Raw genomic sequence first — 197,371 nt, 5'->3', positions numbered from 1 at the left:
CGCAAAGTCGCTCACCACCCCGCAGACCCGGCGCTGCAGCTCGCCGTTGTACCACACCAACAGCTCGCACGGCTGGTCCAGCACGGCGCCAAAGTCGATGTCGGGCTGGGCGCTTGCCAGCTCCAGGCGCAGGTTGAACGGCCGGTTGAGCGCTTCATCCAGCGCAAACTCGGCCACCACGAAGGTGCTCTCGGGCAGGGCCCCCACCTTGACGGTAAATTGTAATCCTGTGCTGTCTGCCATAAAGCGCTCCTTAACCTGCCTGTCCGCTGCCCGAACCAATCACCACGCCGCCGCAGCCGACGGCGGTGCCTGTCACGGCGATGGGCTTGCCGTTGACCAGCACAGAGCCGACCCCGCCCGAGATGCTGCGCGGATGGGGTGGGTTGTTGGGTTTGTCGTGGGGGGCCAGCGGATCACCCTGGCGGGCCACCGGCTTGCCATCGAGGAACACATCGGGGCTGGCGGCAATCACGGGGGATGGGTGGAAACCATCGTGGTCGGTGCCGATGTCACCGAGCAATGCAATAGAAGGACACATCTGGATTCTCCGTGGGGCAACCATGGTGCAAGCGCAGCCTGGTGCAGAGACAGTTGAGACGGCGACCCAGCAGCCTCCATGCCATGGCAAAGTCGCCCACAATCACATTAAAAATCAGCCAATTACGATTCAATCTTGTTGAGTCTGACAAATCTGCTGCAATCCATTGCGCAAGACAGGGCAAGTTTTCCGGCAAACCTTGCCTTGCCAGTCAAATTCACCACATTTTGCGAAATTATTTGCTCATACCAGTATTTTCAGCTACCAGAAGCGCCCTGCTGCAGCTGATAGAGGCGGATGTTGAGCGCTTTCAGATCATTTTCCAGGCTCTTGAGCTCGGCTGCCGTGATGGGCTCCTGGGAGGCTTTTCTCGCCTCCAGTTCATCCAGGCGCAGACTGAACGGGATGTTTTGCATCAGGTTCTTCTGCACTTCGTAGAGCTGGGATTTGAGGTAGGAGATGGTCACCGTCTTGCGCTGGCGCTCCAGCTCCAGCAGCTGATCGAGCAGGGCATCCACCCCGGCGCGGGCATCCAGATAGGTGGGCACGCTGATGACATCCCCCTGCTGGCTGCCAAGCTGCGTCTGCCACTGCTTGTCCAGCGCCTTGACCGCCAGCGAGTCGGGATAGAGCATCAAGAGCGAGTTCCGCAGTCCCTCGCCGTAGCGATACCAGTAGAGCGGCGACGTCTGCTCGAGCCGGGTCAACTGGTTCTGGTAGCGGGCCACCAGATCGCTCTCCATGTTCTGCAGAGTCTGCTCCCCCAGCACGATGCGTGCCTGGCGAATGTCGTCATAGCTAAGGGCTCGGGGCAGCTCGGCGGCCGGCTGTACCAGGCGCTGGGCCGCCACGGTTTTCTCCTGCTGATGTTGCTGCCAGCCGAGCCACCCCATCACCGGCAGGGCGCAGCTGAGCAGGCCGCAGCCAAACCAGAACCAGGCGGGGCGCTGCCGGCGGTGCTGCTCAATCTTCAGCACGGTGGGCTTGACCTGCCCCTTCTCGCGCCCCACCAGAATGCTGCCCTGGGGCAGGTGCGGGGTCGATGCCGAAACCGTGCCGCCGTGATCACTTTCCATGTCGGACTTGAAGAACACCATCGGCGGGATCTGCAGATCCTCCTTGAGGCCCGGCTCGTCGGAGACGATGACGATCTCGGTCTCATCGAACAGGTGGGTATACCCCTCGATGAAGTGCACCAGATTCTCGACCCGGGGAATGCGGCTCAGATCCGCGTTGTGCAGCTTCTCGCTGATGAGCTGCAGCGCCCGCTCGCAGCGATAGATCAGCCGCTTGTCCTCGTGGCTGATCTGGTACTGGCGGATGACGTCGCTGATGCGGGCGATAAACCAGTCGAGCATCTCGATGCGGGCCCGCTCCTGATGGACCGGCGGCCAAAAACTCTCCCACTGGGTGACAATGAGGTTGGCGAGAAACTCGCACCCTTCGGTAAAACCGCTCAGCCCCTGCAGGCGCGAACGGGCCAGGGTGAAGTAGATGGCGGTCTGCAGATCCACCCCGTGTTTTTCGAAGATAAGGCTGGCCAGCTGATGGATCCGCTGCCAATCCACCTCGGGGCGCGAAGCGTGGCTGAGCTTGTTGATCTCGGCCCGCAGCGCCTCGTACTCCGGCAACATCCTGGGGTCGCGCCCCACTTTCAGGGCCTGCTGACCTTGTTGATTCTGTGACATATAAACTTCCAACGCAGGAAGGGGGCACAACGTGCCCCCGACGCGATCAATAGAGAGATTCGGGCAGTCTGAACTGGCTGAACAGGCCGCCGCTGAAGGGGTTTTGCGCGCTGTCGGTGTAGACGCGATAGGTCATGGCCCCCTGATCCACCGGGAAGCGCACATCGAAGGTGGCGTCATTGACCTGGGTCAGCTCCCCCTTGTCCATCAGGCGGAACATGGCCCAGGGGCCGACGAAGCCTTCACTGCGCGGTGAGCGCTCGCGGGCAGCCGGCACCAGGGTTATCTTGCTCTCGGCCCCGTCACGCATGGTGTTGGGCCACACCAGCGGGATCTTGGTACGGCGGCCATGGGCGTATTCCAGCAGCTGGCCATCCAGGTTCAGCACGCTACGCCGCTTGTTGGCGGTGAGCTCGATGGGCTCGAGGGCGAACTGTACCTCCAGGTTGCCCTGCTGGCTGAAGAAGATCTGACGGATGCGGGCAGCACGGTCCAGCTGCTTGACCAGCTCGGCCTGGATGGGCGAGCTGAACTCCCCTTCCATCAGGCCGCTCTCCACCATGGGTTTGAGGTTGACCTGATAGAAGCTGTCCAGCGTCCCGCCCGGCGCGAAGAAGCGCTCCATCTCGGAGAGGGGCACGTCCTTGTTCGAGCTCGGATCAAACGGATAACGGCCGGCCAGCTGGCTGTTGAAGGGGGCCAGCACCTTGTCCTGCCACTCCTGATTGAGGGAGGACATGGCAAGGTCGATCACCAGCCGCGAGCTCTGCTCGGAGAGCTGACCCACCCAGCGATCGAGCGGGGCCGGCAGGCTGCGGGCATATTGCTGCAGCGCGAACACCGGATCGGCGTACTTGTTGGTCATGCGCAGCTGCACCGCTTTCAAGGCGGACTGGCCCGGCTCGGTGGCATTGACGATGAGCTCCAGGTAGTGCTGCAGCTCCACCAGCTTCTGGTTAACCTCCTGAATGAGCGGTCCCTGCTCGCCACGTCCAGCCAATACTCCATTAGTGGCCATAAAGGGGCGACCGATACGGGCGCTGATGGCCTGGGCCGGGTCCCCTTCCACGTCGGAGATCTTGCGAATGCGGGTGTTGTCATCCAGCGAGGCCAGTACCCGCTGGAATGGCTGATCGTTGCCGGTAATGGCTGCGAGCACGTCCAGCGCCTGCTCCGGGCTCTCCAGGGTCTGCACGTCCAGATTGGTCAGCAGTTTTTGCCACTGGTTGACGTAATCGGTGACGTAACGGTCGTTGACCTGACGGGTGATCTCCTTGCGATCCGCCTCGCTCAGCTGGCTCAGCTTGCGCTGGCCCAGCACCCAGGCATCCATGGCGGTGAGATCGATGAGCGCCTTGTCTTGCTTGAGGAAGAAGTCGTTGAAACCGGGCCAGGTGAGCAGCCGCGGCACCTGGCCGGCGTTGTCGCTGCGCAGGGCAAACACGGTGTCGAAGGTGGGGCCCACCTCGTCACGCACATTGAGATCCGGCGGCAATACATCGCCCGCCTTCACCACCAGGTTCTGGTAGACCCGCTGATACATGGGCAGCTTGCCGAGCTCGCGCTGGGCACCGTAGACCGGCTCCTTGAAGGGCACGAAGGCGGTGATGGCGGCCTGATCCCGCTCTGCCCTGGCGCCATACCAGTTGGTGTGATCGAGGGCATAGTCCAGGTGCCCCATCAGTTGCTCCTGTACCGCCCCCTGCCCCGGGAAGGCCTTCTGCCAACGGCTCGCCATGTACTGCGCCACCAGCTCCTTGTTGCGACCGGACGCATCGTCCAGCATCCGCATCACCCGCAGGATGGCAAGCTTCTCCTCGCTCCCCGCAGGTGCCTGGTTGAGATCCTCCAGCAATCCCTGCATCTGGGCCGGCAGGAAGCGCAGGCTCAGCAGTTGCAGGTAGGAACCCTCCACATAAGGACCAATTTCGTCCCCCTGGTAGAGGCCGAGGTCGGCCACCAGCGGCATCCGCTCGCGGTAGTTGCCAAAGGAGAGGGTCGCCTCGCGAATAAGGTTGAGGCGCGGCAGCTGGCTCACGCCGAAGGCGTGGGCGTCGGCCACCTCGTTGGTCTCCATGAAGGCCTGCGCCTTGGTCAATACGTTGCGACCCGCCTCCTCGTTGACCCGGTAGAAGTAGTGCCAGCCACCGATGAGAGCGGCCGAGAAGAGCGACAGGCAGCTGAGGCCGATGGCCATGCGGCGCCGGCGATAGAGGGTGTGCAGCCGGTTTTCGCCCGCCAGATGGGCCTCCGGGAAGATGATGGAGGAGAACAGCTGGCGCACGAAATAGGTGTTGGACTCCCCGCGCAGGGCCGAGTGGATGGGCTCTGGCAGGTTGTAGCGGCGAGAGGCCGCCTGGGCAAACGCATCGAACGGCACCCCCTGCTGATAGACGGAGCTGACATAGACCCCGCGCACCAGCAGCGGCTTGCTCTCCTCGATGGCCAGAGTCTCGGCCAGCAGGCTGGTCACGTAATCCTTGAGACCCGCCAGCTGACGCACGAACGAGAACAGCGCATTGCGCTGGGCGGCATCGAGCCGGCTCAGCATCAGTTCGGGCAGATTCTGGTTGAGGTTGTCCACCCACTGATCCCAGAACAGGGCCAGATCCTGCTGCCAGTCTGCGCCCGGCTTGAAGGTCACCCCCAGCACGGCCTCGCGGGCCTCCTTGTCGAGCTGCTGGTAGATCACGTCAAAGCCGCGCAGCAGATCGAGCTTGGTGAAGGTGACATAGAGCGGCAACCGGGTATTCATGGTGGCCGACACCTCCTGCAGGCGCGAGCGCATCAGCTGGGCATAGGCCTTGCGTTCGGCCACGCTGGCGTGGGAGAGCCAGGCCAGATCAACGGTCAGCACCAGGCCGTTGAGGGGCTGGCGACGACGGTGTTCATTGAGCCAGCCAAGCAGGTGCAGCCAGAGCCGCTCATGTTTGCGCGCCTGCGGATCCAGTTCGGCTTCGCTCTGGGAGAGCAGTACCCCGGCGGGATCCAGCATCACCGCCTGTTCCCCCAGCCAGCAATCCACCAGCTGATCCTGTGCCACGTCGCGCAGTTCGGTGTCGAGTCTCGGGTTGAGCTTGTTGGCCGGGTTGGCGCGGTGAATGAGGCTGCTCTTGCCGCTGCCGGGCAGCCCCAGCACCAGATACCAGGGCATGGCGTAGAGCGCCCCCTTACCCAGATGGGTATTCAACGCCTGCAGCCAGCGATCGAGGAACAGCGCCTGCCTGTCGATGAGCCCCTTGACCGGATCCTGCTCCAGCACCTGTTCGTGCTGACGCTCGGCCTTGAGCTGCTGCATCTTGCGCCACACCCGCCAGGAGACTACCCCCAGCAGCAGCCAGAGCCAGAGCAGGGTGAACACCACCCGCCCCCACAGCGGCTCGAACGGCTTGGCGCCGCGCAGCTCGAGACGAGGCCCCAGCCACCACACCAGGATGAGAGCCAGCACCCAGAGCACAGCACCGAGCAGGGGCCAGGAGGGTTTCAATTTCGGCAGCTGTTGCCGCAGAAAAGTAAAAATGGTTTTGAACATAAAATGTGATCCAACTCCGACTCAATGACTCATTTCGGCATTCATTTCGACAACGGCGCCGCCAGGCTCTCCAGGCGGTTGACCAGCCCGGGCTCCCAGTGCGACAACCCGAGGCGACTGGCCTCTTGCCACAAGTGTTGATAGTGCTGGCGCGCAAGCGCCTCCATGCCTTCCTGCGCCAACAGCTCCGCCTGCACAAGCAAGGCGTGGAAGCGATCTCTTGGCTCTTTCAACTGCGCAATCCGCTCATCGAGCAGGGCGAGCGCCGCCGCGACCCCCTGCTCGCCATGTCGCTGGGCCACCTCCTCGGCCAGCCCCGCCTCGCCACTGCCGGCACTGCCGCCCTTGGCCGGTTGCAGCCAGCGGCTGCACTCGGGGGAGAGAAACGGCGAGCCGTCGCTGAAGGCGAGCTCCCGCAGGGCCGGCAGGCGCTGCAGAAAAGCGCCGAGCTCCTCGGCGATCGCCTGGGCCACCGCTCCGAAACCGAGTTTCTGGGCCACCTCGGCCGAAAGCCTATGCCCCTCGAACCAGTAAGGCGCCAGGGTCAGGCTCTGCTCGATGCGCTGCCAGAGCCCCTGATCAGGGGCGTTCATGGCGGCGCGGTACTCGTCCACCATGTCCGCCGACATGGGCGCCAGCGGGGTTTTATTGCCCGCCCCGCTCATGGGAACCGCCGTGATCCCGGCCCAGACGGCATGACGGCGCAGCCGATAGCCCACAGCCGCCTCCGGCTGGCGCTCGATCAGGAGCTCCGCCACCTTGAGCTGAGTCTGGCGCCAGGCGCGATCGTTGGAGCTGTCGACATCGATGCCGGCACTGCCGCCACCGCCACTGAGCACCATGGCACCGGCGCCGCTGGCACTCGGCCCAGCCGATGCCGGGTTGCTCGCTGCCGCCGCGCCGCTGCTCTGGGGCTGCCCAGCAGCATCAGCCTGCGCCTGTGCCACCTGCTGGCGCTGGGCCCGTTTCAACCCCATCACCAACGGGTCGAGCAGCTCTCCCTTGTCGGGACACTGCGCCAGCCAGACCTGCTCCAGCTGCTCGGCCTGGGCCAACAACTGGGCCAGCTCGGCTGCCGAGGCGCTCTCGCAAATGCGCGGCAGTGCCCCTTCGAAGCGCTTGACGATTTGCACCATCAGCCGCTGTTTCTGGCTGGCATTGCCGGGCCAGGCCAACAGCCAGTAGGCCTGGATCCAGGCCTCCAGCAGGCTGATCGCCGCCCCCAGCGGGGTTGCCTTGGCCGGGTGCTGCAGGCAGCGCAGCAGCTGGGCCAGCACCCGCATGTCCTTGGTGCGGCTCTCCAGCAAGCCGAGGCAGGCCTCGGCCACCGCATTGAGATCGACCTGGCTGTGAGCGAGGGAGCCCAGCTTGACCAGCTCGGTCTCCACATAGTCCCAGCGCGGCTCATCGGCCAGCACTGCGCCTCTGATCTGTTCATCCGGCAGGCTGGTGAGCAGGCGTGCACACCAGGGGTGTTGATAGCTCATCGCCCCTCCTACCAGCGGCACTGCTGACGCAGCGGTGCCAGCGCCTCTTTCAGGCCGCTCAAGTCAACCCGCAAGAGGGCACCGTTGTCGGCCCGCACCTGCAGCTCGCGATGGCCCAGCCAGCGCTTGAGCTCTTCGATGGCGGGCAGACCGCGGCCATATTCCAGCAACAGACCCTGATCCCGAATAAACCAGCTCTGGGAGCCGGCACTCGGCTGACCATCCAGCTCGACCTGCACCTTCTCGCCGCTCCAGGGCTGATCCAGCCGCAGCCGGATATGGGTGATGCTGTCGACGCAGCCGATGGAGAGCGTCGCGCCACGCAGCGCCGGACGGGTCAGTGTTTCACTGCCGCGCGCCTCATCGCTTTGCAGGAGGAAGGGGGCGCTCGCTGGCGTGCGAGCCTGCTCCTGGGCCCAGATGGCCTGCCAGGCCGCCGATTTGGGGGAATCCCCTTCGGTGGCACTGGCCGCGCCATTGCCGATGGCGTCGTAGCAAGCGAGTCGCACCAGCGGCGAGGGCTCCTGCCGGCAGGCCTGCCAGCGCGCCATGTCCAGCGGGATTTCGGCCGCACTGGTGGCCAACAGCAGAGGCAATAGGGCGATGACGCTCATCAGTTAACCTCCAGTTTCTGGCACTTGTGATCCAGGGTGCGCTTGGGAATGTTGAGACTCTCGGCCACCAACATCCGGTTGCCGTGGAAGTGGCGCAGCCGCGCCTCGATGACGGAGGCCTCGTACTGCTGCATGGCCCGGCGCAGATCGCGGATGTGGTTGTAATCGTCCATGTAGCCGGGCAACTCGACGCAGACCCGTTCGCGCAGCTCGGGCGGCAGCGCCTCCAACCCCACCTCCTCCCCGGCGCGGGTATGGGCACAGGCCACCTCCAGCAGGTTGCGCAGCTCGCGCACGTTGCCGGGGAAGTCATAGGTCTGCAGATGTTTCAAGAACTTGCGCTGCAAGCCGGCGAGCATCTTGCCATCCTGGGCGGCAAACTGGGCCATGAAGTGCTGGCACAAGAGCGGCACATCCTCGATATGCTCGCGCAGGGGGGCGATCAGCAGCAGGCACTGGCAGAGGCGGTGGTAGAGGTCGGCCCGAAACCGCCCCTCCTCCACATGGCGGGTGAGCGGCTGATGGGTCGCGGCGATGAGGCGAAAATCGGAGTGATACTCCTGCTCGGCCCCGAGCGGCCGGTAACTGCGGGTTTCCAGCACCCGCAGCAGCTTGGCCTGCATGGCGGCGGGCATGTCACCCACCTCGTCCAGAAACAGGGTGCCGCCGTTGGCCTGGGCCACCAGCCCGGTCTTGTTGGCAAGGGCGCCGGAGAAGGCCCCCTTCTGGTAACCGAACAGCTCGCTCTCGATGAGGTTCTCCGGGATGGCGGCGCAGTTGATGGCGACAAAAGGCTTGTTGGCGCGATCGGAGCACTGGTGCACCAGCCGTGCCACCACCTCCTTGCCGCTGCCGGTCTCCCCCTGGATCAGCACGGTCAGTTTGTGCTGGCCAGCCTGATTGATCTGCTCGCGCAGCCCGCGGATCACCGCCGACTGGCCGACCAGCTGATCGCCGAGCAGCTTCTCGTGCTGACGCAGTCGCTCCCCCTCTCCCTTCATCTGACGCAGGGAGTCACGCAGTACCCCCTGATCCCGCCGACTGCGACCGAGATCGCGAATGAGGGTGAGCTGGTTGCAAAAGACCTGGGAGAGCTGGGCCAGCTCGTGGCCGTCGGCCCAGGCCCGCAGCACCTCCCCCTCATCCATCAGGGCCAGCACGGCAAACGGCTTGCCGTTGCCATCCAGCAGCGGATAGGCGTGCAACCCGCACTGCTGGCCAAGGTTGGCCAGCAGTGCGCGAAAACCGGCGTGCTCGATGCGGGCACCGCCGTAGAGAGAGTCCCAGGTGCGGGACTGGGCCTTGTGCAGCACATAGGCAAGGGGATGGGAAAAATCGTCCACCGCCAGCCCCAGCGTCACTTCCTTCCCCCTGACCCAGCCTTTGCATTCGAGCTGACGACCGCTCACATCCAGCATGCCGAGCAGCAGCCCCTTGGGCTGGAAGCTGGCATGGAGGGTCGAGCTCCACCAGTGGCACAGATGCGGCTCATCGCGCTGGGCGGTGAGGGCCAGGGCAAATGCGAGGGCTTGCTCCATACTCAAGCCCCCACCTCGGCCACGAACTGGTGATCGGCCACGGAAAAGTGGACGCGCTTGATCGGTTCACCGGCCGAGAGGCGCTGCAGCAGTTGCAGGGAGACCGGCGGCAGCAGGGCCCCATCGATGACGGATTCCAGCATGCGGGCGCCATTCTCGCTGCGATTGGCCCGCAGCAGGATCTCCTCGGCCACCTCGTCGTCCAGCACCACCTCGGCACCGAAACGCTCCTTGAGCAGCTTGACCAGCCGGTTGAGCTTGCCGCCGACGATCTGCACCAGGGTATCGTGACCGAGCGGCAGGTAGGGGATCACCTCCATCCGTGCCAGCAGCGCCGGCTTGAAGAAGGCGGCGAGCTCCGGATAGAGGGCATCCAGCAGCACGTCAGGCTGCTCGGCGTGATCGACTATGGTCTGGAAAGCGAGGTTGGAGGTGAGGAAGAAGACCACGTTCTTGCAGTCGATGATGCGCCCTTCCCCATCCGCCAGCTCGCCCTTGTCAAACGCCTGATAGAAGAGGTTGAGCACGTCCGGGTGAGCCTTCTCCACCTCGTCCAGCAGCACCACGGAATAGGGCTTCTGCCGAATGGCCTCGGTCAGCACGCCCCCCTCGCCAAAGCCGACATAGCCGGGCGGCGAACCGATGAGACGGGAGACGGTGTGCTTCTCCTGATACTCGGACATGTTGATGGTGGTCAGATACTGGCGACCACCGAACATCAGCTCGGCAATCTGCAGCACGGTTTCGGTCTTGCCAACTCCGCTCGGCCCCACCAGCAGGAAGGCACCGAGCGGGCGGCCGGGACGGCGCAGATCGGCGCGGGCGGTGAGCAGATGCTTGTGCAGGTGGGCCACCGCCACATCCTGCCCCTTGATGAGCTCGCCGAGGTACTCCGGCAATCGGGTAACCACATCGAGTTCCCCTTGCGAGATGCGATTGAGGGGCACCCCGGTCCACTCGGCGATGACGGCGGCAATCTGGGTCTTGTCGACGTGGGCGGAGACCAGCACTTCTCCTTGCTGCAACTCGGCCAGCTCGCGCTCGAGGGTGGCCAGCTGCTCGGCAGCGGCTTGCGGATCGAGGGGCGCGTCGGCGAGATCCAGCGCCTCTCTGGCCAGCATCTCATCCTGCTGATCGGCCAGCAGGGCGGCACGCAGCTCGACAATCTGGTGCACCAGCCCCTGCTGCTGCTGCCAGCGGGCCTCCTGTTCGGCCAGTTCTTCGCGGCAAGCCTGCTGGGCAGCCTGCAGTTCGGCCAGGCGCTCTGCGTTGTCACCGAGGCCGATCAGGCTCTGGCGCTCCAGCTGGCGGATCTCCAGCTCGCGCTGGCGCAGCGCGTTTTGCAGGTGGCTGACCGCGCGCGGCGGCGTGGTGAGGTTGATGGCCACCCGGGCACAGGCGGTGTCGAGCACGTCAATAGCCTTGTCCGGCAGCTGACGGCCGGAGATGTAGCGGGCGGAGAGCTGGGCGGCGGCCTGCAGCGCCTCCTCGTCGATCAGCACCCCATGGGCCTTCTCGTAGATGCTGCGCAGGCCGCGCAGGATCACGGTGGCCTCGTCGGCATCGGGCTCACCGACTTTCACCAGCTGGAAGCGGCGCGACAGGGCCGCGTCTTTTTCCACGTATTTCTTGTACTCGCCCCAGGTGGTGGCGGCGATGGTGCGCAGCTCGCCCCGGGCCAGCGCCGGCTTGATGAGGTTGGAGACATCCAGCCCGCCAGCCTGGTTGCCGGCCCCGATCAGGGTGTGCGCCTCGTCGATGAAGAGGATGACTGGTTGCACGGCGTCCTTGACCTCCTGCATCACCCCCTTGAAGCGTTTCTCGAACTCCCCCTTGACCGAGGCGCCGGCCTGCATGGCACCGAGATCCAGCGTCATCAGCTCGACCCCGCGCAGCTTCTCCGGCACCTGGCCCGCCACCATGCGCAGGGCCAGCCCCTCGATGAGGGCGCTCTTGCCGACCCCCGCCTCCCCCACCACGATGGGGTTGTTCTTGCGACGACGGGAGAGGATGTCGATCATCAGGTCGATTTCGTGATCCCGGCAGAGCACGGGATCCAGGCTGCCTTGGCGGGCCTGTTCGGTCACATTGACGGTAAAGCGGGCCAGCAGGCTGGCATCGGCCGGCAGCGCGGCCTGGGCCGTCTTGCCGCCGGGGGTAGTGGTCACTTGCGTCTCGGCGGACTCCTTGACCCACTCGTCAAACTGCTGGCGCAGCAGCTCGCGATTGACCTTGGCGAGCAGGCGGGTCACCGAGCCCGGCAGATAGCGCTGCGGGGTCATCAACAGCACCAGCAGCATGACACCACTGCGCAGCTGGGCGTGTTGCAGCTCGGCGGAGGCGAGCAGCCAGCTGTCTTGCAGCCACTCCACCAGCATGGGCGAGAAGGAGGGGTAACCCTGGCCATAACCATTGTCAGCCGGCGAGGGTTGCAGCAGGGCCTTCAGCTCTTCAACGTCGACCTCGGCCACCTTCAGGATCTGGCGTACGTCGCTCAGCGGGGTTTCCAGCATCTTGAGCAGCAGGTGCTCGATGCGGATCTCGGCCCCCTGGTGATTGACACAGAGGGCCGCGGCCTCCTCCAGCATGTGACGGCAGATGGGGTTGAGTCTTTCCACCAGTACCGGTAGCTCTATACGAATCAAGGCGTGCTCTCCTTAGTATTTTATTTTAATAATTCGCCCAGTTGACGCAGAACGTCCTGGGTCTGGTTATTGAGTTGGTGGTGATAGAGGCCGAAGATCAGCGCCAGGATCAACGCCCCGCCCATGAACAGGCTGCGCAGGGAAACCTGCTTGCGCAGCTGATAGCGGGAGGCCTGCTGGCCCAGATCGAGGTGAAACACGCTGGGCGCCTCGCCACCGGCCTCGGGGGCCAACTGCTTGTGCAGCTGGCGCACGATGCGTTCGAACTCTTCCCGCCCCTGGCTCATCACCTTGTAGCGCCCCTCGAAACCGAGGCAGAGGCACAGGTAGATGAACTCCAGGATGTCGCGGTAGCGCACCGGGTCTTCCTGCAGACGGGCCAGCAGCACGAACACCTTCTCGCCGCCCCAGGTCTCGTTGTGGAAGCGGGCCAGCAGGGAGTGCTGGGACCATTCGCTCTGGCTGCCCCAGTCGCGCCCCATCACAGCCTCGTCGATGAAGGTGCAGAGGATGTAGCGAAACGACAGCACCACCCCGTTCTCGTACCCCTGGGCCATCAGCTCCTGTTCGATGGCCTGGATCTCGGTCACCACCCGCTGGTAGAGCTCGGGCACCTGGTCATAGCGCGACAGCAGGCGCACCCGCTGCACCAGCCCCAGCAAGGGGGTCACCGCGTCGATCATCGGGTTGATGCTCTGGCCGCGCAGGCGGAACCAGTAGTCCGAATCCATGTCCAGCTGCTCGGCGTGATCGAACAGCAGGTCGCTGAGTTGCTCGTTCTTGATAATGTCCGTGGTCATCTCTGCTTATTCCTTGGTGCGATCACTGGCTGCGAATGGCCCAGAGCTGCATGTCGAGCTCGGGGAAGTCGCCGGCGATGTGGAAGGCAAGGGTGTTGCTGACCGCCAGCATCTGCCAGGCCGGGCTCTGCCGGTCGAGCTGGAAGTAGCTGTAACCGGCGTGATAGGGCAGCTGGCGCGGCGCCACCGGCAGTGGCAGCAGCGGGATGCCGGGCAGTTGCAGGCTGATGAGCTCGCGGATCTTGTCGCTGGAGGCCACCTTGGTCTGCTGCAGCAGCTGCTTGCGCAGCTGCTCCTGCGGCATGCGGGCGCGCACCGCCAGCACGAAGTCGGCGCTTTTCATCAGCTCGCTCTCGTTCACCATGGCCACCATGATGCCGTACTGGTGCTTGCGCAGCTGGATGGAGACGGCGCGCGGCGACAGCACGGTACTGAGCGCTTGGCGCAGGGCCAGCATCACCGGTTCGAAGCTCACCTGCTGATCGTCGTGACGATAGGCCGGGAACTCCGGCGGCAGGCGGGACTCATCGGTGAAAGTCATCAGCTCGCCACAGAGCTGCACCAGCGACTCGTGCAGCCGCTCCGGGTGCAGGGTGCCCAAGCGCGCCAGATGGGAGAGCTGGGGCTGGGCCCGGTTCAGGAGCTGCAACATCATGAACTCGGCCACGTCGGCCACCCCTTGCTGACCGGGCGCCGCGATGCGCTGAGAGAGGCTGCGGGCCCGCTCGGCCACGAGGCCGGCCGACTCGCCGAGGAAGCGCTTGAGGGTCGGGATGGCGGAGACGCTGATGCTGCAGGGCATGAAGTTGGGATCCAGCACCAGACCGCCGTCCGGACGCTTGTCCAGAATGCGGGCAATGGCCAAGGAGGCGTAGGCGCTGCGATCTTCGCGCTCCAGCATCAGCCGCAGGCTGACCCGACCCACTTCGAGGGAGACCACGTCTCCCCCTTCGCTGTGCAGATCGCGCACATCGTGGCGATGGGCCTGCAGGCGGGTAGCGACCTGGCCGCCCTGCCCGACCTCGTTGACGCCGCTTACCGAGAGCGGCAGCGCCAGATAAACCTTCTGGTTGGCCACCGAGGCGTCGGTGATCTCCAGCGGGGTCGGCAGCATGTCGTCGTTGGGGATGTTGAACACGGTCCCGTCCGGCAGGATACCGGTGGCCCCGACCAGGGCGATGCGACCAAAGCCCAGGTAATCCTCGTTGATGGCGAGCGACTGCAAGCCGTAGAAATAGTCGGACAGCGCGCTCAGGCGAGCGTGCAGCGCGTAATCCGAATGCCTTTGTTGTTGCTGGAAGTGCTGGGGCTTGATGAAGAGCCCCTCACGCCAGATAACCCGATTTCGACTCGACATGGTTATTCTTCTTCTTTTTGCAGTTCCACTTCATCCAGGCGCAGGTGCACCAGGATTTGATAAGCCGCGCCCTTGCTCTTGATCTTGATGACCTTGCGCCACTCGGCGCTGTCCGGGTCGGCGTAGCGTGCGATCACGCCGATGTAACGGGTCTTCTCGTCGAGCTTGACGGGGGGCAGGTATTTGAACTGGCCCGGCAGCAGGGTGTAGTCCTGATGGTCGAGGTAGTTCTTGCCAAGGGCCTTCTCGACATCTGCCGTCACCTGGTCGTAGTCGGTGGCGAGCAGCTTGGAATCCTCGGCCAACAGCACCACCTGAAACTCGATGGGCGCCGCCTCCCCGCTCTCGTTGGGGTTGACGTCAGGCTCCGCCAGCAGGCTCAGCCCCAGGGTGGAGGGTTGACTGTCATTGCTGCCCACCTGGATATCCGGGTTCATGGCGACGTCGGCCATCTTGCCCATGGTGGTACAGCCAGCCAGGGCCAGCAGCGCGGCGCCCAGCATCAGCGCACGTATCATCAAATCAGTCCCTGTTGCTGACGCACGGCCTGGTCATAGGCCTGGGCATACACCTGGTGGAACAGCTTGTCGAACCCCTGCTGGCGGGCGGAGGTGAGCTCGCGGTAGTAGTGCTGGTACATGTTCCAGGCCCAGCCTTCATCGGCCATGCCCGACGCGCCACTGCGGCGGTATTGTTCGAACCGGCCGATCAGCGCCTCGGGCGAGAAGGCTTGCAGAATGCTGTCCAGCGCCGCACCGATGGCCTGCTGGTTTGCCACGTGGTGGATGCGCACATTGTGCAGGCTCTCGGCCACCGCCGCCGGCGCACTCAGGTGGACCGGGCTCTTCTGCTCGGCAAACAGCACCGCCAGGGTCTCGTCATAGTCAAGGCCCAGGCGCAGCGGATTGTCCTCGATGGGGCGCAGGTGCTTGTCCGCCAGCGCCGCCTGTTCGGTTTGCAACTGCAGCAACCCCTCCACCATGGCCCGCACCGTCTTGCCCATCTCTTCGAGCATGTCGTGGGCCTGCTGGGTGTCCTGCAGTTGCAAGGGCTGACCCAGGCCGCGCATCAGCGGGGTCAGGGCCACGTGATCGACGCCGTCCAGCGACAGCTGATAATCGGGGTGGTTCTCGATGCTGGGCATATCCAGAAATTCTTGGTTCATGGTGTTCTCGACAGCAGAAAAGGGGGCAAGGGGGGAAACGTCCACATCCGGCTGTGAACGCGGTGAAGCCTGCAGGCGACTATCCGCCAGCGGGCCATCCGTCGGCACGCCAGCTGTTGGCAAGCCATCCATCAACGAATTGGGGGTCCGGCGCTCCTGTTGCAGTGCCAGCAGGGGATCGGCCGCCAGGGTGCGCGGATCATCGGCCCGGGCTGCTGGCTCATCACCGGTCAGCCACTCGTCGAGCTGCTCGGTGGCACGATTGCCCAGCACCTGCTGCAGGCTCTGCTCTGGGGTAATGGCCCCCAGGTAGGCACGCAGCCGGAACGGGCCGACGATGAGCTCGTCCCCCTGCTCCAGATGCACTTTGCGGGCCCGCCCGATGGGTGAGGTGGCGCCATTGATATAGGTCTGGCCGCTCAGATCGCACAGGCAGAAGCGCCCGTCGTTGAGCTCGATGCGGGCGTGGGCGGGCAGCACGGCCCCCAACCTGTCCCGCAGCTGCCAGTCATCCTGCTCGGAGGCGCCCAGGGTCCCCCCCATCTCGTCGAAGCGGTACTGCACCTGCTGGCTGCCGTCGAGCTGTTCGCTGTTGAGCACCACCAGGGAAAGTTGCTGGTTAAAATCGTCCACGGTTACTCCTGCACTGATCTCTGTACTTAAATGTTCTGCGCAGCTTATTTCTGCGCTTATTCCTGCACACAAATGGTCACGAACGGATCGCTCGGCGGCTGGCCGAGAAAGGTACTCCACCCCAGACGGGCACTCTGCTCTTCACCGAGTCTCAGTCCCCTCGCCTGCTCCTGGCCGAAACCCAGCCGCAGATCCCAGGCCAGCTGATCGCGCAGGATGAAGGAGACGAAGGTCACCAGGGCGTGGAAGTGCTCCCCGTTCGGCAGAAACCCGAGAAACTGGCCAAAACTCAGGTTGTTTATCTTCAACAAGAACTTGCCGGCACAGTCGTTCACCTTGTCGCCGATGACAAAGTCATCCCCCAAGATGGCGCAGGCACCGCCGAGGCGGTTTTGCTGATCCTGATGAATAGGCACCTTGCGGCACTGCCAGGCGCTCACCTCCACGTCCGCCAGATCGAAACAGTGAGCCACCAGACCTGCCACCACCTCGGGGGAGCGGCTGGGGCTCGCCAGCATGCCCGCATAGGAGAGCATCTTGGCCCGGTTGACCGGCAGGCTCTGGCAGACCGCCTCGTTGCCAAGCCCTACCAGGGCGAACATCAGGCGGGAGAAACCATCCTCGCCGTTGTCCTGAAACCGGACGTGGTAGCGATACTTGCGCCAGATCCGGTGCAGCAGGGTCAGCAGACGGTGATGGAAGAAATCCAGGAACAGGCCGAGCTTCTGCTCCCCCTGGGCGTACTCCCATGCCAGCGAATCGAGGTAATAGCCAGGCATCGGTGACTGGCTGCCGTGCAGACCGAGAAAGGCCACCTCCAGCTCGTGGCGGCCCTGCCCGTCCCGGCCAATCTGCAACACGTCGCTGGTAGGGAACCCCAGGGAGGCGGTCGCCTTGAAGCGGATGTTCTCGTCACCGGGCAGGTAGTCGAGCCCTCGCTCCTGATCAGCACCATCCAGCCGGTTGAGCAGCTCAACCAGCTGGAAGAAGTTGAAGCGGGGTGCGTCCTTGCCGGACGTCACATCAGGGAGTGCTGACCGATCTGGACTGGCCACTGATAGCGCTCCTTGTTGTCGAGATTGACCACCTCAAGCAGGTGGAAGGCGTTGACGCTGGCGTACAGCGAGAAGAAGTGGGCCAGCACGGTGCTGAACAGATAGAGCTCCCCTTCGCTGCCAAAGGCGGACTGGCGGATGGAGAGCACCGACTTGAGCCCCCGCACCGGCATGCCGCGCACCAGCCGGTCCACCGGCTTGGTCTCGATCTCCTCGATCCCCGCCAGCCGCTTGCGCGAGGCCTGCTCTGCCTGCTTGTCGTGCAGCGCCGGAAAATCGTAGGTGCGCAGCACCTGCACTAGGGCATCGCGGCGCAACAAGGAGACATAGTTGAGGGAGAGGTTGGAGATCAGCGTCCAGTGCAGACTGCCGTCCAGCGCCGGGCGCAACGGCCGGGTCGGTCGGATCAGGTTGCGGAAGGTGGCAAACGAGGGCGAACTGCCGGTCGGTACGCAGACGCTGCCCACCTTGAGGCGGGCGGCGCGGGAGCGGTTGGTGCAGGTGAGCGTCACCGAGATGGATTCATCCAGTTCGACCGTGGTGGTTTCATCCCCGCGCACGAACGAGAGGTTGTGCTCGAAACCATCCCCGCTCACCGCCTCTTTGACCCGTACCCGGTAGTAGAGCGCCAGCCGCTGCTTGGCCCGCTCAATCTGGTGCTGGAAGCTCTCGAACGGCTGATAGATGCGCGGCGTGCCGCGGGAGCGGCCGAGGTTCCCCTCGACCCAGCCTTCCACCTGATCCACCGAGAAGATCTCGAAGCTGTCGGCGTGGCGATAGCTCGCCTTGAGGGGGTACTCCGCCTGGCGGCCATTCAGATTGACCGGCTCGCTGTCGTGCTGGAACAGGTTGATGGCCGGCACGCAGTTGAGCATGAAGGAGTCGGGACGGATCTTGAGCTCTGCCGGCAGCGGCCGGTCGAAGCAGAAGTGCACCTTGAATTCGCTCACCGGCAGCGGCTGTTTGGGCCAGTCGCCACCGGCGAGTTCGAAGAAGAGGAAGCTTTCCGGGAAGCAGAAATACTCCTGCAGGATCCGGTAGCCGGAATAGACGTTGTTCGGATAGGGCAAGAGCGCATCACCGCGCTCGAAGCCGACCGGTTTGAGGGCCTTAGCCTCCTGACGAAAGCGCTTGCCGTCGATCTCAAGCTCGATATGGGATAGCTGGTTGGAGAGCCAGAAGTAGAGCTCATAGGCGGTGTAGCTGTCGCCACCGAGGAAGAAGCGCAGCTTGTCCAGCTGCAGCTCGCTGAGCGGCAGAGGGGCATGCAGGGCGATATCGAGCGAGATGGTGGAGAGATCGTTGCCACTCTGGGCGGCAATATGACGGATATCGGCCGGATAGACCCAGGTATCGTGACAGGTCTGGAAATGGCAGGTCACCTCGTCCATGGGCAGGCTGTCGAGCTGGCAGCCTTGCCTGACCAGCGCCGGCTGGGCGATGGCCCCAGGAATGACCGAAAACTGCATGATGGTCATGCTGGGCACGGGACGCAGGTAGTTGGGCCAGAGCATGTTGAGCAGACCGTGGGTCAGCTCGGGAAACTCATCCTCAATCTTGGCGCGCAGGTTGCCCGTGAGGAAGGCGAATCCCTCCAGCAGGCGCTCCACGTCCGGATCGGTGTTCTGCTCCGACAGAAAGCGGGTGAGTTCGGGATAGGCGTCGGCAAATTCACGCCCTTGCAGGCGCAAAAATGCCAGTTCATCCCTGAAGTAATGTTCCAGCGACATTGATCAGACCATGCGGTAGTGACGGTGACTGTCCATATGGACGTTGAACGAGGTAACTTGCTCGATATGCTCCAGCCGCACGTGGGCCGTCACCTGAAACGACATCTCAAGCGGGCTCGCCTGATAGTCCGGTGAACGAACATCCACATGGATGATCCGCGGTTCATAACGGCGGATGCATTGCCGGATCGCTTCCCGGATCCGTCCTTTGATATCCGCACTACCCTGAGTGGCGTCATTGAGATCAATGACCCCCAGATCGGGTGCACTACGGCAATTGCCGGGACGGGTGTTGAGGATCTGGTCGAGCTGCCGTTTGACAGAGTCGACCAGTTCATCAACTTCCGAACGAGGGGAGGAGCCAAGCCCCTCCCCCCGGATGCGATCAAACAGGCTGGCCGCATTTCCTCTATCCCAGGAAGAGAGATGCGGCATCGGGCCTTATTCCTTGTCCAGTCGACCTACCAGAGAGAGCTCGAAGCTCGCCCCCATGTACTTGAAGTGCGGGCGCACGGCCATGGCAACCTGGTACCAGCCCGGCTCCCCTTCCACATCCAGCACCTTGATCTGGGCAGCGCGCAGCGGACGGCGGCTACGTACGTCTGCCGGCGGGTTCTCCTGATCGGCAACGTACTGCTTGATCCAGCCATTCAGCTCGCGTTCCAGATCCTGACGCTCCTTCCAGGAGCCGATCTGCTCGCGCTGCAGCACTTTGATGTAGTGCGCCAGGCGGTTGATGATGAACATGTAGGGCAGCTGGGTTCCCAGCTTGTAGTTGGTTTCCGCTTCTTTCCCTTCCTTGGTGTTCGGGAACACCTTGGGTTTTTGCACCGAGTTGGCGGAGAAGAAGGCGGCGTTGTCGCTGTCTTTACGCATGGTCAGGGTGATGAAGCCCTCTTCCGACAGCTCGTATTCACGACGATCGGTGATGAGCACCTCGGTCGGGATCTTCGCCTGCAGCTGGCCCATGGCTTCATAGACGTGTACCGGCAGATCGTGGATGGCACCACCACTCTGCGGGCCTATGATGTTCGGGCACCAGCGATATTTGGCGAAACTGTCGGTCAGGGAGGTGCCCATCAGATAGGCGGTGTTGCCCCACAGATAGTGGTCGTGATCCGAGCTGATATCTTCCTGATAGTTGAAGCCCTTGATGGGGTTCTCGGTCGGGTCGTAGGGCAGACGCGCCAGGAAGCGCGGTGCGGTCAGCCCCAGATAACGGGCATCTTCCGATTCACGCAGGGAACGCCACTTGGTGTAGGCCGGGCCTTCGAAAACCGATTTCAGATCCTTGATGGAAGGCAGATCGGTAAAGCTGTCGACACCGAAGAAAGCTGGTGCGACGGAAGAGATGAACGGCGCATGGGCCATGGCACCCACCGCGCTGACATACTGCATCAGCTTGATGTCGGGGGAGCTGTGGGTAAAAGCGTAGTCACCGATCACGGCGCCGACGGGCTGACCACCGAACTGACCGTAGCCAGTCGAGTAGACATGCTTGTAGAGACCGGACTGGGTGATTTCGGGTGAGAACTCAAAATCTTCCAGCAGCTCTTCCTTGGTGGCATGCAGCACCTGGATTTTGATGTTCTCGCGAAAATCGGTGCGATCCACCAAAAGCTTGAGGGAGCGCCAGGAGGACTCCATCTCCTGCAGCTCCTTGGCATGCAGGATGACGTCCATCTGCTTGCTCAGCTTCTTGTCGAGCTCGACAATCATGCTGTCGACCAGCGCCTTGTTAACCGGCTCACTGGTAGTACCGCTGTCCAGGATGTTGGCGATCAGGGCTGCAACCCCCTGCTTGGCAACGCTGTAACCCTCGTCCACCGGGGTGATACGAGCCTGCGCCATGATTTCGTCCAGCAAGGACGAGGAGGCTGCACTCGCCCCCGCTTGAACCTGTTCTTCGACCAAAGACATGTTTGTTCCTTTCTCGTTCAGTCAATCCAACCCGGCGATCACTCGGCAGGCTTAATCAAATCCAGCTCCTTGAGCAGCTGCTCACGAGCATCATCACTGGACAGCAGATCCTGCAAACGATTGCGGAAGGCAGGGATATTACCCAGCGGTCCCTTCAGGGCAACCAAGGCCTCGCGCAGTTCCAACAGCTTGCGCAGCTCGGGCACTTGCTGTGCCACGCTGTCAGGGGTGAAGTCTTCCAGAGACTGGATCTTGATCGAAACCGGCAGCTCATCCTGGCTATTCTCTTCCAGACGATTGGGAACGGAAAACTTCAGTTCCAGCGCGGATTCTTTCATGACAGACGAGAAGTTATTCTTGTCGATGGAGACGGTCTGACGCTCCTCGATCGGAGTGTCTTCGGTACGACCCTTCATATTGCCGACCACCATCATGGTCAACGGAAGCTCTATTTCCGCCTGCTGACCACCGGTTGCCGGTACATATTTGATGTTGATACGTTCTTTGGGCGCAACAGTGCCGCCGTCAATTCCTTTTCCCATGCTCTAAATACCAAGTTAAAGGTCAACAAAGACCCTAAAGCTTATAGCCAATGCACATACCAACAACTGTCAAAAATGACAGTTGACTGAACTCACTGACGGATTAAGTGAGTAGTTCATCAGCTGACGATGCGTCTCCGATATACAAAAGCAAAAGCTCTAATAATCAAAAACGCAGTATGCATCTTGTTATCTATACAATCCGATTTTGCCTCTACTCTTTGTTAGAGGTCATATTGGCCTTAGAGCCATTTGCGCAACATGTTATATGTCAGCATATTTAAAAGTCAATAAGCCATTTCTCTCTGCAAGGCAGAGGATAGAATAAATGCAAATAAAAAAACAAATAAAATCAGCATGTTAATATAATGCCATCACATGTTTCCCACATGTACTCATTACGATGTACAATAAAGATTCCCACCCCAAACGACCTGCTTTAATAGCCAGTTTCATCGTCAGAAAATCCCCTAAAATGGCAAAATAGAGGTGAATGACAGAAACTCTCTTCCACCTCCTATAGGACACCAGTACATCTTGCTCACATCATCCAGCACATTCATTTAACAAATTTAGCATGTGGACCATGAATGCAAGAAAATCGGGATGGCTCGCTGACAACTACATTTATAAAAACCGTTATTAGGATGAATGACTACAGGCTGACTAACCAACCAATATGCTGTTTATCAATCACCCAGTTTTTTTACCCTTGGCAAGACGTTCAAACCAGTGTTGCGCCAGTTTTTGACCGGCGCTCTTCTCCTTTTAGGTCATCTTTTTTTCCAGTTCATTTCGTGCCTGGGTTGCCTCCTTGTTACCATCGGTTGCCGCCAATAAATACCATGCACAAGCATACAATCTGTTGCGTGGAGCCCCCAGCCCTTGATCCCGCATCATGCCCATGCGATATTGCGCCTCTCGATGACCTACGCTGGCCGCAAGCCGGTACTGCTTCAGGGCCTGACCATAATCCTCCTTACCCCCCTGACCAAGACGCAGCATCTCGCCATAAGCGTATTGAGCATCCAGCTCACCCCATTTGCTGGCCAACGCGAACCCCTCGCGGGCAAGTTCCAGCTCTCCCCGCTCCTGCTGCAAAGTGGCAAACTCGACCTGTGCCTTACTGATCCCCTCTTTCGCCGCCAGCGACAACCAGAGCTCCCGTGATGATGCATCGCTTTGCTGCAGGCTAAGCTGGTACTCCGCTTCATGGGAGCCGTTACCTGCAGCCAGCTCCAGCCAGTAGCGCCCAAGCACCGGATCGGCTGCAGTCTGCTCACCCGCCAGATAGGCCATGCCAAGCCAGAGCTGAGCAGGTGCAGAACCTGCATTGGTGGCACGTTGATAGGCCTCGAGTGCTTGTCTGGAGCTTGCCTCGGTTGCAAGAACATAGAGAGCATCAGGGTGCTGCTGGGCTGCCGCCCTCTCGAACCAGCGCATGGCAATATCGGGAGGTTTGACCACTCCCTTTCCTTTCTGATAACACCGCGCGAGCTGATACTGGGCATCCCGGTTACCTTGCTCGGTCGACTTTTCCAACCACTCGATGGCATCCTGATAGGCACCAGTCTGGCTGGCATACCATTCCCCTAGGATCAGCTGTGCACCAGCGTGATCCTACCTGGCCGCCCGTTCAAATCAGTCGAGACAGTCACTTGCCAACTTGCCCTGATGCTCGCTGCGACAGAAAAGTCCCAACTGATAACTGGCCTCACGATTACCCAGCCGGGATGCCCGTTGCCACCACTGTTCTGCCAACTGCGGGCTTTTCGGCTCACCCAATCCCAACTGATACCAGTGACCAACCTGCAGAGCGGCAGCTCCGCGGACTTTGTTATCAGCAGCCAGAGGACCACTCTGGCTTGCCGCCTGCTGCATCCAATGCATGGCGTGCGGATAGTCGGACTGTGCCGCCATCCGTTTGGCGAGCTCATACTGCGCCTTACCATTACCCTGTTTCGCCTCTTGAGCAAGCTCTACATCACTCACAGACGAGCTTGTAGTGGCACAACCGGCGAGCAGAGCGACAGCCAGCACGCACCATAAATTTTTTTATTCATTTTGCTTTTTTGCATAAGTAAAAATAACGAACGAAAGGCGCCTGACAATGACGATATGAAATCATAACCACCCGGAACACCTGTAAATCTGAAAAAGGATGCAGAGTAGCATCAGCAGCACTTCTAGCGAAGTTCCGGCACAACTGCTTTGGGTAACAGAGGCGATTGGGTCGAACACCCGGAGCCAGATCCGGCCGCACCGCCCGAGTTCATCTTGATGGTGGGCCCCACGAGGGTCACACCACCGCCATCGACCTTGATAAAGCAGCCGCCGACCTTGACGGTAATTTCAGAACCTGCTTCCAGCACCACCTTGGCACCGGCTTGGACATGCACTTCCTGCCCGGCCTGTGTCAGCCAGCTGTCACCCAGTTTTTGGTGCATGGAGGTGTCAACGCCGAGTGAATAGTCCCCCTTGATGTGATCCCGTTCTTCGCCGTTCACAGTGAGGTGATCATTGGCCTTGATGCGGGTCACCCGCTCATTGTCTATGTCCCGATGCTCGTCGTGTTTGATGTGCCAGGCCGCATCGTTCTCGATAAGCACGTTCAGGTCTTTTTGACCGTGGATGTAGATCTCTTCCTGCCCCGCCTGGTCTTCAAAGCGCAGCTCGTTGAAGCCCTCCCCCTGATGGGTTTCGGTGCGCAGCACGGTGCGGGTCTTGTTGGCCGGCAACTCGTACGGCGGCCGGTTGGTGGCGTGGTAGGTGCGACCGGTCACGATGGGCTGGTCCGGGTCCCCTTCCAGGAAACTCACGATAACCTCGTGGCCGATGCGCGGGATGGCCATCATGCCATATTGGCCACCGGCCCAACCCTGGGATACTCGCACCCAGCAGGAGCTCTGGTCGTTGGAACTACCATATCTGTCCCACGGGAATTGCAGTTTCACCCGGCCGTGTTCGTCGCAGTAAATCTCCTCCCCCTCAGGCCCCACCACCATGGCAATTTGCGGGCCATCCACCATCGGCTTGTGAGGAGCCTCCGGGCTGCCAATGCGCGCCCACCAGGTGGTGCTCGCCTTCACCACCCCGAACTCGTTGTGATAGACGGTGGGGCCGCTGCCCCCCTCCTCTTCCAGCGCCTGTGGCTGCAAGCCGGTGTGCTGGATGCGCACGATTTGCCAGTCGGTATTGAGGCTGCCGTTGGGGTGTTCAGTGAGCGAGAAGGTCTGCCCTGGCTTCAAGGCGGCGCAGTTGGACTTGCCGCTGCCCGCCACCGCATCATTGCGCAGTGCATCGAGGCGGTGCTGGGCAAAGGCCTTGCCGCTCGGGTCCGCTTTGTAGCGGCCTGGGTAGTCGAAGTGCTGGTAGGTATCGCGCTGGTGCTCAAGCTCCGCCCCCACTTTCTTGTGGGAGAGGCCATAGGCCGGGGTCTTGAAGCTGTAGTCTTTGAGCTCCACATCCGAGGGGCGCACCGCCTCGCGGTAGTGGAACTGGCGCACATAGGGGCCCTGCTCAAGGGAGCGGTTGCCGAGGTTGAAGAAAAGCTCGGGGCCGGCGGTCAGCGCGGCTGCATCGTCGGCAAACACGATTCGGTGCTTGCCCGCTTCAAACTCGTGGAAGTAGAACATCCCCTCTTCGGTGGCGAGGCGGTTCACGAAATCGAGGTCGGACTCGCGATACTGGACGCAGTATTCCCGCTTGGCGTGCTCGTTCTTGAGGGCAAAGGCGTAGTCGGTGATGCCATGCTCTTGCAAAAGAATACTGAGGATTTCATCGGGCTTTTGCGCCTGAAAGATGCGGGAGTTTTGGCGAAGTGACAGCCGCCACAGCGCCGGCTGCACCATGAGCTGATAGCGGGTACGGCGAAAGCCGCTGTCACCTTGCGCGAAGTCACTCACCACCCCGCACACCCGGCGCTGCCGCTCGCCGTTGTACCACACCAAGAGCTCGCACGGCTGGTCCAGCACGGCGCCAAAGTCGATGTCGGGCTGGGCGCTTGCCAGCTCCAGGCGCAGGTTGAACGGCCGGTTGAGCGCTTCATCCAGCGCAAACTCGGCCACCACGAAGGTGCTCTCGGGCAGGGCCCCCACCTTGACGGTAAATTGTAATCCTGTGCTGTCTGCCATCGTTGCTCGCCCCTGAGATATCGTGCAGCCCCATCAGGCGGGGCACTTCAAGCCGTGTGAGAGATCCGCCTTCGCCCCGGTTTTTCTGACACCATGGCTACCGCACGCCCTTGACGGCGTGCGGCAAGACGTAAACTCGGATTTTTTCTTGTGCCCCCTCACCTCAGGCAAACGGGCAAAAGAAAAAACGCGTGTATTGAAACGGAGCGGGAAATGCCAGAAACGGCAAAAGGGCACCGCAAGCAGTGCCCTTTGACTGAGAATTACGCTTCGATCGGCGCGCGCCAGTCGTCCGCACCGGAGGTGCCGGCAACGGTGTGCTCCCAATCGATCTTGCGATAGGCCATGGAGACCTGGATCAGCTGGGTGAAGTCAGACTTCGCCGGATCCTGGCAGTGCGGCATCTGGCAGTCGATGTCGACGATGGTGGCATCCGTCAGCACGGTAGAGAAGAAGTGCTCCTGCTTGCCCTCAACAGAGGTGCGATACCACTTCAGGGTCACTTTCGGCAGCATCTCGCCGGAAGCCAGCGCGTTGTACATCAGCGGCACGGCCTTGTTCAGCGCAACGGTGAACTTGAACGGCTTGTGGACGCGTTGACCAGCAGGCTGACCGGATTGCGGATCGGTCGGTACGGTCACGACGTGTTGGAACTCTTGTACCAGCATTTCGTCTTCGTGGCCCTGCACGAAGATGTTGCCGACGGAATCGGAAGTGAAGGCACCGGCAGTGATGTTGCCCTGGGTTTTACCTTCGATGCTGATATAACATGGAGTTGGCATGGAATTGCTCCTGATTGGTTGAACGGTAATGACACTCGACCGAATCCGTTAGCAGTGACCATGCCAATTCATTTTATTGTTTTAAAACAATAGGTTGAATCAATCACCAATCAAGCCATCATCGCAATAACGCAACAAGTTGCGCATCCGATATATTCATCCAAATAAAATTGCATATGCAGAATAAGAAACTGGAAGTTCCGCAATTCATTGCGCAAGTCAGAACTTATTTCAACCTAATGATCCGCACGGGTGTGATGGCAACTGAGCTGTGCGTTGACAATAGGAAACATCGGGGGTCCGGCTGCCTGTCACCGGATAAAACAAAAGGCCCCGTCTTGCGACGGGGCCTTTTGTTTTATTTGGCGGTGAGGTAGGGATCGCCACTGCATGGCTCACCCCTTCAGGGCGGCCTGCGGCCGTTCATCGCAGCAAGCTGCTCTGCTCGAACCCAGCGAGGGTTCTCACCCTCCCTCTTCGACATGAGCTGATGACTCTTCAAAGCAAAAAACCGACCATCAGGTCGGTTCTTTAAATTTGGCGGTGAGGGAGGGATTCGAACCCTCACTTTTGTATATCGCAGCACAAATATAACCTTTACATTCAATGACTTACGCTGTTGTCGACGATTGTAAAAACAGTGCAATTGACTCAAGCTATTGCCATGAGGCTTGTGACTGTTTATAGAGAAAAACGCTGAAATGTCAAGAACATGAAGATGTGTTTTAGCAATATGATTCATGCTTCTTCTGAATGAGACGTTGGGGCTCAATTGAGGCATTTCGGTATAATCCCTAGGCAATGCGTTATTCACAATGAACGATTTGCTATTCTGACAAGGTTCTATCTGATTAGATATGTTCCTAACAAAATGGCTAAATAACGGCTCCCAATAGTGCTACACCTTCGCTGTGCCATAACCATTCCCCGGGAAAGGAGACACGGTATCCATGAAGTGTTTCACTCGGGCCAGCAGGCTGGCCATTCCTCTACATTGATGATTCCGCGTGATAGTTTCATGTAACTTGTGCCACAGCCGTTCTATGTGATTGACCCAAGGACTGTAAACCGGCTGGAACACCAAGCAAAACTTGGGGTTCTTCTTCAACCATCGCTCGGTCTGTTGGCTTTTGTGAATGATGTAGTTATCGAGGATCAGCGTGATGGTTTTGGCTCGTCGGTAGTGGTGGCGTAGCTTTTCCAGCATGGCGATAAACAAGGATGAGTTTTTCTTTATCCCACTGACGTAAAGCACTCTTCCGTTGCCTGCATGGAGAACGCCTGCCAGGTAATGTTTCGCGTTCTGTCCCGGTGTGACAACCCGCTTTTGCTGCGCTCTGAACATCCAGTCGGCCCCTAATTTGGGATTGAGGTCTATATCGACTTCATCCTCATAAAACACCGGATTATCGGCATCACAGCGGGCCAGTGCCGCGTCGATATCCGCTATTTTCTCCTGATAGGCTGGGTCTTTTATCCGCAAGGTTGGTACGGGCCTGCGCCAGACAATACCCGTACGAGGTAACCATCGGTGGAGCGTGGAGGCAGCCATGTTGAGGCCTGTTAACCGATTGATTTTGATAGCCAATAGTTCGGTACACCAGCGGCTGCGCTGATAACCAAAATCTTGTGGAGAAAACTGCATGAGCATCACCAATAAGGTGACAATCTTGGCGATAGTGGGTCATTTTTACATCGGCGGTGACAGATAGGTAAAACTGGGGCACGGCCAGCCGGTCAGGCTTCCAAGGCGCCCACGCCTTCATCCCGATACCACCGAAGCCAACGACCGATGGTCGAGCGAGCAGCACCAGTAAGGTGATGAACATCAGTGATTGTGCGTCCTTCATGTAACAGCAAGATGGCCATCAAGCGACGAGCATGTCCTTTATCACGGGTGGCATGGATGATTTTGTGAATGCGGCGCCGTTGTGGTCGTGGCAGGGGTGGTAGGTTAGGTATCAACTCAGTCCTTTGGGTGTGGCTTGTTTTGTTTGGCGACTAATGAGATCGCACAAACTGGACTGAGTTCCCTACCTCCGGTGATCTACTATTCGGAACAGCTATTTAGTACGGTGGCTTACACCATTATTTTTTCTGTTCCCCTAAAGGCAGCATGTTCATGAATACGAATGGAGCGAGGCAAAATGATAATCGCAATGGCTTGTTTCGCCAGTATCGTCTAAACGTAGTGATTTGAGATTGGTGATAAAGGTGGCACTTTTAACCTTCGAAAAAGACTTAACGCTAAACCCCACGAATGTCTGGAATATAGACAGCCGCAGGTCGTTTTTGATACTGTATTGAAGGCAGCTTGATTTTTAAGTAGGCATTTCACTTTGGAGTTGAATTCAACGTTGCACTTCACTATTGATTCCTCCACAATAATGCTGATCGTCACAATTGACGAGATAAACACAACAATTCAGTCCAAATTGTGAGCTTACGCATAGTGTGCAAAGACTTATGTATATAAAATAGCCACAATGAAAAATGACTGGCTTTGGCAATTAGATATATATGAAGGAAAATATAAGGTGAACAAGAGTGACTATCAGAATTGGAGTGCACATGACTGGTATGATTCTCTGTTTAATCATTATTTCACCGCTACTAGTGCTAAAAACAACCATCCTGTTACATATTTATCTGTCACTGAGACCGCACTTGCACAGCTTGTAGATGAAAGTTCTGACCAAGCTGATATTGTTTTCCAGTCATTTCGAAAGCATTTACCAAAAACTCTCCAAGAATTGGAAAGTATTTTTCAGATGTATGAAAATAGGCAGCGAATAAAATTCACTGCCTCATATCCAAATATCATCTCTATAAAACATAATATACAGCATCAATTGATACTGATTTTCAGCTGCCTCGTTGCTTGTACGGACCCAGAACCAGACACTCGAAGATCACAGTATCCAGAGCGAATGCAAAGCCTGTTGGGTTTTGAGCATACGCCTCAGAAACTTTCTGGTCTTGCTTCTATGTGGCTGGCTTTTAAGGCATATTTGGATGAAAGGCATAAACAAAATCCGTTATCACGTTGTTTAGTACTGCCTGATCCGGGTAATGAGACTCGTATTGGTTATTCCAAGAGACTTGCATTCCCTGAGATGAGAGATAGACAAAGATTAAGGGAAAAATTAAAGGATGTTGATACGTCAGCATTAAGTCCAGATTTAGTTGCTAAAATATTTTCTAATCTAGAAATTAGTCAATATAGTGAGTCATTTAAGAAAGCTTATAGAGATTTTGAATATGCTTTGAGTCTAGGTTGTTACGGCTCCAGTATTAGGAATACCAAGTTTTATGATGTAATCAACGCCATCATCGCAGAGGAGACGTTTGATCGTGATACGCAAGAGTATACTCAAGTGCATATCCATCTATTCTATGATCTGCATGGAAACCCGTATCTTGAGGTGATTCATGAAGGAAATGCTCATGAGATACCTCAGTGTGGCGATGGTAAAATCAATCCACAGTGGCTTTTAATGTTTGGTTGCAGTGCCTCAAAATTTTTTGCCCCAGAACTACTCCGTGCACTGAAATCTGGAATATTTTTTTTCAGCCAATTATCTGAGGCTCACTGGCGCTGGTCGCCTATTCCATCAAAAGATACAAACCTGAAAGTGATAATTGATACGACTCTAGTCAGAGTGGAGCCAATTTATAATACCAAGGCAAAATCCTTATTTCGTAATTGGGTATTGTTAGACCTTGAACTCCTCGAAGTAGTCAGTTTTTTAAGCTCTGTTCAAAAATATTCAAAACATATGGATGGTGCTATCAGCCTAATTGGTGCGGCGCGAGTGGGTCAAGGTTATCTACTTAACTCTATCTCTGACATCAAGATTGGAGTTCTTGGTGCCGATAAAGTAACTTACCGACCTCAAGATCAGGATTGGTCTAGTCTGAAGCATTGCGAAGAGGATATTTGGGGGCCTTTTATCGCAGCAAAGGGTAAAGTACTTGTTCGGGCACATCTAGAAAGTGGAGTATTTCGCCATAGAAAATTCCAAGCTCACCAAATGGCTTTAATCCATACTGAACTTGCTGTACCGAATAAAAGGTATCACTATGTTCATAGCGAAACACACCAAAACGTGCCTAGCTTGAATCTAAATATGCCTGATACTGGTAAGTTTGAATGCACTCTAAGCGATTTTCTTGAGGTTATTTATGCTGAGGGTCGCTATGGTTTGTCTGAGTCAGAGATAATTGGCTGGATACGACGCGCCTATCCCAATAAACCAGTTTCGCGATGGCATGTTCTTCAGTGTCTTGTTGATGCCGGATGGCTCCAAGAAGCTTATATGTCTCATTGGCCTTCTCGAATTTTCTTTTTAAGATCAATGACCTGTATCATACAATCTACTGGGGAAAATTGTGACCGCCTTCATTTTGACGGAGCCTTACCAAAGGCTTTACGAGAACGGATCAGGGTGGTATTAAACGATAACGGCATTACCATGAAAGTAGGTAATAGCATCAGTCCTTTTGCACCTCCTCCTTTATATGCTGAGGTCTCTCAGAGCAAGGCCAAAGTAATTGCTAATAAACTTGGTGTCCCATTAGAGAATATAACGCTAACTTCTATTCCGGAGACACCTATTGACCTTAATGCTACGATGGAGGTTCTACGAACCTGGTGTTGGTCGAAGGGACAGTTTATAGAAACATCGCAAGTAAAAACTCCGTATATAAATGGAGTGCGCCTCGACAAGCTTAGATTCAATGCTCAACACGGTATGGACCGTTATCAGGTCCGTTCAGGAGATTGTATAAATCAGTATTTCCTTCCTCAGATTGCGATCAGAGCAGCTTACCTTAAAGCTAGTAAACCACTATTTGAGCTGAATTCAGGAGAGCTAGTTTGCCTTACCCAGCAACCGGCTATGTCTGTTGAATTGGCAAGATTTTGGAAACTGCAAAGCTTGACCAGTTCAGGGCCAGTAGAAAAAGAGCCAGGGGTCTATCAATACATTTATTCCTGTCCCGATGAGGCAATGTTGTCTCAGTGTCAGAACCTGAAGCAGCTGCTCTCATTGAATCCTCCCGACATCCCTTTTTGGATGCGAGCATATGCATTTAGAGTCGTGGCAGAAGGAGACCAGGTACGATTGTGTGAGCAGCGCGGTCTTATTACTCCAGAAACGAATATTATCTGATAAGGACAAATTAATGAGCATCTATCTTGGGCGTGTTGACGTTGCCCAGAGTAACTACGCGTGGTTAGAACCGCTAGCTTCAACTGATAATAGCGAGCACGGCTGGAAACAAAAGGTTTTTGCAGAAGAATTCCCTGATCGGGGGGCTGTCCATGTGCCTAAAGGTTATGCTGAAGGAGTTTATGATCATACAGTATGGGTTTTTGAGATTCAGGAAAATCATCGTTATGAACCCAATAAGGGGGGGGCAAAATATACTGCGGTTAACCTGAGATCGGCTTATTTTCTTCAGGATTTACCTAGCTTGACTGATCAGGAAGCGCTGAGAAGTGCATTACTTTTAGGCTTTTCAGTACAATATATAGCCGCTGCGGAGCGAATGCATTGGTTGATGAAAACAGCAAACGGCATGGCTGTATATTTCACGCCAGGACAGTTGGAATTTGAAAAACGCTCTGATGGAAGATTAACAGTCAAATTGTCACGAATGGATCTCATTGATGCGTTTGATGTTAAAGCATTCGATTTAACCAATTATTCTGCAAAGTATGTGCAGCCTGAGTATTTTGACCCAGCTTGGTTGCCAGTCAAGGCAGAAACTTATTGCTGGGATTCTGATATTCGCTTTTTGGCTCGAGTTGTCAATCGATTGCCAAAACTAAAGCGGCGGTGTGAGCAATTAGGTATCAGCTTGAGCCAAGCATCTGAGATAAGTAAAACAAAAGCTCGTGAAGCAATAAATCTCCTAGAGGAGATCAGCCCAACAAGCGGAAGCATAGATCTGGATAGGCCAATGCTAAACCGATTAGGCTTGGTACTTCAGAAGGTTGATAATAACCAGAACCTGCTCAATCAGTTGTTCTCTATGGTCTACGACAACGAGGCGTTGAAGACCCATCTTCGCAACGAAGAGAATAATTATATCAATCGTCGTCGTATTGAACTAGAAAATGAGCTTGCTGTCGAGCATGAGAAGCTTGAGGAGGCAAAAGCTCAACTCTATAAAGCCATATTCAATCGCAATGCCGCTGTTAATGAAATGAATGAGGCGAAAATGCGCCATGAGGAACTACAAGCAGAGGGTGAACGAAGTCTCTCTGAGAGAAAAGAGCTGCTTGAGAAAGAATTTCTGCGCTTTCGAGATGACCTGCAAATCCAAGCGACTGCTATTAAAGAACAATTCAGCAGTAAGCTTGCTGAATCTTTAATGCAAACCCAGTTGTTACAGCTGGTCTGTGGCTCTGCACAAATGCCTGACCAAATTCAGCAGCCTGTTCACCAGCACAACATCAATGCCCCCAGTATTATGGCTTCTGAAGTTACCGGAGCTGATGTGGGAGTTAGTAGCGAGCAGGAATGGAACGCGTCACTAACAAAATGTTCAAAATCTCATTGTCTTAATGAAGATGCTTTGGTTATCACAGACATTGTTAGCCGCAGCCGCGAAATTCCATGGCTCTGGGGGCCTGCGAGTGCTTGGCTTGCACAGTGTTATGCTAGTTTGTTTGGCACCAAGAGAATCTTACGCTACACCCCTGGGCCGACCACGTTGGGGCTTGATGATTTGTTCTATCGTGGCGGTACATCTGCGCCCACTCAAATGCAGTTGTTCATGGAGAAAGCCGCTCAACAACCCTCTTTGGCTCACATTGTCATGCTTGAACAGATCTACTGTGAGCAGGCACATTTTTGGCTGCCATCCTTGGCAAGAGAACTGCGATTAGGAAGCAGGATCCCAGATAACGTGCTCCTTCTGATCTGTGCCAGCTCTAGCATTGATAAGCTGGATATTACCATAAGAGAGTCGGTTTGGTTCATTGAGTGTCAGCAGGAGGTTGTCTCCAAAGCAGGTATAGTTGTTGAGCCCCAATCACAATCTGACAAGTCACGTGGCCTCGACTCAAATCTTGTTGCACCTGGAACTCCCTATATGCTAGGCACAAACAACACATTTTCTACATTTGAGAATCAACTCCGCAACACTCATGGCAACAACCCTGAGATATGGAGTCGTTTCAGTCGTCTGATGTTGACGGCCGCTGATATGGATGATCAATGCCTCACTAAGGTTGGAGAGCATCTTATTCAACACCTTCAGAAGACCAGTTAATGAACTGTGTTGATTCATTAACTTTGTTTTAGTCATGGAGTTTCCTATATGTATGATCCTTTGGGCGGCTTTGACCGCATCCGTTACTTTTATCAATCATATCTAGATACCGCCTACCGGATCCGTGATGAGAAAGTTGCGGAAAAACGTCGTTCTTTGCTAGCTAAAACAGGAAACCTGTTCGCAGAACCTTTTATTGAACCAATGTTACGCTACCAACCAAAAATAATAGATGGGAAAGCACTAACGTTTGATCGCCTTGTAAGCACGAATCCAAATGGACCTCTGGCGCATTTTAGCCAGAACGCTCAGACTGCATTCGTAGAACTCGTGCTATCCGGTTTGTTCGATGGTGAGAAGTGTGAAGGCGTGTTGAAACGTCAGGTTAAGTATCCGCCTTATTCACATCAGGTCGATATGCTGGCGCGTGGAGTAAGAGCTGGCATGCCAAGCATTGTCACGTCAGGAACCGGTTCAGGTAAAACAGAATCGTTCATGCTGCCTCTGTTGGCCACTCTAATAAAAGAAGCTGTTAGCTGGGCTAAACCTTCTGAGGGATATTTGAAGCGACGGTGGTGGTGGGATGATGCGAACGAGCCCTATTCATCTATCAAAATGTTGCAAGAGAAGATGCCTACGGCAAAAAGACCAAATGACATCCCATTTACCCTTCATAGAGATGGCGAACAGCGGCCCCGAGCAATGCGTGGCCTTCTACTGTTCCCAATGAATGCACTTGTTGAAGACCAAATGACGCGCTTGCGTAAGGCTCTCGATTCGGAGCTTGCTCATGACGTTCTTGATCGTCACTGCAAGGGTAACCGGATTTACTTCGGTCGTTATACCAGCGCTTCCCCGGTGACTGGTTTTGCCAAGCACCCTCAAGCTGAATGCCAGAAGGAGTACCATACCAAGTTGGCACTCAAAGTTGAGAAACTATTTGAACATATGACCGAGGCTGAGGCTGCCCAAGTCAAAGCACGCAGGTTTGATGAGCAAAAGCCTGGTGAGGAGACGCGCTATCTGTTTCCTAGGACTGATGGATCTGAGCTTATATCACGATGGGATATGCAGGCTACTCCACCAGACTTGCTAATAACCAACACAGCTATGCTAGGCGTAATGTTGGGTCGTGAAGAAGAGGCCCCCATTTTTGAACAAACCCGGCGTTGGCTGGAGGAGGACGATGACGCTTACTTCTTTTTGGTACTTGATGAGCTTCATTTGATAAGGGGGTCAAGCGGGACCGAGGTGGCAATGTTATTGCGTGTCCTACTCAAACGTCTTGGCTTGGACCAGCAGCATCTACGACATAAGCTTCGTATTCTTGCATCGAGTGCTTCTTTGCCAGTAGAAGGGGGCGAGCGTGAAGATTCTCTTGATTACCTCTGGAGTATGTTTGGAACGCTAGGGACCTATATCAAATCTGGTGGAAAACCATACAATCGTGATGATTGGGCTCAGGCCATTATCACTGGCACAGCCAGCATTCCAACCATTTCTGTCAGTGTTCTACCATCAACTCCTTTCGTTGAGCTTGCAAAGATATTTGAGCAGGAAGATATAGGTGACATAGACCTGTGGCTTGGCAAACATAGACCTGTCGTTTCCGATGTGCTTCTGGCGCTGGGAGTTGAAGTTGATGACGTTGTTGGGCTCCAAGGAGCCTGCGCTACTGCCGCAGAAATTGCAGCGCGTTATATTGTCACTTGTTGTGTTGATGACAATAATATTTGTCGAGCAAAGTCAGCTTCACATCTATCAAAAGCTCTGTTCGGCACCTTGGATGACAATAATGCCTTAAAGGGTATGCTTGCACTTCGGGGTCTAGCGGATCTGATCAATTCTTCTGTCGGCGTTGAGACTCCTAGTTTCAGGATCCATCTGTTCTTTCGGAACATGGAGGGTTTGTTTGCCCCCTTACTCCCTCAAGATAACAATTCGTTTAAATTTGGCCCCCTGTTCGTGGAGCAGGGAACAAACGTTTATAGACCTACACCTGATGCGGTGCCACTACGGATCTTTCAATTACTTCGCTGTGAAGCATGTGGTGAATTAATTACAGGTGGCCAGCGCCATATAGACCATTACGGTCAGTTGGAGTTAATGCCTACATCGGCGGATCTTGAGCTGCTCCCTGAACATTCATTGCAGACTAACATCGAACAGCTTTCGAGTGAACAGTATGCCTTATTTTGGCCTACACAGGACAAGCCAAAAGAACTAAGAGATACGCCGGAATGGTACGCGGCATACTTGGACCCGCACTCTGGCCTTGTATATGAACAACACCAAATTCAGCAATTGGGGATAGATTACCGCAAGGATTTAGTAAAGGGTTGGGGGTATAAACGCCATCAGGACCATGAGAGTCATCAACGTCGTGCAAGTGATGAAGGCACTATGGCACCTTATTCTTGCCCTAGATGTGGCATTGACTACCAGATGCGGCAAGCTGGTATGCCTCTTTCTCCCATTCGTAGCTTTAGAACTGGTTTTGCGAAAACCAGTCAGTTGTTGGCAACTGAATTATTCGCACTGCTGAAAATTGGGGCAGAACATCCAAAGCTGGTGTGTTTCACCGACAGTCGTCAAGATGCGGCTCGGGCTGCATTGGATATAGAATCTTTCCACTACATTGATTTATATCGCCAGTTGCTACTTGAGTCGTTGAATCGACACCAAGTTGAGCAAAGTACAGTGGATGTAGATGCCGCCAAGTTGCGCATGAGCGAAATTAAAGATAATGATCAGATTTCCGAAAATTGGGAAGAATTTCAGAATCTTATGACGTTGGTAAAAGCAGCTCAGTCCGCTAAATCTTCGCCAGATGTGATCCATTTGTCTGACCTACTTCAAGATCCCAGTAACCTCAAAGAGGGGGTACATGGTTTGATGAAGGAAATGGTCAATACAGGGATGCATCCTTCAGATAAGGCGGGGGTTGCTTTGCTGGGGTCTTCGAAATATCCGTGGTATCGGCTCTTCAAGGAAGAAAACAATCAGTTGTTATGGAATACAAGTCCTAAGGCAGAGGAGAATTCTGACTTTGTATCAGCACAGGGTGCTCTTATAAAAGAACTATTGCCCAGAGTCACAGAAATTTTATTCGACAAAACATATTTTTCACTTGAGGAGACCGGCTTAGGGTATCCCTGTCCAATTGGGGTGAGTAATGACCGTGAACGAGAACAACTGTCAGCCATCATCCGAGTGTTTGCGGATGCTTATCAGGTGTCCCCAGACAAGTTTGTTAAAAGTCGCGATTTAAAGTCATGGTCATCCGGTAATGATATCCACAAACGTAACCGTGTATGGAAGTACGCAAACGCCATTAAGAAGGGACATGAAACCACATTCCTAGATATGGCGCTGCATGACTTAAGAGCAGAAGGCCATGTTGAAGGCCAAATCCAAGTAAACAAGCTAGGTATCCACCTCTCAAAAGCCGATGATCCATTTTATCGTTGCTCAACCTGCGGGCGAGTTCACCTGCATCAAGCTCACGCTCTATGTACCCGATGTTTCACACCTTTGCCAGATAAACCTAACGGCCAATGTCACGACCTGTGGCAAGACCACTTTCTGGCTCGAAAAGTCAAACGTGCTGAGCTAAAAGGGCAAAATGCGTTTAGGCTCCGTTGTGAGGAACTTACTGGCCAGACTGATAATGGCGGCGAGCGTTTACGCCGTTTTAAAGGAATTTTGCTCCCAACTCCAGGAGACAATTTAGTAGCTGGTCAAGAGGTGCTGTGGCGTCGTGCTAATGAAATCGACCTGTTGTCAGTTACTACCACCATGGAAGTAGGTATTGATATTGGTCCATTGCAAGCCGTTTACCAAGCGAACATGCCACCACAGCGGTTCAACTATCAACAACGGGTAGGCCGAGCGGGTCGACGTGGCCAAGCGTTCTCAATGGCGTTGACAATGTGTCGGAGTCGAAGCCATGACCAGTATTACTTCCGTCACCCAGAAAAGATAACTGGAGATCAGCCGCCCCCACCCTTCCTAACATCAGGACACAGCCAAATTCAGCAACGCATGTTGTTGAAGGGGTGGTTGACGGAGGCGTTTGCTCGTGTGCGCAGTGACCTTGGCGCAGGGTTCAGTGGTTATGAGGTCAATGATGTTCACGGTGATTTCGGGTCGGCATCTGATTTCCTTCAAAATATAGATGTGCAAACACGGGTATTCAATCGTCTTTCTGAAACGATGACTCTACGTGATGAACTCGCAGAACTTCTGGCCGAAGGGTCTGACTTAACTGCCTCTGACATAGTTGAAGGTCTGGAACCATCAGCCGTTCTCGACATCCTGATTCAGTCTGTAAGGAAAGCAGGCCTCAACGCGAAAGAAGGCTTAGCGGAAACACTTGCCGAGGCTGGTTATTTGCCGCTGTATGGTATGCCGACAAGAGAGCGGGTTCTTTATCATGGCCAGATTGGCGAAGATAAAGCTCGATTTAAATGGCAAACTATGTCAAGGAACGCTGACCTTTCAATCTTTGAGTTTGCACCTGGTAACGAACTGGTCAAGGATAAGCAGCGACATCTTTGCATTGGATTTACAGCAACTTTGCTTGATGGAAAGGAAAACTATAAAAGCAGCAGTTTGTTAAAACCTATAGGTGATTGGCAAACGGAGCGATTTGGTACTTGTCAGTGCCGGTCATGCAAGGCATGGTTTACTGTTACAACCGAAGAACCTGAAGTGTGCCCTCATTGTCACAGTGCAGTTGTGGGGGTAGAGATCTACGAATGCGTAACCCCTAATGCCTATAGAACCGATCTGGTGCCTCGTGGTGCTGACGAACAAGGCGAATATAAGACTCGTACACAACTGACTTATGTAGAACCTTCACAGAAACTCATTGATTTACCAAGCACAGAACGTAGCATTTCGATTCAATTGGCACGGCAAAGTAAGGTCGTTCGTATTAATCCTGGCACTATTGAAAAAGCGGCAGATGGAGTTTCGACGCTGAAGGGTTTTAGGTTACTAAAAGTGAAAGACAAATATCCATTCACTCACCTAAAAGGGAATACTAGTCAAAAAAATGCTTGGAAGTATGTAGGGCTTGCGGAGCAGATAGTTGACCATGATGTAGCTATGACCCAGGCACGGCGTTACGAGCAGGAGAGTATTCTGCTACCCCACGAAAGATATGTCTTAGCGTCCCGAAAGGTCACTGACTGCATTCTACTTAAACCAAAGTGTCCAGTACCAGGCTTGCGACTTGATGATCTTGGAAGAGCACCGCATCAAACCAGCATACGGGCTGCGGCGATCTCAGCAATGTCATTGCTTGTTGACCGGGCTTCGCTGCATTTAGATATAGCGCCAGAGGAATTTGAGATAATTGAACCTCACTCTGTTTCTATAGAAAATGGGCAAACGGTGCCAATGCTTCAGATAGCGGATACTCTCGCCAATGGAGGGGGTTTTAGCAATCACTTGTGTTCAATTCACGTTGCCAGTGGTAAGCCTCTGCTCGAATATCTTATTAAATCGATGCTGGATCAGCGGGATGCTTGGCCGCAAATAGACTTCCTCACTAATAATCATCAGAGCAGTTGTGACCAATCTTGTTACAGCTGTTTGTCCCGTTTCGGCAACCGTCAATATCATGGACTACTAGATTGGCGCCTTGGGTTGGCTTATCTGAGAGCTCTTGTTGAACCTAATTATCGCTGTGGTTTGGATGGTAATTGGAGTAAGCCAGAACTTAGTGATTGGCACCATTGGGTAAGCGTCTACCTTAAGCAGGTCAGTGCTTCTCAGCCAGGTTTGAAATTTGAATATGAAAAAAATCCTGGCACCTTTAATGTGACTATTGATTCTTTCCCTGGAAAGATTTTCATTATCACGCATCCTTTATGGGATACAAGATTTGATTCTATGGCAGCAGAGCTTAAGTCATTAGCAGATACTGTTTCAGATGGTACGAAAGAAGTTAAGTTTGTCTCCAGCTTTGATTTGGCAAGGCGATCATTCCGATCATTTGTGATGAGCAATGCAGGTTGATAAATTAGAACTATGATGTAGTAAAGCCGCCCGTGACTGGGCGGTCTTACTTTTAACGCGAGAATAATCAATAGATATTTATGACAGATGTTGAGCTCGGCATCGCGCACATTTACAATATACTAAAAGTGTATTCATGACGAAATGCCTTCAGCGAAGAAAATATCAGCCTTTTGTTTTAGGTGCTTTCAATAAGCATTGTGATTATCATTAATATATATTATCCATAGTGTTCATCCTCATATATTGCCAGACTCAATCTGGACAAAATATACATTTTGTGTCTCTATCATTCCGTAATGACAACGCTATACCAATCATTAAAAATAGTTCTCCATCCTACTACCTCGCAGATACCGCTAGCTGTGTGAATCAATGAAACAACTTTGTTGCTTGGCATGGCTCGTGCGGCCTAATAATCTCCAACAAGGGAAGGTGCGAACAAATGGAAAGTACCTTCATAGCGAACTCCTACTTGCCCGCATTTGAAATGCCCATCACTCCAATAACCTGACTTTTACCGCAAGTATTGGGCTATTAAACGCCATTTAGCCTCATTTTCGAGGCTTATCTCGATTTTTGGACACAGTTACCCCATGCCAGTATCATCTGGTCCACTCGAGTTTGCACTTTCCCTTGCAGAGCCAGTTCTTATGCGACTCGCAGCGGGCCATGGGTTGGTCTGGTGAGGGAGTAATCGAGGATGGCCTGCTCAATCTCAGGAGCGACCCGGTTGGGATTAGCCCCTTTACAGCTAGGCAATTTGTCGAGCAAGCCCTCGGCGCCATAGGTCTGGTAATTATGGCGAATTTCATAGAACTGCTGACGGCTTTAGCCGATGAGCTTGCAGGCTTTGCTGACGTTAGTGAGCTCTTAGGCGAGCTCTAGCAGGCTGAGTTTGCGACGTGCTACTTTCTCGTTGGTGGTCATACGGTGACTCCAGATACACGGTAGGGGTATCGTTTTGTTATCCGGTTTGAAGCCGTATGACCATTCCCTTTTGTGGGCCACTGTCAGGTGAATACCATCTCCATACATACTGAATTCAATCAGTTCAAGACGCCCCTCCTAAGAAAGCCTGGGGTTATTCATTTTGAGCCTCTTTAATCTTTTCTTTTCTGCGCTTCTTTTCCTCCCTGATCCACATACGAACCGTGCACTCATCTGCTTTGCAGCTAAAAGCAATGTCCCTAATTTTCTTTCCATCTTCAAAAAACTGACGAATTGCTTCATTTAATTTCATATTATAGTAATAATATCTCATCGAATGCCCTTATTAATTTGGGGAAGGAAATATTTATTATAAATTATATTGAACATACTTAGCATGTGAATATTTGTGATCGTGTATTCTGCCGCTTCATTCATACGTAGCGGTAAGCTAATTGATGAATCGACCTAGATTGGTTAATGTTCGGAACCAGATCTTGCCAGGCTACGAAAACAACATGTTCAGCTGGATAAGCAATACTATACAGATTGGTAAATCAGCACCTTCTGTTTGTATATACAGTGGTACTTACTGGTAAATACTCTATGAATATCATTGGCCTTGGTCATTTCGATATTCACTCGCATAGTAACTCCATAACTGCCAGTGCGGTCATTGGGCTGCTAGGGATGCACTCACAGTAAACCGAGAGATTGCCATCTGCCAAGCCAGAAAACCGGATCATGCCATTGATTTTTAAGGGTTTTTTATTTAAAAAATAATTGTACAAATTTCGCGCTTGGTTGTTTTTTGCTCTCTTTTGGTGTTGGTTGCACGACATTTGACCGATAACATGCCCATAAACAGAATGGATGTGGTTGGGATGGTAAATATCGCTAATGCGGTAGTCATTACATGTGGATGATATGCTCGCAGAGCAATATAAATAAAAACATTTTTGCCGTTCGATTTAATGGATATGAGGCTTAAACAGAACATGAACAGACGAATTCCTGCATATAGCAGAACATCAATGCTTGAATGACATGTTCTAGTTGTTTTCAATGTGATTCATATTTTATTTTGAAAACAAAGGCTCAATTGTTTATTTTAGCATCATAATGCATTTTAAATGCAATGTCTAAAATCAGCACTAGGCGCTCTTGTGCATGAAAGGGGGATATGTAAGGGGGTAATTCTGGATGCAATCTATTTATAGATAGAGGTTCATTGCATGCTTGCATCCAGATGGTAGAGATTGTGTGTTTAGACTGATACATCAGTGAGTAAATCTGTGGCGATGTACTCATACGTTTTATCCGGCCTCCTTTCCCGCCGAATCCAAGTATTTGAAACGCATTTTCTGATATAGTTTTTTGCCTGCCGTTCCTGTATGGAAAATTCTGCACAAAAGGAGTTCACTAACTCGGCTGCTGATACTGAGGTATGCCCACTCAGAGCTTTTTTGAGGGAAGTTAATAATGTGTTGTTATCACTATCATTCGCGCTGACGAATATCAGATGTTCTGTTCGGTTTAATAAAATCTCATCAGGAGTTTCAACCGCTCTCGAACTAAATCTGAGGCTGAATCTAGCCCCCTGCCCATCCCGTAATGCTAGTGACATAACGCCATCAGCCTCACCATGAATGGATGATGCCCCCCTGATACCAGCAGCGCCTGCGTTGTAACCCTCCGCTCCTGGCGAGGATTTTCTTGCATGATGCACAACAATGTGGGCTGCGGGTCGACTTATTTTTCTGATGGACCGCATCACCTGGCCCATCATGCTATTATCATTTTCCGCCGCCGTATGCATCCTGGCTAGTACATCCCAAATAATCAGGTCAGGCTGGATCTCATTCACGATGGAGCTCATTTTTTTCGCCTCTACAGGATCCAATACATCCGTTGTCTGGAAATCACCACACCGGAAAAAATTCCGCTCAATTGTTTGGTCAGTCACATTATTATGTGCTGTCATGGTTAAAAAGCGTTTCCAAAACAACCGATCTTTTAGCTCAAAATCCATATACAACACTCGTGCTGGATTTCGATTCCTCCAGTTGAGAAACTGTCCTCCACTGGCGATGGCCAATGCGAGCTGCGTTGCGAGCAGCGATTTGCCTGATTTGGGGGCGCCATTGATGATCCACTGATCACCCTGCTCAATCAGTTCGTTCAACAACCAAATCGGTTTTTGCTCACTGGCAATCCGACCCTCACTAACCCCCCAAGCTAGCATTTTATTCTCGAGCATACAGACTCTCCCCCCAAAAAAGGTTATTATTATTTGTTGTTTTTATATATCAATGGTAGACATTCATTATTGCTATTTATAAAAATAAATATTGCAAGCAATCTATTATTGATTATATTCAGAAAATATAAAAACAAACGCCATTCAGAATATTTTACAAAGAAAGATCTGAATCCATTTCATGACGTGCAGTCCTCTGGCCAGAGTGCTCGTGCTGATAATTTAATGCATACACTCCAGGCCTCACCCTAAAACGTACAATTCTTTTAGCTGCTAATATAGGGTTGTCCATTATGATTCTAAGGCCTCGAGTAGCAATCTCACCGACCTCTGCGTACTCTCTACGGAGCCGCTCAATGTCTGCATCTGTTCCTGCAACTGTACGAGCGAAACGTTCATCTGATGAATGGAGTTCTCGGCAGAGACGTTGCTGTCGCTGGTATGCGTGTTCAAATGCTGCAACATGGTCAGCAAGACCTGATGGTCGTTCATTATCTGCTGCTGTTTGACATGCTGCGATTGAACCTGCTCCCTGAGTGTTGCTATCGAGCTCATCTGCTCGGTGTTGATAAAACTGAGCAACTCTAATAATTGTTTCTCTAAATTCATGATTAACTCCTAGTAATGCTAAAATAGCGCTCAAAATTTTCATCAGCAGTTGAATTAATGCCTTTTCGGTGTCTACTGTTAGGGTTCCCTCAGGGTTAATTGGGGTCAGTGTGTAACCTGCATATAGCTGCATCTGCTGTTGCCAAAAAAGCGCATTTGTTGGCTGTTTGCGATGTCTCTGGGTTATCACTGCGGCCATACCTGTCGGTCGTCTCACAGGCCTCGGAGAGGGCATTGGGTGCAGCGTCTCAGTGACGTTATAGCGGCTCTGATTGAAGGCCCGGCGTTTGGCTATCCGCTCCTCAATCTGCTGCCAGAGTGCATCCAACGACGGTTGTGGAGGCGTTGTTATCGTCAACGTCGGTCTCACCGCATCAATACTGGTAAACGCACGGCTAAATAAAGGTCCTTTCAGCCGAAAAGCCTTGATCTTTCCCTCTGGCACAATCCGTATGTAATCCTTTTTAGCCTCGACTTCACTAATACCATACATTTGTCGAGTCTGAGGTTGCTCCAGCCAATCAATCACAGCTTGTCGGTTACATAACTGACCCTGAGTTACCCGTAACTGCACCGCATCAGATAACGCTGCAATCAAGTCCGCATTTTTACTGTACCGTGGTATTGTTCCTGTCAGCCTCTGGCGTCGCGGATCATCTGGACGTGCGAGGTTATATTTCAGGTTGAGGTAATCACGGATCGCATTAAAATCACCTTCCGCACTTGGTGGGTGAGGGTTGAAATATTTTCCAGTGCGCAAATTAATCCGTGGGATTAAAAAATGATTCTCCAGATTTTGTTCATGCGTATGTTGTACCCACAAGATCATCCTGTCCTCTATGGGTAATCCCGCAAAAACCAGCTCCTCCATCAATGCACGAAATTCTTGAGCAATATCAGGATTGGAACTCAGCGTCAGGTTGTCCTCAATTGCATGAGCAATGACACCGCTGGTGTATTTATATTTATGTGGCGATATCTCGATTGCATAAGCAATGTCTCGTGGATTTCCAGCCAACAGCTCAGGTGGTGGAGTCCGTTGTACACCATGGATCAGTCTCAGTTGTTGGTTCAACCGATGAAACAATGGAGCGTCATTTTTATCACGAGCAACCCTAATCGCATCAGCGATTGTACTACGCTCATTTTTTTGTTGCGGCGTCAGAGCGCTGTAGATACCTAGTAGGTAATCTATTGGGGCGCTGGATTTAGTCTGGCGATGCCCATTGGTTGCAAAAAATCTAATCACCGCCATAGCTCATGCTCCTCATACTCACTCTCGATTAATGCTGGATTTACCTCTACTGCATCATCCTCATCTGAGTGTGGCCATGTAGTGTCTGGGGTCGCAGTATCGCGTTTGCCATGGCGTATAACCCGAGATGGCTGTGTTAATTGTGGTGATAACATCTCGTTAATTTTATCAACCTGCTCTCTATGTTGTTTTTCTAGTTCCCTGAGTTCGCATAAAATAAAAAGTAGATTTACATCGCCCTTATGGGAATTACACCATTTTACCAGCTGATTGAAATTGTTATAAAACCCGGTCTGTTGCGCAATGAGATTATTTATTGTGTCGCGTAATGTTTCTGCTGGAGAAATGACGATTTTCAATTTTGTGAGAGATTGAGATGCTAACCTCGATACAGTGACTTTTGCATTTTTAGCCTTTTTCTCCCAACGACGTTTTTCCTCATATGTGCAGCGTAGCTCGATTCGATGATCCCGGATCTCTGTAAAACTCGGCAACATTTGTCGAACGATGTCTGTATCCATATTTACATCTCTAGCTATACCGTTAATAGTGACAGCAACATCGTCATTGATGCACCTGATAACGGCCCTTTCAATGAGCAGCATGAGATCAGGATCTCTTGTCAGCTCCTCACGTAAAGTGTTATTTTTTCTATTCCTTAATTTTTTATTTTCTTTTCCCACGTATTGTCTCCTGGCTGCTGAACAGCTCTAATTTATATATTGATTTAGCGGGTCTGGGCGGCAGCCCAGGTAGGTCCAGGGCGACAGCCATGGCAAGGCTCCGTACACCGTACATTGCGGAACGCAATTTGTACGGTGTAGGAGTGACCTTGCTCTTTTTATTAAAAGCAATAAACTGCCTGATTAGATAGTAGCGTCAACGATAGTTTTTAGCTGCAACGATACCGTACACACCTAGATCATATTAACCCGATAACTCTCTTTAATTTATGCTATCGTAATTCACTTCTTTTTAAGGAGCATTTCGATTAATGGTATTATCGATTGCATCTCTGGCATGGTCATCAACTCATTCCAATTTCTGTACAATGTGGCAGATGGCGCAGCAGACTGCTCTACCGTATCTACAGCATTCGAATGTAAGCACCGTTGCAAAACCGCTCCTGCCTGGGCTCCAAAATCGACTGCATCCTCGACTAACCATTGGCCATAACAGCGCTGAATCATTTCAGTACCAGCATGCCCCATCTGCCGTGCAATCCATGGTACATTTATTCCGGCTGACAATAGTTGACTGGCAAATGTATGACGGAATTGCGACGGCCCGCGATAATCAACGCCAAGAGATATACAGTACGGTTTAAAGAATTTTTCTCTGTATTCATCGACTGAGGCGTAAGGACGCCGCTTTGCACAAAAATAGGCTAACAATATCCGAGATTCGATTAATTTAGTTCGATTATCATTCTGCGTGACTTTTATATTTTTTGCCTTTCTATTCTTGGCTTGTTCTAGCAGTAGAGTTAGCGGTTCTATTGCCTGCGCTGTCAATTCTATTGTTCGTCTAGCCCCCTCATTTTTGGGGGTTTTATACACACCATTTACCAAAGCCAGATCTATGGTTAGCATCTTTTTTTCGAGATCAACGACTTCAGCACTTAAGGCGAGCAGTTCACTAATTCGTAAACCAGTTGCTATCCCTACCTGTATCAATGCAGTTTCAATTTGATAGTTTTCCTGCTTATTCTGTTGTAGCAAAAGTGCAATCTCAGACTGCAAGAATGGTTTCGGCTTCTTTCTGGTAAATTTACATTTCTTTATGTTTTCCATCGGATTAGATGGAATTAAACCGTCGAGTTTCGCCCTAACAAATACACTGCGCAGAATTTCCAGGTAGTGATTAACTGTACAGCCATTATATTTCTTAAAAAGTTTTACGACCATCATCTCTATGTCTGTAGAGCTAAAGTCGATCAACTTTTTCTTACCGAACCAAGTTACAAGTTGCTTGCTCTTGCGGCGATATGGTCCAATGGTTGATTCAGCATAGCGGGCTTCTTTAAATTTCAGATTTTCATTTATTGCCAGTCCAAGAGTCTTATTTAAATCTTTGGCCTGTGAGTTTTTATCATTGTTCATCGGCTCTAATCCAGTTGATTTGCGCATAGATTATGAGCATTAAAAAAATAAGTCAACAGATTTTTGATGCACAAACGAAATTGCAAGTCAAGAAAATTATTTGGCTTTTTAAATAATATCGTTCCACCACAACATCTGAGCCACAGAGGGCACGATTTCTGGTTGATATTTCCCTGTTGTAGAGCGCGACTGATCCCACCTATCAGATAAGTGAGCATTGAGTTTGGGGCTTATACGTCTATGAGCACTACAGCAAAAGTTCACCAGACGGTACTGGATTGACGCTTACACTAAGTCTCTGGGAATCAACTCTATCTTTTCTTTCAAAAGAGAGACGCTTACCCGTTTACCATAACGGCCAAAGGTGATCCCTTTTTTACTGTGTCCAACCAATTCTGCAACGATATGCTCGGACACATCGGCTTGTTGCAGCTCATCGATAAACGTATGCCTCATTCCGTAAATGGTGGGACGGCCCTGACCTACGATGTCAGCATCATTGAGGTGGCGTTGGAAGCGACACACGAGGTTATGCGACCAGTCGTTGTCCTTGCCCGAAGGTTTGTCATCAAACAGGTACTTTTTGTCCTGCTGACGGCGTAGTGCAACATAGTCAAGGAATTGATGCCCGGTCAGCGCACTGTGAAGCGGCACAGTGCGATAAGAATTATCCGTTTTGAGCTGTTGATCTGCCTCACCAGCCTCGACTACTAGACACCAGATCCCCTCGATCAGTTTGATATTTTCAGTCTGGAGCTGACAAGCCTCCGAAGGCCTCAGCCCGGCATACAAGCACAGCAAGGGTACCCACCAGTCTTGGATCCTCAATTTTTTGCCTTTCCGAGATTGTTTGCTACGCAGGCTTGCAAACAGTTGAGCCAGTTGTGGGCGATGCCACCGAACCCGGTCGTTATCTGCTCGTCTGCTGGGCCTTTTTCCCGCAGTCAGCTTCTCGAACGGGTTGCGGCTGCAATAGTCCAGTGCCACGCACCAACGGAAGAACTGTTTCAGGGCGGCCAGATGATCGGTCTTGGTTTTGAAACTGATGTCGGCCTTACGCAGCAAGCCGTTGCGATACTCCTGTGCCTGAGTTGGCATCACTTCATCGACCCTGAGTCCCTTGGCCCAAGTAATGAAGGCGTTGATCCGGACCTGGAGTTGGCCCACGGATTTATGTTGGATCCCTTCACTCGATTTGGCGTCGAGAAACTGTGTCAACGCCTGGGTAAGGGCAATCCCCTTGGCGGGGCAAGCCGAGGACTCGATGGGGGAAGCAATGGATAGGGAGGGCGTAAGAGATGCAGCAAATCCCGCAGCTTTGAATGCGTCAATCTCACCGCGGATCCAGCGATAGAAACTGCGGGGTGTAGTATCGGCAGGGGTAGCCGCGATAAGTGCACGAGTACGAGCTGCCACTGCTAGGTTGCGGTCTACGGCGAGCTGACGATCTTTGGTGCAAAGGGAAGTACGGATAGCGAAGGGCAAGCCACGGTCACGTAGTGACTTAGGCAGCGGGAGACGAGTGTAGTAGGTGCCGGAGGCATTTTTACTCAGATACATGATTGTTCCACCCAGTTGATCCAGGAAAAAAATCACGTAAGTCTAGAAATGAAAAAACCCGTTGAAATTCAACGGGTTATATTTGGCGGTGAGGGAGGGATTCGAACCCTCGATACGTTGCCGTATACACACTTTCCAGGCGTGCTCCTTCAGCCACTCGGACACCTCACCAAATTTTGGCCTGTTGTTTAATGTGCTCAGCCAGCACGTCGTTCGTTGCGCCGTTGCGCTGGAACGGGGCGTAATGTACGGGATACGACGGCATGCGGTCAATGCAATTTTTCACTTTTTGCGTTCGTTTGCTCATTATCCGAACCAAGTGACTAAAAACATGCCGTTTCGTATCCCTTTCAATCAATTTCCAGCCGCTTCGTGCAAATGCTCGCCTTTGAGTGCCTCTTCCAGCGAGCCGTAAAACTCCAGCTGACCGGGCACCGGACGCACCTTGGCGCGCGCCAGGGTCTTGAGCGGCTGGAACTGCAACTCGGCGACCCGCAGTTGCACTCCCGCCTTGGCCATCTGCTTTTCAAACTGCAGGAAGGCGGAGAGCCCGCCGGCGTCCAGGATGGAGACCGCCTCCATCTGCAGCACCAGCAGCTTGTGTCCCTTGACCTGGGCCACCAGCTCGCCGAACACCCGCTCGGCGGCCGCGAAGAACAGCGGGCCGTTGACCTTGTAGAGCAGCGCCTGCTCAGGCACTTCCTGGGCGTAGCGCTTGTGATCCGCCAGGTTGTGCAGCTTGGTCATCTTGGCAATCTCGCGCATGAACAGCAGGGAGGCGAGGATCACCCCGAAAGTGATGGCGATGACCATGTCGAAGATCACGGTCAGCGACAGGCAGACCAGCAGCACCAGCACGTCGGATCTGGGGGCGCGGCGAATGAGCTCCACCACCTTGTGCGCCTCGCTCATGTTCCAGGCGACGATGAGCAGCAGGGCCGCCATGGCCGAGAGCGGCAGCCAGGAGAGCCAGGGCGCCAGCACCAGGATAGCCGCCAACACCACCAGCGCATGCACGATGCCGGAGATGGGAGAGGTAGCCCCGGCCCGCACGTTGGCGGCGGAACGGGCAATGGCAGCGGTGGCGGTGATGCCGCCAAAGAAGGGGGCGACTATGTTGCCAAGCCCCTGCCCCACCAGCTCGGCGTTGGAGCTGTGCTTGCGACCTGTCATGCCGTCCAGCACCACGGCGCAGAGCAGGGATTCGATGGCCCCCAGCATCGCCATGGAGAAAGCCGCGGGCAGCAGGCGCTCGATGGCGGCCAGGTTCCACTCCACCGGCGAACCATCCGGCCCCGGCAGGGCCCAGGGCATCACCAAGGTCGGCGCAATGGGCGGGATCCCCATGCCCTGGCTGCCGTCGGCCAGGGTATAGCTGAACTTGCTGCCGATGGTGGCGACGTCCACCCCGAACTGATGCAGGCCAAAGCCAAGGCCCACCCCCACCAGCACGGCGGGCAGGTGGCCGGGCACTGGCAGACGCAGGCGCGGCCAGAGCAGCAGCACCGCCAGGGTCGCAACCCCCACCAGCGTATCCCCCCACTGCCAGCTGGGCAGGGCATGGGCCAGTGCCTCGACTTTGCCAATATAGGTCTCCGGCATCTCGGGCACCTGCAGACCGAAGAAGTCCTTGATCTGCAAGGTGGCGATCACGATAGCGATACCACCGGTAAAGCCCAGGGTCACCGAAGGCGGAATGTACTCGATGAGGCGTCCGAGCCGGGCCACCCCCATGGCCACTAGGAAAAAGCCCGAGATCAGGGTCGCCATCAACAGGCCACCCACACCAAACTGCTGGGCCACCGGATAGAGGATCACCACGAAGGCGGCGGTCGGCCCCGAGATGGAGAAGCGGGAACCACCGGTCACGGCGATGACGATACCGGCGATGATGGCGGTATAGAGACCGTGCTGGGGCGGCACACCACTGGCAATGGCCAGCGCCATGGCCAGCGGAATGGCGATGATGCCGACCGTGATGCCGGCGATCAGGTCGCGGCCGAAGCGGGGAACGCTGTAGGGTTCGTCAATACAGGATTGGCGTAAAGCAATGGCCAGCTTCACGCTTTGCAAAGGTGCTTGGTTGTGCATGTATTCGTAATACCAGAAGAGGGAGATAAAGGCCGGATTGAACCGGCGCCCGATCATCATCAAGGGCCGGCAGAGCTGTCGACACGGCGATGGTATCCTGGCCAACCATACCCCAGCCGATGAAATATTTCGATGGGCGGGATCAATGAATGGCCGTTACCACGCAATATTGCCGGTGATAGTCAGCATATCGGCCACTTTTCTCACCATTACGCAGCACACTCACTTCGCCTGCTAACCAATTTTCCCCTTCCTTATTCTTGTCGTGCTCCCTCCCCCTCTTTATATCTGCCCGTCGGATACTGTGCCGGCGCTCGCCCCTCCCTCATCTTGTCCCGGCAGCCAATGCATTTCGTCTACCTCCCTCCTTACTCGGCGGCTTCCCCCTTGGCGAGCCTGCGAGGCTCACTCCAAGCTGCTGATTGTGCTGAAAATAGTCCGCAGCGACCAAGTTTTGGGCAAACGGTCCGAAATCCCCTTTTTGCAGCGGATCGCGGGTTGACACCCGGCGGACGGGCTATTAATATCCGCACCGTCTCGACGAGACAGGCAATTCCTCCTTAGTTCAGTCGGTAGAACGGCGGACTGTTAATCCGTATGTCACAGGTTCAAGTCCTGTCGAGGGAGCCACATTCGAAAGCCCAGCCTTTGGCTGGGCTTTTTCGTATCCAACCTTCGAAGCTACTATACAGGCTACCGTGGCTTGTACTTTCACCCAACGGCCTCAGCCCGGGTGTCGGCATCCTCTCCTTACGTGCCCTTTCACGACACCACCCTTGCTTTTTTGCTTGCCTCTGCCGGATATTCGTTATCACAATTACCGCCCCTGTACACACCGTCAAAAGGACCCCTTGGCATGTCTGAGGATGCGATGCAAAAAGAAGCAGTGCCTGCTCAAGCCACCAAGCAGCCAAAAGATCCCGTCCGGCGTCTTACGCTGCAATTGGTCATGCTTGCCTTGATCGTCTTGGTCTATGTGCTGTTTGCTCAACGCCTGACCCCGATGAGCAGCCAGGGTACGGTACAGGCCTTTTTGATCCGCCTGGCCCCCGAGGTGGCCGGACGGGTGACTGCGGTGGAAGTCAGTGACAATCAGCAAGTTTCCGCCGGCATCCCTCTGTTTCAAATCAACCAAGAGCCCTATCTGATTGCCCTCACCCAGGCAGAAGCCCATGTGGCAGCTGTCGGGCAATCGATCGGGGCTGACACTGCCGCGGTGCAAACCGCCCAGGCCAAGGTGGTACAGGCCAAATCGGCCAAGGATAACGCTGCCGACAATGCCGCCAGGGTGGTCGAGCTGGCCAAACGAGGGGTCATGTCGATCGCGCAGCGGGATCAGGCGACGGCAACCTTGCAACAAGCCAGGGCCTCCCTGGCGGCCGCACAGGCAGAGTTGCGCCGTGCAGAACAGAGCCTCGGGCCCGCCGGCAATGAAAATCCCAAGCTGAAAGAAGCGATGGCCGCCCTGGCCAAAGCCAGACTCGATCTCATTCGCACCACGGTCAAAGCGCCCAACAAGGGGGCCATTACCAACATACAGCTGGCACCAGGCCAGTATGCCGCCGTGGGAAGTCCGGCAATGACCTTCATCGATACCTCGGCGGTCTGGATCAGCTGTATGCTGCCCGAGAACTCGTTGGAATACCTGCGACCGGGCATCAAGGCCGAAGTGGTCTTCGATGTGCTCCCCGGCCGCGTCTTCAAAGCTCACCTCGATACCCTGGGGTGGGGCAGTGCTGGCAACACCACCACAGACCAGACCACCGGCCTGCTCACGGCACCACAAAACAGTCCCAGTGCGCGCCAATTTCCAGTGAGCCTGGTACTGGATGAGGCACTCCCCCGCGGGTTGCGCTATGGCTCCCAGGCCACCGTCATTTTCTATCCCAACAAGGTGGGCATGATGGATACGATTGCCGCCGGCTGGATCCGTGTTGTCAGCCTGCTGACCTATATTGCCTGATGATGAACAAAGCGTGGTGGCAATGCAGCCTGCGTCTTGGCGTCATTCCCATGGCGGCACTGGCGGTTACCCTGGCCACGGGTCAGGCCTTGCCCTTTCTGATCCCCATGTTCATCGTCATCATGCTGATGCTGAGTCCGACGCGCCTGCCGCTGATGATGGTAGTGAGAATGCTGGCGCTGATCGTCGGTTGTACCGCGCTCATCTGTTTTCTTGCACATGTGGTCGGCACCAATCCCGTCGCTTTCTGGCTCGCCATGGCTGCGGTTGTGGTTCTGGCCTTTGCCCGCCTTGGCAAGAACCCTGACGATCTGCCCGGATTGCTGGTGCTGATCGTGTCGTCGATGACGATGGTGCTGGTACAAAGCCAGCCATCGCTGGTCCTGGCACTCCCCGTGTTGATGGGAAAAGCCTTTCTGATCGCCTATTTATGGTGTCTGCTGGCCTTTGCCATCTGGCCCCGGTCTTCGCCTCCGCTAACGCCTTTGACCGCCATGCGCGGTGATGAAAGGGTGATGCTCATCCTGGGAAAGAGCGCCGCTCTGTTGCTGGCCATCGGCATCGCCATCTGGCTGCAAGACAGCAGTGCCATCTTGATCGGGGCCACGATTGCCAACCTGCTGCGCGCCAGCGACCCCCATCTGACACGAATGAACAGCAAACCACTGCTGCAGGCCAACTTGCTGGCGGCGGCCTTGGCCACCCCGGTGATCCTGCTGGCCTACATCAGCCAGTCTCCCCTGATCCTGTCACTGCTGGCGCTCGCCGGCAGCATCTGGCTGGCGGGACGGTTGGCGGCAGCCTGGCCCAAAGTGGTGGTGCAAACTGCAATGACGGTTTACATCACTTTGCTGGGAACCGCCTTGCCCCAATATCAGCAAGGGCTGCACCTGGTATGGGATCGACTCGCGACGCTGTTGCTGGTCGTCCTCTATTGCACCCTGGTTGTGCATCTCTTGACCACATCAACCGATAAGTCATGTCCTGCTTGAACGACATCATCTTGTCCAGATCGTTTATTGTCAGAGGGTAGAGACATGCTTTGCCCTTTGCGACCCCCACTCGATTCAGGAGTTTCTATGCGCCGTTTCAACTTAATGCTCAATGGCAGCCGGTTGATGATGTTTCCCTTCTATGTCTGCATCCTTGTCTGTGTCGCCCTCTTGATGGTGAAGTTCGCCATGCAGCTCTATGAGCTGTGTCGCGATATCATCGACATCCCCTATCTGGATCTCATCACAGGGGTGCTGACCCTGGTGGACTTCGTGCTGGTGGCCCAGATGCTGATCCTGGTGGCCATCTGCGGCTACGTGCAGTTCATCAAGACCCCGGAGCAGCGGGCAGCCCTTGGCGACAACTGGCTCAGCAAGATCAACTTCGCCTCCCTCAAACTCATCGTCATCAACTCCCTGGTCACCATCGCCGGGATCGAGGTGCTCAAGGCCTTCCTGACCGACGGTACCGGCAACGAGATCGAGATGAAGTGGTCGGTCATCGTCTTCCTCGCCTTCTCCACCGCGGCGCTCATCTACGCGGTCACCGAGCGGCTGGCGGACCACAAGTAGCGCCGGTTTTCATTCAGCCTTTATTCATCAAGAGCCGAATTGATAACTCTTTTCATTACCTTTACTGCATTGTAAACTTGCTCCCCCGGGCTGAACTGCCCGGGCGTTGGAGCACCTATGACAAGCCTTTCCCTCTCACCACGACACTGCTGGCAGTGGCTGGCCTATCACCATCAGGCCGCCGAGGGCTCCCTCTATCTGATGTTCTTCTCCGGCCTGCTGCTGTGGGAACCGCTGACCCCGCTCTGGTCGCTGGCACGCTGGAACCTGTTCCTGCACGTCGCCCTCTCGCTCACCCTGTTTCCCCTGCTGTTCGGCGCGTTCTGGCTCTCCCATCGCAGCCTGCTGCGCAAAAGCCGCAAGCCTTTCTTGCGCACCACGGGCCGCATCATCGAGGCCCTGCTGCTGGTCTGTCTGACAAGCGGCCTGCTGCTGGTACTGCACGGCACCCCGGGCGATAGCCTCGGCAACCTTGCCAGCTGGGCCCACTGGCTGAGCGCCCTCGCGTTGACTCCCCTGGTGCTGCGCCACGCCTGGCGCTGGACCATCTTGAAATGGCGCACCTGATCTTATGTTGAAGTTGTTGTTATCCCTGATGTTGGCCGCCCTGCTGCTGGGGACCGCCTCGGCCCAGGAGATGGGCACCGCCATGATTGCCTATGACGAGGGAAACGCCCCGCGCCTCGTCACCGCCAACCAGAGCGCAGGCTCGGTCACCCTGCTTGAACGCGATAGCGGCAAGCGACTTAAAGAGGCACAACTGGAGGGCGATCTGCGCCAGCTGGCCCGCGCAGACGACGGCACCCTGCTGGTCACCGATTACAGTGGCGATCGGTTGCTGCTGCTGGATGGTGATCTCGACTTGGAAGAGGCGATCCCCACCGGCCATAGGCCCTACGGCGTCATCTTCGATCCCAAGCGACAGTGGTTCTGGGTCACGCTGTTCGAAGCAGGCCGTCTGCAGGCCTATGACACCACGGGCAAGCTGCAGCTGGATGCAGAAACCGCCGAGACACCCCGCGGGCTGGCCCTGACCGACGACGATCGTCTGCTGCTCACCCACGCCATGACCGGTCAACTCGCCATCTATGATCTCGCCAAGCTTGAGAAGGACGCCAAGGGGGCTACCCTGCCCAAGCCCAAGCTCATTACCCTGTCCGAGACCCACAGCGCCACGCCGAGCGACTCGCAGGGCTTGCCGCGCCTGCTGGATGGCATCGCCCTCTCCCCCGATGGCAGCGAAGCCTGGCTGCCCCATGTGCTCTGGAGCTTCGATCACCCCTTCCAGTTTCAGAGCACCGTCTTCCCGGCGGTCTCCATCATCGATCTGGATGAGGAGAAAGAGCGGGTCGATGAGAGAAAGCAGCTCTTCTTGCAGATCAACCTGCCCAGCGTCGGCAACCGCAGCCAGATCGTCTCCAACCCGTTCGCGGCGCGCTTCGCCGCTGATGGCAAGCGGGTCTACCTGACCCTGGCGGGCTCGGAGGATCTGCTGGTGTTCGACCTGTCGCGCAGCGGCAAGCAGAACAGCAACCGCCACCGCCGCAAGAAGTTTCAGGGGGGCGCCAAGGCGACCCAGCTCCTTCGCCACCTGCCGGGCCAGAATCCGCGGGACTTGTATGTAGACGGCAACCACATCCTGGTCCACAACGTCATGGGGCAGGATCTCACCCGCCTCAACACCGGCGGCAGCGGCCCGTTTGCCCGGGTCACCGTCGATGTGCCCCACTTCGCCAAACTGGTCGAGACGGATCCGCGCCCCGAAGCGCTTCAGCGCGGCGAGCGGTTGTTCAATCTGGGCAACACCGCCGCCAACAGCCGCTTCCCCATGGCGGGGGACAACTGGATGAGCTGCAACTCCTGCCATCTGGATGGGTTCAACTTCACCAACCGCTATCTGATGGCGGCCCATCGCCAGCAGAGCGGCGACAACGCCATCAACGGCCACGCCAACCTCGTCAACATGGTGGCGGGTGACTTTATCGGCGAATACCTGCGCATGACCCAGCAGACCCAGGGCGGCATGGGCCATGACACCCGCGATGGCGCCGAAGCGGTCGACCCCGCGAGGCCCCAGCCCGAGGTGAAAGCGATGATGGAGGATCTGCACGCCTTCGTCACCGCCGATGGCAACCTCCCCTATCTTGCCAACTGGCTCAGGCTCGATGCCCCGCGCAGGGATCCCGCCAAGGCGCCGACCACCCATCCCAGGGAGTGGCTCAACTCCGCCTCCTGCCAGAACTGCCACCAACAGGCGTTCCAGGACTGGAGCGAGAGCAACCACCGACTGATGGGCAACTCCCACCCCTACTACAAGGTGGTGCAGGCGTTGGCCCGCGAAACCGAGGGCGAAGCCTTCGGTCAGTGGTGCCAGGGGTGCCACATGCCCCAGCAGGTGCTGAACGGCCAGCAGGATCTGCCCAAGGGCTCCCACATGTTCGAGCAAGGCGGCGCCTCGCTCATTGCCGCCCACCAGAAAGGCGAACCCGTGGTGGAGGAAGGGACCAGCTGCGTGCTCTGCCATCGCATCACCAAACTCGAGGATGCTGGCGGCAACAGCGCCTTTACCGTGAATCTGAAAGACCGCGAGAGCTATGTGTTCGAAGATGCCGCCGGCGGCAGCCTCAAACACTGGCTGGCGGAGCGGCAGATCAACGCCCGCCCCGCCATGCACAAGGCCTCCTACCAGAAGGGTTTCTACCGCGACGCGGCCCTGTGCAAGTCCTGTCACAACGAGTTTGCCCCCGGTACCGGCGCCAACATCGTCAACACCTGGGACGAGTGGGAGAGCTCCAGCTTCGCCAAGGCGGAGGATCCCGCCAAGCGGCGCACCTGCATCGACTGCCATATGAACCCGGAGCCTGGCAACGGCGGCGCACCGGTGGCCGGCCAGTCCACCGAAAACGGCACAGTGAAAGCGCGGCTCTATCGCCACAACTTTACCGGCGCCCAGCACCAGCTGGTGGGGCTGCGCAATCCCGCGCTCGAGCAGGAGAGCCTGGCGCTGCTGCGCTCAAGCGCCACCCTCTCTGCCCGCATTGAAAACCAGAGCGGCCAGCCCGCGCTGGTGGTGCGGGTCGCCAATACCGGCGCCGGCCACGCCCTGCCCACCGGGGTCGCCGACTTCCGTGAACTCTGGCTGGAGCTGACCGTCACCGACGCCAGCGGCAAGCTAGTGCTTGCCAGCGGCCAGCCGGTGGATGGCGCCGTCCCTGAAGATACACGACTGTTCAGAAAAGTGTTCGGCGACGCCGAGGGCAAGCCGGTGGGGCTCAAGTTCTGGCGCTACGCCAAGCTCCTTGAAGATACCCGCATTCCGGCCGATGGCTGGCGCGATGAAGCCTGGCCGCTGCCGGCGGATGCCCAGGGGCCCTTCAAGGCCGATATCAAACTCAATTTCCGCACCTACCCCAAGTGGGTCAATGATGCGGTGCGCGCCGCCGAGCCGAGCTTGCCGGAGCCACCCATAGTGCTACTCAATCGGCTGCGACTCACCCTGCAGCCTCTCCCCGTCACGCCCGCTACGGAGCCTCAAACCTGATGTTTGCAAGTTTTCTCATTACCCTGCGCGAGGGGCTGGAAGCCTTCCTGCTGGTCGGTATCTGCCTCTCCTACCTCGCCAAGCTGGGGGCGAGCCGCTACAACAAGTTCGTCTATCTGGGGGTGGGGCTCGGCCTGCTTGCCTCTCTCGTGGTCGCCTTCCTGTTCCAGGTGGTGGTGAGCCAGTTCGAGAGCGAGCGCTACAACCATTTGCTGATGGCGGGGATCCTGATTTTTGCCACCCTGGTGCTCACCTACATGGCGGTCTGGATGCAGAAGCAGGCCAAATCCCAGGTGGGGGCCATGACGGCGCGCATTGATGCCGTCATCGACGGCGGCAACCTGTTCGGTCTGGTGCTGCTCGCCTTCCTGGCGGTGATGCGCGAGGGCTTTGAAACCGTGCTCTTCTTCTCGGCCCTGGTTTACTCCGGGCAAGGGGTGGATCTGCACGAGGGGCTGATGGGGGCGCTGGGCGGCCTGCTGCTGTCGGTGGTGCTGGTGTGGGGGCTGCTGCGCTCCACCCGCAAGGTGGCGCTGGCCCCCTTCTTCCGCTGGACCGGTCTGCTTATCATCATCATCGCCGCTGGGCTGCTGTCGTCCGCCGTCAACATGCTGCAGGCGGCCGGGCTCATCACCTTCTGGACCGAGCCGGTCTTCAACATCAGTCACATTCTCGACGATCAGGGGGTATTTGGTACCTTCCTGCGCGCCCTGTTTGGCTACAATGCCTCACCAGCCGGCCTGCAGTTGCTGACCTGGGCCAGCTACCTGGTGATCTTCGTCACCGTCTGGCATCGCAACTATCGTCCCCAGCGCTGATCGCCCAGCGCGGCGCAGCAGCGGATGACAAGGCGGCTCAGCGGGGCCGCCTTTTCAACGTCTTCTCTTTTGGTCAGCTTTTCGGATAACAGAGTCATGAGCGACAACAACACACAACACATAGCGGTACTGGGCGCCGGCCCGGCCGGTCTGATGGCCGCCTGGCGCCTGCGCCAGGCCGGTTTTGCGGTCACCCTGTTCGAGCAGGAGAGCGTGGTGGGCGGCATGTGCGCCACCCAGACCTTCAAGGGGCGCGACGGTGAATACCGCTTCGACTACGGCGGCCACCGCTTCATCACCAAGAACCCCGAACTGCTCGCCTTTATCGACGAGCTGATGGGCGACGATCTGCTCCACGCCGAGCGCAAGAGCGTGATCCGCTTCGGCGGGCGCACCTATGACTACCCCTTGAACCTGCCCAACCTGCTCAAGACGGCGCCGCTGTCCCTGATGGCCGGGGCGGTGAAGGATCTGCTGCTGTTGCCCTTTGCCAGGAAACCCACCGATTTTGCCAAGGCGAGCTTTGCCGAGTGGATCCAGAGCCACTTCGGTCGCACCCTCTACCGCCAGTTCTTCGAGGGCTACACCGGCAAACTGTGGGGCATCAACCCGGATAAGCTCTCCGCCGACTGGGCTGGCCAGCGCATCAGCCTGATCGATCTCAAAGACGTGGCGCGCCGCCTGCTGCCAAGACGCAACGGCAGCATCTCGGTGCGCACCTATGCCCGCAAGTACCGCTACCCCAAATACGGCTTCGGCCAGATCTTCACCACCCTGGGGGAGCGGCTGATTGCCGAAGGGGTTGAGCTGAAAACCGGCGCCACCATCACCCGCCTTGAGCAGGCTGATGGCCGCATTGAACGGGTTTATTGGTCACAAGATAACGTGGAGCAGAGCGCACGCTTTGATCAGGTGATCTCCACCCTGCCGCTGCCGCTCACCTGCCAACATCTGGGCTTGCCGTGCGATCTCCAATACCGGTCGCTGCGCTTCGTCAATATGCCGCTCAAACAAGAGAACCTGTCGGACAACACCTGGCAGTACCTCTCCGACCCCCATATCCTGGCCACCCGCTTGCAGGAGCCGCGCCGGCGCAGCCCCTTTATGGCGCCCCAGGGCCAGACCTCGGTGATGCTGGAGATCCCCTGCAATCCGGGAGATGCTACCTGGCAGGCGCCGCTCTCTGATCTGCGCGGTCGGGTTACCGATGATCTGGCGAGCCTCGGCGTCGATATCGCCAAGCTTGGCGATGAGACCTTCGAGGCGCGCAGCGAGTACGCCTATCCGCTGATGGACCTCGGTTATCAGGCCCGCCGCAACGAGGCCATCAAGGCGCTGATGCCGATCACCAACCTCATCATGACCGGCCGTCAGGGGACATTCCGCTACATCTTCACCGACACCGCCATGGAGATGGGAATGATGGCCGCCGACATGGTGATCGACGGGGTGGACAGACGCCACGCCATCTTCAATCATCGCAACGAAAATACCGTGATCGAGACCCAGAGCGTGGCGTGAGCACGATGACTGGTGTTCAACAGGCAGACAGACGCCGCAACACCTTCAACCATCGCAACGAAAATACCGTGATTGAAACCCAGAGCGTGGCCTGATGGCCGCGCCATGGGCATAACCTCTTGGCAAATGTAAGGAGAACAGGATGACCATCCGCCCGGGTTTACTTGCCCTCACCCTGCTGCTGACCCTGAGCGGGCAGGCGCAGGCTTACTCCTACGCCGCCGCCGGCAAGGAGCCACTGATCGATGCCCGCGAGGCGCTGCTGGGCGCCGCCACTGACGGCAAGGATGCCAGCGCCACCTTGAGCGAGATTGCCGAGGAGCTGACCTATCTGGAGGAGCACCACAAGGTTGAGCTGCAAGCACCGCTCGCGGCCGCCATCAAGGCCAAAGACGCCGCGGCTACCGCGGCCCTGCTCAACCGGGCCTACAAGGCGGAGATCGAACGCCGCCTCGAGGGGGCCAGCCAGAACCTTGGCGACTACCAGACCGCCAAGGTGCTGGTGGTCAAGAGCAAGCGCTTCCTCGATTTGATCCTCCCCTCCCTCAGTGAAGGGGATCGCAAGGCCGCCGAGCAGGCGCTGGCCAAGGTGCTCGATGCCATCGGTAACCCGGGGGTGTTCGGGGTGGGCGCCAAGCCCGCCGATGCGGCCGCCTTTAGCGATGCAGAAAAAGCGCTGATGGCCGTGTTGGCACCGCTCTGATGGCTACCTGCCCATCACTGCGCCACCTCGCTGTGACAAGCGGTGGGTTTCGCTGCGCGCTACCCACCCTACGCACTTTGATGACCTCTCATTGATGACGACGGCCCCCTTCATCCCCGACCCTTCTCCCGCAAGGGGAGAAGGGGGGCGTCACCACGGCCGATTACGCTTCGCTAATCGACCCTACTTGCTGATCCTTCTACAACTGGCCTGGCTTGGCTGGCTGCTGGCCTTCCCGGTGGCCCTCGATTCCGACGATGCCCTCAACTTTGCCCACGGGGTGGTGCGTTTCAGCGTGCTGGAGTTTTCCCCCCACTTTCCGGGCTACCCCGCCTTTATCTGGCTGGCACGGCTGATCAATCTGGCGGTGGACGAACCGGCCCGCGCGGTGCAGTGGGCAAGCCTGTTGGGGAGCAGTTTGCTGGCGCCGCTCGCCGCCTCGCTGGCGGTCAAGTTGTGGCAACGGCCCAGCCTGCTGGCGCCGGTCTGGCTGCTGGCACTGGCCCTGCCGCTCACCCCGACGCTCGCTCTTTCCGGACTCTCGGACGGGCCGGCGCTGGCCGCGTGGCTCGGCTCTCTCCTGGCCTTGCAGCAGCGCAAAATCGCGCTGGCGGGTCTGCTGCTGGGCCTGATGCTGGCGCTGCGCCCCTCCTACTTCGTGCTGGCCCTGCTGCCCCTTTGGCTCGGGATGGCGCAAAAAGGTCAGCGGCTTAACTTTCTGCTCCCCATCGCACTGGTTGGGCTAGCCTGCCTGCTGTTTGTCTGGCAGGCCGATGGCTGGGCCTATTTCAGCGAGGGGCGGCGCTTTACCGACGGCCACTTTACCCTGTGGGGCAACACGGCGGCGGCTCACGGCGATCGGCTGCTGAGCTGGGCGAATACCTTCAACGAGCAGCTCACCCCGCTCTGGCCCTTGGCTGTCGGGGGACTGCTGGTACAGCCGCTGTGGCAACGATGCAAGGGCCATCGCGCCGCCCTCTCCCCGACCTGGTCCCTCTACTGGCTCGTCCTGCTGCTGTGGACCCTGTTTGGCCAGAACCCGGACAATCCCCGCCATCTGGCCCCCATCACCCTGCTCGCCATCATCTTGCTGGCGGACATGCTGCCACGCCGGGGCGAGCTGGCGGCCATGCTGGGAGCCCTCGTGCTGCTGCTCTGCACCCTCACCCCGCCGGCGGCGCCAGCCATGACCCGGGCAGCCAGGCTGGCCGAGCAGGCGTGCCCCGCGCTGGTGACCCAGTGGGGTGTGAGGCTGCTGCGCGAAACTACGGCCCTGCCCGTCACCGACGGCTGGTATCAGGGGGATGCTCGCCTTGCATTGGCGCAAGGGGCCTGCCGGCTCAGCCGGCGTCCCCTCGACCCGGAGGAACTGCCCGCCGGTGGCCAGCGAGTCTGGTTTGCCCCCCGCTTTCACGCCGAGCCCGGCCTCTGGCTCGGCATACAGGATCACCCCCGTCACCAAAACTGGTAGACTGGATGTTTGTCACTCCCTGACTTCGCACTCATCAAGACTGGATAGCCTATGCCCCACGCCCCCCTCTCCCCCCGTTTCCTGTTCATCCTGCTCGGCGCCCTGGCAGGCCTGACGCCGCTCGCGGTCGACATGTACCTGCCCGCCATTCCGGCCATCGCCCGGGATCTGGCTACCAGCATCGATGGCGCCCAGCTCACCATCAGCGCCTTCCTCGGCGGCTTTGCCATCGGCCAGCTGTTCTATGGCCCGCTCGCCGACAGCTATGGCCGCAAACCGGTGATCCTGGCGGGGCTGGTGATGTTTGCCATCGCCTCAGTGGGCTGCGCCATGGCGGATTCCCTGCCGGAGCTGCTGGCATACCGGATGTTGCAGGCGGCCGGCGGGGCAGCCGGCTCTGTGGTGGTCAATGCGCTGCTGCGCGACCTGTTCGAGAAGGAGGCCTTCTCCCGCGCCATGTCGTTCGTGATCCTGGTGATGACACTCGCCCCGCTGGTGGCACCCGTGGTGGGCGGCTACATCAGCGCCCACAGCGACTGGCGGGTGATCTTCTGGCTGCTGATGGGCATCAGCCTGCTCATCTGCCTGGTGATGCAGTGGAAAATCCAGGAGACCCTGAAGCCTGAGCACAAGCAGCCCCTCAACCTCGGCCAGGTGCTGCGCAACTACTGGGGAGTGCTCTCCCATCGTGGAGCCATGGGTTACGTGCTGTGCGGCGCCCTGTCGAGCTCGGGCATGTTCGCCTTTATCAGCGCCTCCCCCTATGTCTACATCGAGTACTTCAAGGTGCCGACCGAGCACTATGGCTGGCTGTTCGGCCTCAACATCCTGCTGATGATGGTGGTCACCTTCGTCAACAGCCGGCTGGTGAAGGGGGTGGGCGCCGAGCGCATGCTGCAGTACGGCCTGCTGGTGCTGCCGCTGGCTGGCGCCCTGCTCATCTACAACGCCTGGAGCCAGACCGGCGGCCTGTGGGGCATCGTCATTCCGGTGGTGCTGTTTGTCGGCCACATCAGCCTGGTGGGGGCCAACGCTATGACCGGCCTGATGGGCCACTTCCCGCAGTCCGCGGGCACCGCCTCGGCGCTGGCGGGCACCTTGCGCTTTGGCATCGGCGCCCTGGTGGGGGTGCTGGTCAACCTCAATCCCCCCGAATCGCCGCTGCCGATGGCCATCGCCATCGCCGGCTGCGGATTCGGCTCGGCGCTCTGCTACTGGCTGCTGACCGGCAAGCGTGCCTGAGGACCCCAAGAATGACCAAGCCCTGTCCATGGACAGGGCTTTTTTGTGTTCGCTTGCGTGTGCGTGGCTCCTCAAGGGTCCGATGAGAGTCCGCTTCGCACCAGGATCTCGCTCTCCAGCCCATCCAGGCTCAGCTGATTCTTCTTGCGCCAGTAGGCTTCAATCCCCTCCCGGCCCTGCCGCTCGGACCAATTGGCGAGATCTTCCCTGTCCCCCTGGTACTCATACAGCGGCACCGACATGCCGCAGGAGGCCTGGACGCGCGCTATGTCCAGCAGGAAGATCTGGCGGGCCGCGACGCTTTGGGGGAAGCGTGCCAGGAACGACGACCACTCAGGATCACTTCGGTGCAGCACCCTTGCCCGGCCATAGGCCCGCAGGATCAACGGCGCCCCCTCGAAGGCGCAGAACATCACCGTCATGCGCGGGTGTTGCAGCACATGGGCCGCCGACTCGTTGCCACTGCCGGTTAGGTTGAGCCAGGCCAGGGTGTGGGCATCGATGACCCTCAGCGAGTCCCCGCCCTTGGGGGAGAGGTTGACCGTCCCCTCTGCGGCCGCCGTGCCGACGAAGAAGATCTTCTGTGCCTCGATGAAGGCCACATGGCGCGACGAGAGCGCCTCGAACAGTTGTCCCATCTTGTCTGTCTCTCCATGATCACCCGCTCAGAACAGGGCGCTGTTGAGCCACAGGTGCGCCCCTATGCCGACCATATAGCCAAGCAGAATGGCGGGCAACCACTTGAGGTGGCCAACGAAGGTATACATGCCCCTCGCCTGCCCCATCAGGGCCACCCCGGCCGCCGAGCCGATGGAGAGCAAACTGCCCCCCACGCCAGTGGTCAGGGTCACCAGCAGCCACTGCCCCGCGCTCATCTGCGGCTCCATGGAGAGGACCCCATACATCACGGGGATGTTGTCGATAAGGGCGGAGAGCAGGCCAATGGCCACGTTGGCCAGAGTCGGATCCCCCTGGTAGAGCAGTTGGGAGGCGAGCGCCAGATAGCCCATGAAGCCGAGCCCACCGACGCACATCACCACCCCGTAGAAGAAGAGCAGGGTGTCCCACTCCGCCTTGGCTATCTTGTTGAACACATCGAACGGCACCATGGAGCCCAGACGTAGCAGCCGGGCCTCGTCGCCGTTGCGCGCGTACAGCGCCCGCTCGCGGGCCAGGGTGACCGGCTGCGTCTTGCGCAGGTAGAAGCCGAAGAACTGCAAATAGCCGAGCCCCATCATCATGCCAAGCACGGGGGGCAGCGCCAGGAAGTGATGACAGGCGACCGCGGTCACTATGGTGAGCAGGAAGAGCAGCACTATGGTGAAGGCCCCGCGCCTGAGCACCACCCGCTCGTGGCTCATGGTGGGGGCATGGCGCGGCACCATCAGGCTCATCAGGGTGGCCGGCACCAGGAAGTTGAGCAGGGCCGGCACGAACAGCAGCAGAAACTGCTCGAAGGGCACCTGGCCTGCCTGCCACACCATCAGGGTGGTGATGTCGCCAAAGGGGCTGAAGGCACCGCCCGCATTGGCCGCCACCACTATGTTGATGCAGGCCAGGTTGATGAAGCGGCGCTCCCCGTTGGCCACATGGAGCACGACGGTGCACATCAGCAGCGCCGTGGTGAGGTTGTCCACCACCGGGGAGATGAAGAAGGCGAGGATCCCCGTCAGCCAGAACAGGGAGCGCAGGCTGAGCCTGGTGCGTACCAGGCGGGCGCGCAGGGCGTCGAACAGCAGCCTGTCCTCCATGGCGTTGACATAGGTCATGGCCACCAGCAAGAAGAGCATCAGCTCGGCGTACGCCAGCAGCGTCTGGCGAAATCCCGCCACCGCCAGCGGGCTCTGCCCCTGTCCGGCATAGACGATACCGATGACGATCCAGATGATGCCGGCCGCCACCAGCACGGGCTTGGACTTGCGCAGCTTCAGGTACTCCTCCGCCATCACCAGGGCATAGGCCAGGGCGAAGATGGCCAGAGCAAAGAGGCCGGCGCCGGTGTGCGTCATGGGCAGAGGGCCGCCGTCGGCGAGCGCGGGGGCGCAGAAGAGGCCGAGGATGACCGAAGAAAACAGACGTGCAGATCCAGACATGGGGCCCCTCTCTTGGAAACCGTCTGGTTTTGAGGCTGGCAGTGGACAGGGAGGTCACCCCCTGCCCTCTCCCTGCTCGCGCCAGGCCCGGCTGGGCGAACGCTTGGATCAGGGGCGCAAGATCAGGCGGCGCTCCTTGCCCCTGCCATCAGGGTTATTTCTTGCCAAACCCCGAGCGTTTGAGGGTGTAGCCGGCACTGTTCTGCCAGGCATCCAGCCCGCTTCGGTTGTTGCCCGCCACCAGGCTCGCGGCCAGGCTCGGGCTGTTGAACAACTGATCGGCGGTAAAGACGAAGCCCCCTTCGCTGCGCGGGGCCAGGATCCCCTTGCCCAAGAGCTCCTGGCGCAGTTCGATCACAGCCTCGCGCAGGGAAGCCGCATCCTCACCGTTGGCGGTGGAGCCCGCCAGCACCATGAAGCCGGGGTTCTGCCGCTTGCCCACCGGATAACCGTGCGCCTCGGCCCCCTTGCCGTTGAAGTGGTAGAGCTCGCGCTCGCCCGGCTTGTTGTCGGAGAGCGCCTTTTGCAGGGTCATCAGCTCGTTGTAAATCTCGATGGGGACCACGGCAGCCTGCTTGGCGCCCTTGCTGTCGACGATAAAACTGACTTGCTTGTGTAACATCCTTGCGCATCCTGTGACCCATGGAGGCCCCTATTCTAACCACCACAGGCGAGCGGGATCCAGCCAGGATCCTCACCTCTTTTGCAGCCTTGATCACTAACTGGCATAGTGGCACTCATCCTGAGGCGAGCCGAGGGCACGTAATGAAAGCCATTGACCATCAACCGGTTATCCCATGCTGAATCTGCGCAATCTCGGCAAGAGCTTCGATAACGGCAGCGAACGGCTGCCGCTGTTTCACCACCTTGATCTGACCCTGGCGGCCGGCGAGATCACCCTGCTGCTGGGGCAGAGCGGCTGTGGCAAGTCGACCCTGCTGAACCTCATCGCCGGCCTGCTCCCCCCGGATGAGGGGGAGATCTGGCTGGGGGAGACCCGCATCGACAACCAGTCGGCGGACGAGCGGGCCCGCCTGCGCGGCCGCCATTTCGGCATCGTCTATCAGGACTTCAACCTGCTGCCGACGTTGACCGTGGCCGAGAACCTCGCCCTGCCCCTTGCCATCAACCAGCTTGCCCGAGATGAGACACGCATTGACGGCCTGCTGGCGCGCCTCGATCTTGCCCACAAGCGCCACGCCTGGCCGGAGCAGCTCTCCGGCGGCCAGCGTCAGCGAGTGGCGCTGGCCCGCGCCCTCATTCACCAACCCCGGTGGCTGCTCGCCGACGAGCCCACCGGAAGTCTCGATGAACACAACGCCGAGCAGGTGATGGCGCTGATGATGGCGGCGGTACGGGGCACCGGCGCCGGCCTCTTGCTGGTGAGCCACAACCCAGCCTACAGCGCCCTGGCGGATCGGGTGCTGCGCCTTGAAGGGGGCCAGCTGGTCGAGCTCAAGGGGCGCCGCCATGACTGACGCCCGCCACGGAGGGCCGTGATGTTGCCGCTGCCGCTCAAGGCGCTGCTGCGCCTCTATCGCGCTCACCCCTGGCTGCTGTTGATGAGCCTGGTCGGGCTCACCCTGGGGGTCTCTCTGGTGGTGGCCATCGAGCTCTTGAACCACAGTGCCCGCACCAACTTCGTCGCCGCCCGCAGCCAGCTGGCGGGGGAAGCGAACTACCGGCTGGCGCCGGACGGCGGGCTGGACGAGCAGCTCTACGTCAAGCTGGTGCGCAGCCAGCCAAACCTCGACGCCATGCCCCAGCTGCACGGCTGGCTGCAGGATGAACAGGGGCGCAGTTTTCAGCTGCTGGGGATGGATCTGTTCAACCCCGGCCCCTTGCGCCGGCTGTTTGGCGCCGCGCCGGACAAAGAGCCCACCTTCTCCCTCACCGGCGCCGACAGCGTCTGGCTGGCCGCCCCCGAGGCCAAGCGCCTTGGCTGGCAAACGGGCCAGAGCCGGCGCTTCGTGCTGGGTGGCGGTGAAGGAGCGCCGCCCCGCCCGCTGACCCTCACCCTGGCCGGCACCTTCGAGCCCGGCGCCGTACCCATGGAGCGGCTGCTGGTGACCGACATCGGCCTCGCCCAGCCGCTGCTGGGCAAGGAAGGGCGGCTCGATCGCATCGTCTTCAAGCTCAACGAGCAAGAGGCCAATACCTTGCAAAGAGCCCTGCAGGCGGCCCTGCAATCCTATGCCCCCCATCAGCCGCTCTGGCTTGAGCCCATCAGCCCGGCCCTCGATGCCAGCCAGCTCGGCGATGCGCTGGCGCTGAACCTCACGGCGCTCTCCCTGCTCGCCATGGCTGTGGGATTGTTTTTGGTGTTCAACGCCCAGCGCTTCGTGCAGAGCGTGCGCCGCCCCCAGCTGGCCCAGCTCATCATCCTCGGCATGCCGCCGCGCCGGCTGCTGCGCTGGCTGACCCTGGAGACCCTGATCCTCGCCAGCATCGGCACCCTGCTCGGGCTGCTGCTCGGCAGCCTCCTGGCCCTCGCCCTGATGGGGCAGCTCACCCAGGCGCTGGCCGATCTCTATGGTCCCAACCCCATCGACCTGCTGCGCCTCTCCCCCGCCAGCCTTGGCAAGGCGCTGGTGATTGGCTTGGCTGGGACGCTCGCCGCCAACCTGCCCGGCTGGTGGCAACTGCTGCGCCAATCCCCCCTTGAGCTGCGAGAGGGCAACAGCCGCCCGCCGGCTCACCCTTGGCAACGTCGAGGGCTCGCCATCACCATCCTGCTGCTCTGCGCCCTGTGTCTATGGCGGCCAGAAACCGGGCTGGGAGGCGCCCTCTTCGTGGCCGGCGGCTGGCTGCTGGCCATGGCGCTCGCCCTGCCCGATGTGCTGCGCGCCGTGCTGGGCCGGCTGCGCCGACGCGAACGCGGCTCCCTCAGCGCCCGGCTTGGGGTGGCCGAAACCCTCTATCACCTGGATCGCACCGCCATCGCGGTGATGGCGCTGCAACTGGCCATCGCGGCGGCCATCGGCATCGGCGTCATGGTGTCGAGCTTTCGCTCGAGCGTGGAGATCTGGCTCGGCCAGCGCCTGGCCGCCGATCTCTATGTCACCGCACCCAAGGGGGTGGCCGGCAACAAGGGCGCCCTGAGCGAGCAGACCCTCGACACCATCCTCGCCGCGCCGGACGTACGCGCCGCCTCGCGCCGCTCGGTGCACCCGGCCCGCTGGCAGGGGCAGCCCATCGAGTGGGCGCAGATGGACTTTATTCCCGAGCTCAAAGCCGCCTATCCGCTGCTGGCCGGGCGCTGGCCCGCCACCCCCGACGAGGTGCTGGCGAGCGAACCGCTGACGGTGCGCCTCGGGGTCAAGGTGGGACAGAGCCTCGAGGTGAGCGGCGAGCAGGGGCCAAGCACGCTTATCGTCACCGGCGTCTATCAGGATTACGGCAGCGACAAGGGGCAGATACTGCACGCCTTCGAAGGGGGCAAGGTGCAATCCCTTGCCCTCTTCAGCCCGGATCCCGAGCACCTTGGCGACAGGCTCAGGAGCCAGTTTGGCGAGCAGGTGAACCTGTTGCCCGCCCCCGCCATCCACGCCGCCGCCCTCAAGGTGTTCGATCAGACCTTTGTGGTGACCGAGCTATTGAAGTTGCTGATCCTGGGGATCGCCTTCGTCGGCATCGGCTCGGCCTTTATGGTGCTGGGGCTGGCCCGGCGCGGCGAGTTGCAGACCCTGCAGAGCCTTGGCTTGAGCCCCCGCCACTGCCGCCGGTTGCTGGTGTGGCAGGGAGCGGGCCTCGGGCTGCTCACCGCGCTGCTGGCCCTGCCGGTGGGTTATGGTCTTGCCTGGGTGCTGATTGAGGTGGTCAACCCCCGCGCCTTCGGCTGGCGGCTGGCCTTCGAGGCCGCCCCCTTGCACGCCGTCACGGCGCTCCTTCTCGCCCCCGTCTGTGGCGCGCTCGCCTCCTGGTACGCCGCAAGGAGAGTGGTATGAAATATCGGTTGGCGCACTGGCTCAGCCATGGCTTGACGTTCCCATTGACCAGATCCCTGTCACCGCCCTTGATTCAGCGCAAAGAAGCACAGAGAGCTGCCGCCAACCATCCCCTCTCCCTTCGGGAGAGGGCCAGGGTGAGGGAAATCTTGTCCTCTTTACGGACCCAGTGGCTCGCAGCCCTCTTGATCCCGCTTGTTGCCATAAGCGGCAACGCGCAGGCCAGCGATCTGGGGAGCATCCTTGGCGGCGGCAACGATCACTTCAAAAAGGCCCTGCCGGGCCAGTCCATCCGCCTGCCCACGGATCACGCTGCCCACCCCGACTACCGCTCCGAGTGGTGGTATCTCACCGGCAACCTGAAAGATGAGCAGGGGCGCGGCTACGGCATGCAGTGGACCCTGTTTCGCCAAGGTATCGAGCAGGAGATAAAGTCCGACAACCCCTGGCTCACCCCCCAGCTCTGGCTGGCCCAGTTCGCCATCACCGATTTGAGCAAAGGCAGCCACCAGCAGGACGAGCGCACCAGCCGCCAGGGACCAGGACTTGCCGGTGCCAGCGGTGGCCAGTATTGGCTGAAAGAGTGGGTGCTGGCTTCTCAAGGGGAATCGCTCTTTCCCGCCACCCTCAAGGTGCAGAGCAAGGCGGGGGATCTAGATTTGCAGGTGAGTGCCGCCAAGCCGGCGGTGCTGCAGGGCAAACAGGGTTACAGCGAGAAGAGCCCGGGCAACGCCTCCTTTTACTACTCCTACCCGCGCCTGACCATCAGCGGCACCTTGACCCTGGATGGCGAGACCCGCGACGTCAGCGGTGAGGGCTGGTTCGATCACGAGTGGAGCAGCTCGGTATTGGCCGAGTGGCAATCGGGCTGGGACTGGTTTTCGCTGCAATTTGACGATGGCCGCGAGCTGATGCTGTTTCGCCTGCGCACCAAGGCGGGCCGCGCCGAGCCGGAGAACCGTTACGGGATTTTGATTGAGCGGGATGGCAGCAGCCGGGTGCTCGCCCCCGACGCGATTCGCCTTACGCCGGGCAACACCTGGCGCGGCCCCAAGGGGCAGAATTACCCCGTCGAGTGGCAGCTAAACGCCGCCGGGATGAACCTCACCATCAAAGCCCGTCAGCCCGATCAGGCCATGACGGGGCGCTTTGACTACTGGGAGGGGGCGGTGTCCGTCTCGGGAGACGCCAAGGGCGTCGGTTATCTGGAGATGACCGGCTACTAAGCTGGCGACGTTGCCGACACCTGCGCCCGGCTAAATAACCGTTCAGAACTGTAGATCACTTGTCTGGGGAATAAGGGTGCTCGGCGTCGTTTGTGCGATCTGATCAATTGCCAAACCAACCAAACGACAAACGAGCCGAGCCCGACATGATGCTAACACTCCCCCAACCGAGCTGAGCGACGCCGGATCATCTGTTTGATACATATGGCCAAAGACAAGGAACACTGCCGACGACTCAACGCTATCTTGCTACTAGCCGATGGGTACAGTATTTCGGCTGTTTCTCGACTCACCGCAGCAGCCCGTTCATCACTCTATCGCTTGGTGAACTGATACACCCTGTGCGGGCTGGAAGGCCTTGAAAATTAGGATCAGCAATTTAGTTTTCATTGGCGGTGAATTCGTGGTTTTCGAATCGCCTGTGCACCAAGGTTACGCGGTCACCCTTGATGAAATCCAAGGGGAACTCTATATTTCGCACATTGACTTACAAGGAAATCATTAACTTACGAGCACGGAGGGCTTTTTTAGTAAGTCGTACAGAAGAAACTTGGATTGACTCATTTTTTGTCAAAAAAGACCATTTATGGAAATGAAATGGCCATATCAATCCTTCCTTGCCGATGCAATATCTTTACAACGACCGGCAAAACATGGAAGAACGAGGAGGAAACTGAATGTCTTTATCACCCGCTTTTTTAGGACGGATCCATCGCCTGTACACAGGGTTGACGAATGTCGCCCATGCATCGAAACCGGCAGACGTGGTGCTCTTCATCACGCTGGCCTGCTTCATGGGCGTACTGCAGGGCTGTTACGGAAGTAACGAAAGTGACGCAAGTGACAACGCTCCGACTGCGCAACTGACGGCAATGGAATCGCCTAACGTGCCCGGCCGAATGGAACTCGATGGAACTCTTTCCGTTGCAAGCGGTGAGAGAAAACTGGTTTCTCACACCTACACGGTAAAAAACCTGGATACGGACGAAACCGTCTATGGGCCGGTTACCATTCAGGACTGGCTGGACCAGGGGCCGCTCAAAATTCATCCCTACGCCGATACCGCCTCAACCAACGGTGTCAAGGACGTTTCGGGGAACTACCAGGCGACGCTGACCGTCACGGATGATGCAGGCCAGACGCACACCGCAATGAAAAATTTCGCCCTGGGCGGAACGGTTGCGTACGCTATCGACACCTGCGATGCAACCTGTTCCATGGCATCCGGCAATTCAAGCCAGGTGATGTGCACCCTGAACACCAGCTGCAATCAAGCGATTCTCTGGACCAACATCATCACCCAGGCAAGCGCCCTCAACAGCGCCGTAGACGAGAATACGACCCTGTGGATACAGGCTATCGGTGCCGCAGGAGGTAACGGCACTAACAATTCATTTGGCGGAGGATCGGGAGCCGGCGGCAAAGGAGGCTTTGCCCAGACGGTCACCACCGGCACCGAGTATGGAAACATTTTCGGAAACGCCATTTTCTACTACTACTTGGGGCAAGCGGGAAGTCACGATAGCAGCGGAGGATCCGGAGGCGCTGCCACGATCGTGACGAGCGTTGAGCCGGACGGCTCCCTGCCACAAAGCGAGATTGTTCTGATCGCCGGCGGTGGCGGCGGTGGCGGCGAGGGTAGCTCTATCTTCAGCGGTTCCATGCAAGGCGGCGGTGGTGGCAACGGTGGCTTCGCGTATTCAAGCCAGGTTGGCAAGTCGGCAACCGGCGTAGGCACAGACTCGTTTTTTGATGGTTTGAATAATTCAGTGAACGGTTTGGGCGGTGGCAGAACCGGTTGCACGGAAGGTGTGGCCTGTGGCGGCGGCGGTTATCACGCTGGATATCAGGGTTTCGGCGGCGCGTCGGGAGGGTCGGGCTCTGAAGGTTCAAAGGGCTGGATCAATGGTGGACCCGATCTGGCGGTCAATGCCGGGAAAGGTGGTGAGGGCGGTAACCCGGCCAGCTGCGGCGGTGGCGGCGGTGGCGGTGGCTACGGCGGCGGCGGCAGTGGAACCATAGATGGCATGTACTCTAAGGACGCTTACCGATGCTACGGGGGGGGTGGAGGCGGCAGTTATGCGATGCCTTCAACCACGACGGACAGCAACGCCCCGACTTCCTATGCCGGAAATTCCGGAAACGGTGAAGTCCTTTTCATCTTCAACACCGATCCCTCATAGAACGAGCCTGATACGTGCGGGGAAGCTCCCTCTCGGATGAGAGGGAGCTTCCCCTACCCTTTCCCTTTGTCAAACGCGCCGACAGTTCTCCCGGTTTCGAAAGCATCACATCATGCCCGGCATCGCACTCTTCCATTTCTCCACCCAGTTTTCCCACAAAGCGGCGGTGAGTATTGGCTCAAGGAGTGGGCGCTGGCCTCTCAAGGGGAACCCCTCTTTCCCGCCACCCTCAAGGTGCAAAGCAAGGCGGGGGATCTTGATTTGAAAGTAAGCGCCGCCAAGCCGGCGGTGCTGCAGGGCAAACAGGGTTACAGCGAGAAGAGCCCGGGCAACGCCTCCTTCTACTACTCCTACCCGCGCCTGACCATCAGCGGCACCCTGACCCTGGATGGCGAGACCCGCCACGTCAGCGGTGAGGGTTGGTTCGATCATGAGTGGAGCAGCTCGGTATTGGCCGAGTGGCAATCGGGCTGGGACTGGTTTTCGCTGCAGTTTGACGATGGCCGCGAGCTGATGCTGTTTCGCCTGCGCACCAAGGCAGGACGCGCCAATTCCGAAAACAAGCCAGAAAACCGCTATGGCATCCTAATTGAGCGGGACGGCAGCAGCCGGGTGCTGAATCCTGCGCAGATCCGCCTCACCCCCGGCAAGACCTGGCGCGGCCCCAAGGGGCAAGCCTACCCCATCGAGTGGCAGCTTAAGGCCGGGGATCTCAACCTCCGCATTCAAGCTCGACAGCCCAATCAAGCCATGACGGGGCGCTTTGACTACTGGGAGGGGGCGGTTTCCGTCTCGGGAGACGCAAAAGGCGTTGGCTATCTGGAGATGACCGGCTACTGAGCCTTGCCCCCTGCTTACCCTCTGGTGACAGCCCACCCGGCATCAAAAACCCCGGCCAGGCCGGGGTAACAACGCAGTGCTGTGACGGAATATAAAGGCGAGATCAGGGCTGCTTGTCGCCCACCATCATCAGACCATGCTGTTCCGGGAAGCCCACCACCAGGGTCGTCTTGCGGGTATCCGGCATCTCGAATGCGGCGACGTAGGCCGTTGCCCCCTCTTTGGCCTTGGCCAGGCCCAGCATCCACTTGTTCTCAAACGGGCTGAGATCGCTTGATGCCTTGAAGCTGCACTTGCCAAACCCGCTCAGGTTAAGCTTGCTGAGCTCCTTGCCAGGCTCTGCATTGCCCTTGCCGGTCAGGGTACAGCCCGCCTTGGGAAATTCGATCTCCAGGGTCAGGGAGCCGCCGTTGTTGGTGCTGCGGATCAGCCCCACCATGGCATCGCCAAAGCCGGCGTCCTCTGCCACCAGCCAGCTGTCGCTGCTGATCGTCCGGGTGGCGAGCTTGCTCACGGCAAGGTGGCCGCTCCAGTCGCGATAGAGGGCTGTGCTCTGATCCGGATCCCGGAACTGGGTGCCGGTACGGCTGAAGTCAAAGGTCCAGCGCTTGACCTCCTTGCCAGCCAGATCGGTTACCGCTTTGTCTTGAAAGCTGATGAGGTTGTGGTCGTTGCTCTGGGCATCGAGCCGCTTGCCCCGCACCGAGGTGCGCTCCAGCAGCACCGGATAGATACCATCCTTGTTCTCTTTCTGGGCAGCCTGCCCCATCCATTGCGAAGAGGTAATCGACTTGCCGTCGTTCTCGACCCAGACGCCCCAGCGCTGCTCGCCATCCCCCTTGGGATAGACCAGCGCCAATCCTTCCAGCCCCTTGATCATCTTGAGCGGCCCCTGATCGCCATCACGGCTGAGCAGGTTCGCCTCATAGACGCCGGCATCGGGCAAGGGCAGCGGTGCGCGCTTGGCGATGCTGTTGGCCGCCTTCTCGCTGTCGCAGGCAGACAGGGCGGCGGTGCAGGCGATGGCCAGCATGGCTTTGTGGTGCATTCTCATGACTCTTGTTCCTTGCAATTGCTTTGTTATGTGAGGTCATTCAATCGCCGCTGAATTTACTGGAGGAAGGGTTCGCCGGTCGACGCAAGATCTGTAACCAGCTGTTACAAGGCATTGATGAGCAAGAGATAACACATGAATTGATTGACCGGGCGGTGTAGCAACAAGAAGAGAGGCCATCTCCCCTCCCCCCGTTTCTCTCGACCGTTCCACGTCAAAATCTGACCGCCATCAAGATTTCATTCAAATCCCACGGATCAGCTGTTTTTTTACTCAACAAGACTGGTCAGCGTTTGATAGGCTACTCATCCGGCCCTTAGAGCACAAAAGATAGCCAAGGAGTGGCTATGATCCGTACCTCTTCAATTCAATCCACACCAGCACTCTGGGAGCTGAAATCCCGTGTAGTAGGTATCCTATTTTCTGGAATAGCCGATCTGGTTCAATTTATCAATTTTCACAAACAGGAAAAACTATGAATAAAGTTCTCATTACTGGTGCTGGAGTTGATAAAACAACCGGCATTGATTTTCCACTAGCAAATAAATTATTGACTGAAGTTTCTAGGTTTATAAATGGTGAGGGTGCTAGTTTTGAAAAATCTGTTAGAAATGCCCTTCCTGGACTTAGGTTTGACTTCAATAGGTTCATTAACAATGAAATAGAAAACATTACCAAAAAAGATATAGAACAGCTTAAGAAAATTGTTGAATTGGTAAGTGATGCTGAAAGAAAAATAAAAGATGACTCTGACATTTCAAAAAAAAGAGGTCAGGTTATCATTCGATTATTTGAAAAGCTTGTTGAAATAAAAAATGCTAGCCATATTGATGATGAAACTTTTCAATTGATATCAGAAGCTTTTGGTATGGAGTTTACCGAGAGTGACTTTATAATTGATGTTCACAAAATGTCGTTATCAGAAACCTTCAAGCTGATACTGAAAATTACATTAAAAGAAAGCTTAGTTTCAGACGGAAATCCAATTGCTGATGCAATTGCCTCTCACATGTTAGACATTGAGCAACTTTTAATTCAAAAATTTTTAGGTTTTTATAGCCAAAATCAAGCTGATGTAAAAAACTACATATATATATCTTGGTGTTTGTGGGGTTATCTTGTTTGGAAACAGAATCACGTCCTTAATAGTTTTAAGGGTGGTGAAATTCCTTTTTATTCAAACTTACCAAAGGGAATTGATGCTATTACCCTAAACTATACTACATTCTTAGCAAATACAGGCATTAAAAATATAATATATTTTCATGGTGGTTTATCAGAATACGTACGTATGGACACTAGGCAACTATTACCTATTAACAACATAGATAATATTGACTTGAAAAGATTCATCGATGAAGAAATATCTTCAAACATTGACTTTAGTAAAAATGATATTGAAAGCCAGAAACATGTAATACCTTCAATGGTTCCACCGTTGAAACTAAAACCAATTTTATCACATAAATACATTGATACATGGGCAAGAGCAGCAGAGCTAATACATAACTCTCAAAAAGTCGTAGTGATAGGATATTCATTTAATAATTCAGATGAGCATTTTAACGACATTATAAGGAATAGCATTACGAGAAAATACGATATTGTAGCTCCAGACGTATTATCCGATTCTTTTTTAAGGAGAATAGAGAAAGTATTCAATGTCCCTATTAGTAATTTTTCGAATACTAACGTTCAAGGAAAAAGAGCTAAGACCACACAACACATTAGGTTAATCTCGGCTTGTGCCGATCAACTTGACATAAATCAGCTATTTAATGATTTATAAAATACATTTAATTATAACAACAGTACCTATCCGTCAACGAAGAACATAATAAAAGGGAAATAAATGGGATCTTTCAGATTTATAATACAGCAAAGCTGCCACCATTCTTGGGACCAATTTTTCACATTGACCTCAGTAAAAAACGAATTAGCAAAAATAGAAAACTTAATTTCTTTCCAGGCTATATCCCCAGCACCCAATGACATTTTCAAAGTATTCCAATGCAACTTAACAGAATTAAAGGTTGTAATCATGGGGCAAGACCCATACCCCCAACCTAACGCTGCCACAGGGAGAGCTTTCGAAGTTGGAAACATGACCTCTTGGGGGGCATTAGGACATTTGCATGCATCACAAAGAAACATCCTGAAGCTACTGCATTATAATAAAATGAAAAAAACTAGCGTGCAAAATATTGGCGTAGTCCTTAAGGATCAATCTTTCATCTCTGGGATACTTGCACCAAACAAATTATTTTTGAATTGGGAACAGCAAGGTGTATTACTTTTGAATGCAGCTCTTACATGCCCACAAGGGAACACTAGTGTGTCTAACGCTCATGCTAAAATATGGCGTAAATTTACAAGCCTGTTAATAACATTCATCGATTCAAACAATAATAATCTAAGTTGGTTTCTATGGGGAAAGGCTAGAAAATACAGTTCAAAAATATCTCATGGCATTAAATATTTATCTTACCACCCACGTAACAATTCGACTACAACAAACTCTTTTTATTCTCAAAATCATTTCAGTAAAATAAGTACTATTAAGTGGGCTTAATAGTAGACGATGTACTTTTTATATATTCCCCCCAGCATGATAAATCATGCTGGGGGTATTTATCTCGCCGCCTGATCCACCAGATAGAGGATGCTGTGATAGGGGATGCCAGCGTGCTGGCTAAGCCCCATTTCGCAGGTGCGGCTATTGCTGAATCCCTGTCGACAATCCCTGGGCACCTGGGCGGGCAGGCTGGCAAGCGCCGCGGCGTTGAGCTCAGGCGTCATCAGCCCCTTGTCGCCGGCAAAGCCGCAGCACTGGATATGCTCAGGCACAATTACCTCGCGGGCGCAGGTGCGGGCCACCGCCAGCATGGTCTCCCCCAGCCCCATGCGCCGGCTGCTGCAGGTGATATGGAGCATCACGGTCTCATCGATGGGGGTCAGTTCAAGGTGGGGCATCAGGTGTTCCAACACAAAGGCGGAGGGCTCGAACACCCGAAGGCCCTTGCCGATCGCCCCCGAGAGTAGCCGCTGCACGCAGGGGCTGGTGTCGAGCAGCACGGGCCAGCGCCCCTGCTCGCTTGCCTGCCACAGGGCCTCGGCCAGCTCAGTGCGCTTGGCTGCGGCCACCTCGACCATCCCCTTGCTGTCATAGGGCATGCCGCAGCAGAGCCCCTCAACCCCAGTCGGCACTATGACCCGGCAGCCCGCTTTATTGAGGAGGGATTGCACCACCTGTGGCAGTGACGGGGCCTCCTCCTGCTGGCCGAACACCCGGCTGGCGCAGGACGGCAGGTAGACCACGGCGCGATCCTCTCCAATGCCCTCGCTGGATCCGCCATGGTTCCCCTCCCCTTGCGGCCAGTGGTAGCGGCTCGGCCCCGGCAGGGTGGGCAGCCAGGCGGGTGTGCGCTGGCCGCTCAGATGGCGAACCCCGTTCACCAGACCTGCCAGCGTTTTCTCTCCCAACACCTTGCCGGCAACGGCTTTGAGGCCCAGCGCACTGCGGGCGGTGCGGGTAACGCCAGCGAAGTGATCGGCGCTCCATCGGGCGATGGGCACGAAGCGCTGGTACTTTTCGCTGCGCAGCTTCTTGATCAGGCTGCCGGTGTTGATGCCCACCGGGCAGCGATCGGCGCACAGCCCGGTCGCGGCGCAGGTGTCGATGCCCTGATAGTCAAACAGCCGGGCCAGCTGGTTGGAGGGCTCATCGGCACGATTGCGGCGGGCCAGTTCGCGATAGAGCACGATGCGCTGGCGCGGCGAGAGCGACAGGGTGCGCGAGGGGCAGACCGCCTCGCAAAAGCCGCACTCGATGCACGGATCGACGATGGCATCGCTCGCCGGCATGGGCTTGAGGTGGGCCAGGTGGGCCTTGGGGTCGTCGTTGATGATGACGCCGGGATTGAGCAGGTTATCGGGGTCCAGCAGCGCCTTGATGCGGCGCATCAGCGCCATCCCCTCCGGCCCCCATTCCAGCTCCACATAGGGGGCCATGTTGCGGCCAGTGCCGTGCTCGGCCTTGAGAGACCCGCCAAAGCGCACCGCGACCAGCTCGGCCACCGCATCCATAAAGGCGCCGTAGCGGGCCACCTGGGCCGGATCGTCAAAGCCCTGGGTAAAGACGAAGTGCAGGTTTCCCTCCAGCGCATGGCCGAAGATGATGGCTTCACCGTATGCGAAGCGATCGAACAGTTGCTGCAGCCCCGCCACCCCTTCGGCCAGACGCTCGATGGGAAAGGCAACATCCTCAATGATGACGGTGGTGCCGGTGGTGCGCACCGCCCCCACCGCCGGGAAGAGCCCCTTGCGAATAGCCCAGAGCCCAGCACTGTCGCCGGTAAAGGGCACAGAGGCGACCTGAGCGAACTCGGCCGCCATGGCCGTCACCAGCTCGCAGCGATCCACCAGCTCTTCCTTCGATTCCCCATGCACCTCGACAAGCAGGGCGCAGGCAGCCAGATCCAGCATCTTGATAAAGTCCGGCAGGCCGGGCTTGCCCGCCACCGAGCGAAGGGAGCGTCCATCCATCAGCTCCACCGCCGCCACCGGGGCGCTTTTCAGGCGCGAGGTGGCCAGACACGCCTGCTCGGCGTCCCGAAACACCAGCAGGGCCGAGGCCTTGTGGGGGTATTCGGGCACGGTGTCGAGCACCACCTCGGCGATAAAGCCGAGGGTCCCCTCCGAGCCAATCATCAGGTGGGTGAGGATATCGACGGGGTCCTCATGATCGAGCAGGGCATTGATGGCGTAGCCGGTGGTGTTTTTGAGCCGGTACTTGTGGCGAATTTTGGCGGCAAGCTCGGCGTTCGCCAGCACCTCGGCGCGCAGGGCGGCGAGCCCCGCCAGCAGCCCCGGGCGTTTGGCCGCAAAGGCGGCGCGGCTCTGCGGATCGCCACTCTCCAGCACGGTGCCATCGGCCAGCAGCAGGGTCATGGCGTGCAATGTGTGGTAGCTGTTGTGGGCGGTGCCGCAGCACATGCCGCTCGCGTTGTTGGCGGCGATGCCGCCCAGCTTGCAGGCGTTGATGGAGGCCGGATCCGGCCCAATCTTGCGCCCCAGAGGCGCCAGATAGCGGTTGGCATCGGCGCCGATCACCCCGGGTTGCAGGGCAATGTGGGCCCCCTCGTCCAGAATGCGGTGGCCGCGCCAGCTGTCGGTCAGGGTGATGAGCACCGAATCGCTCAGGGCCTGACCCGAGAGGCTGGTGCCGGCGGCGCGAAAGGTGCAGGGCAGGCCCAATTCGCGGCACACCCCCAGCACGAAGCGCACCTCCTCGAGGGAGTCGAGGCGTACGATGCGCTCGGGCACCAGGCGGTAGAAGCTGGCGTCCGTGCCGTGGGCTAATCGCAGATCCGGATCGCTCACCAGCCGCTCTGGCGGGATGCGCGAGAGCACGGCGTCATCAAACTGGTTCCAAAGCATCAGCAATCCTCCACCAGCACTACCAGCAGGCGGCTAGGGCCGTGGGCACCGTAGGCCAGGGTCTGCTGGATGTCGGCGGTCTTGGAGGGGCCGGAGACCAGCAACAGATTGGTGGGCATGGCCTGCTGCCAGCGCCCGGCCGCCACCAGCCCCGCCAGGTTGTCGGCAATGGTGGAGGCCGCCAGCAGGGCGATATGGCAGGGGGGCACTAGGGACAAGGTGCGCGGCTCACCGCCATCCGGCAGCAACACCAGAGTGCCGGTATCGGCGATGGCCCCCGCGCAGTGGGTGATCCCCGCCTGACAAACGTCAAACAGCTCGTCTTTCCAGCCGGCGAACTCCCCCGCCGGGGTCAGCACAGAGCGCCCGGCGCAGGCGGCCGCGACCGCCGCCTGCCAGCGGCCGCACTGGCCACAGGCCAGATGCGTCACTCCCTCTTCATCCAGCCAGGCGGCCAGATCCCGGGCCAGGGTTTCCTCCTTGACGGTCAAGATCTCGGCGTGGCTGGCGGTGATCATGCCAACAAAGCGCTCGCGCCGCGCCGGTTCATCCTCCCCGCGCCAGGGCTGCCAGCCATGGGGGGCCTGGGCGATGGGGGTGGCGGCGCCACGCAGGCGGTTCAAGATAGCCTCTTTGCTCGACATCTCAGGACTCCTTCTTCTTCTGGCGCAGCAGGGCGTGCAGGCTCTGGGGGGCGGGTTTGGGGGCCTCGCGGCACTGGGTCCAGGGGCCAAGGTGTTTAGGCATCAAGCCCCGCAGGCGACCGGCCACACCGGTCGCGGCGTGATAGAGGCGCGGGTGGGTGGCGGCAAAGGCAAAGCCCTGTATGGCAAGGGTCTCTAGCCGGCTCTTGGCCGCCCCCTGCCCCGCCAGCGGCTCGTGGCCAGGCTGTGCCTCGTGTTTGGCCTCCCGACGCAGGCGCTGCAACAGGTCGGGAATGGGGATGCGCACCGGGCACACCTCGCCGCAGGCACCGCACAGGCTCGATGCGGTCACCAGATCCTGGGTGCTGTCGAGCCCCAGCAGATGGGGGGAGACTATCTTGCCGATGGGGCCCGGATAGATGGTGCCGTAGGCGTGGCCGCCGATGCGGGTGTAGACCGGGCAGTGGTTCATGCAGGCGCCGCAACGGATGCATTGCAGGGTCTTGCGCAGCTCTTCGTCCCGGTAAGCCTGGCTGCGGCCGTTGTCGAGCAGCACCAGGTGCACCTCGTCCGGGCCATCCAGCTCCCCTGTCCGGCGCGGGCCGCTGATGACGTTGAAGTAGGTGGTGATGGCCTGACCGGTGGCCGAGCGGGTCAGGGCGCTATAAAGCGGCGGCACGTCGGAGAGGAACTCCACCACCTTCTCGATGCCAGTGATGGCCACGTGGACTTTCGGCACAGTGGTGCACATGCGCCCGTTGCCCTCGTTCTCGACGAGGCACAGGCTGCCAGTCTCGGCCACCGCGAAATTCACTCCAGAGAGCCCCATGCCGGCGCGGCGAAACTCTTCGCGCAGAGCCCGCCGCCCGGTCTGGATCAGTTCGTCCACGTCGGTGGTCGGGGTGAAATCTGCCAGATTGCCGGCGAAGGTATCGCTCACCTCCTGCTTGTTCTTGTGAATGGCGGGCATGATGATGTGGGACGGGGTGTCGCCATCGAGCTGGACGATAAACTCCCCCATGTCGCTCTCAAGGCAGCGGATGCCGTGGCGCGCCATCTCGTGGTTGAAGCCCACCTCCTCGCTCACCATGGACTTGCCTTTGACGATGCTGCTCACCCCATGCTGCTGGGCGATGCCGAGGATGATGGCGTTGGCCTCGGCCGGCGTCTGGGCCCAGTGCACCCGGATGCCGTTGCGCTCGCAGTTGGCTTCGAGTTGCTCCAGCAATTCCGGCAGACGCGAGAGGCAGCGCTGGCGGATCTGCTCGGCCGCATCGCGCACCGCCGCTTCTTCCTGCGGGTTGGCGAAGGCGTCGCGGCGCTTGCCGCGCAGGTAATCCATGGCGCCGCGAAAGTTCTGGCGCAGCACGGGGTCGGCCAGGGCCGCCTCTGCCTGAGGATGGAAGCGGCGCGGCGAATACTTGGCGTGCTCACTCATGATGGGCCCCCTGTTTTTGCGCTTGTAAACCTTGATCCACCGGCTCGCTATGGGCGAGCAGGAAGCTGGCCAGATGGGTGGCGGGCAGCCGCTTGCCCTGATAGGCCAGGGAGCCCTTGATGTTCAAGAGGCACCCCCAGTCGGCGCTCACCAGGGTGTCGGCGCCGGTGGCAAGCAGGTGGCGGGTCTTGTCTTCGACCATGGCCTGGCTGATGTGGGGATGGCGCACCGAGAAGGTGCCGCCAAAGCCGCAGCACTCGCTCTCGTAGGCCTGCTCGTGCAAAGTAACCCCATCGAGTTGCCCCAGCAGGCTGCGAGCCGTGGTGTGCACCTGCATCTCGCGCCGGGCCGAGCAGGAGGTGTGCATCACTATGCTCGCCTCCCCCACCCCGTGCCAGCGCACCCGGCAGATCCGGGCCAGAAACTCGGTGAGCTCGAACACCCGATCGCAAAAATCGGCCACCTCGGGGCTCTCGGGGAAGAGGCGGCGGTAGTGGTGGTGCATCATGCCCCCGCAGGAGCCCGACAGCACCACCACCGGCCAGGGCTCGGGGAAGAGCGCCATCTGGCTTTGCGCCACCTTGCGCGCCTCCTCCTCATGACCCGAGGTGTAGGCCGGCTGCCCGCAGCAGGTCTGTTTCTCGACAAAGTGCACCCTTATCCCTTCCCGCTCGATCAGGGCGATGGCATCGAGCCCCGCCACCGGGTCGAACAGGTCCACCAGACAGGTGGCGTAGAGATAGACATCGGCCGGCTTGGCCGGATAGACCCGCATTACCTTCATCACTTGCTCTCCTTTACTTCAACTGCAGCAGTGCGTCCGAGACGTGGAAGCTGTACATGAGCGCCAACCCGATAAGGCCGGTGGCCAGCAGGTAGTAGAGGGTCGGCAACGCGGTCTTGCGCAGCGTCGCCCCCTCGCGGCCCAAGAGGCCCACGGTGGCCGAGGCCGCCACCACGTTGTGAATGGCAATCATGTTGCCAGCCGCTGCGCCCACGGCTTGCAGCGCAAGCATGGCGGCAGTGGAGACACCCAGGGTCTGCGCCACCTCGAACTGGAACTGGCTGAACATCATGTTCGACACCGTGTTGGAGCCGGCGATAAAGGCCCCCAGCGCGCCTATGGTGGCGCTGAGCGCCGGGAAGAACTCCCCCACCAGCCCGGCGGCAAAGTTCGCAGTAGTCACCGGCATGCTGGCGAGATCCGCCCCGTTGACACCGGAGTTGATGAAGATGCGCACCATGGGCACGGTGAAGATCAGCACGAAACCGGCGCCGATCAGGGTGCGGCTCGACTCGCTCACGGCGCGGCCGAGGGGGGCCAGGGTGCGGGCCTGAATCAGGGTGGCAAGCAAAGCGCAGAGCACCAGCAGGCCCCCCGGCAGGTAGAGCGGCTCAATGGAGGCGCTGATTCCCTTCTCCCCCAAGAGATCGGTGAAGGCGAGGCTCACCGACAACAGGCTTGCCTTGAACTCCGGGCTCACCCGGCTCGCCACCAGCAGGAGGGCCAGCGCCACATAGGGGAGCCAGGCCAGCAGCAGGGACATGGGGCGGCCGGCGGCCTCTTTGAGATCGAGCTTGAGGGAGCCCAGCCACTCGGTGGGCCACTCATGCTCGGGGGCGAAATCCCAGCTGTTTTTTGGCACCAGGAAACCGCGGCGCGCCGCCGTTACCACCAGGGCCAGCCCCACCAGACCGCCGATAAGGGACGGGAACTCGGGGCCGAGCAGCATGCCGGTCAGGGCATAGGGCACGGTGAAGGCGAGCCCGGCGAATATCGCGAACGGCAGGATGGAGAGCCCCTCGGTCCAGCTGCGGTTGCGGCCGAAGAAGCGGGTCAGCATCATCACCATCAGCACCGGCATCAGGGTGCCGACGGTGGCGTGAATGAGGGCCACGTTGGTGGTCACCTGCTGCAGGTAGATGTCCCAGCTGCTGCCGCCGGCACTCAGGGTGTGGCCGATGGCCTGGTTATCCAGCCCCTTGTTGATCCCCACCAGGATGGGGGTGCCCACCGCACCAAACGACACCGGGGTGGACTGGATCATCATGCCGAGCAGCACGGCAGCGAGCGCCGGGAAGCCGATGGCCACCAGCAGCGGAGCGGCGATGGCGGCCGGGGTGCCAAAGCCCGAGGCTCCCTCGATAAAGGCGCCGAAGCACCAGGCGATGATGATGGCCTGGATGCGCCGGTCCGGCGAGATATTGGTGAAACCGCCGCGAATGGCGCTGATGGCGCCGGTGTGCTTGAGGGTGTTGAGCATCAGGATGGCGCCGAACACTATCCAGAGCACGGTCACCGTGATGATGAGCCCCTGCAGGCTGGAGGCGAGCACCCGGGTCGGGCTCATCTGCCAGCCCCACAGGGCGATGAATACTGTCAGGATAAAGGCGATGGGCATGGCGCGCTTGGCGGGCCAGTTGAGGCCGACCAGCAGCACGGCGGCCACCACGATCGGCGAGAAGGCCACCAGGGCCAACAGGGTGTCTGTCATCATTGCGTCCTTGTCCGAGCGGTGCAGAGGCGCACCTTGTTGTTGTTTTGTTAAGCGGACGTGACCTTACCCTGTTCTTTTTTCGCGATATATGGAAATAATGAACAACATTCGTTCCAAAAATCGATAAATATGACCAGTACCGACGACCTCATTCTCTTCGCCCAGGTGGTGGAAGCAGGCTCCTTCAGCAAGGTGGCCGAGCAAAATTCCCTGACAAATTCAGTGGTTAGCAAACGGATCGGGCGCCTGGAGGAAGAGCTTGGGGTGCAGCTGCTCTATCGCACCACCCGCCGGCTCACCCTGAGCGAGGCGGGCAAGGAGCTCTATCAGGGTGCCAAAAATGTGAAGGCCGCCGCACTGGACGCCTTCGATGCGGTGGCGGGATTTGGTGAAAAGGTGAGCGGTCACGTGCGGATGTCGGTGCCCACCATCTCCGGCGAGCTGCTGCTCGCCGATGCGGTGGCCGATTTTTGCCAGCAACACCCCGGGCTCACGGTGGAAATGTCGCTCGACAACCGCTTCGTCAACCTGGTGGAAGAGGGGTTCGACCTGGTCATTCGCACCGGCTATCTGGATGATTCGAGCCTGATTGCCCGCCACATTCTCGACTCCCAGTGGGTGATCTGCGCCGCGCCCGCCTACGTGCGCCGCTTCGGGGCGCCGCGCGAGCCGTCGGACTTGCTCACCCACAACTGCCTGCGCTACGCCTATCAGAGCACGGGGGCCTCGGAGTGGGCCTTCAAGGGGGAAGAGGGCAACTATCTGCTGTCGGTGTCGGGCAGTTTTTGCACCGACAACGCCGGCGCCCTGCGCAAGGCGGCGCTGGGTGGGCGCGGCATCGTCTATGTGCCGCGCTGCCTGGTCTATCACGATCTGATGAATGGCGAGCTGGTGGATCTCTTCCCCGATCAGGTAGGCAAGAAGCTCGGGATCTACGCCGTCTACCCCTTCACCCGCCAGCCGCCGCGCAAGATCAGGCTGCTGATCGAGCACATCCGCCAGCGCTACCTTGATATCGCCCACTACTTCGGCTAGCGAGGATGGCGGTCATCCTATGTCAATGCGGGGCTTTTTGAGTCGGGCGGCAGCGTTGCCTACCATGCCCCTCCCCTTCAGCGTGCTGGCTCAAGCCACCAGGGCCGCCTCACATCGGCGGCTGGCGCCAATTCAGCCGGGCTGGGCGGTGAGGAAGGCCAGCGACTGGCGGTTGAAGTGCTCGGGCCGCTCCACGTTGCAGACGTGGCCGCAGCCGTCGATGATCTCGAGCCGACTGAAGGGGTCCCGGGCCACCTGCTCGCGTACCGGGGCGAGGAACATGTGATCCTCCTCCCCCATCACATAGAGAGTGGGAATGGGCAGGGCCCGTTCGCGGAAGTAGCGCATCAGGGGATTCACCTCGGTGGCGAGGCGGAACCAGCGCTTGAACTCTTGCTGGCACAATTTGCGCGCCTCGCGCACGAACAGGTTGCGCGACTCCTGATGGTGCTGCCGCGGCATGATGATGAAGGCGAACAAGCGGTAGAGCCACATGTAGGGCAGGATGTGCTGGCCAAGGCGGCCGAGCTGCACCAACACCCGCGAGCGGATGTCGAGGCGCAAAATGGCGCCGCCCAGCACCATGCTCTTGACCCGCTCGGGGCAAAGCTCCGCCAGATGGCGAATGAGGATGGTGCCAAGGGAGATGCCGACGAAGTGGGCGCGGCGAATGTTGAGGTGATCGAGCAGTTGCAGGATATCCTCGGTCACCGCCCGGAAGCTGTAGTGACCCTTGATCACCTGCTGCAGCTTGTGGGACTGGCCGTGGCCGCGCAAGTCCAGCAGCAGCACGTTGAAGTGTTCGCGATAGGCGCGCAGCTGCTTGAACCAGATGGAGGAGCTGCCGCCCGCCCCGTGTACGAATACTACCCAATCCCGCTCGGGACCCAGCTCGAAGGTCTTGTGATACAGCATCTTGCGACTCCCTCATCGACGGCATTGGGGTATAGTAGGCGCGCATCTTAGCAGATTTTTTCACCCGACTAATACGTTTGCACCGCAAGCAGCCAGGAGCATGACCATGGAGTTGACCCGTTTGAGATCCTTTCTGCTGACCCTGCCGGGCGCTCAGGAGGATACCCCCTTCGGCCCTGAGATCCTGGTCTATCGCATCGCCGGCAAGATGTTTGCCCTGCTGGACTGGCAGGCCGAGCCGCTGCGGCTGAACCTCAAGTGCGAACCCGAGCTGGCCCTGCTGCTGCGCGAACTCCACCCCGAGGTCAAACCGGGCTGGCATATGAACAAGCAACACTGGAACACGGTCACCTTCAGCGATGACCTGGCCGACGATCTCTGGCAGGGCTGGGTGCATCACTCCTACGAGCGGGTGGTGGCCGGTTTGCCCAAGGCCAAGCGCCCGCAGGCACCCCAGCGATGAGCCCCGCCATGGCGGCAGAGCCCAGACTCGTCCGGCTGAACGAGCAGCACATCCCCGCCCTTTGCACCCTGTTCGAGCAGTCGGTGCGAAGGATAGGCCCGCAGCACTACAGCCCGGAGCAGGTGGAGCAGTGGGCCCTCGGCGCCCGTCATCCCGGCTTTGTCGGCCAGCTGCGCGAGCACCACGGCTGGGTGCTGGAGCAAAACGGCGAGCCGCTCGGTTTCGTCACCCTCAGCCAGGATGGTCACCTCAGCCTGCTCTATGTGAGCGCCGATCACCCGCGCTTGGGCTATGGCGGCCTGCTGCTGGCCGCGGCCCTCGCCGAGGCGCAACGACTCGGACTCAAACAGCTGACGACAGAGGCCAGCGCCTTCAGCTATGGGCTATTTTTACGGTATGGCTTTGAGCTGACCGGATTGGAGAGCGTGGAGCGCGGCGGGGTCGGTTTTATCCGTTATCGCCTGCACTGTCGCTTGCCAAGCTAGGTCCAGCCACTAAAATACGCACAGTTTTTCCGTATTGTTGAGGATTGAGGCCGCCATGGTTGTAGAAAGCGAAGGCTATATCGCCCTGATTGAGTATCTGGTGGAGAGTCTGGGACTGTTTGAAACCCCGCAACAGAGCAGTGGTGAACAGACCATCGAAGATCTGGTGAGCAGCCGGGTGGCCGGCAACCTGATGGCCATCTGCGAGCAGAATCCGCAGCTCGATCCCAAGTTGCGCTTCGTGATCATGCAGGAAGCCGATGCGGTGGTGGCCGATCTGGAAGAGGTGCTCTCCGCCGTCTGGCTGCGCGCCCCGACCCCGGAGCAGAAAGCCTTCCTCGAAGAGTTCATCGATCTCATCAAGAACCTGTTTGACGGCGCCATCAGCTGAGCGCCGTGGCGAACGCCGGCGTCGTCACTCCCCCACCATTTTTCGCACCGCAGAAATGAAAAGGGCCGCCTTCATTGGCAGCCCTGCTTGCTAGCATTTCAACTCATCAAGTTTTTCAATGACTTTTATGAATTTCGAGGCAAGAAATGTGTCTGGTCTTGGCCGCCGTCCATGGTGGCTACCAAGTTGGGCAAGCCTGGTTCGAATAAGTTCCTCTCCATGACACATTTTTTTATGATTTTTTTCACGCTTCTGACAAAGCCCGATAAAAAGGCCGCAAAGGCGGCCTTTTTCTTTTCACCATCAATGACGAGTCACAGATACCCGTCATCTTGCCCTAGCGGTTGAGGCTCGGCGGCAGGCAGACGCCGATGCCACCCAGGCCGCAATACCCTTCCGGATTCTTCTCCAGATATTGCTGATGGTAATCCTCGGCGTAATAGAAGGGAGCCAGCGGCAGAATACGGGTGGTGATGGCGCGGCCGTCGCCGCTGGCCAGCATCGCCTGCTGATAGGCGGCCAGACTCTGCTGGGCAATCGCCTCCTGGGTGTCGTCCCCGAAGAAGATGACGGAGCGGTACTGGGTGCCAATGTCGCCACCCTGGCGCATGCCTTGGGCCGGATCGTGCTGCTCCCAGAACAGCTTGAGCAGATCGCCATAGCCGATCACCTTGGGATCAAACACCACCTGCACCGTCTCGGCATGGCCGGTCAATCCGCTGCACACCTCCTTGTAGGTGGGATTCTGGGTCACCCCGCCCTGATAGCCGGCGGCGGTGGAGTAGACCCCTGGCTGCTGCCAGAACAGCCGCTCCACACCCCAGAAGCAGCCCATGCCAAACCAGGCCACCGCCATCCCTTCAGGCCAGGGGCCCTGAGTCGGGTGACCATTGACCGCATGCTGCTGGCCAATCACCATCGCCTCGCGGCGTCCCGGCAGCGCGTCTGCCGGCGAAATAATCTGTTCCATGCACCCTGTCCTTGTATAAAAACCTGTGCGATCACACAGCTGACGAAAAGGAATATCGAAGATAACAGTTTATGGGCCGGGATCAACCTGGGGCGTACCGCCACACCGCTGACGCCCCTGCCCCGCCTGGTATCGCCACCGTTCGCCCTGCCTGACCACCGCGATGACAAAATCACACTAAATCAATATTTAATCTTGATTTGTGCATTTATTTTCATATATTGAGCCCATTGCTGTTTTTTTATGGAAGATGCCTCAAGTGCGTGAACGCGAACCCAGCCTGGTCTATGCCTTTCGGCAGTCTACCCCCTACGTCAATGTGCACAGAGGCGCCACCTTCGTGCTGATGATGGGGGGGGAAGCCCTCTGCCACCCCAATTTCGCCAACATCGTCAGCGATATCGCCCTGCTGCAAACCTTAGGGATACGCCTGGTGCTGGTATTCGGCTCCCGTCCGCAGAACGACGAGGCGCTGGCCCGTGCCGGCATCGAGGCCCAGTACCACAAGCGCATCCGGGTCACCGATGACGAGAGCTTCGCCATCATCAAGCAGGTGTGCGGCGGCTTGCAGTACGACATCACGGCCCAGCTCTCCATGGGGCTCGCCAACACACCGATGCAGGGTGCCCGCATCAGCGTGGTGAGCGGCAACTTCGTCACCGCCCAGCCGCTCGGGGTGGATGACGGCATCGATTTTTGCCACAGCGGCCGGGTGCGCCGCATCGACGTGGAGGGGATCACCCGCCAGCTGGATCAGAAGAGCCTGGTACTCATCTCCCCCATCGGCTGCTCGGTCACCGGCGAGAGCTTCAACCTGAGCTCGGAAGAGGTGGCCCGCCGGGTGGCGGTGGATCTGAAAGCGGACAAACTCATCTGCTTCAGCAGCACCCAGGGGGTGATGGATCGCCACGGCGAGGCCATCTCCGAGCTCTTCCCCGAGCAGGCCGAAGAGCTGCTGGTGGAACTGGAGCAGGCGGGGGAAGAGATGTCCGGCACCGCCCGCTATCTGCGCGCGGCCATCGCCTCCTGCCGCGGCGGCGTGCCCCGCTCCCACCTGGTGAGCTATCAGGATGACGGTGCCATGCTGCAGGAGCTGTTCAGCCGCGACGGCCTCGGCACCCAGATAGTGCGGGAAAGTGCCGAGCAGGCGCGCGCCGCCACCATCGAGGACATCGGCGGCATCCTGGATCTCATCCGCCCACTGGAGGAGGAAGGCATTCTGGTGCGCCGCTCCCGCGAGCAGCTGGAGATGGAGATCGACAAGTTCACCATCATCGAGCGCGACGGCCTCATCATCGGCTGCGCGGCGCTCTACTGCTTCATGGAAGAGGCGATGGCGGAGATGGCCTGCGTCGCCATTCACCCCGACTACCGCAACTCCAACCGGGGGGATCAGCTGGTGGCCAAGGTGGCCGAGCGGGCCAAGCGGCTCGGCATCCGCCGCCTGTTCGTGCTCACCACCCGCTCCATTCACTGGTTCCGGGAACGGGGCTTCGATCCGCTGGAGGTGGAAGATCTGCCGGTGGCGCGCCAGCGCCTTTACAACTGGCAGCGTCGCTCCAAGGTTTTGTCAAAGACAATCGTATAACCCATTGATTTTGCGTTGGCTTGGCTGACTTTTTGAACTTTTTCACAAACTCGATTGACAGTGCAATCCAACGCAAGGTATTTCTAAATGCACTCCACCGCCCTGGTGGAGCCAGAAGAGGAGCGCTGCCCAGGCAGCCCGAGGGAGGACACCAGTGTCCGGTGAACTTGGGTCAGGGGGAGCAGCGCCGAGACATCTGAGGCAACTGGATACCTCAGTGTCGGCTGCGGGGGCTGAATCCCCCGGGTTGTCATCGGTAGTGGTCATCCCCCACCGCGCCCCGTCAGGGGCGGGTACGGGATGGGCTCTGCGGGTGGAGTGCTTCTGGCCGGGATAGCTTCGATCATTCCTGCCATTTTCAGCCTCCTCCTCTCTTTTTGCCCGATGGATCCGGATTTTCATATTAAGACAGGAGTAAGCAATGAGCCCGATCAATGTCGCCAAGTTTGGCGGAACCAGCGTCGCCAACGCGGCAGCCATGAACAACTGCGCCGATGTGGTGCTGGCCAACCCTGCCACCCGGGTGGTGGTGCTGAGCGCCAGCGCCGGCGTCACCAACCTGCTGGTGGCACTGGCTCAGGGCGATCTGGACGAGGCGGGCCAGGAGGCGCAACTGGCCAGACTGGCCGAGATCCAGCAGGCCATTCTGACCGAGCTGGGTGATCCTAGCGATCTGAGCGACCTCATCCACGGCCAGCTCGGCGAGATCCGCACCATGGCACGCCAGGCCCATCTGCACACCGATGCCGAACTGGCTGATCGCCTCATCGCCTGCGGCGAGCTGATGTCCACCCGCCTCTTTACCGAACTGCTGCGCCAGCGCGGCGTGAAAGCCTGCTGGCAGGATGCGCGCCAGTTGCTGCGAACCGACAGCCGCTTTGGCAAGGCCAGCGTGGATCTGGCCGCCACCCGCGCCCTCTGCCAGGCCGCGCTGGGCCCCCAGCTTGGGGACAGCCTCATCATCACCCAGGGCTTCATCGGTGCCGACGGCGATGGCCGCACCACCACCCTGGGCCGCGGCGGCTCCGACTACAGCGCGGCCCTCCTGGCCGAGGCGCTCGACGCCGGCAGCATCGAGATCTGGACCGACGTGCCCGGCATCTACACCACGGATCCGCGCCTGGTTACCCGCGCCCGCCCCATCCCCGAGATCAGCTTCGTGGAGGCGGCCGAGATGGCCACCTTCGGCGCCAAGGTGCTGCACCCGGCCACCTTGCAGCCGGCGGTGCGCCGCGACATCCCGGTGTTTGTCGGCTCTGCCAAGGATCCGGCCGCCGGCGGCACCTGGATCCGCGCCAGCACCCGCACCAATCCGCTGTTTCGCGCCGTGGCCCTGCGCCGCAACCAGGTGCTGGTGACCCTGCACAGCCTCAACATGTTCCACGCCTACGGTTTCCTGGCCGAGGTGTTTGGCATCCTGGCCCGCCACCGCATCTCGGTGGATCTCATCACCACCTCCGAGGTGAGCGTGTCGCTGACCCTGGATCACACCGGCAGCCAGAGCAACGGCGAACCCATCCTCAATGACAAGGTGCTGGCGGAGCTCGGCCAGCTGTGCAAGGTGCAGGTGGAGACAGGGCTGGCGCTGGTGGCGCTCATCGGCAACCGGATGAGCGAGGCGGTCGGGGTGGGCAGTCAGGTCTTTGACGCCATTCGAGAACACAACATTCGCATGATCTGTTACGGCGCCAGCGCCCACAACCTCTGCTTTTTGGTCAAGGAGGACGAGGCGGGCCACATCGTCAACCGCCTCCATCAGGAGCTGCTCGACTAAGGGGCAGTCAGCTCGCCAGGATCAACAGAGGGGCCACCGGGCCCCTCTTTCTATACAGGGTGATTTTGGGATGAGAGAGTCGAGCGCCCCTAGCCCGCCGTAGTCAGCGCCGGCAGCAGGTTGGCCCGGATCTCCTCGCGCAGCCCTTCCAGCCGGCGCAGCAGCGCCCCCTGATCCAGCCCCGCCTCGTCGGGACCCAGGTTGTCCGCCAGTTCGGCGTAATGTTCGGTCACAGCCTGCTCCAGCCAGTCGAGCCGGCGCAGGGTAAGCGGGCCACAGCTCTTGCCGCTGAGATCGTCGGCAATGTCGAGCCGGTGGCTGCGATACATGTCGCGCCACCAGTTGGCGGCGAGCGCCTCTTCGCTGGCGAGCGCCGATCTCCACTCGCCCAAGAGCCCCTGCAAGCGGGCCAGCACCGGCGCACTCGCCCCCTCCCGAGTCAGGTGCTGCAGCTCCCGCTGCGCCCAATTGACGCACAGGCCGCGCCAGTAGCGAAACTGCGGCAGCGGATCCGGCTCGTCTAGCCACAGGCCCGAGAGGGTGCGGGTCTCCAGCCGTTCAGGTACGTGAAAACCGGGATCGGTGAGGCCGTTGGAGTTGAATTCATGGCGAGGATCGAAGGGCCACATGTAGCCAAAGTCGAACACGCTGATCTGCTGACCGTCGTCCAGCAGGTTGCCAGGGCTCGGATCCCAGTCAAACCAGCCCCAGTGGGCCAGCTCAGCCTGCACCGCCAGCATCTGCGCCAGGTTGCGCTCGTTGAGATCATGCACCGGCACGCCTCGCAGCCAGGGGGAGACCAGCACCCCGGCCCGGGCCGAGCCAAAGCTGGTGCAGACCACGTTGGCCAGGATGGTGGGGTGCAACTCCCGCAGGGCCTCAATCTCCCGGCGGCGCTCCAGCTCGGTCAGAAAAGCGGTTCTGCCGTCCACGTTGGCCACCAGGGAGTCGTGCCGGCGCCGCTTCAGGCACCAGTGATGTCCCTCCACCTTGAGGTGGAACACCTCGGCGGTGAGGCCGTGACGATAGACCTTGAGCACGGCCGGATGATCCTCCTTGAGACGCACCAGCTGGGCCACCGAGAGGGGACAGTCCTGCTCGCGCCCGATCCGGATCTCCTCCTTGCTCTCCAGCATGCGGAGCAACCTTGCCTGACGTGCCGCTACTTTGGGATTCATACATGTACCTCCATCCATATTGAGAGACTAAGCAGCAAGGCTGGAGCAGACCAGCGGCAAAGCGTCATGATGACGCTTTCATCACAGAATGAGTGTGCCCCCCGGATCGGGATCACAGTTTGCATGGATCCACTGTCACGCAACCTTCATTGTTTGGTCATTAAATTGACAACAAGGAACAAGCCCATCACCATCGGGTCAAATTAAATGCAGCAGCCATGCATCTCCGTCACTCGCTCAAAGGATGAGCTCATATGAAATCCCCCACTTCAGCGCGCTTGCCAGCCAGGGTCTCCGGTCTCCCCGCCCTGCTGCTGGGCATGCTGGCCGCGCTGCTGCTGCTGACCCTGTTGCTGCCGCAGATCAATCCCGCCAGCTGGCTCGGCCGGGCCCAACCGCTGGTGCTGGGGCCAGCGGACAACCCCATCGCCACCCTCACCCGCCACGCCCTGCTCTACAAGAGCGACAGCCGCGGTCTCTATCTGGTGGTACGCAGCCAGTGGCAACTGCGGGGGCCGCTGCAGGAGGGGGACAAGGTCAGGGTGGAGCTGCTCAACGACAGGGGTGAGCGCATCGATCAGCTGAGCCAGCCGGTGGACAAACGCCAACAGTGCCGCAAGGGGCGCTGCACCCTGGATCTCAACAGCACCCTGCGCGCCCCCGACGACGCCCTGGCCAGCCGCTATCAGCTGCGGATCGGCCTGCTGCTCAAGGAGAGGCCGGAGAGCGGCGAGTTCAGCCAGATCCTGCAGACCCTGCCGGAGCGAGGCTTCAACCTCACCTATCTCTGTACCAGTCTGCTGCTGGTGCTGGCCCTGAGTGCCGCCGTGCTGAAGGTGGTGCTGCCCACCCTCAGGCGCAATCTGCGCTGGCGCATCGCCGGCAGTCTGCTGCTCGGCAACCTCACCTTCGTGCTGCTGCATGGCTTCGTGGTGTTCAAGCTGGGGGAATTTCTGCTCTGGTCAGGCTTTCGTCCCGAGCACTACTACCTCGCCTGGGGCAGCATGGTGCTGGGCTGGAGCCTCTGCGCGCTGGCGGGGTTCAACCTCTATATGGGGCTGGTTTTCACGGCGTTGTCAGGCATCGGGTTGCTCGCCAACTTCATGAAGATCGCCATCTACGGGGTACCGCTCGGGGGGGACGATCTCGGCAACCTGGTGGCACTGCTGCGCATCCTGCTGGAGCAGCACCCTGTGTTGCCGCTGCTGGGCGGTGCGATCGCCCTTTTCTTGTGCTGGCGCTTCGCCCTGTCGCGCTGGATCCTGCGCACCGCCGCCGCTACCGCCGCCTTCTTTGCGCTGTGCGTATTTGCCACCCAGACCGGCAACAAGCTGCTGGGGCCCAACATTCGCTACGTGGACAGAGCGGTCAACTACCACAGGGACATCATCCGCTCGGGGCCCGGCCTCTATCTGTTCAACCTGGTGGACGAGATGTTGCAAAGCGGCAGCGTGTTTCGCTATCCCTTGCAGATCAACGAGTTCACCCCCCAGCTCAGCCACGTCAGCCTGAACCAGCCGCCCCGCTTCGATCTGGTGATCGTGCTGCAATATGAATCCCTCTGGCTCGGCTGGCAGGGCAAGATCTGCGCGCCTCCCCCTACCCTGAGCCTGCCGGCCAGCGTGCAGCAGTGGCACAAGACCATCCACTCCCCCACCACCGGCGGCATGACGGTGCTGGCGGAGTTCGAGATGAACACCGGCCTGCCGGTGGGGCTGCTCAAGCAGGGGGTGGTGCCCTACTACTACCTCTCGGAGCAGGTGCCGGGCCTGGCGCAGAGTGCGAAGCAAAGCGGCTACCGGACCCTGTTTGCCCACCCTTATGTGGAAAAGTTCTGGGGCCGCGCCAAGGCGATCCCGGCCCTTGGCTACGAAGAGCGCTGGTTCGACAACCGTTTCACCACGCTCGAGCATAAGGGGCTCTATATCTCGGATGATGCGTTGATCGACCACCTGCTCAAGCGCAGCGAGCAGGATGAGCAGCCGCTGTTCGCCTACGCGGTCACCATGCAGGGGCACGGCCCCTTCGACGGGGATCGCTACCAGGCCCAGCAGCTCGACAAGGCCTGCCCGGATCAGAGCGAGGCCGATCGCCAGCTGCTCAACACCTACTACACCGGCGTGGTGGATGCCATGGCATCGCTGGAGCATCTGCTGACCAGCCTGGATCGCTCAGGCAAACGCTACCTGGTGGTGGCTTTTGGCGATCACCAACCATTCCTGATGTCGGCCGGCAAGGGCATCCTCGGTGACAAGCCACCCCGCGATGCCAGCTACCAGATCCCCATGATGGCCTTTGCCCGCGCCGATGATGCCCTCAATCTGGCGACCCAGTTCGACCCGGTACGCCAGCTCTATCAGATGGGCCAGGCCACCCGTCAGCTGCTGGCGGGTGACATGACCCCTCTCCCGGATCAGGCCCTGCTTCATCCCGTGCTGGGAGAGGAGAAGGGATTCGACGTCTCCCCCCTGGTGCCACAGATCCGCGCCAGCTTCCGGCCCGATGCCCTGCCTTGAGCCCCGTAGCGACGGGATAGATGACAAAGAGGTCGCCCAGGCGACCTCTTTGTCTATGTGCCGATGCGACTATGGCAGCCGGTGCGAACTCACTCGCCGAGCCAGGACTCGCACAGGGTGAGACTCTGGGCCTCGAGATCCAGTTCGGCCTCGATGCCAAGGGGCAGCGTCAGCATGGGGTGGGTGTGGGCGCAGTAATACTCCGCCAGAATGGGGAAGGTCGGCTCCCCCACCACCTCCAGCAGGATGTCGAGCGGCCGCCGGCCGCTGCCCTGACTGTCGAACAGCTCGTGTTTGCCGAGCACCAGGGCGCCGATGCGATCAAACACCCCGCACAACTTGAGGTGGGCAAACGAGCGCTCCACCGTCTCTGCCAGATGAAGGCTGTCTTCCAGCAGCAGAATGTCCCCTTGCTCGATGGCCGGCATATAAGGGGAGCCCCAGATCCCCGCCAGGGTGTTGAGGTTGCCGCCAATGAGCCGGCCCCGCACCCGACCTGTGCCCACCGAGATCAGCCGGTTTGGCCGGCACTGCTTGGCCCGGCTCTGCTGCTCCCAGTCAAGCCGCTCCTCGGTCCATTGCGCCGGGGTCGGCACTGTGTGAGGCACGGCGGCGCCACCGGCCTGGCAGATCTGGCGAAAGCCCGCCAGGGTCTCGTCCACCAGCGGCGAGAGCTCGCCAAAAGAGGCCACCAGCGCCGGTCCGTAGAAGGTGACGAGGCCGGTGCGGGCATGAATGCCGAGCAGCAGGGCCGTCACGTCGGAGTAGCCAATGATGATTTTGGGGTCGCGCATGAGCGCATCAAAATCGAGATAGGGCAGCAGGGAGTTGGAGTTGCTGCCGCCAATCACCGACATGATGCAGCGCACCTCTGGATCGCGAATGAGGGCATTGAGCTCGGCAGCCCGGGCGGCGATGGAGCCGGAGCGCCAGTGATCGCGCTGGCCGGTGAGGCTGCCCGCCTTGAGTCTGAAGCCCTGCCCTTCCAGAAACGCCCCGGCACGGGCAAAGCGGTTTGGCGCCCAGGCGGTGGCCGCACTGGAGGGGGAGAAAAAGCCGATGGTATCGCCGGGCTTGAGCCCCGGCGGCTTGAGTATTGTCATCGCAAACGGTCCTGTTCCAGATCTGGCCATCCAGGGCATGGCAGCCACAAGAAAGGACTCATAATAACCATGACATGGCCGTCAAGGCACCAAGAAAAGATGGCAGATCAGATAGTAACCGACGCCACCCGGCTGGTGATCACGAAGTCGAGACCCGCATGGGAGATAGCGTGGCTCACTTGCCCGCCGGCTGAACCCAGAAGCGACGCCCCCATGCCTGGCTTATCTCGTCAAAGGAGCCATCGCGGTGCATCTGCTCCAGCGCAGCCTGCAGGCCTTCGATAATGGCGGCATCCGTGTTGCGGCTGAAGGCAAAATAGAACGACTTGGTCTCCTGAAACTCAAACATGGGGACAAACTCCGAGTAGTGATGGCCCAAGGTCTCTATGTGGTAGGCGGCCCCCATCTGCATGGCTGGCGCGACGTCGGCCCTGCCATGCAGCAGCATGCGAAACTTGTCGTCCTCGTCGTGCACCAGCACCAGATTGAGCCCTTTCTCCGCCAGTTCGATGGCCAGCGCCGAGTCGCGTACCACCGCGATCCGCCAGGGGGCTAGGTCAGCCAGCTGATGGCCCACCACATCGTCACGCTTTGCCAGGCGATACACCCAGGTGACGCGAGGCCCGATAGGGCCGACCCAATGAAAGAGCGCCTCACGCTCGGGCAGCCGTATCATGCTGAAGATGACGGTATTGGGGTCATATTGCGCCATCTGATAGGCCCGCGCCCAGGGCAGGAGCTGGATGCCCTTGCGGTCGAGCCCGATGCCGCTGACCTCCAGCATTCGCTTGAGCAGATCCACCGACAGCCCCGTCACCTGGCCGTCCTTGTCCCGATAGTTGTATGGGGGGAGCTCCTCCGTCACCGCCTGAATGGTGGCCCCCATGGCGCTCCCCAGCCAGCACCACAGCAATACCCAGCGCAGAATATGGAGCATGATTGCACCCTCGAGCTGACTCTCTTGTCATGAGTATGATGGACGCGAACAACACAATACAGGCAGGCGGGCAAGTACATGTCAGGGCGCTGGCATCCCCCATCCGCTGGGAAGAGCGCAATAAAAAACCGGCAGCAGGTTGCCGGTTTTTTCATGGCATCAAGGCGTCAGACCAACACGGCGGTCCCGCTGATGCTGACCATCAGCATGCTGCCGCTTTGCCCCACCACCTCGTAGTCGATGTCGATGCCGACCACCGCATTGGCACCCAGCGCCGCGGCGCGCTCCCTGAGCTCGTCGAAGGCGATTTCCCGGGCCCGGGCCAGCTCTTTCTCATAGGCGCCGGCGCGGCCGCCGATGATATCGCGGATCCCGGCAAACAGATCCTTGAACACATTGGCGCCGAGAATGGCTTCACCCACCACGATGCCGCGGTACTCGCGAATGGTCTTGCCTTCCAGGGTGGGGGTAGTTGAGAGGATCATCTGGGTTTCCTTGTGGATTGAACTGGGGGACAGCCTAAAGCAGCCAAGGGGGAGCAGGCAAGCAGGGAGACCCGGTTTGCCCCTGGTGGAGCATGGCGGCACGGGCCTGCCAGCACGGATCCCGTGCGCGTCGACGACGTGGCACCTGTCCACATTCAGCGACGGAAGGCGACATCGAGCCGCCGCATGGCCTGCTCCGACAGCCCCTTTCATTAGCCGATCCGGCTCAAACATCAAGTGACAAAAGTGTCAGTTGTGGCTCATTTTGCCTTTCCCTAGGGTGAGTCTGTCCCGGCCATGGACCGGAGACAGACCCACTTCTCATGAGGAGAGCAGCATGATGCAGCAGGATACCCGACTACCTCACCCCACCCTCGCACCGGGGGTATGTTCCCCCGCCAGCCAGCTCGCCGACACCGCCATGGAGACCATGTCATGACCACGATCGCCACCCTGGATCTGGGGGATCAGGGTCTGCTGGCAGCCTACCTGTCGGCGACCTCGCCCGCCCTGCTCAACCAGACCTATGCGAACTTGTTGTTGATGCAGCAGTCATTGGCCAACAGCGAGATCGACTCCACCCTCGCGGTCAAAATCGAGGCCTACCAGGCCCAGATGATGAGTCAGGCACGCTACTACCAGCAGACCAACCTGTCCGGCCTCATCCACCTGCTGAGCAACGGCTCCAACTTCTACGCCCTGGTCGCCGCGTTCAATCGCCTGCTTGGCCAGGAAGAAGACGCCGCCGTGCTCGCGGGTCGCGCCCGGCTGGCCGAGCAGCTGACGTCTCTCGCCGATCAGGCCCTGAGCTACCGGCTCAATGCCCAGGCACTCAATACCCGCGTGCAGGTGGCCTGGGGATCCCTGCGCCCCCTGATGGAGCAGTTCAATGGCGTCATCACCCAGCTCGAGCAGGATCTGATGGCCGATGCCAAGCGCCAGACCGAGATCATTGATGCCCTCAACCAGGCGATTGCCGCCAATATTCAGGCCATCGTCGATGAGGGTGGCAAGGCCGGTGAAGGGGTCAACCAGCTGGGGCGGGCCATCGTCACCTCGCTGACGCTGGAACAAAAACCGGCCGACAAGGAGGCCAAACCCGCCACGTCGCAGGAGATAGCCAAACAGACAGACCAGCAGACCCAGTACATGGTCTCCGGTCTCAAGGCGATCTCATCGGGCATTGCCGGCTCCAGCCTGGCGGCCCGCGAGCTCAAGACCAACACCGACAAACTGGCCGAGGCCTACCAGGCGCTGGCCGCCACCAACACCCTGCTGAGCGTGGCCAAGTCGGTGCAGGCGCAAAACCAGCTGTTTGTCGACACCTACAGCCGGGTTGCCGATGCCGTCACCCAGCTGCCGGCTGGCTGGCAGAAGGTGGCCGACGCCTATCAAGGGGCGGTACCCGTGGTCGCCGACCTCAACAGCCCCGACGACGTGCGCCAGCTGCGGCGCACCCTGGCGCTCAACACCCAGTCCTGGCTGCTGCTCGCAGGCCAGGTTGACGACATCAAGGCAGCCTACGCCGGCAACGGCATCCTGCCCGACGCTTAATCCCACCACGCAAGGACACGCCAAATGACCAACGCAACAACCATCACCATGGACCAGGGGATGGCCAACCAGGCTTCCCAGGCCCTGCAGATCCAGACCTACTGCAACAGCGTCAAGCAGCAGGTGCCGGTGGACTTCAGCCAGTTCCCGAACCTCAAGGACAACCAGACCCAGATCAACCAGGGGCTCGATCTGGCGAAGGGGCACGCCGACCTCTATCTCAATACCGTCCAGCCGCAGATCATCACCAACATCAGCAACATCTCCAACTACTTTGCCCTGCAAAACGCCATTCCGGCCGTGCTGCCGCCCGGCTCCACCAAGGCGCAATGGCTCAGGCAACTGAGCGTCATCAAGGAGCAGGCCACCGAGTATCAACGGCTCTCCGCCGACACCCGTCTGGTGATCGTCAATCTCAACAACAACCTCATCACCGACTCCAGCAACTTCCAGGGCATAGTGGTGAACCTCAACAGCAAGGTGCAGGGGGACAACGGGGTACTCGCCCAGCTCAACGGTGACATCGACAAGGTGAACGCGGCCATCGACGGCGCCATCGCCGGCATCGTCGCCGGGGGGCTGCTGGTGATTGGCGGCGCCTTCGTCACCGCCATCGGCGCCGTGGCGGACTTCGTCACCGCCGGCACCTCGACCCCGGTGGTCATCGGCGGGGTCGCCATGATGGTGGCCGGGGCCGGCGGCATCACGGCTGGCGCCATCGTGCTGCACAACTCCCTCGGTACCCGCCAGGATCTGTACCAGAAACGCAGCAACCTCAACAGCGAGGTACTGATCGCCACCCAGATCGGCAACGGCTACAAGGGGCTGCAGGTGCAGGCGCAAAACGCCGTCACCGCGGCCACCCAGATGAGCAACGCCTGGGACGCCCTCACCTCCGATCTGGGCAGCCTGATCACCGATCTGGACAAGGGGATCACCAGCGGCGACGACATCCGCCAGCTCTGGCTGACCGCCGCCGACACCACGGTCAAGACGGTGCTCACCGACGTGACCACCATCAAGGCCCAGATGGCCGGCGTGAGCCCGCTGCAAGTGCCGCAGACCGACACCATCGCCAACTTCGTGGCGCGCCTGGCCGCCTAACCCCCGGGAGGGCGGCCTGGCCGCCCTCTTTCACAAGGAGACCCCATGAGCAACGGCATTCTTTCCCAATCCATTGCCAACATGCAGCAGGCCGAAGCGACCATTCAGTCCTTCAGCGGGCTGCCGCAAAACGCCGTCAACATCCAGCAGAACGTCGGTGAGGTGGTCGCGGCCCTGCTGCCCCAGGTGCAAACCATGCAGCAGCAGGTGCTGGCGTTTGCTGGCCGCCTGGAGACGCAACTGACCCAGCAGCTGGCCAATAGCGGCCCCTTCAACCCAGACGCCCTCAAGGCGTTTGTCGATCAGGTCCAGCAGGAGATAACCCCTATCCAGACCCTGACCGCCCAGACCCTGACCGCCAGCCAGGCGGCCAACGATCGCATCACGCAGGACAACATAGCGTTGCAGCGGATCGGCGTGGAGCTGCAGGCCACCATCGCCGGGCTGCAGTCCAACCTGGCCGGCGCCCGGCAGGAGCTGGACTCCCTCAACAAGAAGAAGCTCTACCTGCTGGGGCTGGGACTGCTGGGGCTGCCAGGCCTCATCGCCCTGGCCGTCACCCTGACGCAGACCCAGAACAAGGTGAGCAGCCTGGAGGGGCAGGTAAACCAGATTGAGGGGCAGATCCAGCGTCAGCAAGGCTTCCTCGGCCAGACGACGGCCTTCTCCCAGCAGTTCGGCTCTCTCATCGATCGAGTGAGCAAGGTGGGCAACACCATCACCCTGCTCGGTGGCGACATTGCCAACGTCGCCCGCGATGCCGGGCAAGGGGATCCGGAACTGGCGCGGCTCTTCTTCACCGCCGCCCTCACCGAGGTGCGCACCCTGCAGGTGGACGCCTCCTGATACGACCGCAACAAAAAAGGAGAGGCCAGGGCCTCTCCTTTTTCATGGTGCGCGTTGCATGGTGCACGGGGTCATTGTCGCCCCAGCACGTTTGCCCCAGGCTGCTTAGTGCAGCTTCAGGGTCGGGCGCAGCACCCGGTTGATGCGGCCCACCAGCATGATGAGACCGGTCTTGATGTAGCCGTGCAGGGCAATCTGGTGCATCCGGTAGAGCGAGATGTAGACCAGACGGGCGATATAGCCCTCCACCATCATGGAGCCGCGCATCAGGTTGCCCATCAGGCTGCCCACGGTGGAGAAGCGGCTCAGGGACACCAGCGAACCGTGGTCGTGGTAGAGGTAGGGCTTGAGCTCGCCACCGTTCATCTTGGCCAGGATGTTCTTGAACGCCTGGGTCGCCATCTGGTGGGCGGACTGGGCGCGCGGCGGCACGAACTTGCCATCCGGCTGCGGGCAGGCGGCGCAGTCACCGATGACGAAGATGTTTTCGTCGCGGGTGGTCTGCAGGGTCTCTTTCACCACCAGCTGGTTGATGCGGTTGGTCTCAAGACCGGCGATATCCTTCATGAAGTCCGGCGCCTTGATACCGGCCGCCCACACCATCAGATCCGCTTCAATCAGCTCGCCATCCTTGGTGTGCAGACCATCGGCGGTCGCTTCGGTGATCATGGTGGCGGTACGCACGTCCACGCCGAGCTTGACCAGCTCCTGATGGGCGGCGCCACTGATGCGCTCCGGCAGGGCCGGCAGGATGCGGGGGCCCGCTTCCACCAGGGTCACCTTGAGGCTGTCGGTGGTCAGGTTCTTGAAGCCATAGGCGTAGAGCTGCTCCACCGCGTTGTAGAGCTCGGCAGAGAGCTCGACGCCGGTGGCGCCGCCGCCGACGATGGCAATCTTCACCTTGTCGCCCGGCTGGTATTCGGTGGCGAACTGCAGGAAGCGGTTCATCATGCTGTTGTGGAAGCGGTGCGCCTGGGAGGGGCTGTCCAGGAAGATGCAGTGATCCTTGATGCCCTTGGTGTTGAAGTCGTTGGAGACGGAACCGATGGCCATCACAAGGTAGTCGTAGGGCAGCTCGCGCTCGTTGACCACGATGTCGCCGTTCTCGTCGACGATCTTCGCCAGCACGATGCGTTTCTCGTCGCGCTTGATGTCGGTGAGGGTACCGAGCTGGAAGTCGAAGCCGTGGTTCTTGGCGTGGGACTGGTAGCTCAGGGCGTCGATACCCGCGTCCATGGAGCCGGTGGCCACTTCGTGCAACAGGGGTTTCCACAGGTGGGTACGGTTGCGATCAACCAGGGTGATCTTGGCCTTGTTCTTCTTGCCCAGCTTGCGGCCCAGGCTGGTAGCCAGCTCCAGACCGCCGGCACCGCCGCCGACGACAACAATATTGGTCATGGTTAATTACCTCGGTTCCATTAAAGCGAAGGGAGCCATCGGCTCCCTTGATAGTTGAATCCATGACGTGACGATCAATCAGGCTTCTTTGAAAGCCTTCATCTGCTGCAGGTGATGAGAGATGTTCTTGAACTTGTGCGTCTCTCGTTCATCCCACACGATGTTGTAATAATTCTTCAATTCACGCTCAGTTTCGCCATTATCGCGCACTTCATCCTGAACGGAAAGGATGCAGAGGCAATTTCCTGAATTTTTACTACGAAACTCAGACACACATTTGGTGCCGATATCTTCGTACTCTTCCGGCCGGTCGATCTTGCCCTGCATGTTGATCTCGGGGTGCAGGTTGGGGTTGAAGATCACCTGCTTGATGCCGCACAGAAAGCCGATGCGCTCGCTCCAATAACCACCCAGTCCCACCCCGCAGATGAGGGGCTTGGGATCGGTACTCATGTCGAGCTGCTTCTTCACTTCCTTGAGCAGGTGGCTCATGTCATGACGGGGGTGAACCGTGCTGTAGTGCACGAAACGTACATCATCATCGATAAACTGCAACTGCAGCACTTTCTCGTGATTGCCTGGGCTGGTGGCATCGAAGCCATGCAGATAGATGATCATGGATAAGACCTCAGGATCTGTGTCGGTTTTATCGAAACTACCCTAGCGGCAGGGCCCTGCGCCACCAAAACATCCAACTTTCTTGCTTTGGATCACGCCCTCTGTTGCGGATGAAACCAGAGCGGCGGAACCGGCTCGCCATCGGCTATCAATCTGAGAGCCAGACCGACCGAAATGATAACCGGGCTACCAATCTGACAGCCCTCCCCTGCCGGTAGGAAAACGATTGGCAGCCATCGATGCTGTCAAGCGTGATCCCGCCTGCAAAAATGCGCATGAACAGGGCCAACAGGCCCCCATTCATGCCGACCGAGCACGGTTCCTGCACTCCCCCTGTGATGCAGCGCGAAGGCGACCTTCGTCTGCGTGGCCGGATCCTGGTCGACCCGGTCCTCATCCATGAACGGGACAGCCAGCCTGCCCCATCTTGCCCGGCCAGAGCCGCCGGGTCGCAAGGAGTGATCTGTTCATGCACCAGACCCAGCCCCCCGGGGCGGCCAAGGGCCGCGCCATCGACGAAGTGGAGCGCCTGCTCCCCCCCGGCCAGCTCTTTACCCTCGGCCTGCAGCATGTGCTGGTGATGTATGCCGGCGCCGTGGCGGTGCCGCTGGTCATCGGCGGCAGCCTGGGGCTGCCCAAGGATCAAATCTCGTATCTCATCAGTTCGGATCTCTTCTGCTGCGGTATCGTCACCCTGCTGCAGTGCCTTGGCATCGGCCGTTTTGCCGGGATCCGCCTGCCGGTCATCATGTCGGTCACCTTCGCCGCCGTCATGCCCATGCTGGCGATCGGCGCCAACCCGGCGCTGGGGCTGACCGGCATCTTTGGCGCCACCATCGCCGCCGGCATCCTCTCCACCCTGCTGGTGCCGCTCATCGGCCGCTTGATGCCGCTCTTCCCCACCGTGGTGACCGGGGTGGTGATCACCTCCATCGGCATCAGCATCATGCAGGTAGGCATCGACTGGATGGCGGGGGGCAAGGGCAACCCCGAGTACGGCAGCCTGCGCTACATCGGCACCAGCTTTCTGGTGCTGGCCTTCATCCTGCTGGTGACCCGCTTCACCAAGGGCTTTTTCAGCAACATCTCGGTGCTGCTCGGCATCCTGTTCGGCTTCGGGGTGGCCATCGCCATGGGGGAAGTGAGCCTGGACGGCCTGAGTGAAGCGGCCTGGTTCGCTCCCATAGTGCCGTTCGCCTTCGGCTGGCCCACCTTCGATCCCATCTCCATCGCCACCCTCACCGTCATCATGCTGATCACCTTCATCGAGTCGATGGGGATGTTTCTGGCGCTCGGCGACATCGTCGGCCACCCGGCCAGCCGGGGCGACATAGTGCGTGGCCTGCGGGTGGACGGCATCGGCACCATCATAGGCGGCATCTTCAACAGCTTCCCTCACACCTCCTTCTCCCAGAACATCGGGCTGGTGAGCGTGACCGGGGTGTCGAGCCGCTGGGTCTGCGTCATGTCGGGGGGGATCCTGCTCGCCTTCGGCCTGGTGCCCAAGATGTCGGTGCTGGTCGCCTCCATTCCCCCCTTCGTGCTCGGCGGCGCCGGCATAGTCATGTTCGGCATGGTGCTGGCCACCGGCATCCGCATCCTGGCCAGGGCCGACTACAACAGCAATCGCCACAACCTCTACATCGTCGCCATCAGCTTAGGGATAGGCATGATCCCCACCGTCTCCGGCGCCTTCTTCCAACACTTCCCCGCTGCCCTGCAGCCGTTGTTTCATAGCGGCATCCTCTTGGCCACCCTCAGCTCGGTGCTGCTCAACCTCTTTTTCAACGGCTACCAGCCGGACCTGCGCCACCAGCCGAGGCCCCTGCTGGTAGGGCCGGTGCGCCCGCCCGCTCAGCCGCAACCGGGCAAACCCGCCCAATAAAAACCGCCGGGCAGCATGGCTGCCCGGCGGTTTCATTCAGCAACACTGCGCTAGCCGCGGGTCTGGGCGAAGCGCTCCACCGCCGCTTCCACCAGCGCCAGGCTCCCCTGCCAGAAGGCGCTCTGGCGAATGTCCTGCCCCAGGTGCTTGGCCACCAGATCTTCTGCGCTCATGCGGCCGGTATCGCGCAGCAGGTCGCGATAGGCCTGGGCCACATTCTGTTCTCCGGCTTTCTGGCGATTCATCAGCTGCTGATAGACGCCGAGGCTGAACAGATAACCGAACAGATAGGGGTAGTTGTAAAAGCCAAACCCGGCGATGGAGAAGTGCGCCTTGGCCGCCCAGAACAGGGGGTGATAACGGCACAGACTCTGCTCGTACCAGCGACCCCAGGCCTCGTCGGTCAGCGCCTTGAGCCGCGCCGGCGAGACATAGCCAGACGCCCGCTCCGCCACCAGGGCGCGCTCGAAATCGAAACGAGCCGGGATATTGACCAGGAAGGTGGCGGCGCCGTCGGCTTCCGCCCAGGCGATGGCCTGCTGCTCTTCGGGGGTCTGCGCCTGCTCGAACAGGGCGCTGCGCACCAGGGTCTCGGCGAAGATGGAGGCGGTCTCCGCCAGCGTCATGGGGTAACGACGCTGGCTCATGGGCAGATCGCGAATGAGCCAGTTGTGCCAGGCGTGGCCGAGCTCGTGGGCCAGCGTGATGACGTTGTCCATGGTGCCGGCATAGGTGATGAAGACCCGCGGCTCCACCGGCTCGGCAAACTTGGTGCAGTAGGCCCCGGTGCGCCGGTTGGGGGTGGGCGCGGCATCGATCCACCCCTTTTCGGCCATCATGCAGGCAAACTCGCCCATCTCGGGATCAAAACGAGAGAACGCCTCGGCGATGATCTCGATCGCCTCCTCGAACGGGATCTCGCGGCTCACCGCGGCCGGCGGCGGGGCAAACAAATCCTCCGGCCCCAGCTCCTCGATGCCGAGGCGCTCGGCCATCAGCCCCAGCGCCCGCTGACCGAGCCCCCGTGCGCACCAGGTCTCCTGCATCAGGGTATCCAGGGTCGCCCGCTCGATGTGGCTCTGATGGCAGGAGAGATCGAGCGCATCGAGCTGGCGGCTGCGGCCGCGCTGGCGCGAAAGCTCAAGCCGCCAGCCGTTGAGGGCGTTGAGGATGGCGGCCACCGTCTCCTGCTCCCCCTCCCAGCCGGCGCTGATGGCATCGAACGCTTCCCGGCGCAGGGCCCGAAGCGGGCTGGAGAGCAGGTTGCTCGCCTCGGCCAGCCCCATCTCGCGGCCATCGATCACCAGCCGGATCTTGCCCACCAGATCGTTGTAGAGGTTACCCCAGGCGTGCAGGCCGTCGGTACCAAGGCCAATTACCAACTGCTCAGCCTCCACCGGCAGGCGCTGATCCTGCAAAAGGCGCTCGTGGCGCAGCCGGTACGCCTCCTCCCCCAGCAGGGAGTCGGCCATCAGCTGTTCAAATTCGGGTTCCGGCAGGGCCAGCATCAGATCCTCGACCGGGGCCAGGGTCTTGAACAGATCGGCATTGAGGGCGCGGGCACGGGAGGCCAGCTGCTTGGCCAGCTCGTCGCGGGCATCCTGACTGCCACGGCAGGCCGCCAGCACGGCCAGGTTCCAGCCAATGTTGTGAATGTCCCGAGTCCGCAGCCGCACCTCGCGCAGGAAATCCTGCAGCGCCTGCGCATTGGCCCGGGCGGCGGCAAGCCCCTCGATAAACTGGCCGAGCTCCTCCAGACTGGCGCGCGCCAGGGCGAGATCCGCGCTCACCTGCGGGCAGTCGAGGGCGGGATAGATATGCTGGTTTTGCCACTGTTGTGGGTAGATTCGTTGCTGCATCAAACGCTCGTCATCAGGTTGCGGGGCCGGGCCCCGTTGAATGCGTGTGGCGAGCCACAGGGCCCGCCACCAGGATAAAAACGGCCGGGCTACCTACACCAGCCGCTCGAGGCGGGCGACCGCCTCTTCCACATAATCGAGGCTCTCCTGCCAGAAGGCAGGCTCACGAATGTCGACCCCCAAATGCTTCTCCACCAGCTCTTCTGCGCTCATGCGGCCGGTGTCGCGCAGCAGCTCCCGATAGGCGTGGACGAACTCGCGCCCCGCCCGCGCCTGCTGGGCATAGAGCCCCAGGCTGAACAGGTAGCCAAACAGATAGGGGTAGTTGTAGAACCCGAGCTCGGCGATGGAGAAGTGGCCCTTGCTGGCCCAGAACAGCTCGTCATATTGACTCAGGGTGTCACCATACCACTGCTGCTGCGCCGATTTCATCATCTGCCGCAGCTGGCCGGCCCCCACATAACCCTCCTCCCGCGCCGCCACCAGGGCCCGTTCGAAGGTAAAGCGGGCCGGCACGTCGAGCAGCAAGCTGGCGGCCCGCTCCCCATCCAGCCAGGCGATGGCCCGGCGCTGCTCCATGTTGTCGGTGGCCGCCAGCAGGGCATCGCGCACCAGCGCCTCGGCAAACAGGGAAGCTGTCTCTGCCAGCGTCTTGGGGTAGTCACGCTGCTCCAGCGGCAACTCCCGCATAAGCCAGCTGTGCCAGGCGTGCCCCAACTCATGAGCGAGCGTGATGACGTTGTCCAGGGTCCCCTCGAAGGTGAGAAACACCCGTGGCTCGGGCGGCTCGGCATACTCGGTACTGTAGGCGCCGTTGCGCCGCTGTTCGCTCGGGGCAGCGTCAATCCAGCCATTGGCCGCCATCATGCGGGCAAACGCCCCCATCTCGGGATCAAACCCGGCGAAGGCATCGGCCACCAGGGTCAGCGCCTGCTCGAAGCTGATGAGGCTGCTCGCCCCGACAGGCGCCGGGGCATAGAGATCCCAGGGGGCGAAGTCGTTGATCTGCTGGGCGCAGGCCATGGCGCGCAGGGCGCGCCGCCCCAGCTCCTTGTGCTCGCCGGCCGCCGTCATCAGGGTCTCCAGGGTGGCCCGCTCCAGGTGCCCCTGATGGCAGGAGAGATCGAGCGCATCCCACTTGCGTTCCTTGCCGCGCAGGCGAGCCAGCTCGTTGCGCCAGCCGTTGATGGCGTTGAGGATGGCAGCCACCGTCTCCTGCTCCGCCCCCCAGGCCGCCTGGATGGCCTGCCAGGCCGCGGCGCGCCGAGACCGCTGCGGGTGGGCCAGCAGGTTGTCCGCCTGGGCCAGCCCCATGGGCTGCCCCTCCACCACCGGCCTGAGCCTTCCGACCAGGCTACCGTAGAGATCCCCCCACCCCTGCAGGCCATCCACGCTCAGCCCCGCGATCAACTGCTCGCTCTCGAGCGACAACCACTGATCCCGCTGGCGCCGGTCGTGGCGAATGGCGTAGGCGAGCTCGAACAGCTCGGGATCCTGCAACAGGGAGCGTACCTGCTCCTCGGGGGCACGCACCCAGAACAGGGCCACCGGTTTGCAGAGCTGGGCCAGGCTTGCCTGCAACTGCTGGCCGCGGGAGAGCAGCAGCCGGGCCGCCTCGTCGCGCCCGTCCCGGCTGAGCCGGTTGTAGCCGTAAGTCTGCCAGTTCCACTCCAGCAGGCGTACCTCGCGCCAGCAGGCACGGATGGCCCGCAGCAGATGGCGCAAAGCATTGGTGTCGTTGGTCTTGGGGAGTTCATCCAGCAGGGGGTGCAGGCGCTTCATGGCCTCACGGGCACGCTGGAAGTCGGCGTCGATCGCCGGGCAGTCAGGGGTGGCATAGATGTGATCATCCAGCCAAACGGGTGGTTTCATGACGTTCCTTGTCTGTTTGCATCCATGTGGGTTGACCCCGCCTCTGTGAGCGGGTGTCAACCGGATAGTACGAAAGGAGGCCGGCCCTTGCCTAGCCCCCATCCGAGGCAACAGACGAGACAGTATCTGACGGGATGGCCCTCCATCGCGGGAAATGCCCCGCCGACAGTCAGGTCACTGGCACTATTTGGCGGGCTTGAGCTTGCTCACCAGGGTCATGGCCAGCACCAGCACCAGCCCGGCCACCACGCCGGCCACGGCGTTGAGCAGGGTCGGCGTCACCAGTGCGAGGGCGGCGCCGACCGCAGGCAGGGTGGCCACGGCAGCGGCAGCCCCTTCAATCAGGTGGTGCACAAAAGGCCAGCCGTGTACCAGGATGCCGCCCCCCACCATGAACATGGCGATGGTGCCGACCAGCGCCAGCAGGTGCATCAGCCGCGGCGCCGTCACCAGCAGCCCCTGCCCCACCGCCCGGCGCAGGGCGCCACCATCGGGCTTTTGCAGCAGGTGCAGGCCGATGTCGTCGAGCTTGACGATGAGCCCCACCAGGCCGTAAACCCCCACCGTCATCAATACGGCAATGCCCGCCACCACCGACAGTTGCAGTGCCAGGCTGGCTCCCTGCACGGTGCCGAGGGCGATGACGATGATCTCGGCCGAGAGGATGAAATCGGTGCGAATGGCCCCCTTCACCTTCTGCTGCTCGAAGGCGACCAAATCATCGGGAATAGATGCGGTATGCGCCTCCCCCTCGCTCGCCTCATGGGGCAGAAACTTGTGGGCCAGCTTCTCGGCCCCCTCGAAACAGAGGTAGGCGCCCCCCAGCATCAGGAGCGGGGTGATGAGCCAGGGCACCAAAGCGCTGATGGCGATGGCGGCCGGCACCAGAATAAGCTTGTTGCGAAACGACCCCTTGGCCACCGCCCACACCACCGGCAGCTCCCGCTCGGCACGCACCCCGGAGACCTGCTCGGCGTTGAGAGCCAGATCGTCCCCCAGCACCCCGGCAGTCTTCTTCGCCGCCACCTTGGTCATCAACGCCACGTCGTCGAGTACGCTGGCAATATCGTCAATCAGGGCCAACAAACTGGTTCCGGCCATATCAGAGAATCCTTATGTCAGTAGAAGAGAGCTTCCCGCAGCACACCACGCCCTTGTTGGCCACGACCTTGGTCATCAGCGCCATGTCATCGAGTACGCTGGCAATATCGCCCGGCAGGGCCAACAAACTGGTTCCGGCCATATCAGAAAATCCTCATCAGGGTAGTCAGGGTCCCACGGTTCACCGGCGGCAACTGCCGATGTCGAGAGCGATACCGGCCGAAGGGGGATCCCTATTGCGGGAAAAGATGGCACAGTGTAACCAGAAGCTGCCCGTTCGGCAGCAACCACATCAGGGTCATTTGGCCTTGTTTCATCCGGTGCCCGCAGGCCCAAGGAGTATTCCATGCAACCCTGGCAACCGCTGATCGCATTCTGGTTTGGCGAAGAGAGTGACGACGTCACCCGCGCCAAACGCCAAGCACCCCTCTGGTGGGGCAAAAACAGCGCCACCGACGCCCTGCTCGCCAGTCGCTTCGGTGACCAGGCCGCAGCAGCAGCCGCCGGTGAGCTCGCCCACTGGGCCGAATCGGCCGAGGGCCGGCTGGCCCTGATCCTGTTGCTGGACCAGCTGCCGCGCAACATCCACCGCGGCACCCCGGCCGCCTTTGCCCAGGATGCCAAGGCGCGGGATCTCTGCCTCAAGGGGCTCTCGCTGGGGGCGGATCTGGCGCTGCCACCGCTGGGGCGGGTCTTTTTCTACCTGCCGCTGGAACACGCCGAATCCCGCGAGCAGCAGGCCAGAAGCGTGACCCTGTTCGAGGGACTGGCAGCCGAACAGGCTGAGGGCCCGGCGCGGGAGACCTTCGCCGGCTTTGCCGACTTTGCCCGCCGCCATCAGGTGATCGTCGAGCGTTTTGGCCGCTTCCCCCACCGCAACGCCATCCTGGGCCGTGCGAGCACAGAGGAAGAGGCAGCCTTCCTGCTGCAACCGGGGTCAGGTTTCTGACCCATAAAAAAATCCCCGCCATGTGGCGGGGAGCTGGCACCCATCGTGATCACTGAATGCGATAACGAGAGATCTGCTGATGAATATTCTCGGTGGTCACATTCAACTCTTCCGCCGCAGCCGATGTCTCTTCCGCCGTGCTGCTGGTCTGTTGGACGACCTGGGCAATCTGCTCCACCTGATGGGCAATGGACTCCGCCGCCGAGCTCTGTTCGCGAATCGCGATGGTGATCTCACCGACCTGATCCATGACGCGATGGGAAGCATGACGGATCTGGGTAATGATCTCCCCGCTTTCAGTGGCCATGGCCACCCCCTGCGCTACTTTCTCTTCCACCTGAACCATCTTGGTCACCGTGAGCTGGGAGCCCTGTTGAATCGCCTCCACCGTCTCCGAGATCTCCCTGGTTGATTGGGCCGTCCGCTCCGCCAGTTTGCGTACCTCGTCAGCCACCACGGCAAAACCTCGACCCTGTTCACCGGCTCGCGCGGCTTCAATGGCCGCATTCAACGCCAGCAAGTTGGTCTGCCCCGCCACATCGCTGATCACGTTCACCACGCCACCGATCCGGGAAATGCCATCACCCAATGCCGACACTTCGCTGGAAGCCTGACGAATGGCCTCTGCGATCTCGTTGATGGCTTTCACCGTTCTGTCTATCGTGGTCCCCCCATCGCTGGCGAGCTTGCCGGATTCATTGGTGATGCGGCTGGCCTCCTGGGTTCGCTGGGAAATATCCGTGATGCTCACCGTCATCTCCTCCACCCCGGCGGCAATGAGACTGGTGGCATCGTTGGCCTGGCTCGCCGACGAGGCAAGGTGATGGGCCGCCTGGGAGAGCGACTCGGCCGTGCTCTTTATCTGCAGGCTGCCCACTGAAAACTCGGTAAAGGTTTGCTGCAAGGTGTCCAGCAGACGGTTGACGGCCGAGAGGGTCAGGCCAATCTCATCTTGCTGGGCCACCTTGGCCCGCAAGGTAAAGTTCAAATTGTGCTGAATATCGGAGAGCGTCGCCATCGCCAGCCGCAGTGGATTGGCGACCTGTCTAAACAACCAGATAAACAGCACCAGGGTCAATATTCCGGTACCGCAAGAAATAAACAGCATGGTCTGGAGGCTATTGTCGTAGTTCTTTTCACCCTGCAGTTTGACTACCGCCCCCAAATCAATGTTGAATTTCACATGTTTATCTATGGCCTTGGAAAACTGTTCGAACAGTGGCATGACATTGCTGGCGATAAAGTCTCTGGCCTCGGTGTTTTTATTATCACGAGACAATATCAGGACCTTTTCTATCTCCTGATAATATTGCTCAATGATGCGCTGATCATCCGTCGTCAGTTGCCGATCCTCTTCATTGGAGAGCATATCGGCTTGGTATTTTTGCAACAGAGAGCGGATTTCAGTACGCAGATCTGCAATGCCCGTCTCAATCTGATTCATCTTGCTGTTGTCGGTATTGAGCACATGGGTCTGGATCAAGGCGTGCAATGCGTAAAAATCGGCTTGTACCTGTTTGATGAGGGAGATGCTGGGCACCGTATTGTCGGTGACATAGCCGAGATCAGTGTCGGCAGCAGAGAGTCGGTTGATGCTGAACCAGCTGAGAAAGGTCAGGGCCAGCATAACCAGCAGGGCAATGAGTTGAAGCCGGCGAGCAATGTTCATAAAGGCATACTCCGTTAATAAACTCCATTGCAGTGTAGACGATGGGCAACCTCCGGATGGCCCGTAAAATGTGCGCATCCTTGCACATCTGTCACTGCTGCCAGCCCTCGCGCTTCACCCGCTGCCGATGGTCAGATCCAGGCCCGAAAATACCCTCGCTGGCTGAATCTGAATGCGAAAAAGACCCGGCTACGGCTGTGCCGGCCAGCCAATAAAAAAGAAGGAAGACATGTCGTCTTCCTTCTCGCTATTTATCTTCGCTCGGGATGACCCGGCAGGCCCACAGTTTGGTGGCCGTCGATGAAGGTCACGCCGCCTCCGCCAGCTCCTCTTCTTTTTTCTGGTAAGCCTGCGGCGTGAGACCCAGCAGCTCCTGCACGGTTGAAGCCACCGTGATGGAGGAGATGGTGCCCACCAGGATGCCGGCGAACAGGGTGAAGGAGAAACCATAGAGGGCGTCGCCACCGAACAGCAGCAGGGCCCCCACCGTGAACAGGGTGGTGCCCGAGGTAATCATGGTGCGGCTGAAGGTGGCCTTGATGGCCACGTCGGAGCAGTCGTGGATCCCCATCTGGGTGCGCGAGCTGAGCAGGTCCCGCAAGCGGTCGGAGATGACGATGCTGTCGTTGAGGGAGTAGCCGATCACCGCCATCAGGCCGGCGATGACGTTGAGGTCGAACTCGATGTTGAACAGCGCCAGCAGCCCCAGCGCCACCAGGCCATCGTGCAGCACCGACACCAGGATGCCGATGGCTTGGCGCCACTCGAAACGCACCGCCAGGTAGGCGGAGATGGCCAAGGAAGCCACCAGCACCGCCAACATCCCCTGCTGGAACAGCTCGGCGCCCACCTGGGGGCCGACGATGGTGGTGCGCAGCAGCTCCACCGGCAGGTTGAGCTGCTGACCCAGCATCACCGCCAGCTCTTCGGCCGGCCAGGGCAGCTCGTGGGGCGGCAGCTTGATCAGCCACTCGCCGGGCACGCCGGCGCCGTGCAGCTCGACCACGCCCGCCAGGGGAGCCGTCAACAGGGCGTTGAGCTCATGGGCCTCCTTCAGGGTCTGGATGCGAAACTCCAGCAGGATGCCGCCGGTGAAGTCGAGGCCGAGGGAGAGGCCGTTGATGGCGAGCACCGCGATGCTCGCCACGGTCAGCAGCACGGAGGCCCACAGGCCGATGTAACGCCAGCGGGTCAGCCCCATGGCAATGATCATTCTCAGCATTCTTCTTCCCTCGACAGCAGATGGCTCTGGCTTCCCGCAGGGAAGCGCGTGACGCGGGCGCGGAGCAGGCTCGAACGCGCGGCGTGATGACACAGGTGGTGGTCAGTCATGGTCACACCCTCAGCAGCTTGGCGCTGCTCTTGCCCCACAGGGGGTTGATGATGGCGCGCGTGCCCCAGATGCCGGTCACCATGCTGGAGATGAGGCCCAGGATCAGGGTGATGGAGAAGCCCTGCAGAGGCCCGGAGCCGATGGCATAGAGCACCACGGCGCAGATGAGCGTGGTGATGTTGGCATCGAAGATGGTGCGAAACGCGGAGCGATAACCAAAGTCGATGGCGTTGGCCAGCGAGCCCCCTTCCCGCAACCGGTCCTTGATCCGCTCAAAAATGAGCACATGGGTATCCACCGCCATGCCAACGGTGAGCACCAGGCCGGCGATCCCCGGCAGGGTCAGCACGGCGCCCGGCAGCACCGCCAGCATGCCTACCTGCATCAAGAGGTTGGCAATGAGCGCGGTGATGGCGACCCATCCGAACTTGCGATACCAGGCCATCATGAACAGCATCATGCCCGCCATGCCAAACGCCAGCGCGGTGAAGCCCGCCTCTATGTTCTGCAGACCCAGGGTCGGGCCTATGCTGCGCTCTTCCAGGATCTTGAGGGGCGCGGTGAGGGCGCCGGCCCGCAGCAGCATGGCCAGCTCCTGGGCTTCCGGTACGCTGCCAATCCCGGTGATGCGGAACTGGTTGCCAAGGGCGGTCTGGATGGTGGCGACGTTGATCACCTCGCTCTGGGCCCGCAGCTTGCCCTGGGCGTTGGTCTTGTACTCGGTGAAGACGGTGGCCATCGGCTTGCCCACGTGCTGGCGGCTGAACTGGTTCATCTTGCTGCCGCCCAGACTGTCGAGCACGATGTTGACCTGGGGTTGCCCCATCTCGCCCATGTTGGCGCGGGCATCGACGATGTGCTCACCGGTCAGCACCGGCTTGCGAGCCAAGCCAATCGCCTGGCCGCTGCGATCCGCCATGAAGAAGCGGCTGTCGGCCTGGGCTTCGTAGAAGGCCAGCGAGGCGGTGGCCCCGATCACCTCTTTCGCCTGCTTGGGATTGTGCACCCCCGGCAGCTCGATGCGGATGCCGTCCTGGCCCTGGCGCTGGACCGAGGCCTCGACGATGCCAAGCTCGTTGATCCGCTTTTTCAGGATCGACAGGTTCTGGGTCACCGCGTTGTTGGCCAGCAGGGTGCGCTCGGCCTCGCTCATCACCAGTCGCAGCTCGTTGCCGCTGCGCTTGAGGGTCCACTGATCCTGCCGGGTGCCGGCGGAATCTTTGATGATGGTGAGCCAGGGCGCCTGATCGGCCACCTCCGGCAGGGTCACCCTCACCTCCCCTTCGCTCACCCGGGCCACGTTGGCGCCGCGCAGGCGCGCCTCGCGAAACTGGGTGCGCAGCATGTCCACCAGGTTCTTGGTCTGGTTGTCGATAACGAAGCTCAGATCGACCCCGATCAGCAGCTGGGAACCGCCGCGCAAGTCCAGTCCGAGCTTGATGGGGGCGGCGCCGAGCTGGCTGATCCAGCCCGGGGCGTTGGAGTAGAACTCCAGGGTCAGCGCCGAGCTGTCATGGCCCTGCTGCTCCAGCAGCTGCTTGGCGCGCTGCTGCTCGGCCTGGCTGGCAAACACCAGCTCGACCCGCTCGCCCTGCTGCACCAGCTTGAGCGGCTCGATGCGGTTGTCGGCCAGCAGGGTACGCTGCGCCTCGGTCAGGCTGGTCTGGCCGTGCAGACCGAGGGAGGGCTGCTCACCGAAGAAGGTGGGCAGGGAGTAAAAGGTAAAGGTGAGCAGCATGAGCAGCAGCAGGGCGTACTGCCACATGTTCATGCGGTTCAGGGTGATACGACTCTTTTTTCTCATGAAATCAGCCTCTGTCAGGAGAAGGCGGCGCACTCGCCACGCTGGCGGCACGCAAAAAAACAGGAATGAGACAGTGGCCCGTTCACGCGCGGTGAGCAGGCATCAGGCGGCGATGAGGTGGTATGAAGGACCGGACCCCATCGGGATCAGGCGAGGTAACTCTGACAGAAACGGTATTGCAGGTGCTGGCGTTGCAACCGGTGCCGATGGATGGTGGCAAACCGATCGCGGAAACTGTGTTTGCGATAGAAGAGGGCGGCATAGAACAGCAGGCCGCACAGCAGCAGCAGGATCGCCTGTTGGGACCAGCTGGTGACAAGCTCGTACACCACGCTGCCGGGCTGATGATCGCTGCGCAGGGAGTGTTCGAGCCGCAGCAGGTGATTCTGGTGGGAGCTGACGAACTTGACGACCCCGTCGTCGCTGTCGCTGGCACTGTGGCTCACCTGGCCTGCGTCGGACGGCGCCGCGGCGCCATCCATCAACTGACCATGTTGGGCGTGATGCAGGGATACGGGCAGGGAAAACCCCTCCACCGAGAGAGTGGAGAACAACAGAGCGAGGGAGATGAGCAGGCTCATCAGCACCAGTTTCACTTTGTCGATCAGGTTCAAAAAGTTAATTCCCGCATAATAGAAAGGGCAAACTACCACAGGGGGCCCGTTGGAACAAGGATGAAGGGGGTCGCCAACCCCCTTCCCCACTGGCTGGCCGCAACCATCATCCCTCAGACATCTGCCTGAAATCGCGGGCATAGCCCTTGAGCAGGCTGTAGAGGTGGGCTCGCTGGGAGATATCCAGCGACTGGCTGAGATCGCTCAGCCAGTTGACGGTGCGCTGGCGCGACTGATCGGTATAGCCGGTGAAGCGACCATCCATCAGACCGTCCCCCTGTTGCAGCAGGGCGGTGAGCTGGGCGCCGAAGTCCTGGCTCTGGCGCTGCTTCATCAGCCGATCCAGCTCCTTGGTCCAGGCGGTCTGAAACTCAAGCCAGGGGGCCTGCAGCTCGTACTGCCACTGGGCCCACTGGGCCACCAGCGGGGCCTGGGCCGGCTTCACCTCGCCAATCCAGAACACCAGCCGCTCGTTCATCTTGTCCCGAAACTCCTTGAGCATCTCCTCCCTGGGCTTGTCGGCAAACTCCTTTTCCCGCTCGGCCTGGCGGGTGAGCCTGTCCTTCATGAACATGGCCACCTGCGCCTCGGTCAGGGTGCGCGCCAGCCGCACGGCCCGCGGCACCGTGTCCTCCAGGGTTCGGGTCAGGCTCTGCTGGGCCGCATCCAGATGGCGGGAGACCTGGGCCGGGGTCATGGGGCTCGCCACCGCCTTGGCCAGCGCATCGAGATCCTTGGCGTAGCGCGGCACCTCATACTGGCGGTGCCAGGCCATCAACCCCTTCACTTCGTTGTCCAGCAGCCGCTTCTGGCTGCGATCCAGTGAGAAGTAGTCGTCCAGCTGCCAGACGATGGCCACGTCGAGCCAGTAATAGACGACCCGGGTGGAGCAGCCAGCCAGCAGCAGACAGAGCAGCAGCAGACTCCAGCTACTGGGCTTGCGCCAGGAAAAGGTGGTCACCATGCAGGGCTCCAATGTTGATGAAACAAAGTTGACGAAACGGATGATTCACAATGCCTGACCCTCTACTCCAGCCGCTGCCGGTTGAGATCGATCAGCGCCTGGTAGTCAGGCCCCGGCTGCTGCTCGGCCATCAGCAGCGCCCACAGCAGACCTATGTAGTCGACCCAGGGCAAAAAGGCCCGGCTCTGAAAGCCGCGCGGGCTGACCGACTGCCCCGCCCGCTCGCTGTAGGCCTGCTCCAGCGCCTCGCGCTGGGCCTCCTGCCAGTTGTGGGTGCGCTGGATGCTGGCCACCTCGAAACCGGGATGCCCGGCGGCGCCATACTCCCAGTCGATGACCCAGGGCCGGCTCCCCAACAAATTAGCCGGATTGAGATCATGATGGCAAGGGAGCCAGCAATCGGCAGGCTCGCGGCTGGCCAGCAGCCCCCGCTCCAGCGCCGGCAACCAGGTCGGCACCCGGGCCAGCCGGCCACGATAGCCGGCGCTGTGAGCCCGCACCGCCATCACCACGCTCGGCACCGGCAACCGGTGCAGCCGCGTCAGCACCCCGGCCAACAGCGCCGGCTGCACCTCGGCCGGGGGCGGCGCCACCAGCCAGTTCGGCTCGTCGCACCAATCCAGCAGCATCAGGCCAGTGGCGGGATCGCTGTGATGGCAGGGCAAGGCCAGCCCCTGCCCCACGGCCCCCTGATAGAGCTGCCATTCGGTGGCCCGATCGATGCCAAGGCGCACCGGATCGGGATGACCCTGGCGCAAAAAGTGACTGCGCCCCGAGGGGAGGCGCAGTCGATAGTTGCAGTTGGTCAGGCCGCTGGTCAATGGCTCCAGCCGACCCGAGCGCCAGGGTGGCGGCAGGCGGGCCAGCAGGGCGCGCTCGGCGGCCGCCAGAGAGGCCTCACTCGACTTACCAGCCAAAGGTGGACTTCTTGGCCTGCTTGCGGATCTCTTTCTGATCGGCCCACAGCAGTTCGCCGTTTCGCAGATCCATCAGGTTCATGGTCATCTGGTAGTAGACATCCTTCACCTTGCCGTTGTCCTTGACGATGCTGGCGAGGTTGCCATAGACCATGTAGCGAGCGCCGGTCTGCTTGCCCAGGCGCACCATGGAGGCGGGATCCACCATGCCGCTGCTCTGCTGGTATTCGAGCTGCTGTTTGACCGCCGCCACCTTGCTCATGTCGACGAAGCGGAACTTGCCGGCGCGCAGCAGCTTGGTGCGGATGGTGTCGGTGATGGCCTCGGTGTCGATGTGCTCGGAGGTCTTGTTGCGGATGGAGTCCATGAACATCACCGGACGGCCGCCGGCGGTGATCTCGCTGGTGGCCGGCGACGCCAGCATGGAATCCGCCATCTTGTCGGCGATGGCCTGCAGATCGCTGGAACCGTAATCGACGGTCACCGTCTCGGTTTCGGTCGGATCGCCATAGCTGACGGTGGTGCTGGAGCAGCCGCCCAGCAGCAGGGCGCCGGTCAGGATCAGCAGGGCATGATTCATTTTCATCAGTAGGATTCCTCAATCACTTCGCGTACGTAAATCCGGTAGCCCCGGGCAGCCGGGCTCGGCGCCAGGGCAGACAGGGTGCGGGTCTGATAGCCGTGCAGCTTGAGCGGCGTCCAGCCGCGGCCATCGCTGGCCACCTCCTGCCCCGCCTCATCATACCAATAGAACAGGTATTGCAGCTTGTTGTCACCGCGCTGGGTGCTGGCCGCCGCCACATTGACCTGCAGCAGACCGTTCTGTTCGCGCCGGCTGAGCTCGGTCAGGGTGACATTGACGTTTTGATGCTGCTCCGCCACTGGTGCGGCGCCCGCCGCCCCATAGAGCGCCACGCCGGAGGTATTGGTGGCGCAGCCTGCCAGCAGCAGAACCAGGCCCAGAGCCAACCCGTGTGCTTTCATCTTGTTCTCCTTGCCGGCGACCCCGAGGGGCCCGACCGGTCACTCATGTGTATTGCCATCGTTCTCCGTCACAGCGGCATCACCCGCGTCGTCAGCCCGGCACCGAGGCGCTGCACCCACACCAGGGTGGTGCGCCCCTGGTGGATGGTGAGCGGCAATTGCCGCTGCGCTGCCCCCGCACCCAGGGTAAGGTTCACGTCACCCGCCGGCAGCATCCCCTGCCAGCTCGATGCCTGGGCCGGCAGCGTCAGCCAGCTGCGGGTATCCGCCCGCTCCGAGAGGGTATTGAAGATGCCAACCAGAATATTGCCCACATCGCCCCCCTCCTTGGCGGCGGTACGCCGCACCTGCTCCTTGGCCACCAATCGCAGCGCCTGGCGGGTCAGCATGCCGGGCAGCCGCTCCTGCAGATCTTTGGCCGCCAGCGCCTCCAGCCTGACCAGCTCGCTGGTCTGCTCGACCCGCTTGCCCACCGACACCGTGAGCGGCCCGGTGTCGCTGGCCCGATTATCGTAATAGGGGATGGCGACGGTAAAGGTGCGAAAATCGCCGCCGGAGGTGGAGATAGGCAGCGGCAGGAACAGCTCGCGCCGTGCCGGGATCAGCCCATCTTCAAACAGTACCACCAGCTGACCCTGACTCTTGGCCAGGGGCGGTGCCTTGCGGCCCACCTTTTTCTCGGTTTCTCGTATCTCGTCCGCGGCACCACGAAGCACAGCCAGGCGCAGCAAGGCATCCTGCAGGCTGCGGTTGTCCGGCACTATCTGGTAGCCACGCTGATAGTCGACCCAGGCATCGTTGAGATCGCCAGCCGCCTCATAGAGCACGCCGGAGAAATAGAAGGTGTAGGCGTTCTGGAAACCGTTCTTGACCCGCCCGATCAGCCGGTCCAGCTCGGGGGCGCCGCGCGACATCAGCTGGCGCATCTCCCCTTCTGCCTCGGCCTCTTCGCTCTCATTCTTTGCCTTGCGCACCTCGTCGGCTCGCCGTTTGAGGGCCTGCTCCTGCACCTGGTTGGCACGGCGCACCTCCACCAGGGCGCCCTCGGCATCCCCGCGCTGCAGGTAGTTGAGAGCCAGATAGTGGTGCAGCATGGTGCGCTCGTAATCGGGCGCCCGGTAGGCCATGGTCTGGTCGTTGGTGAGCAGGCTGCCCGCCTGGGCCAGCCCCTGGCTGACCCGGTACTCGGCCTGATTGTCTTCCCACGCCAACCGGCTGTCAGCGGCGGCAAAAGCCTGCTTGCTGGCGGCATCCTGACTCGCCAGCCAGGCGATGCGCCCCTGCTCGAGGCGGTCCAGCACATAGGTATCGTCCCCCGGCGTGGAGTCACGCACCTCGGGCAACGCCTCGGCGGCATGGCCCAGCAGCAGCTGGTTGCGCAGCGGCACCATCTGATCGGAATAAGAGACGAACATGTCTTGCCAGTGGGAGGCGCAGCCCCCCAGCAGGGAACCGGCCAGCAACAGACCGGCCAGTGGCAGGCGCGGCATCACAGGCTGAGCAGGGGTCCCAGCGGCTGGCCGCCGACCAGATGCAGGTGGATGTGGTAGACCTCCTGCCCGCCGTGGCGGTTGCAGTTCATGATGAGGCGATAGCCATCCTCGGCAATGCCCGCCTCGCTAGCCAGCTTGCGGGCCACGGTGAACATCCGGCCCAGCGCCAGCTCGTGATCCGGCTCCACGTCGTTGACGGTGGGGATCAGCACGTTGGGGATGATCAGGATATGGGTCTTGGCCTTGGGCTGGATGTCGCGAAAGGCGGTCACCAGGTCGTCTTGATAAAGGATGTCGGCGGGGATCTCTTTGCGGACGATTTTGCTGAAAATGGTTTCTTGCGCCATGGATAACTCCTTTATATGAAAAAGAAAATTCAATGCCTGTCTCAAGCGGTTCCAACGCCCGTCATCGAGGCCCGGCAAGTGTGACACAAGCCGACATTTGACACAGCCGTTGTCCCATTCTCTTCAGTTATTGTTAAAAATACCGATAGCCGGAAGACGTCTGCCGACGTTGCTCGCCCACAGTGGTAGCAGGGTATCAAATGGACGGGGTATTCAGGCAAGGGACTTTTGCATATACAGCGGGACAATAATGAAACAAACAATGTCAGACCTCTCCATCTTGCAGAGGGTCTATCTTGGCTTTGCCATCCTGGTGGCCGTGATGGCGGCCACCTCGGTACTCACCTTCCGCAGCCAGAGCGAGCTCAATCAGGCGCTGGATCAGGTTACCCGGCAGACCATGCCGCTGGTGATCGCCAGCAGCCAGACCCAGATCAGCCTGCTCAGCGCCAACAAGTGGCTCACCGACGTGCTGACCGAGCAGGATCTCAAGCAGATCCCGGCCGAAGTGGCCGAGCTGCAGCAGGCCAAGACGCAGGTCGACAAGACCCTCGCCACCCTTGCCCAACAGGCGGCGGAACACCCGGAGCTGCAGAGTGAGCTCGGCGCGCTCAACCAGTTGGTCAAGGACTACCTGCAGTTGACCGAGACCCTGCCCACCGAACACCAGGCCCTGCTCAGCCGGCTCTACAAGGTGAACCAGGCCAAGGGCCAGTTCCAGGTCAGCCTGCCCCAGTTCAAGAAGAACCTGGGGGACATGATGATCACCATCGACGACAGCTTCATCAAGATGCTCTCCGAGACCCTGACCACCAAGCTCTCCGCCATTGAACTCTCCACCATGGATGCCCTCAACCAGAGCATCCCCGCCCCCATCGAGGCGGCGCTCAAGCGCAACAAGATGCAGATCGAGGGCTTCAACAGCACCATCAAGGATCTGCAGGGGGAGCTCAAGGAGTTCGACAACAACATGGGCCACTACGTGCACGGCTTCGTGCGCGACACCACCGCCAGCGACGGCGTGCTGGCCCAGTACCTGGCGCTGATGCAGCAGCAAGAGCGGATGCGCGAGCAGAGCAAGCAGGCCGGCAAGCTCATCGTCAACATCCAGAGCAAGCTCGAGCAGATCACCGCCCAGAGCCAGCAGCTGATGAACAACAGCATCCGTGCCTCCGGCAAGGTGCAGACCCAGAGCACCCTCACCCAGGGGGTGGCGCTGGTCATCGCCATCACCATCGCCATCCTGGTGGCCTACACCCTCGGCAAGGCCATTCGCCGTCCGCTCAAGGAGCTGCTGCGGGTGCTGACCGAGGTGACCCAGGGCGACATGACCCAGCGCATCGGTTTTCGCAGCAACAACGAATTCGGCCGGCTCGGCAGCCAGGTCAACCTGCTGATCGAGCAGATGGGCGAGGTGCTGAGCCAGCTCTCCCAGGCCTCCAACCAGCTCAACAACGCCGCCCATGACAACCGCCACACCACCGAATCGGTGCGGGCGGATCTGGAGAAACAGCGCCAAGAGACCGCCTCGGTCGCCGCCGCCATGACCCAGATGGAGGCCTCGGTGCGCGAGGTGGCCCAGGCCGCCAACCAGACCCTAGAGCGGGTGATGGACGTGGAGAAAGCCTCCGAGACCGGCCGCAAGGTGATGGCCGGCAACATCACCACCACCCATCAGCTGGCGGGCAAGCTGCAGCAGACCGGTAAGGTGATTGGCGACGTAAGTGCCATGAGCGGCCAGATCGGCAACATCCTCGACGTCATTCGCGGCATTGCCGAGCAGACCAACCTGCTGGCCCTCAATGCCGCCATCGAAGCGGCCAGGGCCGGCGAGCAGGGGCGCGGCTTTGCGGTGGTGGCCGACGAGGTGCGCAGCCTGGCCGGGCGCACCGCCCAGTCCACCAGCGAGATCCAGACCATGATCGAGAACCTGCAGCAGGGGGTCGCCAAGGCGGTCACCGTGATGCAGGAGTGCTCCCGCGAGATGGACAGCTGCATGGATCAGAGCTCCCACGCCAACAACGCCATGGAGGAGGTGCAGGGCATAGTGGTGCTCATCAGCGACATGTCGAGCCAGATCGCCTCCGCCGCCGAGCAGCAGCAGGCCACCAGCGCCGACATCGCCACCAACCTCAACCGCATCTCCGACATCTCGGATCTCAACTACCAGGGGATCGAGCGGGTGGCCGAGACCAGCCAGCAGCTCGACTCGCTGGCCGAGCAGCAGGAGAGCCTGGTCAAGCGCTTTAGGCTCAGCGCCTGACGCCCACGCCAGCCCCAGCAACGACAAGGCCCCGCAGATGCGGGGCCTTGTTTTTTTACTGGCAAGCGGCGCGGGATCAGGCGTAGGCGATGGCGCCCTTGCCTACCCCTTCATAGGCCACGATCTTGACGAACTTGTCGCCCACGCTCTTCTTCACCTCGCGTGCGATGTAGTGGGCCAGCAGCTCTATGGTGGTGTCGGTGTCGATCATCTCCACCTCAGCCGCCGGCATGGCCAGCTGGAACAGTCCTTGCGGCGCCACATACTTGAAGCCGACGTAGTGTTCGCCAGCCTCTTGCAGGATGGCTTTGGCCTGCTCGCTCAACGCAAGATCGCCGAGGGCCACCCGATCCTCGTCGGTCCCAAGATAGATGTCGGCCCAGCGCTCGGCCCAGTTGAGCTCAAGCTCCTGGTCGCGCTCGCCGTCCACGTGGATCTCGATGGGAGAGCGGTGGCCGTGGGCGATGCGCTGGCAGTTGCCGTCGTGCTTCTTGAGGCCGTGGCTGTAGTGGTAGAAGGCGCCGTCGATGGCCTCCTGGCGCAGGGTCAGCGACAAGTCCTTGATGTTGCCCGGCAACCGCTTGGCCAGCACCGCCAGCAGATAGCGGGTGACGGACTCCTTGTCCACCTGGGGCGCCGGAATGAAGGCGAAGCCCTGGCTCGGGCAGCGCAGGTGGATGGAGCGACCGGGCCTCAGCAGATCGACGGTGCTCTCGTCACCGTCCAGCTGGGCCACCTGCACCAGGGGGCACTCGGTCGGCACCAGCAGCTTGTGATCCACTTCGTCGTCGATGATCGACTTGATCAGTTTCTTGACCCGGCCGAAGTCCAGCAACATGCTCATCTCGTTGAGCTCGCCGCTCATTTCGATGTCCACCAGCCAGCTCTCCCCCACCATACCGCGGCGTTCGCACAGGTAGCTGGAGTCGATCACGGTCAAATCTTTTACAAATAACTTCATCAGTCAGGCCTTGCTACAGAGAAAGGGCGGTTTGCGCTATTATGACCCGCGATTATCGGCAAAGGAACTGGAACCCCCCATGAACAAATTGCTTATCAAGAATGCCACCCTGGTCAACGAAGGCCGCATCTATGCCTCCGACGTGCTGATCGAGGGGGAACGGATCGCCCGCATCGCCCCGGATATCAGTGCCCCCGATGCAGTGGTGATCGATGCCGCGGGCCGTCACCTCATCCCAGGAATGATCGATGATCAGGTCCATTTCCGGGAGCCGGGGCTGACCCACAAGGGGACCATCGCCAGTGAATCCCGGGCCGCCGTGGCCGGTGGCACCACCAGCTTCATGGAAATGCCCAACGTCAATCCCCAGACCACCACCCTCGATGCCCTCGAAGCCAAATACCAGATAGCCGCCAACTCCTCCGCTGCCAACTACAGCTTCTACCTCGGCGCCACCAACGACAACCTGGAAGAGATCAAGAAGCTCGATCCGAAACAGTCCTGCGGCATCAAGATCTTCATGGGTGCCTCTACCGGCAACATGCTGGTGGACAATCAGGAGACCCTGGCCGCCATCTTCCGCGAGAGCCCGGTGATGATCGTCACCCACTGCGAGGACACCCCAACCATCAAGGTGCTGGAAGACGAAGCCCGCGCCAAGTGGGGCGAAGATGTGCCGATGCGCGAGCACGGCCGCATCCGTAGCGCCGACGCCTGCTACAAATCCTCCAGCCTGGCGGTCTCCCTGGCCAAGCAGTACGGCGCCAAGCTGCACGTGCTGCACCTGACCACGGCGAAAGAGCTGTCGCTCTTCACCGCCACCCCGGATCTGAAGGATCTCAAGGACAAGAACATCACCGCCGAGGTATGCGTTCACCATCTGTTCTTCAACGAGGCGGACTACGACACCCTGGGCAGCCAGATCAAGTGCAACCCGGCGGTGAAGAGCGCCGCCGACCAGCATGCCCTGCTGGATGCGGTACGCAATGACGTGCTCGACATCATCGCCACCGACCACGCCCCCCACACCTGGGAAGAGAAGCAGAACAGCTACTTCAAGGCGCCGTCGGGCGTACCGCTGGTGCAGCACTCCCTGCTGGCCCTGCTGGAGCTCTACCACAACGGGGTATTCTCGCTGGAGACCATCGTCAAGAAAACCTCCCACGCGGTAGCCGAGCGCTTCCAGGTGCAGGATCGCGGCTACATCCGCGAGGGTTACTTCGCCGACCTGGTGCTGCTGGATCTGGGCAAGCCCTACGTGGTCAACGACAGCAACCTGCTCTACCTGTGCGGCTGGTCGCCCTTCAACGGCTATCGTTTCCACAGCACGGTGGAGATGACCCTGGTCAACGGCCAGATCGCCTGGCAAAACGGTCAGGTCACCAACGAGGTGCTGGGCAAGCGGCTCACCTTCAACCGCTGATCCCTCCCAATCGGTGCCACCGTCACCACCGCACCATCACAGGCCGCCCACCCGGGCGGCCTGCTTGCTTTAAGCGGTTCTCAACCCCGTCATGAGCGGATTTTGGGCAAGTGGCGGCACTTTGAGCGCCGATTGTTCGCAAAGCAGGCGAACGCACCGCCACCGCGGTTTCCTTGTTGACAGGTCGGGTCCATCTCCATAAACTCAGCCCCCGTCAGCTCAGACTGACTTCGTCGGCGTGTAGCGCAGCCAGGTAGCGCACTGTCATGGGGTGTCAGGGGTCGGAGGTTCAAATCCTCTCACGCCGACCATCATTCCCCGAGAAAGGCCTTGTCAAACGACAAGGCCTTTTTTCTTTCAGGCGCGCCACCGCAGGAAGCGGCCCACCGATTGTGCCCCCCATGGCTTTGTGCTGTAGTGAAGCCCTCTGCTGCCAACCGGTGATCGAGATGCCCTCTCCCCGTCCCTCTGTGCCCGTCCTGCTGCTGGCCTGCCTCTGCGCTGCCCTGCTGCTCGGCTGTGCCACCCCCTATCACAGCAAGCCCTCGTTCTGGAACGGCCAGACTGGCTTCTCCCAGACCCGGCTCGGGCCGGACAAGTGGCAGCTGGAGTTTGTCGGCAACGATCTGGTGAGCCGGGAAACCGCCCGCAAGTACGTGCTAAAACGGGCGGGTGAAGTGGCGCAAGCCGAAGGTTATCAGTGGCTTGAGGTCAATGAATTGACCCTGCAGCGGGATGCGGTCAGGGTGACCCCGAGCCGCCCCCTGTTCGGGTTCGATGATGACGAACCGGACCCCTTTCTGGATCAGTGCATCGTGGAGCATCGCATCTCGGCGCTGCTGGTCTTCACCCTCGCCAAACGGGCAAGAAACGACCAAAGCCTGAAAGCTGATTATCTTGCCAACATCAAAATAAACAGCGATTAATATAGGCAAATTGCAAGATTCATATCACATACACCTAATAGCAAGATAAAATTCTGCTACAAGGCGCTGGATTTACCCCCCCGGATTAGGCATGCTGCCAGCACACCGGCTGTCAGGAATCTACGGCTCGGATCACAAAAACGGACTGAAGTGGCGCCCTTGCCACTTGAAATGCTCTGCACTCATCAAAACTGGGACCCACCCCATGAAAATGAACAAATTGACGGCTGCCATCCTCATCGCAATGCTGGTTGGCATCCTTACCGGTCAGGGCTATCGGATGTTTGCTCCTGACCAGGCCGCCGGCTTTGCCAGCGACATCACCCTGCTGACCGACATCTTCCTGCGTCTGATCAAGATGATCATCGCTCCCCTGGTGTTCACCACCCTGGTGGTCGGTATCGCCAAGATGGGCGACACCCGCACCGTGGGCCGCATCGGCGTCAAGACCCTCGGCTGGTTCATGCTCGCCTCCCTGCTGTCACTGACCCTGGGACTGGTGATGGTTCACCTGATGCAGCCTGGGGTGGGGCTCTCCCTCTCCCTGCCCGATGACACCGCCAGCTCCGGCGTGGTCGCCACTGCCATCTCCCTCAAGGACTTCGTCACCCACGCCATCCCGAAAAGCGTGGTCGAGGCGATGGCCACCAACGAGATCCTGCAGATCGTGGTGTTCTCCCTCTTCTTCGGGCTGGCCGCCGCCGCCCTGGGGGACGCCGCCAAGCCAGTGGTGATGATGATGGCCAGCGGCGCCGAGATCATGCTCAAGGTGACCGGCTACGTGATGAACTTCGCGCCGTTCGCGGTATTTGGCGCCATCGCCGCCATGGTCGCCAAGGAAGGGCTCGGCATCCTCGCCACCTACGGCACCTTCATGGCCCAGTTCTACCTAGCACTGGGCTGCCTCTGGCTGCTGCTGATCGCCATGGGCAGCCTGTTCATCCGCCGCCGCATGCTGACCTTGCTGGCCCTGATCCGCGAGCCCATCCTGCTGGCCTTCTCCACCGCCAGCTCCGAGGCTGCCTATCCCAAGACCCTGGACCGGCTTGAGAAGTTCGGTTGTGACAAGCGCATCGCCAGCTTCGTGCTGCCCATGGGCTACTCCTTCAACCTGGACGGCTCCATGATGTACTGCACCTTCGCGGTGATGTTCATCGCCCAGGCCTACGGCATCGAGCTCTCCATGGCCCAGCAGATCACCATGCTGCTGCTGCTGATGGTCACCTCCAAGGGGATGGCCGGCGTACCGCGCGCCTCTCTGGTGGTGATTGCCGCCACCCTCAACCAGTTCCAGATCCCGGAAGCGGGCATCTTGCTGCTGCTCGGCATCGACCACTTCCTCGACATGGGTCGCTCCGCCACCAACGTGCTGGGCAATGCCATCGCCGCCAGCGTGGTGGCCAAGAGCGAAGACAGCCTGGGGGAAACCGCACCGCTCGGCGAGGTGGATACCGCCAAGGCGTGATCCCCGCCATCCCATCAAAACGGCCCGCATCTGCGGGCCGTTTTCTTATGCCTCATGGCAACAGCACGCTCCCTAGCACCAGCGCCGCACCCGCCGGCAGTAATCGGCATAGGCCTCGCCAAAGCGCTCCTGCAGCGCCCGCTCCTCCGGCACTATCTGCCAGCGACTGAGCCAGCCCCACAGCAGCAGCGGACCGAGCCACACCAGCAGCCCACCCAGATAACAGGCCAGCGCCATGGTCCAGCAGAGCAGCCCCAAGTACATGGGGTTGCGGCTGACACGATAGATCCCCCCGGTGACCAACGCACTGGCCTGCGCCGGGTGCAGCGGCGTCACCGTGGTGCCTTGGCGGCGAAAGCGCAGCACGCCTCCCAGCCCGAACAGGCTGCCGAGCATGACCAGCAACAGGGCCGGTAGCGGCCAGCCACCGTTCACGTCACCCGCGCCCCATCCAAGCATGGCCGCCACGATCAGGCCAAACAGCAGCAACGGTGGTACCCGACACTCAAGACTCATCATCTATTGGCTCCCGGAAGGTGCCACGATCGGCACCTTGCGTTACACTCCCCGGCGGGAAAGCGCCGTGGAAAATTGACAAAGTTCATAACGATAACAATGCCTTGGCTACACTTTATCCCATCTGCATGAAAACGGTCACCCACTGACCGTCATGCGCCTCAACCCAAACAATAAAGAAAGGAACCACCCCATGCACAAGAAGACACTGCTGGCCACCCTGATCCTGGGCCTGCTGGCCGGTCAGGCCGTCGCAGCCCCCTATCTGCCGCTCGCCAGCGATCACCGCAACGGCGAAGTGCAGACCGCCAGCAATGCCTGGCTGGAAGTTGATCTTGGCGCCTTCGAGCACAACATCCAGACCCTCAAGGATCGCCTCGGCGACAAGGGGCCGAAGATCTGCGCCATCATGAAGGCGGACGCCTACGGCCACGGCATCGACCTGCTGGTCCCCTCGGTGGTCAAGGCGGGCATCCCCTGCATCGGGATCGCCAGTAACGAAGAGGCCCGTGTGGCCCGCGAGAAGGGCTTCACCGGCCGCCTGATGCGGGTGCGTGCCGCCACCCCGGATGAGGTTGAGCAGGCCCTGCCCTACAAAATGGAGGAGCTGGTTGGCAGCCTGGTGAGTGCCCAGGGCATCGCCGACATCGCCCAGCGCCACCACACCAATATCCCGGTGCACATCGCGCTCAACTCCGCCGGCATGAGCCGCAACGGCATCGATCTGCGTCTGGCTGATTCCAAGGAAGACGCGCTGGCCATGCTCAAGCTCAAGGGGATCACCCCGGTCGGCATCATGACCCACTTCCCGGTGGAGGAGAAAGAGGACGTCAAGATGGGTCTGGCCCAGTTCAAGCTGGACTCCCAGTGGCTGCTGGAAGCGGGCAAGCTGGATCGCAGCAAGATCACCATCCACGCCGCCAACTCCTTCGCCACCCTGGAAGTGCCGGACGCCTACTTCGACATGGTGCGCCCGGGCGGCCTGCTGTACGGTGACTCCATCCCCTCCTACACCGAGTACAAGCGGGTGATGGCCTTCAAGACCCAGGTTGCCTCCGTCAACCACTACCCGGCCGGCAACACCGTCGGTTATGACCGCACCTTCACCCTCAAGCGCGACTCCTGGCTCGCCAACCTGCCGCTTGGCTACTCCGACGGCTATCGCCGGGCGCTGAGCAACAAGGCCTATGTGCTGATCCAGGGCCAGAAGGTGCCGGTGGTGGGCAAGACCTCCATGAACACCATCATGGTGGACGTGACCGATCTCAAAGGGGTCAAACCCGGTGACGAGGTGGTGCTGTTTGGCCGCCAGGGTGAGGCCGAGGTGAAACAGGCGGATCTGGAAGAGTACAACGGCGCCCTGCTGGCGGACATGTACACCATCTGGGGCTACACCAACCCCAAGAAGATCAAGCGCTAAGCCACTCTTTGCCATAAAAAAGGGCTCCCGCGGGAGCCCTTGTTGTCAGTGCTTTATAGTCTGCCGCGTTCAAGCGGCTTTCTTGCGGGTCACCCAGAGGCTCAACCCCATGGAGGCCAGCAGGATCAGCGCAACCACACCCAATGCAATTCCGGTCGGGATCTTGAACACATCCAGCAGCAGCATCTTGACCCCGATGAACATCAGGATCAACGCCAGGCCGTATTTGAGCAGGGCGAAGCGCTCGGCCACGCCGGCCAGCAGGAAGTACATGGCACGCAGACCCATGATGGCGAAGATGTTGGAGGTCAGCACGATGAAGGGATCCGTGGTCACCGCGAAGATGGCCGGGATGCTGTCCACCGCGAAGATGAGATCGCTCACCTCCACCAGCACCAAGATAAGCAGCAGCGGCGTGGCGTAGCGCACCCCATCGCGCCAGACGAAGAAGTTCTCCCCCTCCAGGGTCTCGGTCACCTTGAAGCGGCGGCGCATCCAGCCCAGCAGCGGGTTGTTGGCCAGATCTGGCTCCTTGTCGGCCGCCCACAGCATCTTGACCCCGGTCAGCAGCAGGAAGGCGCCGAACAGGTAGAGGATCCAGTGGAACTGCTCGATGAGCCAGCTGCCGGCGAACACCATGCCGGCCCGCATCACGATGGCACCCAGAACCCCGTACAACAGTACCCGGCGCTGCAGCTCGGCCGGAATGGCAAAGTAGCCGAACAGCATCAGCCAGACGAAGACGTTGTCCACCGCCAGTGCCTTCTCGATGAGGTAGCCGGTGAGGAACTCCAGCCCCTTCTGGTTGGCAATCTCGCGCCCGGCACTGTGATCCAGCCAGAACCAGATGGCCAGGTTGAACAAGAGCGCCACGCTGATCCAGATGAGGGACCAGATGCCTGCCTCTTTCAGCGACACCTTGTGCGCCTTGCCACCGCCGACAAAGCGGATATCAATCCACAGCAGGACCAGCACTATGCTGAAGAAACCGGCCCACATCCACCATTCACCCATTTTTCACTTCTCCCAAAAACGACAAAACCCACGGCCGGGAGGCAGTGGGTTCGCGTCTAGAGCAGATACACCTTGCCTCTCGGCAAGGTCTCACTTACAGCCGACTTGCGTCAACTGCCCGGCTGCCGGGTGCACTGCAGGATATGGGTGCACCGTAATGACGACAAACCGGCGAGAAGTTACTCCCCTTGTTGCGCGGATAGTAACAGCGGAAAAAGATAACGCCAAGGGGCATCTTCATCTCCCTCGCAAAAAAATGGGGCGCCACCTGGGCGCCCCGTTTTTTCGTTGCGACTCATCCATCAGAGCGGATCGGCCTTGAGGCAAGAGACCGCATGGTCAAAGTTGCCCTCAAGCTGAGGCCGGGTCTTGGCGCACTCCGGGCCTGCCACCGGGCAGCGGGTACGAAACACGCAGCCTGAGGGCGGATTCATCGGCGATGGCAGCTCCCCTTCCAGGATCTGGATGGTCTTGCTGCGCTCCAGATCCGGATCCGGAATGGGCACCGCCGACATCAGCGCCTTGGTATAGGGGTGCAAGGGATTGGCGAAGATCTCCTTGCCGGTCCCCAGCTCCACCGCATTGCCCAGATACATCACCAGCACCCGATCCGAGATGTGCTTGACCACCGACAGGTCGTGGGCGATGAAGATGAGCGACAGCCCCATCTCCTTCTGGATGGACTTGAGCAGGTTCACCACCTGGGCCTGGATCGACACATCCAGCGCCGACACCGGCTCGTCACAGATGATCATCTTGGGCTCGAGGATCAGCGCCCGGGCGATGCCGATGCGCTGGCACTGACCACCGGAGAACTCGTGGGGGTAGCGGTTGACCAGGTTGGGCAAGAGCCCCACCTTGCTCATCATGGCGCGCACCTTCTCCTTCACCTCCTCCTTTGGCAGGGCCGGGTAGAAAGTGATGAGGGGCTCGGCGATGATGTCGCCTATGGTCATGCGCGGGTTGAGGGAGGCCAGCGGATCCTGGAAGATCATCTGGATCTCTTTACGCTTCTCGCGCAGCGCCTTCTGGTCGAGCTTGGTCAGATCGTTGCCAAGCCACACCACCTTGCCGTCGGTGGCCGGCACCAGGCCGATCAGCGCCCGAGCGAAGGTGGACTTGCCGCAACCCGACTCCCCCACCACGCCCAGGGTCTCCCCCTCGTAGAGGCGCAGGGTCACCCCGTCCACCGCCTTCAGGGCGGAGGGTTTGGCCCAGGGCCAGGCCTTGTCACTCTTGATGCTGAAGTGGACCTTGAGGTCAGACACTTCCAGCAGCAGTTTCTTGTCAGTCCCCATTTAGTTCACTCCCTTGATGATGGCATCCGATACCCAGTGGCAGGCCCGCTCCCGCCCGTCATTGAACGGCGTCAGAACTGGGGATTGCCGGCCGCAAATCTCGCTCACCCGGTGGCAGCGCTCCTGGAAGGGGCAACCGGTGGGCAGACGCAGCAGGTTGGGCGGATTGCCCGGGATGGTGGGCAGCACTTCCCCTTCGGTATCGAGGCGGGGAATGGCGCGCAGCAAGCCTTCGGTATAGGGGTGGCTCGGGCGATAGAAGATGTCGTTGACCTTGCCGTACTCCATGGTACGGCCGGCGTACATCACCAGCACCTTGTCGCAGATGCCGGCCACCACGCCAAGGTCATGGGTGATCATGATGATGGCGGTGTTGAACTCGCGCTTGAGCTCGTTCATCAGGGTCATGATCTGGGCCTGTACCGTCACGTCCAGCGCCGTGGTCGGTTCATCGGCGATGAGCAGTTGCGGCCGGCACAACAGCGCCATGGCGATCATCACCCGCTGGCGCATGCCGCCGGAGAACTCGTGCGGATACATCCCCATCCGCTTGCGCGCCTCGGGGATCTTCACCGCATCCAGCATGCGCACCGACTCCTCGAACGCCTCGGCCTTGCTGACCCCCTTGTGCAGCATCAGCACTTCCATCAGCTGATCCTTCACCTTCATGTAGGGGTTGAGCGAGGTCATGGGGTCCTGGAAGATCATGGCGATCTTCTCGGAGCGGATCTTGTTGAGCTTGTGCTCCGGCAGATTGAGGATCTCGTCGCCCTGAAACTTGGCAGACCCTGTGATGATGCCGTTCTTGGCTAGCAGCCCCATGATGGCGAACGCGGTCTGGGACTTGCCCGAACCGGACTCCCCGACGATGCCCAGGGTCTCGCCGGCAGAGAGAGAGAAGTTGAGGTCGTTGACCGCCACCACATTGCCGTCCGGGGTCTTGAACTCGACCCGCAGATCTTTTACATCCAGTAACTTCATAAAAACTCCTTATCGATCTTTCGTGACGTTTTCCTGTCGATCCGATGCGCTGTCCGCCCGATTGAGCCGCACTGTGCGGCCCTTCGGCGCGTTGTTCCAACGCTCTTTCCGCCGCTTTATCAGCGATCCTTCGGATCGAGGGCGTCACGCAGACCATCCCCGAGGAAGTTGAAGCAAAACAGGGTCACCACCATGAAACCGGCGGGGAACAGGAGTTGCCAGATGGCCACTTCCATCGACTTGGAGCCTTCATCCAGCAGGGCGCCCCAGCTGGTCATGGGCTCTTGCACCCCCAGCCCCAGGAAGCTCAGGAAGGATTCGAACATGATCATGCCCGGCACCAGCAGGGTGGCGTAGACCGCCACTATTCCCAGCACGTTGGGCACGATGTGACGGGTGATGATCTTCCACTTGGAGACGCCGCAGACATGGGCCGCCTCGATGAACTCCTTGCTCTTGAGGCTCAGGGTCTGACCACGGACGATCCGCGCCATGTCGAGCCAGCTCACCGCACCAATGGCGATGAAGATGAGCGCCAGGTTGCGGCCGAAGAAGGTCACCAGCATGATCACGAAGAACATGAAGGGGAAGGCGTTGAGGATCTCCAGTACCCGCATCATCAGGCTGTCGACCCGACCGCCGATGAAACCGGATGCCGCGCCATACAGGGTGCCGATGATGACGGCCACCATGGCCCCCATGATGCCGACCATCAGCGAGATGCGCCCGCCAAGCAGGGTGCGCACGAACAGATCGCGCCCCAGGCTGTCGGTGCCGAACCAGTGGCCGGTCTCCATGTCGGGGCCGGTCTGCATGGCGCCCCAGTCAGGATCGTCGAAGGTGTACTGGGACAGATGGGGCCCCACTATTACCGCCAGGCCGATGATGGAGAGAATGATAAGGCTGGTCAGGGCCGCCTTGTTGCGCAGGAAACGGCGACGGGCATCCTTCCACAGGGAGCGTCCTTCCACCACTTCCACTTTCTGGGCGAACGCCTCGATGGCTTCGCGTTTTTCAGTTGTGACAACCATGATGTACTCCCGGCTTAGTAACGGATCTTGGGATCGATAAAGGCATAGAGAATATCGACCACGGCGTTAAAGGTGATGGTGAGGGCACCGACCAGAATGGTCAGACCGAGCACCATGGAGTAATCACGGTTGAGAGCACCGTTGACGAACAGCTGGCCAATCCCCGGCAGACCGAAGATGGTCTCGATCACCACGGAACCCGTGATGATGCCGACGAAGGCCGGGCCCAGGTAGGAGACCACCGGCAGCATGGCCGGGCGCAGCGCGTGTTTCAGGATGATGTGGCGCAGCGGCAGTCCCTTGGCGCGGGCGGTACGGATGAAGTTGGAGTTCATTGTCTCGATCATGCTGCCCCGCATGATCCGCGAGATGGCGGAGATGTAATACATCATCATGCCGAACACCGGCAGCACCATGAACTGCACTCCACCACCCTGCCAGCCACCGGCCGGGAACCAGCCCAGATGGATACTGAAGAACAGCACCAGCAGGGGCGCCAGCACAAAGCCCGGGATCACCACCCCGGCCATGGCCGACGACATCAACAGGTAGTCGATGACGGTATTCTGTTTGAGGGCGGCAATGGTGCCGAAGGTGACCCCCAGCGTCACCGCAAACAGAAAGGCGAAGGAGCCTATCTTGGCGGAAACCGGCAGTGCCTGGCTCACCAGATCATTGACGGTGAAGTCCTTGTACTTGAAGGAAGGACCGAGATCCCCCTGCACCAGGTTGCCCAGATAGGTGAGATATTGCACCCCGATCGGCTTGTCGAGGCCATATTTGGCTTCGATGTTGGCCATCACTTCGGGTGGCAGGGTACGTTCGCTGCTGAAGGGGTTACCCGGCGCGAAACGCATCATGAAGAAGGAGACGGTGATCAAGACCAGCAGAGTCGGGATCGCTTCCAGTAGACGTTTAAAAATGAATTTCAACATAGACAATTCCTGTCCTGTACTGCTTCCAAAGGGTCGCGGTTGTAATAAAGGCCCGCCGTCTGGCGGGCCCTGCTTGTTATGCGACTTGTAACGAAAATCAGTGGGCGATGATGTACATGTCTTTGCTGTACAGGTTGTCCAGCGGGTTGGCCGGATAGCCGCCCACGTAGGGCTTGACCATACGGGAAGTCACGTACTGATAGATGGGGGCAATCGGCATGTCCTTGGCCAGGATCTCTTCAGCCTGGACGTAGAGCTTGTTGCGCGCCTCGGCATCCACCTGGTTGCGCGACTCGTTCATCAGCTTGTCGAACGCCAGGTTGGAGTATTTGCCGTCGTTGTTGCCGTGGGTGGTCTGCATCAGATCCAGCATGGAGGAGGCTTCGTTGTAGTCGGCGATCCAGCCGGCACGGCCCACGTCAAACTGACCCTGTTTCTTGGTCTCCAGATAGGTTTTCCACTCCTGGTTGACCAGGCTTACCTGCACGCCCAGCTTCTTCCACATGGAGGCCACGGCAACCGCCACCTTCTTGTGGTTGTCGTCGGTGTTGTAGAGCAGCTCGAACTTGAGCGGCTTGCCCGGGCCGAAACCGGCTTCGGTCAGCAGCTCTTTCGCCTTGGCATCGCGCTCTGCCTGGGTCAGCTTGGACCAGGCCGGCGCCACCGGCTTGAAGCCATCCACGAAATCAGGGACCAGGGTGTAGCCCGGAGTTTCCCCCTTGCCCATCACCTTGTCGGCGATCACGTTGCGGTCGATGGCATAGGAGAGCGCGGTACGCACCCGCACGTCATCAAACGGCTTCTTCTTGAAGTTGTACTGGTAGTAGTAGGTACCGACGTAGCCGCTCACCTTCACCTCGTTCGGCAGATCCTTCTTCATCTGCTTGAAACGCTCGATGGGCATGTTGTAGGTGAGATCCACTTCGCCAGCCAGGTAACGGTTCAGCTCGGCGTTGGTGGACTGGATCGGCAGATAGGTCACCTTGTTGATGACGGTCTTGGCGTCGTTCCAGTAGTTTTTGTTGCGCTCGACGTCGACGCGCTCGTTGACCACCCAATCCTTCAGCACATAGGCGCCGTTGGATACCATGTTGCCGGGCTGGGTCCACTTGTCACCGAACTTCTCGATCACCTTCTTCGGCACCGGGTAGGTGGTGGTATGGGAGAGCATGCTGACAAAGTAAGGCACCGCCTTCTCCAGCTGCACCTCGAAGGTGTAGTCGTCCACCGCCTTCACGCCCAGCGTATCTGACGGCTTTTTGCCGGCAATGATGTCGGAGGCGTTGACGATGGTCGGGATCTCCAGATACCAGGAGTAGGGAGAGGCGGTTTTCGGATCGACGGCCCGTTTGAAGGCATATTCGAAGTCGTGGGCAGTGACCGGATCACCGTTGGACCACTTGGCGTTTTTACGCAGGTGGAAGACGAAGTGTTTGTTGTCCTTGGTTTCCCAGGACTCGGCCATGGCGGGGAGCACTTCACCCTTGGGGCCGGAGGAGACGAGACCTTCGAACAGGTCACGCAGAATATTGGATTCAACCGTTCCTTCGGTTTTATGCGGGTCGAGAGTTGCGGGCTCGGAGCCGTTGCCTTTCACCAGCTGCTGAACCTCAGCCAGCTTAGTACCTGCGGGCACATCGGCGGCTTGTGCCGCGTTGACACCGCCAAACAGAGCTGCCACCAATAGGGTATTAATCATTGTTTTTTTATGAGTCATTTCCATACTCCACAAGAACATTCCATGCATTTTTCCATCAACGAGATAAGTACCCCGCTGCCAGCATAATTCCCTGACATTTCTGATAATGCAATAGATATCGTCAGGCAGGACTGGACTTCATGGTCAAAAAAGCAGCTTTTGACCAATTATTCAGAATTTAAATATCCCATGATGGACGTTTTTTATACAAACCCGCTCGATTCTAGGAAATGACCAACAAAAAAGAAACAATAAAAAGCCGGTCACAAGGACCGGCTCCAACAAAACAGACCTGAATCACATCAATCCGGGGAAGACCCCCTTGATCCCCGCCACCATGATCTCGATGCCCAGCGACATCATGATGAGACCCATTATCCGGGTCACCACGTTGATGCCGGTGTTGCCCATCACCTTGAACAGCAGGGGGGCGGCGCGGAATATCAGCCAGGAGCAGAAGGCAAACACCATCACCACCAGCGACATGCCCAGCATCTGGGACCAGGTGCTCTGGCTGGCGTAGACGATGGAAGAGGAGATGGCACCGGGGCCCGCCATCAACGGCAGCGCCAGCGGCACCACAGCGACAGATTCCCGCGCGGCCAGTTCCCCTTTCTCCTGTTTGTTGTGCTTCACCTCCCCCAGCTTGCCCTGCAGCATGGACCAGGCGATCAGGGTGATGAGCGAGCCGCCGGCGATGCGAAAGGAGGCCAGCGAGATGCCGAATCCGTCCAGGATCAGTTGCCCCATGGACATGGAGACCAGCAGGATGATCATCACCGCAATGTTGGCGGTGGTGTTGGTCTTCATCCGCTCTTCCGGCGTCTGATGGCTGGTCAGGCTGACGAACACCGGCAGCAAGCCGAGCGGGTTGATGATCGCAAACAAACCGATGAAAAACTTCAGATATAAAGAGACGTCAATCGCTGCCATAGGCGCCATCCAGAAGTAGTACGAGGCCCTGTGGGCCACCCCGATAAACCGAGCGTAAATTTACATCATGCCCGAAACCTTCACCAATCAAATAATCTCACCCTTTCCGTGGCTTTTCAGTTAGTTCCTCTAATGCATCGACAAAATTCGACAGATTGAGTTGTTAATAAAGATTGTCGCGATTTAACACTCTGATAAAATCGCTTCGAGTTTTATCTGGCCATGGAGTTTGGCCGCAACATTTCATCTCAGCAAACAAGGATTTCGTGATGATTGATACGGACATCGAGTTGCAGTGGCACCTGGATGCACTGCCCGCAGGCACCCTGAACCCATTGCTTAGCTTCTTCGGGCGACTGCCGGTTGATCCCTACATTCAGGGCAGCTTTCGCCAGCGCCGCTACGGCCGGGTAGAGAAGGAGGGCTCCCGCTTTCAGCCCCTCGACAACGGCGTCTTCTTTCAGGCGGCCGCCATCAACAAGTTTCTGGGGGATGTGCCCAGAACCTATGCCGAGCTGGAGCCTGCCTTCGTCGCTCATCCCTCCTTTATACAGCTGCTGAAACTGTTCGCCCGCCACACCCGGCTGGAAGACGGTCAGGCCATCGGCATTCACCAGATGCGCATCGTCACCGGCGAAGGAGAGAGCGTCCCGCCCGCGCCGGAGGGGGTGCACCAGGATGGCTTTGACTTCATCGGGGTCTTCTTCTGCGGCAGTGAAGGGGTCAGCGGCGGCGCCTTGCAGCTCTATCATGGATTAAAAGAACAACCATTTTTCCAACAACAATTAAACGTCGGTGAGTATCTGATCCTGGATGATCGCCGTTTCTATCACAATGCCGCCCCCATTCTACCCCTGGGCACGGTCCGGGGACATTGGGACGTGATCGTGCTAACTGCTTGAAAAATGGCGCGTGAGCCCCTGTTCACGCACCATTCATCCCACCTCTGGCTCACTAAACAACTGCGCAACATCTGGCAAACATGTATTGTGAAACAAAATTTCTTTTGTTCTTTTGTTACACATGATCCAGATCAAGTTTTTCTGAGTCAGCCCCGCTCTATAATCGACTCAGAAAGCGATTTAGTAAGGCATGTAAATACCCCGTTGTGGTGATTCTGTTCTTGACAGGGCATCTATAATTGCCGGGCATTGCCAAGGTCTTACTAAACAGTTTTCAAATCATCAGGAGATAAACATGGCAGTAACCAATTTGGCTGAACTGGATGCACTGGTTGCCCGCGTCAAAGAAGCGCAGCGTGAATTCGCCAGCTTCTCGCAAGAGCAGGTAGACAAGATCTTCCGTGCCGCCGCCCTGGCCGCCAACAACGCCCGTATCCCCCTGGCCCAGATGGCCGTGGAAGAGTCCGGTATGGGTATCATCGAAGACAAGGTTATCAAGAACCACTTCGCCTCCGAATACATCTACAACAAGTACAAAGAAGAGAAGACCTGCGGCATCCTCAGCGAAGATGACGAGATGGGTACCATCACCATCGCCGAGCCGGTAGGCATCATCTGCGGTATCGTACCGACCACCAACCCGACCTCCACCGCGATCTTCAAGTCCCTGATCTCTCTGAAGACCCGCAACGCCATCATCTTCTCCCCGCACCCCCGCGCCAAGAACTCTACCAATACCGCTGCCAAGCTGGTACTGGATGCAGCCATTGCCGCCGGTGCACCGAAAGACATCATCGGCTGGATTGACCAACCCTCTGTTGAGCTCTCCAACGCCCTGATGAAGCACAACGACATCAACCTGATCCTGGCCACCGGTGGCCCGGGCATGGTGAAGGCCGCCTACTCCTCCGGCAAACCCGCCATCGGCGTAGGTGCCGGTAACGTACCGGTCGTCATCGACGAAACCGCCGATGTGAAGCGTGCCGTCGCCTCCATCCTGATGTCCAAGACCTTCGACAACGGCGTGGTCTGTGCCTCCGAGCAAGCCGCCATCGTGGTCGACTCCGTCTACGACCAGGTGAAAGAGCGTTTCGCCACTCACAATGGTTATGTGCTGTCCAAGGAAGAAGCCGACAAGGTCCGCAAGGTCATCCTGATCAACGGCGCCATGAACGCCAACATCGTGGGTCAGCCTGCGGTCAAGATCGCTGAAATGTCTGGCGTCACCGTGCCTGCCAACACCAAGATCCTGATCGGTGAAGGCGTGAAGATCTGTGAAGAGGAAGAGTTCGCTCACGAGAAGCTCTCCCCGACCCTGGGTCTGTTCCGTGCCAAGAACTTCGAAGAAGCCGTCGAGATGGCCTGCGACATGGTCAACCTGGGTGGTATCGGCCACACCTCCGGTCTCTATACCGACCAGGATCGCAACGCCGACCGCATCAAGTACTTCGGCGACAAGATGAAGACTGCCCGTATTCTGATCAACACCCCGACCACTCAGGGTGGTATCGGTGACCTGTACAACTTCGCGATGGCACCGTCTCTGACGCTGGGCTGCGGCTCCTGGGGTGGCAACTCCATCTCCGAGAACGTGGGTCCCAAGCACCTGATCAACAAGAAGACAGTCGCAAAACGGGCAGAAAACATGCTGTGGCACAAACTTCCGAAATCCATCTACTTCCGTCGTGGCTCCCTGCCGATCGCCCTGGGCGACCTGGAAGGCAAGAAACGCGCCATGATCGTGACCGACCGCTTCCTGTTCAACAACGGCTACGCCGACGAAGTGGTTCGTCTGCTCAAGGGCCTGAAGATGGAAGTGGAAGTGTTCTACGAAGTCGAAGCCGACCCGACCCTGTCCGTGGTGCGCAAGGGTGCCGAAATGGCCAACTCCTTCAAGCCGGACGTGATCGTCGCCCTGGGCGGTGGTTCACCGATGGATGCGGCCAAGATCATGTGGGTAATGTACGAGCACCCGAACACCGCGTTCGAAGATCTGGCCATGCGCTTCATGGACATCCGCAAGCGTATCTACAAGTTCCCGAAAATGGGCGTGAAGGCCGAACTGGTCTGCATCACAACCACGTCCGGTACCGGTTCTGAAGTGACCCCGTTTGCGGTCGTGACCGACGATGCCACCGGCGTGAAATACCCGCTGGCCGACTACGAGCTGACCCCGAACATGGCCATCGTCGACGCCAACCTGGTGATGGGCATGCCCAAGTCCCTGTGCGCCTTCGGTGGTATCGACGCCGTGACCCACGCCATGGAAGCCTATGTTTCCGTGCTGGCCAACGAGTACTCCGACGGTCAGGCACTGCAAGCCCTGAAACTGCTGAAGGACTACCTGCCCTCCAGCTACCTGAACGGTGCCAACGACCCGATCGCTCGTGAGAAGGTACACAACGCGGCCACCATCGCCGGTATCGCGTTCGCCAACGCCTTCCTGGGTGTGTGCCACTCCATGGCTCACAAGCTGGGTGCCGAGTTCCACATCCCGCACGGCCTGGCCAACGCCCTGCTGATCAGCAACGTCATCCGCTACAACGCGAACGACAACCCGACCAAGCAGACCGCGTTCTCCCAGTACGACCGTCCGCAGGCTCGTCGTCGCTACGCCGAAGTGGCCGACCACCTGGGTCTGACCGCCGCCGGTGACCGTACCGCCGCTAAGATCGAGAAGCTGCTGGTATGGCTGGACGAGCTGAAGGCAACCCTGGGTATCCCGGCCTCCATCCGTGAAGCCGGCGTTGCCGAGGCCGACTTCCTGGCCAAGGTTGACCAGCTGGCCGTGGAAGCCTTCGATGACCAGTGCACCGGCGCCAACCCGCGCTACCCGCTGATCAGCGAGCTGAAAGCCATCCTGCTGGACACCTACTACGGCCGTCCGTTCACCGAAGAGGCCCAGGTTTCCGCCAAGGTTGATGCCAAAGTAGAAGGCAAGAAGAAGTCCAAAGCCTGATAAGCTGAGTCGACTCGAGAGCCCGCGCACATGCGCGGGCTTTTTTGTTTGTCTATCTGCTTAATTTTGCTAGCTTGTTCATAGGCATTCATGAAATGCGAGCGAGTGTATGGCGCTGATACAGGCATCCATAGAACAGTTGCGGGTCGGTCACTATATCCATCTCCCCACGGGATGGACCAATCACCCTTTTATGTTCAATGCCTTCAAGATCAAGGATCAACAGCAACTCGACATCATCCGCCACCTTGATCTCAATCTGCTGATGGTCGACCCCGACAAGAGCGACCTCCCTCTCGAGCCCCTGTTGCGTGGCGATATTCCGAGCCCAGGCCCCGATCTCTCCGTTGTCGAAGAGCCGGAGGATAGCGGCCCTCCCCCGTTTGACGAGAAAGCATTTCGCCGCTCCCTGCGCGCCGCCGACAAGGCCTTCGGCCAGTCCATGTCCGAGCTGCGCGATGCCCTGGGCGCCCTCAACCTCAAGCCGGACGAAGGGCTCGCCAACACGGCGCAGATAGTGCGCAACGCCGCCGCCCGCATCAGCGCCCACGAGGGCCCACTCGGGCTGCACCTCATTCGCAGCCCCCATACCGACATCCTGCTGCAGCACAGCCTGAACGTGGCCTTCATCGCCATGTTGATGGCACGGGAGCTGGGCATGACTCCCATCGAGATCGAGGAGACCGGCCTGGCCGGGCTGGTGCACGACATTGGCGAGCTGAAGATCCCGACCCAGATCACCCAGAAGCGGGGGGAACTCAACAAGTCGGAGCAGAACTTCCTCAAGATGCATCCCCAGTACGGACTGGAGATGCTGACCCAGTTGCAGGCCTTCGAGCCCAAGATCCGTCAGGTGGCCCATCTGCATCACGAGCGGCTCGACGGCAGCGGCTTTCCCCTTGGCATCAAGGGGGGGGAGATCCCGCCACTGGCACGGATCATCGGGTTGGTGGATTACTATGACGAGCTGCTGCACCCGCGCAACAGCGCGACACCGGCGGCGCCGAGCCAGGCCATCAGCCAGCTCTACAAGCTGTCGCAAAAGAAATTCGACCAGGATCTGGTCAAGCTGCTGATCAAGGTACTGGGGGTCTATCCGCCGGGCTCGCTGGTACTGCTCTCCGACGACTCGGTGGCCCTGGTGCTCTCCACCGAACCCACCATGCCCCTCAAACCCAAGGTGTTGCCTTACATCAAGGCACAACGACCGGAAGGGGTGGCCATGGTCGACCTGCGGGAGGATGAGCGCACCATCAAATCTTTTCTCAAGCAGGAAGATCTGGACGAGGGGCAGCGGCTGTTTTTCAACCTGACCCGACGCTTCTGTTACTATTTTGCATTCTGAGTTATCCCCAGAAGCTGGGGATAACTCATTGGACAAACCTGAATAATTGCCCGATTACCCTCAAAATGGTTTGCCACGTACCCTGGATAAAAAACGCCCGACCTGCTGGTCGGGCGGAGCATGCCACCTCCGTGTGGCGTATCCAACGGATACATTCATGCTCAATTCAGCAATATCAATCCTTGGGCAATTACACAAATATCAATTTAACATGCTGATTTAATATGGTTTTATTCCGCGTTTCTGGCACACTTCGCCGGCGTTCTGGCCAGAATGGCCCACAGAACAAGATCCTGATCACATTTATTCAAGACTGCCGCTTTTTTCGGCTCGGACTCTGAGGAACGTTTTTTATGCAGTTGGTCCTCTCCCTGCTTCAACAGATGAGCGTCAGTCTGGTCATCGCCTACCTCTTTTCCAAGAGTCCGCTGCTGCGCCCACTGACCAACTATTCGGTCAGGCTGCCCCACAAGGTGCTGATTTACCTCATCTTCTCCTGCTTCTGCATTCTGGGTACCTATGTGGGACTGGATATCGACGACGCCATCGCCAATACCCGCGCCGTGGGTGCCGTGCTGGGGGGCCTGCTGGGAGGCCCGCTGGTGGGATTTCTGGTGGGACTGACCGGCGGGATACACCGTTATACCCTGGGGGGGTTCACCGATCTCGCCTGCGCCATCTCCACCACCTGCGAAGGCTTGCTGGGCGGACTGGTGCACTGGCGACTGATGCGGGCAGGCAAGATGGATGCGTTGTTCGAGCCGCGCATCGCCTTCTTCACCACCCTCTACGCCGAGATCATGCAGATGGTGATCATCCTGCTGGTAGCCAGCCCGTTCGACAAGTCCCTGCTGCTGGTGCGCACCATCGCCACCCCCATGATCCTCGCCAACTCCTGCGGTGCGGCCCTCTTCATCAGCATGATCCGCGACCAGCAGCGAATGTACGAGAAGTTCTCCCGGGTCTTCTCCGCCAAGGCGCTCACCATCGCCAACCGCACCGTGGGGATCATGAGCCAGGGCTTTACCCCCGAGGCCAGCACCCGCATCGCCCAGATAGTGCAGGAGGAGACCGGGGTCGGAGCGGTCGCCATCACGGATACCGACAAGATCCTCGCCTTCATCGGCATCGGCGAGGATCACCACAAGCCGGGTACCCCCATCACCTCCGCCATCACCATGCAGGCCATCGCCCAGAACAAGGTGCTGTTTGCCGACGGCAACAGCCAGCCCTACCGCTGCAGCATCTCGCCCCAGTGCCAGCTCGGCTCTGTGCTGGTGATCCCGCTGCACGGCGACGAGGGGGTGATCGGCACCATCAAGCTCTATGAACCCAAGAAGCGGCTGTTTCTCAAGATCAACCACACCCTGGGGGAAGGGATCGCCAACCTGCTCTCCCAGCAGCTGCTGACCGGCCGGCTGGAGCAGCAGCAGCGGCTGCTGGTGCAGTCCGAGCTCAAGCTGGTGCAGGCCCAGATCAACCCCCATTTTCTGTTCAACACCCTCAACACCATCAGTGCCATCACCCGGCGCGAGCCCGAGCGGGCGCGCCAGCTGCTGCTCCACCTCTCCCTGTTCTTTCGCAAGAACCTCAAGCGCCAGAGCGGGCTGGCCACCCTGCAGGAGGAGCAGGAGCACTGCCAATCCTATCTGGAGATCGAGCTGGCCCGCTTTGGCGACCGGCTGACGGTGCAAAACGACATCCCACCCGACCTCGCCGGCCTCAAGCTGCCGAGCTTCACCCTGCAGCCACTGATTGAAAACGCCATCAAGCACGGCATCTCCACCCTGCTGGAGCAGGGGCGCATTCGCCTCTACACCGAGCAGACGGCGGATCGGGTCACCATTCACGTCGAAGACAATGCCGGCACCTGGCAGGAGAGACCGGCCGGTGACGGGCTCGGCATGACCCTGGTGGATCGGCGCCTCAAGAGCGCTTTTGGCAACCGCTACGGCCTGAGCGTCAGCTGCGAGCCCGACTGCTGGACCCGGGTCTCCGTCACCCTGCCCAGGGAGGCGTCATGATCCGGCCGTCACACCACGCCAGTTTTGCCCCCCAGCCACGCAGGAGAACCCCATGATCCGCACCCTCATCGTCGATGACGAGCCGTATGCCCGCGAGGAGCTGATGCAGCAGCTGGCCGCCGAGCCCGATATCGAGCTGCTGGGGACGGCCGCCAACGCCATCGAGGCGCTGCCGCTCATTCAGCGGCTCAGACCCGACGTGGTGTTTCTCGACATCCAGATGCCAAAGCTGAGCGGCATGGAGCTGGTGGCCATGCTCGATCCTCTGCCCCGCATCGTGTTCGTCACCGCGTTTGACGACTACGCCATCCAGGCGTTCGAGGAGAACGCCTTCGACTACCTGCTCAAGCCGGTGGAGCCGGCCCGCCTCGCCAAGACGCTGGCGCGGTTGAGACAGGATCTCAGCCCGCAGCCCATGACGGCGATCGCCCCCGTCATTCGCCACATTCCGGGCTACCTGCACAACCGGGTGCGGCTGCTGCCCATCGAACAGGTGGAGTACGCCTTCTCCGATCTCGGCGGCGTGCACGTCGCCAGCCAGGGTGAGCTGTTCCACACCCAGCTCACCCTCAAATCGCTGGAAGAGAAGACCCCGCTGCTGCGCTGCCACCGCCAGTATCTGGTGGCTCCGACCGCCATCTTCGAAATCCGGCTGCTGGAGAATCAGCTGGCGGAGATAGTGACCCCGAGCGGTGCCCAGGTGCCGGTCAGCCGCCGCTACCTGAAGGAGTTGAAGGAGCAACTCGGGCTGGAGTGAGCCGCGCGGTGTGAGCCGGATCACGAGCGCCAACCGCTCGGGTCGCCATACGGCCGCTCACCCCTTTTTACCTGCCGTTAACAGTGCAAGCCCCTACACTGGCCGCGCACACCAAAAAATAACAAAGCAGGAGCGTAGCAATGATCTGGTTCTTCCTCTGTGTCGGCTTACTTGTGGCCGGCTACTTCGTATACGGCAAATTCATCGAGCGGATATTCGGGCCAAAGCCCGAGCTGAAAACCCCCGCCATCACCATGGCGGACGGGGTGGACTATGTCCCCATGTCGGACAAGAAGGTCTACCTGGTGCAACTGCTCAACATCGCCGGCGTCGGCCCCATCTTCGGCCCCATCCTAGGTGCCCTCTACGGCCCGGTCGCCATGCTGTGGATCGTGTTTGGCTGCATCTTCGCCGGTGCGGTTCACGACTACTTCTCCGGCATGCTATCGGTGCGCGCCAAGGGGGCCTCTGTGCCGACCGTGGTCGGTGAGCACCTGGGCACCGCCGCCAAGCACTTCATGAACCTGTTTGCCGTGGTGCTGTTGATGCTGGTGGGCGTGGTGTTCGTGCTGAGCCCGGCGGGCCTCTTGGCCAACCTCACCTCCACCGACCTGGTCTACTGGATTGTGGCCATCTTCGCCTACTACATCCTGGCGACCATAGTCCCCATCGACAAGATCATCGGCCGCTTCTACCCCATCTTCGGCGCTCTGCTGGTGTTCATGTCGGTCGGCCTCATCATCGGCCTCATCGTCTCGGGCAAAGGCTTCTACAACACCGGGATGGACTTCTCCAACCTGCACCCGACCGAGCTGCCGCTCTGGCCGCTGCTGTTCATCACCATCGCCTGCGGCGCCGTGTCCGGTTTTCACGCCACCCAGTCCCCGCTGATGGCGCGCTGCATGCAGAACGAGAAATCCGGCCGCTTCATCTTCTACGGAGCCATGATCGGTGAAGGCATCATCGCCCTCATCTGGTGCACCCTGGGGCTCTCCTTCTACGACAGCACAGAAGCGCTCAACGCCACCCTGGCCAGCGGCGGCCCCTCTGCCGTAGTGCACGAGGTCTCCACCAGCCTGCTCGGCACCGTTGGCGGCATCCTGGCCATCCTCGGTGTGGTGATCCTGCCCATCACCTCCGGTGACACGGCGTTTCGCAGCGCCCGCCTCATCGTGGCGGACTTCCTCAACCTGACCCAGAAACCGATGGCCAAGCGACTGCTGATCGCCATCCCCATGTTCATCCTCGGTTTCATCATCTCCAAGGCCGAATTCGGGGTGATCTGGCGCTACTTTGGCTGGGCCAACCAGACCACCGCCGTGATGATGCTGTGGGCCGCCGCCGCCTACCTCGCCAAAGAGGGCAAGCTGCACTGGGTCTGCACCCTGCCGGCCATGTTCATGACCGCCGTGGTGTTCACCTATCTGGCCAACGCCCCCATCGGATTCGGACTGGAGATGGGCGTCTCCACCCTCATCGGTCTGGCCAGCACCCTGGTGGTGACCGTCGCCTTCCTGATGAAGTTCAGACCCGCCCTGATCGGCAAGGCCAGCGAAAGCTGATCCACGCCAAACATGTCAGAAAAGGAGCCATAAAGGCTCCTTTTTTTGCTGCTAATTTTCCCTCACTGATGCCATACTCCCTGCGTAAGTCCTTGTCATGGATACGACTTTATGGACTCGCCCCAATAATACCGTCATCTATCTTGACGATTTCGAAGCCACTTAAGCTTCAGTACAACAAGATTGCTTAAGATTTCGGGCCCAACAGGATGGAAACCCGGTTGCTGGTTGTGTTGCAGAACCCGGGATCCAATGACAATGCTGTGCGTCACGCCGGTGGAGGCATAAATGACACTCGATTATTTTGCTCTTGGTCTGCTTTTTTTTGTGGGTTTGGTCATCTTTTACGGGGTCATCGTCATTCACGACATTCCCTATGAAATAGCCAAGCATCGTCAGCATCCCCATCAGGATGCCATTCACGTGGCCGGCTGGGTCAGCCTGTTTACCCTGCACGTGCTGTGGCCCTTCCTCTGGATCTGGGCGACCCTCTACCGGGAGGATCGGGGCTGGGGCTTTACCCAGCGTATCGAGCGCGACGAGAAGCATCTCGCCGAGCTCAAGGATGAGGTCGCCGCCCTGCGCAGCCGCCTCGATCAGCTGACCCAAGAGAAGGAGTGATCATGGATCTCTTGCTGGTACTCACCTACACCGCCATCTGTGTAGCTGTCTTCAAAATCTTCCGCATCCCGCTCAACAAGTGGACCGTGCCCACCGCCGTGCTCGGCGGCGTGCTGCTCATCGGCACCCTCATCATGCTGATGAACTACAACCACCCCTACTCCGAGATGGCGCGCAACTACTACGTCTCCACCCCCATCGTTCCCCTGGTCAAGGGCCGGGTCAGCGAGGTCGCGGTCAAACCGGACCAGAAGGTGAAGAAGGGTGACGTGCTGTTTCGTATCGACGACGAGCCGTTCCGCCAGCGCGCCGCGAGCCTGGAGGCCAGGGTCAGCTCCAACGAGGAGCACCTCAAATCCATCGAGGCGCGCATGCGCTCGGCCAAGCTCGACCGGGATCGCGCCGCCGAGCTGATGCGCCGCGGCATCGGCAAGCAGCGCGATCTGGACGTGACCCAGGCCAATGTCGACGATCTGGTCGCCCAGCTCGATCAGCAACAAGCCACCCTGGACGATGTGCGGGCCCAGCTGCGCGAAGCCAAGTACCAGCTCGACCAGACCGTGGTCTATGCCCCGAGCGACGGCCATGTGGTACAGCTGGCCCTGCGTCCGGGCATGATCGCCACCCCCTTCATGTATCGCCCTGTGATGACCTTCATCCACGAGGACGACAACGCCTACGTCGGCTGGTTCTGGCAAAACAGCATGCAGCGCCTGGCGGTAGGGGACGAGGCCGAAGTGGTGATCGACGGCATCCCCGGCAAGATCTTCAAGGGTGAAGTAGAAGCAGTGATCCCCGCCATCGCCTCGGGCAACGTGCAGGCCAATGCCGCACTGATCGACCAGAGTTCGGCGGTGATCCCCGGCCGCCTGCCGGTGCGCATCAAGATCACCGACCCGCGCTGGCAGGAGTATCAGGTGATAGCCGGCTCCAGCGGTCAGGCTGCCATCTACACCAAGCATTTCCATCACGTGGCCATCATGCGCAAGGTACTGCTGCGCATGGCCAGCTGGATGAACTACATCTTCCCCTTCCACTAAGCCGCAACGACGCAGCCAGCGGGCCGGCACCATGCCGGCCCGCTGTTTTTTGGCGCCAAGTCCCCTATAATGGCGCCACCCTGCTCCGCCCCTCGTCGACGTACCCAGCCCGCATGTTCGTTCTCAGACCCTACCAGACCGACGCCGTCAACGCCGTCATCAGCCACTTTCGCAAACACCCGGATCCCGCCGTGGTGGTGCTGCCCACCGGGGCCGGCAAGAGTCTGGTGATCGCCGAGCTGGCCCGCAAGGCGCGCGGCCGGGTGCTGGTGCTGGCTCACGTCAAGGAGCTGGTGGAGCAGAACCACGCCAAGTACGAAGCCTGGGGGCTCCAGGCCGACATCTTCGCCGCCGGCCTCAATCGCAAGGAGGCCCGCGCCCAGGTGGTGTTCGGCTCGGTGCAGTCGGTGGCGCGCAATCTGGAGGCCTTCGACGGCGCTTTTTCGCTACTCATCATCGACGAGTGCCACCGGGTCTCGCTCGACGATGACAGCCAGTACCATCAGGTGTTAGGCCACCTCAAGGCCGCCAATCCGGCCCTCAAGATCCTCGGCCTCACCGCCACCCCCTATCGGCTCGGTCTGGGCTGGATCTACCGGCGCCACTACCACGGCATGGTCAAGAGCCACGGCGAGCGGCTGTTCGGCGACTGCGTGTTCGAGCTGCCGCTGCGCTTCATGGTCAAAAACGGCTACCTGACGCCGCCGCGCATGGTGGATGCCCCCATCGTTCACTACGACTTCAGCAAGCTGGTGGCGCGGGAGAATGGCCTGTTCAGCGAGGCGGATCTCAACGGCGAGCTCAAGCGTCAGGAGCGGGTCACCCCCCATATCCTGAGCCAGGTACTGGAGTATGCCCGCGAGCGGCAGGGGGTGATGATCTTCGCCGCCACCGTCGAGCATGCTCGGGAAATTCACGGCCTGCTGGATGCCAGAGGGGAGCAGGCGGCCCTCATCACAGGTGACACCCCGGGGCCGGAGCGCGACGCCCTCATCAGCGCCTTCAAGGCGCGCGAGCTCAAGTTTCTGGTCAACGTGGCGGTGCTCACCACCGGCTTCGACGCCCCCCACGTCGACCTCATCGTGATGCTGCGCCCCACCGAGTCGGTCTCCCTCTACCAGCAGATCGTGGGCAGGGGCTTGCGCCTGTCGCCCGGCAAGACCGATTGTCTGGTGCTCGACTACGCCGGCAACAACTTCAACCTGTTTGCCCCCGAAGTGGGGGAGCCCAGGCCCCATGCCGGCACCGAGCCGGTGCAGGTGCCCTGCCCCGCCTGCGGCTTTGCCAACACCTTCTGGGGCAAGACCGACGAGGATGGCAAGGTGATCGAGCACTACGGCCGCCGCTGTCAGGGGCTGTTTGAAGATGACGAGGGCAACCGCGAGGAGTGCGACTACCGCTTTCGCGCCAAGATCTGCCCCGCCTGCGGCAGTGAAAACGACATCGCCGCCCGCCGCTGCCAGAGCTGCGATCAACTGCTGGTGGACCCTGACGACAAGCTCAAGGAGGCGCTCAATCTCAAGGACTGCATGGTGATCCGCTGCGCGGGGCAGACCTTCACGGCCGTGCGCGGCAAACAGGGGGAGCGGCTGGAGGTGGTCTATCACGACGAGGATGGCCTCACCCTCAATGAGTACTTCGGATTTCACTCGGCAGGCGCACGGCGCTTGTTTCAACAGCACTTTGTGCGTCATCATTGGCCCGCCCCGGGGCTGGAGCCCGAATTTGCCACCCTGGCGAGCGTGCTGGCGGCAGAAAGCCAGTTTCGCCACCCCGATTTTGTCATCGCCCGCAAGTCAGGGCGCTTCTGGCAGATCAAAGAGAAGATTTTTGATTATGACGGCCGCTATCGCACCGCCAATTCACTGACGTGATGGCGACCGGCATAAGGCGTATGAATTGCGTTGCCACGGCCGAACAGGCATCGGCGGGTACAACAAGGTTTGAGTTATCAGGGCCGGCCCACTGCCGGGCCCCTTCGTCACGTTAGAGGATGTTATGCAGCGGCTGTTGATTGGTTTTTGTGCTCTCTTTTCCCTGGCGGCCCAGGCCGCCCCGCTGACGCCCCCCCAGGGGGGCCAGTACGCCATCGTGGTGCAGGGCAACAACGGCATCGAGTTTGCCCGCCATGCGGATCAGATGATCGCCCCCGCCTCCACCATGAAGGTGCTCACCGCGCTGGCGGCCCGTCTCGAGCTCGGCGCCGACTTCCGCTTCGCCACCGACATCCAGGCCCAGCCTGGCGCCAAGCAGGGCAATGTCATCAACGGCGATATCTGGATCAACTTCGTCGGTGACCCCACCCTGTCACGGATGGACTTGCTGGCCCTGTTCAAGCAGCTCGAGGTCAACCAGATCAAGGGCAACGTCTACGTCAACACCGGCGCCTACAACGGCTACGAGCGCGGCAACGGCTGGTCCTGGGGGGATCAGACCCTCTGCTTCGCCGCCCCCGTTTCCTCGGTCATCATCGACAAGAACTGCGCCTACGCCACCATCACCGCCACCCAGATCGGCAAGCCGGCGGTCGGCAACGTGGCCACCGGGGTCCCCATCGGGGTCGGTGCCGACAACGTGGAGGTGATGAGCTATGGCGACATGGCGCGCCAGTTCTGTGCGCTGGAAGTGGACATGGCCAAGGGCAACTTCTACGAGCTCAAGGGCTGCATCACCCCGAACAAGGAGCCCCAGGGGCTGCGTTTCGCCATCCACGACGTGGAAGCCTGGGGCTGGGACAACATCCGCTGGGCCATGGACCGGGCCGGCATCAAGCATGACGGCCTGCTGCGCGTTACCCACAAGTCGCCGGACAATGCCGAGACCCTGGGTACCCACTACTCTGTCTCCCTGCCGGTGATGCTGGCCAAGATGTTGAAGAAATCGGACAACCTCTACGCCGATACCTTCCTCAAGACCGTCGGCCGCCACTACTACAACAAGCCGGGCAGCTATCGCAGCGGCACCATGGCGGTGCGCGCCATCCTGACCAAGAACGGCATCGATCTGGGCAATGCCACCCTGGCCGACGGCTCGGGCCTCTCCGCCCACAACCTCATCAGTGCCCGCCAGATGCTGTCGGTGCTCAACTTCATCCAGAAAAATGATGCAGAGCTCGGCCTCATCAAGCTGCTGCCAAGCTCCCAGGTGGACGGCACCCTGGCCTGGCGGCGCAGCGTTACCGCCCCCATGATGAAGAACAAGGTGCATGCCAAGACCGGCACCATTACCGGCACCTCCAACCTGGTGGGCTTCATCGACACCGCCGGCGGCCAGCGCAAGGCGTTCGTGATGTTCCAGCGCGGCCTGTCACAGGATCCGGCCACCCACGAGCGCTACCGCGCCAGCAAGGCCCCCTGGCCCTGGACCGTGTTCGAGAAAGGGGTGCTGGAGAGCATCTACCAGCAGCAGCCGATCCAGATCGCCGATGAGGGTTGATCCGCTGCGAGGTGAGTGACGATGACGGCCGGCGCAGTGCGCCTTATCGAAGATGGCGAACGGCCGTATCGACAATTTCCACTTTGACTAGTCACGAGGCGGGGCTATCCTGTGCCCAGCCTCAAATGAATGGAGAGAGAACATGTTTGCAGTGATTTTTGGTCGTCCCGGTTGCCCCTATTGTGTCCGTGCCAAGCAAATTGCCGAGCAACTGGTCGAACAGCGTGACGATTTCAAATTCCGCTACGTGGACATCCACGCCGAGGGCATCACCAAGGAAGATCTGGCCAAGAGCGCCGGCAAGCCGGTCAATACCGTGCCGCAAATCTTCCTGGACGAGCAGCACATCGGTGGCTGCACCGATTTCGAAGCCTATGCCAAAGAGAACCTGGGTCTCTACCAGTAAGTTCACGTTGTAAAAAAGGCGCCATCAGGCGCCTTTTTTCATGGTCGTTCCCCGGAGTTACTCCGCCACCGGGCTGAAGCGGCTCACCACCTGACCCTGATGCTCGATCCACTCCATGAACATGACCACGGGACGGGCATAGACGGCGCCATCCTGCTCCGATTGATAGACCACCAGCTGCTCCCCGGTCTCGGTGTGCAGGGCCAGGGTCAGCACCTGATAATAACCACCCTTGAAGTGACGATAACGACCGGCGGCGGGGGCTTGCATGATGACTTCTCCATGGTGTGGATACGGGGCCCGGACAGGCCTGGCAGCGCGTGTCAGATCCTGTTTTTGGCCGCCGTGGGCAAAAAGAACGGCATTTTTCACGCAAGCCAATCGTGCCAGCGAGCGTGAATATTTCAACACAGTCGGGTAGCTTTGTTAATGAGCCCCTCATCTTTCACTGGATAACCTTGGTTAACACAAACGATCGTGCTGAATTTAACGTTTTGGCAACCCTGTTTCAGGGCTAAAAATCAGGGAATTCTACTAAAAAGAGGATTGTTCTAGCATTCAATTCTGTGAAGAATAGGGGAAAAGAAATTTGATACTAAAAACCGCCTTTTTCGCCAACGCGTCCCCATGGGGAAGGAATCACAGTCACCATGTTCACAATCGACAAGTCGCACAAGCTCGACGATGTCTGCTATGACATCCGCGGCCCGGTGCATAAAGAAGCTCGCCGTCTCGAAGACGAAGGCCACCGCATCATCAAGCTCAACATCGGCAACCCGGCTCCGTTCGGCTTCGAAGCGCCGGAAGAGATCATCAAGGATGTGATCCTCAACATGCCCCAGAGCCAGGGCTACTGCGACTCCAAGGGGCTCTTCTCCGCCCGCAAGGCAGTGATGCAGTACTACCAGCAGAAAGGGATGCGCAAGGTCGACATCGACGACATCTACATCGGCAACGGCGCCAGTGAACTCATCGTGATGGCGATGCAGGCGCTGCTCAACAACGGCGACGAGATGCTGGTGCCCTCCCCCGACTACCCGCTGTGGACCGCGGCAGTGACCCTCTCCGGCGGCCATGCGGTGCACTACCGCTGCGACGAAGGGGCCGACTGGTATCCGGATCTCGACGACATCCGCGCCCGCATCACCCCGCGCACCCGCGGCCTGGTGCTGATCAACCCCAACAACCCGACCGGCGCCGTCTACGGCAGCGAGTTTTTGCTGGAGGTGATCGAGATCGCCCGCCAGCACAACCTCATCATCTTCGCCGACGAGATTTACGACAAGATCCTCTACGACGACATCTCCCACACCAGCGTCTGCACCCTGTGTGACGATGTGATGGTGGTGACCTTCAACGGCCTCTCCAAGGCCTACCGCGCCTGCGGCTTCCGCCAGGGCTGGATGGTCATCACCGGGCCCAAGGGCCGTGCCAAGGGCTACATCGAAGGGCTGGAGATGCTGGCCTCCATGCGCCTGTGTGCCAACGTGCCGATGCAGCACGCCATCCAGACCGCCCTTGGCGGCTACCAGAGCATCAACGAGCTGATCCTGCCGGGCGGGCGCCTGCGCCGCCAGCGTGACAAGGCGTGGGAGCTTTTGAACGAGATCCCCGGGGTCTCCTGCGTCAAGCCCAAGGGGGCGCTCTACATGTTCCCGCGCCTCGATCCCAAGGTGTACGACATTCGCGACGACCAGAAGATGGTGTTCGACCTGCTGCAGCAGGAGAAGCTCTTGCTGGTGCAGGGCACCGGCTTCAACTGGCCGGCGCCGGATCACTTCCGGCTGGTGTTCCTGCCCCGGGAAGAGGAGCTGGAAGAGGCCATCGGCCGCCTCGCCCGCTTCCTCAAGGGCTACAAGCAGTAACCGGAACACGGCGTCTGCCTTGGTCTGCTGCTCGCCAGCAGCAGGCCGACCATAAAAAATCCGAAGCGGTCTGCACCGCTTCGGATTTTTTTATGGCGAGAGAGTCCCGTCGCAAGGCCCGCGTTGTGGGCTATTTCTCCCCGGTGGCCACTTCGACAGGCGGCACGGCGGGGGCCTGATACCACTGCTCACGAGGCACCAGCACGGCCTGCTCTGGCTGAGCCACGAAATTGGGGGACATGATCTGCACCCCGAACTCGTTGAACACATCCTGGATGTGGCCGTGCAGTTCGGTTCTGACCGGGCCGGGCAACAGCCCCTCTTTCATCCGTACCTGCAGCTCGTACTCCACGTACCAGTCCTGCAGATTGAGCTGGCGCACCAGCGGGGCCTGCTCCTGATTGATCAGCTGGCAGCGCCTGGCCGCCAGCTCCAGCATGGCGTGCACCTGACGCCAGGGGGTGTCATAGCCGATGGTGACCTTGGTGAGCAGGGCAATCCCCTTGTCGCTTGCCAGCCGGCTCAGGTTGGTCACCTTGCCCCCCACCACCACGGCGTTGGGCAGGGTCACCTCGTGATCGTGGCGCGTCACCAGCTTGGTCGAGAGGGCGCTCAGCTCGGTGACGACCCCCTCCACCTCCCCTATCTGCACCAGATCCCCCGGCCGCAGGGCCCGCGAGTAGATCAGCACCAGGCCGCTCATGGCATGGTTCATGATCCCGGCCGAGCCCAGGGTCACCATCAGACCGAAGAAGACGCTCACCCCCTTGAAGGCGTCCGAATCCGCCCCCGGCAGATAGGGATAGGCGACGGTCAGGGCAAACAGCCAGATCACCACAGAGAGCAGACGGCGGGTCGCCCCTATCGTCTCGGAGTGCAGCCCTTGCACCCGGAAATGGCCGCGCTCGATACGCGCGAAGATGACCGCCAGCATGCGGATGAACAGCTTGGTCAGCACGAAGATGACCAGCACGGTCGCCAGCCCCGGCATGGCGGCGACGATCCCGCCCAGGATGTTGCTGCACAGCTCCAGCAGGGAGGAGCCCAGCTGATCGCTCCAGATCCGGGTATGCGGGAACAGCCCCAGCACATAGGTGAGCCAGCCATAGGTGAGCAGCAGGATCACCAGCCAGGTGAACACGCCGATGACGCGGATCTCCAGGTTGCCGAGCACCTGGCGCCATTGATGGGGGATCAGCCCCTTCTGTTGCAGCAGGTTGTTGGCGAACCAGCGACGTGCCCGCTGATGCCCCCGCCGCAGCAGCTGCACCACCATCAGAAACAGCAGGGTCACCAGCAGCGTCTTGCCCGCCGCCTTGAGCAGGTAGGTGTTGGAGTGCAGCTCCAGCACTTTGACCCGCACATTTTCCAGCCGCAGCCGCACCCGCTCTGCGGCCTGATCCAGGGTCAGCTCATCGAGCCACTCCAGATCTTTTTCCAGCAACACCAGCAGGTGCTTGTCATTGAGCCTGAACTCCCTGGCCTCCTGACCGAGGCGGGTCGAGCTGACCACGGTCACCGGATGGGTCAGATCCTCGGGCTGCAGCTGTCTTACCCGCTCCTTGACGATCCGCACCCGGGCCGCCCCGTCCAGGCGACCAAACTTCGCCTGCAGCATCACTATGGGTTCGTGAAACAGAGTCAGGGTCTGGGCCTGCTCCTGCTCGGTCGGCTCCAGTCTCGGCTCCGCCGCCCACCCGCTATCGACCATGAGCAGGGCCAGCAGCATCCCTGCCAGCCTGATGATCCCTCTGTACCCCATAACCTCTCCCTCGTGACCGTCAGGTTTCATCATGATGACCACGTTTGGCAACGGACGGGGCAACGGCCCCCTATCCCTCTCCTGGCGTCATCCATGACACATAGGGCTCATTGCCCTCGCTTGCAAAAAATCGAGTCATAACAAAGATCACCAGCAGTAATAGCACTGCCGTCGCGGCGGCGAAAGGGGCAGCACTGCATTGTGCCACTGTGCTCACTTCGCCGGTCTGGCGCCTCAGTCAGGACTCATATTGATATGCTGCCAGAGGCACGCATAAAAATGAACGCCATGGCGTCCCCTTCCTGATCCATCGCGCGTCAAGGTGGCGAGCCAGCGGCGGCCTTTCACCCTGCTCTGCGCGACATGAATAAACAACAGGGCCGCTCAACCCCGGCTGAGCGGCCCTGTTTCACCGAAATGGCATTCTGCTTATCACCCCTGCAGCAGGGCCCCGGCCACCAGCACCGCCATGGTGATGAGGGCCACCCCTATGATGAAGGGCAACACCCAGCGCACGAAGCGGTCGTAGGGGATCCTGGCGAGCGCCAGCCCCGCCACCAGGTGGGCGGCGGTGGGGGCGAACAGGTTGATCCAGCCGGAGGCGGACTGGTAGGCGGTGATCACCAGATCCCGGGAGATGCCGGAGAAGTCAGCCAGCGGCCCCATCAGCGGCATGGAGACAGTCGCCAGCCCCGAGGTGGAGGGGATGAAGAAGCTCAGGATGATGTGCACCAGATAGGCCATCAGGATGAAGACCGATGACGACAGCCCGCTCACCAGCCCCTCGGCCCAGTGCAAGATGGTGTCGATGATGACCCCATGCTCCATCACCACATAGATGCCGCGCGCCACCGCCACCACCAGCGCCACCCCGATGAGATCCCGCGCCCCATTCAGGAAGGTTGCCACATAGTTGGACTCCGGCATCCGGTTGATCAGCGCGATCAGGATGGAGGCGCTGAAGAAGAGGGTGGAGAGCTCGTCGAACCACCAACCCAGGGTGGGCAGCAGATCGATGCCCAGATCGGACCAGGGCACCACCGCATAGATCATCAGCAGGAAGGTGCCGAAGAAGACCAGCATGGTGAGCTTCTGCTTGCCGCTGAAGGCGAGGTTGCCGCTCTTCATCTGGGAGAACTCATCGTCATAGGCGATGTCGGCCAGCACGGAGCGGGACTTGTCCTGCTGCACCTGCTTGGCGTAGCGCATCACGAACCAGGAGGCGAAGATCACCAGCAGCAGCCATTGCACGACCCGCAGGCCAATCCCCTCACCGATGGGGATACCGGCAAAACCGGAGGCGATGCCGGTGGCAAACGGGTTGACGGTGGAGGCGAGCACCCCGACCCCGGAGCCGAGCAGGATGATCCCCGCCGCCACCATGCGATCGAAGCCCGCCGCCATCATCACCGGCACGATCAGCGCCCAGAAGGCCACCGTCTCCTCCGCCATGCCGAAGGTGGAGCCGCCGAGGGCAAACAGGGCGATGAGCACCGGAATGAGCAGCCGCTCGCGCCCGGCAAAGGCTCGGACGATGGCCCCTACCCCGGCATCGAGCGCCCCGCTCTGCATGGTCACCGCCAGAAAGCCACCGATGATGAGCACGAACAGCGCCACGTCCGCCGCCTTGTGAAAGCCCTGAATGGGGGCCTTGAGCACATCGAATACGCCCTGCGGCTGGGAGGGGAGCTCGGTGTAGCTGCCTGGCACCGGCAACAGCCGCTCGTCGCCGCTGTAATCGGCCACGGCCGCCGCCGCCACCGGCTGCTGGCTCTTGGCGGTCACATAGTTGTATTTGCCCGCCGGCAGCACCCAGGTGAGGGCCGCCATCAGGGCGATGATGATGAAAAGCAGGGTGTAAACCGTGGGGAGTTGGCGCTTCTTGGGCGCGTCATTTGGAGTGGTCATAGCTTCCGTACCTCGGCAATGCCGTCATGTGATCCGATCACCGCCAGACTAGCGGGTTTGATATGGGAAAAAGGTGATCACGGATAATAAAATTTCGCAACCTGGCGGTATTTTTGCCAAAAAAACAGGGCCCCGCGGGGCCCCGTTTTCACTTGGGTCAGACTCAGAGTTCGACCACGTCGAACTGCACGTCCGGATTCACGTCCGCGTCGTAATCCACCTCGTCCAGCCCGAAACCGAACAGGCGCAGGAACTCCTGCTTGTAGCCGGTGTAGTCGGTCAGATCCGAGAGGTTCTCGCTGGTGATGGACGGCCACAGGTCGCGGCAGGTCTGCTGCACGTCTTCGCGCAGCTCCCAGTCATCCATGCGGATGCGGGCCTGCTCGTCCAGCGCCAGGTCGGCACCGTACAGACGGGTGCGCATCATGCGATCCACCTGCTCCATGCAGCCCTCGTGAATGCCCTTCTCCTTCATGATCTTGAAGGCCATGGAGATGTAGAGCGGCATCACCGGAATGGCGCTTGATGCCTGGGTCACCACGGATTTGAGCACGGCCACGTGGGCGGTGCCGCCCTTGGCAGCCAGATCGCCTCGGATGGCGGCGGCGGCGCGGTCCAGATCTTCCTTGGCGCGGCCCAGGGTGCCATGCCAGTAGATGGGCCAGGTCAGATCGGTGCCGATGTAGGAGTAGGCCACGGACTTGGCGCCGTCGGCCAGCACGCCCGCATCGCGCAGGGCGGCCATCCACAGCTCCCAGTCCTGACCGCCCATGACGGTGATGGTGTTCTGGATCTCTTCCTCGTTCGCCGGCTCGACGGTGGCGGTGATGATCTGATCCTTGTTGGTGTCGATGGCGGTGGTGGTGTAGACCTCGCCGATGGGTTTGAGGGCGGAGCGTACCACTTCACCGGTTTCCGGCATCTTGCGCACCGGCGAGGCCAGGGAGTAGACCACCAGATCAATCTGACCCAGATCCTGCTTGATGAGCTCGATCACCTTGGCGCGGCATTCGTTGGAGAAGGCATCGCCGTTGACGCTTTTCGCGTACAGACCTGCCTCTTTGGCGGCCTTGTCGAAGGCGGCGGAGTTGTACCAGCCGGCGGTACCGGTCTTGGTTTCGCTGCCCGCCTTTTCAAAGAAGACGCCGAGGGTGGCAGCGCCGGAGCCGAAGGCGGCGGCAATGCGAGACGCCAGGCCATAACCTGTGGAGGCACCGATCACCAGCACCTTCTTGGGACCATTCTCGATGGTGCCCTTGGCCTGGGTATAGGCAATCTGACGACGAACATTGGCTTCGCAACCGACCGGGTGAGTGGTGGTGCAGATAAAGCCGCGAACCTTGGGTTTGATGATCATGTGTTGTCTCTTATCCGTTTGATGGATGAAATCGGGGCATAAGATACCTCATCTTGCTGCGATAAGGTGCTCTGATGTGTTGAATCGCAGGGAAAATGAGCAAATGGAGGGACAAAAACCGCCGCCGGCCCCCCCACCGTCACGCCCTCAGACGGACTTGCCCCGTTCCCCCTGTTGCCGCTCACCCGCATGGAACAATAAATAATGACAAAACAAGCAGTTCCCCCCAATGGCCAAGGCGATGGCCAAAGAACCTGTACTAGTATTCAGACGGTCGGTTATTGTCATGAAGAGCCTCACAAGGGTCTTAACAAGGAGCTCCGCCATGTTTTGGAATCGCACGGGAAATCACGACAAGAGTGAACAAGCGGCAAAGATCGCAGCACTCGGCGCCTTTGAGCAGGCCATCCAGTCACGACTGCCCTATATCGAATTCACCCCGGAGGGGGTCATCACCTTCGTCAACGATCGCTTTCTCGCCATCGTGGGCTACGGCCGGGAGGAGGTGATCGGCAAGCACCACAGCTCCCTCTGCTTCCCCGACGATGTCAACACCCGGGAATACGAGCAGCTATGGCAAGAGCTGCGGCGGGGAGAGTCGCGCAGCGGCCGCTTCATTCGTCAGGCCAAATCGGGCAAGGCGGTCTGGCTCGAAGCCAGCTACTTCCCGATCCTCCTCGATGGCAAGGTGAGCAAGGTGGCCAAGGTGGCCTCCAACGTCAGCGAGCAACAATCCACCCTGGAGCGGACCCAGGCGCTGCTGACAGCACTGGACAAGTCCCTGGCCGTCATCGACTTCCAGCCCGATGGCACCGTCATCACCGCCAACCAGAACTTCCTGCACTGTTTTGGCTACCGACTGGACGAGGTGGTGGGTCAGTCCCACCGCATGTTCTGTGACGAGGAGTTTTATCAGCAGAATCCCAACTTCTGGCGGGATCTCGGATCCGGCGCCATCCAGTCCGGGCTCTTCATGCGCCGCGGCCGCCACGGCGAGAAGATCTGGCTGGAGGCCACCTACAACCCCATCTTCAACCACGAGCGCAAGGTGGTGAAGATCATCAAGCTGGCGAGCGACATCAGCGAGCGGGTGGAGAAATCCATCTCGGTGCGCGAGGCGGCCCAGAAAGCCTGCGCCATCGCCGGTGAGACCGTCTCGAGCGCCGCCAAAGGGCGGGAGGTGATCGACAAGGTGCTGGAAACCTCGGCCCACATCAACAGTTCGGTCAGCGAGGTCACCCGGCAGATAGAGAACCTCAACCAGCAGTCGAGAAGCATAGAGTCCATCATCTCGACCATCAGCAGCATCGCGGATCAGACCAACCTGCTGGCGCTCAACGCCGCCATCGAAGCGGCCCGCGCCGGCGAGCAGGGCCGCGGATTTGCGGTGGTGGCCGATGAAGTGCGCCAGCTGGCGGCCAGAACCTCCACCTCCACCGGCGAGATTGTCTCCGTCATCCGGCTTAACTCCGACATCACCTCCAGGATCACCCAGACCGTCTCGGTGGTATCGGAAAAGGCGATGGCAGGTCAGGCCCAGGCCGACATCATCGCCGGCGTCATTCAGGAGATCATCGAGGACGCCAACTCCGTCTCGGAGACGGTCAAAGGGCTCTCCATCTAGCCATTTCGTCCACAACAGACAGGCGACGCCGGTGCGTCGCCTGTTTGCTTTGTCTCCTGTGTTACCCGCCTGCATTCGATGGGGAGCCCCGCCCGTTATCCCTCGGCGGTGACGGCCTGCGCCCCCTTGCGCCTGGCCGGCAGTTGCCCCAGCGCGATGCCCAGCAGCACGGCGCCGCAGGCCACCCATTGCAGGGCATTGAGGGTCTCCCCCAACAGCAGGTAGGCCAGCAGCAGGGTAAACACCGGGATGAGATTGACGTAGGCTGCCGCCAGCGTCACCTTCACCTGGGTCACCGACCAGTTGTAGAGCAGGTAGGCCCCGAGCGTCACGCAGGCACCGAGAAAGACGATGACCGCCATATCCTGCCAGGCCCAGCCTGCAGGCCAGGGCTCGCTGAAGGCGAAGGGGGCAAAAAAGAGGGTGCCGACAAAGGCCTGCAGGGCGGTCAGGGTCAGCACGCTGTAGCGGCTGCAGAGCTTCTTGAACACCACCGAGTAGGTGGCGGCGCAGAACATGGCCGCCATCTCCAGGCTGTTGCCAAGCAGGGCGTTGGGGGCAAACTCATCGGCTCCGCTGCCAAAACCGAGCAGGGCGATGCCGAAGATGGCCACGGCAAAGCCGAGCAGCTGGCGGCGGCTCACCCGCTCCCCGATCAGCAAAAAGGCGACCAGGGCCACCACCAGCGGCAGCAGGGCGCAGACCATGCCCGCCTGGCCGGCGCTGGTGTAGCGCAGGGCGTTGACCTCCAGCAGAAAATAGAGGCAGGGCTCCAGTGCCCCCATCAAGGCCAGCCAGCGCCAATCCCCTTTCTGGTAGCGGAAATTGCCGAGATAGCGGTAGCAGCACAGCCAGCAAAGGGCCGCCACGCTCATGCGCATGAAGAGCACCTGACCGAAGCCCCAGACCCCCAGCACATGCTTGAGCGCGATGAAGGAGCTGGACCAGAGCAGCATCGCCAGAGTCAGGGTAAAAATGGGTAAAGGGCGCACGTTTCCTCCATGAAATTGGCTATTTGAATAATAACCATGCGGCCTTGCGGTTGTTAAAAGGCACCTAAAATCAGATAATACCGCCGCCTTCAAACCGGATAACCAACCTGCAATGACTGAGTACCTGCTTTTACTGGTCGGCACCGTGCTGATCAACAACTTCGTGCTGGTGAAGTTTCTTGGCCTGTGCCCCTTCATGGGCGTCTCCGGCAAGCTGGAAACCGCCATCGGCATGGGGTTGGCGACCACCTTCGTGATGACCCTGGCCAGCGCCTGTTCCTATCTGATGGAACACTATATCCTGATCCCGCTGAACATCGCCTACCTGCGCACGCTCGCCTTCATTCTTGTGATCGCCGTCGTGGTTCAGTTTACCGAGATGGTTATCCGCAAGAGCAGCCCCACTCTCTACCGTCTGCTTGGCATCTTCCTGCCGCTCATCACCACCAACTGTGCCGTGCTGGGGGTGGCGCTGCTCAGCATCAACGAGCACCACAACTTCATCCAGAGCATCATCTACGGCTTTGGTGCCGCCACCGGCTTCTCGCTGGTACTGATCCTGTTTGCCGCCATGCGTGAGCGCCTGGTGGCCGCCGATGTTCCCACCCCGTTTCGCGGCGTCTCCATCGCCATGATCACCGCCGGCCTGATGTCGCTGGCCTTTATGGGCTTTACCGGCCTCATCAAGATATAGCGCTATGATTCACATTCTTTTTGCCGTTCTGGTGTTGGCTCTGCTGGCCCTGGCTTTCGGCATCATTCTGGGCTTTGCCGCTGTCAAGTTTCATGTGGAAGCCGATCCCATCGTCGATCAGCTCGACGCCCTGCTGCCGCAAACCCAGTGCGGCCAGTGCGGCTACCCTGGCTGCAAACCCTACGCCGAGGCACTGGCCAACGGCGATCAGATCAACAAGTGTGTACCCGGTGGCGATGCCACCATGCGCAAAATTGCCGATCTGATGGGGGTCGAACCCCAGCCGCTGGGCGGCGCAGAAGCCGCCGTACCGGTCAAGAAAGTCGCCTTCATCCATGAAGATCAGTGCATCGGCTGCACCAAGTGCATCCAGGCCTGCCCGGTCGATGCCATCGTCGGCGCCACCAAGGCGATGCACACCGTGATCAAGGACGAGTGCACCGGCTGCGATCTCTGCGTCGATCCCTGCCCGACCGACTGCATCGAGATGATCCCGGTGCCCACCACGGTCGACAACTGGAAGTGGGATCTCAACAACGTCACCATTCCGGTCAAGATAGTGGAGTAACCATGCAGTCCTTACTCGAACGCATCAAAGCCGGCACCCTGTGGGATTTTCACGGCGGCATTCATCCTCCCGAGAACAAGGAGCAGTCCAGCCTCACCCCCGTGGTGGACGCGGGCCTGCCGCCCCAGCTCATCATTCCGGTACGCCAGCACGCGGGCCCGGCTGGCGATCTGCTGGTGCGGGTCGGCGACCGGGTCAAGAAGGGTCAGCCACTCACCCGTCATGAGAAGGGGCGGATCGTGCCGGTGCACGCCTCCACCTCCGGCACCATCACCGCCATCGGGCACCATACGGTGGCCCACCCCTCCGGTCTCGACGATCTCTGCATCACCCTCACCCCGGATGGCGAAGATGCCTGGGGCGAGCGCAAGGGCCAAGCCGACTACTGGAATCTGGAGCGGGGTGAACTGCTCGAGCGCATTCAGCAGGCCGGTATCGCCGGCCTCGGCGGCGCCGTGTTCCCGACTCACAGCAAGCTCGACGGCCGTGGCCAGCTCACCGAGATTCTCATCGTCAACGGCCTCGAATGCGAGCCCTACATCACCACCGATGACCGGCTGATGCAGGAGTATGCCGACGAGATAATGGACGGCATCCGGGTGCTCAAGCACCTGCTCAAACCCAAGCTGACCCTGATCGGGGTGGAAGACAACAAGCCGGCCGCCATCGGCGAGCTGACCCGTCACGCCACCGACGAAGACGTACTGGTAAAGACGGTACCCACCAAGTACCCCTCGGGCGGCGCCAAGCAGACCATAGAGCTGCTCACCGGTCGTCAGGTACCCAAAGGCGGCCGTGCGGTGGACATGGGCATCATGGTGCTCAACGTAGCCACCGTGTTTGCCATCAAGCGCGCCATCATCGACGGCGAGCCGCTCATCTCCCGCATCGTCACCCTCACCGGCGACGCCTTCAAGAAGCCGGGCAACGCCTGGGTGCTGCTGGGCACGCCGGTGCGCTGGCTGCTGCAGCGCTTCGAGCTCCAGCCCGAGGCGGATCAGCGGGTCATCATGGGGGGGCCCATGATGGGCTTCACCCTGCCCCACGCCATGGTCCCCGTGGTCAAGGCCACCAACTGCCTGCTCTCCCCCACCCGGGCCGAGCTGCCGCCACCCGGTCCGGAGCAGGCCTGCATTCGCTGCAGCGCCTGTGCCGACGCTTGTCCGGCCAACCTGCTGCCGCAGGAGCTCTACTGGTACAGCCGGGCCAAGGAGTACGACAAGGCCGAAGGGCTCAACCTGTTCGACTGCATCGAATGTGGCGCCTGCGCCTGGGTCTGCCCGAGCGAGATCCCGCTGGTGCAGTACTACAAGATTGCCAAGGATGATATCCGCGAGGCCCGCGCCGAGGCCGAGAAGGCCGAGCGCGCCAAGCAGCGCTTCGAGGCCAAGCAGGCCCGCTTCGAGCGGGAGAAAGCCGCCCGCGAAGCCCGCCATGCCGAGGCGGCTGCCCAGCGGCGCCAGGCCATGACGGCGGCCGGCGGAGAAGATCCGGTGGCTGCGGCCCTGGCCCGTCTCAAGGCCAAGCAGGAGGCTCCCGTCACGGCCGTTGCCGCCACAGCCGAAGGTGTGCCCGACAACAGTGCGGTGATCGCCGCCCGTGAGGCCCGCAAGCGGGAGGCGGAAGCCCGCCGCGCCGCCAAGGCGCTCGACACGGCGGCAACCGAGCCGAGCGATGCCACTGCCACCACAGAGGCGGATCCGAAAAAAGCGGCCATCGCCGCCGCACTGGCGCGGGCCAAGGCCAAGAAAGCAGCCCAGAGCGGTGACACCGAGGCGGCACAGGCCACCCCGGCGGATGCCACAGCGTCAACCAGTGCTGCTGCCCAGAGTGATCCCAAGAAGGCTGCCATCGCGGCAGCCATTGCCCGCGCCAAGGCGAAGAAAGCGCAAGCCGGCAGCGAGACAGATGCCACCGAGCCGGGCGCTGACAACAGTGCGGCAACAGCCGAGCCGACCGGCGCGGGGGACGATCCCAAGAAGGCGGCCATTGCCGCCGCCATCGCCCGCGCCAAGGCGAAGAAAGCGCAAGCTGGCAGCGAGGCAGATGCCACCGAGCCAGGCGCTGACAGCAGTGCGGCGACAGCCGAGCCGACCGGCGCGGGGGACGATCCCAAGAAGGCGGCCATTGCCGCCGCCATCGCCCGCGCCAAGGCCAAGAAGGCCGCGGCTCAGGCGCAAGGCAACACCGCCGTGAGCGAGGGTGAAGAGGCCGTTGCGGCGGCCCCTGCCGCCGTCTCGCAGCCTGACGCTGCCGACGCAGATCCCAAGAAGGCAGCCATTGCCGCCGCCCCTGCTACCGCCCCGCAACCTGATGCTGCCGACGCGGATCCCAAGAAGGCGGCCATCGCTGCCGCCATCGCCCGTGCCAAGGCCAAGAAGTCCGCGGCTCAGGCGCAAGGCGACGCAGCCGTAAGCGAGGGTGAAGCGGCTGTTGCAGCCGCCCCTGCCGCCGCCCCGCAGCCTGACGCCGCCGACGCAGATCCCAAGAAGGCGGCCATCGCTGCCGCCGTGGCCCGTGCCAAGGCCCGGAAACTGGCGGCCGAGGCGGCAGCCCAGGCCTCCCCTTCTCCATCGACCGACAAGAGCCACTGATCCATGTTCAATATCGCGAGTGCGCCGTTTGCCCATAACCGCAGACAGACCCAAACCCTGATGTTGCTGGTGATGCTGGCCTGTCTGCCCGGTTTTCTGGCGCAGACCTGGTTCTTTGGCTGGGGCACCCTGATCCAGATCCTGCTGGCCCTGGTCACGGCGCTGGCCTCCGAAGCCCTGGTGCTGCGCCTGCGCCAACGCCCCGTCAAGCCAGCCCTGCTGGATGGTAGCGCGGCGCTCACCGCCGTGCTGATCGGTCTCTCCCTGCCGCCGCTGCTGCCCTGGTGGATGCTGGTGCTGGGCACCGCGTTTGCCATCATCATCGCCAAGCACCTCTACGGCGGACTGGGCCAGAACCTGTTCAACCCTGCCATGGTGGCCTACGTGCTGCTGCTGGTTTCCTTCCCGGTGCAGATGACCAGCTGGCTGCCGCCGTCGAGCATCGCCGCCTACGACATCGGCTTTGGTGATGCGGCCTCGGTGATCTTCACCGGCTTCAGCCTGGATGGCTACAGCATGGCCCAGCTCAAACAGGGGGTGGACGGACTGACCATGGCCACACCGCTGGATACCCTGAAAACCGGGCTGACCCAGGGCCTCACCGCCGGCGAGGTGATGACCCACAAGGTGTTCGAGGGCTGGGGCGGCATCGGCTGGAGTTGGGTCAACCTCGGCTACCTGCTGGGCGGTCTGTTCCTGCTGCAACAGAAGGTGATCAACTGGCGCATCCCGGGGGCCATCCTCGGCGCCCTGCTGCTGGCCGCCACCCTGGGCTATCTGGTGACGCCGGATGCCACCGCCACCCCCATGTTCCACCTGTTCAGCGGCGCCACCATGCTGGGGGCCTTCTTCATCGCCACCGATCCGGTGAGTGCCAGCACCACCCCGCGCGGCCGCCTGGTCTATGGCGTGCTCATCGGGGTGCTGGTCTACCTCATCCGTCGCTTTGGCGGCTACCCGGATGCCTTCGCCTTCGCGGTGCTGCTGGCCAACCTGTGCGTGCCGCTGATCGACAGCCTGACACGCCCCAAAGTCTATGGAGCCCGCCGCAAATGATCTCGACAGCCAACGCCTGCATGGCTTGCTGGACAGACAGCCTGAGCTGTCCCGGCGCCCATGACGCCCGTCGTATGAACGTCGCGCACACCTCACTCTCAGGAACGATGCAATGTTAAAGAGCATGCGCAAGAACGGCGTCACCCTGGCCATGTTCGCCCTGGCCTGTACCGCCCTGGTGGTGCTGACCAACGAATTGACCCAGGGCCGGATCGCCCATCAACAGCAGCTGGAGAAGCTGCGCACCCTCTCCGCCCTGCTGCCGGAGGGGAGCTATGACAACGATCTGGTGGCCAGCTGCAAGCTGGTGCAGAGCAAGCGCTATCTGGGCAGCGATCAGCCGATGCCCCTCTACACCGCGACCCTGCAGGGCACCACCACCGGCTATGCGCTGGAAACCGTGGCCCCCGACGGCTACAGTGGGGCCATTCGCCTGATCGTCGGCACCGACGCCAAGGGCACCGTCAGCGCGGTGCGGGTGTTGACCCACAACGAGACGCCCGGTCTTGGCGACAAGATAGAGTTGAAAAAATCTGGCTGGATCAACAGCTTCGTCGGCAAGTTCCTCAACCGCGACAACGAATCCAGCTGGGCCGTGAAGAAGGATGGCGGTGAGTTCGACGCCTTCACCGGCGCCACCATCACCCCCAGGGCCGTGGTCAAGGCAGTGAAGAACCTGCTGTTGCTGCAACAGGAGCACCCCGAGCTGCTGCGGGACGCTCCCGCCTGTGACGCCACCCCCTAACGCCGGAGCACAAGCTATGGAACAAGTTGATGTGATTGACGGGCAGAGCCCGATCAGCGAGAGCACTGGCCGCCGTGAAGAGCTCAAGGAGCTGATGCTGCAGGGGTTGTGGAAGAACAACCCCTCCCTGGTGCAGGTGCTGGGGCTCTGCCCCACCTTGGCGGTCTCCTCCACCTTCACCAATGCGCTGGGGCTCGGCCTTGCCACCATGGCGGTACTGGTCAGCTCCAACCTCGCCATCTCCCTGGTGCGCAACTGGGTGCCCAAGGATATCCGCATCCCGGTCTACGTGATGATCATCGCGGCCCTGGTGACCAGCGTGCAGCTGTTGATGAACGCCTACACCTACGGCCTCTATCAGGCGCTCGGCATCTTCATCGCCCTCATCGTCACCAACTGCGTCATCATAGGCCGGGCCGAGGCCTATGCCTCCAAGAATCCGCCACTGCTGGCGGCCATCGACGGCTTCATGATGGGACTGGGCTTTACTCTGGTGCTGCTGGTGCTGGGGGGCCTTCGCGAGATCATCGGCATGGGCACCCTGTTTGACGGTGCCGACCTGCTGCTGGGTGAGTGGGCCAAGTCCCTGCGCATTGAGCTGTTCCATGCCGACGCCAGCCTGCTGCTGGCGATCCTGCCCCCTGGCGGCTTCATCGGTCTCGGCCTGATGATCGCCGGCAAGAACGCCATCAACGACTGGATGGGCCGCAAGCAGAGCGCCGAGAAGGCCCACTGCAGCGTGCCGGCCGCGGGCGCCCGCGCGACCCAGCTCTGAGCCAAGAGGGAGCCATGAACAACCAGAAACGCAGACTGATCCTGGAGCGACTGCGGGATGACAATCCCCACCCCACCACAGAGCTCAACTTCACCACGCCGTTCGAGCTGCTGATCGCCGTGCTGCTGTCGGCCCAGGCCACCGATGTGAGCGTCAACAAGGCCACCGACAAGCTCTACCCGGTGGCCAACACCCCGCAGGCCATGCTGGATCTGGGGGTGGACGGGCTCAAGGAGTACATCAAGACCATTGGCCTGTTCAACACCAAGGCCGAGAACGTCATCAAGACCTGCGCCATCCTGCTGGAGCGCCACGGTGGCGAGGTGCCGGAGAATCGCGAGGCCCTCGAGGCCCTGCCCGGTGTCGGCCGCAAGACCGCCAACGTGGTGCTCAACACCGCCTTCGGCTGGCCCACCATCGCCGTCGATACCCATATCTTCCGGGTCTCCAATCGCACCGGCTTTGCGGTGGGCAAGAACGTCGATCAGGTGGAGGAGAAGCTGCTCAAGGTGGTCCCGGCCGAGTTCAAGCTGGATGTGCACCACTGGCTGATCCTGCACGGGCGCTACACCTGTCTGGCCCGCAAGCCGCGCTGTGGCTCCTGCATCATCGAAGATTTGTGTGAGTACAAAGAAAAAGTCTACCCCGAGAGCTGATCCGCAGGGCGAGGCCTGGCTCACAGGCGTCTGCGGACCCAGGCCGAGGGTCATGGATTCAAGGCAGTACCAATCACCAACCCGGAGAATTGAGCAATGAGAATTCTGCATACCATGTTGCGCGTCGGCGATCTGCAACGTTCCATCGACTTCTACACCCGTGTGCTGGGCATGAAACTGCTGCGCAAGAGCGAGAACAGCGAGTACAAGTACACCCTGGCCTTCGTCGGCTACGGCGACGAGAAGGATGAGGCCGTCATCGAGCTCACCTACAACTGGGGCGTGAGCGAGTATGAGCTGGGTTCGGCCTACGGCCACATCGCGCTGGAAGCGGACGACATCTACGGCACCTGCGAGGCGCTGCGCGCCGCCGGTGCCAAGATCACCCGCGAGCCGGGTCCGGTCAAGGGCGGTACCACCGTCATCGCCTTCGTCGAGGATCCGGACGGTTACAAGATTGAACTGATCGCCAAGAAAGATGCCGGCAGCGGCCTTGGCGAGAGCTTCTGATCCAGGCTTGTCCCCGAAAAACCAAAAAGAGCGCCGAGGCGCTCTTTTTTATGGCGAAGATATCGCTCAGATGGCGCCGTTGCGGCCCATGTTGATCACAACCCGCCGGTTCTTGGCACGGCCCCCCTCGGTCTCGTTGGAGGCGACGTGCTGCTTCTCGCCGTGCCCTTCCACCGAAATCTTGCCAGGATCGATGCCGAGATCGACGAACACCTTCTTGATGGCATCGGCCCGCTTCTCCGAGAGCTTCTGGTTCGGCCAGCGGCCGCCGTAGCTGTCGCTGTAGGCGTCGATCACCACCACGTCGATGCTCTTGTCCACCTTCACATACTCGCCGATCATCGCCAGCCGCCGCTTGGAGGCCAGCGACAGCTGATCGCTGTTCTTGTCGTAGGTGAGCACGCTGAAGGCGATGTCGTTGAAACTGTAGGGCAGCAGGCCATTCACGCAGTCCATGAAGGCCTGGTACTTGACCCGGAAATTGACCGAGGAGAGGGAGACCCGCACCGGCCGGTTCTGGCGATACCAGTCGCGATACTGGAAGGTCGGCATGCGCCCCCCCTCCAGCTCGTCCAGCATGGTCCAGGCGGTCTGCCCCTCCACCAGGCCATCAAACTGCTGGTAGAAACGCAGCTGGCTTATCTCCCGACCGGCCAGGCCAGGGCGCCAGATGGGCGGCATGATGCCCAGACTCACCGTCTGGGTCTGGGCCTGCTGGCGCAGCCCCTTGAGTTCGAAGTCCAGATTGATCTTGCGACCGGCGCGGCTGACGAAGGCCCCCGTGCCCCAGCTGGGGATCGGATGCTCGAGCCGGCACTCCACCTGGGTATCAGAGGTCAACCGCCAGACGGATTGATCCAGGCCGGCACCAAATTCGGTGACCCCCGCCTGCAACTGCATACTCACTGATATGCTGACCAACCCCAACACCCAAGCGTTCAACTGCCTGCCCTCCACACGATCTCTGGTTAGGTATCGGCAGGGGCAGGACAAGCTTTAGGTCAAAGCGCTCAATGGGGTGAAGATCCGCCCATCAGCTTGAAGCTGGCGATGCGGCCTGCCAGCTCTCGTGCCAGCTGATCCAGCTCAACGCTGTTCTGCTGCAGGGTCTCCGAGTGCTGGCGATGCGCCTCGTACACCTCGCGGATGGTCATCACGTTGTGCTGGATATCGTCGGTAACGTAGCGCTGCTCCTCGGTGGCGGTGGCCACCTGGGCCGTCATGTCGCTCACCTTGCGCACCTCGTTGACGATGTCGGTCAGCTCGCTGCCCGCCCGCTTGGCTTCGGTCACGCTCAGCCCCGCCTGCTCGGTTCCCAGGTGCATGGCAGTCACCGCCTGATTGGCCCCTTGGCGCAGACGCGCCAGCATCCGCTCGATGTCGTCGGCGGCCTGCTGGGTGCGCGACGCCAGCGCCCGCACCTCTTCCGCCACCACCGCAAAGCCGCGACCGGATTCGCCGGCACGGGCCGCCTCGATGGCCGCGTTGAGGGCCAGCAGGTTGGTGCGATCCGAGATCTGCTTGATGAGGTTGAGGGCTTCCCCCACCGACTCGGTATCCTGATGCAGGCTGTCCACCAGCTGCTGGGTATCGCTCAGGGTACCCGCCACCAGCTGGATGGCGTCTATGGTCTGATCCACCTCCTTGTCCCCCTGCCGGGCCCGGCCGATGGCCTGCTGGGTCGCCAGCGAGGTCTGGGTCGCGTTGCGCGCAATCTCTGCCACCGTCGAGGCCATCTCGGTGGCGGCGGTCGCCACCAGATCCACCTGACCAAAGCCCCTGGCCACCCCGGCGTTCACCTCGGAGATGACGTTGGCCGAGGCAGCGGCGCTGCGGGTCAACACCTCGCAGGAGCGGCGCACCGCCAGCAACAAGCCTTCCAGGTGTTCGAGGAAGTGGTTCAGATCCCGCGCCAGCGCCCCCAGCTCGTCGCCGGATTGCCAGTTGACCCGCACCGTCAGGTCATTCTCCTTCACCAGCCGCTTGAAGGTCTGATGCAGCGCCGTAAAGCCCAGGTGCAGATCCCGCACCACCCGCCAGCAGACGAAGGTGGTCAGTGCCACGCACAGCAAGACCCCGATGGCAGCCCACCAGAAGTCGCTGGCACTCTGGGCCCGCATCTGGTCGACCCGCTCGGACAGCTGCTGATAGAGGCGATCCTCGCTCTGCTTGAGCAGACCGATCTTGTCGGTACTCAAGGCAAACCAGGCTTCGGCATCCACCCCGAAACCACCGGTGGCCGCCTTGTCGAGCGCCAGTTTCTCCATGGCGGCCACCTTGGCTACCACGGGCGAGGCCAGGCTGTCGGCCAGCAGCTGGCGCTGGGAGGGGCTCGCCACCGCCTGGAAGCGTTCGAGATAGGTATTCTGGGCCGCCAGCAGCGAGATGAACTGCTGCAGCAGCGCTGGCGTGAAGCTGTCTCGGCCGAACACGTTGCTCAAGGTTGCCCGCTCCAGCCCCATCCGCTCCTTGCTCTGCAAGAAGGCGGCATAGGCGTTGGTCTGCAGCGCTATGGTGGCATCCCGGCTGTGGATGCTGATCTGATCCACCACCGCCAGCAGGCGGGAGATGATCCGGCTGTAGACGCCGACCTGCTCCGCCACCTCCACCCCCAGCGCACTGACCCGCTCGCGCATGGCCGTCAGTCCGGCCAGCTCCTGCTGCACCTCGCTGAGCGCCAGCAGGGCCGGATCTTGTGCAAAACGCTGCAGCAGGCCATCCACCACCTTGCGCTGGGCCGGCAGGGCATCGCGGAACTTGTTGCCGCCAGAGCCGAGGAAGCCGGCCGACATGCCGCGCTCTTTTTGCAGCTCGTGGGCCAGTTGCGCCGCTTCCCGAACCACATCCAGCGCGGCCTGGGCCTGGCTCATCTCCTGCTCGACCCGATAGCGTTCGTAGACGTACCGGCCGGAGAAAAACAGCAGGGCCAGCAGTGGCAGGCAGACAACCAGCAACATCTTGTGCGCCAATCCCAGCTTCTTCATCCTTGCTCTCCATTCCATTGATTGAGTGGTCAATTATAAGCTCGCGTGTCGATAATAGAATCGGCTAGCGCCTGCGGGGCGGCGGAGATGGGACAAGGGCCCGCTTTTTTGCCATAATGCCGCCTCATTTCACGCCGACCGAGATACCATGACCGACGCAGTTCACACCCTCAAGGGCCGTTTTCGTGGCTTTTACCCCGTCGTCATCGATGTTGAAACCGCCGGGTTCAATGCCAGAACCGACGCTTTGCTGGAGATCGCTGCCCATACCCTCAAGATGGACGAGCAGGGCTGGCTCGTGCCCGATCAGATCTTCCATTTTCATGTCGAACCGTTCGAGGGCGCCAACCTGGAAAAGGCGGCGCTCGACTTCACCGGCATCGACCCCTTCAATCCCCTGCGTGGCGCCGTCAGCGAGAAAGAGGCGCTGACCGAGATCTTCAAGGGCATTCGCAAGGGGATGAAGGAGCAGGATTGCGGCCGCGCCATCATAGTGGCCCACAACGCCACCTTCGATCACGGCTTCGTGATGGCCGCCGCCGAGCGGGCCGGCCTCAAGCGCAATCCGTTCCATCCGTTTGCCACGTTCGATACCGCGGCGCTCTCCGGCCTGGCCTTGGGTCAGACGGTGCTGGCCAAGGCGTGCCAGAGCGCCCGCATCCCGTTCGACAACAAAGAGGCACACTCCGCCCTCTATGACACCGAACGCACCACAGAGCTGTTCTGCCATATCGTCAACCGCTGGAAGAGCCTGGGTGGCTGGCCACCCGCTCACCCGGACAACGAGAGTGACGATGCGGGCGAATAAACCCCGATCTCAAGCAGGCTGCCACGGCAGCCGCTTTTCTTTGCACGGTTTGCCTCTGCTGGTTTATTCCTGATCTGGTTTGACCAGAATAGATAATAAAGTGCCATCCAGCGCCTTTTTTCACGCCTCCGACCCCGTTGTCGGCAGCAGAGCGCCGTGAATGCTGCAGATAGGCCATCAGCCTGATTTTTTACTCGACATTTGTCACATTTTTCGCAAACTAACTGCCTTTCACACGACAGACAGCAACACAAACCATAAGGAAATCAAATGAATCCTGTTGTTATCGCAGTGGCGCTGATGCTGGTGCTCAGCCTGCTGCGGATCAATGTGGTGGTCTCCCTCGCCATCGGCGCCATCGCGGGCGGCCTGATCGGGGGGCTCACCCTTGAGCAGACGCTCTCCACCTTCACCGGTGGCCTGGGTGGCGGCGCCGAGATCGCCCTCTCCTACGCCATGCTGGGTGCCTTCGCCGTCGCCATCTCCCGCTCCGGCATCACCGATCTGCTGGCCCGCAAGGTGATCAGCCAGCTCGGCAAGGATGCCAGCAGCACCCGCATTCTCTGGGTCAAGAGCCTGCTGCTCGCCTCCGTGCTCGCGGTTTCCGTCTCTTCCCAGAACCTGATCCCGGTCCACATCGCCTTCATTCCCATCCTGATCCCGCCGCTGCTGCACGTCATGGCCCAGATGCAGATCGACCGTCGTCAGGTGGCCTGCGTCATCACCTTCGGCCTGACCGCGACCTACATGCTGCTGCCGGTGGGCTTTGGTGGCATCTTCCTCAACAACATCCTGGCCAAGAACCTGATCGACAACGGCGTGCCGGTCGAGCTCAGCCAACTGCCGATGGCGATGGCCATTCCGGTGCTTGGCATGTTCTGCGGCCTGCTCATCGCCGTCTTCTTCAGCTACCGCAAACCGCGCCAGTACGATCTGGAGAAGATCCTGGCCGCCGAGCCGGAGACGGTCGAGCTCAACCTCAATCACATCTGGGTGGCCCTGCTGGCCATCGCCGTGGCGCTGGGGCTACAACTGATGACCAACAGCATAGTGCTGGGGGCCCTGGCGGGTTTCGTCATCTTCACCTGTGGCGGCGTCATCAAGTTTCGCGAGAGTCAGGATGCCTTCACCCAGGGCGTACGCATGATGTCCCTCATCGGCTTCATCATGATCTCCGCCGCCGGTTTTGCCGCCGTGATGAAGGAGACCCACGGGGTCGACAGTCTGGTGCAGTCCGTAGCCGGCATGATGACCGGCCACAAGGGGCTGGCCGCCCTCCTGATGCTGCTGGTGGGCCTGCTCATCACCATGGGGATCGGCTCCTCCTTCTCCACCGTGCCCATCATCGCCACCATCTATGTGCCGCTGTGCATCCAGCTCGGCTTCTCGCCCATGGCCACCATCGCCCTGGTGGGGGCAGCCGGCGCGCTGGGGGATGCGGGCTCGCCCGCCTCGGATTCGACCCTGGGCCCCACCTCGGGCCTCAACGCCGACGGCCAGCACGACCATATCTGGGACAGCGTGGTGCCAACCTTCATCCACTACAACATCCCGCTCATTCTCTTCGGCTGGATTGCCGCCATGGTGCTCTAAGCCGGGCAGCAAGAGACAAGAAAACAAAAAGGCGACCTACGGGTCGCCTTTTTGCTGCCTCGTGCCTGTGTACGCCGGAATATACGAGCGGACAGGCGAGGCACTTTTCCTTCCTGGCTGCTCTGTCGGCCCTCTCTTTCTGCTTCGTTCTCCCCCCTTTGCGCAGGTTCTGCTCGCAACGGCACAAGGCGGCTCATGAGCTGGCAACCTTAGTTACCATCTTGCACCTTGCAGCCGATGCGGATGACGATACCAATACCAATACCGATACCGATACCGATATCGGGCAGCCTGTCGGTGATATCAACGGCGCTCAATGGATGAGCCCCACCAGCACAGCATGGGTAAACCACAGGCAACAAAAAGGCCGCTCGATGAGCGGCCTTTTTAGATAACAATCAGAGCTTAGCTGTCGCGGCGCTTGCCACCGAACTTGCGACCCTTGTCGAAACCGCCTTCACGGCGATCCTTGTTGAAGGGACGGTCACCCTGCGGACGGCGATCCTTGTTGAAAGGACGGTCGCCACGGAACGGACGATCACCGCGCGGCGGACGGCTGCTGGTGTTGCCACCGGCCGGCACCTCGGTGTAGCGGCTGATCTGCAGCGGACGCTGGCAGACACGGGCCTTCTTGATCACTTCCAGCACGTCAGGGCTGATGCCCTTCGGCAGATCGACAGTGGAGAAGTCGTCAGCGATGTCGATGTTGCCGATGAAACGGCTCTCGATGTTCGCTTCGTTGGCGATGGCGCCTACGATCTGGCCCGGCTTGACGCCGTGATGAGCACCCACGTCTACGCGATAGCGCTCCATCTCTACGTCCGGGTTGTCTTTGAGCGGACGCGGCTCAAGAGACGGCATGCGACGGGCCGGGCGATCGCCACGGTCACCGAAGTCACGACCGCCGCGGTCGTTGAACTCACGACGCTCGAAACCACCGCGATCGTTGTTGTTGCTGAACAGCGGATCCGGGATGGAGTCATCCAGCAGCAGCGGCTGATCACCCTGTACCAGCTTGGCCAGTGCAGCAGCCAGCTCCAGCGGATCGGCAGAATCTTCTTCGATCAGCTCGTTCACCAGGTTCACGTAGATCTCGAGCTCTTCGCCCATCATGGTTTCGCGGATGCGCTCCTTGAACTTGGCCAGACGGTGCTGGTTGATGTCCTCGGTGCTCGGCATCTTCATCGGCTCGATGGCCTGACGGGTTGCGTGCTCGATGGCGCGCAGCATGCGGCGCTCGCGCGGTGCCACGAACAGGATGGCCTCGCCCTTGCGACCGGCACGGCCGGTACGGCCGATACGGTGAACATAGGATTCGGTGTCGTACGGAATGTCGTAGTTCACTACGTGGGTGATGCGCTCAACGTCCAGACCACGAGCAACAACATCGGTGGCGATCAGGATGTCCAGCTGGCCCTGACGCAGCTTGTCGACGGTACGCTCACGCAGCTTCTGCGGGATGTCACCATGCAGCGCTTCACAGGCGTGGCCACGAGCAGCCAGCTTGCCGGCCAGCTCTTCGGCGGCGTTCTTGGTACGCACGAACACCAGCAGGGCTTCGTAGGGTTCCACTTCCAGCAGACGGGTCATGGCGTCCAGCTTGTGCAGACCGGTCACCTGCCAGTAGCGCTGGCGAATGGTGGTGGCGGTAGCAGTCTTGGAGGCGATCTTGATCTCTTTGGGCTGCTTCAGGTGCTTCTGGGCCACGCGACGGATCTGCTCCGGCATGGTGGCAGAAAACAGGGCAACCTGACGACCGGCCGGGCACTGATCCATGATCCAGTCCACGTCGTCGATGAAGCCCATGCGCAGCATTTCGTCCGCTTCGTCCAGCACCAGGGCTTTCAGACCGGAGAGGTCCAGGTTCTTGCGACGGATCAGATCCATCACACGGCCCGGAGTACCCACGACAACCTGAGCACCGCGACGCAGGGCGCGGGTCTGGGTTTCGTAGGAGGCGCCGCCGTAGATGGGCAGCACGTGGAAATCAGGCATGTGGTGGGCATAGCGTTGGCACGCTTCAGCCACCTGCAGGGCCAGCTCACGGGTAGGCGCCAGCACCAGGATCTGGGTGTTGCGGTTACCAGCTTCCAGACGAGACAACAGAGGCAAGGCAAAAGCAGCGGTCTTCCCTGTACCGGTTTGCGCCTGCCCCAGCAGATCGTGGCCCGCCATCAGGTGGGGAATTGCTGCGGCCTGGATGGGGGACGGGCGCTCATAGCCCACGTCCTGCAGCGCTTTCAGTACAGGCGCGGCCAGTCCAAGCTCACTAAAAAGGGGCAGTTGTTCGGTATCAGACATAGATTCTTCCAGATTAAGGCAGGCGGCTAACACCGCGGAATAGCAAAAAGGCGGCGATTATAGCGCCACTTTGTTCTGCTGTCTTGAAAAATGTGATAGGCCTCTCAAGACGTTGGCAATTATAGAGGGATCTGACGACTATGGCTTGCTTATTTTTCACTCATGGTGCGTGATTGCGGATCACGCTTCGCCAGAGTCCTTGTCCCGCTTGTGCTTGAGCACCGCCATGGTGAGCCGGCTGGTGCACAATAAACGACCACGTTCATCGCGAATTTCTATCTGCCACACCTGAGTGGTCGCCCCCAGATGCAGCGGTGCGCAGTGCCCCGTCACCACCCCTTCCCGCTTGGCCCTCAAGTGGTTGGCATTGACCTCCAGCCCCACGCAGTAACTATCAGGTCCGACCGCCATGTTGGCCGCCAAGGAACCCAGCGTCTCCGCCAGCACCACGGAGGCACCGCCGTGCAACATGCCGAGCGGCTGATGGGTGCGGTGATCCACCGGCATGGTGGCCTCCAACCAGTCAGGGCCAAAGGCGGTGTAGACGATGTCGAGGTGGGCCATCAGGGTATTGCGGGAGCTGGCGTTGAGCCCCTCAAGGCTCATGGGCTTGCGCCAGATGGGGGCGTTCTCTTGACTCATGACGAGCTGACTCCTTCTGTGATCAATGGGTTATCGCTGCGCCGTAGCGGCAAACCAGCAGTGTCGGCGAAAAAGGCATAAAAAAAAAGATGCCCCGCTTGAGGGGGCATCTTCAGGGCTGGCCGGCTGGCCAGGCCCTGTCACCAGGGGTAGGTCACCCCAGGCCACTCGGCCCAGGGGACGTCCCGCCCCGGCAGGCTCGGCTCGGGCCACTGCCACACCTTGCCAAGCCAGGCGCGCAGTTCGGCCTCCAGTTCGACATCGGTGAGCGGCGCCTCAGCCACCTTCCAGAAGAAGAGCTCCACCGCCACCTCCGGCAGCACCGAGGGGTAGAGGTAAACCCCGCCCCAAAACTCGGGTTCCCGCGCCGGGCTCCAGAGGCCATAGGCAAAGGAGCGTTTGGCCAGAAATTCGGAGCGCTGCCACTCCAGATCGGCCTCGTGCTGGCTCAGGCTGAAATTGGCGGAGGGCCACACATCGTCCGGGCGAAACAGCTGATGAAGCAGCTCGCGCTCGCGCAGCATGGCGACGAACTCCACCACCGCCTGGGCCGGGCTGACCGGCAGCAGCAGGAAGTGCGGGTGCCGATAGGCTTGCGGCACCCGAAACCGCTTGGGCAGGGTCAGCATCAGAGCAGTTCCAGCAGGGCCTGCAACGGATGCTTGAGTTTCTCCCCCTCCATCCGCTTGACCTGGCTGCGGCACGAATAACCGGTGGCCAGGCAGCGATCCTTGGGCAGGCGCGCCAGCGGCTCGGCCCAGCTCAGGCCATAGATGCCTTTGGAGTTCTCCACCTGTTTGGCGTCGTGGCCATAGGTACCGGCCATGCCGCAGCAGCCCACCGAGACCGGCTGCAGCGTGGCACCGAAACGGCGGAACAGAGTGCTCCAGTCACCGTGGGTGGTGGGCTTGGCGGTCTTCTCGGTGCAGTGAGCGAACAGATACCAGGGTTCGCGGCCCGCCTCTTCCCGCACCGGTAGCGCCTCGGCCGGCAGGGAGAGCAACCACTCCTGGGGCAACATCACCTGGAAGTCGCCGCGAGCGGGGCCGAGTGCCTTCACGTATTCATCTCGATAGCAGAGCACCAGGGAGGGATCGACCCCCACCATGGGGATGCCAAGCGCCGCCACCTTGTTGAGGAACTGGGCGCTGCTGGCCGCGGTACGGGCAAAGGCGCGCAGGAAACCCTTCACGTGCTGGGGCTTGCCGTTGGGTTTGAACGGCAGCAGATAGGGCTGCAGGCCGAGCTTGCTGGCCAGCTTCACCAGGTCCCGCACCACGGGGGCGTCGTAGTAGCTGGTGAAGGGATCCTGCACGATGAGCACCACTTTTTGGCGCTGCTCTGGGCTCATGGCCTCCAGACCCGGCAGATCGAAATAGCGGGCGCGGTGATCCCGCAGCTCCTCGGCCAGGGTCGGCACGCTCAAGAGCGGCACGTCCACCATGCCGATGCTCTTCTCGGTTGCCTTCTGGGCCCACTCTTTTTCGAGGAAAAAGTTGACCAGTTTCGGCGCCTTGGCCAGCAGAGGGGCATAGCTCTCCACCGTGCCGACGAAGTAATCCTTGGGTCCACGCAGATAGCGGCTGTGGTAGAGCTGCATGAAGCGGGCGCGGAAGGTGGGCACATCCACCTTGATGGGGCACTGGCTGGTGCACGCCTTGCACGCCAGGCACCCCTCCATTGCCTCCATCACCTCGTGGGAGAAGTCATACTGGCCCCGGGCGCGGGCCACCGTATTGCGGAACTTGTCGACAATCTGCTTGAAGCGCAGACCGCCGCTTTGCAGCGCCACCTCTTCGGCAAGAGGGTCGAAACCCTGCTCCGCCAGCTGGCGCAGCCATTCGCGCATCAGACCGGCCCGCCCCTTGGGGGAGTGGCGGCGATCGCGGCTGATCTTGACCGAGGGGCACATGGGGGAGTCGGTCTCGAAGGTAAAGCACAGACCGTTGCCGTTGCAATCCAGCGCCCGGGTATAGCTGGTGCGCACCGCCAGCGGGATCTGGCGGTCAAACTTGCCGCGCTTGGGCCCATCCACCGAGACAAGCTCGGCACCACTGCCATAAGGCATGCAGATCTTGCCCGGGTTGATGCGATTGGCCGGGTCGAACGCCCCCTTGACCCGTTGCAACTCCTCCCACAGCTCGCCGAAGAAGGCGGGGCTGTATTCGGAGCGAAAGCCCTTGCCGTGCTCCCCCCACATCAGGCCGCCATATTTGGCGGTGAGCGCCACCACTTGATCGGAGATGCGCCGCAGCAGCACCTCCTGCTCGGGATCGCACAGATCGAGCGCCGGGCGCACGTGCAGCACCCCGGCATCGACGTGGCCGAACATGCCGTAGTCAAGGCCGTGAGCATCCAGCAAGGCACGAAACTCCATGATGAAGTCGGCCAGGGATTCCGGCGGCACGGCGGTGTCTTCGGTGAAGGCCACCGGCTTCTTGCGCCCCTCGGCGTTGCCGAGCAGCCCCACCGACTTCTTGCGCATGCCGTAGATGGTCTCGATGCTCGGCAGATGGTCGCACACCTGATAGCCGATGACCCCGGCCTCACCACGCGCCAGCAGGCCGTCGATACGCCGGCACAGCTCGGCTACCTTGGCCTTGTGCGCATCCTCGTCGGTGTCGGCAAACTCGACGATGTTGAGCCCCTGCAGATCCTTGCCGGGTACGTCCTGGATGAGATCCTTCACCGAGTGCCAGATGATGTCGGCGCGGGCCAGCCCCAACACCCGGGAGTCCACCGTCTCCACCGACAGGGCGTGCGCCTCCACCATAAAGGGGGCGTTGCGCAGGGCCGACGGGAAGCTGTCGTACTTGACGTTGACGAGCGTGCGGTAGCGCGGGATGGGGGTGATGTTGAGCCTGGCTTCGGTGATGAAGCCCAAGGAGCCTTCCGAGCCGCACAGCACCCGGCTCACGTCCAGGGTGTCGCTCTCTGGAATATAAAGGTGCTTGAGATCGTATCCGGTCAGAAAGCGGTTGAGTTTGGGGAAGGTGGCCTCGATGTCGGCGCGCCGCTCGCGGCCTATGCGATAGAGGGTGCGATAGATCTCCCCCTCCCGGCACTCTAGCGCCAGCTTGTCGGCCAGTCGCTCACCGGTCACCGGCTCGGTGGCCATGAGTTCGCCGTTTTCCAGCACGGCCTTGAGACCCAGCACGTGATCCGAGGTCTTGCCGTACACCAGCGACCCCTGCCCGGAGGCGTCGGTGTTGACCATGCCCCCCAGGGTGGCGCGGTTGGAGGTGGATAGATCCGGCGAGAAGAAGTAGCCATGAGGCTTCAAATAGGCGTTGAGCTGATCCTTCACCACCCCGGCCTGGGCTCGCACCCAACCCTCTTCCAGATTAATTTCCATGATCTGGTTCATATGGCGCGAGAGATCGACGATAATGCCGCCGCCCAAGGATTGACCATTGGTGCCGGTACCGCCGCCGCGAGGGAAGAAACTCAAGGCTGCGTACTCGGGCCCCTGGGCCAGCTTGAGCATCACCGCTATATCGTCCGCGCTGCGCGGATAGAGAACCGCCTGAGGTACGACCTGATAGACGCTGTTATCCGTCGCCATCGCCAACCGGCTTGCATAAGACTTTTCGATATCACCACGAAATGCTGATCGCGCCAGCAACTCAAGAAACTGCAGGGTTGTAGGTGACAAACTGTCCTGGTAATCGAGTCTCGGGATCATGAATCCTTGTTCCCATCCTTTGCTTGATGCCGGCATTCCGGCGACAACGACCGTTCGGGCCAGCCTCTTCGCGGGCCCCCGAACCAGTCCGCTCACATGTGAGCGGGCAGTATATCAGCTAGAAAACCGCTTGCGCGCGCAATCTTCACCATTTGAAAGGAGGACTTTTATGGCTCACTACAGCCATGTTATCAGTACGCTTATCCGCACCGAAAAACAGGCGCTGACCCTGTCGCTGTTTGGTTGCATCACCTTTGCCATCTTCGGCATCGGCTATGGCCTCTTCGTCGGATCCAACGCCATCATGCTGGACGGCATCTTCACCCTGTTCAGCATGGGCATGACGGGGCTGGGGCTCATCACCGCCTACCTGGTCACCCGCCCCTCCGACGCCCGTTTTCAATACGGCTACGCCCACTTCGAACCCATCGCCAACGTCATCAACGGCACCATCATTCTGCTGCTCTGTCTGGCGGCGCTCTACAACGGCCTGACCACCCTGCTGGCGGGGGGACGGGAGATCGATCTCGGCCACGCCCTCATCTATGCCGTCGTCTCCACCTTCTTCTGCGGCATCATCTATCTGGTCGAGGCCAACGTGGCCGAGCGGGTCAACTCAGAGCTGGTGCGGGTGGACTCCAAGGAGTGGCTGGTGGACACCCTGCTCAGCACCACCCTGCTCATCGGCTTCGTGGTCGCCATTGGCCTCGATGCCATCGGCTACGGCCACTACAACCGCTACATAGACCCGCTGCTGGTCTCTCTCTTGGCCCTGTGCGCCACCCTCATTCCCATCAAGGTGCTCGGTCGCAACCTGCGGGAAGTGCTGAAAATTGCCCCCAAGGGGGACGTCTCCCGGCTGGTGGCAAACGAAGTCGAGGCCCTGCGTCTGCGCCATGGCGTCGAGTGCTACAGCCATCTGGCGAAAAGCGGCCGCCGCTTCGATCTCGAGCTCAATATCCTGGTGGCGCCGGGTCAGGAGTGGCCCATCGAGCGCCAGGATGCCCTGCGCCAGGAGCTCTGGTCCCGCCTCGGCGATACCCTGGGGGACGCCTGGCTGTCGGTCTGTTTCACCCGCGAAAAGCGCTGGCTGTAACCGCCGCTTTAACTACCGCTTGGGGGAGGCCAGCCGCCGCCTCCCCCTGTCATCACATCTTCATGGCTTCCCTCTTGCCAAAACGGCGCCAACCGCTATCATCAGGGCTCACTTTTAACCCGAGGTTTTATTGCCCATCATGGACAATCCCCGAAGTTGCCCTTCGTTTCTTCCCGTCAAAACCTATCTCTATCTGCTTAATCAGCGCCTCTGAATAACGTCATAGCCTTGCTGTCACTACGGCCGTCGTGCGCCGTGATCACTCTTTGCTCTGTCTGTTTTTATTGAGGTCACTACATGGAATTGCTGCTGGATCCCCACATCTGGATCGGTCTGTTTACCCTGATCGTTCTGGAAATCGTGCTCGGGATCGACAACCTGGTCTTCATCGCCATCCTGGTGAAAAAACTGCCCCCCGCCCAGCGGGACAAGGCCCGCATCATCGGCCTGTCGCTGGCCCTGCTGATGCGCCTGGGGCTCCTGAGCGTCATGTCCTGGCTGGTCACCCTGACCACCCCCATACTGCACATCTGGGATCACCCCTTCTCCGGACGGGACCTGATCCTGATGGGGGGCGGCCTGTTCCTGCTGTTCAAGGCCACCTCCGAGCTGCACGAGCGGCTGGAGGCCAAGCCGCCCGAAGAGGGGCCGGTCGGCGTCTACGCCAGCTTTGGGGTGGTGATCACCCAGATCCTGGTGCTGGATGCCATCTTCTCGCTGGATTCCATCATCACCGCCGTCGGCATGGTGGAACAGCTCGGCGTCATGATGGCGGCCGTGACCATCGCCATGGTGGTGATGGTGCTCGCCTCCAAGCCGCTGACCCGCTTCGTCAACGCCCACCCCACAGTGGTGGTGCTCTGTCTGAGCTTCCTCTTGATGATCGGCTTCAGCCTGGTGGCGGAAGGGTTCGGTTTCCATATTCCGAAGGGCTACCTCTATGCGGCCATCGGCTTCTCGGTGCTGATCGAGTTCTTCAACCAGCTCTCCCAGCGCAGTGCCGAGCGCCACGAGGCCAAGCTGCCCCTGCGCGAGCGCACCACCGCCGCCATCTTCAAGCTGATGGGCAGCAAGGCGTATCAGGACAAACCGGACGACGATCTGGATGCCCCCGCCCCCGAGCCGGTGAGCTTTGGCGAGGAGGAGCGCTACATGGTGACCGGGGTGCTGTCGCTGGCCGATCGCTCCATCCGTACCATCATGACCCCGCGCTCCGAGATGGCCTGGATCGACGTCAACGACACCGATGACGAGATCCGCGCCCTGCTGAAGCAGGAGCCCCACAGCCTGTTCCCGGTCTGTGACGGCGATCTGGACGAGGTGATCGGGGTGGTCAAGGCGCGCGACCTGCTGTTTGCCCTCAACGAGGGGCAGTCCCTGAGCGCGCTGGCCAAACAGAACGACCCCATTATCGTGCCGCAGACCATCAACGTGATCAGGTTGCTGGCGGAGCTGCGACAGGCCAAGGGCAGCCTCATCCTGGTGGCCGACGAGTTCGGCATCATCCAGGGGCTGGTGACCACCCACGACCTGCTGGAGGCCATCGTCGGCGAGCTGCCCGATGAAGATGAAACGCCGGACATGGTCCGCGACGGGGCTGGCTGGCTCATCAACGGCAGCACCAACATCCACCACGTGGAGCAGGTGCTGGAGCACGAAGGGCTGGTGAGCGAGAGCGACGAATACGTGACCCTCGCCGGCATGCTGCTCTCCCACTTCGGCACCCTGCCCGCCCCGGGCCAGCAGCTGCAACTGCAGCAGCTCTGCTTCGAGGTAGTCGAGGTGAGTGAGCGGCGTATCGAGCGGGTGCGCGTCATGCCGCTGGCGGCCTGACGCCATCTCGTAAACCCTGCTGCAAAAGGGGACCTTGCCGGTCCCCTTTTCTATTTATCCCCCCCTTTCTCCTCTCTCATTTCGCCATTGCTGTCATCAGCGCAATTCTTTTCTGCAATTACCCCTCTTTTTCGCAAGGGATGCCAGCACTAGAGTGAGCCCATCATCACCATGAGGAATTCACCATGCACCACGATCACCTGTTCTGCCCCCTGCGCCTCGGCCAGCTGCACCTCAACAATCGCATCGTCATGCCCCCCATGACCCGCTCCCGCGCCAGCCAGCCCGGTGACGTGGCCAACGCCATGATGGCCACCTACTACGCCCAGCGCGCAGGGGCCGGTCTCATCATCAGCGAAGGCACCCAGATTGACCCCATGGGCAAGGGCTACGCCTGGACGCCGGGGATCCACAGCGCCGAACAAGTGGCCGGCTGGAAGCTGGTGACCGACGCCGTGCACGCCAAGGGCGGCACCATGTTCGCCCAGCTCTGGCACGTGGGCCGGGTCACTCACCCCGACAACCTCGGCGGCGCCCAGCCCATCTCCTCCTCGGCCATTCAGGCCAAAGGGGTCAAGGTGTTCGTCGACAACGGCAGCGACGCCCCCGGGTTTGTCGAGACCGTCACCCCGCGCGCCATGACCCAGGCCGACATCGACCAGGTGGTGGGGCAGTTTCGCCAGGCGGCCCGCAACGCCATGCTGGCCGGCTTTGACGGCATCGAGCTGCACGCCGCCAACGGCTACCTCATCAACCAGTTCCTCGACTCCGAGTCCAATACCCGCACTGACGGCTACGGCGGCTCGCTCGAAAATCGGCTGCGCTTCTTGAAAGAGGTGACCGAGGCGGTCTGCAGCGAGATCGGGGCCGACCGGGTCGGGGTGCGCCTCGCGCCGCTCACCACCTTGAACGGCACCGTGGATGCCAACCCGCAGGAGACCTATCTGGCCGCCGCCCGCCTGCTGGGCCGGCTCGACGTGGTCTACCTGCACGTTGCCGAGGCGGACTGGGACGACGCCCCGCTGATGGCTGAGAGCTTCAAACAGGGGCTGCGCGATGCCTTCCCCAACACCCTCATCTACGCAGGCAAGTATGACGGCGAGCGCGCCCGGGCGGCGCTCGAGGCGGGCTGGGCCGACATGATAGGCTTCGGTCGCCCCTTCGTGGCCAACCCAGACCTGCCCGAGCGGCTGCGCCACGGCTATCCGCTGGCCCCTCACGATCCGGCCACCCTGTTCGGCGGTGGCGAGAAGGGCCTGACCGACTACCCGACCTATCAGGCAATCGCCCAGCCCCACACGGCCTGAATCAAACCCGCCCAGGCATAAAAAACGCGCCCACCATCACTGGTGGGCGCACCGTTTTTGCTTTTCATGCGAGCCAACGCTCAGTAGAGGCTGACCCCGTAGCAGGCGGCGTAGCTTCTGATCTCCCGGGTCAGCCGCGCCTTGTCGGCCAGGCTCAGCCAGCTCGCCTCGACGGCATTGAGTGACAAGCGGCAGAGCTGGTTCATGCTGGCCCCCAGCTCATGGGCCAGGGCATGAAAGTTGGCGTTCATGTAGCCGCCGAAATAGGCGGGATCGTCCGAGTTGATGGTGACGCACAGCCCTTGCTCCAGCAAATTCAGTACGTTGTGGTGGGCCATCTGGTCAAACACCTTGAGGCGGGTGTTGGAGAGGGGGCAGACGGTGAGCGGCAGCCGGGTATCGGCGAGATAACGCAACAGTTCGGGATCGTCGACGCAGCGTACCCCGTGATCGATGCGCCGCACCTCCAGCTCCCGGATGGCCTGCCAGATGTAGTCCGCCGGCCCCTCTTCGCCGGCATGAGCCACCACCGGCAACCCCAGCTCGCGGCAGCGGGCAAAGACCCGGGCAAACTTGCCGGGCGGGTTGCCCAGCTCCCCCGAATCAAGGCCGATGCCGTGAATGCGCGACAGGAAGGGAGTGGCCTCTGCCAACGTGGCGAAGGCCTCCTCTTCACTCAGGTGGCGCAAGAAGCTCATGATGAGCCGCCAGCTGATGCCAAACTCTTTCTCCCCTGCCTGCAGCGCCCGCTCGATGCCGCCCAGCACGGTGGCAAAGGGAATGCCGCGAGCGGTGTGGGTCTGGGGGTCGAAGAAGATCTCCACGTGCACCACCTTGTCGGCGGCGCAGCGCGCCAGATAGGCCCAGGTCAGATCGAAGAAGTCCTGCTCGGTGACCAGTACGCTGGCCCCCAGATAGTAGAGATCGAGGAAGGATTGCAGGCAGTCGAACTCGTAGGCGGCGCGCACGCTGGCCACGTCTGGCCAGGGCAGGGCCACGCCGTTGCGCTGGCCCAGGGCAAACATCAGTTCCGGCTCGAGCGAGCCTTCGATATGGAGGTGCAGCTCCAGCTTGGGCAGACCGGCAATAAAGTTATCCATGATGACGGCTCCATCAGTGCACAGACAGCGGGACCCGCCAGTGGCAGAGCGGTTCCCTCCCCTGCAATTGATTGTGCACCTATCTCTGTTTATGGGGGAGACTTGTCATCAAACAGACTTATAATGGCGTCACAAAAACAACATAACTATTTGAAGATCTTGAGAGTTGGCGCAACTTTCCGCCGCCTCTTGCGCCTACACAAGGAGTCCCCATGAAGAAAAGCGTCATCTGCGACATCGACGGCGTCATCCTGCACAACAACGATCTGGTGCCGGGCGCCGACCGTTTCGTCCACCGCCTGCTGGAGCAGGGCAGCAAGCTGCTGTTTCTGACCAACTACCCGGCCCAGACCCAGAAAGATCTGCAAAACCGCTTCCGCTCCGCCGGCATCGAGGTGCCGGAGGAGTGCTTCTACACCTCCGCCATGGGTACCGCCGACTTTCTCAAGCGCCAGGACGGCAAGAAGGCCTATGTGATCGGCGAAGGGGCGCTGACCCACGAACTCTACAAGGCCGGCTTCACCATCACCGACATCGACCCCGACTTCGTGGTGGTGGGCGAGACCCGCAACTACAACTGGACCATGATGCAGCTGGGGGCCAAGTTCGTCGATCAGGGAGCCCGCTTCATCGCCACCAACCCGGATACCCACGGCCCCATGATGCACCCGGCCTGCGGCGCCCTGTGCGCCCCCATCGAGCGGATGACCGGCAAGAAGCCGTTCTATGTGGGCAAGCCGAGCGCCTGGATCATCCGCGCGGCGCTCAACCGGATGGAGGCCCACTCCGACGACACCATCATCATCGGCGACAACCTGCGCACCGACATTCTGGCGGGCTTCCAGGCCGGCCTCGAGACGGTGCTGGTGCTCTCCGGGGTGAGCAAGGTGGCCGACATCGACCGCATGCCGTTTCGGCCGAACCACATCTTTGACTCAGTAGTGGACATCGACATCGTCTGACCCGCTACCCAGGATAGAGAAGAGGGCAGGCCGGCCCTGCCCTCGCAGGAAACAACATGGAACCCATTCTTATCGCCGTGGCCTTCGGCTGCGGCATGCTGGTCAACCTCATCGGCCTGCCGCCCCTGCTGGGCTTTCTGGCCGCCGGCTTCATCCTCAACGCCATGGGCTATCACAACACCCCGGCCCTCAGCGAAGTGGCCGATCTCGGCGTCACCCTGCTGCTGTTCACCATCGGCCTCAAGCTCAACGTCAAGATCCTGATGCGGCGTGACGTCTGGGGTACCACCAGTTTGCACCTGCTGCTCTCCACCCTGCTGTTTACCGTGGTGCTGCTGGTGTGCAAGGGGCTCGGACTGGCGCTGGCCATGTCGCTCGACTGGCAGCTGGCGCTGCTGCTGGGCTTTGCCCTCTCCTTCTCCAGCACAGTATTTGCGGTCAAGGTGCTGGAGGAGCGCAGCGACATGAACGCCCTCTATGCCCGTCTCGCCATCGGCGTGCTGGTGATGCAGGATCTGTTCGCGGTGGCCTTCCTGGCGGTCTCCAGCGGCGAGTGGCCCAGCATCTGGGCGCTCTGGATCCTGGGGCTGCCGCTGCTGCGCCCCTTGCTACTGAAACTGCTGGAGCGAGCCGGTCACGGCGAGCTGCAGGTGCTGTTCGGGATCTTCCTGGCGCTGGTGGTGGGGGCCGCCGGCTTCGAGGTGGTGGGGCTCAAACCGGATCTGGGGGCACTCATCATCGGCATGCTGATCGCCTCCCACCCCGCCTCTGCAGGGCTGGCCAAGTCGCTGTTCAACCTCAAAGACCTGTTTCTCATCTGCTTCTTTCTCACCATCGGCCTCAACGGCCTGCCGACCCACGACACCATGTTGCTGGCGCTGGCACTGGTGCTGGCCCTGCCGCTCAAGAGCGCGCTCTACTACCTGGTCTACAGCGGCGCCCACCTGCGGGTGCGCACCGCCCTGCTCTCCACCCTGGCGCTCACCAACTTCTCGGAGTTCGGCCTCATCGTCGCGGCCATCGCCGCCAAGGCGGGCTGGATCTCCCACGAGTGGCTGGTTGCGCTCTCTCTGGCGCTGGCGGCCAGCTTCATGATCTCGGCCCCGCTCAACGGCCAGAGCGAGCGAATTTACCATCGGCTCGGCAACTGGCTGCGTGGCATGCAGGCCACCACCCTGCACCCGGAGGACAGGCCCATCGAGCTCGGCGATGCCGAGGTGATCATCCTCGGCATGGGGCGGATCGGCCAGGGGGCCTACTTCGAGCTGGAGAACAAGTACGGCACCGTGATCCTCGGGGTGGAGAACGACAGCGACAAGCTGCCCACCCTGCGCGCCCAGGGCATGAATGTCATCGAGGGGGACGCCACCGATACCGACTTCTGGGACAAGGTGCTGCTCTCCAACCAGGTCAATCTGGTGCTGCTGGCCATGCCCCACCACTCGGGCAACCTCTACGCCATCGAGAAGCTGCGCAGCCACGGCTTTGCCGGCAAGATTGCCGCCATCGTCCGCTTCGAGGACGACATCGCCTCCCTCAAGGAGCAAGGGGTGGATGCGGTGTTCAACGTCTACGACGAAGCGGGCAGCGGCTTCGCCCGCCATGTCATCAAGCGGCTGCAGCCACGCTGAAGGGCGGGAGCAGCCCCTTGGCAAGGAGGACGCTATCGTTTACGTTATGCGCAACCTCGTTTAATAAAACGAACAATCACGGGGCCAGGATGGCCCCGTTTTTTATCCCTTGCCAAGGAGGCAGCATGAAGACCCTCAACGACTGGATCCTGCTCGACCGCCACGAGGTGGCTCCCACCCCGCTGATGCCCGCCCCCGAGCGCCTGCGCGCCGGCAACCCGCACCAGACGGTATGGAACCACTACTCAGATCCGAGCCAGCAGTTTCACGTCGGCTTCTGGAGCTGCGAGCCGGGCCGCTGGGCCATCCACTACACCGAGCATGAATACTGCCAGCTGCTGGAGGGCGAGGCGGTGATCCACGACGAGCAAGGCGGCAGGCTGCCCCTCAAGCCCGGCGATCAGTTCGTCATCCCCGCCGGCTTTGTCGGGCAGTGGGAGACCCTCACCCCCTGCCGCAAGCTCTATGTGATCTTCGAGCCCGCCAGTTGACGCTCACGTCAACCTCTCCTCTTTTTCCGGCGGCCGGACGGGTCGCCGCACTCCCCTGTCGGCTTGACGCTTACGGCATGATTTTCTGCGGTTTTCCCGCTTGCAAAAGGTTTTTGCACTAGGCATTGTGATTGGCGAGGAATGTAAATGGAATTTCGAGCCCGAATGTGGGGGGCTCATATAAAAATCAAGAGGATTACCGCCAATGTGTTCTATTTTCGGCATTCTGGACATCAAATCCGATGCGGCCGCCCTGCGCAAATCGGCGCTGGAGATGTCCAAGCGATTGCGTCACCGCGGTCCTGACTGGTCCGGCGTCTACAGCTCCGACAAGGCCATCCTGGTGCACGAGCGCCTGGCCATCGTCGATCCGGGCAACGGTGCCCAGCCGCTCTACAACCCCGAGCGCACCCATGTGCTGGCCGTCAACGGCGAGATTTACAACCACAAGGAGCTGGAGAAAAACCTCAAGGCCGACTTCCAGTTCCAGACCCACTCCGACTGCGAGGTGCTACTGGCCCTCTACAAGGAGAAGGGCCCCGCCTTTTTGGACGATCTCAACGGCATCTTCGCCTTCATCCTCTATGACGCCGAGCAGGATGCCTACCTGATTGGTCGCGACCACATGGGGATCATCCCCCTCTATACCGGCCGCGACGAACACGGCAACTTCTACGTCGCCTCCGAGATGAAGGCGCTGGTGCCAGTGTGCAAGAGCGTCGAAACCTTCCCACCGGGACACTACCTGTGGAGCAAGGATGGCGAGCTCAAACAGTGGTACAAACGTGACTGGATGGAGTACGGCGCGGTCGAGCACAACGTCAGCGACAAGGCCGAGCTCAAAGCCGCGCTGGAAGCGGCGGTCAAGCGCCAGCTGATGTGCGATGTGCCCTACGGCGTGCTGCTCTCCGGCGGGCTGGATTCGTCCGTCATCTCCGCCATCACCAAGCTCTATGCCGCCCGTCGGGTTGAAGACGATGGCAAGAGCGAAGCCTGGTGGCCCCAGCTGCACTCCTTCGCCGTTGGCCTGGAAGGCTCGCCGGATCTCGCCGCCGCCCGCAAGGTCGCCGATCATTTGGGCACCATCCACCACCAGATCCACTTCACCGTGCAGGAGGGGCTGGATGCCCTGCGGGACGTCATCTATCACCTCGAGACCTATGACGTCACCACCATCCGCGCCTCCACGCCCATGTATCTGATGGCTCGCTACATCAAGGCGATGGGGATCAAGATGGTGCTCTCCGGCGAAGGCTCCGACGAGCTGTTCGGTGGCTACCTCTACTTCCACAAGGCGCCCAACGCCCGCGAGTTCCACGAAGAGAACGTGCGCAAGCTCGCCTCACTGCACCTCTATGACTGCCTGCGCGCCAACAAGTCGATGGCCGCCTGGGGGGTGGAAGGCCGCGTGCCCTTCCTCGACAAGGAGTTCATGGACGTGGCGATGCGCCTGCAGCCTGCCGACAAGATGTGCGGCAAGAGCAAGATCGAGAAGCACATCCTGCGTGAAGCGTTCGAGGATCTGCTGCCCCATGAAGTGGCATGGCGCCAGAAGGAGCAGTTCTCCGACGGCGTGGGTTATTCGTGGATCGACAGCCTGAAAGCCATGGTCGAGCAGGAAGTGACGGATCAGATGTTCGAGGCGGCAGCCTTCCGCTTCCCCGTCAACACCCCGCTTACCAAGGAGGCCTACTACTACCGCGCCATCTTTGACGAGCACTTCCCGCTGGAGTCCGCCGCTCGCACCGTGCCCTATGGCAAGTCGGTCGCCTGCTCCACCCCGACCGCGCTGGAGTGGGATGCCAAGTTCAAGGAGATGGCCGACCCGTCCGGTCGCGCCGTGATGGATGTCCACCAGCAGGGTTACTGATCTGCCGGCGACCTCCCTTGCCTCAATGCCAAGCCCCTCCTGCGAGGGGCTTTGTTTTTTCCAACCGACCCATTCCCGCTTTTTGCATAACAAGCGCCCATCTCGCCCTTGGCGGCCGGGCTCGCTCGTGTCACATTGTTGCGGCTTGGAAGCAACCACAACAACACAAGGAGCACGTGATGAACCGACTGCTATTGCCGCTGGTGCTTGGCACCGCCCTGTTTCATGGCGAGGCGTACAGCGCCGACCACCTCTGGAGCCAGACCCTGCCCGACTACAGCCAGGGCTATGACGAGCATCGGGATCCGGCCCGCGATCTCGCCGCCGCCACCGCCAAGGCCAGCGCAGAGGGCAAGAAAGTCCTGCTGCTGGTGGGCGGCGAGTGGTGCAGCTGGTGCCAGGAGATGAACCACTTTCTGGACCGGGAGCCCGCTCTTGCCGGCCAGCTCAACCGCACCTTCGTGGTGGTCAAGGTAAACGTCAGCAAGCAGAACAAGAACGAATCCTTCCTCAAAGGCTATCCCGAGTACCTGGGGGTGCCCCACTTCTACGTGCTGGATGGCAAGGGCAAGCTGCTCGAATCCTTCAACACCGGGCTGCTGGAGAAGGGTGACAGCTACGACGGGGAGAAATTCGGCAAGTTCATCGCCTTCTTCCAGCCCAAGCCCACCCGCGGCTAGCGAGCCCCTGATATGAAAGCCCCGCACGGTCGGCTGACGGTGCGGGGCTCGATAATTGGAACCTGGCAGGAAGGCGTGCCTCAGGGCTGGGCATCCGGCTGATTGGCGGGGGCGGCCTTGATAAAGGCCTGCAACTGCTCGCAGTTGGCGATGATGCGATTGATGGTGGGGAGATCGTCCCGCGTCATGTCATATATGTTGGGCTTTCAAAACAAAGCCCAACATATATCTTTAATATCATTCACCCGGCTTATGCTTATGCGGCTTTAGTGCTGGATGTTCCTTTTGCTTTTCAGGTGTAACCCGTTGCCGCTTATCTGGTGTTCCGTCTTCATTTTTTCGTTTTGGTCCAGGTTTGATTCCCATCATTAACTCCCTCTAACAGTGGTTTACGTGGAAATAATAGTTATGGCTGGGCATCCGGCTGATTGGCGGGGGCGGCCTTGATAAAGGCCTGCAGCTGCTCGCAGTTGGCGACGATGCGGTTGATGGTGGGATAGTCTTCCAGCGACATGTCGTAGCGGCGGGCGTTGTAGACCTGGGGCACCAGCATGCAGTCCGCCAGGGTCACCTCGTTGCCGACGCAATAGATGCCGGCGGTGGTCATCAACAGCTGCTCCAGCGCGCTGAAGGTTTCGTCAATCCAGTGGCGATACCAGGCCGCCTCCTGCTCCTTGCCCGCCCTGAGGTGCTCTCCCAGGTAATTGAGCACCCGCAGGTTGTTGAGGGGATGGATGTCGCAGGCGATCATGTTGACGATCTGGCGTACCCGAGCACGCTCCTCGGGGGCGGACGGCATCAGCGGGTGAGCGGGGTAGGTTTCGTCGAGGTACTCCATGATGGCCACCGACTGACCCACCTGCACCTCGCCATCCACCAGAAACGGCACCAGCCCCTGGGGATTGAGCCGGCGATAGGCCTTCTCGCGCTGCTCCCCCTGCCGCAGATTGACCGGATGCAGCTCGTAGTCGAGCCCCTTGAGCTGCATCACGATCCGCACCCGATAACTTGCCGATGAACGCCAATATCCAAACAACTGCAACATACTTTGTCCCTGTGTTGACAGGTGCATGGACACCTGCCGCTCACCCGTCGGCCTCGTGTCCATGCCGGCCCCTTCACTTCGTCTGACTGGCGTCTGCCGGCGTGACCCGCTGCAAAATGGTGCCAAACAGACTCATCCCGTTGCGATCCTGCATCGCGATGGACACTGTATCACCAAAGCGCAGAAAGGGTGTAGTGGCTTGACCTGACTCGATAATTTCCAGCATTCGCAGCTCGGCGAGGCAGGATGAGCCGCGACTTCTGTCGTAGTTGGAGACGGTACCCGAGCCGATGATGCAGCCCGCCCCGAGCGGCCGGGTCTTGGCGGCGTGGGCGATCAGCTCATAAAAGTTGAAGGTCATGTCCACCCCGGCGTCGGGGGCCCCGAACAGGGCGCCATTGAGGTGGGTCTCGAGGGGCAGATGCACCTTGCCGTCGCGCCAGTCATCGCCCAGCTCGTCCGGAGTGATGGCCAGCGGCGAGAAGCTGCTGGAGGGCTTGGATTGGAAGAAGCCGAAGCCCTTGGCAAGCTCGCCCGGAATGAGGTTGCGCAGGCTCACGTCGTTGACCAGCATCAGCAGCTTGATGTGACCGGCGGCGGCCTGCGGGCTGGTGCCCATCGGCACATCGTCGGTGATGACGGCGATCTCCGACTCGAAATCGATGCCCCACTCCTCCGACCCCATCGGGATGGACCCCCGCGGCGGCAGGAAGCTGTCCGAGCCCCCCTGATACATCAGGGGATCGTGCCAGAAGCTTTCCGGCATTTCGGCGCCGCGCGCCTTGCGCACCAGCTCCACGTGGTTGACGTAGGCGCTGCCGTCGGCCCACTGGTAGGCGCGCGGCAGCGGGGAGAGACAGGCCGTCTCGTCGAACGGGAAAGCATCGGCGCAGGTGCCATCGTTGAGCTGCTGATAGACGGCGGTAAGCTTGGGCGCAAGCTCGGCCCACTCGTCGAGGGCCGCCTGCAGGGTGGCGGCCAGCTGCGGCACGCGCACCGCGCGGCTCAGATCGCGACTCACCACCACCAGGGCGCCGTCCCGTTTGCCATTGTTCAGGGTTGCCAGTTTCATAGGGATTCCTTTTATTTGCCGTTGGTGGCGGGTGTGAGTTCCGGGCGCAACCAGCTGGTGACGTAACGCGGGTTCTCCACCCCGTCACACAGGCTGCCGACGTTGAGCGCATCGCGGGTATCGAGCATCACCGCCACCTCGTCGGTGAACTTCTTGGCGTAGGCCTGACCCGCCGCAAACGCCTTGGGATGGGGACCGTGGGTAAATCCGGCGGGATGGAAGGTGACCATGCCCCGCTCTATGTTGTCCCGGCTGAAGAAATCCCCGGCGTGATAGAAGAGCACCTCGTCGTAGTCGTCGTTGCTGTGGTAGAAGGGCACCTTGAGGGCGCCGGGATCGCTCTCGATGGGGCGCGGCACGAAGGTGCAGACCACGAACCGGCTCGCCACGAAGGTGGAGTGAGCCGACGGTGGCAGGTGGTAGCGGTGGCTCATCAGCGGGCGGATGTCCCGCCAGTTGAGGCGCACCACGCACAAGTCCCCATGCCACCCTTGCGCATCCAGCGGATTGAACGGCCAGGTGATGACCGACACCTGGTTGTGGCGCTTGACCTGCAGCGACCAGGGATTCTCATCCTGCTGGGCCAGGAAGCGCTCGTTGATGGCGGGTACATCGAGCGCTGCCGGGTCGAAGATGGCGTGATTGCCCACCAGCCCCTTGTCCGGCAGCTGGTAGCTGTCGTTGGTCGCCTCGATCATCAGGATGAACAGGGGTGCCGTCGGCTCGATGCGCCACATGGTGCCGCGGGGGATCACTAGGTAGTCGCCATCGCGCAGGGTCAGGTGACCGTAGTCGCAGTAAAACTCACCGCTCCCCTCGTGGATGAACAGGAGCTCGTCGCCATCGGCGTTGCGCACCAGAAACGGCATGGGCTCGTGCAGGCGCCAGATGCGGTAGCGGCAGTGGGGGTTGCTCAGAATATCCGGCATCACCCAGGGGGAGAGGGAGCTCACCTCTTCGCCCAAGGCGTTGAGATCGAACAGGCGCGGGCGCAGCGGCCCCTCCCAGTTGATCCAGTCGGTGGGGGCATGCTTGTGGTGCATGTGGGTGGCCGGCCCGAAAAAGCCGGAGCGGCCCAGTTCACGCTCATAGATGGCCTGCTCGGGCAGGTCGGCATGAGCCTGGCGGGAGTGGGTCCCCTCCCGGTGGGGAAAGTTAATCCAGTTACGCATTGCCATCCTCCCTTGCCTGACCGACAACCTGCGCGTGGCGGCTTTCGTTACGCATCATTGAGCACCCCGCGACGGATCTGATCCAGCTCTATGGATTCGAACAGTGCCTGGAAGTTGCCTTCGCCAAAGCCTTCGTTGCCCTTGCGCTGGATGATCTCGAAGAACACTGGGCCGATCACTGTGTCGGTGAAGATCTGCAGCAGGATGCCGTCCTTGGTGGGAGAGCCGTCGATCAGGATGCGCAGCTCTTTGAGCGCCGCCAGATCCTCCTGGTGCCCCTCGACCCGGCTGTCCACCTTCTCGTAGTAGGTGTCCGGGGTCGGCATAAAGCCGGTACCACGGCCGCGCAGGGTACGGATGGTGTGGTAGATGTCGCTCGACGCCATGGCGATGTGCTGGATCCCCTCCCCCTTGTACTGGCGCAGGTACTCTTCAATCTGGGACTTGTCGTCGGAGGATT

Annotated in this window: 150 protein-coding genes, 3 tRNA genes, 7 pseudogenes and 1 riboswitch (1 of these 161 cut by a window edge); of the genes and pseudogenes, 72 read left to right on the top strand and 88 right to left on the bottom strand. The window is 60.2% G+C overall.

The window, feature by feature from the left end; all coding sequences use genetic code 11:
* The 21 genes and pseudogenes from ACB033_RS15915 to ACB033_RS15815 form a co-directional block, all read right to left on the bottom strand.
* Positions 1-243 (bottom strand): contractile injection system protein, VgrG/Pvc8 family (locus ACB033_RS15915; RefSeq protein ID WP_371140613.1); only part of this gene is annotated, 243 nt, incomplete at its 3' end.
* Between the two features lie 10 nt (positions 244-253).
* A complete protein-coding gene (locus tag ACB033_RS15910; RefSeq protein ID WP_017411057.1) occupies positions 254-541 on the bottom strand; it encodes a type VI secretion system PAAR protein in 288 nt (95 codons plus the stop codon).
* Positions 542-798: 257 nt separating this feature from the next.
* Positions 799-2,229 carry a VasL domain-containing protein gene (locus ACB033_RS15905; RefSeq protein ID WP_139433028.1) on the bottom strand — a complete coding sequence of 477 codons (1,431 nt, stop codon included), beginning with the start codon at positions 2,227-2,229 and terminating at the stop codon, positions 799-801.
* Between the two features lie 46 nt (positions 2,230-2,275).
* Entirely contained in the window at positions 2,276-5,761 is a 3,486-nt protein-coding gene (tssM, locus tag ACB033_RS15900) for a type VI secretion system membrane subunit TssM (RefSeq protein WP_371140612.1), read from the bottom strand.
* 41 nt (positions 5,762-5,802) lie between these two features.
* Positions 5,803-7,248 carry a type VI secretion system protein TssA gene (gene tssA / locus ACB033_RS15895; protein WP_252604545.1) on the bottom strand — a complete coding sequence of 482 codons (1,446 nt, stop codon included), beginning with the start codon at positions 7,246-7,248 and terminating at the stop codon, positions 5,803-5,805.
* An 8-nt stretch (positions 7,249-7,256) separates the two neighbouring features.
* Positions 7,257-7,862: a type VI secretion system-associated protein VasI gene (vasI, locus tag ACB033_RS15890; protein WP_054545059.1), complete on the bottom strand. Its 606-nt coding sequence runs from the start codon at positions 7,860-7,862 to the stop codon at positions 7,257-7,259.
* Entirely contained in the window at positions 7,862-9,400 is a 1,539-nt protein-coding gene (gene vasH / locus ACB033_RS15885; protein WP_371140611.1) for a sigma-54-dependent transcriptional regulator VasH, read from the bottom strand. Before vasH ends, vasI begins: the two co-directional genes overlap by 1 nt.
* Positions 9,401-9,402: 2 nt before the next feature.
* Positions 9,403-12,045: a type VI secretion system ATPase TssH gene (tssH, locus tag ACB033_RS15880; protein ID WP_139433038.1), complete on the bottom strand. Its 2,643-nt coding sequence runs from the start codon at positions 12,043-12,045 to the stop codon at positions 9,403-9,405.
* 20 nt (positions 12,046-12,065) lie between these two features.
* Positions 12,066-12,845, bottom strand: coding sequence for a type IVB secretion system protein IcmH/DotU (icmH, locus tag ACB033_RS15875; protein ID WP_017764291.1), 780 nt, complete (start codon positions 12,843-12,845; stop codon positions 12,066-12,068).
* Positions 12,846-12,867: 22 nt separating this feature from the next.
* Positions 12,868-14,202 (bottom strand): type VI secretion system baseplate subunit TssK, encoded by a 1,335-nt coding sequence (tssK, locus tag ACB033_RS15870; protein WP_017764290.1) that lies wholly within the window; start codon positions 14,200-14,202, stop codon positions 12,868-12,870.
* Between the two features lie 2 nt (positions 14,203-14,204).
* Positions 14,205-14,720: a type VI secretion system lipoprotein TssJ gene (gene tssJ / locus ACB033_RS15865; protein ID WP_005299990.1), complete on the bottom strand. Its 516-nt coding sequence runs from the start codon at positions 14,718-14,720 to the stop codon at positions 14,205-14,207.
* On the bottom strand, positions 14,720-16,000 hold the full coding sequence (gene tagH, locus ACB033_RS15860) for a type VI secretion system-associated FHA domain protein TagH (RefSeq protein WP_362815868.1): 1,281 nt from the start codon (positions 15,998-16,000) through the stop codon (positions 14,720-14,722). Before tagH ends, tssJ begins: the two co-directional genes overlap by 1 nt.
* A 56-nt stretch (positions 16,001-16,056) precedes the next feature.
* Entirely contained in the window at positions 16,057-17,055 is a 999-nt protein-coding gene (gene tssG, locus ACB033_RS15855; protein ID WP_371140610.1) for a type VI secretion system baseplate subunit TssG, read from the bottom strand.
* Complete coding sequence (gene tssF / locus ACB033_RS15850; RefSeq protein ID WP_371140609.1) at positions 17,019-18,785, bottom strand: type VI secretion system baseplate subunit TssF; 1,767 nt, start codon at positions 18,783-18,785, stop codon at positions 17,019-17,021. The genes tssG and tssF overlap by 37 nt, the downstream gene beginning before the upstream one ends.
* A 3-nt stretch (positions 18,786-18,788) precedes the next feature.
* Entirely contained in the window at positions 18,789-19,220 is a 432-nt protein-coding gene (gene tssE / locus ACB033_RS15845; RefSeq protein ID WP_005299981.1) for a type VI secretion system baseplate subunit TssE, read from the bottom strand.
* A 6-nt stretch (positions 19,221-19,226) separates the two neighbouring features.
* The gene (gene tssC / locus ACB033_RS15840) at positions 19,227-20,705 is read right to left on the bottom strand and encodes a type VI secretion system contractile sheath large subunit (RefSeq protein WP_005299978.1); all 1,479 of its coding nucleotides are present in this window, start codon (positions 20,703-20,705) and stop codon (positions 19,227-19,229) included.
* A gap of 38 nt (positions 20,706-20,743) precedes the next feature.
* Complete coding sequence (tssB, locus tag ACB033_RS15835) at positions 20,744-21,247, bottom strand: type VI secretion system contractile sheath small subunit (RefSeq protein WP_005299975.1); 504 nt, start codon at positions 21,245-21,247, stop codon at positions 20,744-20,746.
* Positions 21,248-21,940: 693 nt separating this feature from the next.
* Positions 21,941-23,284: pseudogene (locus tag ACB033_RS15830) on the bottom strand (tetratricopeptide repeat protein).
* Positions 23,285-23,469: 185 nt separating this feature from the next.
* A pseudogene (gene tssI, locus ACB033_RS15825) lies at positions 23,470-25,380 on the bottom strand (type VI secretion system tip protein TssI/VgrG); the annotation flags it as partial.
* Between the two features lie 263 nt (positions 25,381-25,643).
* On the bottom strand, positions 25,644-26,162 hold the full coding sequence (gene hcp1, locus ACB033_RS15820; RefSeq protein WP_010634242.1) for a type VI secretion system effector Hcp1: 519 nt from the start codon (positions 26,160-26,162) through the stop codon (positions 25,644-25,646).
* 898 nt (positions 26,163-27,060) lie between these two features.
* Positions 27,061-28,124, bottom strand: a pseudogene (locus ACB033_RS15815) (IS630 family transposase).
* Positions 28,125-28,699: 575 nt separating this feature from the next.
* Here ACB033_RS15815 and ACB033_RS15810 point away from each other — a divergent pair.
* Genes ACB033_RS15810 through ACB033_RS15800 form a run of 3 tightly spaced genes read left to right on the top strand, consistent with a single transcriptional unit; the run spans position 28,700 to position 39,473 of the window.
* A complete protein-coding gene (locus tag ACB033_RS15810; protein WP_371140608.1) occupies positions 28,700-31,336 on the top strand; it encodes a hypothetical protein in 2,637 nt (878 codons plus the stop codon).
* 13 nt (positions 31,337-31,349) lie between these two features.
* Entirely contained in the window at positions 31,350-33,446 is a 2,097-nt protein-coding gene (locus ACB033_RS15805) for a hypothetical protein (protein WP_139724130.1), read from the top strand.
* 48 nt (positions 33,447-33,494) lie between these two features.
* The gene (locus tag ACB033_RS15800; RefSeq protein WP_139724128.1) at positions 33,495-39,473 is read left to right on the top strand and encodes a DEAD/DEAH box helicase; all 5,979 of its coding nucleotides are present in this window, start codon (positions 33,495-33,497) and stop codon (positions 39,471-39,473) included.
* Positions 39,474-40,127: 654 nt separating this feature from the next.
* Here the strand turns inward: ACB033_RS15800 and ACB033_RS15795 are convergent.
* From ACB033_RS15795 to dauA, 9 genes and pseudogenes are all read right to left on the bottom strand, one after another.
* Positions 40,128-40,403, bottom strand: a pseudogene (locus tag ACB033_RS15795) (helix-turn-helix domain-containing protein); the annotation flags it as partial.
* A gap of 154 nt (positions 40,404-40,557) precedes the next feature.
* A complete protein-coding gene (locus ACB033_RS15790) occupies positions 40,558-40,737 on the bottom strand; it encodes a hypothetical protein (RefSeq protein ID WP_139724126.1) in 180 nt (59 codons plus the stop codon).
* A gap of 933 nt (positions 40,738-41,670) precedes the next feature.
* Positions 41,671-42,663 carry an AAA family ATPase gene (locus tag ACB033_RS15785; RefSeq protein WP_139724124.1) on the bottom strand — a complete coding sequence of 331 codons (993 nt, stop codon included), beginning with the start codon at positions 42,661-42,663 and terminating at the stop codon, positions 41,671-41,673.
* 154 nt (positions 42,664-42,817) lie between these two features.
* Positions 42,818-44,527 carry a relaxase/mobilization nuclease domain-containing protein gene (locus tag ACB033_RS15780; RefSeq protein ID WP_139724122.1) on the bottom strand — a complete coding sequence of 570 codons (1,710 nt, stop codon included), beginning with the start codon at positions 44,525-44,527 and terminating at the stop codon, positions 42,818-42,820.
* Positions 44,518-45,210 carry a hypothetical protein gene (locus tag ACB033_RS15775; protein ID WP_240041732.1) on the bottom strand — a complete coding sequence of 231 codons (693 nt, stop codon included), beginning with the start codon at positions 45,208-45,210 and terminating at the stop codon, positions 44,518-44,520. Before ACB033_RS15775 ends, ACB033_RS15780 begins: the two co-directional genes overlap by 10 nt.
* Positions 45,211-45,492: 282 nt before the next feature.
* Positions 45,493-46,629, bottom strand: coding sequence for a tyrosine-type recombinase/integrase (locus tag ACB033_RS15770; RefSeq protein ID WP_139724120.1), 1,137 nt, complete (start codon positions 46,627-46,629; stop codon positions 45,493-45,495).
* A gap of 285 nt (positions 46,630-46,914) precedes the next feature.
* Positions 46,915-48,189 (bottom strand): site-specific integrase, encoded by a 1,275-nt coding sequence (locus ACB033_RS15765; protein ID WP_139724118.1) that lies wholly within the window; start codon positions 48,187-48,189, stop codon positions 46,915-46,917.
* Positions 48,190-48,272: 83 nt separating this feature from the next.
* Positions 48,273-48,360, bottom strand: a tRNA-Ser gene (locus tag ACB033_RS15760).
* Positions 48,361-48,543: 183 nt separating this feature from the next.
* Complete coding sequence (dauA, locus tag ACB033_RS15755) at positions 48,544-50,340, bottom strand: C4-dicarboxylic acid transporter DauA (RefSeq protein WP_193556027.1); 1,797 nt, start codon at positions 50,338-50,340, stop codon at positions 48,544-48,546.
* Positions 50,341-50,837: 497 nt separating this feature from the next.
* Here dauA and ACB033_RS15750 point away from each other — a divergent pair.
* The 11 genes from ACB033_RS15750 (at position 50,838) to ACB033_RS15700 (ending at position 63,104) form a co-directional block, all read left to right on the top strand.
* Positions 50,838-50,910: transfer RNA gene (locus tag ACB033_RS15750), tRNA-Asn, on the top strand.
* 226 nt (positions 50,911-51,136) lie between these two features.
* A complete protein-coding gene (locus ACB033_RS15745) occupies positions 51,137-52,243 on the top strand; it encodes an HlyD family secretion protein (protein WP_362849853.1) in 1,107 nt (368 codons plus the stop codon).
* A 2-nt stretch (positions 52,244-52,245) separates the two neighbouring features.
* Complete coding sequence (locus ACB033_RS15740; protein ID WP_236672701.1) at positions 52,246-53,235, top strand: DUF2955 domain-containing protein; 990 nt, start codon at positions 52,246-52,248, stop codon at positions 53,233-53,235.
* 87 nt (positions 53,236-53,322) lie between these two features.
* Positions 53,323-53,808 carry a YqhA family protein gene (locus tag ACB033_RS15735; RefSeq protein WP_005301997.1) on the top strand — a complete coding sequence of 162 codons (486 nt, stop codon included), beginning with the start codon at positions 53,323-53,325 and terminating at the stop codon, positions 53,806-53,808.
* 117 nt (positions 53,809-53,925) lie between these two features.
* Positions 53,926-54,375, top strand: coding sequence for a hypothetical protein (locus ACB033_RS15730; RefSeq protein ID WP_019840982.1), 450 nt, complete (start codon positions 53,926-53,928; stop codon positions 54,373-54,375).
* Between the two features lie 4 nt (positions 54,376-54,379).
* Positions 54,380-57,349, top strand: a complete 2,970-nt coding sequence (locus ACB033_RS15725) for a YncE family protein (protein ID WP_371140607.1) — start codon at positions 54,380-54,382, stop codon at positions 57,347-57,349.
* On the top strand, positions 57,349-58,167 hold the full coding sequence (locus ACB033_RS15720; protein ID WP_123246352.1) for an FTR1 family protein: 819 nt from the start codon (positions 57,349-57,351) through the stop codon (positions 58,165-58,167). The genes ACB033_RS15725 and ACB033_RS15720 overlap by 1 nt, the downstream gene beginning before the upstream one ends.
* A 96-nt stretch (positions 58,168-58,263) precedes the next feature.
* Positions 58,264-59,688 carry an FAD-dependent oxidoreductase gene (locus tag ACB033_RS15715; RefSeq protein ID WP_026141257.1) on the top strand — a complete coding sequence of 475 codons (1,425 nt, stop codon included), beginning with the start codon at positions 58,264-58,266 and terminating at the stop codon, positions 59,686-59,688.
* Positions 59,689-59,830: 142 nt separating this feature from the next.
* Positions 59,831-60,391 carry a hypothetical protein gene (locus ACB033_RS15710; protein ID WP_017764268.1) on the top strand — a complete coding sequence of 187 codons (561 nt, stop codon included), beginning with the start codon at positions 59,831-59,833 and terminating at the stop codon, positions 60,389-60,391.
* Positions 60,392-60,578: 187 nt separating this feature from the next.
* Positions 60,579-61,862 carry a hypothetical protein gene (locus tag ACB033_RS15705; RefSeq protein WP_371140606.1) on the top strand — a complete coding sequence of 428 codons (1,284 nt, stop codon included), beginning with the start codon at positions 60,579-60,581 and terminating at the stop codon, positions 61,860-61,862.
* 51 nt (positions 61,863-61,913) lie between these two features.
* Positions 61,914-63,104: a Bcr/CflA family multidrug efflux MFS transporter gene (locus ACB033_RS15700; RefSeq protein WP_005302014.1), complete on the top strand. Its 1,191-nt coding sequence runs from the start codon at positions 61,914-61,916 to the stop codon at positions 63,102-63,104.
* 71 nt (positions 63,105-63,175) lie between these two features.
* Here ACB033_RS15700 and ACB033_RS15695 read toward each other — a convergent pair whose 3' ends face one another.
* The 3 genes from ACB033_RS15695 to ACB033_RS15685 form a co-directional block, all read right to left on the bottom strand.
* The gene (locus tag ACB033_RS15695; RefSeq protein ID WP_124250795.1) at positions 63,176-63,742 is read right to left on the bottom strand and encodes a pyridoxamine 5'-phosphate oxidase family protein; all 567 of its coding nucleotides are present in this window, start codon (positions 63,740-63,742) and stop codon (positions 63,176-63,178) included.
* Positions 63,743-63,769: 27 nt separating this feature from the next.
* Positions 63,770-65,197, bottom strand: coding sequence for a sodium:proton antiporter NhaD (gene nhaD, locus ACB033_RS15690; protein ID WP_371140605.1), 1,428 nt, complete (start codon positions 65,195-65,197; stop codon positions 63,770-63,772).
* Positions 65,198-65,351: 154 nt separating this feature from the next.
* The gene (locus ACB033_RS15685; protein WP_005302024.1) at positions 65,352-65,819 is read right to left on the bottom strand and encodes a DUF4357 domain-containing protein; all 468 of its coding nucleotides are present in this window, start codon (positions 65,817-65,819) and stop codon (positions 65,352-65,354) included.
* A gap of 175 nt (positions 65,820-65,994) precedes the next feature.
* On the opposite strand from ACB033_RS15685, the gene ACB033_RS15680 reads away from it, so the two are divergent.
* From ACB033_RS15680 to ACB033_RS15655, 6 genes and pseudogenes are all read left to right on the top strand, one after another.
* Complete coding sequence (locus tag ACB033_RS15680) at positions 65,995-66,675, top strand: ABC transporter ATP-binding protein (RefSeq protein WP_124250794.1); 681 nt, start codon at positions 65,995-65,997, stop codon at positions 66,673-66,675.
* 21 nt (positions 66,676-66,696) lie between these two features.
* Positions 66,697-69,144 carry an FtsX-like permease family protein gene (locus ACB033_RS15675; RefSeq protein ID WP_371140604.1) on the top strand — a complete coding sequence of 816 codons (2,448 nt, stop codon included), beginning with the start codon at positions 66,697-66,699 and terminating at the stop codon, positions 69,142-69,144.
* Between the two features lie 185 nt (positions 69,145-69,329).
* A complete protein-coding gene (locus tag ACB033_RS15670; protein WP_124250800.1) occupies positions 69,330-70,370 on the top strand; it encodes a lipocalin-like domain-containing protein in 1,041 nt (346 codons plus the stop codon).
* A 146-nt stretch (positions 70,371-70,516) separates the two neighbouring features.
* Positions 70,517-70,700: pseudogene (locus ACB033_RS15665) on the top strand (IS630 family transposase); the annotation flags it as partial.
* 347 nt (positions 70,701-71,047) lie between these two features.
* Positions 71,048-72,553: a hypothetical protein gene (locus ACB033_RS15660; RefSeq protein WP_371140603.1), complete on the top strand. Its 1,506-nt coding sequence runs from the start codon at positions 71,048-71,050 to the stop codon at positions 72,551-72,553.
* A 159-nt stretch (positions 72,554-72,712) separates the two neighbouring features.
* A pseudogene (locus tag ACB033_RS15655) lies at positions 72,713-73,393 on the top strand (lipocalin family protein); the annotation flags it as partial.
* A 103-nt stretch (positions 73,394-73,496) separates the two neighbouring features.
* On the opposite strand, the gene ACB033_RS15650 reads toward ACB033_RS15655, so the two are convergent.
* A complete protein-coding gene (locus ACB033_RS15650) occupies positions 73,497-74,441 on the bottom strand; it encodes a hypothetical protein (protein WP_371140615.1) in 945 nt (314 codons plus the stop codon).
* Between the two features lie 353 nt (positions 74,442-74,794).
* Here ACB033_RS15650 and ACB033_RS15645 point away from each other — a divergent pair, with 353 nt between their 5' ends.
* The 3 genes from ACB033_RS15645 to ACB033_RS15635 all read left to right on the top strand — a co-directional run bounded on the left by ACB033_RS15645 (position 74,795) and on the right by ACB033_RS15635 (position 77,019).
* Positions 74,795-74,926, top strand: coding sequence for a hypothetical protein (locus ACB033_RS15645; protein ID WP_265342729.1), 132 nt, complete (start codon positions 74,795-74,797; stop codon positions 74,924-74,926).
* Positions 74,923-76,236 (top strand): hypothetical protein, encoded by a 1,314-nt coding sequence (locus ACB033_RS15640; protein ID WP_371140602.1) that lies wholly within the window; start codon positions 74,923-74,925, stop codon positions 76,234-76,236. The genes ACB033_RS15645 and ACB033_RS15640 overlap by 4 nt, the downstream gene beginning before the upstream one ends.
* Positions 76,237-76,299: 63 nt before the next feature.
* A complete protein-coding gene (locus ACB033_RS15635) occupies positions 76,300-77,019 on the top strand; it encodes a uracil-DNA glycosylase (RefSeq protein ID WP_371140601.1) in 720 nt (239 codons plus the stop codon).
* 59 nt (positions 77,020-77,078) lie between these two features.
* Here the strand turns inward: ACB033_RS15635 and ACB033_RS15630 are convergent, their stop codons facing one another.
* Genes ACB033_RS15630 through ACB033_RS15610 form a run of 5 tightly spaced genes read right to left on the bottom strand, consistent with a single transcriptional unit; the run spans position 77,079 to position 84,463 of the window.
* On the bottom strand, positions 77,079-79,886 hold the full coding sequence (locus tag ACB033_RS15630; RefSeq protein WP_371140600.1) for an FAD-binding and (Fe-S)-binding domain-containing protein: 2,808 nt from the start codon (positions 79,884-79,886) through the stop codon (positions 77,079-77,081).
* Entirely contained in the window at positions 79,886-80,530 is a 645-nt protein-coding gene (locus ACB033_RS15625) for a lactate utilization protein C (RefSeq protein ID WP_371140599.1), read from the bottom strand. Before ACB033_RS15625 ends, ACB033_RS15630 begins: the two co-directional genes overlap by 1 nt.
* Before the next feature lies 1 nt (position 80,531).
* The gene (locus tag ACB033_RS15620) at positions 80,532-81,968 is read right to left on the bottom strand and encodes a LutB/LldF family L-lactate oxidation iron-sulfur protein (protein WP_371140598.1); all 1,437 of its coding nucleotides are present in this window, start codon (positions 81,966-81,968) and stop codon (positions 80,532-80,534) included.
* Positions 81,961-82,752 carry a (Fe-S)-binding protein gene (locus ACB033_RS15615; RefSeq protein ID WP_371140614.1) on the bottom strand — a complete coding sequence of 264 codons (792 nt, stop codon included), beginning with the start codon at positions 82,750-82,752 and terminating at the stop codon, positions 81,961-81,963. Before ACB033_RS15615 ends, ACB033_RS15620 begins: the two co-directional genes overlap by 8 nt.
* 13 nt (positions 82,753-82,765) lie before the next feature.
* Positions 82,766-84,463: an L-lactate permease gene (locus ACB033_RS15610; protein WP_371140597.1), complete on the bottom strand. Its 1,698-nt coding sequence runs from the start codon at positions 84,461-84,463 to the stop codon at positions 82,766-82,768.
* A 60-nt stretch (positions 84,464-84,523) separates the two neighbouring features.
* On the opposite strand from ACB033_RS15610, the gene ACB033_RS15605 reads away from it, so the two are divergent.
* On the top strand, positions 84,524-85,501 hold the full coding sequence (locus ACB033_RS15605; protein ID WP_139752725.1) for a LysR family transcriptional regulator: 978 nt from the start codon (positions 84,524-84,526) through the stop codon (positions 85,499-85,501).
* A gap of 132 nt (positions 85,502-85,633) precedes the next feature.
* On the opposite strand, the gene ACB033_RS15600 is transcribed toward ACB033_RS15605, so the two are convergent.
* Positions 85,634-86,416: an alpha/beta fold hydrolase gene (locus ACB033_RS15600; protein WP_371140596.1), complete on the bottom strand. Its 783-nt coding sequence runs from the start codon at positions 86,414-86,416 to the stop codon at positions 85,634-85,636.
* 106 nt (positions 86,417-86,522) lie between these two features.
* Between ACB033_RS15600 and ACB033_RS15595 the strand changes: the two genes are divergently transcribed.
* From ACB033_RS15595 to ACB033_RS15585, 3 genes are read left to right on the top strand one after another with little or no spacing between them, the layout of a single operon-like run.
* Positions 86,523-86,879, top strand: a complete 357-nt coding sequence (locus ACB033_RS15595) for an MmcQ/YjbR family DNA-binding protein (RefSeq protein WP_005302071.1) — start codon at positions 86,523-86,525, stop codon at positions 86,877-86,879.
* Positions 86,876-87,364 (top strand): GNAT family N-acetyltransferase, encoded by a 489-nt coding sequence (locus ACB033_RS15590; protein ID WP_124251165.1) that lies wholly within the window; start codon positions 86,876-86,878, stop codon positions 87,362-87,364. Before ACB033_RS15595 ends, ACB033_RS15590 begins: the two co-directional genes overlap by 4 nt.
* 55 nt (positions 87,365-87,419) lie before the next feature.
* The gene (locus ACB033_RS15585) at positions 87,420-87,755 is read left to right on the top strand and encodes a DUF3802 family protein (protein WP_371140595.1); all 336 of its coding nucleotides are present in this window, start codon (positions 87,420-87,422) and stop codon (positions 87,753-87,755) included.
* Between the two features lie 337 nt (positions 87,756-88,092).
* Here ACB033_RS15585 and msrA read toward each other — a convergent pair whose 3' ends face one another.
* Positions 88,093-88,725: a peptide-methionine (S)-S-oxide reductase MsrA gene (gene msrA, locus ACB033_RS15580; RefSeq protein ID WP_017782944.1), complete on the bottom strand. Its 633-nt coding sequence runs from the start codon at positions 88,723-88,725 to the stop codon at positions 88,093-88,095.
* A gap of 259 nt (positions 88,726-88,984) precedes the next feature.
* On the opposite strand from msrA, the gene argA reads away from it, so the two are divergent.
* Both argA and lysC read left to right on the top strand, forming a co-directional pair.
* Entirely contained in the window at positions 88,985-90,313 is a 1,329-nt protein-coding gene (gene argA, locus ACB033_RS15575; protein WP_011706389.1) for an amino-acid N-acetyltransferase, read from the top strand.
* A 107-nt stretch (positions 90,314-90,420) separates the two neighbouring features.
* A riboswitch (Lysine riboswitch) is annotated at positions 90,421-90,645 on the top strand.
* A gap of 89 nt (positions 90,646-90,734) precedes the next feature.
* The gene (gene lysC / locus ACB033_RS15570; protein WP_371140594.1) at positions 90,735-92,087 is read left to right on the top strand and encodes a lysine-sensitive aspartokinase 3; all 1,353 of its coding nucleotides are present in this window, start codon (positions 90,735-90,737) and stop codon (positions 92,085-92,087) included.
* Between the two features lie 89 nt (positions 92,088-92,176).
* Here lysC and ACB033_RS15565 read toward each other — a convergent pair whose 3' ends face one another.
* The gene (locus ACB033_RS15565; RefSeq protein ID WP_017786786.1) at positions 92,177-93,265 is read right to left on the bottom strand and encodes a hypothetical protein; all 1,089 of its coding nucleotides are present in this window, start codon (positions 93,263-93,265) and stop codon (positions 92,177-92,179) included.
* A gap of 254 nt (positions 93,266-93,519) precedes the next feature.
* Between ACB033_RS15565 and ACB033_RS15560 the strand changes: the two genes are divergently transcribed.
* On the top strand, positions 93,520-95,781 hold the full coding sequence (locus ACB033_RS15560; protein WP_371140593.1) for an LTA synthase family protein: 2,262 nt from the start codon (positions 93,520-93,522) through the stop codon (positions 95,779-95,781).
* An 89-nt stretch (positions 95,782-95,870) separates the two neighbouring features.
* Here the strand turns inward: ACB033_RS15560 and ACB033_RS15555 are convergent, their stop codons facing one another.
* The 3 genes from ACB033_RS15555 to ACB033_RS15545 all read right to left on the bottom strand — a co-directional run bounded on the left by ACB033_RS15555 (position 95,871) and on the right by ACB033_RS15545 (position 98,306).
* Positions 95,871-96,884, bottom strand: coding sequence for a S66 peptidase family protein (locus tag ACB033_RS15555; RefSeq protein WP_371140592.1), 1,014 nt, complete (start codon positions 96,882-96,884; stop codon positions 95,871-95,873).
* Between the two features lie 175 nt (positions 96,885-97,059).
* Complete coding sequence (locus ACB033_RS15550; protein WP_024941133.1) at positions 97,060-97,821, bottom strand: ABC transporter substrate-binding protein; 762 nt, start codon at positions 97,819-97,821, stop codon at positions 97,060-97,062.
* Between the two features lie 167 nt (positions 97,822-97,988).
* Positions 97,989-98,306, bottom strand: coding sequence for a heavy metal-binding domain-containing protein (locus ACB033_RS15545; RefSeq protein ID WP_005302101.1), 318 nt, complete (start codon positions 98,304-98,306; stop codon positions 97,989-97,991).
* Between the two features lie 435 nt (positions 98,307-98,741).
* Between ACB033_RS15545 and ACB033_RS15540 the strand changes: the two genes are divergently transcribed.
* The 3 genes from ACB033_RS15540 to ACB033_RS15530 are packed head-to-tail and all read left to right on the top strand — an operon-like array spanning position 98,742 to position 101,810.
* Positions 98,742-99,860, top strand: coding sequence for an HBL/NHE enterotoxin family protein (locus tag ACB033_RS15540; protein ID WP_117403241.1), 1,119 nt, complete (start codon positions 98,742-98,744; stop codon positions 99,858-99,860).
* Between the two features lie 24 nt (positions 99,861-99,884).
* The gene (locus tag ACB033_RS15535) at positions 99,885-100,964 is read left to right on the top strand and encodes an HBL/NHE enterotoxin family protein (protein ID WP_005302109.1); all 1,080 of its coding nucleotides are present in this window, start codon (positions 99,885-99,887) and stop codon (positions 100,962-100,964) included.
* Positions 100,965-101,009: 45 nt separating this feature from the next.
* Positions 101,010-101,810 carry a hypothetical protein gene (locus tag ACB033_RS15530; protein WP_211029921.1) on the top strand — a complete coding sequence of 267 codons (801 nt, stop codon included), beginning with the start codon at positions 101,010-101,012 and terminating at the stop codon, positions 101,808-101,810.
* Between the two features lie 105 nt (positions 101,811-101,915).
* On the opposite strand, the gene ACB033_RS15525 is transcribed toward ACB033_RS15530, so the two are convergent.
* Together ACB033_RS15525 and ycfP are read right to left on the bottom strand one after the other, a co-directional pair.
* Complete coding sequence (locus ACB033_RS15525) at positions 101,916-103,208, bottom strand: NAD(P)/FAD-dependent oxidoreductase (protein ID WP_010633673.1); 1,293 nt, start codon at positions 103,206-103,208, stop codon at positions 101,916-101,918.
* Between the two features lie 78 nt (positions 103,209-103,286).
* Positions 103,287-103,826, bottom strand: coding sequence for an alpha/beta hydrolase YcfP (gene ycfP / locus ACB033_RS15520; RefSeq protein ID WP_005302119.1), 540 nt, complete (start codon positions 103,824-103,826; stop codon positions 103,287-103,289).
* A 469-nt stretch (positions 103,827-104,295) separates the two neighbouring features.
* On the opposite strand from ycfP, the gene ACB033_RS15515 reads away from it, so the two are divergent.
* Positions 104,296-105,711, top strand: a complete 1,416-nt coding sequence (locus ACB033_RS15515) for a nucleobase:cation symporter-2 family protein (RefSeq protein ID WP_371140591.1) — start codon at positions 104,296-104,298, stop codon at positions 105,709-105,711.
* 50 nt (positions 105,712-105,761) lie between these two features.
* On the opposite strand, the gene ACB033_RS15510 is transcribed toward ACB033_RS15515, so the two are convergent.
* From ACB033_RS15510 to ACB033_RS15495, 4 genes are all read right to left on the bottom strand, one after another.
* Complete coding sequence (locus tag ACB033_RS15510) at positions 105,762-107,570, bottom strand: M3 family oligoendopeptidase (protein WP_226008661.1); 1,809 nt, start codon at positions 107,568-107,570, stop codon at positions 105,762-105,764.
* 93 nt (positions 107,571-107,663) lie between these two features.
* On the bottom strand, positions 107,664-109,442 hold the full coding sequence (locus ACB033_RS15505; RefSeq protein ID WP_371140590.1) for a M3 family oligoendopeptidase: 1,779 nt from the start codon (positions 109,440-109,442) through the stop codon (positions 107,664-107,666).
* 183 nt (positions 109,443-109,625) lie between these two features.
* The gene (locus ACB033_RS15500; RefSeq protein WP_017786777.1) at positions 109,626-110,543 is read right to left on the bottom strand and encodes a DUF808 domain-containing protein; all 918 of its coding nucleotides are present in this window, start codon (positions 110,541-110,543) and stop codon (positions 109,626-109,628) included.
* Between the two features lies 1 nt (position 110,544).
* Positions 110,545-110,685: a hypothetical protein gene (locus ACB033_RS15495; RefSeq protein ID WP_162852091.1), complete on the bottom strand. Its 141-nt coding sequence runs from the start codon at positions 110,683-110,685 to the stop codon at positions 110,545-110,547.
* Positions 110,686-110,889: 204 nt separating this feature from the next.
* Between ACB033_RS15495 and ACB033_RS15490 the strand changes: the two genes are divergently transcribed.
* Entirely contained in the window at positions 110,890-111,492 is a 603-nt protein-coding gene (locus tag ACB033_RS15490) for a DUF924 family protein (RefSeq protein WP_139724070.1), read from the top strand.
* A 49-nt stretch (positions 111,493-111,541) separates the two neighbouring features.
* On the opposite strand, the gene ACB033_RS15485 is transcribed toward ACB033_RS15490, so the two are convergent.
* From ACB033_RS15485 to hinT, 10 genes are all read right to left on the bottom strand, one after another.
* The gene (locus tag ACB033_RS15485) at positions 111,542-113,161 is read right to left on the bottom strand and encodes a methyl-accepting chemotaxis protein (RefSeq protein ID WP_139724068.1); all 1,620 of its coding nucleotides are present in this window, start codon (positions 113,159-113,161) and stop codon (positions 111,542-111,544) included.
* Between the two features lie 307 nt (positions 113,162-113,468).
* Positions 113,469-114,383: a protein translocase subunit SecF gene (gene secF / locus ACB033_RS15480; protein WP_005302136.1), complete on the bottom strand. Its 915-nt coding sequence runs from the start codon at positions 114,381-114,383 to the stop codon at positions 113,469-113,471.
* A gap of 112 nt (positions 114,384-114,495) precedes the next feature.
* A complete protein-coding gene (secD, locus tag ACB033_RS15475) occupies positions 114,496-116,298 on the bottom strand; it encodes a protein translocase subunit SecD (protein ID WP_162519788.1) in 1,803 nt (600 codons plus the stop codon).
* Positions 116,299-116,444: 146 nt separating this feature from the next.
* Positions 116,445-116,951: a hypothetical protein gene (locus ACB033_RS15470; RefSeq protein WP_139724066.1), complete on the bottom strand. Its 507-nt coding sequence runs from the start codon at positions 116,949-116,951 to the stop codon at positions 116,445-116,447.
* A 67-nt stretch (positions 116,952-117,018) separates the two neighbouring features.
* Complete coding sequence (locus ACB033_RS15465; protein WP_017764232.1) at positions 117,019-117,876, bottom strand: DUF6279 family lipoprotein; 858 nt, start codon at positions 117,874-117,876, stop codon at positions 117,019-117,021.
* Positions 117,877-117,938: 62 nt separating this feature from the next.
* Positions 117,939-118,793, bottom strand: a complete 855-nt coding sequence (locus ACB033_RS15460; protein WP_139724064.1) for a phosphotransferase — start codon at positions 118,791-118,793, stop codon at positions 117,939-117,941.
* Positions 118,783-119,379: a penicillin-binding protein activator LpoB gene (gene lpoB / locus ACB033_RS15455; protein WP_139724062.1), complete on the bottom strand. Its 597-nt coding sequence runs from the start codon at positions 119,377-119,379 to the stop codon at positions 118,783-118,785. Before lpoB ends, ACB033_RS15460 begins: the two co-directional genes overlap by 11 nt.
* Positions 119,379-119,777, bottom strand: coding sequence for a YcfL family protein (locus tag ACB033_RS15450; protein ID WP_010633660.1), 399 nt, complete (start codon positions 119,775-119,777; stop codon positions 119,379-119,381). The genes lpoB and ACB033_RS15450 overlap by 1 nt, the downstream gene beginning before the upstream one ends.
* 68 nt (positions 119,778-119,845) lie before the next feature.
* Entirely contained in the window at positions 119,846-121,267 is a 1,422-nt protein-coding gene (locus ACB033_RS15445; protein WP_162519787.1) for a COG3014 family protein, read from the bottom strand.
* Positions 121,267-121,617: a purine nucleoside phosphoramidase gene (gene hinT / locus ACB033_RS15440; RefSeq protein WP_005302161.1), complete on the bottom strand. Its 351-nt coding sequence runs from the start codon at positions 121,615-121,617 to the stop codon at positions 121,267-121,269. Before hinT ends, ACB033_RS15445 begins: the two co-directional genes overlap by 1 nt.
* Before the next feature lie 262 nt (positions 121,618-121,879).
* Between hinT and ACB033_RS15435 the strand changes: the two genes are divergently transcribed.
* Entirely contained in the window at positions 121,880-123,880 is a 2,001-nt protein-coding gene (locus ACB033_RS15435; protein ID WP_240041730.1) for a methyl-accepting chemotaxis protein, read from the top strand.
* A gap of 76 nt (positions 123,881-123,956) precedes the next feature.
* Here ACB033_RS15435 and ACB033_RS15430 read toward each other — a convergent pair whose 3' ends face one another.
* Complete coding sequence (locus ACB033_RS15430; protein ID WP_054544684.1) at positions 123,957-124,841, bottom strand: 6-carboxytetrahydropterin synthase; 885 nt, start codon at positions 124,839-124,841, stop codon at positions 123,957-123,959.
* 79 nt (positions 124,842-124,920) lie between these two features.
* Here ACB033_RS15430 and ACB033_RS15425 point away from each other — a divergent pair, with 79 nt between their 5' ends.
* The 4 genes from ACB033_RS15425 to ACB033_RS15410 all read left to right on the top strand — a co-directional run bounded on the left by ACB033_RS15425 (position 124,921) and on the right by ACB033_RS15410 (position 128,655).
* The gene (locus ACB033_RS15425) at positions 124,921-126,264 is read left to right on the top strand and encodes a dihydroorotase (protein WP_017782966.1); all 1,344 of its coding nucleotides are present in this window, start codon (positions 124,921-124,923) and stop codon (positions 126,262-126,264) included.
* 234 nt (positions 126,265-126,498) lie between these two features.
* Positions 126,499-126,575 (top strand) — tRNA-Pro (locus ACB033_RS15420).
* A 138-nt stretch (positions 126,576-126,713) separates the two neighbouring features.
* Entirely contained in the window at positions 126,714-127,190 is a 477-nt protein-coding gene (locus ACB033_RS15415) for a hypothetical protein (protein ID WP_162519797.1), read from the top strand.
* Positions 127,191-127,395: 205 nt separating this feature from the next.
* Positions 127,396-128,655, top strand: a complete 1,260-nt coding sequence (locus tag ACB033_RS15410; protein WP_162519785.1) for a dicarboxylate/amino acid:cation symporter — start codon at positions 127,396-127,398, stop codon at positions 128,653-128,655.
* 72 nt (positions 128,656-128,727) lie between these two features.
* On the opposite strand, the gene ACB033_RS15405 is transcribed toward ACB033_RS15410, so the two are convergent.
* The gene (locus ACB033_RS15405) at positions 128,728-129,174 is read right to left on the bottom strand and encodes an isoprenylcysteine carboxylmethyltransferase family protein (protein ID WP_139397785.1); all 447 of its coding nucleotides are present in this window, start codon (positions 129,172-129,174) and stop codon (positions 128,728-128,730) included.
* Positions 129,175-129,364: 190 nt separating this feature from the next.
* Here ACB033_RS15405 and alr point away from each other — a divergent pair, with 190 nt between their 5' ends.
* Positions 129,365-130,591: an alanine racemase gene (alr, locus tag ACB033_RS15400; RefSeq protein ID WP_005302179.1), complete on the top strand. Its 1,227-nt coding sequence runs from the start codon at positions 129,365-129,367 to the stop codon at positions 130,589-130,591.
* 69 nt (positions 130,592-130,660) lie between these two features.
* Here the strand turns inward: alr and ACB033_RS15395 are convergent, their stop codons facing one another.
* The 7 genes from ACB033_RS15395 to ACB033_RS15365 all read right to left on the bottom strand — a co-directional run bounded on the left by ACB033_RS15395 (position 130,661) and on the right by ACB033_RS15365 (position 138,482).
* Positions 130,661-131,605: a TerC family protein gene (locus tag ACB033_RS15395; protein WP_017786763.1), complete on the bottom strand. Its 945-nt coding sequence runs from the start codon at positions 131,603-131,605 to the stop codon at positions 130,661-130,663.
* A gap of 302 nt (positions 131,606-131,907) precedes the next feature.
* Positions 131,908-132,903 (bottom strand): murein tripeptide/oligopeptide ABC transporter ATP binding protein OppF, encoded by a 996-nt coding sequence (gene oppF, locus ACB033_RS15390; protein WP_005302185.1) that lies wholly within the window; start codon positions 132,901-132,903, stop codon positions 131,908-131,910.
* Entirely contained in the window at positions 132,904-133,884 is a 981-nt protein-coding gene (locus ACB033_RS15385) for an ABC transporter ATP-binding protein (protein WP_005302188.1), read from the bottom strand.
* A 119-nt stretch (positions 133,885-134,003) separates the two neighbouring features.
* The gene (oppC, locus tag ACB033_RS15380) at positions 134,004-134,915 is read right to left on the bottom strand and encodes an oligopeptide ABC transporter permease OppC (protein ID WP_005302192.1); all 912 of its coding nucleotides are present in this window, start codon (positions 134,913-134,915) and stop codon (positions 134,004-134,006) included.
* A gap of 14 nt (positions 134,916-134,929) precedes the next feature.
* The gene (oppB, locus tag ACB033_RS15375; RefSeq protein WP_005302198.1) at positions 134,930-135,850 is read right to left on the bottom strand and encodes an oligopeptide ABC transporter permease OppB; all 921 of its coding nucleotides are present in this window, start codon (positions 135,848-135,850) and stop codon (positions 134,930-134,932) included.
* Between the two features lie 97 nt (positions 135,851-135,947).
* On the bottom strand, positions 135,948-137,567 hold the full coding sequence (locus ACB033_RS15370; protein ID WP_017764221.1) for an ABC transporter substrate-binding protein: 1,620 nt from the start codon (positions 137,565-137,567) through the stop codon (positions 135,948-135,950).
* A gap of 279 nt (positions 137,568-137,846) precedes the next feature.
* Positions 137,847-138,482, bottom strand: coding sequence for a YchE family NAAT transporter (locus ACB033_RS15365; protein ID WP_005302204.1), 636 nt, complete (start codon positions 138,480-138,482; stop codon positions 137,847-137,849).
* A 269-nt stretch (positions 138,483-138,751) separates the two neighbouring features.
* Here ACB033_RS15365 and ACB033_RS15360 point away from each other — a divergent pair, with 269 nt between their 5' ends.
* The 11 genes from ACB033_RS15360 to ACB033_RS15310 all read left to right on the top strand — a co-directional run bounded on the left by ACB033_RS15360 (position 138,752) and on the right by ACB033_RS15310 (position 153,533).
* Positions 138,752-139,384 carry a 2OG-Fe dioxygenase family protein gene (locus ACB033_RS15360; RefSeq protein WP_026141248.1) on the top strand — a complete coding sequence of 211 codons (633 nt, stop codon included), beginning with the start codon at positions 138,752-138,754 and terminating at the stop codon, positions 139,382-139,384.
* A 295-nt stretch (positions 139,385-139,679) separates the two neighbouring features.
* Positions 139,680-142,343, top strand: a complete 2,664-nt coding sequence (adhE, locus tag ACB033_RS15355) for a bifunctional acetaldehyde-CoA/alcohol dehydrogenase (protein ID WP_139724053.1) — start codon at positions 139,680-139,682, stop codon at positions 142,341-142,343.
* A 109-nt stretch (positions 142,344-142,452) separates the two neighbouring features.
* A complete protein-coding gene (locus ACB033_RS15350; RefSeq protein WP_005302214.1) occupies positions 142,453-143,688 on the top strand; it encodes an HD-GYP domain-containing protein in 1,236 nt (411 codons plus the stop codon).
* A 353-nt stretch (positions 143,689-144,041) separates the two neighbouring features.
* Positions 144,042-145,712: a sensor histidine kinase gene (locus ACB033_RS15345; protein ID WP_139724051.1), complete on the top strand. Its 1,671-nt coding sequence runs from the start codon at positions 144,042-144,044 to the stop codon at positions 145,710-145,712.
* Positions 145,713-145,764: 52 nt separating this feature from the next.
* Positions 145,765-146,469, top strand: coding sequence for a two-component system response regulator BtsR (gene btsR / locus ACB033_RS15340; RefSeq protein WP_139724049.1), 705 nt, complete (start codon positions 145,765-145,767; stop codon positions 146,467-146,469).
* 140 nt (positions 146,470-146,609) lie between these two features.
* Entirely contained in the window at positions 146,610-148,031 is a 1,422-nt protein-coding gene (locus ACB033_RS15335) for a carbon starvation protein A (RefSeq protein WP_005302222.1), read from the top strand.
* Positions 148,032-148,319: 288 nt separating this feature from the next.
* Positions 148,320-148,652 (top strand): DUF3302 domain-containing protein, encoded by a 333-nt coding sequence (locus ACB033_RS15330; RefSeq protein ID WP_005302225.1) that lies wholly within the window; start codon positions 148,320-148,322, stop codon positions 148,650-148,652.
* Between the two features lie 2 nt (positions 148,653-148,654).
* On the top strand, positions 148,655-149,692 hold the full coding sequence (locus ACB033_RS15325; protein ID WP_005302227.1) for an HlyD family secretion protein: 1,038 nt from the start codon (positions 148,655-148,657) through the stop codon (positions 149,690-149,692).
* A 113-nt stretch (positions 149,693-149,805) separates the two neighbouring features.
* Positions 149,806-151,566 (top strand): DEAD/DEAH box helicase, encoded by a 1,761-nt coding sequence (locus ACB033_RS15320; RefSeq protein ID WP_139724047.1) that lies wholly within the window; start codon positions 149,806-149,808, stop codon positions 151,564-151,566.
* Positions 151,567-151,690: 124 nt separating this feature from the next.
* Positions 151,691-153,127, top strand: coding sequence for a D-alanyl-D-alanine carboxypeptidase/D-alanyl-D-alanine-endopeptidase (dacB, locus tag ACB033_RS15315; protein WP_139724045.1), 1,437 nt, complete (start codon positions 151,691-151,693; stop codon positions 153,125-153,127).
* Between the two features lie 142 nt (positions 153,128-153,269).
* A complete protein-coding gene (locus tag ACB033_RS15310; RefSeq protein WP_010633640.1) occupies positions 153,270-153,533 on the top strand; it encodes a GrxA family glutaredoxin in 264 nt (87 codons plus the stop codon).
* A 57-nt stretch (positions 153,534-153,590) separates the two neighbouring features.
* On the opposite strand, the gene ACB033_RS15305 is transcribed toward ACB033_RS15310, so the two are convergent.
* On the bottom strand, positions 153,591-153,803 hold the full coding sequence (locus tag ACB033_RS15305) for a DUF1653 domain-containing protein (protein ID WP_010633639.1): 213 nt from the start codon (positions 153,801-153,803) through the stop codon (positions 153,591-153,593).
* Between the two features lie 380 nt (positions 153,804-154,183).
* Here ACB033_RS15305 and ACB033_RS15300 point away from each other — a divergent pair, with 380 nt between their 5' ends.
* On the top strand, positions 154,184-155,398 hold the full coding sequence (locus ACB033_RS15300) for a pyridoxal phosphate-dependent aminotransferase (RefSeq protein ID WP_005302243.1): 1,215 nt from the start codon (positions 154,184-154,186) through the stop codon (positions 155,396-155,398).
* Between the two features lie 130 nt (positions 155,399-155,528).
* On the opposite strand, the gene ACB033_RS15295 is transcribed toward ACB033_RS15300, so the two are convergent.
* The 3 genes from ACB033_RS15295 to fabV all read right to left on the bottom strand — a co-directional run bounded on the left by ACB033_RS15295 (position 155,529) and on the right by fabV (position 160,425).
* Positions 155,529-157,160, bottom strand: coding sequence for a mechanosensitive ion channel family protein (locus ACB033_RS15295; protein ID WP_371140589.1), 1,632 nt, complete (start codon positions 157,158-157,160; stop codon positions 155,529-155,531).
* Between the two features lie 432 nt (positions 157,161-157,592).
* Positions 157,593-159,068 (bottom strand): YfcC family protein, encoded by a 1,476-nt coding sequence (locus tag ACB033_RS15290; RefSeq protein WP_139397792.1) that lies wholly within the window; start codon positions 159,066-159,068, stop codon positions 157,593-157,595.
* 163 nt (positions 159,069-159,231) lie between these two features.
* Positions 159,232-160,425, bottom strand: coding sequence for an enoyl-ACP reductase FabV (gene fabV, locus ACB033_RS15285; RefSeq protein ID WP_017764212.1), 1,194 nt, complete (start codon positions 160,423-160,425; stop codon positions 159,232-159,234).
* Between the two features lie 325 nt (positions 160,426-160,750).
* On the opposite strand from fabV, the gene ACB033_RS15280 reads away from it, so the two are divergent.
* A complete protein-coding gene (locus ACB033_RS15280) occupies positions 160,751-162,049 on the top strand; it encodes a PAS domain-containing methyl-accepting chemotaxis protein (RefSeq protein WP_139724041.1) in 1,299 nt (432 codons plus the stop codon).
* Positions 162,050-162,144: 95 nt separating this feature from the next.
* On the opposite strand, the gene ACB033_RS15275 is transcribed toward ACB033_RS15280, so the two are convergent.
* Positions 162,145-163,041, bottom strand: coding sequence for a DMT family transporter (locus ACB033_RS15275; protein WP_162513051.1), 897 nt, complete (start codon positions 163,039-163,041; stop codon positions 162,145-162,147).
* A gap of 112 nt (positions 163,042-163,153) precedes the next feature.
* On the opposite strand from ACB033_RS15275, the gene rsxA reads away from it, so the two are divergent.
* The 8 genes from rsxA (at position 163,154) to gloA (ending at position 170,639) form a co-directional block, all read left to right on the top strand.
* Positions 163,154-163,735 (top strand): electron transport complex subunit RsxA, encoded by a 582-nt coding sequence (gene rsxA, locus ACB033_RS15270; protein ID WP_005302262.1) that lies wholly within the window; start codon positions 163,154-163,156, stop codon positions 163,733-163,735.
* A 4-nt stretch (positions 163,736-163,739) separates the two neighbouring features.
* Positions 163,740-164,303, top strand: a complete 564-nt coding sequence (rsxB, locus tag ACB033_RS15265) for an electron transport complex subunit RsxB (protein WP_005302265.1) — start codon at positions 163,740-163,742, stop codon at positions 164,301-164,303.
* Between the two features lie 2 nt (positions 164,304-164,305).
* Entirely contained in the window at positions 164,306-166,897 is a 2,592-nt protein-coding gene (rsxC, locus tag ACB033_RS15260) for an electron transport complex subunit RsxC (RefSeq protein WP_025201513.1), read from the top strand.
* A 3-nt stretch (positions 166,898-166,900) separates the two neighbouring features.
* Positions 166,901-167,953 (top strand): electron transport complex subunit RsxD, encoded by a 1,053-nt coding sequence (gene rsxD / locus ACB033_RS15255; protein WP_025201512.1) that lies wholly within the window; start codon positions 166,901-166,903, stop codon positions 167,951-167,953.
* Positions 167,954-168,065: 112 nt separating this feature from the next.
* On the top strand, positions 168,066-168,698 hold the full coding sequence (gene rsxG / locus ACB033_RS15250) for an electron transport complex subunit RsxG (RefSeq protein ID WP_010633633.1): 633 nt from the start codon (positions 168,066-168,068) through the stop codon (positions 168,696-168,698).
* Positions 168,699-168,714: 16 nt separating this feature from the next.
* A complete protein-coding gene (locus tag ACB033_RS15245; protein ID WP_005302275.1) occupies positions 168,715-169,473 on the top strand; it encodes an electron transport complex subunit E in 759 nt (252 codons plus the stop codon).
* Positions 169,474-169,487: 14 nt separating this feature from the next.
* Entirely contained in the window at positions 169,488-170,129 is a 642-nt protein-coding gene (nth, locus tag ACB033_RS15240) for an endonuclease III (RefSeq protein WP_017778817.1), read from the top strand.
* A gap of 96 nt (positions 170,130-170,225) precedes the next feature.
* The gene (gene gloA, locus ACB033_RS15235) at positions 170,226-170,639 is read left to right on the top strand and encodes a lactoylglutathione lyase (RefSeq protein ID WP_005302282.1); all 414 of its coding nucleotides are present in this window, start codon (positions 170,226-170,228) and stop codon (positions 170,637-170,639) included.
* 66 nt (positions 170,640-170,705) lie between these two features.
* Here the strand turns inward: gloA and ACB033_RS15230 are convergent, their stop codons facing one another.
* Both ACB033_RS15230 and ACB033_RS15225 read right to left on the bottom strand, forming a co-directional pair.
* On the bottom strand, positions 170,706-171,581 hold the full coding sequence (locus ACB033_RS15230; protein WP_005302285.1) for an OmpA family protein: 876 nt from the start codon (positions 171,579-171,581) through the stop codon (positions 170,706-170,708).
* A gap of 68 nt (positions 171,582-171,649) precedes the next feature.
* Entirely contained in the window at positions 171,650-173,623 is a 1,974-nt protein-coding gene (locus ACB033_RS15225) for a methyl-accepting chemotaxis protein (protein ID WP_024941106.1), read from the bottom strand.
* Positions 173,624-173,771: 148 nt separating this feature from the next.
* Here ACB033_RS15225 and rnt point away from each other — a divergent pair, with 148 nt between their 5' ends.
* Positions 173,772-174,431, top strand: a complete 660-nt coding sequence (gene rnt / locus ACB033_RS15220; protein WP_017764203.1) for a ribonuclease T — start codon at positions 173,772-173,774, stop codon at positions 174,429-174,431.
* 270 nt (positions 174,432-174,701) lie between these two features.
* Positions 174,702-176,024, top strand: a complete 1,323-nt coding sequence (locus ACB033_RS15215) for a Na+/H+ antiporter family protein (protein WP_010633627.1) — start codon at positions 174,702-174,704, stop codon at positions 176,022-176,024.
* A 405-nt stretch (positions 176,025-176,429) separates the two neighbouring features.
* Here the strand turns inward: ACB033_RS15215 and ACB033_RS15210 are convergent, their stop codons facing one another.
* The 4 genes from ACB033_RS15210 to ACB033_RS15195 all read right to left on the bottom strand — a co-directional run bounded on the left by ACB033_RS15210 (position 176,430) and on the right by ACB033_RS15195 (position 182,652).
* Positions 176,430-178,325 (bottom strand): DEAD/DEAH box helicase, encoded by a 1,896-nt coding sequence (locus ACB033_RS15210; RefSeq protein ID WP_005302298.1) that lies wholly within the window; start codon positions 178,323-178,325, stop codon positions 176,430-176,432.
* 180 nt (positions 178,326-178,505) lie between these two features.
* Positions 178,506-178,967, bottom strand: coding sequence for a hotdog fold thioesterase (locus ACB033_RS15205; RefSeq protein WP_139724037.1), 462 nt, complete (start codon positions 178,965-178,967; stop codon positions 178,506-178,508).
* 140 nt (positions 178,968-179,107) lie between these two features.
* On the bottom strand, positions 179,108-179,596 hold the full coding sequence (locus ACB033_RS15200; RefSeq protein WP_024941104.1) for a hypothetical protein: 489 nt from the start codon (positions 179,594-179,596) through the stop codon (positions 179,108-179,110).
* The gene (locus ACB033_RS15195; protein WP_162519784.1) at positions 179,596-182,652 is read right to left on the bottom strand and encodes an FAD-binding and (Fe-S)-binding domain-containing protein; all 3,057 of its coding nucleotides are present in this window, start codon (positions 182,650-182,652) and stop codon (positions 179,596-179,598) included. The genes ACB033_RS15200 and ACB033_RS15195 overlap by 1 nt, the downstream gene beginning before the upstream one ends.
* A gap of 169 nt (positions 182,653-182,821) precedes the next feature.
* Between ACB033_RS15195 and ACB033_RS15190 the strand changes: the two genes are divergently transcribed.
* The 3 genes from ACB033_RS15190 (at position 182,822) to ACB033_RS15180 (ending at position 186,888) form a co-directional block, all read left to right on the top strand.
* Positions 182,822-183,748: a cation diffusion facilitator family transporter gene (locus ACB033_RS15190; protein WP_010633622.1), complete on the top strand. Its 927-nt coding sequence runs from the start codon at positions 182,822-182,824 to the stop codon at positions 183,746-183,748.
* 297 nt (positions 183,749-184,045) lie between these two features.
* Positions 184,046-185,581 carry a TerC family protein gene (locus ACB033_RS15185; protein WP_017778811.1) on the top strand — a complete coding sequence of 512 codons (1,536 nt, stop codon included), beginning with the start codon at positions 184,046-184,048 and terminating at the stop codon, positions 185,579-185,581.
* A 185-nt stretch (positions 185,582-185,766) separates the two neighbouring features.
* On the top strand, positions 185,767-186,888 hold the full coding sequence (locus tag ACB033_RS15180) for an alkene reductase (protein WP_139724033.1): 1,122 nt from the start codon (positions 185,767-185,769) through the stop codon (positions 186,886-186,888).
* Positions 186,889-186,968: 80 nt separating this feature from the next.
* Here the strand turns inward: ACB033_RS15180 and ACB033_RS15175 are convergent, their stop codons facing one another.
* Complete coding sequence (locus ACB033_RS15175; RefSeq protein ID WP_139724031.1) at positions 186,969-187,988, bottom strand: adenosine deaminase; 1,020 nt, start codon at positions 187,986-187,988, stop codon at positions 186,969-186,971.
* Positions 187,989-188,200: 212 nt separating this feature from the next.
* Here ACB033_RS15175 and ACB033_RS15170 point away from each other — a divergent pair, with 212 nt between their 5' ends.
* The 5 genes from ACB033_RS15170 (at position 188,201) to ACB033_RS15150 (ending at position 193,622) form a co-directional block, all read left to right on the top strand.
* A complete protein-coding gene (locus ACB033_RS15170; protein ID WP_005302324.1) occupies positions 188,201-188,950 on the top strand; it encodes an HAD-IIA family hydrolase in 750 nt (249 codons plus the stop codon).
* Between the two features lie 56 nt (positions 188,951-189,006).
* Positions 189,007-190,581: a cation:proton antiporter family protein gene (locus ACB033_RS15165; RefSeq protein ID WP_065017970.1), complete on the top strand. Its 1,575-nt coding sequence runs from the start codon at positions 189,007-189,009 to the stop codon at positions 190,579-190,581.
* 125 nt (positions 190,582-190,706) lie between these two features.
* On the top strand, positions 190,707-191,072 hold the full coding sequence (locus ACB033_RS15160; protein WP_139725169.1) for a cupin domain-containing protein: 366 nt from the start codon (positions 190,707-190,709) through the stop codon (positions 191,070-191,072).
* A 205-nt stretch (positions 191,073-191,277) separates the two neighbouring features.
* Positions 191,278-192,942 (top strand): asparagine synthase B, encoded by a 1,665-nt coding sequence (asnB, locus tag ACB033_RS15155; RefSeq protein ID WP_139725168.1) that lies wholly within the window; start codon positions 191,278-191,280, stop codon positions 192,940-192,942.
* Positions 192,943-193,121: 179 nt separating this feature from the next.
* Positions 193,122-193,622 carry a thioredoxin family protein gene (locus ACB033_RS15150; RefSeq protein WP_139725167.1) on the top strand — a complete coding sequence of 167 codons (501 nt, stop codon included), beginning with the start codon at positions 193,122-193,124 and terminating at the stop codon, positions 193,620-193,622.
* Positions 193,623-193,702: 80 nt separating this feature from the next.
* On the opposite strand, the pseudogene ACB033_RS15145 reads toward ACB033_RS15150, so the two are convergent.
* From ACB033_RS15145 to hppD, 6 genes and pseudogenes are all read right to left on the bottom strand, one after another.
* A pseudogene (locus ACB033_RS15145) lies at positions 193,703-193,816 on the bottom strand (maleylacetoacetate isomerase); the annotation flags it as partial.
* Between the two features lie 43 nt (positions 193,817-193,859).
* On the bottom strand, positions 193,860-193,988 hold the full coding sequence (locus ACB033_RS15140; RefSeq protein WP_256124795.1) for a hypothetical protein: 129 nt from the start codon (positions 193,986-193,988) through the stop codon (positions 193,860-193,862).
* A gap of 40 nt (positions 193,989-194,028) precedes the next feature.
* Entirely contained in the window at positions 194,029-194,667 is a 639-nt protein-coding gene (gene maiA / locus ACB033_RS15135) for a maleylacetoacetate isomerase (protein WP_162519859.1), read from the bottom strand.
* 73 nt (positions 194,668-194,740) lie between these two features.
* Entirely contained in the window at positions 194,741-195,739 is a 999-nt protein-coding gene (locus tag ACB033_RS15130; protein WP_139725165.1) for a fumarylacetoacetate hydrolase family protein, read from the bottom strand.
* 11 nt (positions 195,740-195,750) lie between these two features.
* Entirely contained in the window at positions 195,751-196,911 is a 1,161-nt protein-coding gene (locus tag ACB033_RS15125) for a homogentisate 1,2-dioxygenase (protein WP_005302352.1), read from the bottom strand.
* A gap of 47 nt (positions 196,912-196,958) precedes the next feature.
* Positions 196,959-197,371, bottom strand: partial view of a 4-hydroxyphenylpyruvate dioxygenase gene (gene hppD / locus ACB033_RS15120; RefSeq protein ID WP_005302356.1) — the end only. The gene runs 685 nt beyond the window's last position; the window shows 413 of its 1,098 coding nt (coding positions 686-1,098); its start codon lies beyond the right edge, outside the window; it ends in the stop codon at positions 196,959-196,961.

The organism is Aeromonas sp. S15(2024), assembly GCF_041402265.1.
In the GTDB taxonomy this organism is placed as follows: domain Bacteria; phylum Pseudomonadota; class Gammaproteobacteria; order Enterobacterales; family Aeromonadaceae; genus Aeromonas; species Aeromonas dhakensis.
This window is presented reverse-complemented; position numbering and strand designations above follow the sequence as displayed.

Coding starts and splice junctions, on each gene's coding strand:
- ACB033_RS15910 (WP_017411057.1), bottom strand. CDS start 541: ATGTGTCCTTCTATTGCATTGCTCGGTGACATCGGCACCGACCACGAT.
- ACB033_RS15905 (WP_139433028.1), bottom strand. CDS start 2,229: ATGTCACAGAATCAACAAGGTCAGCAGGCCCTGAAAGTGGGGCGCGAC.
- tssM (WP_371140612.1), bottom strand. CDS start 5,761: ATGTTCAAAACCATTTTTACTTTTCTGCGGCAACAGCTGCCGAAATTG.
- tssA (WP_252604545.1), bottom strand. CDS start 7,248: ATGAGCTATCAACACCCCTGGTGTGCACGCCTGCTCACCAGCCTGCCG.
- vasI (WP_054545059.1), bottom strand. CDS start 7,862: ATGAGCGTCATCGCCCTATTGCCTCTGCTGTTGGCCACCAGTGCGGCC.
- vasH (WP_371140611.1), bottom strand. CDS start 9,400: ATGGAGCAAGCCCTCGCATTTGCCCTGGCCCTCACCGCCCAGCGCGAT.
- icmH (WP_017764291.1), bottom strand. CDS start 12,845: ATGACCACGGACATTATCAAGAACGAGCAACTCAGCGACCTGCTGTTC.
- tssK (WP_017764290.1), bottom strand. CDS start 14,202: ATGTCGAGTCGAAATCGGGTTATCTGGCGTGAGGGGCTCTTCATCAAG.
- tssJ (WP_005299990.1), bottom strand. CDS start 14,720: ATGATACGTGCGCTGATGCTGGGCGCCGCGCTGCTGGCCCTGGCTGGC.
- tssF (WP_371140609.1), bottom strand. CDS start 18,785: ATGTCGCTGGAACATTACTTCAGGGATGAACTGGCATTTTTGCGCCTG.
- tssE (WP_005299981.1), bottom strand. CDS start 19,220: ATGCCGCATCTCTCTTCCTGGGATAGAGGAAATGCGGCCAGCCTGTTT.
- tssC (WP_005299978.1), bottom strand. CDS start 20,705: ATGTCTTTGGTCGAAGAACAGGTTCAAGCGGGGGCGAGTGCAGCCTCC.
- tssB (WP_005299975.1), bottom strand. CDS start 21,247: ATGGGAAAAGGAATTGACGGCGGCACTGTTGCGCCCAAAGAACGTATC.
- hcp1 (WP_010634242.1), bottom strand. CDS start 26,162: ATGCCAACTCCATGTTATATCAGCATCGAAGGTAAAACCCAGGGCAAC.
- ACB033_RS15805 (WP_139724130.1), top strand. CDS start 31,350: ATGAGCATCTATCTTGGGCGTGTTGACGTTGCCCAGAGTAACTACGCG.
- ACB033_RS15800 (WP_139724128.1), top strand. CDS start 33,495: ATGTATGATCCTTTGGGCGGCTTTGACCGCATCCGTTACTTTTATCAA.
- ACB033_RS15790 (WP_139724126.1), bottom strand. CDS start 40,737: ATGAGATATTATTACTATAATATGAAATTAAATGAAGCAATTCGTCAG.
- ACB033_RS15785 (WP_139724124.1), bottom strand. CDS start 42,663: ATGCTCGAGAATAAAATGCTAGCTTGGGGGGTTAGTGAGGGTCGGATT.
- ACB033_RS15780 (WP_139724122.1), bottom strand. CDS start 44,527: ATGGCGGTGATTAGATTTTTTGCAACCAATGGGCATCGCCAGACTAAA.
- ACB033_RS15770 (WP_139724120.1), bottom strand. CDS start 46,629: ATGAACAATGATAAAAACTCACAGGCCAAAGATTTAAATAAGACTCTT.
- ACB033_RS15765 (WP_139724118.1), bottom strand. CDS start 48,189: ATGTATCTGAGTAAAAATGCCTCCGGCACCTACTACACTCGTCTCCCG.
- dauA (WP_193556027.1), bottom strand. CDS start 50,340: ATGATGATCGGGCGCCGGTTCAATCCGGCCTTTATCTCCCTCTTCTGG.
- ACB033_RS15745 (WP_362849853.1), top strand. CDS start 51,137: ATGTCTGAGGATGCGATGCAAAAAGAAGCAGTGCCTGCTCAAGCCACC.
- ACB033_RS15740 (WP_236672701.1), top strand. CDS start 52,246: ATGAACAAAGCGTGGTGGCAATGCAGCCTGCGTCTTGGCGTCATTCCC.
- ACB033_RS15735 (WP_005301997.1), top strand. CDS start 53,323: ATGCGCCGTTTCAACTTAATGCTCAATGGCAGCCGGTTGATGATGTTT.
- ACB033_RS15730 (WP_019840982.1), top strand. CDS start 53,926: ATGACAAGCCTTTCCCTCTCACCACGACACTGCTGGCAGTGGCTGGCC.
- ACB033_RS15725 (WP_371140607.1), top strand. CDS start 54,380: ATGTTGAAGTTGTTGTTATCCCTGATGTTGGCCGCCCTGCTGCTGGGG.
- ACB033_RS15720 (WP_123246352.1), top strand. CDS start 57,349: ATGTTTGCAAGTTTTCTCATTACCCTGCGCGAGGGGCTGGAAGCCTTC.
- ACB033_RS15715 (WP_026141257.1), top strand. CDS start 58,264: ATGAGCGACAACAACACACAACACATAGCGGTACTGGGCGCCGGCCCG.
- ACB033_RS15710 (WP_017764268.1), top strand. CDS start 59,831: ATGACCATCCGCCCGGGTTTACTTGCCCTCACCCTGCTGCTGACCCTG.
- ACB033_RS15700 (WP_005302014.1), top strand. CDS start 61,914: ATGCCCCACGCCCCCCTCTCCCCCCGTTTCCTGTTCATCCTGCTCGGC.
- ACB033_RS15695 (WP_124250795.1), bottom strand. CDS start 63,742: ATGGGACAACTGTTCGAGGCGCTCTCGTCGCGCCATGTGGCCTTCATC.
- nhaD (WP_371140605.1), bottom strand. CDS start 65,197: ATGTCTGGATCTGCACGTCTGTTTTCTTCGGTCATCCTCGGCCTCTTC.
- ACB033_RS15685 (WP_005302024.1), bottom strand. CDS start 65,819: ATGTTACACAAGCAAGTCAGTTTTATCGTCGACAGCAAGGGCGCCAAG.
- ACB033_RS15680 (WP_124250794.1), top strand. CDS start 65,995: ATGCTGAATCTGCGCAATCTCGGCAAGAGCTTCGATAACGGCAGCGAA.
- ACB033_RS15675 (WP_371140604.1), top strand. CDS start 66,697: ATGTTGCCGCTGCCGCTCAAGGCGCTGCTGCGCCTCTATCGCGCTCAC.
- ACB033_RS15660 (WP_371140603.1), top strand. CDS start 71,048: ATGTCTTTATCACCCGCTTTTTTAGGACGGATCCATCGCCTGTACACA.
- ACB033_RS15650 (WP_371140615.1), bottom strand. CDS start 74,441: ATGCACCACAAAGCCATGCTGGCCATCGCCTGCACCGCCGCCCTGTCT.
- ACB033_RS15645 (WP_265342729.1), top strand. CDS start 74,795: ATGATCCGTACCTCTTCAATTCAATCCACACCAGCACTCTGGGAGCTG.
- ACB033_RS15640 (WP_371140602.1), top strand. CDS start 74,923: ATGAATAAAGTTCTCATTACTGGTGCTGGAGTTGATAAAACAACCGGC.
- ACB033_RS15635 (WP_371140601.1), top strand. CDS start 76,300: ATGGGATCTTTCAGATTTATAATACAGCAAAGCTGCCACCATTCTTGG.
- ACB033_RS15630 (WP_371140600.1), bottom strand. CDS start 79,886: ATGCTTTGGAACCAGTTTGATGACGCCGTGCTCTCGCGCATCCCGCCA.
- ACB033_RS15625 (WP_371140599.1), bottom strand. CDS start 80,530: ATGTCGAGCAAAGAGGCTATCTTGAACCGCCTGCGTGGCGCCGCCACC.
- ACB033_RS15620 (WP_371140598.1), bottom strand. CDS start 81,968: ATGAGTGAGCACGCCAAGTATTCGCCGCGCCGCTTCCATCCTCAGGCA.
- ACB033_RS15615 (WP_371140614.1), bottom strand. CDS start 82,752: ATGAAGGTAATGCGGGTCTATCCGGCCAAGCCGGCCGATGTCTATCTC.
- ACB033_RS15610 (WP_371140597.1), bottom strand. CDS start 84,463: ATGACAGACACCCTGTTGGCCCTGGTGGCCTTCTCGCCGATCGTGGTG.
- ACB033_RS15600 (WP_371140596.1), bottom strand. CDS start 86,416: ATGCTGTATCACAAGACCTTCGAGCTGGGTCCCGAGCGGGATTGGGTA.
- ACB033_RS15595 (WP_005302071.1), top strand. CDS start 86,523: ATGGAGTTGACCCGTTTGAGATCCTTTCTGCTGACCCTGCCGGGCGCT.
- ACB033_RS15590 (WP_124251165.1), top strand. CDS start 86,876: ATGAGCCCCGCCATGGCGGCAGAGCCCAGACTCGTCCGGCTGAACGAG.
- ACB033_RS15585 (WP_371140595.1), top strand. CDS start 87,420: ATGGTTGTAGAAAGCGAAGGCTATATCGCCCTGATTGAGTATCTGGTG.
- msrA (WP_017782944.1), bottom strand. CDS start 88,725: ATGGAACAGATTATTTCGCCGGCAGACGCGCTGCCGGGACGCCGCGAG.
- lysC (WP_371140594.1), top strand. CDS start 90,735: ATGAGCCCGATCAATGTCGCCAAGTTTGGCGGAACCAGCGTCGCCAAC.
- ACB033_RS15565 (WP_017786786.1), bottom strand. CDS start 93,265: ATGAATCCCAAAGTAGCGGCACGTCAGGCAAGGTTGCTCCGCATGCTG.
- ACB033_RS15560 (WP_371140593.1), top strand. CDS start 93,520: ATGAAATCCCCCACTTCAGCGCGCTTGCCAGCCAGGGTCTCCGGTCTC.
- ACB033_RS15555 (WP_371140592.1), bottom strand. CDS start 96,884: ATGACAATACTCAAGCCGCCGGGGCTCAAGCCCGGCGATACCATCGGC.
- ACB033_RS15550 (WP_024941133.1), bottom strand. CDS start 97,821: ATGCTCCATATTCTGCGCTGGGTATTGCTGTGGTGCTGGCTGGGGAGC.
- ACB033_RS15545 (WP_005302101.1), bottom strand. CDS start 98,306: ATGATCCTCTCAACTACCCCCACCCTGGAAGGCAAGACCATTCGCGAG.
- ACB033_RS15540 (WP_117403241.1), top strand. CDS start 98,742: ATGACCACGATCGCCACCCTGGATCTGGGGGATCAGGGTCTGCTGGCA.
- ACB033_RS15535 (WP_005302109.1), top strand. CDS start 99,885: ATGACCAACGCAACAACCATCACCATGGACCAGGGGATGGCCAACCAG.
- ACB033_RS15530 (WP_211029921.1), top strand. CDS start 101,010: ATGAGCAACGGCATTCTTTCCCAATCCATTGCCAACATGCAGCAGGCC.
- ACB033_RS15525 (WP_010633673.1), bottom strand. CDS start 103,208: ATGACCAATATTGTTGTCGTCGGCGGCGGTGCCGGCGGTCTGGAGCTG.
- ycfP (WP_005302119.1), bottom strand. CDS start 103,826: ATGATCATCTATCTGCATGGCTTCGATGCCACCAGCCCAGGCAATCAC.
- ACB033_RS15515 (WP_371140591.1), top strand. CDS start 104,296: ATGCACCAGACCCAGCCCCCCGGGGCGGCCAAGGGCCGCGCCATCGAC.
- ACB033_RS15510 (WP_226008661.1), bottom strand. CDS start 107,570: ATGCAGCAACGAATCTACCCACAACAGTGGCAAAACCAGCATATCTAT.
- ACB033_RS15505 (WP_371140590.1), bottom strand. CDS start 109,442: ATGAAACCACCCGTTTGGCTGGATGATCACATCTATGCCACCCCTGAC.
- ACB033_RS15500 (WP_017786777.1), bottom strand. CDS start 110,543: ATGGCCGGAACCAGTTTGTTGGCCCTGATTGACGATATTGCCAGCGTA.
- ACB033_RS15495 (WP_162852091.1), bottom strand. CDS start 110,685: ATGGCCGGAACCAGTTTGTTGGCCCTGCCGGGCGATATTGCCAGCGTA.
- ACB033_RS15490 (WP_139724070.1), top strand. CDS start 110,890: ATGCAACCCTGGCAACCGCTGATCGCATTCTGGTTTGGCGAAGAGAGT.
- ACB033_RS15485 (WP_139724068.1), bottom strand. CDS start 113,161: ATGAACATTGCTCGCCGGCTTCAACTCATTGCCCTGCTGGTTATGCTG.
- secF (WP_005302136.1), bottom strand. CDS start 114,383: ATGCTGAGAATGATCATTGCCATGGGGCTGACCCGCTGGCGTTACATC.
- secD (WP_162519788.1), bottom strand. CDS start 116,298: ATGAGAAAAAAGAGTCGTATCACCCTGAACCGCATGAACATGTGGCAG.
- ACB033_RS15465 (WP_017764232.1), bottom strand. CDS start 117,876: ATGGTGACCACCTTTTCCTGGCGCAAGCCCAGTAGCTGGAGTCTGCTG.
- lpoB (WP_139724062.1), bottom strand. CDS start 119,379: ATGAAAATGAATCATGCCCTGCTGATCCTGACCGGCGCCCTGCTGCTG.
- ACB033_RS15450 (WP_010633660.1), bottom strand. CDS start 119,777: ATGAAAGCACACGGGTTGGCTCTGGGCCTGGTTCTGCTGCTGGCAGGC.
- ACB033_RS15445 (WP_162519787.1), bottom strand. CDS start 121,267: ATGCCGCGCCTGCCACTGGCCGGTCTGTTGCTGGCCGGTTCCCTGCTG.
- hinT (WP_005302161.1), bottom strand. CDS start 121,617: ATGGCGCAAGAAACCATTTTCAGCAAAATCGTCCGCAAAGAGATCCCC.
- ACB033_RS15435 (WP_240041730.1), top strand. CDS start 121,880: ATGTCAGACCTCTCCATCTTGCAGAGGGTCTATCTTGGCTTTGCCATC.
- ACB033_RS15430 (WP_054544684.1), bottom strand. CDS start 124,841: ATGAAGTTATTTGTAAAAGATTTGACCGTGATCGACTCCAGCTACCTG.
- ACB033_RS15425 (WP_017782966.1), top strand. CDS start 124,921: ATGAACAAATTGCTTATCAAGAATGCCACCCTGGTCAACGAAGGCCGC.
- ACB033_RS15415 (WP_162519797.1), top strand. CDS start 126,714: ATGCCCTCTCCCCGTCCCTCTGTGCCCGTCCTGCTGCTGGCCTGCCTC.
- ACB033_RS15410 (WP_162519785.1), top strand. CDS start 127,396: ATGAAAATGAACAAATTGACGGCTGCCATCCTCATCGCAATGCTGGTT.
- ACB033_RS15405 (WP_139397785.1), bottom strand. CDS start 129,174: ATGATGAGTCTTGAGTGTCGGGTACCACCGTTGCTGCTGTTTGGCCTG.
- alr (WP_005302179.1), top strand. CDS start 129,365: ATGCACAAGAAGACACTGCTGGCCACCCTGATCCTGGGCCTGCTGGCC.
- ACB033_RS15395 (WP_017786763.1), bottom strand. CDS start 131,605: ATGGGTGAATGGTGGATGTGGGCCGGTTTCTTCAGCATAGTGCTGGTC.
- oppF (WP_005302185.1), bottom strand. CDS start 132,903: ATGGGGACTGACAAGAAACTGCTGCTGGAAGTGTCTGACCTCAAGGTC.
- ACB033_RS15385 (WP_005302188.1), bottom strand. CDS start 133,884: ATGAAGTTACTGGATGTAAAAGATCTGCGGGTCGAGTTCAAGACCCCG.
- oppC (WP_005302192.1), bottom strand. CDS start 134,915: ATGGTTGTCACAACTGAAAAACGCGAAGCCATCGAGGCGTTCGCCCAG.
- oppB (WP_005302198.1), bottom strand. CDS start 135,850: ATGTTGAAATTCATTTTTAAACGTCTACTGGAAGCGATCCCGACTCTG.
- ACB033_RS15370 (WP_017764221.1), bottom strand. CDS start 137,567: ATGACTCATAAAAAAACAATGATTAATACCCTATTGGTGGCAGCTCTG.
- ACB033_RS15365 (WP_005302204.1), bottom strand. CDS start 138,482: ATGGCAGCGATTGACGTCTCTTTATATCTGAAGTTTTTCATCGGTTTG.
- ACB033_RS15360 (WP_026141248.1), top strand. CDS start 138,752: ATGATTGATACGGACATCGAGTTGCAGTGGCACCTGGATGCACTGCCC.
- adhE (WP_139724053.1), top strand. CDS start 139,680: ATGGCAGTAACCAATTTGGCTGAACTGGATGCACTGGTTGCCCGCGTC.
- ACB033_RS15350 (WP_005302214.1), top strand. CDS start 142,453: ATGGCGCTGATACAGGCATCCATAGAACAGTTGCGGGTCGGTCACTAT.
- ACB033_RS15345 (WP_139724051.1), top strand. CDS start 144,042: ATGCAGTTGGTCCTCTCCCTGCTTCAACAGATGAGCGTCAGTCTGGTC.
- btsR (WP_139724049.1), top strand. CDS start 145,765: ATGATCCGCACCCTCATCGTCGATGACGAGCCGTATGCCCGCGAGGAG.
- ACB033_RS15335 (WP_005302222.1), top strand. CDS start 146,610: ATGATCTGGTTCTTCCTCTGTGTCGGCTTACTTGTGGCCGGCTACTTC.
- ACB033_RS15330 (WP_005302225.1), top strand. CDS start 148,320: ATGACACTCGATTATTTTGCTCTTGGTCTGCTTTTTTTTGTGGGTTTG.
- ACB033_RS15325 (WP_005302227.1), top strand. CDS start 148,655: ATGGATCTCTTGCTGGTACTCACCTACACCGCCATCTGTGTAGCTGTC.
- ACB033_RS15320 (WP_139724047.1), top strand. CDS start 149,806: ATGTTCGTTCTCAGACCCTACCAGACCGACGCCGTCAACGCCGTCATC.
- dacB (WP_139724045.1), top strand. CDS start 151,691: ATGCAGCGGCTGTTGATTGGTTTTTGTGCTCTCTTTTCCCTGGCGGCC.
- ACB033_RS15310 (WP_010633640.1), top strand. CDS start 153,270: ATGTTTGCAGTGATTTTTGGTCGTCCCGGTTGCCCCTATTGTGTCCGT.
- ACB033_RS15305 (WP_010633639.1), bottom strand. CDS start 153,803: ATGCAAGCCCCCGCCGCCGGTCGTTATCGTCACTTCAAGGGTGGTTAT.
- ACB033_RS15300 (WP_005302243.1), top strand. CDS start 154,184: ATGTTCACAATCGACAAGTCGCACAAGCTCGACGATGTCTGCTATGAC.
- ACB033_RS15295 (WP_371140589.1), bottom strand. CDS start 157,160: ATGGGGTACAGAGGGATCATCAGGCTGGCAGGGATGCTGCTGGCCCTG.
- ACB033_RS15290 (WP_139397792.1), bottom strand. CDS start 159,068: ATGACCACTCCAAATGACGCGCCCAAGAAGCGCCAACTCCCCACGGTT.
- fabV (WP_017764212.1), bottom strand. CDS start 160,425: ATGATCATCAAACCCAAGGTTCGCGGCTTTATCTGCACCACCACTCAC.
- ACB033_RS15280 (WP_139724041.1), top strand. CDS start 160,751: ATGTTTTGGAATCGCACGGGAAATCACGACAAGAGTGAACAAGCGGCA.
- rsxA (WP_005302262.1), top strand. CDS start 163,154: ATGACTGAGTACCTGCTTTTACTGGTCGGCACCGTGCTGATCAACAAC.
- rsxB (WP_005302265.1), top strand. CDS start 163,740: ATGATTCACATTCTTTTTGCCGTTCTGGTGTTGGCTCTGCTGGCCCTG.
- rsxC (WP_025201513.1), top strand. CDS start 164,306: ATGCAGTCCTTACTCGAACGCATCAAAGCCGGCACCCTGTGGGATTTT.
- rsxD (WP_025201512.1), top strand. CDS start 166,901: ATGTTCAATATCGCGAGTGCGCCGTTTGCCCATAACCGCAGACAGACC.
- rsxG (WP_010633633.1), top strand. CDS start 168,066: ATGTTAAAGAGCATGCGCAAGAACGGCGTCACCCTGGCCATGTTCGCC.
- ACB033_RS15245 (WP_005302275.1), top strand. CDS start 168,715: ATGGAACAAGTTGATGTGATTGACGGGCAGAGCCCGATCAGCGAGAGC.
- nth (WP_017778817.1), top strand. CDS start 169,488: ATGAACAACCAGAAACGCAGACTGATCCTGGAGCGACTGCGGGATGAC.
- gloA (WP_005302282.1), top strand. CDS start 170,226: ATGAGAATTCTGCATACCATGTTGCGCGTCGGCGATCTGCAACGTTCC.
- ACB033_RS15225 (WP_024941106.1), bottom strand. CDS start 173,623: ATGAAGAAGCTGGGATTGGCGCACAAGATGTTGCTGGTTGTCTGCCTG.
- rnt (WP_017764203.1), top strand. CDS start 173,772: ATGACCGACGCAGTTCACACCCTCAAGGGCCGTTTTCGTGGCTTTTAC.
- ACB033_RS15215 (WP_010633627.1), top strand. CDS start 174,702: ATGAATCCTGTTGTTATCGCAGTGGCGCTGATGCTGGTGCTCAGCCTG.
- ACB033_RS15210 (WP_005302298.1), bottom strand. CDS start 178,325: ATGTCTGATACCGAACAACTGCCCCTTTTTAGTGAGCTTGGACTGGCC.
- ACB033_RS15205 (WP_139724037.1), bottom strand. CDS start 178,967: ATGAGTCAAGAGAACGCCCCCATCTGGCGCAAGCCCATGAGCCTTGAG.
- ACB033_RS15200 (WP_024941104.1), bottom strand. CDS start 179,596: ATGCTGACCCTGCCCAAGCGGTTTCGGGTGCCGCAAGCCTATCGGCAC.
- ACB033_RS15195 (WP_162519784.1), bottom strand. CDS start 182,652: ATGATCCCGAGACTCGATTACCAGGACAGTTTGTCACCTACAACCCTG.
- ACB033_RS15190 (WP_010633622.1), top strand. CDS start 182,822: ATGGCTCACTACAGCCATGTTATCAGTACGCTTATCCGCACCGAAAAA.
- ACB033_RS15185 (WP_017778811.1), top strand. CDS start 184,046: ATGGAATTGCTGCTGGATCCCCACATCTGGATCGGTCTGTTTACCCTG.
- ACB033_RS15180 (WP_139724033.1), top strand. CDS start 185,767: ATGCACCACGATCACCTGTTCTGCCCCCTGCGCCTCGGCCAGCTGCAC.
- ACB033_RS15175 (WP_139724031.1), bottom strand. CDS start 187,988: ATGGATAACTTTATTGCCGGTCTGCCCAAGCTGGAGCTGCACCTCCAT.
- ACB033_RS15170 (WP_005302324.1), top strand. CDS start 188,201: ATGAAGAAAAGCGTCATCTGCGACATCGACGGCGTCATCCTGCACAAC.
- ACB033_RS15165 (WP_065017970.1), top strand. CDS start 189,007: ATGGAACCCATTCTTATCGCCGTGGCCTTCGGCTGCGGCATGCTGGTC.
- ACB033_RS15160 (WP_139725169.1), top strand. CDS start 190,707: ATGAAGACCCTCAACGACTGGATCCTGCTCGACCGCCACGAGGTGGCT.
- asnB (WP_139725168.1), top strand. CDS start 191,278: ATGTGTTCTATTTTCGGCATTCTGGACATCAAATCCGATGCGGCCGCC.
- ACB033_RS15150 (WP_139725167.1), top strand. CDS start 193,122: ATGAACCGACTGCTATTGCCGCTGGTGCTTGGCACCGCCCTGTTTCAT.
- ACB033_RS15140 (WP_256124795.1), bottom strand. CDS start 193,988: ATGGGAATCAAACCTGGACCAAAACGAAAAAATGAAGACGGAACACCA.
- maiA (WP_162519859.1), bottom strand. CDS start 194,667: ATGTTGCAGTTGTTTGGATATTGGCGTTCATCGGCAAGTTATCGGGTG.
- ACB033_RS15130 (WP_139725165.1), bottom strand. CDS start 195,739: ATGAAACTGGCAACCCTGAACAATGGCAAACGGGACGGCGCCCTGGTG.
- ACB033_RS15125 (WP_005302352.1), bottom strand. CDS start 196,911: ATGCGTAACTGGATTAACTTTCCCCACCGGGAGGGGACCCACTCCCGC.